177 protein-coding genes, 4 tRNA genes and 1 pseudogene (1 of these 182 only partly in view) are annotated in these 230,686 nt (G+C 39.4%); 101 read left to right on the top strand and 81 right to left on the bottom strand.

Annotated elements, in window-relative coordinates; translation table 11 throughout:
- On the bottom strand, positions 1-245 hold the 5' end (the start) of the coding sequence (locus ACT29I_RS03545) for a hypothetical protein (RefSeq protein ID WP_430936689.1). Its footprint begins 568 nt before the window's first position; only the first 245 of its 813 coding nucleotides appear in the window; its start codon is at positions 243-245; its stop codon lies off the left edge, out of view.
- A gap of 345 nt (positions 246-590) precedes the next feature.
- Here ACT29I_RS03545 and ACT29I_RS03540 point away from each other — a divergent pair, with 345 nt between their 5' ends.
- The 10 genes from ACT29I_RS03540 (at position 591) to ACT29I_RS03495 (ending at position 12,269) form a co-directional block, all read left to right on the top strand.
- Positions 591-1,217, top strand: coding sequence for a DUF5063 domain-containing protein (locus ACT29I_RS03540; RefSeq protein ID WP_430936687.1), 627 nt, complete (start codon positions 591-593; stop codon positions 1,215-1,217).
- A complete protein-coding gene (locus ACT29I_RS03535) occupies positions 1,218-1,859 on the top strand; it encodes a 3'-5' exonuclease (protein WP_430936685.1) in 642 nt (213 codons plus the stop codon).
- A 17-nt stretch (positions 1,860-1,876) separates the two neighbouring features.
- A complete protein-coding gene (locus tag ACT29I_RS03530; RefSeq protein ID WP_430936683.1) occupies positions 1,877-3,061 on the top strand; it encodes a class I SAM-dependent rRNA methyltransferase in 1,185 nt (394 codons plus the stop codon).
- Positions 3,062-3,129: 68 nt separating this feature from the next.
- Positions 3,130-4,380 (top strand): DEAD/DEAH box helicase, encoded by a 1,251-nt coding sequence (locus tag ACT29I_RS03525; RefSeq protein WP_430936681.1) that lies wholly within the window; start codon positions 3,130-3,132, stop codon positions 4,378-4,380.
- Between the two features lie 281 nt (positions 4,381-4,661).
- Positions 4,662-6,797: a Tex family protein gene (locus ACT29I_RS03520; protein ID WP_430936679.1), complete on the top strand. Its 2,136-nt coding sequence runs from the start codon at positions 4,662-4,664 to the stop codon at positions 6,795-6,797.
- 183 nt (positions 6,798-6,980) lie between these two features.
- A complete protein-coding gene (locus ACT29I_RS03515; protein ID WP_430936677.1) occupies positions 6,981-8,714 on the top strand; it encodes an alanine/glycine:cation symporter family protein in 1,734 nt (577 codons plus the stop codon).
- A gap of 151 nt (positions 8,715-8,865) precedes the next feature.
- Positions 8,866-10,521, top strand: a complete 1,656-nt coding sequence (locus ACT29I_RS03510; protein WP_430936675.1) for a tetratricopeptide repeat protein — start codon at positions 8,866-8,868, stop codon at positions 10,519-10,521.
- Positions 10,522-10,759: 238 nt separating this feature from the next.
- Positions 10,760-11,065 carry a hypothetical protein gene (locus ACT29I_RS03505; RefSeq protein ID WP_430936673.1) on the top strand — a complete coding sequence of 102 codons (306 nt, stop codon included), beginning with the start codon at positions 10,760-10,762 and terminating at the stop codon, positions 11,063-11,065.
- A gap of 65 nt (positions 11,066-11,130) precedes the next feature.
- Positions 11,131-11,517: a hypothetical protein gene (locus tag ACT29I_RS03500; RefSeq protein WP_444792699.1), complete on the top strand. Its 387-nt coding sequence runs from the start codon at positions 11,131-11,133 to the stop codon at positions 11,515-11,517.
- A 296-nt stretch (positions 11,518-11,813) separates the two neighbouring features.
- Complete coding sequence (locus tag ACT29I_RS03495; RefSeq protein WP_430936669.1) at positions 11,814-12,269, top strand: hypothetical protein; 456 nt, start codon at positions 11,814-11,816, stop codon at positions 12,267-12,269.
- 25 nt (positions 12,270-12,294) lie between these two features.
- Here the strand turns inward: ACT29I_RS03495 and ACT29I_RS03490 are convergent, their stop codons facing one another.
- The gene (locus ACT29I_RS03490; protein WP_444792698.1) at positions 12,295-14,211 is read right to left on the bottom strand and encodes a beta-N-acetylhexosaminidase; all 1,917 of its coding nucleotides are present in this window, start codon (positions 14,209-14,211) and stop codon (positions 12,295-12,297) included.
- 15 nt (positions 14,212-14,226) lie between these two features.
- Positions 14,227-16,437 (bottom strand): B12-binding domain-containing radical SAM protein, encoded by a 2,211-nt coding sequence (locus ACT29I_RS03485; protein ID WP_444792697.1) that lies wholly within the window; start codon positions 16,435-16,437, stop codon positions 14,227-14,229.
- A gap of 625 nt (positions 16,438-17,062) precedes the next feature.
- Here ACT29I_RS03485 and ACT29I_RS03480 point away from each other — a divergent pair.
- From ACT29I_RS03480 to ACT29I_RS03435, 10 genes are all read left to right on the top strand, one after another.
- Positions 17,063-18,370: a T9SS type A sorting domain-containing protein gene (locus ACT29I_RS03480; protein WP_444792696.1), complete on the top strand. Its 1,308-nt coding sequence runs from the start codon at positions 17,063-17,065 to the stop codon at positions 18,368-18,370.
- Positions 18,371-19,574: 1,204 nt separating this feature from the next.
- On the top strand, positions 19,575-20,183 hold the full coding sequence (locus tag ACT29I_RS03475) for a V-type ATP synthase subunit E family protein (protein ID WP_444792695.1): 609 nt from the start codon (positions 19,575-19,577) through the stop codon (positions 20,181-20,183).
- A gap of 5 nt (positions 20,184-20,188) precedes the next feature.
- Entirely contained in the window at positions 20,189-21,052 is an 864-nt protein-coding gene (locus tag ACT29I_RS03470; protein ID WP_430936659.1) for a DUF2764 family protein, read from the top strand.
- Positions 21,036-22,802, top strand: a complete 1,767-nt coding sequence (locus tag ACT29I_RS03465; protein WP_430936657.1) for a V-type ATP synthase subunit A — start codon at positions 21,036-21,038, stop codon at positions 22,800-22,802. Before ACT29I_RS03470 ends, ACT29I_RS03465 begins: the two co-directional genes overlap by 17 nt.
- A gap of 13 nt (positions 22,803-22,815) precedes the next feature.
- A complete protein-coding gene (locus ACT29I_RS03460; RefSeq protein WP_430936655.1) occupies positions 22,816-24,135 on the top strand; it encodes a V-type ATP synthase subunit B in 1,320 nt (439 codons plus the stop codon).
- A 70-nt stretch (positions 24,136-24,205) separates the two neighbouring features.
- Complete coding sequence (locus ACT29I_RS03455; protein ID WP_430936653.1) at positions 24,206-24,817, top strand: V-type ATP synthase subunit D; 612 nt, start codon at positions 24,206-24,208, stop codon at positions 24,815-24,817.
- Between the two features lie 8 nt (positions 24,818-24,825).
- The gene (locus tag ACT29I_RS03450) at positions 24,826-26,625 is read left to right on the top strand and encodes a V-type ATP synthase subunit I (RefSeq protein ID WP_430936651.1); all 1,800 of its coding nucleotides are present in this window, start codon (positions 24,826-24,828) and stop codon (positions 26,623-26,625) included.
- 19 nt (positions 26,626-26,644) lie between these two features.
- Positions 26,645-27,097 carry a V-type ATP synthase subunit K gene (locus ACT29I_RS03445; RefSeq protein ID WP_430936649.1) on the top strand — a complete coding sequence of 151 codons (453 nt, stop codon included), beginning with the start codon at positions 26,645-26,647 and terminating at the stop codon, positions 27,095-27,097.
- A 443-nt stretch (positions 27,098-27,540) separates the two neighbouring features.
- Entirely contained in the window at positions 27,541-28,422 is an 882-nt protein-coding gene (locus tag ACT29I_RS03440; RefSeq protein WP_430932350.1) for a GIY-YIG nuclease family protein, read from the top strand.
- A 14-nt stretch (positions 28,423-28,436) separates the two neighbouring features.
- Entirely contained in the window at positions 28,437-29,312 is an 876-nt protein-coding gene (locus tag ACT29I_RS03435) for a zinc-dependent peptidase (RefSeq protein WP_444792694.1), read from the top strand.
- A 57-nt stretch (positions 29,313-29,369) separates the two neighbouring features.
- Here the strand turns inward: ACT29I_RS03435 and ACT29I_RS03430 are convergent, their stop codons facing one another.
- The 6 genes from ACT29I_RS03430 to ACT29I_RS03405 form a co-directional block, all read right to left on the bottom strand.
- Positions 29,370-30,482, bottom strand: a complete 1,113-nt coding sequence (locus tag ACT29I_RS03430; protein WP_444792693.1) for a damage-control phosphatase ARMT1 family protein — start codon at positions 30,480-30,482, stop codon at positions 29,370-29,372.
- A gap of 315 nt (positions 30,483-30,797) precedes the next feature.
- A complete protein-coding gene (gene xrtN, locus ACT29I_RS03425; RefSeq protein ID WP_444792692.1) occupies positions 30,798-32,237 on the bottom strand; it encodes an exosortase N in 1,440 nt (479 codons plus the stop codon).
- Positions 32,238-32,380: 143 nt separating this feature from the next.
- Positions 32,381-34,867 carry an XrtN system VIT domain-containing protein gene (locus ACT29I_RS03420; RefSeq protein WP_444792691.1) on the bottom strand — a complete coding sequence of 829 codons (2,487 nt, stop codon included), beginning with the start codon at positions 34,865-34,867 and terminating at the stop codon, positions 32,381-32,383.
- 96 nt (positions 34,868-34,963) lie between these two features.
- Positions 34,964-35,266, bottom strand: a complete 303-nt coding sequence (locus ACT29I_RS03415; RefSeq protein ID WP_430932345.1) for a winged helix-turn-helix domain-containing protein — start codon at positions 35,264-35,266, stop codon at positions 34,964-34,966.
- Positions 35,267-35,333: 67 nt separating this feature from the next.
- Positions 35,334-35,990, bottom strand: coding sequence for a hypothetical protein (locus tag ACT29I_RS03410; RefSeq protein ID WP_444792690.1), 657 nt, complete (start codon positions 35,988-35,990; stop codon positions 35,334-35,336).
- Positions 35,991-36,195: 205 nt separating this feature from the next.
- The gene (locus ACT29I_RS03405; RefSeq protein ID WP_430932343.1) at positions 36,196-38,067 is read right to left on the bottom strand and encodes a sensor histidine kinase; all 1,872 of its coding nucleotides are present in this window, start codon (positions 38,065-38,067) and stop codon (positions 36,196-36,198) included.
- 272 nt (positions 38,068-38,339) lie between these two features.
- Between ACT29I_RS03405 and ACT29I_RS03400 the strand changes: the two genes are divergently transcribed.
- The 20 genes from ACT29I_RS03400 to ACT29I_RS03305 all read left to right on the top strand — a co-directional run bounded on the left by ACT29I_RS03400 (position 38,340) and on the right by ACT29I_RS03305 (position 69,466).
- Entirely contained in the window at positions 38,340-38,681 is a 342-nt protein-coding gene (locus tag ACT29I_RS03400) for a hypothetical protein (RefSeq protein WP_430932342.1), read from the top strand.
- A gap of 223 nt (positions 38,682-38,904) precedes the next feature.
- Positions 38,905-39,720 (top strand): universal stress protein, encoded by an 816-nt coding sequence (locus ACT29I_RS03395; RefSeq protein ID WP_430932341.1) that lies wholly within the window; start codon positions 38,905-38,907, stop codon positions 39,718-39,720.
- Between the two features lie 512 nt (positions 39,721-40,232).
- Entirely contained in the window at positions 40,233-41,948 is a 1,716-nt protein-coding gene (locus tag ACT29I_RS03390) for a polysaccharide lyase 6 family protein (RefSeq protein ID WP_444792689.1), read from the top strand.
- A gap of 239 nt (positions 41,949-42,187) precedes the next feature.
- Entirely contained in the window at positions 42,188-42,895 is a 708-nt protein-coding gene (locus ACT29I_RS03385) for a FadR/GntR family transcriptional regulator (RefSeq protein WP_430932339.1), read from the top strand.
- 248 nt (positions 42,896-43,143) lie between these two features.
- Complete coding sequence (locus ACT29I_RS03380) at positions 43,144-46,266, top strand: SusC/RagA family TonB-linked outer membrane protein (protein ID WP_430932338.1); 3,123 nt, start codon at positions 43,144-43,146, stop codon at positions 46,264-46,266.
- A 25-nt stretch (positions 46,267-46,291) separates the two neighbouring features.
- Positions 46,292-47,842, top strand: coding sequence for a RagB/SusD family nutrient uptake outer membrane protein (locus tag ACT29I_RS03375; protein WP_430932337.1), 1,551 nt, complete (start codon positions 46,292-46,294; stop codon positions 47,840-47,842).
- Positions 47,843-47,860: 18 nt separating this feature from the next.
- Positions 47,861-49,306, top strand: coding sequence for an IPT/TIG domain-containing protein (locus ACT29I_RS03370; protein ID WP_430932336.1), 1,446 nt, complete (start codon positions 47,861-47,863; stop codon positions 49,304-49,306).
- Positions 49,307-49,833: 527 nt separating this feature from the next.
- Positions 49,834-50,550, top strand: coding sequence for a FadR/GntR family transcriptional regulator (locus tag ACT29I_RS03365; RefSeq protein WP_430932335.1), 717 nt, complete (start codon positions 49,834-49,836; stop codon positions 50,548-50,550).
- Between the two features lie 205 nt (positions 50,551-50,755).
- Positions 50,756-53,926 (top strand): SusC/RagA family TonB-linked outer membrane protein, encoded by a 3,171-nt coding sequence (locus ACT29I_RS03360; RefSeq protein ID WP_430932334.1) that lies wholly within the window; start codon positions 50,756-50,758, stop codon positions 53,924-53,926.
- Positions 53,927-53,936: 10 nt separating this feature from the next.
- On the top strand, positions 53,937-55,289 hold the full coding sequence (locus ACT29I_RS03355) for a RagB/SusD family nutrient uptake outer membrane protein (RefSeq protein WP_430932333.1): 1,353 nt from the start codon (positions 53,937-53,939) through the stop codon (positions 55,287-55,289).
- A 97-nt stretch (positions 55,290-55,386) separates the two neighbouring features.
- Positions 55,387-57,636, top strand: a complete 2,250-nt coding sequence (locus tag ACT29I_RS03350; protein ID WP_430932332.1) for a heparinase II/III family protein — start codon at positions 55,387-55,389, stop codon at positions 57,634-57,636.
- Positions 57,636-58,910 carry an Nramp family divalent metal transporter gene (locus ACT29I_RS03345; RefSeq protein ID WP_430932331.1) on the top strand — a complete coding sequence of 425 codons (1,275 nt, stop codon included), beginning with the start codon at positions 57,636-57,638 and terminating at the stop codon, positions 58,908-58,910. The genes ACT29I_RS03350 and ACT29I_RS03345 overlap by 1 nt, the downstream gene beginning before the upstream one ends.
- Positions 58,911-58,946: 36 nt before the next feature.
- On the top strand, positions 58,947-61,193 hold the full coding sequence (locus ACT29I_RS03340) for a chondroitinase-B domain-containing protein (RefSeq protein ID WP_444792688.1): 2,247 nt from the start codon (positions 58,947-58,949) through the stop codon (positions 61,191-61,193).
- 369 nt (positions 61,194-61,562) lie between these two features.
- Complete coding sequence (locus ACT29I_RS03335; RefSeq protein ID WP_444792687.1) at positions 61,563-63,788, top strand: heparinase II/III domain-containing protein; 2,226 nt, start codon at positions 61,563-61,565, stop codon at positions 63,786-63,788.
- Positions 63,789-63,883: 95 nt separating this feature from the next.
- Entirely contained in the window at positions 63,884-64,255 is a 372-nt protein-coding gene (locus ACT29I_RS03330; RefSeq protein WP_430932328.1) for a cupin domain-containing protein, read from the top strand.
- A gap of 107 nt (positions 64,256-64,362) precedes the next feature.
- Positions 64,363-65,658 (top strand): MFS transporter, encoded by a 1,296-nt coding sequence (locus tag ACT29I_RS03325; RefSeq protein WP_430932327.1) that lies wholly within the window; start codon positions 64,363-64,365, stop codon positions 65,656-65,658.
- A gap of 183 nt (positions 65,659-65,841) precedes the next feature.
- The gene (locus ACT29I_RS03320) at positions 65,842-66,603 is read left to right on the top strand and encodes an SDR family NAD(P)-dependent oxidoreductase (protein ID WP_430932326.1); all 762 of its coding nucleotides are present in this window, start codon (positions 65,842-65,844) and stop codon (positions 66,601-66,603) included.
- A gap of 457 nt (positions 66,604-67,060) precedes the next feature.
- Positions 67,061-67,807: a sulfite exporter TauE/SafE family protein gene (locus ACT29I_RS03315; protein ID WP_430932325.1), complete on the top strand. Its 747-nt coding sequence runs from the start codon at positions 67,061-67,063 to the stop codon at positions 67,805-67,807.
- A 239-nt stretch (positions 67,808-68,046) separates the two neighbouring features.
- Positions 68,047-69,054 (top strand): PfkB family carbohydrate kinase, encoded by a 1,008-nt coding sequence (locus ACT29I_RS03310; RefSeq protein ID WP_430932324.1) that lies wholly within the window; start codon positions 68,047-68,049, stop codon positions 69,052-69,054.
- A 226-nt stretch (positions 69,055-69,280) separates the two neighbouring features.
- Positions 69,281-69,466, top strand: a complete 186-nt coding sequence (locus tag ACT29I_RS03305; RefSeq protein ID WP_430932323.1) for a hypothetical protein — start codon at positions 69,281-69,283, stop codon at positions 69,464-69,466.
- A gap of 45 nt (positions 69,467-69,511) precedes the next feature.
- Here the strand turns inward: ACT29I_RS03305 and ACT29I_RS03300 are convergent, their stop codons facing one another.
- The 16 genes from ACT29I_RS03300 to uxaC form a co-directional block, all read right to left on the bottom strand.
- The gene (locus tag ACT29I_RS03300) at positions 69,512-69,946 is read right to left on the bottom strand and encodes an RbsD/FucU domain-containing protein (RefSeq protein ID WP_430932322.1); all 435 of its coding nucleotides are present in this window, start codon (positions 69,944-69,946) and stop codon (positions 69,512-69,514) included.
- A gap of 123 nt (positions 69,947-70,069) precedes the next feature.
- Positions 70,070-70,840: an SDR family NAD(P)-dependent oxidoreductase gene (locus ACT29I_RS03295; RefSeq protein WP_430932321.1), complete on the bottom strand. Its 771-nt coding sequence runs from the start codon at positions 70,838-70,840 to the stop codon at positions 70,070-70,072.
- 189 nt (positions 70,841-71,029) lie between these two features.
- The gene (locus tag ACT29I_RS03290; protein ID WP_430932319.1) at positions 71,030-73,360 is read right to left on the bottom strand and encodes a polysaccharide lyase 6 family protein; all 2,331 of its coding nucleotides are present in this window, start codon (positions 73,358-73,360) and stop codon (positions 71,030-71,032) included.
- Positions 73,361-73,447: 87 nt separating this feature from the next.
- Positions 73,448-74,548, bottom strand: coding sequence for a polysaccharide lyase family 7 protein (locus ACT29I_RS03285; protein ID WP_430932318.1), 1,101 nt, complete (start codon positions 74,546-74,548; stop codon positions 73,448-73,450).
- Positions 74,549-74,580: 32 nt separating this feature from the next.
- Positions 74,581-75,627, bottom strand: coding sequence for a LacI family DNA-binding transcriptional regulator (locus tag ACT29I_RS03280; RefSeq protein WP_444792686.1), 1,047 nt, complete (start codon positions 75,625-75,627; stop codon positions 74,581-74,583).
- Positions 75,628-76,085: 458 nt separating this feature from the next.
- A complete protein-coding gene (locus ACT29I_RS03275; protein ID WP_430932316.1) occupies positions 76,086-77,135 on the bottom strand; it encodes a LacI family DNA-binding transcriptional regulator in 1,050 nt (349 codons plus the stop codon).
- A 178-nt stretch (positions 77,136-77,313) separates the two neighbouring features.
- Entirely contained in the window at positions 77,314-78,774 is a 1,461-nt protein-coding gene (locus ACT29I_RS03270) for a TRAP transporter large permease (RefSeq protein ID WP_430932315.1), read from the bottom strand.
- Positions 78,774-79,247, bottom strand: coding sequence for a TRAP transporter small permease (locus ACT29I_RS03265; protein WP_430932314.1), 474 nt, complete (start codon positions 79,245-79,247; stop codon positions 78,774-78,776). The genes ACT29I_RS03270 and ACT29I_RS03265 overlap by 1 nt, the downstream gene beginning before the upstream one ends.
- A 28-nt stretch (positions 79,248-79,275) precedes the next feature.
- Complete coding sequence (locus tag ACT29I_RS03260; RefSeq protein ID WP_430932313.1) at positions 79,276-80,259, bottom strand: TRAP transporter substrate-binding protein; 984 nt, start codon at positions 80,257-80,259, stop codon at positions 79,276-79,278.
- A gap of 145 nt (positions 80,260-80,404) precedes the next feature.
- Positions 80,405-81,679, bottom strand: coding sequence for a lactate racemase domain-containing protein (locus tag ACT29I_RS03255; RefSeq protein ID WP_444792685.1), 1,275 nt, complete (start codon positions 81,677-81,679; stop codon positions 80,405-80,407).
- Positions 81,680-81,702: 23 nt separating this feature from the next.
- Positions 81,703-82,782: a sugar kinase gene (locus ACT29I_RS03250; RefSeq protein ID WP_430932310.1), complete on the bottom strand. Its 1,080-nt coding sequence runs from the start codon at positions 82,780-82,782 to the stop codon at positions 81,703-81,705.
- 89 nt (positions 82,783-82,871) lie between these two features.
- Positions 82,872-84,092: a mannonate dehydratase gene (gene uxuA, locus ACT29I_RS03245; protein WP_430932309.1), complete on the bottom strand. Its 1,221-nt coding sequence runs from the start codon at positions 84,090-84,092 to the stop codon at positions 82,872-82,874.
- 134 nt (positions 84,093-84,226) lie between these two features.
- Positions 84,227-85,072 (bottom strand): SDR family oxidoreductase, encoded by an 846-nt coding sequence (locus ACT29I_RS03240; RefSeq protein WP_430932308.1) that lies wholly within the window; start codon positions 85,070-85,072, stop codon positions 84,227-84,229.
- A 114-nt stretch (positions 85,073-85,186) separates the two neighbouring features.
- Positions 85,187-85,858: a bifunctional 4-hydroxy-2-oxoglutarate aldolase/2-dehydro-3-deoxy-phosphogluconate aldolase gene (locus tag ACT29I_RS03235; protein WP_430932307.1), complete on the bottom strand. Its 672-nt coding sequence runs from the start codon at positions 85,856-85,858 to the stop codon at positions 85,187-85,189.
- A 365-nt stretch (positions 85,859-86,223) separates the two neighbouring features.
- The gene (locus tag ACT29I_RS03230; RefSeq protein WP_430932306.1) at positions 86,224-87,261 is read right to left on the bottom strand and encodes a PfkB family carbohydrate kinase; all 1,038 of its coding nucleotides are present in this window, start codon (positions 87,259-87,261) and stop codon (positions 86,224-86,226) included.
- Positions 87,262-87,272: 11 nt separating this feature from the next.
- The gene (gene uxaC, locus ACT29I_RS03225) at positions 87,273-88,679 is read right to left on the bottom strand and encodes a glucuronate isomerase (RefSeq protein WP_430932305.1); all 1,407 of its coding nucleotides are present in this window, start codon (positions 88,677-88,679) and stop codon (positions 87,273-87,275) included.
- Positions 88,680-88,902: 223 nt separating this feature from the next.
- On the opposite strand from uxaC, the gene ACT29I_RS03220 reads away from it, so the two are divergent.
- The 6 genes from ACT29I_RS03220 (at position 88,903) to ACT29I_RS03195 (ending at position 95,127) form a co-directional block, all read left to right on the top strand.
- On the top strand, positions 88,903-89,964 hold the full coding sequence (locus ACT29I_RS03220; protein WP_430932304.1) for a LacI family DNA-binding transcriptional regulator: 1,062 nt from the start codon (positions 88,903-88,905) through the stop codon (positions 89,962-89,964).
- Between the two features lie 163 nt (positions 89,965-90,127).
- On the top strand, positions 90,128-90,964 hold the full coding sequence (gene kduI, locus ACT29I_RS03215) for a 5-dehydro-4-deoxy-D-glucuronate isomerase (protein WP_430932303.1): 837 nt from the start codon (positions 90,128-90,130) through the stop codon (positions 90,962-90,964).
- Between the two features lie 233 nt (positions 90,965-91,197).
- The gene (locus ACT29I_RS03210) at positions 91,198-91,995 is read left to right on the top strand and encodes a gluconate 5-dehydrogenase (protein WP_430932301.1); all 798 of its coding nucleotides are present in this window, start codon (positions 91,198-91,200) and stop codon (positions 91,993-91,995) included.
- An 8-nt stretch (positions 91,996-92,003) separates the two neighbouring features.
- Complete coding sequence (locus tag ACT29I_RS03205; protein ID WP_444792684.1) at positions 92,004-93,173, top strand: DUF4861 family protein; 1,170 nt, start codon at positions 92,004-92,006, stop codon at positions 93,171-93,173.
- Positions 93,174-93,378: 205 nt separating this feature from the next.
- Positions 93,379-93,690: a hypothetical protein gene (locus ACT29I_RS03200; RefSeq protein ID WP_430932299.1), complete on the top strand. Its 312-nt coding sequence runs from the start codon at positions 93,379-93,381 to the stop codon at positions 93,688-93,690.
- Between the two features lie 150 nt (positions 93,691-93,840).
- Positions 93,841-95,127 (top strand): metallophosphoesterase, encoded by a 1,287-nt coding sequence (locus ACT29I_RS03195; RefSeq protein ID WP_444792683.1) that lies wholly within the window; start codon positions 93,841-93,843, stop codon positions 95,125-95,127.
- A gap of 76 nt (positions 95,128-95,203) precedes the next feature.
- Here ACT29I_RS03195 and ACT29I_RS03190 read toward each other — a convergent pair whose 3' ends face one another.
- Together ACT29I_RS03190 and ACT29I_RS03185 are read right to left on the bottom strand one after the other, a co-directional pair.
- Positions 95,204-95,527 (bottom strand): hypothetical protein, encoded by a 324-nt coding sequence (locus ACT29I_RS03190; RefSeq protein WP_430932297.1) that lies wholly within the window; start codon positions 95,525-95,527, stop codon positions 95,204-95,206.
- A 133-nt stretch (positions 95,528-95,660) separates the two neighbouring features.
- The gene (locus ACT29I_RS03185; protein ID WP_430932296.1) at positions 95,661-97,349 is read right to left on the bottom strand and encodes an alpha-amylase family protein; all 1,689 of its coding nucleotides are present in this window, start codon (positions 97,347-97,349) and stop codon (positions 95,661-95,663) included.
- Positions 97,350-97,612: 263 nt separating this feature from the next.
- On the opposite strand from ACT29I_RS03185, the gene ACT29I_RS03180 reads away from it, so the two are divergent.
- The 8 genes from ACT29I_RS03180 to menB all read left to right on the top strand — a co-directional run bounded on the left by ACT29I_RS03180 (position 97,613) and on the right by menB (position 107,256).
- Complete coding sequence (locus tag ACT29I_RS03180; RefSeq protein ID WP_444792682.1) at positions 97,613-100,561, top strand: TolB family protein; 2,949 nt, start codon at positions 97,613-97,615, stop codon at positions 100,559-100,561.
- A 69-nt stretch (positions 100,562-100,630) separates the two neighbouring features.
- On the top strand, positions 100,631-101,092 hold the full coding sequence (locus ACT29I_RS03175; protein WP_444792681.1) for a hypothetical protein: 462 nt from the start codon (positions 100,631-100,633) through the stop codon (positions 101,090-101,092).
- Positions 101,093-101,416: 324 nt separating this feature from the next.
- Complete coding sequence (locus ACT29I_RS03170) at positions 101,417-101,866, top strand: SRPBCC domain-containing protein (RefSeq protein WP_444792680.1); 450 nt, start codon at positions 101,417-101,419, stop codon at positions 101,864-101,866.
- Positions 101,867-101,885: 19 nt separating this feature from the next.
- Positions 101,886-102,263, top strand: coding sequence for a DUF2200 domain-containing protein (locus tag ACT29I_RS03165; protein WP_444792679.1), 378 nt, complete (start codon positions 101,886-101,888; stop codon positions 102,261-102,263).
- Positions 102,264-102,511: 248 nt separating this feature from the next.
- Positions 102,512-103,561, top strand: a complete 1,050-nt coding sequence (locus ACT29I_RS03160; protein ID WP_430932291.1) for a nucleoid-associated protein — start codon at positions 102,512-102,514, stop codon at positions 103,559-103,561.
- 2 nt (positions 103,562-103,563) lie between these two features.
- On the top strand, positions 103,564-104,691 hold the full coding sequence (locus ACT29I_RS03155) for a chorismate-binding protein (RefSeq protein WP_444792678.1): 1,128 nt from the start codon (positions 103,564-103,566) through the stop codon (positions 104,689-104,691).
- 15 nt (positions 104,692-104,706) lie between these two features.
- Positions 104,707-106,404, top strand: coding sequence for a 2-succinyl-5-enolpyruvyl-6-hydroxy-3-cyclohexene-1-carboxylic-acid synthase (menD, locus tag ACT29I_RS03150; RefSeq protein WP_444792677.1), 1,698 nt, complete (start codon positions 104,707-104,709; stop codon positions 106,402-106,404).
- 30 nt (positions 106,405-106,434) lie between these two features.
- Positions 106,435-107,256, top strand: a complete 822-nt coding sequence (menB, locus tag ACT29I_RS03145) for a 1,4-dihydroxy-2-naphthoyl-CoA synthase (RefSeq protein ID WP_430932288.1) — start codon at positions 106,435-106,437, stop codon at positions 107,254-107,256.
- Positions 107,257-107,707: 451 nt separating this feature from the next.
- On the opposite strand, the gene ACT29I_RS03140 is transcribed toward menB, so the two are convergent.
- From ACT29I_RS03140 to ACT29I_RS03130, 3 genes are all read right to left on the bottom strand, one after another.
- On the bottom strand, positions 107,708-108,451 hold the full coding sequence (locus ACT29I_RS03140) for a hypothetical protein (RefSeq protein ID WP_430932287.1): 744 nt from the start codon (positions 108,449-108,451) through the stop codon (positions 107,708-107,710).
- Between the two features lie 310 nt (positions 108,452-108,761).
- Positions 108,762-109,259, bottom strand: a complete 498-nt coding sequence (locus ACT29I_RS03135) for a hypothetical protein (RefSeq protein ID WP_430932286.1) — start codon at positions 109,257-109,259, stop codon at positions 108,762-108,764.
- Positions 109,260-109,396: 137 nt separating this feature from the next.
- On the bottom strand, positions 109,397-110,977 hold the full coding sequence (locus ACT29I_RS03130) for an AAA-like domain-containing protein (RefSeq protein ID WP_444792676.1): 1,581 nt from the start codon (positions 110,975-110,977) through the stop codon (positions 109,397-109,399).
- 167 nt (positions 110,978-111,144) lie between these two features.
- Here ACT29I_RS03130 and ACT29I_RS03125 point away from each other — a divergent pair, with 167 nt between their 5' ends.
- The 8 genes from ACT29I_RS03125 to ACT29I_RS03090 all read left to right on the top strand — a co-directional run bounded on the left by ACT29I_RS03125 (position 111,145) and on the right by ACT29I_RS03090 (position 121,668).
- A complete protein-coding gene (locus ACT29I_RS03125; RefSeq protein ID WP_430932284.1) occupies positions 111,145-112,047 on the top strand; it encodes a 1,4-dihydroxy-2-naphthoate polyprenyltransferase in 903 nt (300 codons plus the stop codon).
- Positions 112,048-112,107: 60 nt separating this feature from the next.
- Complete coding sequence (locus ACT29I_RS03120; protein ID WP_430932283.1) at positions 112,108-113,154, top strand: o-succinylbenzoate synthase; 1,047 nt, start codon at positions 112,108-112,110, stop codon at positions 113,152-113,154.
- A complete protein-coding gene (locus tag ACT29I_RS03115; RefSeq protein ID WP_430932282.1) occupies positions 113,136-114,206 on the top strand; it encodes an AMP-binding protein in 1,071 nt (356 codons plus the stop codon). Before ACT29I_RS03120 ends, ACT29I_RS03115 begins: the two co-directional genes overlap by 19 nt.
- A 291-nt stretch (positions 114,207-114,497) precedes the next feature.
- Entirely contained in the window at positions 114,498-115,697 is a 1,200-nt protein-coding gene (locus tag ACT29I_RS03110) for a C1 family peptidase (protein WP_430932281.1), read from the top strand.
- 383 nt (positions 115,698-116,080) lie between these two features.
- Positions 116,081-116,470: an SRPBCC domain-containing protein gene (locus ACT29I_RS03105; RefSeq protein ID WP_430932280.1), complete on the top strand. Its 390-nt coding sequence runs from the start codon at positions 116,081-116,083 to the stop codon at positions 116,468-116,470.
- Between the two features lie 117 nt (positions 116,471-116,587).
- Positions 116,588-118,618 (top strand): ComEC/Rec2 family competence protein, encoded by a 2,031-nt coding sequence (locus ACT29I_RS03100; protein ID WP_444792675.1) that lies wholly within the window; start codon positions 116,588-116,590, stop codon positions 118,616-118,618.
- Positions 118,619-118,791: 173 nt separating this feature from the next.
- A complete protein-coding gene (trkA, locus tag ACT29I_RS03095; RefSeq protein WP_430932278.1) occupies positions 118,792-120,132 on the top strand; it encodes a Trk system potassium transporter TrkA in 1,341 nt (446 codons plus the stop codon).
- Positions 120,133-120,216: 84 nt separating this feature from the next.
- On the top strand, positions 120,217-121,668 hold the full coding sequence (locus ACT29I_RS03090; protein WP_430932277.1) for a TrkH family potassium uptake protein: 1,452 nt from the start codon (positions 120,217-120,219) through the stop codon (positions 121,666-121,668).
- Here the strand turns inward: ACT29I_RS03090 and ACT29I_RS03085 are convergent, their stop codons facing one another.
- The 5 genes from ACT29I_RS03085 to ACT29I_RS03065 form a co-directional block, all read right to left on the bottom strand.
- A complete protein-coding gene (locus ACT29I_RS03085) occupies positions 121,669-121,932 on the bottom strand; it encodes an RES family NAD+ phosphorylase (protein WP_444792674.1) in 264 nt (87 codons plus the stop codon).
- Between the two features lie 99 nt (positions 121,933-122,031).
- Positions 122,032-122,325, bottom strand: coding sequence for an RES family NAD+ phosphorylase (locus ACT29I_RS03080; RefSeq protein WP_430932275.1), 294 nt, complete (start codon positions 122,323-122,325; stop codon positions 122,032-122,034).
- Positions 122,322-122,501: an antitoxin Xre/MbcA/ParS toxin-binding domain-containing protein gene (locus tag ACT29I_RS03075; RefSeq protein ID WP_430932274.1), complete on the bottom strand. Its 180-nt coding sequence runs from the start codon at positions 122,499-122,501 to the stop codon at positions 122,322-122,324. Before ACT29I_RS03075 ends, ACT29I_RS03080 begins: the two co-directional genes overlap by 4 nt.
- A 31-nt stretch (positions 122,502-122,532) precedes the next feature.
- Positions 122,533-122,730, bottom strand: coding sequence for an antitoxin Xre-like helix-turn-helix domain-containing protein (locus ACT29I_RS03070; protein WP_430932273.1), 198 nt, complete (start codon positions 122,728-122,730; stop codon positions 122,533-122,535).
- A 370-nt stretch (positions 122,731-123,100) separates the two neighbouring features.
- Positions 123,101-124,171 carry a CNNM domain-containing protein gene (locus ACT29I_RS03065; RefSeq protein WP_430932272.1) on the bottom strand — a complete coding sequence of 357 codons (1,071 nt, stop codon included), beginning with the start codon at positions 124,169-124,171 and terminating at the stop codon, positions 123,101-123,103.
- 267 nt (positions 124,172-124,438) lie between these two features.
- Between ACT29I_RS03065 and ACT29I_RS03060 the strand changes: the two genes are divergently transcribed.
- The 3 genes from ACT29I_RS03060 to ACT29I_RS03050 all read left to right on the top strand — a co-directional run bounded on the left by ACT29I_RS03060 (position 124,439) and on the right by ACT29I_RS03050 (position 126,092).
- Complete coding sequence (locus ACT29I_RS03060) at positions 124,439-124,672, top strand: hypothetical protein (RefSeq protein WP_430932271.1); 234 nt, start codon at positions 124,439-124,441, stop codon at positions 124,670-124,672.
- 179 nt (positions 124,673-124,851) lie between these two features.
- On the top strand, positions 124,852-125,430 hold the full coding sequence (locus ACT29I_RS03055; RefSeq protein ID WP_430932270.1) for a MarR family winged helix-turn-helix transcriptional regulator: 579 nt from the start codon (positions 124,852-124,854) through the stop codon (positions 125,428-125,430).
- A gap of 125 nt (positions 125,431-125,555) precedes the next feature.
- Positions 125,556-126,092 (top strand): RBBP9/YdeN family alpha/beta hydrolase, encoded by a 537-nt coding sequence (locus ACT29I_RS03050; RefSeq protein ID WP_430932269.1) that lies wholly within the window; start codon positions 125,556-125,558, stop codon positions 126,090-126,092.
- 21 nt (positions 126,093-126,113) lie between these two features.
- Here ACT29I_RS03050 and ACT29I_RS03045 read toward each other — a convergent pair whose 3' ends face one another.
- The 5 genes from ACT29I_RS03045 to ACT29I_RS03025 form a co-directional block, all read right to left on the bottom strand.
- Positions 126,114-126,890 carry a prephenate dehydrogenase/arogenate dehydrogenase family protein gene (locus ACT29I_RS03045; RefSeq protein WP_444792673.1) on the bottom strand — a complete coding sequence of 259 codons (777 nt, stop codon included), beginning with the start codon at positions 126,888-126,890 and terminating at the stop codon, positions 126,114-126,116.
- 94 nt (positions 126,891-126,984) lie between these two features.
- Positions 126,985-128,064 carry a chorismate mutase gene (locus ACT29I_RS03040; RefSeq protein ID WP_430932267.1) on the bottom strand — a complete coding sequence of 360 codons (1,080 nt, stop codon included), beginning with the start codon at positions 128,062-128,064 and terminating at the stop codon, positions 126,985-126,987.
- 71 nt (positions 128,065-128,135) lie between these two features.
- The gene (locus ACT29I_RS03035; RefSeq protein WP_444792672.1) at positions 128,136-129,305 is read right to left on the bottom strand and encodes a pyridoxal phosphate-dependent aminotransferase; all 1,170 of its coding nucleotides are present in this window, start codon (positions 129,303-129,305) and stop codon (positions 128,136-128,138) included.
- 4 nt (positions 129,306-129,309) lie between these two features.
- The gene (locus ACT29I_RS03030; protein ID WP_430932265.1) at positions 129,310-130,206 is read right to left on the bottom strand and encodes a prephenate dehydratase; all 897 of its coding nucleotides are present in this window, start codon (positions 130,204-130,206) and stop codon (positions 129,310-129,312) included.
- Between the two features lie 436 nt (positions 130,207-130,642).
- On the bottom strand, positions 130,643-132,508 hold the full coding sequence (locus ACT29I_RS03025) for an ABC-F family ATP-binding cassette domain-containing protein (RefSeq protein ID WP_430932264.1): 1,866 nt from the start codon (positions 132,506-132,508) through the stop codon (positions 130,643-130,645).
- 542 nt (positions 132,509-133,050) lie between these two features.
- Between ACT29I_RS03025 and ACT29I_RS03020 the strand changes: the two genes are divergently transcribed.
- The 4 genes and pseudogenes from ACT29I_RS03020 (at position 133,051) to ACT29I_RS03005 (ending at position 137,495) form a co-directional block, all read left to right on the top strand.
- Positions 133,051-133,809, top strand: coding sequence for a LytR/AlgR family response regulator transcription factor (locus tag ACT29I_RS03020; protein ID WP_430932263.1), 759 nt, complete (start codon positions 133,051-133,053; stop codon positions 133,807-133,809).
- Positions 133,806-136,796 (top strand): histidine kinase, encoded by a 2,991-nt coding sequence (locus ACT29I_RS03015; protein ID WP_444792671.1) that lies wholly within the window; start codon positions 133,806-133,808, stop codon positions 136,794-136,796. Before ACT29I_RS03020 ends, ACT29I_RS03015 begins: the two co-directional genes overlap by 4 nt.
- Positions 136,797-137,045: 249 nt before the next feature.
- A pseudogene (locus ACT29I_RS03010) lies at positions 137,046-137,192 on the top strand (hypothetical protein); the annotation flags it as partial.
- A complete protein-coding gene (locus ACT29I_RS03005; RefSeq protein ID WP_430932351.1) occupies positions 137,184-137,495 on the top strand; it encodes a T9SS type A sorting domain-containing protein in 312 nt (103 codons plus the stop codon). The pseudogene ACT29I_RS03010 and the gene ACT29I_RS03005, both read left to right, overlap by 9 nt.
- Positions 137,496-137,706: 211 nt before the next feature.
- Here the strand turns inward: ACT29I_RS03005 and ACT29I_RS03000 are convergent, their stop codons facing one another.
- The gene (locus tag ACT29I_RS03000) at positions 137,707-137,889 is read right to left on the bottom strand and encodes a hypothetical protein (protein WP_430932261.1); all 183 of its coding nucleotides are present in this window, start codon (positions 137,887-137,889) and stop codon (positions 137,707-137,709) included.
- Between the two features lie 179 nt (positions 137,890-138,068).
- On the opposite strand from ACT29I_RS03000, the gene ACT29I_RS02995 reads away from it, so the two are divergent.
- Positions 138,069-138,596 carry a DUF4251 domain-containing protein gene (locus tag ACT29I_RS02995; protein ID WP_430932260.1) on the top strand — a complete coding sequence of 176 codons (528 nt, stop codon included), beginning with the start codon at positions 138,069-138,071 and terminating at the stop codon, positions 138,594-138,596.
- Between the two features lie 28 nt (positions 138,597-138,624).
- Here the strand turns inward: ACT29I_RS02995 and ACT29I_RS02990 are convergent, their stop codons facing one another.
- Positions 138,625-139,173, bottom strand: coding sequence for a DJ-1 family glyoxalase III (locus ACT29I_RS02990; protein WP_430932259.1), 549 nt, complete (start codon positions 139,171-139,173; stop codon positions 138,625-138,627).
- Positions 139,174-139,511: 338 nt separating this feature from the next.
- Here ACT29I_RS02990 and ACT29I_RS02985 point away from each other — a divergent pair, with 338 nt between their 5' ends.
- On the top strand, positions 139,512-142,007 hold the full coding sequence (locus ACT29I_RS02985; RefSeq protein ID WP_444792670.1) for an AMP-binding protein: 2,496 nt from the start codon (positions 139,512-139,514) through the stop codon (positions 142,005-142,007).
- Between the two features lie 270 nt (positions 142,008-142,277).
- On the opposite strand, the gene ACT29I_RS02980 is transcribed toward ACT29I_RS02985, so the two are convergent.
- From ACT29I_RS02980 to ACT29I_RS02960, 5 genes are all read right to left on the bottom strand, one after another.
- On the bottom strand, positions 142,278-142,829 hold the full coding sequence (locus ACT29I_RS02980) for a cupin domain-containing protein (RefSeq protein WP_430932257.1): 552 nt from the start codon (positions 142,827-142,829) through the stop codon (positions 142,278-142,280).
- Positions 142,830-143,047: 218 nt separating this feature from the next.
- Positions 143,048-143,851 (bottom strand): helix-turn-helix domain-containing protein, encoded by an 804-nt coding sequence (locus ACT29I_RS02975; protein ID WP_430932256.1) that lies wholly within the window; start codon positions 143,849-143,851, stop codon positions 143,048-143,050.
- A gap of 221 nt (positions 143,852-144,072) precedes the next feature.
- Complete coding sequence (locus ACT29I_RS02970) at positions 144,073-145,440, bottom strand: IS4 family transposase (protein WP_444792782.1); 1,368 nt, start codon at positions 145,438-145,440, stop codon at positions 144,073-144,075.
- Positions 145,441-145,990: 550 nt separating this feature from the next.
- On the bottom strand, positions 145,991-146,161 hold the full coding sequence (locus ACT29I_RS02965; protein WP_430932251.1) for a hypothetical protein: 171 nt from the start codon (positions 146,159-146,161) through the stop codon (positions 145,991-145,993).
- A 354-nt stretch (positions 146,162-146,515) separates the two neighbouring features.
- Positions 146,516-147,253, bottom strand: coding sequence for a lysophospholipid acyltransferase family protein (locus ACT29I_RS02960; protein ID WP_430932250.1), 738 nt, complete (start codon positions 147,251-147,253; stop codon positions 146,516-146,518).
- Positions 147,254-147,372: 119 nt separating this feature from the next.
- On the opposite strand from ACT29I_RS02960, the gene ACT29I_RS02955 reads away from it, so the two are divergent.
- On the top strand, positions 147,373-149,262 hold the full coding sequence (locus tag ACT29I_RS02955) for a sensor histidine kinase (protein WP_444792669.1): 1,890 nt from the start codon (positions 147,373-147,375) through the stop codon (positions 149,260-149,262).
- 1 nt (position 149,263) lies between these two features.
- Here ACT29I_RS02955 and ACT29I_RS02950 read toward each other — a convergent pair whose 3' ends face one another.
- The 3 genes from ACT29I_RS02950 to ACT29I_RS02940 form a co-directional block, all read right to left on the bottom strand.
- Entirely contained in the window at positions 149,264-149,815 is a 552-nt protein-coding gene (locus tag ACT29I_RS02950) for a hypothetical protein (RefSeq protein WP_430932248.1), read from the bottom strand.
- A gap of 72 nt (positions 149,816-149,887) precedes the next feature.
- Complete coding sequence (locus ACT29I_RS02945; protein WP_430932247.1) at positions 149,888-150,787, bottom strand: 3'(2'),5'-bisphosphate nucleotidase CysQ family protein; 900 nt, start codon at positions 150,785-150,787, stop codon at positions 149,888-149,890.
- Positions 150,788-150,911: 124 nt separating this feature from the next.
- Complete coding sequence (locus ACT29I_RS02940) at positions 150,912-151,895, bottom strand: oxidoreductase family protein (protein ID WP_444792668.1); 984 nt, start codon at positions 151,893-151,895, stop codon at positions 150,912-150,914.
- Positions 151,896-152,084: 189 nt separating this feature from the next.
- Between ACT29I_RS02940 and ACT29I_RS02935 the strand changes: the two genes are divergently transcribed.
- From ACT29I_RS02935 to ACT29I_RS02890, 10 genes are all read left to right on the top strand, one after another.
- Positions 152,085-152,453 (top strand): BlaI/MecI/CopY family transcriptional regulator, encoded by a 369-nt coding sequence (locus ACT29I_RS02935; protein WP_444792667.1) that lies wholly within the window; start codon positions 152,085-152,087, stop codon positions 152,451-152,453.
- Positions 152,454-152,455: 2 nt separating this feature from the next.
- Positions 152,456-154,345, top strand: a complete 1,890-nt coding sequence (locus ACT29I_RS02930; RefSeq protein ID WP_444792666.1) for a hypothetical protein — start codon at positions 152,456-152,458, stop codon at positions 154,343-154,345.
- 154 nt (positions 154,346-154,499) lie between these two features.
- On the top strand, positions 154,500-155,180 hold the full coding sequence (locus ACT29I_RS02925; protein WP_430932243.1) for a pseudouridine synthase: 681 nt from the start codon (positions 154,500-154,502) through the stop codon (positions 155,178-155,180).
- A 312-nt stretch (positions 155,181-155,492) separates the two neighbouring features.
- Complete coding sequence (locus ACT29I_RS02920) at positions 155,493-159,983, top strand: T9SS type A sorting domain-containing protein (protein WP_444792665.1); 4,491 nt, start codon at positions 155,493-155,495, stop codon at positions 159,981-159,983.
- A 60-nt stretch (positions 159,984-160,043) separates the two neighbouring features.
- A complete protein-coding gene (locus ACT29I_RS02915; protein WP_444792664.1) occupies positions 160,044-164,000 on the top strand; it encodes a PKD domain-containing protein in 3,957 nt (1,318 codons plus the stop codon).
- Positions 164,000-173,053, top strand: a complete 9,054-nt coding sequence (locus ACT29I_RS02910; RefSeq protein ID WP_444792663.1) for a CARDB domain-containing protein — start codon at positions 164,000-164,002, stop codon at positions 173,051-173,053. The genes ACT29I_RS02915 and ACT29I_RS02910 overlap by 1 nt, the downstream gene beginning before the upstream one ends.
- 428 nt (positions 173,054-173,481) lie before the next feature.
- Positions 173,482-174,777, top strand: a complete 1,296-nt coding sequence (locus tag ACT29I_RS02905; RefSeq protein WP_430932239.1) for an MFS transporter — start codon at positions 173,482-173,484, stop codon at positions 174,775-174,777.
- A gap of 357 nt (positions 174,778-175,134) precedes the next feature.
- A complete protein-coding gene (locus ACT29I_RS02900) occupies positions 175,135-176,292 on the top strand; it encodes a mandelate racemase/muconate lactonizing enzyme family protein (RefSeq protein ID WP_430932238.1) in 1,158 nt (385 codons plus the stop codon).
- Between the two features lie 92 nt (positions 176,293-176,384).
- Complete coding sequence (locus tag ACT29I_RS02895; RefSeq protein WP_444792662.1) at positions 176,385-177,197, top strand: AraC family transcriptional regulator; 813 nt, start codon at positions 176,385-176,387, stop codon at positions 177,195-177,197.
- A 479-nt stretch (positions 177,198-177,676) separates the two neighbouring features.
- A complete protein-coding gene (locus ACT29I_RS02890) occupies positions 177,677-180,211 on the top strand; it encodes a TonB-dependent receptor domain-containing protein (protein WP_444792661.1) in 2,535 nt (844 codons plus the stop codon).
- 186 nt (positions 180,212-180,397) lie between these two features.
- On the opposite strand, the gene ACT29I_RS02885 is transcribed toward ACT29I_RS02890, so the two are convergent.
- From ACT29I_RS02885 to ACT29I_RS02835, 11 genes are all read right to left on the bottom strand, one after another.
- Positions 180,398-181,273: a phosphatidylserine decarboxylase gene (locus ACT29I_RS02885; RefSeq protein ID WP_430932235.1), complete on the bottom strand. Its 876-nt coding sequence runs from the start codon at positions 181,271-181,273 to the stop codon at positions 180,398-180,400.
- Between the two features lie 272 nt (positions 181,274-181,545).
- Entirely contained in the window at positions 181,546-182,271 is a 726-nt protein-coding gene (locus ACT29I_RS02880) for a hypothetical protein (RefSeq protein WP_444792660.1), read from the bottom strand.
- Positions 182,272-182,299: 28 nt separating this feature from the next.
- Positions 182,300-183,919 (bottom strand): hypothetical protein, encoded by a 1,620-nt coding sequence (locus tag ACT29I_RS02875; RefSeq protein ID WP_444792659.1) that lies wholly within the window; start codon positions 183,917-183,919, stop codon positions 182,300-182,302.
- The gene (locus tag ACT29I_RS02870; protein WP_444792658.1) at positions 183,919-185,610 is read right to left on the bottom strand and encodes a hypothetical protein; all 1,692 of its coding nucleotides are present in this window, start codon (positions 185,608-185,610) and stop codon (positions 183,919-183,921) included. Before ACT29I_RS02870 ends, ACT29I_RS02875 begins: the two co-directional genes overlap by 1 nt.
- A complete protein-coding gene (locus ACT29I_RS02865; protein WP_444792657.1) occupies positions 185,592-187,184 on the bottom strand; it encodes a hypothetical protein in 1,593 nt (530 codons plus the stop codon). Before ACT29I_RS02865 ends, ACT29I_RS02870 begins: the two co-directional genes overlap by 19 nt.
- Positions 187,185-187,669: 485 nt before the next feature.
- A complete protein-coding gene (locus ACT29I_RS02860) occupies positions 187,670-189,004 on the bottom strand; it encodes an NAD(P)-binding domain-containing protein (RefSeq protein WP_444792656.1) in 1,335 nt (444 codons plus the stop codon).
- Between the two features lies 1 nt (position 189,005).
- A complete protein-coding gene (locus ACT29I_RS02855; protein WP_444792655.1) occupies positions 189,006-189,875 on the bottom strand; it encodes a hypothetical protein in 870 nt (289 codons plus the stop codon).
- A gap of 229 nt (positions 189,876-190,104) precedes the next feature.
- Positions 190,105-190,926, bottom strand: a complete 822-nt coding sequence (locus ACT29I_RS02850; RefSeq protein ID WP_444792654.1) for a nitroreductase family protein — start codon at positions 190,924-190,926, stop codon at positions 190,105-190,107.
- The gene (locus tag ACT29I_RS02845) at positions 190,926-191,225 is read right to left on the bottom strand and encodes a putative quinol monooxygenase (RefSeq protein ID WP_430932227.1); all 300 of its coding nucleotides are present in this window, start codon (positions 191,223-191,225) and stop codon (positions 190,926-190,928) included. Before ACT29I_RS02845 ends, ACT29I_RS02850 begins: the two co-directional genes overlap by 1 nt.
- A 283-nt stretch (positions 191,226-191,508) precedes the next feature.
- A complete protein-coding gene (locus tag ACT29I_RS02840; protein ID WP_430932226.1) occupies positions 191,509-192,144 on the bottom strand; it encodes a flavodoxin family protein in 636 nt (211 codons plus the stop codon).
- Positions 192,125-193,090, bottom strand: coding sequence for an aldo/keto reductase (locus ACT29I_RS02835; RefSeq protein ID WP_430932225.1), 966 nt, complete (start codon positions 193,088-193,090; stop codon positions 192,125-192,127). Before ACT29I_RS02835 ends, ACT29I_RS02840 begins: the two co-directional genes overlap by 20 nt.
- Before the next feature lie 76 nt (positions 193,091-193,166).
- Here ACT29I_RS02835 and ACT29I_RS02830 point away from each other — a divergent pair, with 76 nt between their 5' ends.
- Positions 193,167-193,541: a winged helix-turn-helix transcriptional regulator gene (locus ACT29I_RS02830; RefSeq protein WP_430932224.1), complete on the top strand. Its 375-nt coding sequence runs from the start codon at positions 193,167-193,169 to the stop codon at positions 193,539-193,541.
- On the opposite strand, the gene ACT29I_RS02825 is transcribed toward ACT29I_RS02830, so the two are convergent.
- From ACT29I_RS02825 to dinB, 5 genes are all read right to left on the bottom strand, one after another.
- Complete coding sequence (locus tag ACT29I_RS02825; protein WP_430932223.1) at positions 193,517-194,104, bottom strand: lactoylglutathione lyase family protein; 588 nt, start codon at positions 194,102-194,104, stop codon at positions 193,517-193,519. The genes ACT29I_RS02830 and ACT29I_RS02825 overlap by 25 nt on opposite strands.
- A gap of 444 nt (positions 194,105-194,548) precedes the next feature.
- Positions 194,549-194,773 carry a nuclear transport factor 2 family protein gene (locus tag ACT29I_RS02820; protein ID WP_444792653.1) on the bottom strand — a complete coding sequence of 75 codons (225 nt, stop codon included), beginning with the start codon at positions 194,771-194,773 and terminating at the stop codon, positions 194,549-194,551.
- A complete protein-coding gene (locus tag ACT29I_RS02815) occupies positions 194,700-194,888 on the bottom strand; it encodes a hypothetical protein (protein WP_444792784.1) in 189 nt (62 codons plus the stop codon). The genes ACT29I_RS02820 and ACT29I_RS02815 overlap by 74 nt, the downstream gene beginning before the upstream one ends.
- A 168-nt stretch (positions 194,889-195,056) precedes the next feature.
- Positions 195,057-197,999: a DNA polymerase III subunit alpha gene (locus tag ACT29I_RS02810; protein ID WP_430932221.1), complete on the bottom strand. Its 2,943-nt coding sequence runs from the start codon at positions 197,997-197,999 to the stop codon at positions 195,057-195,059.
- Positions 198,000-198,145: 146 nt separating this feature from the next.
- Positions 198,146-199,360 (bottom strand): DNA polymerase IV, encoded by a 1,215-nt coding sequence (gene dinB / locus ACT29I_RS02805; RefSeq protein WP_430932220.1) that lies wholly within the window; start codon positions 199,358-199,360, stop codon positions 198,146-198,148.
- A gap of 181 nt (positions 199,361-199,541) precedes the next feature.
- On the opposite strand from dinB, the gene ACT29I_RS02800 reads away from it, so the two are divergent.
- Both ACT29I_RS02800 and ACT29I_RS02795 read left to right on the top strand, forming a co-directional pair.
- A complete protein-coding gene (locus ACT29I_RS02800; protein ID WP_430932219.1) occupies positions 199,542-200,282 on the top strand; it encodes an XRE family transcriptional regulator in 741 nt (246 codons plus the stop codon).
- 35 nt (positions 200,283-200,317) lie between these two features.
- Positions 200,318-200,944: a histidine phosphatase family protein gene (locus tag ACT29I_RS02795; RefSeq protein WP_430932218.1), complete on the top strand. Its 627-nt coding sequence runs from the start codon at positions 200,318-200,320 to the stop codon at positions 200,942-200,944.
- Here ACT29I_RS02795 and ACT29I_RS02790 read toward each other — a convergent pair.
- Entirely contained in the window at positions 200,941-201,555 is a 615-nt protein-coding gene (locus ACT29I_RS02790; protein ID WP_430932217.1) for an L-threonylcarbamoyladenylate synthase, read from the bottom strand. The two genes, ACT29I_RS02795 and ACT29I_RS02790, sit on opposite strands and share 4 nt — an antisense overlap.
- Before the next feature lie 159 nt (positions 201,556-201,714).
- On the opposite strand from ACT29I_RS02790, the gene ACT29I_RS02785 reads away from it, so the two are divergent.
- The gene (locus ACT29I_RS02785; RefSeq protein ID WP_444792652.1) at positions 201,715-204,327 is read left to right on the top strand and encodes a YCF48-related protein; all 2,613 of its coding nucleotides are present in this window, start codon (positions 201,715-201,717) and stop codon (positions 204,325-204,327) included.
- 242 nt (positions 204,328-204,569) lie between these two features.
- Here ACT29I_RS02785 and ACT29I_RS02780 read toward each other — a convergent pair.
- From ACT29I_RS02780 to ACT29I_RS02765, 4 genes are all read right to left on the bottom strand, one after another.
- Positions 204,570-204,642: transfer RNA gene (locus ACT29I_RS02780), tRNA-Gly, on the bottom strand.
- A 34-nt stretch (positions 204,643-204,676) separates the two neighbouring features.
- Positions 204,677-204,750: transfer RNA gene (locus ACT29I_RS02775), tRNA-Thr, on the bottom strand.
- Positions 204,751-204,787: 37 nt separating this feature from the next.
- Positions 204,788-204,870, bottom strand: a tRNA-Tyr gene (locus tag ACT29I_RS02770).
- A gap of 49 nt (positions 204,871-204,919) precedes the next feature.
- Positions 204,920-204,993: transfer RNA gene (locus tag ACT29I_RS02765), tRNA-Thr, on the bottom strand.
- Positions 204,994-205,350: 357 nt separating this feature from the next.
- Here ACT29I_RS02765 and ACT29I_RS02760 point away from each other — a divergent pair.
- The 3 genes from ACT29I_RS02760 to ACT29I_RS02750 are packed head-to-tail and all read left to right on the top strand — an operon-like array spanning position 205,351 to position 207,594.
- The gene (locus ACT29I_RS02760) at positions 205,351-205,869 is read left to right on the top strand and encodes a DUF4199 domain-containing protein (protein ID WP_430932215.1); all 519 of its coding nucleotides are present in this window, start codon (positions 205,351-205,353) and stop codon (positions 205,867-205,869) included.
- A 27-nt stretch (positions 205,870-205,896) separates the two neighbouring features.
- Positions 205,897-206,847 (top strand): glycosyltransferase family 2 protein, encoded by a 951-nt coding sequence (locus tag ACT29I_RS02755; RefSeq protein WP_430932214.1) that lies wholly within the window; start codon positions 205,897-205,899, stop codon positions 206,845-206,847.
- A 3-nt stretch (positions 206,848-206,850) separates the two neighbouring features.
- On the top strand, positions 206,851-207,594 hold the full coding sequence (locus ACT29I_RS02750) for a class I SAM-dependent methyltransferase (RefSeq protein ID WP_444792651.1): 744 nt from the start codon (positions 206,851-206,853) through the stop codon (positions 207,592-207,594).
- A 36-nt stretch (positions 207,595-207,630) separates the two neighbouring features.
- Here ACT29I_RS02750 and miaA read toward each other — a convergent pair whose 3' ends face one another.
- Positions 207,631-208,542: a tRNA (adenosine(37)-N6)-dimethylallyltransferase MiaA gene (miaA, locus tag ACT29I_RS02745; RefSeq protein WP_430932212.1), complete on the bottom strand. Its 912-nt coding sequence runs from the start codon at positions 208,540-208,542 to the stop codon at positions 207,631-207,633.
- Positions 208,543-208,569: 27 nt separating this feature from the next.
- Positions 208,570-209,118, bottom strand: coding sequence for an IS1096 element passenger TnpR family protein (locus tag ACT29I_RS02740; RefSeq protein WP_430932211.1), 549 nt, complete (start codon positions 209,116-209,118; stop codon positions 208,570-208,572).
- A gap of 291 nt (positions 209,119-209,409) precedes the next feature.
- Between ACT29I_RS02740 and ACT29I_RS02735 the strand changes: the two genes are divergently transcribed.
- The 7 genes from ACT29I_RS02735 (at position 209,410) to cobA (ending at position 216,539) form a co-directional block, all read left to right on the top strand.
- A complete protein-coding gene (locus ACT29I_RS02735; protein WP_430932210.1) occupies positions 209,410-209,862 on the top strand; it encodes a c-type cytochrome in 453 nt (150 codons plus the stop codon).
- Between the two features lie 69 nt (positions 209,863-209,931).
- Entirely contained in the window at positions 209,932-211,173 is a 1,242-nt protein-coding gene (locus ACT29I_RS02730) for an aminotransferase class I/II-fold pyridoxal phosphate-dependent enzyme (protein ID WP_430932209.1), read from the top strand.
- Between the two features lie 87 nt (positions 211,174-211,260).
- On the top strand, positions 211,261-212,427 hold the full coding sequence (locus tag ACT29I_RS02725; protein WP_430932208.1) for a hypothetical protein: 1,167 nt from the start codon (positions 211,261-211,263) through the stop codon (positions 212,425-212,427).
- A gap of 185 nt (positions 212,428-212,612) precedes the next feature.
- Positions 212,613-213,041, top strand: coding sequence for an Rrf2 family transcriptional regulator (locus ACT29I_RS02720; protein WP_444792650.1), 429 nt, complete (start codon positions 212,613-212,615; stop codon positions 213,039-213,041).
- A gap of 194 nt (positions 213,042-213,235) precedes the next feature.
- Positions 213,236-214,153, top strand: coding sequence for a cysteine synthase A (gene cysK / locus ACT29I_RS02715; RefSeq protein ID WP_444792649.1), 918 nt, complete (start codon positions 213,236-213,238; stop codon positions 214,151-214,153).
- 179 nt (positions 214,154-214,332) lie between these two features.
- Positions 214,333-214,773: a precorrin-2 dehydrogenase/sirohydrochlorin ferrochelatase family protein gene (locus ACT29I_RS02710; protein ID WP_430932205.1), complete on the top strand. Its 441-nt coding sequence runs from the start codon at positions 214,333-214,335 to the stop codon at positions 214,771-214,773.
- Positions 214,774-214,796: 23 nt separating this feature from the next.
- Positions 214,797-216,539 (top strand): uroporphyrinogen-III C-methyltransferase, encoded by a 1,743-nt coding sequence (gene cobA, locus ACT29I_RS02705; protein WP_444792648.1) that lies wholly within the window; start codon positions 214,797-214,799, stop codon positions 216,537-216,539.
- A gap of 94 nt (positions 216,540-216,633) precedes the next feature.
- Here cobA and ACT29I_RS02700 read toward each other — a convergent pair whose 3' ends face one another.
- The 4 genes from ACT29I_RS02700 to ACT29I_RS02685 form a co-directional block, all read right to left on the bottom strand.
- Entirely contained in the window at positions 216,634-217,077 is a 444-nt protein-coding gene (locus ACT29I_RS02700; RefSeq protein WP_430932203.1) for a cold-shock protein, read from the bottom strand.
- A gap of 351 nt (positions 217,078-217,428) precedes the next feature.
- The gene (gene larE / locus ACT29I_RS02695) at positions 217,429-218,226 is read right to left on the bottom strand and encodes an ATP-dependent sacrificial sulfur transferase LarE (protein WP_444792647.1); all 798 of its coding nucleotides are present in this window, start codon (positions 218,224-218,226) and stop codon (positions 217,429-217,431) included.
- 123 nt (positions 218,227-218,349) lie between these two features.
- Positions 218,350-220,608, bottom strand: a complete 2,259-nt coding sequence (locus ACT29I_RS02690; protein WP_444792646.1) for an aconitate hydratase — start codon at positions 220,606-220,608, stop codon at positions 218,350-218,352.
- A gap of 292 nt (positions 220,609-220,900) precedes the next feature.
- Positions 220,901-221,533 (bottom strand): NAD(P)H-dependent oxidoreductase, encoded by a 633-nt coding sequence (locus tag ACT29I_RS02685; RefSeq protein ID WP_444792645.1) that lies wholly within the window; start codon positions 221,531-221,533, stop codon positions 220,901-220,903.
- Between the two features lie 198 nt (positions 221,534-221,731).
- Between ACT29I_RS02685 and ACT29I_RS02680 the strand changes: the two genes are divergently transcribed.
- The 4 genes from ACT29I_RS02680 to ACT29I_RS02665 all read left to right on the top strand — a co-directional run bounded on the left by ACT29I_RS02680 (position 221,732) and on the right by ACT29I_RS02665 (position 226,301).
- Positions 221,732-222,976: an ABC transporter permease gene (locus ACT29I_RS02680; RefSeq protein ID WP_430932199.1), complete on the top strand. Its 1,245-nt coding sequence runs from the start codon at positions 221,732-221,734 to the stop codon at positions 222,974-222,976.
- A 17-nt stretch (positions 222,977-222,993) separates the two neighbouring features.
- On the top strand, positions 222,994-223,881 hold the full coding sequence (locus ACT29I_RS02675; protein ID WP_430932197.1) for a glucosaminidase domain-containing protein: 888 nt from the start codon (positions 222,994-222,996) through the stop codon (positions 223,879-223,881).
- Positions 223,853-224,929, top strand: coding sequence for a polysaccharide deacetylase family protein (locus ACT29I_RS02670; RefSeq protein WP_444792644.1), 1,077 nt, complete (start codon positions 223,853-223,855; stop codon positions 224,927-224,929). Before ACT29I_RS02675 ends, ACT29I_RS02670 begins: the two co-directional genes overlap by 29 nt.
- Positions 224,930-225,035: 106 nt before the next feature.
- Complete coding sequence (locus ACT29I_RS02665) at positions 225,036-226,301, top strand: hypothetical protein (RefSeq protein WP_444792643.1); 1,266 nt, start codon at positions 225,036-225,038, stop codon at positions 226,299-226,301.
- 83 nt (positions 226,302-226,384) lie between these two features.
- Here the strand turns inward: ACT29I_RS02665 and gap are convergent, their stop codons facing one another.
- From gap to ACT29I_RS02650, 3 genes are all read right to left on the bottom strand, one after another.
- Positions 226,385-227,392, bottom strand: coding sequence for a type I glyceraldehyde-3-phosphate dehydrogenase (gap, locus tag ACT29I_RS02660; protein WP_430932194.1), 1,008 nt, complete (start codon positions 227,390-227,392; stop codon positions 226,385-226,387).
- 288 nt (positions 227,393-227,680) lie between these two features.
- On the bottom strand, positions 227,681-227,812 hold the full coding sequence (locus ACT29I_RS02655) for a hypothetical protein (RefSeq protein WP_430932193.1): 132 nt from the start codon (positions 227,810-227,812) through the stop codon (positions 227,681-227,683).
- A gap of 212 nt (positions 227,813-228,024) precedes the next feature.
- Entirely contained in the window at positions 228,025-228,687 is a 663-nt protein-coding gene (locus ACT29I_RS02650; protein WP_430932192.1) for a hypothetical protein, read from the bottom strand.
- A gap of 233 nt (positions 228,688-228,920) precedes the next feature.
- Between ACT29I_RS02650 and dapA the strand changes: the two genes are divergently transcribed.
- On the top strand, positions 228,921-229,808 hold the full coding sequence (gene dapA, locus ACT29I_RS02645; protein ID WP_430932191.1) for a 4-hydroxy-tetrahydrodipicolinate synthase: 888 nt from the start codon (positions 228,921-228,923) through the stop codon (positions 229,806-229,808).
- A gap of 121 nt (positions 229,809-229,929) precedes the next feature.
- Here the strand turns inward: dapA and ACT29I_RS02640 are convergent.
- On the bottom strand, positions 229,930-230,686 hold a 757-nt coding region (locus ACT29I_RS02640), incomplete at its 5' end, for a fasciclin domain-containing protein (RefSeq protein ID WP_444792642.1).

The raw sequence follows: 230,686 nt of genomic DNA, 5'->3' as shown, positions 1-230,686 counted from the left end.
GATGATTGATTCCAGTTTATAAAAATCGGCTTGTCCAGTTTGTTGAATATATCAATGGTCATGAGTGCTCCCTTGCCAGCAAAAGAATAAACGATTTGGAGGGTGTCGTTCTCGTAAAAGAAATCATTGAATTGCGATGTAGGCAGATCGCTGCTTAATGTGGAATATTGATAGGCCGTACAGGAACTGAGTAGTGTTGTCAATATTACAATAAGGGCAAGGTAAATGAGTAAAGATGTTCTCATGTTAAATGCTTGTTTAGGTGGTTGATAAAAATATTACTTGGGCAAGCAAAATGTATTAGGGACATCTTTTGGGGGCTTGTCCATGCCAGGTTATTCTTTTTCAAACAATCACTATGCCAATATTTTTAATATGGTGCTGAATTGACCACTATTTTTATGTTTCCTGGGCAATGCGAATCGACTAATATTTTTATGATCCTTTATTTTCGGTTTAATTTGTTAATTTTGCGAACTATTGTATATATCAATAAAACGATATACTGGTTGTGATGAGTATAGTACTTGGTTCATTTCTTAATGTGGATACCGATATGGGCAAGTATTTATCTCTTATCTTATTAAAAAATGGAAGAAGAATTAAACCATATAGTCTTTTCAAAAAACGTGCTCGAATTTGTGACTGTCGGTAATGAGTACTGTAATCAATTGGAAAGTGCCGAAGAACTGTCTACCCGGGAACTTTTTACGGTAATGACCCGTATACTGCCATTGTTGTATATAAAAGCTGTGGTTTTGCCAAAAACGGAGTTTGGATTGGACGAAAGTATTGAGAAAACGGTAAGGGAAGAAGATTATATAAGGATTCAGCATGTTCTGTTGAACAAGTTTGGGCAATTCGATGATTTTTTAGAAGTGTTTGTTCCCGATAATGAGCAGGACCAACGGGATGTAGCTTCAAGTATTTCCGAAAATCTGACAGATATCTACCAGGATGTAAAAGATTTTCTATTTGCATACAGGATAGGAGTAACAGAAATAATGAACGATGCATTGGCAGAGTTGGTAAATTCATTCGAGTTATATTGGGGACAAAAGCTGGTGAACGTGCTTAGGGCATGTCACAACGTTTTATATAGCGATAAAGATTTGGATGAAGAGGCAGGGTTTGATATGAATAGCAGTGGAGAGAGAGAAAATACGAACAATTGGTTCAATAGATTTCAGGACCAATGGCAGGAAGGGGAGGATTAAATGGAAAGAGAAGATAATTTAATAAAAAATACAATTACAAACGAAGCGCTTAATGATTTACCTTTGCATTCGTACAAAGGAGAGATTGTAGTGGTGGAGAATACTGAAGATATTCCTCAGGTAATCAGGGAAATTAATGGAGAAAAGGTACTGGGCTTCGATACCGAAACCCGTCCTTCGTTTAAAAAAGGAAAAACCAACCTCATTTCTTTGATCCAACTGACCACCGAAAAATCCACCTATTTAATACGTACCAATAAAACGGGAGTAACCTCGGATCTGCTTCATTTGTTGAGTAACGAAAAGGTTAAAAAGGTTGGTGTTGGAATCAGGGACGATATAAGGGGTTTGCAAAAATTGAAAGAATTCACGCCTGGCGGGTTTGTAGAGTTGCAAACCATGGCGGTGGATAAAGGGCTCAAGGATTTTTCGCTGAAGAAGTTAGCGGGTATTCTGTTGGAGTTCAGAGTCTCAAAACGACAGCGCCTGTCCAATTGGGAAGCGGATCAGTTGACACAAGGTCAAATGGTTTATGCCGCAACCGATTCGTGGGTTGCACTTGAAATATTTAAAAAACTGAATCATTTGGATTCAAGTAAAATAATTGATGTGGATACTGCAAGCGTCAATAATCAATCTTAAATAATAACAATCATTTCATGTCATATATAAAAGTTGTTCTTAAATCAGGGAAAGATCAGTCTTTACGCCGATTTCACCCCTGGGTTTTCAGTGGTGCCATAAAAAAGATTTACGGCGAGCCTGCCGAAGGAGAGATCGTAGAAGTCTTTGACAATAAAGACGAATTTCTTGGGTTAGGACATTATCAAATAGGTTCTATTGCCATTAGAATTGTTTCTTTTGAACAAGTGGAAATAACGGATGGCTTTTGGGAAAATAAAATAAAGCAGGCTTATCAGTTACGTAAAGATCAAGGTTTAATTGACGATCCGAATACCAATGCTTACCGGTTGGTTCATGCAGAGGGTGATAATATGCCAGGACTAATTATTGATATGTACGGCGATACTGCCGTGGTTCAGATGCACTCGGTAGGTATGTTTCTGATCAAGGATAAGATTGATGATATTCTGAAAGAAATATTTGGCGATGGATTAAAAGCCATATATAATAAATCGGAAGGTACCATTCCGTTCAAAGCTAAAGTGGAGCCGGAAAATGGATATACTTATGGAGAATCTAGTACCAGAATAGCGATTGAGAATGGATTGAAATTCCGTGTGGATTGGGAAAAAGGCCAAAAAACAGGCTTCTTTGTCGATCAGCGCGATAACAGGGCATTGCTGGAGCATTACAGTAAGGGTAGGTCTGTGTTAAATATGTTTTGCTACACGGGCGGTTTTTCGTTTTATGCTATGAGGGGAGGGGCTAATTTGGTTCATTCTGTGGATAGTTCGGAAAGAGCTATTGATCTGACCAGGGAAAATGTAGAATTGAACTTTCCAGGCGATGAACGCCATGACGCTTTTGCAGCGGATGCTTTTAAATATCTCGACGACATAAAGGACAAGTACGACCTCATAATTCTGGACCCTCCGGCTTTTGCCAAGCATAATAACGTGTTGAACAACGCCTTGCAGGGCTATAAGAAGCTAAATGCAAAAGCTTTTGAGCAGATTAAGTCGGGCGGTATTGTTTTTACTTTTTCGTGTTCGCAGGTGGTAAGTAAGGATGCTTTCCGTAAAGCGGTTTTTTCTGCAGCAGCCCGTTCGGGCAGAAATGTGAGGATATTAAACCAATTGACGCAACCTGCCGATCACCCCGTAAACATTTATCATCCCGAAGGAGAATACCTTAAAGGATTAGTTTTGTATGTTGAATAATTAAATACTGTCTGTATTGTCAATATCATGATACTTAAATCCAGATATTTGATACTAAAATATTATACATGAAGTTTACCGAATTTGATTTTTCCCAAGAAGTGCTGGACGGACTGGATGCCATGCGTTTCGAAGATGCCACCCCCGTGCAGGAAAAAACCATTCCTGTAATTAAAACAGGGGCCGACCTAATTGCTTGTGCCCAGACTGGAACGGGTAAAACAGCGGCCTACCTTCTGCCAGTGCTCGATAAAATTGTAAGGGAAGGTCATACGGGAACAACTACTTTGATTCTGGTTCCGACCCGTGAACTGGCATTGCAAATTGATCAGCAAATTGAAGGTTTCAGTTATTTTCTGGATGTGACTTCTATGTCGGTTTTTGGAGGTAACGATAAAGGTTTGTGGGATCAACAGAAGGTAGGATTAACCAAAGGCGCAGACATCATTGTGGCTACTCCGGGCAGAATGATTCAGCATCTGACCATGGGCTATGTCGATTTTAAATCGGTGAAACACCTGATTCTGGACGAAGCCGACAGGATGCTGGACATGGGGTTTCTGGATGATATTATGCAGATAGAGAGTTATTTGCCCAAGGAGGATCGTCAGGGATTGCTGTTTTCGGCTACTATGCCCCCAAAAATAAGGGATTTGGCCAAGAAGCTATTAAATGATCCTGAAGAAATTAATATTGCCATATCAAAACCGGCAGAAGGCATTTTGCAGGCTGCATATATGGTCCATGAGCATCAGAAGATTGACCTAATCGTGGATCTGTTGAAGGATAAAGATTTGCCTAGTATTCTTATTTTTTCTTCGCGCAAATCAAAAGTGAATGACATCGTTCGTGCCCTTAAAAAGAATGATTTTAATGCCAGAGGAATCCATTCCGATCTTGATCAAAGTGAGCGAATTGAGGTGCTTAGGGAATTTAAAAATAGAAACATCCAGATTTTGGTGGCTACTGATATTGTGGCCCGTGGCATCGATATTGAAAAGATTGACCTCGTGATAAACATTGATGTTCCCAACGACGCGGAAGACTATGTGCATAGAATTGGTCGTACCGCCCGTGCCCAAACCCAAGGTGTTGGAATTACCTTTATCACCGATGACGATCAGGTTGATTTTCATAAAATAGAAAAACTGATTGAAACCAATATATTTAAAATTCCACTGCCTCCCCATTACGAGGAAGCACCAAAATATGATCCTGAATCAAAAATGAAAAGTGGTTGGGGAAGAAAAAAGGGTGGCAGTAAAAAAGGAGGTGGTAAAAAGCCTCCATATAAAAAGAGAGCTGCCAAAAAGAATTAGGCCCATAATGTATTTGGTTTATTAAGGATAGAACAATTGTGTTGCTGTCATATTCATTTGAACGATGTTTCTAAATTGGGTTTATATTCGGTCATTGTAAGACTTTGTTTCTTTATTTTTAAAAGACAGGACTTATTTAATTCCATTGTCGAGTCTTTTAAGTATCGGAATAAGAGGATTTTGTGTCTTCGGGTGTGGCTCTTGTAGGGGGGGGGAAACTAAGTGTCATGTGAATATGTCTATAGTCTAAATATATAAAATCTAACGATCTGTTATACATCATGTCAGCTCAAATATCACAAATCATAGCTACAGAGTTGCAACTGCAACTAAAACATGTCAACAATACCATTGAATTATTAGAAGAGGGAGCAACCGTGCCGTTTATCAGTCGTTACCGAAAGGAGCGTACCGGAACGATGGATGAGGTCAATGTGGCGTTGGTAAAAGAACGATACGAAAAACTTCAGGAAATTGTTAAGCGGAAAGAGGCTATCTTGAAGTCGATGGATGAGCAGGGAGTTTTAACAGCCGAATTAAAGAAGAAGATAGTTGATACCTTTAATGCAACCGAGCTTGAGGATATTTATCTTCCGTTTAAACCTAAACGTAAAACCCGCGCGGTGAAAGCCAAAGAGAAAGGTCTGGAACCGCTGGCTAAAATATTGATGAAACAATACGAGCGCGATGTGGAAGGGCGAGCTGCCCGGTTCCTGAACAGTGATGTATCCGACTTTGAAGAGGCGCTGCAGGGGGCAAGGGATATTATAGCGGAATGGGTGAACGAAAATGCAGTTGCACGTGATATAGTGCGCTCGGTGTTTGAAAGGAATGCGGTTGTTTCATCCACATTGGTGAAAGGGAAAGAAGAGGAGGGGGTTAAGTACAAGGACTACTTCGAATTTAGCGAACCCTTGAAAAAATGCCCAAGTCATCGATTGCTGGCCATTCGAAGGGGCGAAAAAGAAGGGATTTTAAAGGTGAGCATCTCGCCTGATGAAGAACAGATATTAGATCGATTGGGAAGGTATTTTGTAAAAGGAAATACGGAGTCTTCCGGGCAAGTGGAATTGGCTGTGAAGGATGCTTGCAAGCGCTTGCTGAAACCTTCCATAGAAACCGAATTTTCCAATAGCTCAAAAGAAAAAGCCGATGCCGAAGCCATTTTGGTGTTTGCGAAAAATTTAAGACAGCTGTTGTTGTCTTCTCCTCTTGGACAAAAGCGTGTTTTGGCTATTGATCCCGGATTCAGAACCGGTTGTAAGGTGGTTTGTTTAGATGCACAAGGAAATCTTTTACATAACGAAAATATTTATCCGCACGCACCGCAAAGAGAAACCAAGCAAGCGGCAAAGAAAATATCATCTTTGGTAGATGCGTATAAAATAGAAGCTGTGGCAATAGGTAACGGCACGGCCTCGCGCGAAACAGAATCTTTTATCCGCAGTTTAAAATATAGTCGCGATATCCAGGTGTATGTGGTGAGTGAAGATGGGGCCTCTGTGTATTCGGCGAGCAAGGTTGCACGCGATGAATTCCCTGATTATGATGTTACGGTACGTGGCGCGGTTTCAATCGGGCGTCGGCTAATCGATCCCCTGGCTGAATTGGTGAAAATTGATCCTAAATCAATCGGGGTTGGCCAGTACCAGCACGATGTGGATCAGTCTAATTTAAAAAGTTCACTCGATCAGGTAGTTGAGTCTTGTGTAAATAAAGTAGGAGTAGATTTGAATACGGCAAGTATGCACCTGCTTACTTATGTTTCAGGCCTGGGTCCACAATTGGCCAAAAATATAGTGGAGTTTCGTAAGGAAAATGGTGCTTTTTTGTCCAGAGACCAATTGAAAAAAGTGCCTCGGCTTGGACCAAAGGCATACGAGCAGGCTGCTGGATTTTTAAGAATTACAGAGGCAAAAAATCCGTTGGATAACTCAGCTGTTCATCCTGAATCCTATGGGATTGTAGAAAAAATGGCTAAAGACAATGGCTGTGAAGTGAAGGACTTGATAGATGACAATGAAATTCGATCTAATGTAAGCCTGGATAAATATATCGATGAAAATGTGGGGCTTCCTACACTCAAGGATATCATGATTGAGCTGGAAAAACCCGGCCGCGACCCACGCCAGATTATTAAGGTATTTGAATTTGATAAAAATGTTCGATCTGTCGAAGATCTGTACGAAGGTATGGTCTTGCCCGGTATCGTGACCAATATCACTAACTTTGGTGCTTTTGTGGATGTTGGTGTAAAACAGGATGGTTTGGTACATATTTCTCAACTCGCAAACAAATTTATCAGCGACCCCAATGAGGTGGTTTCTTTGCATCAGCACGTTAAGGTAAAGGTGCTGGAGGTTGATAAGATGCGCAAAAGAATACAGTTGTCCATTAAGGAAGCCGATAGAGAATAGGATTCTATATTGTGTTTGGTTGAGTGGGTTGTTTTGAGGTAAAAGCTGTTCTGTTTTTACGGTCATTGTTGTGCAAGGTTGATGCCAGTCAAGTGGCTTGTGTTTCTGTTGACTTTTATTGCCCATTAATTTATTTATATTTGTGATACTTCGTTCAAACAGATATAAAAATATTGGGATCCAATGCAGAAATTTAATGATTTTTTATTACTTATAGACTCTTATATAGGGAGTGGTGCCTGGTTTGTATACCTTTTATTAGGGGTAGGCATTTTTTTTACGATTTATTTAGGATTCCCCCAGTTCAGATATGTGGGCTATGCACTTAAAATAGTGATGGGTAAATTCGATAGGGAAGATGATGTAGGGGATACATCCCACTTTCAGGCCCTGGCAACGGCTTTGTCGGGAACCGTAGGCACCGGTAATATTGCCGGTGTAGCCTATGCGGTTTATCTGGGGGGGCCGGCTGCCCTGTTTTGGATGTTGATTACCGCACTTATTGGTATGACAACAAAGTTTGTGGAGGTAACTCTATCGCATAAATATCGCGAAAAAGCAGAAGACGGATCCATTTCCGGGGGCCCTATGTACTTCATGAAAAAAAGATTGGACATTACACTTCCTTCGGGTAAAGTGGTGAAAACAGGGGGGGTAATGGCTATGGTTTTTGCAATAGCTACCGTTCTTTCTTCTTTTGGTACAGGTAACTTGCCACAAGTAAATAGTATTTCCAATTCTATCAATGCAACTTTTGGCGTGCCCCATATCATTACAGGTCTCGTGTTGTCAGTTTTACTGGGTATTATCATTATTGGGGGTATTAAAAGGATTGCCCAGGTAACCTCCAGGTTAGTGCCTACGATGGCAGTGATATATTTTATAGGTGCAATTGCAGTTATCCTTTATAACTACCAGAATATTGTTCCATCCATTGTGTCTGTGTTCTCCGATGTTTTTACTGGATCAGCAGCCACTGGAGGGTTTCTTGGGGCAACCATTGCTTTTGCCTTTAACCGGGGTGTTAATCGAGGTCTTTTTTCCAATGAGGCAGGACAAGGGTCTGCGCCGATTGCCCATTCGGCAGCAAGGGCACACGAGCCTGTTTCTGAAGGGCTGGTGGCTTTGTTGGAGCCCTTCATTGATACCATTATAATCTGTTCGTTAACCGGCCTTACATTGTTGGCGTCCGGTGTTTGGACTCAGAAACACCAAAACGATTTCCAAAGGGCTGAAATGCAATTTATACGCGGCGTGTATGATGATGAAGTGGAGACCGACAGAGCTAAACTTAGCGCACATGTAAACAATAAAAATACATTGCCCCTGTTCTCGGGAAAACTTACAGTAAAGGATGGTAAAATAATAGGAGATATATCTTTGATTCATTCTCGCTCTTTGGCTGAAGACGTGTTGGTTTATCAATCAAAGAAACTCTATACCGGACAGTTAAACGTGATAAAAGGAGTTGTGGCAAATGAAAACAAAATCCGTTTTCGGGGTAAATCGTTGATGCACAGTGCTCCACTTACCACGTTAGCTTTTACTAAAAGCTGGTTTGGGGATTTTGGTAAATATATCGTCTCCATCGGATTGCTGTTGTTTGCTTTCTCAACAGCTATTTCCTGGTCGTATTATGGTAGTAGGGCAGTTATATTTCTGGTTGGTGTTAAGGGCGTTAGGTATTACAGGATTGTCTATGTGCTGGGTTTCTTTTTAGCTTCTTTCACCGATACTACCATTATATGGAATTTATCGGGTATAACCATTGCGCTTATGACTATTCCGAACCTAATTGGAGTTTTTGCCTTGCACAAAGAGATGAAATATGAGGTTAATGCATTTTGGGGGGAATATAAAAAGCGCTTTCCCAATGAAAAACTGCCTATATTTTGTAAAGTGGACAAAAAACGATAAGTATAAAATATAAAAAATATGTAAATAAACAAAATATATTATATACGTTAATAAAATACTGATATTTTCTTTTCTTTTTGGCTCTTTTTATGTAAGTTTGTGTTGGTATTTTTGCATTTTGTATATGTAAATGACCCAATTTAAGTTGATTATGAAGGGAGTTAGATTATACGCCGTCGTTATTGGGATGTTTGTCCTTTTGCTGAACCCGCTTTTTATTAGATCGCAGGCTTTGGAGGGGGATGGAATAGACGAGGTTTTTGCACGGATCGATTTTAATACCATTTACTATCCCGAAAAAGCCAAGCTTCAGTTCGATTCTGTAATGTTTTATATGGACACAAAGCAAATGGTTGAATATGAGGGGTATGTGGATTACATCAAAGCTCAGCTTTATTATGGTAACATGCAAGTGGATTCTTCGCTTGCTTATGTGGAAAATGCCTTGTCCTATTTTACTAATAGTGAAAATAATAGATGGTTGGCAAGATGTCAGTTTTTGCTGGGTAATATTGCGGAATCGACTGGGTTGTATGAGCAAGCCAAAATCAATTATTACGAAACGGTTAAGCTGGAAGTAGATCAAAGTAAAATGACCGAAGGTGCCGCATATATCGCTATTGGTAGATGCAAGATGGCTCTAGGCGAATCTTTTAAGGATGAGATTGATAAAGGGATTCATTTGTTGCAAGAAGCATCCGAAATTGAGGTGCGGTTATATGCCGATTTTATGGAGCAGTATTTTAGAATTAATGCCCCGGATGCCCCTGAAAAACTGAATTCTATTGCAAATGAGTATATTAACAGGAAATTGTATGATAGGGCTGTAAGTGTATATAAAATCTTGGCCAGCAGTTATCATGCTCAACTTCAATTTGATTCCGCTCATGTTTATTGCGATAAGGCTATAGAAATCAGTGAAGGCAATAGTGTGGGTAAACTAATTTTACCGGCCTTGTATCAGTTTAAAGGTATGCTATATTTTAAGCAAGAAAAATTTAATATTGCCGATGTGTATTTTAGTAAGTCTTTAAAGCTTTATGAGCAAAACTATCAGTCAAACAGGATGTTATACGTGTATAACTATTTGCACCAAATTGATAAAGCAAAAGGTAACTATTCCAAGGCATACGAAAACCTACAGCAGTATATTGATTGGGTTGAAAAAACCTCTTCTTCCGAAAAAGTTCGTCTCGCTAAGGTGTTGGAAATTAATAATAAAGTAGATTTAATGAAGAGCCAGTTGGTGCAACTGAAGATAGAAAAGAAAGCCAGTGAATTTATGCTGTATTTGGTAATGGTTGTTACATTGGTGATTTTAGCGGGAGTTGGTGTTTATATTTATCTGTACCAGAAAAGTAAAAAGGCTAAGATTGAGGAACTTAATAAAGAATTTCATAATCTATTAATTGGAATCGGAGAAAAACAACTGCTTCAGCATAGGTTAAATAATACTAAAGGTAGAGTGGATCGGCATAGTTTACATTTAGAATCGTTTGATATTGTTGGGAGAGGTGATAATGGTTCGGATGACAGTGAGTTGAGTAGTAATTTTGATTCCTGCTACCTGGAAACCATTAATTTGTTCACCGAAGCATTTCCGCAGCTGACAAGAACGGAAATCCGCTATGCGGTAATGATTTGCTTGAGGTTGCCTATGGAGATTATTTCAAAGGTTCAAAATGTTCAGCCGGCATCGGTCCGAAAAGCTAAACAAAGAATAAGAACTAAATTGAATGTGATCGACAGCCTGGAAGATTATTTGCAGGAATTTAGGGAAAAGCAAATTTCCGACCTTGCAGGATAGTTTTATAGGACACATAATAAATAATACAGTATAAAAAACTGTTCGGTATCGGTCATTCAAATAAACAGTATATAATTAATGTAAGGTGTAATCTAAAAAACATTAAAAAAAACACCTATGTAATGTATTGTTTATGAACCGAATGAATTTTGTCACGCTTTTGTCACGCCTAAAATTCTTCTTATTTGCTTGCTGTAGATGATATTTGTGATAAACAAATTTTAAAAAATCGTTTATCATGAATACTTCAAAACTAATCACAGCTCTTTTCACACTTTTATTAATGTTTTCTTTTACAATAGAATCTTCGGCAACCGAAAAAGAGGATCCCATTGTTATACAACTGGAGAAGCTGGTTAAAGAAGATCCAATAGTTATTCAGCTTGGAGAGTTAACGAAGGAAGATCCAATTGTCATACAGCTGGGTAAGCTAGCTAAGGAAGATCCAATTGTCATACAGCTGGGTAAGCTAGCTAAGGAGGATCCAATTGTCATACAGTTGGAAGAACTCGTTAAGGAGGATCCAATTGTTATTCAATTGTAGAGTTTTGAAATATAAATTGCAGTTATTACGTTACGGTTTAATCTATGGGGGAATAGGATATGGTGATGAATGTTTCGGTAAGTGAAGATATAATGGAGATAGAAATCAACAGGTTTATCACAATTGATGATATTGTTGATACCATAAAGCAATATGCCGATGATTTTAACCATTTGCCATCCAGCCATAAATTAGTGATTAATGCAAAAAAGTGCAGATCAAACATTCGTCTTAAAGATTTGGCTAAGTTAAATGAAGTCAATACGTTGCTGAGTGAAAAATTTGATTTGCTAAAAGTAGCGGTGTTACTTAATGATCCCATGTATACAGCTATTTGTATGGTTTATCAGCAGTTAATTAAGTCGAACCATTACTTTATTCAGGTCTTCTCAACCCATGGTGCGGCGCATAGATGGCTGGGTAAAGACGTATATGGTGGAGAAGCGTATTGAAGTATAAATGATATTTAAAATATAGGTTGCTAAGTAACTTGTTTGTGGTGGTGTTCATATGTGTTTTTGCTATTGATTCCCAAATTGTTGCATTCCTTGAATACCTATCTATCACTAAACAAGGCGTAAGTCCGTTCTGATTGTATCCATAATCAGACGGACTTTTGTTGTATAAAAAAATATGATAAATAAATGAGGGAAATATTACATCTTTTAAATATAATATGATAAATAAAATATTGGAAGTTTGTCTCGAATAATGGGGTTATCTATTAGGACGGAAAAAATGAGAGCTTGTGATGAAGGAAACTTATACGGTACAATTTAAATTGATAAGCGAATACAACCTGGTTGTACAAAAGCATATAGGATTAGTAGAATTAAATAAATTAATTCACCTAACAGAAATACTGTGTGCGAAAGAGGAGGTCACTGCTAAAAAAAACTTTTTAATTGATCTGCGAGCATCAAAGTTTTCTAAGGACATTGCAAAGGTGAAAGATTTCGTATTCTTCTTAAGGGAGAATTTCCCGGCAATTTTAACGAATAAGTTAGCGCTGCTGGCGGATGAGTCGGATCAGGTGGCCATGGCCACTCTGTTTAAAATGTATCAACCCGGAGTGGCACGAAACATACATATTTTTAGCTCGTTGGAGTATGCTTTCCTTTGGCTGAATATTGAAATGTCTAATAGCGATTTGGAAGAATTGATTCGTTGTGCAAAGACTATCGAGTATCCAGAGTATAAATGACAAAGCAGGTGGTTAAATGTGCCGGTTAATCGATGGCTTTATAAAATTCGAGCAAATCATTTAACTTTTGACCGGAACGTTGTAATCCACCTTCCCTGTTCCGGATTGTCCATAGTTCGTCGTGTTTTTTAATTAATGTATCAAGTTCATTGGCTAAAATTTGTAAAGTATCAGGACTAATGTTTTCCGTAGCGAGCTGTTTAGCGTTTAAGCGAGCTAGCCCTAGGTGAATACCATGCTTGGCAAGCATTGCGGCTTGTTTTATTTCATCTACAGTAATTTGAGCGTCGCGACTCATTGGTGCAGATTGATCCAATAGCAGTATAGCCGTGTCGATTTCCTGCTCGGCTTTTAACAGGTTTTTCTTTTTAAGCATTTTTGTTTGATAATGACCTTTCATTGTCCATCTGTATCTGCGCAACATTAAGTGGAATGCATTGGCATTCCCCTCGGGGATTTCGCAAGCAAGGTAGGCATCGCCCAATTTCAGTAAAGCTTTTGTTAGATTACCTGTGCTATCTTTGAAAATGAATTTGTTCAGAGCCGTTGGTATTAATTCCATTGGATCCATCTGGGCATTCCACGAATATGCGGCGCCTGTTGCAAGAGTAGGGTAACAAACGGATAGAGGTTGCCAGTGTCCCCAATCGCCCCAGTTTGTGTTTAAATAACCTTTTGCACCAAACTTCTTGCCGTATTGTGCAGCTCTCCCGAGGTTAGTGAAAGCATCCTTGTTTCTGCCTATGATGGAGCGCCAGGTAGAAGTGCCGGGACATACATAATAGTCTAGGCCTGCCTCTTCAAATTTTGGTAAATTTTCCTCAAAAGGATATTTGCTATCGTAACCCCATACCATGGCGGTCATGTTTTCGGGGATTGACGAAATTAACTCCGGGTGTTTTAATATAATATCGCCCCAAAATTGTGCTTTTCTCCCGTATTTGTTGACTTCGGAATTAAGTTTTTTTACAAAATCGAGGTATACTTTACCTTTCCCGTGTTTTTGGCATTCCTGTTTCGATAAGCCATTTCCCAATTCCACGGTTTCGTCACATCCTATGTTAAAATACTGGCTACTGAAATTTGGGAGTAATTCAGCATATAATTCTTGCATCAAATCAAAGGATTCCGGAAGTAAGGGGTTTAAACTATGTCTGCTTCTGGTTCCCCAAATAGTATTGCAGTCGGTAGGGCATTCGGCTAAATGAAGGTATTGGTCATGCATAAGCCAATTTTCCATGTGCCCGAACGAATTTTGATTCGGAACCAAATCGATAAATTTGGCTTTGCAATAAGCGTCAATCATCCGTACCTCTTCTGCTGTTATCGGACTGGCGTCTTTCCATACTGTTCGATGGTTTTTATAGGCGAATGTATGTTCGGTATACAGCTGGAACTCGTTAATTTTCCATAGGGCAAGCATATCAATTAATTGGTATAACGTTTCCATGGTTGGTACTTTATCCCGGCTAATGTCAAGCATGTATCCTCTACGCTCGAAATCGGGCCAGTCCGTAATCGACAAACACGGTATTGGCTTGCCGGTATCCTTACTGTATTGCAATATTTGTTGGAGCGTTTGTTTGCCATAAAAAAGAGCCGCATTGTCCCTGCCAACAATTTTTACCGAAGTGGAATCAATGGTTAGGCAATAGGCTTGTTTGTTGCGGAGGGCACTATCGATTTCAAGAGAGAAAGTATTGATCGTAAGCGGGGAAGAATGGGTTTTAACGTCGCCAACTATATCAAAGGGAGAGATGTTTTCTATCAGTTCAATAAAGTTGTGGTTCGGGATAACAGCTCCTTGTATTTCGTTCAGGTATCCTTTATCAATATTTATTTCCCGGGGGGCGGGCAAAAGATAATGCGTCAGCTCTTGCGCATGTGTCGCAAAGAGCGAATTGCACAGGAACAGGGTTATTATTTTTATAAGCTTTGTCATAGATCAAATATGCGATTAGATGTTTAACAATCCAAAAAGTTTTAATTGTTTTAAGGTGAAGCTTTGCCAAAAAACGGAAAAATCGCCTAGGTTGTTTCTGGAAAAGTCTTCCTGGACCTCCTTAAAGGTGGGATTTGTCTTGTTGCCTATTGAGCATCTTTCCAACAAGGAGATAAGCCATGGTGCCAATGATGCCTTTATGTTCAACCGGGTTGTTTCGGAGGAGAGATAAAATGTAAGCTCGCACATTTCTTGCGATTTGCCTTTCTTTTTTCGACTGTAATACCTGGCATCCGGTGTGTTTTCCATCCAAATAAGTTTGCTGTTTGGCATGGGTTCTCCTTGGGAGGTGCCGTCAAGTGCTTTGGAAATTAAGTTGTAAGGAACACTGGTATTTGGAACCTTAAATTCGAACCAGTCTTGCAAGGGAAGGTCAAATCCAACATCGTGCATAAAATTAAATAGTGACTTTTTAAGCCCGGAACTGAATTTTTGATGCGGCGCCCCCGTTGGGTCCACGTGTTCCAGGTCATTGTTTGCAAACGGATTTGTTTCCGGGTTCTTTATTTGGACTTGAAATCGGTTTGGGTTTTTTCCAACCGGGCTATGCACTGTAAGCGCAAACTGATGCCAAAACCCTGAGTGTACTATTTGCTGTTCAAAAAGTTGCCTAACTACCTCTAGGGAATCAATCGTTTCTTGCGTAGTTTGGGTGGGGAATCCGTACATCAGGTAGGCATGCGTCAATATACCAGCTTGGGTGAAATTTTTACACGCTAGCGCTACTTTTTCAATGCTAACCCCTTTGTTGATCAAGGATAGAATTCTGTTTGAGGCTACCTCCAACCCTCCCGAAACAGCTATGCAGCCCGATCTTTTTAATAGAATGCATACATCTTTGGTGAAGCTGGTTTCGAAACGCACATTTGTCCACCAAATTACGTCCAACTTTCTGCGGATAATTTCTTTTGCTAAGGCAATCATGAGTGCAGGAGGTGCGGCTTCATCAACGAAATGAAAGCCCGACTGACCGGTAACGGCCATAATCTTTTCCATTTTATCGCAGATGGTGCTTGCGGTTGCAGGTTCGAACCTGGAAATGTAATCTAAAGTTGTGTCGCAAAAGGTGCATCTGCCCCAATAGCATCCGTGCGCCATGGTTAGTTTATTCCAGAATCCATCGCTCCAAAGTCGGTGCATGGGGTTGGTAACCTCAATCACTGAAATATATTGATCTATTTTAAGGTTGCTGTAATCGGGGCAGATGGATTGCCTGAAGGAAATATCTTTATCTTCGGAGTTGTCAATAAATATAACCTCGCCGTTTTTTGTTATGAATGTTCTTTTGAGCGTATCTGCCGATCGTTTGCCTTCGATGTACTCGATGATATTGTAAAGAGGTATTTCTCCATCGTCCAAGGTGATGAAATCTACGTATTCAAATATTCGGGGATCACTTATCGATCGTAATTCCGTGTTAGCATAGCCGCCTCCCAGGCATACTTTGATATTTGGATAGTTCTTTTTTGCAAATTCCCCACATTTAAGCGCAGCAAATAAATTGCCCGGAAACGGAACGGTTAAGGCCAATAGACTTGGTTGTTCGTTTTCAAGATAGCGTTTTAGGATATCCAGCTGAAATTGCACGATAAGTGAGTTGTCCTCGTTTAATTCATGATAAATAGAATCGAAATAAAAGGCAGAGGAACTGAGTCTTTCGGCATATCTGCTAAAACCAAAGTGAGGATCAATGTTTTCTACAATGAAATCCGAAATGTCTTCGAGGAACAAGGTTGCCAGATGTCTTGCCCTATCCCGGATTCCCATGTTCCCAAAGGACCAATCCAAATCATCGGTTTGATCAAAGCGTGATGCTTTCGGTAAAAATGTCTCGGAGCAAATACTATGGGCAAGCATGTCGTTGTTACCCTGTAAAAATGAAATAACATGGTCAATAGCATGAATGTATTTTTCTTTTAAAGAAATGATTCTGCAGCCATTCTCGGATAGATCGTCATCAATATTATCCACTAAGTCGAATATTTCCCGAAGTCCTCCTTTGGAAAAGATTTTCAAAATTACTTCAAGCCCCAGATCGACTTGAAAAGACTTAATGTTCTTGCTGCCAAGAAAACCCTTTAGATATGGCGAAGCAGGGTATGGTGTGTTCAGCTGCGTAAATGGCGGACTAATGAGAAGTATGTTCGTATCCAATGCTTGTATCATTAATTGTTTCTGCAAAAGTATAAAAATAGTGGCTTAGTATTATTGTCAATACAAAAGACGCTGTAGAATGCGCAGTGATGCTTAAAAAAAGTTAATTAATGTTGCCGGATATCATAAGATATTTGGTATTTGTAAATGTTTTATACTTTTGCGCTGCCTACACTTCACATTGGATTCCGATTCGGATACAATAACTGTATTGTTAATGCCGTTTATTTAACTGGTCAATCACGATACCGTTTCACATTTAACTATTTTTTGGGAGATCTTATTAATTGTAACGCCTGGTGTGCTTGAGCATTATAGTGCTGATAATTAATGGACTAAAATATATTTCTAATTTAGATTTGTTACAAATTAGTTTGAGAGATGTAATTTTGAAACCTTTTGTTTTTACATTCGTTAATGTTGACAAACTGTCAAAATCGAATTGTTAAAGTATGATTTAGATTGACGAATGAAAATTGAAGAAGATGGAGCTGGCTAAGTTTTGGTTTGACCGATAGTTTGATTTTGGGGAAAATTGATGGAAGGTTAAACTAACGATAGCGTTTATTGAAGAAGATAAAAATAAAGAGTGTAAAATTTTCAACGACACAACAACACAACACAACACAATTTTGATATGCTTAAATTTACTTTATTGTCGCTATTAGTTTGGGGACTGGCGATACAAACATCCTTTGCCCAGGGGGGGCAAGCCTGCGACGAAGCAGTATCTGTGCTTCAGGGACTTAATGTTTCAGACAACTCTTTAGGGGATCAGTGGTTTAAATACACTGCAACAACCAACGGTAAAGTTACTGTTTCCTCCTGCGGGCAAACAACAGCAAATACTTACGTAGAGATTTTTGACGGGTGCGATCTAGAGTCGTTTACTTTTAGTGATGATTATTGCGAAACTCAATCGGAAGTTGATTTTGAAGTGATCAGTGGCTTAACATACTGGATATGCTGGAGAAGCGCATATACCAGTCAGGATTTCGAATGGTTTTTGACGGAATCGCAAGCTGCGCAGGGTGAATTTTGTAGCGATCCATTACAAGCTTCAACAGGAAGTATTCAATCTACGGTTCCTACAAATGATTACCGTTGGTTTCAGTTTACTGCGAGTCGTAATGGTAAGATTACCGTGGAAATAACAAACGCTAATGCTGAGGACTGCGAAATTGCTGTCTTTGATGACTGTAGCTATACAACATCTTTGAACAATGATGATAACTGGAATCCGCACAAAGTAGCTATTAATGGAGAATTAGGAAGAACTTATCTTATTGCACTGCATAATTCTACTACTAATACAAGTATCAACTGGAGTATTGGCGAAAGTAATTGGCAGGCAGGCGAAAGGTGCAGCGATGCTATTGATGTATATAACTTGAACGAAGCACCGATAGATCATGATTCAGGAACGGATAAATGGTTTCGTTTTGTAGCTTTTGAAGATGGTGATATAACCATTACTGCAGCCCAATTAACCAGTGAAGATACTTATCTTGAAGTATACGAAGGTTGTGATTCGGAGAGGGTTGCATTTAGTGATGACGCGAATGGTTTGCAATCGGAGCTTGTGTTAAGCGTAACTGCGAATAAAACATACTACATTAAGTGGGACAATATTTTTGAGCCGGAACAATATGCATGGAGTTTAAAAGCAGGTAATCTGTCTACGGCGGTTCCGGAATTAGAAAATACCGGTTATGGCGTATATCCTAACCCATCAGAGGGTCCTGTTACCATTGATTTAACCGGGTTCGAATCGGACATGGTAACGGTTAGGGTCATGAGTGTGTCGGGAGTAGCGGTTAAAATATTTGATTTGCCGGGAGGTGAAGAAACCGCTTATGATCTATCAGAGCTTAATAATGGACTCTACCAAATCGTATTAGAAGATTTGGTATCTAAAAAAGTGGTTAAGTTCTTAAAGAAATAACATACAAATACACATTTTGGATGATGCGCCTTAGGTTAAATATCTAAGGCGCATTTTTTATATCATTACCATAAGATTTTCAAGCCGTTTTCTCACTTTCGGTTGGTGCCGGCAATTGTCATTGTCTGATCTAAAGCCAATTGTAGCCATCGTTATGCTGTTTAAGTTCAGTTTTTTAAACTAATTATCAACCGTAGCCGGTTCAAATCCTTCCATTGGGCATGCATTAATCCCGGATTATGCATTAGAACTTCGTCGTGAACATTGAAAGTGCAATAAAACAAGGCTTTACTGAAACGAGGCATAGCATCGTTCTGGTGAGTTGAAGTGAAGCAGCGGAGTGTCTTGTTTTGAAACAATTTCAATGTGTAATAGAATTTCAAATGCATATTGCGGGTTAAAGACTTGGGTGAAGCTCCAGTCATCTCGAAGATTCTGTTTAAGAATTCATCAACTTCTGGCACCGCCAAGTTACTGTTAGTGGCAAAAAGAACTACTTGCGAAGCGTCTATTACTTGAGGCCTTCCCCAGGCAGCTTCTTTTAATATGATTCTGAGTTCTTTGTTTTCAATTACTATTACCCGAAAGGGTTGCAAGCCATAGGACGAAGGAGTCAGGTTAACCGTCTTTTAAATATGGTTTAACTGTCGTGGTATCGGTTTTTTTAGAAGGGTAATATTGCTGGGTGGCATACCTCTATTTCATATTAATAAAAATTTCCATGAAATTTTTATTAATATTGTTTTCTAATAAAACTTAAACCCAAAAGCACATAAAGTGTTAGGATGTGCAAGAAAAGCAACGCAATTTTCAAAAAAAATAATTGACCACACATTTATTGTGTTTGAAAAGGGAAATTTGACGTTTCGTCTATATTATTATATCTGAATTCGCAAAAGAAAGGTAGTTTTATTCAAATAAAAACATAAACTACTTAAGACTTCATCCTAATGGTCAAATATTATGTGTTACTGTGAATAGGCGCAAAATTTAAAAAACATTGTAAATTATCGTTATATTTTCTAAAAGAAACTTTAAATTGTACAAATTTTTCAATAAAATTGGAAGACTCCGGGATTAGATGGTATGATGGTAGACAAAACGTCCTGTTTTGTAAATAGAAGGAACGGAAACGTTCTTAAACGATTGAAAAGTAAAACGTCTTTTATTACTGGTATATTTAAGTTAACTATAAATAATTATCATGCAATCAAAACTTCAGGAACTGACGGATAAGCTGTATTCCGAAGGTGTTCAAAAAGCCAACGAAGAAGCTGAATCCATCATTGATAAGGCCAGGCAAGAGGCCGAAAAGATAGTTGGAGAGGCACAACAAAAAGCTTCTGCTGCAATAGAAGAAGCAGAAAAAAAAGCGGCGGAAATACAGCGCAACATTGAAGCTGAAATAAAATTGGCGTCTCAACAGGCCATTTCTTCACTGCGCCAGAAAATTGGGAACAGTATAACCGTCGCAGTGACTAAACCAACCGTGAATGAGGTATTTTCCGATAAAAAATATGTTCAGTCCTTAATCGCGAAATTGGTGGAAGGATGGACTAAAACGGGTAACTTTGATATCAATATTGTCCTTCCGGAATCAGAAAAAACTGAGTTGGATAAAAAAATCACTAAAAGTTTTGCTGCCGAAATGAACAAAGGTTTGACCTTTGAACTCGATTCGACTGTGAAAGCGGGTTTTAAAGTAGGACCATCAGATGGTAGTTATGTCATCAGCTTTACCGAGGGAGATTTCCAAAACTTCTTTAAGTCTTTCCTACGGTCTAAAACCAATCAATTATTATTTGAAGAATAAACAGCATGGCAAAAAATTATTACTGTCTGGTTGCCGGCTTGCCTGATATTTTATTGGGTGACAAAAAAGTTTTGTTCACATCTATTACCCTCAGGGAAATGCTGCATGAGGAATTGGCTGAACGGGACTTTAGCTTGGTACGTGCATTATATTTGCCTTTCGACCATTACAATCTTATTGATTTATTGTTTTATCAAAAAAAGGAATTCGATCCAAGGGGAAATTATAGCACCCTGGAGCTGGAAACTTTAACGGATAAAAAACGGTTGGAAGCTCTGGAAGATCATGAGTTCCCCGCCTACTTCGTGGATTTTGCAAACAAAATACTGTATGCAGAGGAACCCGTTAAAAGTGCAGATGCTGAGGTGATTTTATTCAGGATGTATTCTGATTACCTAAGGCAATTCTCCAATACGTTTTTAAACGAGTTTCTTGATTTTGAGATCAACCAAAAAAACATATTTACATCCCTTACCGGTCGTAAGTACGATATGGAATATGAAAAAGAGTTGATTGGAGATGGAGAGGTTGTTGAAGCTTTGGTAAAGAGCAGATCGAGGGACTTTGGTTTGGCCAATGAACTGGAGTATGTTGAATCTCTGATTCAGATATATGAAGATGAAAATATTTTGGAGCGCGAGCTTAAAATAGATCGCCTAAAATGGAACTATCTCGACGAAAGCACTTTCTTTAACTATTTTACAGTGGAAAGGGTATTGGCGTTTGTATATAAATTATTGATAGTTGAACGATGGAGGGCCTTAGATGAAGAGGAAGGCAGAAAAATGTTCCAAAAATTATTGAGCGAATTGGAAAGCAGTTACGAATTTCCTGAAGAATATAAATTAAGCCATGGAAAGAAAAAATAAAACCACCGGTGTGGTAGCCGGTATTATAGCCAACCTTGTAATTGTAGAGGTTGATGGACCTGTGGCCCAAAACGAAATTTGTTTTATCCAGCATCCTGAAAGCAAGTTGATGGCTGAGGTAATTAAAATTATGGGTAAGAATGTTTACGTACAGGTTTTTGAAAGTACCCGTGGGCTAAAAGTAGGAGCGAAAGTGGAGTTCGAAGGTCACTTGCTTGAAGTAACCTTGGGACCAGGTATCCTTTCTAGAAACTACGATGGCCTTCAAAATGATCTGGATAAAATGGAAGGCGTCTTTCTGAAAAGGGGAGACTACACCGATCCTTTAGACAGAGAAAAAAAATGGGACTGGACGCCTATTGCCAAAGCCGGTGATGAAGTAAGCGCCGGTTCGTGGCTAGGAGAAGTTCCGGAAAACAGTATGCCACATCGTATTATGGTTCCTTTTAAATTTGAGGGGACTTATTCAGTTAAAAACGTGGTTAAAGCCGGCGAATATACCGTTGATGATGTAGTTGCCACTATTACTGACAAAGAAGGTAATGACATTGATTTGACCATGGTACAAAAGTGGCCGGTGAAGATGGCTGTTAAAGCTTACAAAGAAAAGCCACGTCCGTTCAAATTACTGCAAACAGGTGTAAGGACATTAGATACGCTGAATCCAATTACAGAAGGAGGAACAGGATTTATCCCGGGTCCTTTTGGTACTGGTAAAACCGTGTTGCAACATGCCATTTCTAAGTTTGGGGAGGCGGATATTGTAATTATTGCTGCCTGTGGAGAACGTGCCAACGAGGTGGTGGAAATATTTACGGAATTCCCGGAGTTGGAAGACCCAAGGACCGGACGCAAGTTGATTGAGCGTACAACTATTATTGCCAATACATCTAATATGCCGGTGGCTGCTCGTGAGGCTTCTGTTTACACAGCGATGACGCTCGGAGAATACTATCGCTCCATGGGGCTGAAAGTATTGTTAATGGCCGACTCGACTTCCCGTTGGGCTCAGGCGCTTCGAGAGATGAGTAACCGTTTGGAAGAACTTCCCGGGCCAGATGCCTTTCCAATGGACTTGACCGCCATTATATCAAGCTTTTATGCGCGTGCAGGTTTCGTTTATCTAAATAACGGAGAGTCGGGATCCATTACCTTTATAGGTACTGTGTCGCCAGCCGGTGGTAACCTTAAAGAACCGGTAACGGAATCTACCCGTAAAGCAGCACGTTGTTTCTACGGACTAAACCAGAGCCGAGCCGATAGTAAGCGCTATCCGGCTATCGACCCCATTGACAGTTATTCTAAGTACCTCGAATATCCTGAGGTAATGGGTTATTTAAAGGAGAATGTGGGCGAGAACTGGCTGGAGAATGTAAATAAGACCAAAACTTTGCTGCTGAGAGGCCGCGAGGCTCAGGAGCAAATCAACATTCTGGGAGATGATGGTGTGCCATTGGAATTTCATGAGCGTTTCTGGAACTCGGAATTGATTGATGCGGTTATTCTTCAGCAGGATTCTTTCGATAAGATTGATGCTAACTGTCCAATGCCACGTCAAAAATATATGCTGGAGAAGGTATTAGGTATAACCGATATGAAGTTCAGTTTTGACACTTTCGAAGATGTGAACGGATTCTTTAAGCGTCTTATCAATCAGCTTAAACAGATGAACTATTCCGAGCAGGATTCTGATAGGTTTAAAACTTACGAAGGTGAGTTGGAAGAAATCATGAAAGAACGCTTAAATTAAAAATTATAGATGCATGGAAACGCAAGCATTTCAAAAAGTATATACTAAAATTGCCAACCTGACCAAGGCCACAGTAACCATAAAAGCTAACGATGTTGGTTATGACGAGATGGCGGTAGTGGATGGTCGTATGGCTCAGGTGGTAAAAATTATGAGGGATGAGGTTGTTCTGCAGGTATTTGGCGGTACGGAAGGCATCCCTACTAACGCCGAGGTGGTGTTTTTAGGGCGTCCACCGCAATTAAAAGTAGGAGACCAATTAGCCGGTCGTTTTTTCAATGCTTTTGGCGATCCAATTGATGGAGGCCCGGAAGTGGAAGGACAAGTGGTTGAAACAGGAGGTCCTTCTGTGAACCCGGTTCGCAGAAAACAGCCTTCGCAGCTGATTGCAACCGGTATTGCAGGTATCGACTTGAATAACACGCTGGTAACAGGTCAGAAGATCCCTTTCTTTGCCGACCCGGATCAACCTTATAATCAGGTGATGGCCAATGTGGCGCTTAGAGCGGAAGCAGATAAGATTATTTTGGGAGGTATGGGCTTATCAAATGATGATTATCTGTACTTTAAAAATATCTTCGATAATGCGGGAGCCCTTGACCGGATCGTAAGTTTCGTAAACACAACGGAAGATCCACCGGTAGAGCGTCTTTTGATTCCGGATATGGCATTGACAGCAGCAGAATATTTTGCGGCAGAGAAACAGCAAAAAGTATTGGTTCTTTTGACGGATATGACGCTTTATGCAGATGCCCTGTCAATCGTTTCGAACCGTATGGATCAGATTCCTTCTAAAGACAGTATGCCGGGTTCTCTATATTCTGATTTGGCTAAAATATACGAAAAAGCAGTACAGTTCCCTCATGGGGGTTCTATCACTATTATTGCCGTAACTACGTTAAACAGTGGAGATATTACCCACGCTATTCCGGATAATACCGGGTATATTACCGAGGGGCAGTTGTTCTTACGTATGGATTCGGATATAGGTAAGGTAATTGTTGATCCATTCCGAAGCTTGTCGCGTTTGAAGCAGCTGGTGATTGGAAAACAAACCCGCGAAGACCATCCTCAGGTGATGAACGCAGCGATTCGTTTATATGCAGATGCTGCCAACGCTAAAACCAAACAGGAAAATGGTTTTGACCTGACTGATTATGATGAGCGTACATTACAATTCGCAAAAGAATATTCTCATGAAATTTTGGCGGTAGATATCAATATCGATACAGAGAAGATGTTAGATATAACCTGGGGACTATTCCAGAAAAATTTCTCTCGTGAAGAGGTGGTAGTGCGTCAGGAATTTGTGGACAAATATTGGAAAAAATAAGTACTAAGTTTAAAGTTAAAAGTACAAATGCTTTCAACTTTAAAACTTTAGTAACTTTCAACTTAAGAATATGGCCGTAAAGTTTCAATATAATAAAACCTCGCAGCAGCAAATGGACAAGCAGCTCAAGATACGAGAGAAAGCTTTGCCCACGCTTCAGAACAAAGAAGCTGCGTTGCGTATTGAGGTGAAAAGAGCAAAAAAGCGAGCCGATGAGCTCGGGCACAACCTTGAAACCCAAATGGCTGATTTAGATAAGATATCGCGACTGTGGGGAGAATTTGATATGCAAGCCATATCTATTGAAGATGTGGTGCTGGAAAGCAAGAAAATTGCAGGTGTTCAAACCCCCGTGCTCAAGGATGTTGTATTTAAAAAAGAGCCGTTTGCACTTTTTAGTAAACCGGTGTGGTTTATAGACGGTGTTAAAATTGTGGAGAGTCTGGCAAAGATTGGTATTGAGCGTGAGGTGTTCGTGCGCAAAATGCAATTGTTGGATATAGCCCGTAAAAAAACAACACAAAAGGTTAACTTATACGAAAAGGTACAGATACCTGGTTATAAAGATGCCATCAGAAAGATTAAACGATTCCTGGAGGATGAAGAGAACCTTTCTAAATCGGCACAAAAAATCGTGAAAACGCGCCAGCAAGCGCAGGCAGAAATGGAGGTGGTGTCATGATTATACCAATGTTTAAATATTCATTTTTAGTTCATCATGCGGATTTTTCCGATTTCAAGGGGAATTTGAAAGAGAGAGGTGTGCTGCATGTGGAGGAAAGGGATATTGAGCCGGGTGCCGAAATTATAGATTACGTTCAGTTATTGAACGAAATCAAGCGATATCAAAAAAGTTTTATAAGCAGGAAAGAGGCCCAGCAGGATGTTGAAGTGGATATTCCTCAATCGGGTATAGCGCTTATAGATATGGTGAAAGACAAAAATTCATCGCTTGAGGCACTTCGTCACGAGAAGCAACATTTAATCAAGGAAGTGGATGCCCTGAACCCTTGGGGTAATTTTAGCTGGAAAACAATTCAACTTCTAAAAAATGAAGGTATTGAAACCCGATTTTTTTATTGTTCCGCAAAAAAATATCAGACTGAATGGGAAAGCCAATATAGTATTGCCAAAATCAATGAGGATAGAGGTTTTGTATATTTTGTCTTTTACGATAACGAGAATCAGTCGATAGAACTTGATGCTGACGAAATCAAGATTCCAAAAAAGGACCTGAGCGCTGTGCAAAGGGAATTGAAACTGGTAAAGGATAAAATTCAACGATTGGAAAAAGAACTGGATTTTATTGCAGAAAAAGGAAAGTCAGTATTGGATGAATATGAGCAATATGTTCAGGATAAACTGAATGATGCGAATTTTATTAGTAATGCCAATGAGGAGGCTGAAGGTAAGATAAAAATAATTGAGGGCTGGGTTCCTGAGTCCAAAGATGAAGAGTTTGAGGCTTATCTTAAGAACGAGTCGGTTTATTATTTGCGAGCCAAATCATCTAAATTTGATAAAGCGCCTGTATTGCTTAAAAACGGCAGGTTTTCTAAGTTGTTTGAGCCAATTGGCAAATTGTTTTCGCTGCCTACTTATGCTGAGATAGACTTAACGCCGTTTTTTGCACCTTTCTTTTTCCTGTTCTTTGGATTTTGTTTTGGTGATGCCGGATACGGATTGTTGTTTGTACTGGTCGCAGGAATTGCAAAGTATAAGGTTTCAAAAGATATGAAACCGATCCTGTCATTGGTTCAATGGCTTGGGGCTGCTGCCGTTCTGTTTGGTGCAATAACCGGAACATTCTTTGGAATCAAGTTGATGAATGTTGATATCCCATTTTTTAGCAGAATGAAAGAATCGTTCCTTACAGACGAGGAAATGTTTAACCTGGCCTTACTGTTTGGTTTTGTTCAAATACTGTTTGGAATGGCCATAAAAGTCGCCAATGAAATTCGCCAGGAAGGATGGAAATATTCTTTGTCAGCGGCTGGATGGTTTCTGTTTTTTATCTCTACAGCGGTAATGGTAATATTGGATGCTGTAGGAGGAGAAGAAAAATGGATGTGGTCTGTTGCTCATTTGATATTGATCGGAATAGCCGGATTGGGTATTTTTATCTTTAATAACCCGAAGGGAAATATTCTGTTGAATATTGGGGCCGGATTATGGGATACATACAATATGGTCACTGGATTTGCAGGTGATTTGTTATCCTATATCCGTTTGTTTGCCCTGGGATTATCAAGTGCAATTTTAGGTCTGGTGTTTAATTCTTTGGCATTCGACTTAAGTCCGGATATTCCTGTTGTCGGATGGATTATAACCGCGATAATCTTGATATTCGGGCATGGACTAAATATTTTTATGGCAGCATTAGGGTCAATTGTTCACCCAATGAGGCTTACATTTGTAGAATTTTATAAAAATGCCGGATATGTCGGCGGTGGTGCTGAATACAGACCATTTAAAAAAATAAGTAAATAACCTTTTTAAAAATAACATTATGAGCGCTATTGTATTAGCTTACATTGGAATCGGAATTATGATTGCACTTACAGGAATTGGAAGTGCTTATGGAGTATCAATTGGTGGAAATGCTGCCATCGGAGCAATGAAAAAGAATGCGGATGCATTTGGTAACTACCTTGTGTTAAGTGCCCTTCCCGGTACGCAGGGACTTTATGGTTTTGGAGCCTTCTTTATTTTCAATACTGCAGGTGTTTTAACTGCAGATATTACCTGGGTACAAGCTTCTGCCGTATTTGGTGCCGGATTAGCTCTTGGTTTGGTAGGGCTTTTCTCTGCTATACGCCAGGGACAGGTTTGCGCTAACGGTATCGCTGGAATCGGTGGTGGATACGATGTGTTTGGTAATACTCTGATTCTTGCCGTATTCCCAGAGCTTTATGCTATCCTTGGTTTTGCTGCTGCATTTATGATCAGTATTTCAATCTAAGAATATAATTAGTTAATAAATTAAGAACCGATGGCGTATGTCATCGGTTTTTTTGTCTGCGGATTTTATAAATTAATGCGAATTTTTAACAGCGTTGCGGTTTGGGTTTAAAATTATCCTTGTATTCTTAAAGGCAGGCTTTAAGATTACCGTTGTATTATTAAAAGTTGTAAGATGGTATGTGTGACTCCTCAAGAGCCAGATGGACATAGCAGAAGACATCTTGATAAATAAACAACCCTAGCCTGGGACTAACAATGAATGAGCATTAAATACCTTCGAGAACAAATACGCCGAAGGTTTTTCTCAGACCTTAAAGTGTCACAAGACCTTTAGGGCTGGTACTTTTATCATTAACTTAATTGTAGATAAGGTTAAAATTATTGTTATTTTAGGTCGAAATTAAGTAATGATTGTTGGAACATTCGATTAGATAGAAAACGATGGGTAAGAAATTGACTGTATATATGATTGATGGAACTGAATATGGTCCCAGGTTTAGTGAAATTGGTAATTGGGTTGGTAAAGCAGTGTACAGTCCAAGAGCTTCCGTAAATAAAATAATGTCAAGGGATGAATTTGATAACCCTGGTGTTTATTGCCTAAAAGGTGACCCAACAAATGATGCATATGATGAAAAAATTTACATTGGAGAGGCTGAGAATATTAGAGTTAGATTAAAACAACATTTGAGCGATCCTCACAAAGATTTTAAAGAGCTTATATTTTTTGTAAGTAAGGATGAATTACTCACTAAAACACAAATTAGATATTTGGAATCAAGACTAGTTCAGTTAGCTATTGAGGCCAAATCGGCACAGATCGAAAATGGAAACTCCCCGGGTTTACCAACGCTACATGAGGCGGATATTTCTGATATGGAATATTTCTTAGATCAAATTAGATTGATCTTACCGGTAATGGGATTTAAGTTTTTGATTTCTTCAACAATTAAGCATGAAAATGATAAAAACGCAGTAGAAAAATATTCGGTTCAGGAAACCTATTATATAAAAACGAGGTCCTTTAATGCTTCAATGGCGGAGACTGATCAAGGATATATTGTAGCTAAAGGAAGTGAGGGGAAAAGAGAATTATCAGCATCTTGTACAGAAACCTATAGAAATATGCGAAGAAAGTTGGTTGATACTAAGATAATGGTAGAGGAAGGGGATAAATTGGTTTTTGCCGAAGACACTATTTTTAATAGTCCAAGTGCAGCTTCAAATATGATTCTTGGAAGGAATTCAAATGGATTCACAGAGTGGGTAAATAAAGAAGGTTTGACATTTAAAGATGTTCAAGATAGAATAAATGAGAATTAATACGGCTTAACCCTATGCTTGCACTAATCACTCTTCTAGCCTTAGCAGCTATCGCCTTCATTTATTTTCGTCATTTTAAACGACCAACCTGGATAAAACCCAATGATGAATTCCCCCCAAGATGGCGAGCCATCCTATCTCAAAAGGTCAACTACTACCACCATCTTTCTGCGGAAGAAAAAACACAATTCGAATACCGCGTGCAGGAGTTTTTGCTGAACTGTAAGGTAACAGGTATTGAGGTGGAAGTGGATATCAACGACAAATTATTGGTGGCTTCCAGTGCTATTATCCCCATTTTTAGGTTTCCGGAGTGGCGTTATAACAATTTAAAGGAGGTATTGCTATACCCATCTATGTTCAACGAGAAGTTGGAAACATCAGGTGACAATCGTAGTATTTTAGGCATGGTAGGTACAGGTTTTATGGAAGGGAAAATGATTCTTTCCAAGCCGGCATTGCATCATGGTTTTTCCAATGCTTCAGACAAAAAGAATACGGCCATTCATGAGTTTGTTCACCTGATAGATAAAATGGACGGTGCTATTGATGGCATTCCTTCTTTGTTGTTGGAGAATCAATACGCCATTCCCTGGCTCAATCTGATCAATCAAAAAATAGAGGAGATATACACTCATAAGTCAGACATTAATCCTTATGGAGGGACCAACAAACAGGAGTTTTTTGCGGTGGCCAGCGAGTACTTTTTTGAACGACCCAAACTGTTAAATCAAAAACACCCGGAGTTGTATAAACTGCTGGAAGAAATCTTTCAACAACATCTATCCACGATAAACTTAACGAAAACGAGAACTCGATCTGGGAGGAACAGTCCTTGCCCTTGTGGTAGTGGATTGAAGTATAAAAAGTGTTGTGGTAGGGCAGCCTAGAAAAACCAATGCGGTAGGACAGTTAGAATTCTCGGGCAAAGAATGTTTTTTCAATAACTAAACCCAATCAATTATCCCATATCTTCCATTATATAACCACGATCTGTCTTCAGTTTCTTGTATTTTGTTTTTATCCATGCCTACTAAAACTTCCGATTTTAATACTCTAATGAATACGGCATTCATGCCGAGATAGTTCACGATGTTTTTTGTAGGCGTAGTATGTTCCCAATATCGGTCGCCAACTAGTTTGCGGTAGTTTAAATCTCCCTTAAAAATAAGTAGTTCGCTTGGTTCTAGTAAAGATTTTAAAGGTGTTGGCATTTGGCTATACAGCAAACCACTCGACCAAAATTCATCATCCGAATAAAGGATATTTTCCATGGCGATATTCTTGCTTAAGAATCTGGCTAGCGATTCCAACCCTTTTTGATCAGCGATAAAACAAAGTAAGTCGTTAAAGTCTGTGATGAGTGCATCGGATACAAAATAAGGGATAGACTTAAAATGTAGTTGAACGGTTTTGGTACTCGTCTTTTTTAGGATCCAATAAGCCAGGCAAAGGTCTAAAAATAATTCTTCACCGGCATTGTCAAGTATGATATCCATACGGGTTGAACTTTTCAATAAACGGGTACATTCCTTCGAATGGTCTATCAACAAAGTATTGTTTGCCTGTGAATTGTAGGTTACCTTGTCTTGACTTAAATCCGCCATGTTTCCCAGTAGGTTCAGCTTTAAAATGGCCTGTGCCGATTCATCAATATTCAGTTTGCATATTTGTTCTACTTGCTGCCAAAGCCCAACCAGTTTGTCCGATTTTTTTTGTAGATCCCCAAGTTTGATATGTCTGAAATAATCGAAACGGTTGTTCCTGAAATTCATTGTCTCAGACAGTTTGTGGTACAAGTAGTTTTCAATAAAAAGAAAAGGAGCATTGTTCCAATGGTAGTTATGTGAGCTGATGGTATTATTGATATCTTCGTGATATGTGTTTTCAGCCTTTAAATGTTTTATCGATTCATTTGGGATTGAGTTCCTAAGCTTTATGAGTTCATGGGCATATGATGGATTTATGTCGATAAGGCCATCGATTATTTTAGGAATTCTATGATGCAGCGTATATTGGGCGAACGATTGCTCATCGCTTGTAAATATTTCTAATGACATAGTTCTAGCTTTTCATGAATACAAACGTGCAATTGTGTAGATTATTTTTGGGGGATATGAAAAATAACTGGTCAGCTTGAAGGCTATGACCTTTTACCCGGATTATGTATTGGAGGTTCGTCATGAGCATTGCAAGTACAATAAAACAAGGCATTACTGAAACGAGGCATAACTTATCCCGATTGCCTTCTGGAGCATCGTTTTGGTGAGTTGAAGTGAAGCAGCGGAGTGTCTTGTTTTGAAACAATTTCAATGTGTAATAGAATTTCTAATGCATATTGCGGGTTTAACCCCCTGCCACTATTGACCATTAATCTAATGACCATATTGGCTTTGATACTTAGGGTTAAAGAGGTTTTGTGACAACATTTTTTCAGTCCATTCCAAAGATTTTGATTTATCTGCCGAGGTTACATTAATCACGCTATAGGCATCTTCTCCCTTAATGTTGGCCAATCGCCATTGCCATTGACTGATAGTATGAGATCCTCCGTTGCTATACCACCAGCAAGAGTATAATGGCTGTTCGTTCGGTTTATGCAATTCAAAAGAATACACGTAATGTACACCAATCTGAAGCTCGGCTTCCTTCTTTATATTGAAACCGCTTGCACGCCAGCATATAAAAGGGTTATGGTCGGAACCCAGCATAAACGCAGGTGGTTTGATATAAACCAATGCGGAATCGTTCTCCAGTTTAATTACCCCGTCCGTACTTTCGCTTCGTTCAAAGCCAGAAATAAAAACCGAAGAAGAATCGAACGCTGTTTTAAACGAATTTTCGTGAATATCGTAACTGCCAATAATAAGCAACGGCGCAATCGCCAGACTTAAGTAATGTTGCTGCCCGAACTTAACTCGAACGATTTTCTGTCTTTTATAAAAAACCTTACCGTAAATACCGATAAACAGCAAAGGAATACAGCAGTTCACCACAAAAATTAATAAACCGATAGTTTCATGTATCAGCGTTTCGGGCATCGCTTGTAGCAGTACGGTTAAGATAATTCGTGTAAGATTGGCAATTAGTACTAAGGTTAGCGCAAGCAATAGAGCCCCAATAACTAAACTCATTCGGGGACGTTTGTTGTATTTTCCGGCAAAAAACGAAAGCGTAAAGATGGCAAATACCAATGCCGAGGCAATCATATTTAAACCAAGGCATTCAGGGGCTACCGTAAATTCAATGTCATTCAAAAAAATGCAATTGCCTTGTACGGTGAGATTGTTGGTAATAGGCATAAGCATGTTACCAGCTAATTGGGATACTTTTAATCGAAGAGGGAAACTGTAAATGCTTAAAAAATATTTGACGGCTGGTGTACAGATGATACTCAATAACAAAGATAAAAGTGTTGGCCGGTAATTGGTTACAACCAGGCTGCTTAATAGTGCGCAACAAACACCAAAAAATAGAATGCTGTACACATGGGTCATGTAGAATACAACCAACAGAACGGTTGATAGCAAAAATAATGGTGTGAATTTCGAAATACCACCGGTTTTGGTTAATGTGAAAGGTAATGCCATAAAAAATAATAGCTGTTCAAACCGTAAACCTCCAAACTCGTTGAATTTGGGGATGGCAACAAGTGTTACGATAACAACTGCAACGTAACCTAAATTCATCTCTTTTAATAATTTAGATTTAGAAGCAACGAGTTCTTCTATACTCCAAACTAATTTGGTGTACCTGTTCAGTTTCCCAATCATGTGGAAACTAAAGGTGAATGCAAGTATCTTTAAAAATTTCATGGTAATATTTTAAATGCTTTTGATTAGAGATAAGCGCCTGGCGACCAATAAAAGGCTCTTTCCACAGCTAACGAGGCTGGTGGAAGTCCCACGCCGTGGGTGTGGGGATGGGGGTTATTGATTTGGCTAACCTACAGGCTTTTTTATCCAAATTTGAAATACACAAAGCAGAGTATGGCCCCAAGTGCGATAATAAGAGCCCACTCGTGAGGTTCGGGAACCGCACCGGAATCTTGCAGGTTGGCATTCTGTAAGCTGTTTTTATTTTTCTTGATATCAAAACGATCGTAGTCTTTTTGCGATTCGAGCACTATCAAACTCGAAACAGGTGTTACTATAAAAGCTTCGTTACAGAGATGATAAACAGATTTTGGTATTGTCGCATCTTCTTGTAGAAACAGATTACCTGCCTTTTGCATTACTGTATGGTAATTGTAAAGACGAAGTAGATGACTGGGTGCGCGTGGTATTTGGGCAGTGTTATCTTTATTGGTAACAGCTGGCACTATGGCCATATGCGACATGGAAATATTTACGCCTCCTTTAATTTGTCTGTATTCCTTGAACCAATTTTCAATTTGTAGTCCTTGAAGTTCCGCAATTGTCATATTTCTGCAATCTATTAGTTTTAATTGTTCCAGGGAAGTGATATATGGTGATTTCATATGGTCTAAAACAATAGTCGCGACGGATTTGGTTTGTTCGGATAAATAGGTAATCAACCTATTATGGAATACTGAACTTTTGAGTTCAGAAGGGATGGGAGAATTGTTTTTTCCTTTCGTGATGATTAAAGCAGATTCCGGCCAATCTATTTCAAACACGGGCATCAAGGAAAAAGGTCTCTTTGTAAGGCGATGAATAAGCATATCGAAATTAGCGAGCTCAAGCTGCATAAAACCATGATCGTGCACATATACGGGGGCACTACCTGCTTGCGACATAATTTGTTTTACTTCTTTTTCGTTCCAGGATTGGTTAATGTCCAGGTAAATAGCCTTTGGGATTCTGTTATGAGCGTATTCAATGGGTTTTATTTGGTACGATTGTTTATTGAAGGTAAATGGGTTTTCCGTTAAAGGAGATGCGTTCAAGGAGCAGGACCAACTGCCAACAGGTTTTCCTTCATAGATATACTGATTTGGTAGCGCTTCGGAAAAGAAGCCAGGCATTTTTACGGAATTAGCTTTACCAACCAGCTTAACATGAGTAACTTCATGGGCTTGACTGTTTTCAGGGCCCTGAACCCTCATGCTCTGAAAGTATAAGCGGTTGTTTTTATACAAAAGTGGTGCAGTAATCCCTATTTTTACCCGGCGGGATTCTTTGGGAGTGCAGGGAAAAATGGTGGCTGTTAACCTATTACCTTCTTGCCAATGCAAAACCACGGGGTCACGTCTCTCTCTGCCAACAATGGTTTTATAAGCCTTGGAAGCTTTCTTTCGAGTGGTTAACCTCGATTTCTCTTCTTTTCCGTCAATCCATAACGATAGCGAGGAAGCAACGGCACCATCCGGTAGATAAAAAGTAAACAAAGCTTCCTGCTGGCTCCGGTTATTGGTGCTGGTATTTTCTATCCAGATCGTTTTTTCAAAATAGACCATTCTGTATGCGGGATATATCCTTACGTCTGTCAATTCTTTGTTGACCTTTAGGTTTCTTCCCGACCAAAGTTTTTCGTAAGCATAATGTCGACTGTTAGTGTTGGACGATAGAATTTTAACCTGGTCCTGATTGCTGAAAGTTAGCTCACTGGTAAATAGATCCGCTATGGCAACAAGCGGGTCGTGCTTTTTAATATCGGAAAACGATCCTCGGTTAAAGTCAAAATCCCACCAACCGTCAGAATGTACCTCGTACAGCAGTTTTTTGCCGATAATACGTTTGGTCCAATATTCGGAGGTGCTGTTTTGTGCATAAGCCACCCATTCTGGCAGGTTACTCCCTTCGTTTAACACAAGATCTTTTTGAGCGCCTTTAATTTGTTTGTCATGATATGAGTAAATAATAACGTAGAGGAGTAGTACCATTATTCCTGTTGTAGCGCCAGATAATACCATTTTAGGATGCGCATTATGGTACTTGACCTTAAAGGTAGCTATGAGTCCCCAGGTCAGAAGGAATATGGGAACGAGCAGATGAATTGAAAGTCCCAGTAATACTAATCCTATAATTGCCAAAGGGGAAAAGGGTAACAGAACTATAGCATAGTACGCGAATATCAACAAACCAAGGCCTGTAAAGAACGATACCATTTTTCCGGCCCATTGAGGAATTTCTCCCGTGTAGCCAATAAAAATAAACGCAAATAGAGTTAGGGGAAGTGCTATCTTTAACCACACTGGAGTGATCGCAAAAATATGTATGTCCTTATTGAGTGTAAAACAGCTTACCATCATCAATGATAAAACAATATGCCAATTTAATTTAGGCATAGGAGACTTGAAAATACTGGAATCTTTTGGCCTATCGGCAAATGAGAGTAAAAAGTAAACCATAGCGATGGGGTAATTCAATAAGGCAGCACCTTGTAAAGTTTCGCGTGTATGTGGCACAAAATAAAAAACGGTCATTGAAACTGGCATGAGACATAGGCCTAAAATTTGGATGGGGGTTAATTTTGTTTTCATAATTGAATATTTAAAAGTACTTTGAAATACAAAGTTAAAGATCAAAAAAATAAACTTTCGGTCGCAGTAGCTGGTTTTGGATTACTGGCTTGAAGCTTATTCGCTATTCATTCCTTTTATTAATTTATTTAGTCCGTCAATATGCTTTTGGAACGAAAGTCGTCCCAGTTGAGTGGCTTTGTACGTAGTTTGGGGTTTTCGACCCACAAACTGTTTGTGTACCTCAATAAGTTCATTTTTTTCCAATGCTTTTATATGGCTGGCCAGGTTTCCGTCTGAGGCACCAAGGTGTTCTTTTAATGTATTAAAGTCCACCTTCTCGTTCACCATCAATATGGCCATAATTCCCAGCCGCAATCTACTTTCGAAGAGTTTGCTTATGTTGTCGATAATGCCCATTATACCTTTTTATCTGTTAAAATATAGTAAAGCGTTAATAGCCAGTTTGATTGTGTTGCTAAGGGAACTAATTATTTGCACCTGCCGCGCCGGTTTCGTATTTCGAATACATAATACCGCCATAAACTATATGTAAAACGCCAAAACCAATCAACCAAAAAATAATACCGTATCCAATTAAAAGGCTGCTTATTAAACCTAAAAATATTTCAGAAACGCCGAGGTACCTTATTTCCCGATGTGTATATCTGCTGGCGTTTAAAAGGGCTAAGCCGTAAAATATAAGTGTTGAAGAAGCCAATAGATAAAGTTCGCCATGGTAGGTTAATACCAAACAAAATATTCCTCCGGTAATTAAGGGTATAAATAAATTGATGAGGAAATATTTGGTAGAGGCATCCCATATTTTTAGTCCTTGTTTTATACTGTTCTGATACGTAAAAAAGAATGCCGATAATATGGCAAGTGTCAAGGTTATCATGGCAATGATTGCTACGGTAATAAATCTGTCCGAAAAAATATGGAGCGATAAAAAATACTCGGTAACCTGGACGGGAGGGGCAAAGGAACCGTCGCCCAGATACCACCACGTGTACAATCCGCTTATAATAGCAATAATGCCAGCCGAAATGCCTGATAAACCGCTTAAGGATAAACAACGGCTCGAACGCTCCATTAACGAACGTATTTCTGAAAGATGGTTCAATTGCTCTTCTGCATTCATGACATAATATTTAAAAGTACTTTGTAATGCAAAGTAAAGATTAATTTTTTTAATGGGCAAATAAATGTGGTATTTTTTGAATTTGTTGCAAACTAACGGATGAAAATACGGGATTAACCCAAGAGAATGCAAGGCTTGTCATGGCTAGGCCTTACAAAACGTATGGTTTCCGTCATTATTCATGAATTCGCAAAAACGGTTCAGATTAAATTTGAAGCGTAAATATAAAGGTACTCCCTTTGGTAACCTTGCTTTCGATGTGCAGTTCGCCACCTTGCATTTCAACAAATTCTTTACAAAGTACAAGTCCGAGTCCCGAGCCTTTTTCGTTATAAGTGCCTTCGCTGCTTGGAATTAAATTCGAAGAATAGAATCTATCGATTTTCTTTTGCTGGATACCTATACCTTTATCTTCAACTTTTATGGCTAAATATTCGCGATCATCTTTTACAATGGTATCACAATATATTTTTACTGTGCTGTTTCTGTGCGAAAATTTGATTGCGTTTGAAACAAGATTGCGCAAGATGGAGGAAAACAGTTTCTCGTGATATAAAGCCATGGTATCTTCTGGTATGTTATTGACTATCTTAATATTCTTTTTCTTTGCTTCCTGGCTGTGTAAAACCAATACTTCATCACAAATTTTTACGACGTTATCACGTTTCAACTTTACTTCAGGAGCGTTACTTTTAATAATTTGCCATTCCAGGATATTCTCCAATAAATCATAAACATCACGACTTGAGTTGTTTATGGTTGTTAGTTTGCTTCTTTTTTCCTCCTCGCTAAATTCATCATATTCGTTCACCAAGAGGTCAATTAATTGGTTAAACGAACCCAGGGAATTTCTTAAATCATGAGCCAGAACCGAAAAAAGTTTGTCTTTCATCGCATTTGACTGCTTTAGCCTTAACTCAGAATCTTTAATGACCTGTTCGTTTGCTTTAATAAGCGTAATGTCAATGGCATTAAAAATAACGGAGTTTTCGCTTTTATAGGAAATTCTGCCCTGAAACCAACAATCTATGTTATTTATTGAAACAGGATATTCGATGATCACCAATTTCCTGGTGAGTAGACATTGTGTTATGGCTTTTTGAATTTTGTTCGCCACTTTTTTTTCAAAGATGTCGTGTATCGTATTACCCAAAAGTTCATGTTGCGGTTTTATCAATAAATTTTGTTTTGTGGTTGCAACACTTTGGTATACCCCCTTCTCGTTAAATTCGAAAATTAAGCTGTCCAGCGATTCGAAAATGGCCTTGAGTTTAGTTTCGTTTTTTTTTGTTTTTAGGAAGTTGTAAATCAATAAACCAATTAAAATGCTAATCACCAATGAGCTTAGATATAAATACACCTTGGTTATTTTGTCTTTGTTGTAATAGTATTTCCAATCAATTTTAGGCTTGGCAGCTAAAATCCAGTTGCCATAGGGTAAGTTTATAGATACGGTTACCGGATTGTTTGAGAAAATATCTTTGTTCCCAAAAAATATCTCACCATGGTTTCCGGTACCATCATATCCCTTAAGAGAATACTCCATTTCTTTGTCGTCCAAAACTATGCCAGCTTCTTTAAGAAGTGGATCCATCAATATAACGATATCAGTAACGCCCCAAAATTCACCTGCTGTAGATTGCGTTTTATCAAAGATTGGAGTGTAACTAATAAAAGCAATCCCCCCTTCGATAAGCTCAACCGGACCAGCTACAAACGTTTTTCTGGTTTCTATTGTCTTGTTTACAATTATCTTTCTTTTGGGATGATCCAACAAATTTAATCCAATTGCATCCTCATGACCTTTTAAGGGATAGATGGCACTTATAATACAATTTTTGGATAGAGCCATAGAGTTGATGACCGTATCATCCTTAATTAAATCAAATGCAAGAATTGTAAATTCTTCATTTGAAATGTTGGGTTTCAAGGAAACAAAAGAAGCAACTCCTTTTGTATAGTAAATTCTTGAATATAATGCTTTTTCCAGTCTCGACTTCTTAGAAATTAAGATATCAAGTATCTGATTTCTGACATCTTTTTCCCATTGCCCTTCTTTATGTTTACTGTATTTCAAGGTGCTTATTATCAGTAGGAAAAAGCACGCTACAGCAATAATAATAGGTAAAAGTTTATTTTTTAGATTGGAAGACATTAGTAATGATTCTTAATTATTTTATAAATCCAAGTGCTTATACTTGTTGATCATGGATTAAGTGGTAATATATTCAAAATAATCCAATGAGATCTTATTAAAAAGTTTTATTGAATAATGAATGGTTTTTTAGGGGCATTCGTAACAGCGCGAAACACGCAAAAATTGTTATTTTTGGTTCAAAAATATACGTTATGAATTTATCTGGCAAATGGAGTTTTAAGGAAGAATTCGATTTTGGAAAGGATGAAGGGGAGGTGGTATTAACTCAGGCAGGTAACCGGGTATATGGGATATTAGGTTTTACGGAGTTTATTGAGGATGAAATACCATTTAAAGTCAAGTGTCATCTTGATGGTAGATTGGAGGGTAACAAAATAAAATTTGAGGTCGTTGGTGTTGAACTCTCCTCAACAGAAACATTGGAGTATTTTCCCGAAAAAAGAGAAGGTATTATTAACGCCAACGGACAGATTGTTGGTTCCAGTGAAGATGAGCAAGGGGTTTGTGGTGTTTTTGTAATGGAAAGAGTTTAACGAAATTTTAGCGTTCGTAAATTGCAATCTAAACATAATATATTCCAGGTAGAACTTTATTGAAAAAACTTAACAAAAACCGTAACCTTTTTTTTAATCTTCCCGTATAAAAGTATATAGTTGAAATGACAATTCGAAAATGTTAATTTTCAGACACTTCTATCCACGGTATCCAAATACCGGTTATGTATAAATAATACTTGTTGATGTTAAATTTCCGGCTATGAAAAATGTATTGCTGTTAACTGATTTTTCAAACACTGCCCGAAATGCCGCTTTTTATGCCTTAAAGATGTTTAAGGATGATGATGTTACTTTTATATTGTTAAATGCGTATGACTTAGAATTTAGTGGCAGCCCGTATGTAATGCAGGTGAAAGAAGAGATGGCTTACGAAAGTGAAAAAGGCTTAAAACAAGAAATGACACTTCTTAAGCGCGCTTTTCCAGAGGCAGATGTGAAAGTTCTATCCGGTTTCGGATCTCTGATTGATGTAGTACACGATTATATTCACAAAAATCATCCTGACTTGATTGTGCTTGGTTGCAGAGGAGAATCTGCTTTGGAGAACTTTTTGTTGGGTTCAAATGCTTACGAGGTTATTAAGAATATTAAGGCTCCTATTTTGGTGGTGCCTAAAAGCGCACAGTTTAAAAAACCAGAAAAAATTGTGTTTGCCACTGATTTAAAAGATATTCCAAAGGATGAGGTTATGAATCCTGTTCGGGATATTGTGGAGCGTTACCGTTCGGCATTGATGTTTGTTAATGTGCTTGATGATGAATATGTTAATCGCTTAGATGCCGAAAATAAAATTGCTACCCACTTCCCTAATATCGACTTGAGCTTCAACTTTATAGAAGGTGAAGACGTTAGTAAAAGTATTAGTAAGTTTATGGAAGAGAATGATGCGGAAATAGTAGCTATGGTTCGCCACGATGTAAGTTTCTTCGATAGAATCTTCCATCCAAGCATCACAAAGCAGATGGTGTTGCATCCGGAACACCCCATGCTTATATTGCACGACAAACTTGAATAGCTAGATGTTTTCTCCGTTGGATAAAGATATTGAAGTGCGATAGCTTCAATGTGGTTGGTTCATAATAACAATGGTAGTTAAACCCGTTTATCGTAAGAGACGATAAACGGGTTTATTTTTTTTGTTTGGTAATATCCGGTCAATAATCTAATTCTTTCCGACCGTTCTTTTCTTTTTAAAAATATTTACATATTTTAATTAAATTGGTAAACCAATTATTAACTTTATTTAAGTACTATCTTTGTAATACTGCAAAAAATAATCATAAACCATAGATATATAGCAAATAAGAATATATTTTATGGTTCTGCCGTTAATTCTGGACGAAAAAAATATACCTTAAAATTTGTTAATTAAAAATGTATACGTAAATTGGTCTACCAAGCAACAGGTAGGTCAGTGTTTGGTTAGAGTGCATATCTGGATTTATCGGGTATTAGGAAGCATAAGTTTAAAATGTACTTAAAATAAAAGTTTTGAAGGATAATTGCAGAAAAATCATTGTTGAAAGGATGAATTCCAGTTTATATAACATTATCCTATTAATGGTAATGTTTGGATTTAATGTTCAGGCTACCAATTTTACGGTTTCTTCTGCAAGTGAGATTGAAAACGTGTTAGATAACCTTCAGGCAGGGGATACCTTAAAAATGACTTCAGGCATATGGACTAATGAAGAAATAAAATTTGAAGGTGAGGGCGAAGAAGGGAGGCCGATCGTGTTAATTGCAGCGGAAAAGGATGGCGTTATTTTAACAGGAACGTCCACTTTAAGAATAAGTGGTGAATATCTTGAGGTAAACGGATTAAGGTTTGAAAATGGTTATTCGCCATCCGGAGCGGTAATAGAATTTAGAAATGGTTCTTCAAAATTAGCCAGTCGTTGTAGGTTAACGAATTGTTCAATTGTTGATTATAATCCATCTGATAAGGATACTGATTATAAATGGGTATCAATTTACAGTGACTATAACAGGGTAGACCACTGCACATTTTCAGGAAAAGAGCACTCTGGAACTACTGTGGTGATATGGTTAAATGATGAACCAAATTATACACAGATAGATCATAATTATTTTGGAGCACGGCCCGATTTAGGGTATAATGGTGGTGAAACCATTAGGATTGGAACTAGCACCAATAGTATGAAAGATTCGCATGCTATTGTTGAGTACAATGTTTTTGAAGCGTGTGATGGCGAGATTGAGATCATTTCCAATAAATCATGTTTTAATACTTATCGTTACAATACTTTTAGGGATTGCGACGGATGTTTGACACTTCGCCATGGAAACGATTGTTCCGTATATGGTAACTTCTTCTTTGGAAAAGACAAGTCATCCGGTGGTGTTCGAATCATCGGTGAGAGACATCAGGTATATAATAATTATTTCGAGGGATTAAAAGGAGATGATTACAGATCGGCCATATGCATGATGAATGGGGTGCCTGATTCTCCTTTGAACAGGTATTTTCAGGTTCAGGACGCAGTCGTTAGCTTTAATACAATTGTAGATTGTAAAATGCCATTGATTGTTGGAGCAGGAAAAGACTCGGAAAAAAGCTTGCCGCCCATGAATTGCACTTTTGCCAATAACGCTATCGATAAAACTTCGGGAAACAAAAATATTACCATTGAAGATGAGCCCACAAATATGACCTGGCTTGGTAATATTGTAAATGCCAATGAAGATGTTGAAGAAGTAAGTACGGGCTTTGTTTTTGCGGATTGCGGTTTAGAGCATAAAGATTATTTATGGCGTCCTTCTTCGTCAAGTGTTTTAATTGATGCTGCGCAAGGTGAGTTCGCCATGGTGGCTAAAGATATAGATGGACAATCAAGAAATGACAATAAAGATGTGGGATGCGATGAGTTTTCCGACTTAACAATTGAAATTACGTCATTGGAAATGGAAGATGTTGGGCCATATACGGGAAATGATGAAAATGTTTCCGGAATTTTTAATCTCTCATATACACAAACCGAGATGGTTAAATATAGGGTATCAGAAAGTATTGTGTGCTTTAGCGTAATCAAATCGTCTTATTTCCCTATTCGATATAGGTTATATGATCTTTCTGGCAGATTGATTAAATCGGGAAAGTTATTGGAAACACCAACCTTTATACATGTTAATGTTGAGGATAATATATTGTTAGCCAGGTTTGTATCGGGAAAGAAATATTATCAGACCCAAAAAGTGTTGATGAGCAATGGTGTGTTGTAAAAACGTAATTTGGTATGTGCTGGAAACATCTTTGGTTTGGGATTTTGATGATGGAAACATGAGGATGCGAAAAAGTTCGGTGCGTGCACACCTAAGCATCCGATAGTGCATAAGATGTTACCTTGACAGTGTAAAAATGATATTGTGTGAATGCTGCTTTCGTAACCGGGTTGGTGAAAAGGTGGATTTTCAGTAATTTTGGTAGCCCAGTTACTGGAATAGCAGTTAAAGATATAAAAATGGAACTATTAGAGAATTTTAAAGCAATTGAGGTTGAAACGCCGGTTGATAAGATAATCAGACAGATCAGAGAACTGATTGTGTCTGGGTATTTAAAACCGGGAGACAAATTACCTTCAGAACGAAAGTTATCGGAGAAATTAGGTGTTGGCAGGACTTATATTCGTGATGCCATAAAAAAATTGGAGTTTGTGGGTATTTTAAATACACTCCCCCAAAGCGGAGTGGTAGTTAACGGAGTTGATATTACAGCTATGGAAGGGTTACTTTCCAACATCATGAAGATAGAGAAACCTGATTTTTTCTCCTTGGTGGAAAGCCGGATAGTGATGGAAAGGTTTTCTGTACAACAGGCTGCCATTCGCAGAACGGATGAAGACATTGCTGCCATGCAAAAAGCGTTGGATGCGTATAATGCTCGTACGAAATTGAATTTACCCGCCGAAAATGAAGATTTCATATTTCATTTACGCATCGCTGAGGCGAGTCATAATTCGGTCATTAAAACCATGTTGTTGATTATTCTTCCGGATATCATTAAAATCTATATTGCCGAAAAGGTTTGTGATAATGAACACAAGATAAGACGTGTAAAAGAGCACGAAGCTATTTTGCAGGCGATTATTGATGGTGATGGAAATAAGGCAGAAAAGCATCTGATGGAGCATCTGCAAGATGTTATAGAATTTAGTAAACAGAAAATATAAATTTAAATTAAGTAAAATATGAGAGTCGATTCAGGGTAAAAAAAATTAGTGCGCCGAAGCGCACTAATTCGAACAGTTCAATACAAATCCCTTATAACCACACAACAAACTCATTCATCTGGACAATATATGAGGTTGTGCTAGGGGGTGTATTGTCCTTGCAAAGCTAAATAAAAAATCTAATTGTTATAATTCTAATGAACGATTGCAGTAAGCAATTGAGTTTTTGGAAAAAAATTACAATCAAAATGAAAAGGAAAATCCTATTAACATTAATTTTATGTGCCGGATTATTCACTCATGTATTTGCTCAAACATATACAGGTAAAGTCACCGATGGCGGTGACGGATCACCTCTAATAGGAGTGAATGTGGTTGAAAAAGGTACCACCAACGGAACTATTACCGATATTAACGGTAGCTACTCTTTAAAAACACAAGGCGAAAACGCGACACTGATATTTTCTTTTATCGGATATACCTCGAAGGAAATTGTGACGGGGGCAAATACGGTTATCAATATTGTATTGGCACCTGATATTGCAGGATTGGAAGAGGTGGTTGTCGTTGGTTATGGCGCCATGAAAAAATCACACCTTACCGGCGCAATTGCGAAACTGGAACCAGATGGACTCGAGGATATACCGGGCGCCAGGGCTGATCAGGTTTTACAGGGGCGTGTAGCGGGTGTGCAAATTCAAAATACTACTTCTCAGGTGGGAGAGTCCCCTATTATTACAGTTCGGGGTAATGGTTCGATCAGTGCAAACGGACAACCGCTTGTGATTATTGACGGTTTTCCAATTGAAGACGGTCTTAGCGTGGTTGATGTAGCTGACATTGAATCAATGGAAGTTTTAAAGGATGCGGCTTCCGCAGCTATTTACGGATCCAGGGCTGCAAATGGTGTAATCATTATCACCACAAAGAGTGGTGACGAAGGCAAACCCAAATACAATGTACGTGCATCGTATGGTGTTAAAGATGTGTATGAGTTGCATCCTATGATGACTCAGAATGAATTTATTGATATGAAGGTGAACGAGGCCAATCTTTCCGGTACAACTTTGGGTGATATGTATTTCGCAATGGCCACCTTGGAAACCGAAGATACCAACTGGCAGGATGAAGCCTTAAGGTTGGCGGGTGTAGTTGATGCACAATTTAACGTGTCAGGTGGAAATAAAGGCTTGAAATACTATGTTTCTTCATCATACCTGGGGGACAAAGGTATCATGCTCCAGAATAAATATGACAGAGTGAATATACGCTCTAAAATTGAAGCGGAATTATCAAAAAAAGTTAAAGTGGGTGTTACCATGTCACCGAGCTATACCAAAAGAAGTAAGCCTACTAATCCGTTTACCGATTTTGTGCGTACACCAAGGTTTTTGCCGGTTTACCATAACGAGTTTACTTCTGCCATTACAGGGCAACCCGTAGGAAGTTATTCTCACGGTTATCACTACAGTAATAAAACATATACCGGTATTGACCCGCAAACCGGCGAGCAGAGAACAGTGGAGGGGACTTCTCCTTACAACACTTCCAATAATAATCCATTGTCGGTCATGCACAACCAATTTTATTCCCGAGATGATTACCGCATGCAGAGTTCGCTTTATTTGAATATAAAGCTGGCAAAAGGTTTAGCGTTTAAAACATCCAATGGTTTCAATGTGGTGTATACCGAAGAGAATACATATGAAAATATAAACTCAAAAACTGCGTCGTCGCCTAACAGCAGCCTGTACGAGAATAACTTGTTTACCGATTTGTTATCAGAAAACACCTTTACGTACAATAAGAAAACCGGAAGTCACAGTTTCGATGCCTTGCTTGGTTTTTCAATCCAGAAAAGGAATACTAAATCAGCCGGAATATACGGTAATAACTTTGCCACCGATTATATTCGCACGCTGAATGCTGCCGGATCTATTTTGCAGTACGATGACGAGGATCTTGTTACCGGTACCTGGGAAGAAGAAGAGGGATTGGTGTCGTTGTTCTCCCGTTTTGCTTATTCGTATGCAGATAAGTATTTGTTATCGGCCAGTTTTAGAGGGGATGGTAGTTCAAAGTTTGGTAAAGATAACCGCTGGGGGTATTTCCCTTCCGTTTCCCTAGGATGGCGCGTTTCCGAAGAAAGTTTCTTCAAAGATGCCGTAACATGGGTAGACCAGCTGAAACTGCGCGCCAGTTATGGTGTCACAGGTACGGATGATATTGAAAATTATGCCAATACCAATATGCTGTCTTCAAATAGTTATGTGTTAGGAAGCTCCAATGGTTCTGTTGTGTCAGGAATTTCCAATATATCCGATGTCATCGGCAACTCTGCACTGCAATGGGAACAGACGAACGAATATAATTATGGTCTTGATTTTAGCGCTTTAAATGGAAGCATCAATTTGGGTGTTGATTTTTATTATGCCATTACGAAAAGCTTGTTGTATGAGCGCTCGGTTAACTCTGTATTAGGTTTTACCGAGGCATGGAGTAACAAAGGTAAGGTACGAAATAAAGGTCTTGAAGTAGTGTTGACTACCCGTAACCTTAACCGTGGCGATTTCATATGGAGCTCAACCTTTAATTATTCCATGAACCGCAACAAGGTGTTAGATCTTGGAGGGGAAAACTATCAGATAACAAGAGGGGAAAGAAATGAGGAGTATATAACAAGAGTGGGAGATCCATTAGTGCAGTTTTATGGTTTCAAAACGCAAGGAGTTTGGGTTTCGGAAGAGGAGATTGCGAATAATCCTTCGCATATTAATGATACCGCAGGCGGTCTGCGAGCTGTAGATGTAAGCGGTGATGGCGTTATTGATGCCAGTGACTATACTGTTATTGGTAATCCTTTGCCCGATTTTACCTGGGGTATAACGAATAGCTTAAGCTATAAAGATTTTGACCTTTCTTTCCTGCTACAAGGTGTGGTTGGAGCCGAAGTTGTTAACGGTGATATTTACTATGCAGAAACTGTAAGGTATAACAAAAACTTTAACACCAACAGGTGGATAGACGAAAACAATCCTGGCGATGGGCAAACCCCTTTCGAAAGAAATGGGATAACACAAGTATATACGGATTATGCCGTAGAAGATGCGAGTTATTTTACGCTACGCGATCTTACCATTGGTTATAGTTTGCCTAAGGACATTGCCAGAAAAGCCAAGGTTTCTAATGTGAGGGTATATTTAAGCGGACAAAACCTGTTTTATTGGTGGCCGGATGATTATAATGGCATTAATCCTGAGGCACGCAAAACATCAGGTAGTAATTATGCAAGCCCTTTGGTTGATGGCTATCAACGAGGTGCGTTCCCTATTCAGAGGGTATACAGTGCAGGTATTGATATTAGTTTTTAATTACCGATCAAAATCAAAAAAGATTATGAAAAAATATATAAATATAGCTTTTATGGCGTTAGCTATTCTTGCTTTCTCTTCTTGTGAAGATTTTCTGGATAAGGCTCCGATAGATCAGTTAGGGGAAAGCAGTTTCTATAGCAACGATGACGAACTGAATATGGCTGTTATGGCCAGCTATAGCGGTTTGAGAAGTATGGCCAATGACGAATGGCGCTTAACCGAAATACGCTCAGATAATGCGCGTTTGTACATAAAAAATACCGGAGATGCAGTAAATGTTCGTTTAAGACAACTGGATAATTTTACGGTGTCAACTACCCATGAAGAAAATGAAAGTTATTGGGAGGCGGCATATAAGGGTATCGATAACTGTAATGTGGTATTGGAAAATATTGGTGTTGTGGCTGATGAAGATTTAAAGAGTCAGCTGGAAGGTGAAGCCCGTTTTATCAGGGCTTACATTTATTTCAATTTGGTTCGTTTGTACGGTCCTGTATTTCTTGTGACCGAAAGACTTAGTATTGAGGAAGGAAATAGTCTTTCGCGTAGTTCAGTGCAGGATGTATACGATTTAATTGAAAGTGATTTGATTTTAGCTGGCGGAGCAGCAGGAAGCACAGGTTTGCTCCCCGGTACTTATGATGATTCGGATCTTGGACGTGCAACCTCATGGGCTGCTAAAACTTTGTTGGCAAAGGTTTACCTAACTTTAAATGATTATGCCAGTGCAAAAACATTGTTGACTAATGTGAAAGATAATAGTGGACACGGATTGTTGGTTGATGATTATGAAGGCGTATTTGATGTTAATAACGAAATGAACGACGAGATTATATTTGCTGTTCGTTATTTATCAGGAGGTTATGGTCAGGGTTCGCCTTTTTCCAATTATTTTTCGCCACGCGATGGTACTTTTGTGCCCGGTAGAGCATATAGCTATAACACCCCAACTAATGACCTCATCGAAGCTTATGATGCAGAAGGGGATAATATCAGAAAAGATGTTGTGATGTATGATACCTGGATCGACGACAGTGGTAATGAGAACTTCGTTCCTTTCGTTAAAAAATACTTATCAGACTACGAAAATGAGCAGGACGCGGAAAATGATTGGATTGTGCTCCGTTTTGCAGATGTATTGTTAATGTTGGCCGAAATTGAAAACGAAACATCAAGTGTGGCCGATGCCTTGCCTTATATCAACGAAGTAAGGGACAGGGTTGGGCTGGATGATATACTCGAAGAAGATGTGCCTACGCAATGGGATATGATGCTGGCTATTGAAAACGAAAGACGACTTGAATTTGCCTTTGAGAACCACCGTTATTACGACCTTCTGCGTACCGATAGGTTGGCGACGATAATGGAGGCCCATTACAATGCTGAAATAATTGTAAGCACAATTCAGGAAGACGGTACGGTTATTTCAGAACCCTACTACGCTGGAGCTGCAAGCGATATGAGCTATTTAAGTGAAGGTGGGAGACAATTAAAGGAGTGGCAATATTTATTGCCGATACCTAACAGTGTGATGACTGTAGCTACTAATGCAACACAAAATCCGGGTTATTAATTAGTAAAAATTAGTAAAATGAAAAATGTTAGTATAATGATATTGATGCTAATGATTACATTTAATTATGGATGTAATGAGGAGTTAGTATATAATACAGTAGAAGAAAATGCGCCTGTAGTGGAAAGTTTTGAACCAACGACAGGTAGTTATAAGGATGAGATTACCATAAAAGGAGACTATTTAGGAGAGGTTACTGCGGTTTATTTCGGAGATAGTCTGACGACGATTAAGTATCGCGTTAGTAATAATGAGTTGGTAGCAAAACTTGATAAAGGTTCTGTTTCCGGCAATATTACAGTTAAAAATAATGTGGGTACAATGGTGTCGACGGACCAATTCACCGTTATTCACCCTGTGCCTGCTATTACTGATTTTGAAGACACTCAGATGCTTCCAAATGGTATAATGAAAATTGAAGGAACTAACCTGGATGTTGTTTATGGTGTTTATTTTGGTACATCAAAAGCCAATGTTGTGGAAGCCAATGATGCGTTTTTTTTGGTGGAAGTACCTTTCTTCGAAGAGGATGAAGAGCCTGCAAATGTACTCCTTTCGTATAATGATGATGGCGTGATTAAGCAAACGCAGTCCACAGGGAAGATTACATTATTCAGAATATTCCCTGAGTTTACTGTCATTCCGGATCAGGGTGTAACGGGTACCGAAATCGTATTTGAAGGTGAGAATCTCACCTTGATCGATGAAATATTGTTTAACAACGAGTCGGCTTCAATTGTCAGTAAAACAGGAGAAAAGCTTGTGGTTACACTGACTGAAGATCAATTTGCTGTTACTGCCAGCGGTGTAACAGTTAAGGCAAGCTATTTTGGTGGTACGCAAGTTGTCACTCTTCACGAAAGTTTTGAGGTAATTGTGCCTACAGTAGACTATTATGCAAATATTACCCTAAAACCGAGAGGGGCTGAAGGAGAGTATTTCCTTGATTTTAATACTGGATTGGTGTATGATGCTTGTGCTGATTGGCTTACTGTGTTACAGCCAAATATTTCTTTACTGGCCTATGCTTCTAAAAGTGGTTATATCCAGTTAAGACAAGCAGGAAATGCCGGCAGTGTAATTAAGAATTATAAATGTGATGGTGTAAATCTGCCTACAGAAAACTGCGTGAAAGTATCTAAAATGGGAGTGCTGGATCCAAGTAATGCAGATCATAAAATGTACATTGATGCTGTAAAGGATAAAACACTAAACAATATTGATTCGGATGTGGTGGCCAACTTTGGTGCCAGTTCGAGTGACCTTAAAATTTACACAACCGGTACCGGAAATGAAGACAAATTTGGAGCTGGAGATGTAATTGTGTTTAAACAAACATGGAATGATGTGGAGAAGTATGGCTTTATTGAAATTATTGAAGCAGTTGCTGATGTTCCAGAGAATATTGGACAGGCCAGCGGAGATGGTTCGTATTTCAAGTTTAATTACTACTTCCAAAAATAATAGCAGGGATTAATTTAATAGGACCGTATTAAAACAGGAAGGATCGTTTCCTTCCTGCAAATACTATAATGCCGATAAAAATTAAAGAGAGTTTGGAGACTAGCGAGCCAAAGACTCAGTTTAATTTTCTATCGGCATTTTTTGTTTACAAAAATTAATATAATTGGTCGACCAAATATCATTTTTGATCAAATTATCTTTTTTAAAGATGGGTTGGATATGAGTTAAAAGATTAACATATATGAGTATAGATTAAATATTTCGATGTTTCAAATGTTTTTTTTATAAAAAAAAGTGTTCTTAAAATTTGTTAATTATAAAATAGTTCGTAAATTGGTCAACCAATTGATGGTGTGACAATAATTATTTTTTAAAAAAAGTTAGTGTGCATCAGGATTTAAATGAATTATTTGATATGAAACCAGTTTTGGCACTGATAATGTTTCGATTCTATTTTAGGAAGCTGATCGCAGAAGCGTTGGTTATTAAGGTGTATCGGTCAACCTGTTGCTGTAAAGATGGTAAAAATGAAGATGATGGAATTATTGGATAGCTTTAAAACAATTGAAGTTGAAACGCCGGTTGACAAGATAATCAGACAAATAAGAGAACTGATTATATCAGGATACCTTAAGCCAGGGGATAAATTGCCTTCGGAACGTAAGTTGTCGGAAAAGTTAGGTGTTGGCAGGACTTATATCCGCGATGCCATAAAAAAATTGGAGTTTGTGGGCATTCTTAATACGCTACCACAAAGCGGAGTTGTGGTTAACGGAGTAGATATAACAGCCATGGAAGGATTGCTTTCCAATATTATGAAAATTGAGAAGCCTGATTTCTATTCTTTGGTAGAAACCCGGGTAATGATGGAAAAATTTTCTGTGCAACATGCTGCAGTTCGAAGAACGGACGAAGATATAGCTGCCATTCAAAAAGCTTTAGAAAACTATAATTCCCGCGCTAAAAAGGACTTGCCTGCAGAAAATGAAGATTTTATATTTCATCTGCGTATTGCGGAAGCCTGTCATAATTCGGTCATTAAAACCATGTTGTTGATTATTCTTCCGGATATCATGAGAATCTATATTACCGAAAAAGTTTGTGACGATGAACGTAAATTGAAACGTATCAAGGAACATGAGGATATTTTGCAAGCGATTATTGACGGCGACGGAGAAAAAGCCGAAAATCACTTGATGGATCACCTGCAGGATGTAGTGGAGTTTAGTAAAAACAAATTATAATTTCAATTCTATAAATATTATGAAAGTCGATTCTGGATAAGTGGAAAAATAGTGCGGCAATGCACATTATGATGAACTGTTCAATGCAAATCCCTTAAAATCAATAGACGTACTCATTCATCTGGACAATATATGAGGTTGTGTTAGGGCGCGTATTGTTATTACAAAGCTAAATTTAAAATCTAATTGTTTTAATTCTAATGAAATGAAGCGAAAAATTCTATTTACATTGTTATTATGTACAGGTTTGTTCACCCAGGTAATTGCTCAAACAATTACAGGTACGGTGACAGATGCTGGCGACGGATCACCTCTTATAGGTGTTAACGTAGTCGAAAAAGGAACTACAAACGGAACCATTACCAATCTTGACGGTAACTACTCTTTAAATACGCAAGGCGAAAATCCCACGATTATATTCTCTTTTATCGGATATACCCCACAGGAAATTGCAGTAGGGGATCAAACAGAGATCAATGTGGTACTTGAAGTTGATGCAGCCGACCTGGAAGAGGTAGTGATAGTTGGCTATGGAGTCATAAAAAAGTCACATTCTACTGGTTCTATTGCAAAGATAGGAGGCGCAGATATTGCAGCTATTCCGGTTACTCGTGTAGATGATGCATTAGTAGGTAAGCTATCTGGTGTTATGGTTCAATCTCAAGACGGGTCACCTGGTGCCGATCCAAAGATACAGATTAGAGGGGCCTCATCTATTTCAGGTGACTCAAATCCGCTAATTGTTGTGGATGGTTTTCCGATATCAGGAAATTTAGCAACTGTTAATCCAAACGATATTGAAAGTATGGAGATTTTAAAAGATGCCGCTTCAGCTGCTATTTATGGATCCAGGGGAGCAAATGGTGTTATTTTAATTACAACTAAAAAAGGAAAGTCAGGGAAAGCAAGCTTTAGCTACAATGCTTATGTGAGCACGTCGAGTAAGTACCGTGACAATATACTTATGTCAGGACCGGAATGGGCTGCGCATGCAAGGAGTGAGATTGCCGACGGTAAGTGGGACCTTTCCCAGGTTGACCCTGCTTTTGTGGAGTATAGGTTAAGTGCTTATGAGGATTCACCTGGTGCTATAAGTCCGGAAGACTGGCTTTTTCAAAATGGTAGTACAATGAGTCATGACTTCAGCATGAGTGGCGGTACTGACGATGTAAACTACTTTGCTTCCGTTGGATATCAAAATGCTGAGGGTGTTGTAATCACGCAAGGTTATGAAAGAATAAACGCACGTTTGAATGTTGATGCTAAATTGGGAGATAAGTTCAAAACAGGTGTAAGTTTCAATGGATTTGTATCCGATAGAGATATCTTAGCTGTTGACATGAGAGATCTTCTAAGAGCGTATGGCGTTCATCCTATTTACCATACTGAGGAGTCTATTGCGTTTGTTCAAGCATTGAATGACAAGGCTCAGGCTTTGGGATTAGATCCATTTGACAATGGTTACAGAGGTTCGACGTATGAAGCAAGCAGCATTTATGATTTAGAGCCTGGTATGGCAGCGCAAGACTGGCATTACGGAAGGGCAAATAACGGTATTGGAGGCTCAGGTGATGCAGGTCCTGCGGCAAAGCTGGATAACTCGAAGGATTATGAAAAAACGTTTTTCGCGAACGTTAGTTCTTATTTACAATACAACATTCTAGATGGGCTGGATTTAAAAACCGTTATAGGAGGGGATCTTAGAGATACCCAAGAGTATACACATCAATTACTGGGTTTTGATTCCAGGGCACGGACTTCTCAAACTTCAATGGATCAAACCGATTTAAAAGTAGCATCAGTACTGAGTGTAACTACTTTAAGTTATGCAAAAGTGTTTGGTAAGCATGATATATCTGCGGTAGCTGGACTTGAATTTCAAAATACCACTTTCAGAGGTACCGCTTTAGAAGGTAATAACGTGCCAGATAGCGATATTCTAAATTATAACCTGTTCGATCCTGAGGATATTATTGTAACCGAAAGGGACGAGAAACAAGTAAGAGAGAGTGTTTTTGGAAGAATCAACTATGCGTATGACAATCGTTTTTTGGTATCTGCATCGGTAAGAAGAGACGGTGATTCTCGTTTCGGCGCTAACCAAAGATACGAAACATTCCCGGCACTTTCTTTAGGATGGAATTTACATAGAGAATCTTTTTTACAGGATAGTGACGTGTTGAGCCAATTAAAACTAAGGTTTAGTACCGGTTCTTTGGGAACCACATCTTTTTTAGGGTCTTATGATGCGTTGAGCCTTTTGGAGCCTACAGCAACAGTGTACGGGACCGGATATCTAATTCCGGCTAATGTGGCAAACCCTTATTTAACTTGGCAATCTAATACTGAGACCAACTATGGTATTAGTTTAGGTGTTTTAGGTCAACGTTTTACATTAGGTGTGGATTACTATACGTCTGATATTGAAGACATCTTAATTAATCAAAGTGTTTCAGAAGTGTTGGGTACTACTTCCATAGTACTTAATTCCGGTGATGTGAGAAGTTCTGGAGTGGAGATTGAACTAAATGCAAGGCTAATGAGTGAAGAAGACTTTGCCTGGAGTTTTAATGCTAACTTTTCTACGGTTAATACAGAAATTAAGGATCTGGGTGGTCTGAATGAATTACCTCAGGCAATTTACGGCCAAAGTGGCAGGGGGCCGGTGTTTAGAAACTATGTAGGTGGTGAGATTGGTGAAATGTGGGGATTGGAAACCATTGGAGATGTTGAAATGCTCTATTTAGAAGATGGGACGAGACATCCTAACAATGCGACCGGAGAATCTTATGTAGTAGATCAAAATGGAGATGGTGTAATTGATAATACGAGAAGCGTTGAGGATGGTGGTGATTTGGTGAAATTAGGATCAAATACACCGGATTTCTACTGGGGAATGACGCATAACTTGAGCTATAAAGATTTTGACATGTCGTTCCAATTCCAGGGATCTCACGGAGCAAAAGTTTACAATATCGACCCGCTTTACTATGAATCGCAATGGGGTGGAAGATTATTGGATAGTTTTGATGCCAATAACGATGGTATTGCCGATCATAATGGAGAGCATTATATCGCGAACAGATATCAAACAGACGCTATGATACAAGATGCCTCTTACGTAGCGTTGAGAAACCTGACCATTGGTTATACGCTTAAAAAAGAATTGGTGAATAAAGTAGGCTTAAGTTCTGTTAGAGTATATGGTACCGCATCTAACTTATTGTATTTAATGGCAGATAATTACACCTCATATAATCCGGAGGGTGTAAAAACTTCGGGTAGTGATTATTTAGGGCCAACTACGTATGGTGCGCAAGTAGGAGCAAGTCCAATCGTTAGAACTTTTACCTTTGGTTTAAATGTTAATTTTTAAATAAAAAAAGATGAAAACTATATATATATTCTTGGTCACATTGTTATTGATCACAACAGCATGTGAAGATTTGGATCAATACCCACCTAATATCGCCAGTTCAGATGCTTTGACAGAATTTGAGGGGGTTTTGAATGCAGCATATTACTATCAGCTAGGTACTACAACACCAATAGCAGTGATGAGTGAATTCAGGTCTGACAATGCACTAATGGACGAAGCTCCGTACACTGAATTTGATGAATACGATAATGGTTTAACGGCTATGGAAGATCAATTCTTCGGCCCTTACTACACCGCTTTATACAAGTCAATATTAACTGCAAATAGCGTAATTGAAAATTCATCGGATGCTACTGAGGTAGGTGAAGCTAAATTTTTACGGGGTTTGTCATACTTTAAATTGGTAAAAGTTTTTGGAGATGTCACTGTAAATCTGTCTTCCGAACCAAGCCTGACAGATAAGTCTATTTTAGTACGACAGCCAGCTGCTGATGTTTATAATGACGTTATCATTCCTGATTTAACTGATGCAATTGCGGCTTTGGATGCAGAAATAGAAGATGGTAGAGCGTCTAAATACGCAGCTCAGGGAATGCTGGGTAAAGTGTACATGCAAATGGGCAACTTCAGCAGTGCTGCAACGGAGTTAGCTGCTGTTATAAACGGAGCTGATGCTGCTGGGATTAGTTTAAAAGAGAACTTTGATGAGATTTTTGGTGCGGCAAATGAGGTGGAGAATTCTGAAATTATTTTTTCAACCCAGATATCAAGTTCTATCAAAGATGAATATGCTTTTGCTTCCCGTTTTTGGAATTGGTATGTTGGAGATGATCCAAAAGCTGATTATCCTGTAGATCCGGACTTAGTGGCCGCTTTTGATGCTGTTGCTAATGATACACTTGTTGGGGGAGATCTAAGAAGAGCGGTAACCCTTCACCCTGAAGGAAAAACGGCTGTGAAATTTCCTAAAGAAGGTGGTTTAGGTGCAGAACACGACTGGATTGAACTAAGATTAGCGGATGTTATTCTGTTATATGCTGAGGCGTTGAATGAAAATACGGATAGTGAGGCAGCCAGAGAGGCCGCACTTGATCTATTGGATCCTATACGAACCAGAGCTGGATTAACTGTTTTGGATCATACGGTTCTTAATACGCAGGCTTTGGTTAGGCAGGCTATTGCTGACGAAAGAAGACTGGAGTTGGCCTTTGAAGGTCAGAGATGGTTTGATTTGGTGAGAACAGGTACTGCGCAATCTGAAATGGGAGTATCATTTGATAATAAATATTATTTATTTCCTGTTCCTGTCTCGGAAATTCTTGCAACCGATGGTGTAATCACTCAAAATGACGGTTATTAATAGTTAATAAGGTTGTTAGCTTTTATTTATAAGGGAACAGGATTAATCCTGTTCCTTCTTCAAAAGCTTAAGTTATTCTTATAAAAAAATAGAACAAATGATTCATAAAGCTATTTACATCTGTTTGTTTATTCTTCCTTTCAACGTGGTTGCACAAAGTACCTTGGTTCCGTACGACCATGTTCCAACCAATAAGGAAATAATTGAATTATTGGATGTTAGTTATAGCGCTGAGTTAAAAGAAATACAAGATAAATACAAAACCGGAAAACAAGAAGAAGCCCTCGACAAGCTGGCAAACTATTTTAAAGAACGCTTTTCGGAACGTTACTTTTTTGATTGGAAAAATTTTGAAACCCGTTTCGCCGAATACAATCAGTTGTATTCGGACCGCGAAGAATTTCATAGCAAAGAAGCGTCAAAACATTTGGATTTATATCCGGCTTCAACCCAATGGAAAATAGGTTTTGAGAATTTAAAAGGCGAAACGGTTACTTCCTACCCTTACCGACATCTTACCCGGCAACACAAAGCCGGAAGCATTGCATTATTATATCATTATACAGGCAATAAAAAATATTTGGATTACATTCCGGAACAGGCTAAATCATTGAATGAAGCATTCAACAACAATCAATTCGAAACCATTGAAGATGGCAACGGCGTTTACGAAGTGTATCGTGCCGGAAACAGGGTATATAATTGGTTGCAGGTACATCAAACTTTATTACCTTCTGCTGAATACGCTGCCAACCAGCAATTAGAGATGATTCGTACCTTTTTACATACGGCTGCAAAATTGTATCATCAATGCCCCGAATACACCGAGGGAAACCATCAAACCCGGGGTATGAGCGCTTTGGCTATGCTGGCATTCCTTTTTCCCGAAATAGAGGGCGCCGACCTATGGAAACAACGTGCGTTAAAACGGCTTGAAGAACACCTCGAAAAAGAAATTTACTCCGATGGTTTTCAGTTTGAGCGTTCGGTTCATTACCACATCGATGATATCGAAAATTATTTTTACCCTTACCAATTAGCCTTATTGAATAATATTGAATTAAACCCGATTTGGGAAACAAGAATTAAAGGGCTTTTTGACGTATTGCTGAAAATTGCCCTGCCAAATAAGAAAGCTTCCGTGCTGCAGGATGATACGGATTCACCTTGGGCGGAGTTCAACACAATTGACCATACAATGGCATTGGGTACAGTGCTGTTCGGACAGCCTGAGTATGCGTATTTTGCATCGTCAAAAGTGGCATACGAGTACTATTGGTTTTTAAAACCGGAACAGCTTACGCGATTAAATACGGTTAAGAAAAAAGATCCCATGATAGGCTCATGCGCCTTGTCGGAAACCGGATACTATGTGATGCGAAACGGATGGGATGAGGATGATTTATATATGATTATTTCGGCAGGCATTACTCCCCAAAAACAATCGCATCAACATGGCGACATGTTAGGGGTTCAGGCTTACGCCTACGGAAATATGGTGTTGCCAAATTATCAGGTTCGCTATTATTTAAGTGACCTGGCCGAATTTAAAAACTCGTGGGTGAAGAACGTGCCTTTGCTGGATTCTATTCCGCAGGGTCGTACATGGAAAGGGAACAAAGGCGGCAGTGGTTACGGCCAGTGGCTTGGATTACCCGTACCTGAAGTACTCGCCTGGCATACCTCCAAGCATTTCGATTTCTTTGCAGGCACACACAATGGTTATCAAAACGAAAACACACAAATTTTCCGCTCTGTAATTTTTATAAAGGATGGATTCTGGGTCGTCCGCGATAAATTTATAACAGATAATACAGAACATACTGCCCAACAGCTTTGGCAAGGTCACTATGATGTTGAAAAAGAAGGACGTCATATACGATCGGTCTTCCCTAATGGTGGGGGACTTGAAATTATTCAACTGGGCAGTCCTGCTCAAAAAATCTCAAAAACCTCAACACGAGGAAAGGGCAGAACAGTTTTCGGAAAAGTTTTTCAGGATGAAAGTTCGTGGACGACATTGCTGTTCCCTTTTAAAGGTTTCGAAGAACGCCTGATGGTGGACGATTACGAAAATTTTAAAGCCAACAATTGGAGACTTGTTTCTGCAGAAAATTGCCCGGAAAATATTAAAACGGATGCCCGGCAAATTATTTATCATGATAATGATTACCTGTTTATGGGTGTATCGGAAATTGTTATAAATGGAAAAAAAGTAATTATAAATTCAAAGACTGATTTGTGGCTGGATGTTAAAAATGAAAAACTTGAGATAACCAACTGCGGAATTCAGACAGTTGAAATACATAACGCCAGTATAAAACCTGGAGAAAAAATTAAACTATAATGCATAGCACTACCTCAAACAAAAACTTTTTTAAGAAGCTATTAGCTATTGTCCTATCATTTGGACCCGGAATTTTTGCTATCGGTTACACCATTGGAACGGGCAGTGTAACATCTATGATAGTTGCCGGTAGTACATTCGGTATGCAACTGCTTTGGGTGTTGTTGCTAAGTTGTATTTTCTCTGGTATCTTAATTTATACGTATGGAAAATATACCCTGGTAACCGGAGAAACCGCTTTGTTTGGATTTAAAAACCACCTGAAGGCCGGAAAAGTAATTGCGATATTGATTGTTGTTGGAATTTCTTTCGGGCAATGGAACTCACTCACAGGGATATTGGGCATATCTGCGAACATGATTTACGAAATTATTGCGATTTATTATCCTTCGATCAGTAATTCGGAATATCAATTTGTACTGGTTATCGCCATTGTAATTATCGTTACATTTTACGGGCTGCTAATGGTGGGTAAATACACGTTTTTCGAAAAGGTACTGGTGATTTTTGTAACGATAATGGGGGTTTCATTTATAGCATCGCTGTTTTTCGTATTTCCACAACCCAAAGAAATCATTAGTGGATTGATCCCGTCAATTCCGGATGTTAAAGGAGGTCAAATGTTAACCGCTGCCTTTGTTGGTACCACTATGGCAGCAGCCACTTTTCTTTCAAGACCGCTTTTTGTTCTCGGAAAAGGCTGGACAATCAAAGACTTAAAAAAGCAGAAAAACGATTCGATCACAGCCGCAATCCTGGTTTTTCTAATTAGCAGCTCTATAATGGCAGTAGCTAGTGGAGCTCTTTACCATGAGGGGAAAGTGGTTACCAAAGTGCTTGACATGGTGAACACACTGGAACCAATTGCCGGACGATTTGCGCTGACCATTTTTGTTTTTGGAACATTAAGTGCCGGGCTGTCCTCTATATTCCCATGCCTGATGATTGCCCCTTTGCTACTGGCTGATTACCAGGAAGGAAAATTGGATACCGATTCCAAACAATTCAAGATTGTGACAGCCATAGCAGCATTGGTTGCGTTACTAGTTCCGATTTTAGGGAAAAATCCTATTCAGGCACAGATACTTACGCAGGTTTTTAATGTGTTTGTTTTGCCGCTTGTAATCATTGGAATCATAGTTCTTGCCAACAATAAAAAACGCATGGGCAACCATAGGATTAGTGTATTTATAAACATAGGCCTGGTATTGGCGCTTATTTTTTCACTTGTTATATCATATAATGGTATAATGGCTGTGATGAATTATTTTTGAATTAACAGATAAGATAATATGACCTATTCAATAAAAATGAAAACAAAATTTTTAACTTATCTTATTTTTTCCTTTGCAATATTGGCATTGCAGGGTTGCCAACAATCCAAAGGAAACATTGTTAAAACAGTTGAAGAGTTTGAAAATGCCGTTAAAAACGCAGTTCCGGGGAACGTAATTGTGCTGGCCAACGGGGTTTGGAACAATGCGGAACTTAAGTTTGATGCAAAAGGAACTGCTGGAAACCCCATCAAACTAACTGTTGAGGACAAAGGTAAAGTAACCCTCGAAGGTCAATCTCGCATCAGTATTAGTGGAGAACATTTAATTGTTGAAGGATTGGTTTTTACCAATGGATATACGCCAACTAGCGAAGTCATTTCATTTAAAAAGAAAAAGGGCGTGTATGCCAACCATTGCCGTGTGACCGAGTGTGTGGTGGATAACTTTAACCCGGCAGAGAGAATGGAGTCGACCTATTGGATTTCGTTATACGGTAAAAACAACCGGGTTGACCATTGTCACCTGGTAGATAAAAGAAACAAAGGGGTAACCATGGCCGTTAGGATGGTTGATGAGGATTGCCGGGAGAATAACCACAGAATTGACCATAACTATTTTGGTTATAGGCAAAATTTAGGTGCCAATGGCGGTGAAACACTTCGTTTGGGCACATCTCATTACTCCCTTTCCACTTGTGCATCTCAAGTAGATAGTAATTACTTCGAAAGTTGCGACGGTGAGCACGAAATCATCTCAAACAAATCGTGTGGCAACCAATTTATCGATAACACTTTTTACGAGTGCAGGGGAACTTTGACTTATCGTCACGGGAACGATAATGTTGCACAAGGGAATTTTTTCCTCGGAAATGAAAAAGATTATACGGGCGGAATCAGGATCATCAACAAAAGAAATAAAGCTGTTAACAACTATTTCAGCGATTTAAAAGGATATCGATTCAGAGGGGCGTTGGTTATTATGAACGGCGTACCTAATTCGGCTATTAACCGTTACCATCAGGTAGATGGAGGTGTGTTCGCCAACAACACATTTGTAAATTGCGACCATATTCAATTATGTGCAGGAAGCGACGAAGAGCGAACCGCCATACCAATTAACTCGATTATCGAAAACAATGTTTTCTATCATGATAAAAAGGATAATGTATTTACCGTATACGACGATGTTGCTGGTATTGAGTTTAAAAACAACCTCATAGGCGATAATCTTAATAATATTGAAAACAAAATGACGCCGACCAAATTGGAGGTTGTGGCGAATGAATTTGGGTATAAAATGCCCCAAACGGATAAAGGGGTCGGTTGCACCTTAGCAAAACCAGCCGCAACAACCGAAAATACCGGGGTTAACTGGTATGCAAAAGAAAAAGGGGAGCTGCAATTTGATACAGGAAGAGTAATAGAGGTTAAAGCTGGGCTGAATACTTTGTTCAATGCTATTGCTTCAAGTCAAGCCGGCGATATATTAAGTTTGGTCGAATCGGGCGACTATGTTATGGATAAGAGCATGGAGTTGGGGCATCCCGTTTCCATTAAAAGTGCGAGTCAGGATATTAAGCCAATCATAAAATCAAGCAAAGCGGAGATGTTTATGATTGCCAACGGCGGTGGCTTAAAACTGAAGGGAATTGAAATAAATGGTGCAGAATCACCGGATTATGCAGGAAACAGCATCGTAAGTACCAGTCATTATTCCATGAATTGCAACTACAAGTTTTTAATGGAAGACTGCAAGGTCACTGATTTGGATGTAAACCATTCGTTCGATTTTTTAAAAGTGTATAAGAACACTATGGCCGACTCTATTGTGATTCGTAATTGTTTTTTTAGCAATATCACAGGAAACATCATGTTGTTAAACAAAGAAACAGATGATCTGGGTATTTATAATGCGGAATACGTGGTGATCGAAAACTCGGAATTTAAAGATGTTCAAGGGGCAGTAATAAACCTATATAGGGGGGGGACTGACGAAAGCACCTTTGGCCCGTCCTTAAAATTGGAAACATGTACTCTTGCCAATGTAGGGAACGGAAAGAGAAACAAAACAGGTTCAGCTATTTATACCCATGGCGTTCAGGTGAATACTATCTCCAACTTAAAAATGGACAATTGTAACTACCTGGATTTATACATGAGTAATGGAGAACCCATTACCAACTTAAGCCATATAGAAATTACAGATTCAAATGGAATCAAATACAATAACAAATCCTTTAACGCCAGCAATGTAAGCGTTAACGGTAAAGCGTTAAAATGATAATCCGGGATCTGTCATTAGGAAGTTAAAAAATTCTTAATGACAATAGGCATCAGCCGTCCCGATTGCTATGGAGATAGAAAATTTCACATTGCTGTATTATAAGTAATGTTTAGATTTTGATCATCGAATTGGCATTGAAATGAAGACTAATGACAAGTTTGGGATAATCGTTTTAACTCCCAAAGAGCCTTCCGCAATTTTGCGGAAAAGGTAGTTCCGAAATTACTTCGGTAGATACCAGACTAGCCTGGGGTAACCTCCGGGATTAAAAACAAATTCGTGTAATTCGCAAAAAAAATGCGGTTAAACTAAAATAGAATTGCAAGGCAATTTCTATTGATCATCCATATTAAAATTAGTTCTTTAATGAAACAGAAAAGATTTAATATCGCCGGAATCATCACCTTGGGTATAATATTAACACTATGCGTTCCGCACCAATCGGAAGAAAACAGCCCCAACGTAATTCTGACTAACCAAGGGGTAAACGATATCAGAAATGAATTAGGTAAACTTCCGTTATTGGATAAGTCCTTTGAGGCTTTGGTTGCCGAAACCGATGCGGATATGGCAAATGGGATTCATGTTCCGATACCCAAAGACCCGGCTGGAGGATACACCCACAACCGCCATAAACAAAATTATATCACCATGTACGGGGCAGGCATTATCTGGCAACTAACAGGAGAGGAGCGATATGCGGAGTTTACTAAAAACATGCTGTTGGAATATGCCGAGATGTATCCAACTTTGGGCGATCATCCCATTAAGAAGTCTTATGCGCCTGGGCGTATTTTTTGGCAGCAATTAAACGATGCGGTTTGGATGGTTTATACTTCGCAAGCCTTCGATTGTATTAAAAGTTATTTATCGGCGGAAGATAAAAAAAAGATAGAAGAGGACTTGTTGGTTCCTTATGCCAATTTCTTATCCGTAGAGTCCGCTTTTGTTTTTAACCGTATACATAATCATGCCGTTTGGGCTTGTGCTGCCGTTGGTATGGCAGGTTATGCCATGAACAACGATGAGTTTGTGAAAAGGGCTTTGTTTGGTGTTGATACAGAAGAGCATAAGGACAAGCCTAAAGGGTTTTATGCCCAGGTAGATCTGCTGTTTTCTCCAGATGGATATTACACGGAAGGTCCCTATTACCAGCGTTATGCACTGTTGCCTTATATGTTGTTCGCCCAGGCTATTGACAACAACAACCCGGATTATAAAATATTTGAATATCGAGAGCAGATTCTAAAAAAGGCTGTTTTGGCAACCCTTCAAATGACCAATACTGATGGGAAATTCTTTCCTTTTAATGATGCTCTAAAATACATGAATTATAAGGCACCGGAATTAATAAATGCGGTTGACATTGTTTATCAGGCTTTCCCCGAATCAAAAGAGCTGTTGAGTATTGCGCAAGAGCAAGGCAAAGTGGTCATAAGCCAGGCTGGTTTGCAGGTGGCCAGGGATATTGCCAAAGGCGAAGCCAAACCTTTTAAGTGGTTGTCGATGGAGCTGAGGGATGGAGCTGAAGGTAAACAGGGAGCTGTCGGGATTCTCAGGGGAAACCCCCATAAAGACGCTATTTGTGTTACCATGAAATATGCTTCGCAAGGGATGGGACACGGACACTTCGACCGTTTAGGCATGATGATGTACGAAAACGGAAACGAGATTCTCTCTGATTATGGTGCAGCCAGGTATGTAAATGTGGAATATAAAAACGGTGGACGATATCTACCTGAAAACACCACCTGGGCTAAACAAACGGTGGCACACAATACAGTGGTAATGGACAAAAAAACACAGTTCAATAACGAGATTAAGGAGGCAGAGAAAACATCGGCAGAAAGATGGTTTTTCAATGTTGAGAACAAAGAAATTGCCATTATGAGTGCCAAGGAAAACCACGCCTACGGAACAGCTAAAGCGCAAAGGACGATAGCTCTTATCAAGGATAGCGAAACCTTTACATCCCCTCTAATCGTTGATATATTCAGGATTGAGGATGATAAGAAACATACCTTTGACCTGCCCTTTTATTACAAAGGTCAGTTGCTATACACCAATACCGATTATGAGAGATTCACATCACAAATGGAAACGATGGGAAGCGACTTTGGTTACCAACACCTGTGGAAAGAAGCAAAAGGAAAACCATCAGCAGATATCAGCCAAACGGTTTGGATCCATGATGGCCGCTTTTATACTCTGACCAGCGAAGCTGCGCCAAACGATGAAATATTCTTTACGCGGATTGGAGCCAACGATCCGGATTTCTCGTTGCGTAACGAAGCAGGTTTTTTGTTCCGTCGTAACCATCAGGCTTCAACTTGTTTTGTAAACACCATTGAGGTACATGGCAATAAAAATTTCGAAACAGAACTGGTTGAAGACCATGTGGGAATGGTAAACGGTGTGAAGACTTTGATAAATAATAAAGATTACACAATTGTAGAGATAAAAACAGTTAAAACAAGTACCATAATATTGGCCATTGCCAATGCAAAAAGCGACCCTTCCGAGGAGCATTCAACTAATATTGCGGGCAAACAATATACCTGGAAGGGTCCTTTTCATCTGTTTAAAAATTAATGTAAATCTATTATAAACAAAAAATCAGGTAGAAGGCAAGATGACCTGTTGGTCTGATATCTTAACATTTTCTACTTGGTGCTAATTAGAATATTATGAAACGATCAAGCGAAAAATTTATTTCCACTGCCAATATGGAGTGGGAAGAACTTGGCGGAGGTGTAAGCCGCAAGTTTTTAGGATGGGACAATCAAATTATGATGGTTCAGGTAAAATTTGAAAAAGGTGCAGAAGGAACTCCGCATCAACATTTTCACACCCAAGCCACGTATTGTGCAAGTGGTAAGTTTGAGTTCAACATCGACGGGGAAAAAAAGATTGTAGAAGGTGGCGACGGAGTGTATATCGAGCCTAATTTAATTCACGGAGCTTTGTGCCTTGAACCGGGTATCCTGATCGACGTTTTTGCCCCTGTTCGCGAAGACTTCCTGGATGGTAGTGGGGTGTCGTACTTTGGAAAAAAATAAAATTAGTCATAAGTAAAAAGACAAAAGTATAAAGATCATTCATCTGAAATGTTTTCTCATGCTCAAGTCTTTATACTTTGTACTTTAATCTTAATACTGTAAAAAATATGAAAATTAAAGGTTTTCGATGGTGGATAATTGGCTTAATCTTTTTGGCCACCGTAATTAATTATATCGACAGAAGTGCCCTCTCAATTATGTGGGGGAATGAAAATGTGGATGGTTCTATTTCGCAGGCTTTAGGTTTAACCAAAGATGATTATGGAAATATCTTAAACATTTTCATGGTGTTTTATGCCCTTGGACAGTTATTTACCGGCAAAATATTTGACAAAGTAGGTACCCGAATTGGATATGTATTGTCCATAGGTGTCTGGGGTCTTTCTTCATTCTTGCATTCTACAGTTCGTGGTTTTTTATCTATTAGTATCTTCCGTAGTTTGCTTGGTTTTTCTGAAGCGGGTAACTGGCCGGGTGCGGTTAAGAGTAACGCAGAGTGGTTCCCGATTAAGGAACGTGCCATTGCGCAGGGATTGTTTAATGCAGGTGCCTCTATCGGGTCCGTTATTGCTCCGCCGTTTATTGCCATGTTATTCGTGGCGTTTGGATGGAGAACCACGTTTATGGTTGTGGGTACTTTTGGTATTCTATGGATTATTCCATGGTTAATAATCAATAAGGCCGGGCCTAAGAAACATCCCTGGATGACGGACGAGGAAAGAACTTATATTCTTGAAGGTCAAAGTGCAGCAGATCAAAAGGATACCGAAGGTATTAAAGGAAAAAGTTTAATGGAAATCCTGAGTTTCCGCGAGTCTTGGTCAATAGTTGTAGGACGATTCTTCCTGGAACCCATATGGTGGTTATTTGTTGGTTGGATGCCCATATATCTGTTTGATGTATACGGATTCGATGTGAAACAGGTAGGTATGTTTGCATGGGTTCCTTATGTTGGAGCAGCTTTAGGTAGTATTGCAGGAGGTTGGGTTTCCGGACAAATAATATCGAAAACAGGCAACATAAATAAAGGGCGTAAAACTACGATATTTATCGGAGGACTGATCATGTTCCTTGGACTGGTTGCAACGGTATTATTTGCTAAATCAGCTTTGGCTTTTGTACTGATTGTTTTCATGGTACTATTTGGGTTTCAGTTTGCCATCGGAAATGTACAGACTTTACCAAGCGATTTCTTTAGTGGAAAATCAGTGGGTTCTTTAGCTGGGTTAGGCGGAATGGTTGGCGTATTCTCGGTAATCGTGATGAACTTTCTGGTACCTATGATTGCAGAAATTTCTTATACACCAATATTTATTGGAATTGCGGCATTTGTGCCGCTGGGAATTGGAGCCATCTATTTCTTTGCCCGCAAAATTCAATCGGTAGAAAGTGTTGAGGAATAGCCGGATTGAGGGATTTTAAAATCTAAAGGTATGATAACCAATAATTAACAGCTGAAAATAAAAACGTTTGATGTGTTTCTCAACTACCTGCCGGTAAGTCATTATTGGTAGTAATTCTGCCGGCAGGTGTTGAGTTTATCATCAATTTGCATAATAACAATTACAAACTTAAAATTAAATAAAATGGAAAAAAAAGGTAAAGTAGCCGTAATAACAGGAGCAACCGGAGGTATCGGATTTGAAGTGTGCAAAAGATTAGGTAAAGACGGATATACCGTGGTTTTAAACGGTATTGAAGATGAACAAGGAGCTAAAAGGGTAGAAGAGCTTGCCGCTGAAGGAATTACGGCGGAGTACTATGGCTTCGACGTTACCAAAGAAGAAGAAGTGACTTCTAATATCAATGCAATCGGTAAAAAATATGGTAAAATTGATCTATTGGTAAACAATGCAGGTGGATTAGGAGGAAGATCCAGGTTTGAAGAAATGACCACCGAATTCTACAGGTTTGTAATGGCGTTGAACCTTGATTCAGTATTTTTTGCTTCAAGGGCGGCTATTCCTTTCCTTAAAAAAGGGGAAAATGCTTCAATCATCAATTATACCTCAAATGCCGGATGGAATGCGGGTGGCCCCGGAGCTGGTGTTTACGGAACATCAAAAGCCGGTGTTCATGCAATAACAAGAGCATTGGCAAAGGATTTAGCTGAATACGGAATCAGGGTAAACGCAGTATCTCCGGGTACTATTGATACGCCGTTCCATGCGCAAATAAAATCAACGAAGCCTGAAGTGTTTGCTTCGTGGAAAAATAATATTTTGTTAGGAAGAATAGGTAAACCGGAAGAAGTTGCTTCAGTTGTATCCTTCTTAGCAAGCGATGATGCTTCTTTCATTACGGCTGAAACTATTCAAATTGGTGGTGGACAAGCACTAGGCATATAATATTTTTAAACTACTCATTATGTTACACCTAACAGGTTTTTAAAACCTGTTAGGTGTTTTAGTGCGGCAAATATGTGATCTAGACTAGACAATAGTTTTGAATTTAAAAATTAGTGGGTTTACAAGGAAGGGTGGTCGTATCTAATGTGGAGCTGGGGATATTATACCTATTTGACTTTGGAAATTAGCAGCTGGTATAATAGCGATAGCCTTTCTCAATACTGCGGAACGACCTGTCCCGAAGTTGTTTTCGGGAATTAATGTTAGCTTTAATACAGCATGCACCCATTAGTTCTGGAGGTAGGGGTAGCGCTAATAAAATTAAAATAGCGGTATGAGTCGTCAGGTTTCTTTAAAATTAACTCGTTCTGATGCTAAATTAGCTATTAACGGCGGACTTACCTTTTCATAAACTAAAATAAAAGTTCTTTCAACTTTATAAACTTTTAACTATCGTATGACTATTCTTGATTATGTATTGCTTGTTTTAGCAGGTTTGGCCGCCGGATTTATCAATGTAATTGCCGGAGGAGGATCGTTAATAACCCTTCCCCTGATGATTTTTCTTGGTGTTCCATCTGTTGTGGCCAATGCTTCAAACCGGGTGGCATTGTTGGCACAAAATATTGTGTCCGTTTCCAATTTTAAAAAGAATAAAGTCATATCAGGCAGTTATCCTGTTTACCTTGGTGTGTCGGCTTTGTTGGGTGCTGTTATCGGAGCGTTTATAGCTGTTGATATCCCCGAAAAACTATTGAATAGAATACTATCGATTGTGATGGTCGTAGTGGCTGGGCTGATCCTTACAAGCCCCAAATTTAAGGTTGGTCAAGAGGAAAAGATGGGGTATAAGAATCGACTTATCGGAGTTATAACGTTTTTCTTTATTGGTATTTATGGAGGGTTCCTACATGCAGGTATCGGTTTTATCATGATCTTATCCTTGGTTAAAATTAATCGTTTCAGCCTTTTAAAGACCAATGCCATAAAGGTAACTGTGGCTTTAATATATACTGTGTCGGCTCTGGCTGTTTTTATATGGCAAGATGTTGTCGATTGGAAAGTTGGTTTAGTGGTGGCCATCGGAAGCTCAACCGGAGGTTGGTTGGGCAGTCATTTCTCTATCAAAAAAGGAGATGTCTGGATAAAAAGATTTCTTTTGGTAGCTATTGTGATAATGGCAGTTAAGCTTTGGCTGTTTTAAATGTTACTAAACAAGATGATAAGAATATATTTATTGGCTTTGTTCCAACTGAGCTGTTAAATGCATAAGGCAAACGCATTTCAAATTCAAGCACGCTTGTGGTTTAATTTAATTAGCCCCGAATTTGATTCAGGGTATTTCAGAGTAGGTATCCGTTTGAGATCCCGGAATGGGGCTCAAAATTTAAACGTATCATCGTGGATTAGTCAATAAATCCAGTCAAAATCAGATAAAGTATTATGGGAAAAGTTATAGTATTTGGAGAGGTAATGTTACGGTTATCTACTGAAGAACATCTAAGGTTTCATCAGGCGGATAAATTGCAAGTTACATACGGAGGTGGTGAGGCCAATGTAGCCATTTCTCTTTCGAACTTTAATGTGAACACGGGCATTGTAAGCAGATTTCCTGCCAATGATATAGGTAATGCTTGTATTAAATCGCTCAAAAAGTTTGGCGTAGATACCAGCCAGGTTTTGTCGGGAGGGAAACGATTAGGAATATATTTTCTGGAAACCGGAGCAGACCAGAGAGGGTCAAAAGTGGTCTATGATAGAGACAACTCATCGTTCGCAACATTGAAGCCCGGAATGATTGATTGGGATACAGTGTTAGAGGATGCAACGTGGTTTCATTGGTCGGGTTTAAGTGCTGCCATTGCGGAAGAACCCACAAAAGCCTTGGAAGAAGGTGTTAGAGCTGCCCATAAAAAGGGGATTACTATTTCCTGTGATATAAATTTAAGGTCGAACCTGTGGAATTATGGTAAAACGCCGAATCAGGTCATGCCTCCATTGGTGGCCATGTGCGATGTGATTTTCGGTAACGAGTATGATGCCGAGCAGGCCATGGGTATTGAGGTTGGAGAAAGTATCCGCGGAAAATTCACGAAAGAATCCTTTATTAGCTCCTCGAAAATGGTCATGGAAAAATATCCCAAAATTAAAAATATAGTTACCACAAGGAGGGGTAATGTCAGTGCCAGCCATAATAAGCTTCAGGGTTTAATGTTTAACGGAAAGGAACTCATTGAAACACCTATTTATGAAATTACCCACATTGTAGATAGAGTTGGGGGAGGGGACGCATTTACAGCTGGAGTGATATATGGAATGCTGAATTGGCTAACGGATCATCAACGAACCCTTAATTTTGCCTTGGCGGCATCAAGTCTGAAGCATACGATATTGGGAGATGCCAATTTGGTTACAGTAGATGAGGTTGAGCGGAATATGAAATCCCTATAGATGAATATTTGAAGTAAATATAGGTATGTTGTTGATATTGTGTTTACAGTAAAGCAAGGGATATAGAGTTTAATTTTCCTCCATATTTAAAATGATTAGCAGATAAACTACCTGAATGTTGGGCTACCTTAGCGGGTGAGATATTCAACGTAACTGGAGATAATAAGGATTTAGCTGCTGCTAAATTATTGGCTCTTAAAGTTATTGAGTGCTTCAAAGCGTTGGCATGTTTATTAAGTTATCAGACGTAAATATGCCTGAATACAGGTTTGAAATGATGGTTGATGTTGTAGTCCGTATGTTTGGGAATGTTGAAAAAGACAAAATTGACAGTATCATTTCCACTGGAAAACAGGATATTGTTAACGTATTATCCATCGGATTTCCTTCTGGCAAGCTTTTTTTTATCTAAAAATTGATCTACTACGCTCATCTTCAGTAAATGGATTTTAAGTTGTTAAAAGTTACTTTCTTCAGCCATTTTTACGACACCGACAGTTAGAATCAAATTAGCGAAGCGACGCTGTTCGCCCGTCTGAATAATCAAAGTGGTGGCAGGTTCCCTGATTTTGTCGTAGAAGGCCCAGCGTTCCATCTCGTCCCACGTTACGTCCCCCAGTAATTTTTTATAAGCATCATGTATTTCTGCGTTTGCCTCAGCAGGTTTTTCCATAACGATTGCACCTTGAATAGGGCATACTTCCAAAATGCCTTCAAGCACGGTGAGTGCATCTAATAACCCCGGGCGAAAGTTAAGGTGTACGGTGGTGGAATTAGGACCTGTCATGGCACCGACTGGTAAATTACCGTCTGCAACAACAACTTGTGCAAAATGGCCTGAACGCGCAAGCACTTCCATAATGGTTGGGTGTATTACCGGAGTTTTTAGCATATCGTTATTTTTTGAATTTGGTAAATATAAACACCAGGTGCTATTTAGCTTCTGGTGTTTATCTGTTTTGTTAAAAAAATAGCATATAGTTTAGGGTCAAATCACATATCATTCAACGATGAACTACATGTTATAAACACCACCATTGATATCGAGCGTAGCACCAGTAATAAAACCGTCGTATTCAGATGCCAGATATAAAACCGCACGCGCTACGTCATCTGCGTTACCTGCTCGTTGGATTGGAATACCAGCCGTTGTTTCGGCCGCTGATTCTTTTGTTGTATGCGTGTTGTGAAATGAAGTTCCAAGGATAAGACCAGGAGCAACGGCGTTAACCCTTATTCCTTGAGGCCCCAATTCAGACGAAAGTGCTCTTGTAAACGTTAGGATAGCTCCTTTGCTGGTAGAATAAACCAACGACCCTGGGTGACCCCCTTTACGCCCGGCGAGCGATGCCAAATTAACAATACTGCTGTTATCGTTTTCTGCCAGATAAGGAGCTGCAGCTCGCGTAACAAACATCATGGATGTGAGGTTGATGTCCATTACCTTGTGCCAGAACTCGGCCTCCATCTCACTAAGCATTTTGCGTGCAACAAGTGAACCTGCGTTATTGATTAGTATGTCCAATCCACCAAGCGCTTCTACTGTTTTTTCGACCAATGCATTCGCATCGGCTTCTTTTGTTAAGTCACCACTTATTGCAACCGCTTTTTGTCCTTTGCTAGTTGCGTATTCCGCCAATTGGTTCGCAGTATCTGCACTAGAAAAATAGTGGATGGCGACGTTGGCTCCGCTATCAATGAAGTGTCTGGTGATTGATTCGCCAATGCCTTGAGCACCAGCTGTTATAAGAATATTTTTTCCGGTTAACTTATTAGTTTCTTTCATGTTATTACTATATTAATAGAGTTAATAATGGTACTCATAAAGAGATGTTATTTTAAGACGTAATGAATGATTCAGGTGTGTAATCCTATCCAAACTTGATATTTGGCAAACTGCATGTCATTACTTATGTAAAATATGGTGCGTTCGTTTAATTATTCAGCTCAGTAGGACTTCTCTTTTTGTATCGTACTATTTTTTAGAAACAATTCCTAAATCTGAACCATCTAAGGCTTTCCCTTTTAAACCTGATTTATCTGACAATTGATAGGTGCCTTCTATAAAGTCTGGTTTTAATGTCCATAAATTTTTAACGTTATATTTTTGATCGCCAGTAACTTTAAGTTTGTCTGATCTGTAGAAATTATTGTTTAAAACATTTACGATAGGCTCACCAACTACCAAATGCATTTCCAGGGCTTTGGTATTATTAAAAATATTATTGTTGATATTATTTACCTGTACACCATATAAAGAAATAGCTGTTTTGTATTTATTTTTGTTACCATAACCCACATGGTCAAATACATTATGCTCAATTTCTAAAAACGGGCCAAAAGTACTCTCATCTTTTCCGCCCCGATATAAGCGCAATGCTGCACCTTGTACGTCGGTAATTGTATTGTTTTTCATGATCATATATTCCACATTATAAGCCCCTATGTCATCAGTTTCTTTATCCAATGCGGCAATGTGTCCTGTAATATTTTCGAATGTTGAGTTTTGAATACTAATGGTATCTGCGAAGGTTCCTTTAGAGACTCGTAGCACATCAAAAGAATGGTTTACGACAAAATTTGTAAATGTGCAATTATCTATGAATAATTTATAATTTTCAATCATTGACTTCTTGCTCGTACTTATGGCCGAATTACCTGCATAATCAGGAGATTTTGCGCCATCGAAAGTGATGTTTTCCAGAAATAAACTACCACCATTCTGAATTTCGAAAGCCATCATTCTTTCAAATAAAATGGTAGCCTTTTCTACTCCTGCAGTTTTAAAAGTCAATGGATGCTTGATTTGAACCGCTTTGGTTAACAGATATGTTCCGCCATTTTCCAGTTCTATAATATCTCCGGCCTCCGATTTTTTTACAACCTCGAATAAGGTATTAATACCTGCTGCTACTTTAATGGTTTTACCTGAATTTAGGGCTGTAGTATTGTCTGCTTTAGAATACCATGTAACCCCTGTGTTTTCTTTAGTTGCTATATTTGGACTGATCGTGACCTTGTTTTTGATTTTATCGGATTGCGGAATTAAGAACCCCTGTTCATTTTTTACCAGTTTGATAACCGCATTTTTAAATCCACCTTTAATACTGGTTTCTAGGTTTTCGCCCAGAATATTATCTTTAAAAGTCACTCCGCTGATATCATCGTAAATCGTAAAAAGGTTTTTCTTGCTTTCATGATAAAAAATATTTCCTGAAATCTCGGATGTTTTAGGTGCTTGACTTCTTTCAGCATCGCTTCCTGCACATAATTGAATATGATCACAATTGATAAACGTATTGTTTTTTACTTTAGAATCGATAACCGGAACATAACGGTTTGGTGGCGAATTTGGCACTCCGTTCATCATTACAAATGCGCCTCTAAAACGATAACCGGTTAAACCAATATGGTAATTGTTTATAACGGTTTGCGTTTCATTAATTACACGTACTCCACCGGTGCTTGGTTTACCGTTTCCGATAAACACATTACCATCAACCATGGTTTCGTTTCCATGACGCATGGTTAAAGTACCTGTACATTCAAAAAAGGTGTTGTATTTAAAGGTATTTTGACACGCTTTATTTGATATAATCTCATGCTCTCCATTACATCTGTCAAAATAATTAGACTCTACTAAGGTATTAGAATTTTCTAAGGCATGATGACTTGTACCTATCCTTAATGTCTCGCCTCCATTATTTCCATATGTAGGTCTTGGTCCAAAATAATTATGATCTATACTGTGATTGTTTGCTCTGCTATCTTGCGTATCTAAACCAACAATCATGGTAACTCCCAAATTCTTTTTACCTACAATATGATTATGGTCTATACGATTATTTTTCCCATAAATAGTAATCCAATAATCTTGCACTTGACGCTCTGGGTTGTTGTAGTTGTCAATAACACACTCTGTTAGGCGACAATTACTTGCCATTTCCTTTCTGTTTTTACGAAAAGATATTACGGCATTAGTAGGTGTGTAGCCGTTTTTAAAAACCAATCCTTCTACGTGTAAAAACTCACCAGCAATTTGAAGATTTGATGCTCCTTCTAAAGTTACTTTTCCTTTTTCTTCTACAGTAAGTATAATGGGCTTCTCTTCTGTGCCTTTTCCTTCAAAAACCAATTCAGCATCCTTCCAAACCCCATTTGCTAATGTAATTATTGAGCCTGGTACAGCATTTTCAACTGCTTCATTAAATTCATTAATATCAGTTACAAGGTTTTTTTTGTTTTCATCTGTACAAGACAGGGTTATGATACAAATGCTTGCAAATAATAGATATATATTTTTCATGTCGATAAAAGTTTTAATGGGTGTCCCTAGTGATAAAAAAAGAACAAGGCTTGGGGTGATAGATTATCCTTGATTAGACATTTGTATTTATTTCTTGTACAAGTAATCATTTTTAGTGAAATAGCCTTCGTTAGACACAGCATCATCGCTCACATATAAACTTGCTGTTTTAAACCAAACTTCAGCATAGTTTCCATCTGCATATTGTTTTTGAATATTACCGCCATGTGTTTCAGCACCGGAACACCAGTTTTTATTTATTTCGGGAGATTTCCCATTCGTTTGATTGTACGTCCCTAGCTTAAAAAAAAGACCTTCATCGGCATAGGCATTTTCTCGCTCTACGCCGTCTTGACCGATTGGCACAAATAGATCCTGTGTTTGTTTAGGAATATCGGCGGATGTTGTGTACTCTGATTTGATTAAGTTTTTTGTAAATGTTTTGGTGTCATGACCTTCACTTGTGAATGTTAGGTACATTAACCCATTTTTCACTTCGATTTCGTAACTAAATTCTTCACCTAATTCGATTCCTTCCTTAGGTTCTTCCGGATAGGCGTTTTCTTCGCTACCAACCACAGAAAAGTCATATCCCCAAACAGCTGTTGAATAATCCCATCTTACAGAATTGTCATCACCTGCTGTATTAATTTCATAATGCCAAAAAACGGAACCTTTGCTGTGTCCAGGGAATTTCTTATAAAATATTTTAAGCGGTTCGTTTTCATGTCCATCCGCGCTATGAATCTGGCCAATGACTACAGCATACGAAGCTGCCACCCGAGCATCACCTGTAGATGATACATTCATAACTTTAAGTGTAGCTGACAATTTAGCATCAGTTTTTGGTGTCCATTTTTTTACTTGAGCCAATTCTGTTCTTGTATTGTTTGATGTTCCATGGGTATTTCCCGCATTGGGAGCTTTATAAACTACCCAATTGTTTTTACCATCATATGCAGTATAGAAGAAATCTTTATGCTCAAAATTGTTTGCATGACCAACATTTGAACCATCACCTAAAATCAATTTCCAATCATTGAAAAATGGAGTAATGTCACTTGCGTAAACTGTTTTTTGCGTTTCTTTGTTATTCGTTTCTTTAGCAGTAATGGAACAGCTATGTAGTATTAATATAATACCAAGGATTAAGAACGTTGATAATGAGGTGACAATGTTTTTTTTCATTTTTTTATCGTTTAGTTTCAAAATTCATATTATTAATCATGATAGTATTTAACATTATCTTTAATTATTATATTGATAGGGCTGTAGTTTTTCTTAACAACCTCCTTTTTTAGAATTAAATGGTTAAATAAAGCCATGATTGCATTAAAGACCTGCTCTTCAGGTTTTTGTCCTAGCAAAAAAGTAATAATACCTTTTTCAAGATACCTTACATTATTTGAAAATACATCGTTGCCTATCACCACCATGTCCTTAACATGATTTTGTTCGATAAATTCAGCAACTTTAAACGCTCTTGAATTAGGCACAAAAACACCCTGATATTTTTCCGCATTCATTAAATGTTGCTGCAAGGTTAAGTTGGGTTCGTTTTCCTTAACTATATCAATTTCAAGGGTGGTTGTTGTTATTCCCGTAACACTCAACGCAGACTTAAACCCTTTTATACGATCTCTAATGTGTGCCGAAAAATCTTTGTGAGGTGCTATTTTAATGATCAGCACATTGGAGTTGGCAGTTAAACAGGTTTTCATTAAGCTGCCAGCCACTCTTCCACATAATATAGCCTCCTGTCCAAAATAAGCCAAATTACCTGCGCCAGGCATATCAATATCCATAAAAACAAAGGGTATTTGTTTTTCTTTTAGCTTGCTTACTTTTAGCTTTGCAATTTTATTGAATAATGGGCTAAAAATTATTCCGTCTGGTTCCTCGTCAATGGCCCGATCCAGTGTTTCGCTATATAGGTCCTGAGAAGAGGCATCGAATGTGTAATACTGAATCAAGAAGTTATAATCAGCCAATTCTTTCTTGGCTTTTTCAATGCCCTCAATCGGCTTTTCCCAATATGGATTATTTATGTGCGCGGCAGGAAGACAGATTACAATTTTGTTTAGTCTTTTTGATGAGAGCGACTTGGCAAACATATTGGGCTTATACCCTAACTGATTCGCAATCTGCAATACTTTTTTCCGGGTTTCTTCACTTACTCTTCCGTGCTTATTCAACACCCGATCTACAGTACCTGTTGAAACCCCCGCTTCTTGAGCAATATCCTTAACTCTTACTTTTCTATTCATTTAACAATTTGCGTAAACGATTACGCAAGCAAATGTAAGGATTATTTTTTTAACTGCGTAATCGTTTACGCATTTTTTATTAAGCCAAACTAAATAAACTGAGATCTGTCATTAAGAATTCTTCAAATTTCTTAATTTCAGAATACAAAAGCCTATTGAGAGAATCCCGATATATAAAATCTTACATGCTTTTATGGAGCAAATTTTAGATAATTATGATCGAATGGGCATTCGGGTGTAATCTAATGAGAGTTTTGGAAAAAAATTAAAGCCGGTTCCTTATTTATAGAGATCGACTTTTTTATTTAGTCAAACTGTAGGGTTCAATATTCTGTAACGGTTCTTTAGGACAAGTCAAGTAGATATTTTAAGGAGTATATATGATGCCGATAGATACTATATGTAGAGTTTACGGCTTATGAGAAGATAACCTTAGATGCAGTTATTTATTTTTCCTTTTACTGTAGCCCTAAATTCTCTGCATTGATAATATCAATCGGTTGATAGTCTTTTTTGTCGGGCACGGCATTGTGTGCCATAAAATCGAAAAGCTTTTTAAATGTCTTTTCGGCTTGTTCTATAGGACGCTGACCTATCAAAAAGTTGATAACCCTTTGTTGAAGGAAATCGCTGTTTTTGCCGAACAGCTCGTACCCAACCAAGAATAAGTTTTGTTTGTTGTATTTTTGTAAATACTCTGCTACCACGTAAGTGCGGGAACTGGAAACGAATACGCCTCCAATGTTGGGGTTGTTCTCAAAAACTTTATCAAGTATTGCTTTTACTTCCTTAGGTTCAGTGTTAGGTACTTCAACGCTTATTTTAAGGCCATTGTTATTTCCGGCATCCATAAAATAACTTAAAAAGCCTTGGTTACGGTGCTTTAGATGCTGAATGTTTTCCAGGTCTTTGGCAATATTGACGATAAGAATATCCTTGGTAGGAGAAATGCCTGTGTCAATTAAGCTGGCCGCGACACGACCGGCCTGGTACGCATCTTCACCTACAAAGGTCAGACTATTGGTATTTTCAATATTGGTATCAATAAAGACGTAGGGTACCTGCATGTCATCTAGTTTATGGCAAAGTTCCTCCGACTCGTTCTTGAGGATGGGAGCCATAATAACCCCATCGGGTTGCCATTCCACAAGCGCAGATGCCTGTTTCATAAAATCGTTGGGGTTATGCATCTCGTAATAAAAGAATTCAAGTTTCGCACGGAAAGGATAGATAGCTTCTTTTCCGTTCTCTATTCCAAGGGGATGCATCTTCCAGAATTGGTTGTCGCCTTGGCAAATAGGAATCAATACGGCAATCTTATAGGTGGTCGGCGACTTTAAGGCACGTGCAGCAACATTGGGTTTGTAGTTAAGCTTTTCCGCTATAGCCAATACTTTTTCCTTTGTGGCAGCCTTCACCTCACCACGGTTATGCAGTACACGGTCTACCGTTCCGATTGAAACACCCGCCTTTTCGGCTATATCTTTTATTCTAATTGTTTTGCTCATTAAAACTAAAACCTCGAATTATTTAAAACAAGTACCAATTTGAATTGCTTTGCAAATATTTTTGTTTGTCCACGAATTTCACGACTTAAACTTATTCTTGTTTTTCCGTGTGATTCGTGGACAAAAAGATGGAAACTGCGCAGCAGTGAACATCAAAATTCCTTTTTTAATTGTGGATTTAGAATCCAAATATCCGTGGCAACCACAAACTAATTTGCGGAATATAGGTCACCATCATCAACACTGCTACCATGGCCAAAAACATAGGGAGCAAAGGTTTTATTACCTTATCGATTTTAATGTTGGCCACACTGCATCCAATAAATAATACCGAACCTACAGGTGGTGTGCACAATCCAACACTCAGGTTCAATACCATAATAATACCAAAGTGTGTTGGGTCAACACCCATATTGGTAACTATCGGTAAAAAAATGGGCGTAAAGATAAGCACTGCCGGAGTCATATCCATAAATACACCAACAATCAACAAAATGAGGTTGATAATCAATAGGATAACGATTGGGTTGTCGCTAATGCCTAATAAACCAGCACTAACATTCTGTGGAATATTCTCATAAGCCATAATCCAGGAAAGACCAATGCAAGTAGCTACTAAAAGGAGCACGATAGCAGTTGTTTTAACCGACCTTAAAATGATATCTGGAATGTCAGAAATCTTAATTTCATTATAAATTAAAGAAAGAACCAGCGCATAAAGCACGGCAACAGCAGACGCTTCTGTAGCGGTAAATAACCCACCTACAATACCCCCGATAACTACAATTAGCAGGAACAAACTTGGAACGGCATCCCACAATACTTTTAAACCACGTTTTACAGAAGCAGGACGTTTAACCGAAAATCTTACAATTAAGAATAATAGAAAAGCACCAATCCCAGCCCAAACCAGGTTGTAGGTTAACACAGATTGCCCTTTGATGGCTATCATTCCTGCAATTAAACCAAATGTTGCAGCGGCACCGACCAGTACCTTTAATGTGGCCAACATGGAGGCTTTGATTCCGCTTTTATAACTGATAACTAATGCCATAGACGTGAGCATGATGGCAAGTCCGGTTAAAATACCGGGTAAATACCCTGCCAGGAAAAGTGCTGTAATAGACACGCCGCCACTGGCCAAAGAATATACAATCAGGATATTGCTCGGAGGAATTGAAAGGCCGGTTGTGGCCGAGGAAATATTAACGGCCGCACTAAAATTCTCGTTGTAACCATCTTTTTTCATCTCCGGCCCCATGATAGAACCAATAGCCGAAGCAGAGGCAGCGGCAGAGCCTGATATGGCACCGAAAAGCATATTGGCAAATACGTTAACGTAGGCCAATCCTGCCGGCCATTTGCCCACCAATATCTTCGCCAGATTGATGAGTCGTATGGCTATTCCGCCACTATTCATGATGTTTCCGGCCAGTATAAAAAATGGAATAGCCAACAAGGCAAAACTGTCCAAACCGGTAGCCATTCTCTGTGCATAGGTAGTAAATGCAGGTAAGGAATCGATACTAACCAACATGGTCAATATTCCGGATATACCAATACTAAAAGCAATGGGTACACCGGATACCAATAAAAATATAAAGGAAAATATAAGAACGAATATACCTAAGTAGTCCATTATGCAAGATTTTCGTTAGGGTGAATAATAAAGTAAATTGAATAGTATAGGATAAGCAACCCGCTTAATGGCATTACCAGGTAAACATAGCCCAAAGGGATTCTTAAGGCCGCAGATGTTACTTCGAATTGGAATCTGGTGATGGACAACCATGCTCCACCAATAACCATAACGGTTATTGCAAACAAAGCTATACAGACATTAATAAAAAGATAAAGTTTGGTTTTATTCGCTTCGGAAGATTTTTGCACCAATAAATCAATGGCCAGGTGTTGTCTTTGTCCTGCTACGTACGCAGCCCCTAATATACCTACCCATATTAATAGGAAGCCGGCCAACTCATCGGTGAATGAACTTGGCGATGAAAGAATATATCGGCTTAACACCTGCCATAATACATCTAATACCAGGATGCTCATGATAAATATGAGCGTTTTCTCCAGGAATTTATCTAGTTTTTGTTTTATTTCCATGTTGTTCAGTTTGCTCCGGTCACACCGGTTAGTTTACGTTTCTGATACGTTGAATTAAGCTGTAAATCTCGGGTTGAGATTTGTACCCATCAAAAATACTTTCAACAGTTTTCATAAATGGAGCTTTATCGGGACGGATAATTTCGACACCCGCCTTTTGTACTTCGTCCAAAGCTTCTTGTTCGGCCTCAGCCCAAAGTCTGCGCTCTTCAGGAACAGAAGCGTCAGCGGCAGCTTGTAACCATTTTTTTTCTTGCTCTGTCAGCTTGTTCCAGACTACGGTACTTATAATTAACACGTCAGGCACGGCGGTGTGTTCGTTGAGGGTATATTTTTTACAAACCTCGTAATGACGCGATGTGTACAAACTGGGAGGGTTGTTTTCGGCTCCGTCAACCACCCCGCTTTGAAGTGCCGTGTATAACTCTCCCCACGAGATTGGTGTTGGAGAACCTCCCATCGCTTTTACCATGTTCATGGCCGTCTGGCTTTTCATCACCCTTATTTTCATGCCATTCAAATCCTCGGGAGAATTAATAGGTTTATCAATGGTATAGTAACTGCGGAAACCCGCATCGTAAAAGCAAAGCCCCTTCAAATTATATTTTTCCGTGGAATTCAGGAATTCTTTTCCGATCGCACCATCCAATACCGTAAAAGAATGTTCCCTGGACTTGAAAATATATGGAAGTCCAAGTACCTGATAATTGGGCGTAAAGCTTTCCATTACGGCAGCGGAAACTTTTGTAATGGCCAGGCTTCCAATTTGTAATAGCTCTACACATTGCTGTTCGCCGCCAAGTTGCCCGCTGGGATATATTTCCATTTTCATTTTGCCCTCCGATTCTTCTTCAAGTTTATCGGCCATAAAAACCATAGCTTTATGCACGGGGTGGGTTGGATCGAGCCCATGGGCCAGCTTAAGGGTAGTGGTCTTGTTGGCAGTTTTACATCCTGCCAGAAATAAAAGAAGGCCAACAAATAATACTGATGCTGCTAATTTAAATCGCATAGATAGTTTTTTTCTAATTTAAAATGGTAGAAATGCTTTAGGCAAGATAATGGCTACCTGTCACAATTTCTATGATTCGATTTTTCCGTTTGTTTTGTGCAAACGTTTGTATTTCTACACAAATATAGTATTTTGATGTTTATTTTTATATAAATCTTTCTTTATATGCCCAAAGTCCAACTGCAGGATTTGAGATAAAATAGATTTCTTCCCCATCGGGCATGGTATTATAACCTTCGGTTAATTTTTCAGGATTATATTTTTCAATCATCCCATTCAAGTCGGCATATTTAAAGTTGACCGATTCTATTTCTTCTTTGGTTAGGTGACCGGGACAGTAGGTAATGTTAAACCGTCCTTCGGAACTTCCATGTATTAGGTGAGCAGCCGCCCCAAGGTTCTCTTCTAATTCCTTGTTATCCTTCAGCATTTTCATGGTATGAGGAGTTCCCCGATAACCATATTTCCTAATCAAACGGTCAATCTCCTTGTCCTCACCAAATTCTTTTAATCCAGGCGCCAACACGATTAATTCACCATCATCGGCCATAGCCATACGGGTACGATAAATACTTTTGTTGCCCAGCCATGTGCTCTTAAACTCGGACGGGTCAAGATAAACCACGGCCTTTTTGAAAGGTTTATCCAACATGGTAAAGTTCGCTTCCAAAGATAATGCGGCAGCTTTGGTAAACACGGAATAATCATCGCCAATAAATAGTCCTCGCGTAACCAATTGGCCGGATTCTGGATCTCTTCCTATTACAGTGTGCACATACACTATTGGCAGATGGTTGATGAAATTCTCCGAAGCATAATTTAGGATTTCCCGAACAGGATTGTCGGCTCTACCCATCACGTTTTCCATGCCATGTACAGCACCCACAAAATGACTTTTGTTGATGCCTTCTGAACCTCCCGTGCCCACTAGAATATTTTTATTATAGTTGGCCATTCCTATCACTTCGTGAGGCACTACCTGCCCAATTGATAAGATAAGGTCGTGTTTGCCTTCCCAAAGTAGCTTGTTGACTTGCGCAGGCCAATCATAACTTAATGCACCATGGGTTATCTCGGCTACTTTTTTGCCGGGAATGGTCCCGACGGTAACCACATCGTTTCGCCAGTTATGAACCCTGAAAAGACGATGAGGAATACCGGGAAACATGGTGTTTATTTCCTGGTCGGTCATGGCAACATGCGTTCCTAAAGCCGGTAAGATATCGTGCACATGTTCACCGTAGTATTTGAATGCGTATGTGGTTAACTCACCGGCTTTGGAATGAAAACGGGTAAAATCAGGCGGGATAACCAGCACCTTTTTGCGGTGCCCAAGTTTTTCCAGCGCCATTTCCAATCCTTTTTGGAGATCTTCGTTGCTTAATATTTCATCAGCTGCTCCTTGTTCATAATATATCATAACGTTTGCGTTAGTGATGAAAACTATCTCTTCACCCTGGCATTACCATCCCAAATACTCCACACCATTTCTTCGTCGGCAGGTTGAGCATAATCAGTTAAGAATGTGGTAGCCATAGCGCCTGTGGCCCAGCCAAACTGTGGCCATTTTTCGCTTTCCCACCCTTTGAGTATGGCATATAACAATCCGCCCACAAAACCATCGCCACCTCCTATACGGTCAAGCACATGGATAGGGCGAGGTTTGATGACCTGCCAATCGTTGCCTGCCAGTGCGATGGCACCCCATAAATGTTCGTTAACACTAACAACTTCACGCAGCGTTGTTGCGAATACGGAAGCATTGGGGAAAGTTTTTTTCACCCGCTCAATCATTCCCTTGAAACCGTCTATTTTTTCTTCAATGCCTTTTCCTCCGGCTTCAGGGCCTTTGATGCCCAAACAAAGCTGGAAATCTTCCTCGTTACCAATAAGGATATCCGAAACAGAAGCAATCTCGGTAAATATTTCACGTAGCTCTTCTTCGCGATTCACCCAAAAAGAAGCCCGATAATTCAAGTCGAACGATATTCTGGTTCCATGTTTTTTTGCCGCACGGGCTATTTCCAAACAAAACTTACTCGAATCAGGGGATAGTGCTGCAACAAGTCCGGATAGATGAACAATCGCAACGCCTTCTTCTCCAAAAATCCGTTCTAAATCAAAATCTTTTACATTCAAAGTACGTCCTACTTCGCCTGCCCTGTCGTTCCATACACGAGGGCCCCGCGAGCCGAAGCCGCTATCCGCAATATTGATTTGATGGCGGTATCCCCACGGATCACCTTGCTCAACCTCGGGACCTTCGTAATCCATATGGCGCGCTTTCAGGTTGCTTTTAATAAATTGGGCTATGGGGCTACCTTTAACAAAGGAGGTTAATACCTTAACAGGCAGGCCCAGATAAGATGAGATACTGGCAACATTTGTCTCAGCACTGGTAGCCTGCATTTTAAAAGTGTCACTGGCATGAACCGGTTGCCCGTTCTCAGGTGTGATGCGGATTCCCATACTTGTTGGTACAAGTAAAGCGTATTTGCAATATTGCTTAAGTTGGATAGACATATGTAGATTTTTAAGATTTTAATAGCTAAAAAAATGATTGCCTGATATATGAATAAAAAGAGGCATCAATCTCAGGTGTTACACAATGATTATTTATAAACTACACCACTTTTCTCGATCCCCATCTCCAAACCACGTAATTCCGCTTGTCCACGAAGAAGACCAAGCGCAGAATAACCTGGGTTGGTTTTCTTTCTCAGATCGTCCAAAATGGTATGTCCGTGATCTGCACGCATAGGAATCTGATCGTCGCGACGATTGGCTGCCGTACGTTTCTTTTGTTCTTTCAGCACAGCCACAATAACGTTGTACATATCCACATTTCCTTGCAGATGGCTTGCCTCGTGGAAACTTCCGTCTGCATCGCGTTGGGTGCTTCTTAAATGTAAAAAGTTGATTTTGTCCCCTAAACGGGTAATGATGCCAGGAAGGTCATTGTCCGGGCGAACTCCCAGAGAACCTGTGCAAACACATAAACCGTTATAAATACTGTCTACAATATTTACGATAAATTGTAAATCGCTTTCGGTACTAACCACGCGGGGTAATCCGAAAAGAGAAACCGGGGGATCATCGGGATGGATGGCCAAACGAACACCGGATTCAATGGCGACAGGAACAATCTGTTCCAGAAAATATTTCAGGTTCGCACGGTATTGGTCAGAATTAATCCCGTCATATTCAGCCAGGCGTCCTCTAAATTCTTCGATGGAGTAGCCTTCCTGACCACCAGGTAATCCTGCAATAATATTCTTTTCCAGGATGTATCTCTTTTCTGCATCCATGGACTCAAATTTCCTTTTTGCAGCTTCAATTTGTTCGGGGGTATATTCTTTTTCAGCACCTTCTCGCTGCAGCATATAAAGGTCGAAAGCAATGTATTCGTGAATGTCGAATTGTAATGCTCTGGCACCATCGTCCAGTTCCATCTCCAGATTGGTACGTGTCCAGTCAACAACAGGCATCCAGTTATAGGTCAAAACAGGAATGCCAACTTTGCCCACATTGCGAATACTTTCTTTATATTTCTCAATCCACATATCACGGTCTGGCTTGCCTTGTTTAATGGCCTCGTGAACAGGAATGCTTTCAATAACACTCCAATTTAAACCTCTGGGTACTGGCGGGGTTACTGAGTCGTCAATTTCAATATGTCTTTTTCTTTTGGCAATTGCTTCCTCGGTCCACACTTCGCCAATTGGTACTTCGTGTAAAGCGGTTACAATTCCTGTTGCACCGGCTTGGCGAATATCCGCCAAAGTTACCGGGTCTGTTGGGCCATACCAGCGCCAAGTTTGTTCCATAGCCATAATTATCCAGCTTTTATCTTAATTAATATTTTACAGTTTTGGGGTAGTTGTGAGATTTTCCGCCTATCTAAATATCCGGGTAACGGAAAAATGACAGTGTGAGAAAACTAAAAATCTCTTATCTATGTTTAAGCTTACACTCCTGAGTAGGCACTAAAACCTCCATCAACGGGCACTACAACCCCTGTAATAAAGTTGGACCAGTCGGAAAGTAGATAAAGCATAGTTCCCGCTAACTCTTCAGGTTCACCGTAGCGCTCCATTGGCGTGTTTCTGATAATTTTTTCGCCACGCGGGGTTGCTTTGCCAGTTTTTTCGTCAATCAACAGAAAGCGGTTCTGGTTGGTCAATAAAAACCCGGGCGCGATAGCGTTAACTCTAATCCCTGTTTTGGCGAAGTGAACGGCCAACCACTGAGTAAAGTTGTTGATTGCCGCCTTGGCGGCAGAGTAGGCAGGAATCTTGGTCAGAGGAGTGTAAGAATTCATCGACGAGATGTTGATGATCGAACCTTCCTTTTTATCCAGCATGTCCTTGGCGAAAACCATCGATGGAAGTAAGGTTCCTTGAAAGTTTAAGGCAAATACCTTATCGAAACCTTCCATCTCTAATCCAAAGAAAGTGTCTTCAAGATTATTCAACAGGTCATCGGTAAGGAATTCTGCTTTGGTTGTAGCAGAGGCGGCATTACCACCGGCACCGTTAACCAGGTAATCTACCGTGCCTAATTTTTCGTTGATCACAGCCTTTGCCGCCTCCAACGATTTTTTGTCCAGAACACTGGCTGAAATGCCCAGTGAGGTTGTTCCGTATTGTTCTGTAATTTCCGCGGCTACTTTTTCGGCAGCTTCCAGGTTAAGATCAAGAATAGCTGTTTTTACACCGTGCGAAGCTAGTGCTTTAGCCATAGTGGAGCATAACACGCCGCCGCCACCGGTAACAACCGCTACTTTATCTTTTAAATTTAAGGGCACCATCATTTTCGTTTTATAGTATCAAGTATGAGGTATCAAGTATCAAGATTTTTTTAGAAGTATAGAACTAGTGAGGGCACACACGTCTTGATACTTTCGGTCTTGCTACGTGATATTTTATTATTTTCTTACTGCTTTAATATCGGCCATGAGCTGTTTTACCATATTGGTAAGTGCTTTCCAGTCTTTGCTGGCCATAATATCTTTTGGGAAGAGGGCCGATCCCATGCCGACACAAGTTACACCTGCGGCAAACCATTTTTCCAGGTTGTCTTTGGCAAGATTAACCCCTCCTGTAGGCATAATGTCAGTCCAGGGCATTGGCGCCTTAACCGCTTTTACAAAAGAAGGCCCGCCAACTTCCGAAGCAGGGAAACACTTCACCAAATCAGAACCAAGCTCCTGCGCTTTGTTGATTTCTGAGATTGTTCCACATCCGGGTGACCACATCACTTTTCTGCGGTTACAGATTTTAGCCATGTTCTCGTTTAATAGGGGGGAAACGATAAAGTTTGCACCTAATTGTATATACAGCGCAGTTGTTGCTTCTTCAACGATAGAACCAGCACCGAGAATCATTCCTGGTAGATTTTCTGCGGCGTACTTGTTTAGCTCACCAAAAACTTCATGCGCAAAATCACCACGGTTAACAAACTCGAAAACACGAATCCCGCCATCATAACATGATTTTACCACGTTTTTACAAACCTCAATATCTGAGTGGAAAAATACAGGGACTACGCCTGTTTCTTTCATCGCTTGAAAAACCTCTAATTTTGAATATTTAGCCATTATATTTATATTTTTTATTGACCATGATTAAAAAATGATGATAGATTGCTTCGAACTATTTTACCCCTTAAGGTGTTGATGAAAAAATCTTTTTTGCCCGAAAGACTTTGTTGTTTTCAATTCTAACAATCTATCATCGTAATAAAGTTGTAATTGTAAAAGCCGCTTCTCAAAACCTTATGCAACCTATCTTTGATAAGATTTTGATTTAATACGGATGAAGTATGTAAATCTGTTATTGTGGATTTTAATCTGGTTCGTTAACCTAGCAAAATCCGATCTCTAAATTTCCTTCAAAAACTATATTCTTGACCATCAATTTGATTAAGAATGAAATACAACACATCCGCTTTAACGCAAACTTTTTATCTTGATACACGACCTGATGCGTCACCACCCATCAACTTCTCTACTTCTTCAACAGTTGCCAGGTTGTAGTCGCCGTGAATAGTGTGTTTTAAGCATGATGCTGCTGTAGCAAAATTTAATGCTTTTTGGTCGTCGCCATCGTAGGTCAATAAACCGTATATAAGGCCACCCATAAATGAATCACCACCGCCAACACGGTCTACAATATGTGTGATTTGGTATGTAGGAGCTTGGAACAAAGTTTTGCCGTCGTATAGTACGCCCGACCAGGAGTTATGGTTGGCGTTAATCGAACCCCTTAAAGTAGTAATTACCTTTTTAACACGGGGGTACTTGGCCATAATTTGTTGAGAAACACTTCTGTATGCTTCGGCTTCAACGTGACCGCCGGTTACGTCTACGCCTTCCGGATGGATATCCAACATCATAGCTGCGTCCTCTTCGTTACCTAAAACTATATCGCATCCAGCTACTAATTCAGGCATTACTTCACCACCTGTTTTACCATATTTCCAAAGATTTTTGCGGTAGTTAAGGTCTGTCGAAACGGTTACGCCCATTCTGTTGGCTACTTTAATGGCCTCTAAACAGGCGTCGGCAGCACCTTGAGAAACAGCCGGGGTAATCCCAGTCCAATGGAAGAAATCCGCATCTTTGAATACTTCTTCCCAGTTCACCATTCCTGGTTTAATTTCAGAAAATGCAGAGTAAGCTCTATCGTATACTACCTTACTAGCACGGGCTACAGCACCTGTCTCTAAATAATACGTTCCTAATCTGTCGCCTCCGTATACAATGTATTCTGTGTTAACAGAGTGCTTTTTAAGTTCCATCTCGCATGCTTTTGCAATGTCGTTTTTTGGTAAACGAGTTATAAATGAAACATCAATGCCATAGTTTGCCAACGAAACTGCCACGTTAGCTTCGCCGCCGCCGTATGAAGCATTAAATGAAGTTGCCTGCGAAAAGCGCTGGTATTGAGGAGTTACAAAACGGAGCATTATTTCTCCAAAGGTTACTACTTTCTTTGCCATGGTATTTATTATTAAAAGTTAAAGTATGATTTTGCATTATTGTAAGAAATTCCTTCGATCACGTTCTCTAGAATTTCTTCGTCATCGGGGATCAAGCCCCGTTCAACCTCTTTACCCACATAGTTACACACAATCCTGCGGAAATATTCGTGACGGGGGTAGGATAGAAAACTTCTTGAATCTGTTACCATTCCCACAAACCTGCTCAATAAACTAAGTGCCGATAAGTCTTCAAGGTGTCGTTCCATTCCAGTTTTCTGGTCCAGGAACCACCAAGCCGCCCCATAAGTCACTTTCGAAACGCTTGAACCATCTGCGAAGTTACCGCACATGGTCAATAACATCTGGTTGTCCGCCGGATTTAAATTGTACAATATTGTTTGTGCCAATTGGTCGGTGCTATCCAAGTAGTTTAAGAATTGCGACATCTTTACACTTGGCTGTGAATCATGGATGGAATCAAAACCAGTGTCAGCGCCTAAAATATTGAACATGCGGGTATTGTTGTTTCGCAATGCACCCACGTGAAATTGCTGTGTCCAGCATCGTTTGTGGTTCATTTTGGCCAATTCGGCCATAACAGCGGTATTGTATTTTTCTTTTTCTTTCGGGGAAATTGCTTTGCCATCCATTAATTTAACAAAGATGGCCGAAACTTCCTCCTGTGTATAAGGTGCAAAGTAAAAGCGGTCAGGACCACTGTCTGAAATCCGGGCTCCCATAGTATGGAAAAACTCGTGTCTGCGATCCAAAGCCTCAATTAATTCGGTAAAAGTAGAAATGGAAACATCGGCAGCCTGGCCTAATTTCTCAACGTAAGTAATAAAGAAAGTTGAATTGTCTGTTTTTAGCACATTGTCTGCTCTAAACGAAGGTAATACTTTTACCTCAAATCCATCGTCGATTAATTGCTGATGATATTCTAATGAATCGGCCGGGTCGTCCGTAGTCCCAATCATTTCAACATTCATTCGTTGGATGAAGTTTTTTGTACTAAACTCAGGAGCCTTTAACATCTCAGCTGTCTCGTTGTATATTTTCTCCGCCGTTTTAGGGGATAACAAGTCGTTAATGCCAAAACAACGGGCCAATTCTAAATGGGTCCAGTGGTAAAGGGGATTAGAAACTGTGTACGGAACAGTTTCTGCCCACTTCATAAATTTCTCTTTATCGGTAGCATCACCGGTAATAAACTTTTCGTTGATACCATTAATGCGCATCGCTCTCCATTTGTAATGATCGCCGCCTAACCACATATCACCCAAATTGTCATATTTGTAATCCTGGGCTATTGCTTTGGGGTCTAAATGGCAATGGAAATCGATAATTGGTTTGTTTGCAGAATGATTATGGTATAATTGATGAGCAGTGTCGTTTTCCAGGACAAAGTCATCGTGTATAAAAGTTTTATTGATCATGATGTGTTTTTTCAATTTGCCGTATAATGCCGTTAACGAACACGAAAGTACGAACAATTTTAATATAACCAAAAATTTTAACATTTAATTTGGGATACTTGTAGGTAGAAGGACTGCTTAAATAGCTTATAAATAGAGGTTGATAAGGGGATTGGGATTGTTGCGGATTAAAATGTTAATTTTTTATGTGGGAATATTTTGGCAGCGAAAAAATAAATTTGTCATGATTTTGTTGGAAATTGTGCAAACGTTTGTATTTTTGTGGTGGAATAATTTATTGATGAAAAGAATAACCATAAGTGATATTGCCAAAGAGTTGAATGTCACGCCATCAACTGTGTCGAGAGCGTTGGCCGGAAATGCCCGTGTGAGTTTGAAAACGAGGGAGCTGGTGACGAAGAAGGCGAAAGAGATGGGGTATCAACAGAATGTGATTGCTGCTTCATTGCGAAAGGGTAGGAGCGATACTATCGGAATGATAGTGCCCAGGATCAATCGCCATTTCTTCAGTAACGTAATCAGTGGAGTTGAAGAAATATTGAATCCAGCTGGTTATACCTTATTAATAGTGCAGAGTGGCGAAAATTTCATAAAGGAGCAAAAGGCTATTAATATGTTACTGGCTAACCATGTGGGGGGTATCATCATGTCGCTCTCGGTGCAGACTCAGACTTACGAACATATCGAAGCGGTTATCATGCGTGGTATTCCAGTAGTACAGTTCGACCGTGTAAATCCTTCACTAAAAAGCTCAAAAATATTGAACGATAATTTTACGGGAGCGTATCTGGCCACCAAACATCTGATTAAAAGTGGTTATCAAAGAATAGGCCATTTGGCGGGAACCAGAACCTTAAAAGCCTATGAAGAAAGGTACAGGGGTTATGTGAAAGCGATTGAGGAAGCAGGGCGAATCGTGGATGTCTCCTTGGTGTATGAGGATACAATAACCCGTGAGGCGGGATATAATGCTATTAAAAAGGCTTTCGGCAAGGATAAACCGGACGCTGTTTTTTGCGCCGGGGATTTTGCAGCATTAGGGGTTTTGGATGGGCTAAAAGAAATGAAGATCAATGTACCTGATGAATTTGGAGTGGTTGGATTTGCCAACGAGCCTTTTTCGGAACTTATTCATCCAACATTATCCACAGTGGAACAAAACGCGTTTGAAATGGGAACGCGCGTGGCAACAGCAATGATAAAAAACCTGGAAGGCAAACATTGGGAAGAGGAAGAGATAATTCCAACGCGATTGATCGTCAGGGATTCTTCGTGGCGACAATAACTCGAGTATAGATGACAGAAGATTTGCAGTTTTAAAGTGGGACCGAATATAGGGTTTGTCATCTAAGGCTACATTTTAAGGTAGTGACAGGAAATATAAAACGAATCGGCTTTAGCGATAAATGATTAAATATATAGAATATTAACAATTTAAAAAAAGAACTATGAATTTTGAAATAAGGTATGCAGTTCATCCTGAGGATATGAAAAGCTATGATACGAATCGTATCCGCAAAGAATTTTTGATTGACAAGGTGATGATTCCTGGAGAAGTGAGTATGGTATATTCGTTTTATGACAGGTATATAATTGGAGGTATTGTTCCAACGGATGCTCCGATTAAACTAGAAGCGCATGACGAATTAAAGGCTGAGTATTTCCTGGAGCGTCGCGAAATGGGAATTGTAAACGTGGGTGGTGATGCAAAAGTATTGGCCGACGGAACCGAGTATATTTTAAAATACAAGGAAGCTTTGTATTTGGGTAGAGGTGTTAAAGATGTTGTTTTTGAATCGATAGATGCCAGCAAGCCGGCTCACCTTTATATGAACTCGGCCCCAGCACACAAGGAATTACCTTCTCGTCATGTTACCCTGTCCGATGCTAACGTATTGCAATTGGGAAGTCTGGAGACTTCAAATGAACGTCAGATTAATCAGTTGTTGGTGAAAGAGGTGATAGAGACTTGTCAGCTGCAAATGGGAATGACAGAGTTAAAGCCGGGAAGTGTGTGGAACACGATGCCATCGCATACGCACAACCGTAGAATGGAAGCTTATTTCTATTTTGAGGTACCGGAGCGTCAGGCAGTTTGCCATTTTATGGGCGATCCTGATGAAACCCGTCATATCTGGATGAAAAACGAAGAAGCGGTTGTCTCTCCTTCATGGAGTATTCACAGTGCTGCAGGTACTTCTAACTACATCTTTATTTGGGGTATGGCTGGAGAGAACCTGGATTATACTGATATGGACATGCGTCAGGCTGACGAATTAAGATAGAGTTTTTTAACCTCGAATTATACGAGTTGAGTGAATTGATTCTATTAATAGATAACCAAACAGCAACGCTGTTTTGAATTCGTGTAATTCGTTAAATTCGAGGTTGGTAAAAAAGGAAATAGCAAAGCTATTGACTGGATTTCGGAAACAAGAAATTATAAAATATAACGTTACGATTTTTTTATACAAAAGTGCAAACGATTGCATAAAAACATTGTTATAAATTTAAAAATATGATTAACGAATTATTTGACTTAAACGGAAAAATTGCATTAGTAACAGGTGGAACTCATGGTATTGGAATGGCCTGTGGTAAAGCTTTGGCCAAAGCAGGTGCTAAGCTTTGTGTAAACGATATTGACGATGAGAAACTTGAGGAATGTAAAGCTGAGTACGCTAAAGATGGTATTGATGTTTACACGGTTAATTTCAATGTAACCAGCGAAGAAGATGTTGATAAAGGAGTTAGCCAAATTGAAAAAGAGGTTGGCCCTATCGATATATTGGTAAACAATGCAGGTATCATCAAGCGTGTGCCAATTTTGGATATGCCTATCAAGGATTTTGAACAAGTGATCGATGTTGATTTGGTAGCTCCGTTAATTGTGGCCAAACGTATCGCTCCGGGAATGATAGAGCGTCGTCAGGGAAAAATCGTCAACATGTGTTCGATGATGAGTGTTTACGGCCGACAGAATGTTTCGGCTTATGCGGCGGCCAAAGGTGGATTGAAACTGTTAACAGAAAACATGACATGTGAGTGGGCCAAATATAACCTGCAAATCAATGGTATCGGACCGGGATATATTGCTACTTCGCAAACGGCTCCTATCCGTGTGGGCGGTCACCCATTCAACGATTTGGTGATGACACGAACTCCTGCAGGACGTTGGGGAGAGCCTGAGGATGTTGGTAACGCTTGTTTGTTCCTTTCTTCCCCTGCAGCAAATTTCGTTAACGGTCACATTTTATATGTCGACGGAGGTATTTTGGCTAACTTTGGCTACGTGAAAGGTGAAAACGAAATTTAAACTGTCGTATGATGAATATGATGCTTAGACTTATTTCTTTTATGTCGCTACTGCTCTTATTGGGCAGTTGCGATTGTAGTCAAAATCAAATAAAGGTTTCAGTCACTAATCCACTAAACATGGATAGAGGTATTGAAACGGTTGAGCTTGCCCTGGCAGAACTGAAGGTTGACCACGGGATAATAGTGTTGGATGAAAAAAGCGGAATGGAGATACGAAGTCAATTACTGGATAAAAACCAGGATGGGGTATCTGAAACTGTTATTTTTCAAACAGCACTGAAAGCTTCCGAAACTAAAAATTTTGTAATTAAGGAAGGTAAAACAGAGCTTGAGCCGACAGAAGTAAAAACATTTGCCCGTTTTGTACCTGAACGTACCGACGATTTTACCTGGGAAAATGATAAAGTCGCCTTTCGTGTATATGGACCTGAAGCGCAGCGAATGGTAGAAGCCGGCGAAAAAGGAGGAACACTTTCGGGTGGGGTGGATTGTTGGTTGAAGAAGGTAGATTACTCCATTATAGATAAATGGTACAAAGGCAATACCGAAAAAATTGGTTATTACCATAACGACCATGGCGAAGGCCTGGATAACTACCACGTAGGTCCAAGTTGCGGGTGTGGAGGAACAGGTGTAATGGTTGACGGAGAATTGTTTCCACACCTGAACTATACAGGATACAAGGTATTAACAAACGGACCAATCCGAACCGAGTTTGATTTGGATTACGCTCCTTATCTGGCCGGGGAAAGTACCATTCAGGAAAGGAAAAAAGTATCTATCGATTTGGGAAGTAACCTAACGAAGTTTGTTATTGAGGTTGAAGGAACGGATACCTTAACGGCAGGAATTACTTTGCATGATAAGTTAGGTGAGATCTCGGTAGATGAAGAATCCGGATGGGCCAGTTATTGGTCGCCTCATTTTGGCGAGGAGTTGGGAAATGCGATTGTAGCAGACGCCAAATATTTTGCGGGAACATCCAAAATAGTGTCTGACGTAAAAGATAAAAGTCACTTGTTGCTGCACTTAAAGGTGATTGATGGAAAAGTGGAGTATTATACTGGTTTTGCCTGGAGTGGAAGCAAGCAATTTAAGAACAAACAAGCCTGGGAAGAATATTTGACAAATTTTAGGAAAACTATAAATAAACCTTTAGTGACTAAAGTTAAGTAATATTATGATTTTCTGAATAAAACAGGACAACTCCGGAGGTAAATCTTCGGAGTTTTTTTTTGCATCTATCCAAAAAATAACTTTTAATTAATGCACGCAATAAACGCTTTGTGAGAAACGTTATGTAATTGATGATTAAAGCAATATATTTTTAGACTAATTGACTTGGATGGTAAAGTTATTCATTCTAAATTAGCCAAGGTTAATGCGTAAAGCGTTATTGGCAGAATTCTTTGGGCTTGGCATAAACTGGATATTGGAAATGAGTAGTATAAATGACGAAATAATGGATTATACAGGGTTGTTGTTCGATTGTCCGTTAAAAGAACAGGCATGTAACTGTGGTTTTGGTGAGGTACGCCAGCTTGACCTGAAGGAAAGGTTTGAGTTTTGGAAAAGATTATCGGAGAACGATCGAAACAATTTAGTTAGTCGTCATCATATTTGTATTTACGAAAGGGAACAAACGGGGTTTAAAACTGAAAAATTCTCTCCCATCGAAAAAGGACTTAATTAGCCTTTTAATTATTCGAATGATTCCGATGAAAATTAATTTATTACACTTTAACTTTTATTAATACAACATTAAGTGATTATTCCGTAATATTGCCTGGATTTGGAGAACTGGGTATTTTAGCAATGATGTGGGGTAATTTTTAATGTTGAGATGAAGATAACAATATCAGGTTTTTTAATTATTGCGGTTTTTATTGCCATTGTTGATTTATTGGGGCTTTGGGTTTGGAAGAGAGAGCGGGAGGATGTTGATAACAAGCACTACAAGTGGATCGGCATAGTACTTTTAGGTGTGTTTCCAGCTCTGGAAATTCTTTCATACTTATTTTTTGCGCTTCAGATTCGTTCAGCTGCATCATTCGAGTTTTACCTCTGGTTTATGATTGCAAATATCATATTTGCTTTAATATACCTGCCCAAGATATTCTTTTTGTTTTACTATTTTGTGATATTACTATTCTCAAGGGTTATTGAAACCGTCAAAAACAAAAGATACTCCAAAGAGCAAACTACTATTAGATATCCCAAAATCAGCAGGAAGAAATTTTTAAGTCAGGTAGGAATAATTTTTGCCACTGCGCCATTTGTCTCCTTACTGTTTGGAATGCACAAGGGGCGTTTTAACTTTTTTACTCGCCATCAACGGTTAAATTTTCCTAATCTTCCAACTGCTTTCGACGGTTTCAAAATTGTCCATATATCCGATGTACACTTGGGTTCCTTCGCCAGTAACTACCATAAACTGGAAGGGATTGTAGATATTATTAATAATGAGCAAGCCGACGCCATTTTCTTTACTGGTGATTTGGTGAATAACTTTTACGAGGAAACACTGGGTTGGGAAAAGGTATTTAGTCGACTGAAGGCTAAGTATGGTAAATTTTCCATATTAGGTAACCACGACTATGGAGATTATACCGACTGGGCCGATGCCAAAGAAAAGGAAAAGAATTTTAAAGGAATTGTCGATGCACACAGGAAATTCGGATTCAGGTTGCTAAGGGATCAATCGGTTGCGTTGGATATTGATGGAGAGGAGATTGCTGTTACAGGTGTGGAGAATTGGGGGAATGATCCATTTCCAAGGTATGGCGATTTACAGAAAGCCATGAAAGGAACCGAAAACTACCCCTTTAAAGTATTGTTGTCGCACGATCCCGACCATTGGGATGCTGAGGTAACCGATAAAACCGATTATGATTTAACGTTGGCCGGCCATACCCATGGTATGCAGTTCGGCATTGACTGGAGAGGGTTTAGGTGGAGTCCGGCCAAATATAAATTTAAACGTTGGGATGGTCTTTATCAGCATAAAAACCAATATATGTACGTTAATCGCGGGCTGGGCTTTTTAGGAATGCCGGCACGTATTGGTATGCACCCGGAGATCACTGTACTTGAATTGGCCAAAGGTCCAATCGGTACGGAGCCGATGTAAAATGGTCAATAGTTATTGGTCAGTAGTATATGTATGGATTTAACCAATGACCAATGCCTAATGAACCAATGCGTATTTATGCGCAGCAATTTTGAACATACCACGAAACAGGATGTTCTTCACCTCGAATTAATTCTTCGATAATTTTATCGTCGTCCCATCGGTTGGAGTAACCGCAGGTTTGATCCAAAGCTTTGGATAAAATAAGCCAATCTTTAATGATTTTGTCGGTCAGTCTACCTTCAAATTTTTTGAGAATATGAAGACACTTTTCTTCAATAAAATGTATACTTTGCTCTTCGTTGTTAATACATTCCAAAGTGGTATAGATATGCTCTCCCACTTGAATAAACTGGGAGTCGTCTAATGAAATTTTTACGGATAAATCAACGTTTGCCATGAGTGGTCCTCCAATTACTGATTAAACAAATACCCGAATAATATACCATTTTAGATTCAGTTTTAAAAGCGGATAAATGTATTGGTATCCAATTTAAATCGCATATAAATAGAATATAGGTACGTTTGGGTATCTATTGCAGCTGGTACATTCTGCCCGAATAAGGTTCTATTTTAAAGCCGGCACCGTTGGCTATCGCCACTTCCTGCGGGAAACTAATTTTGTTTTTAGGGCTAAGGATGTCAAGCCCTCTAAAGAATTTTTGGCTTTCGGTGCCCATGGTGAAGAATGCATGAGCGGGTATTTTTATTCTACCCTGAAATTTCTCGCCGGAGAAATTAACGATGACCAGTAATATTTTCTTGTTATGATAGCGTAAGAAAGCAAATAATTTCGTACTATCAAAAGCGACATTGTCTTCATTCGACCACATTAGGTCGTAAAATTTGCCATGGTTAATGGCTTCGTTGTTTCTTATGACGTTTAAAAAGTTTTTATGCCACCTTCTTAATTCAGTTGCTTCCTCAGAAAGCTGTCCGCCATCGTAGTTGCCATCGTTCACCCAATCCTGAAATAATTGAACGCCCCAATAATCAAATATGGTTGTTCTTCCGTCTGCTCCGCTATACCCTTCGTTATCCATGCCTTCCTCGCCCAATTCCTGTCCGAAATAAAGCATCAATGGGTTAGAATAGATGGCCCCGGAAACAACCATGGCAGGGATTGCTTTATGTGCATTGCCTGCGAAAAAAGGGGAGGCGATCCGTTGTTCGTCATGGTTCTCCAAAAAGAAGAGCATGTGCTGATGAATTCCGTTTAACACGTCCCACGCCTTGGTTATTGCCGAAGGTTTTTCGTGTCCTTGAATGATGTTTTTGAGTGTGTCGTACATACCCACCTTGTCGTAGAGGTAATCAAAACCACCATAAGTGATATACTGTCTGTACAAATCCGGATTGTATACTTCCGCGATAAAATCCACCTGTGGGTATTGTTCCTTTACTTTTGGGATAACCCAGTGCCAGAACTCCACAGGTACCATCTCAGCCATATCGCACCTAAAACCATCTATTTTTTTTGCCGACCAGTATAATAATATATCCAGCATCTTTTGCCAGGTATCCGGTATCGGGTCAAAGTGCTTCTCCCGGTTTTTGAATATATCAATTCCGTAATTCAGCTTAACTGTTTCGTACCAGTCGTTTATCCCCGGCTTGGCTGATAAGCAATCGTTACCTGTTACTTTAGCGGGATTCTCGATAAGATGTTCCGCTCCTCTGGCTGTAACGGGGCCGTCAAACTCTTCGCCGGGCAAATAGTAAAAGTTGTTATTGATGTCGAAATTAACATTTGTGTTATCGTCTTCTCCAAAATCTCTGACTCCATCAGGTTTAACATCGGAAACATAATTCCTGGCCAGGTGATTGGGCACAAAGTCAATAATTACCTTTAAATCTTCCTGGTGGCTTCTGTCAACAAGCTTCTCAAACTCCTTTATTCGGTTATCTACATCAACCGCCAGGTCAGGGTTAACATCATAGTAATCTTTTATGGCATAGGGCGAACCTGCTTTTCCTTTAATTACTTCAGGGTAATCTTTGGCTATATTGTATTGACTATAGTCAGTGACTATAGCATGTTCAATAATGCCCGTGTACCAAATATGAGTTGTTCCAAGTTCTTTAATTTCACGCAGCGCCTTTTGCGTAAAATCATTCATCTTACCACACCCATTTTCTTCGATATTACCATGTTTTTTGTTGGTACGTATTTTGTTTCCGAAAAGCCGTGTAAGTACTTGGTATATAATTATTTTGTTCATATGGTTGATCAATTAATTCTGGTTATTGAATTTTGCAGGGATTAGCAATAAAGCGATAAAAATACATTTTTTAATGAATGGTTGTGCCTTATTTTTGATTGAACCCACGAAAAATAATTGTTGGTTTATTGAAATGTTTGTTAAACCAAAGGTATGAATGTGCGTCTTATGAGAAATAATGACTATCGAATCATTTTTTTTTGTTATTTGTGCACTTATTTGAATTAGTGTCAACGTAATTCGGGAAGCATAAAACTAACTAAATGCGCATTTATAAAAAGTTATTTATTCTTATAGCCATACTCCCAAAGGTTTTAATATCGCAATATTACACATCGGGGGCTGACCCGGCAAGTATTAAATGGAACAGGATTGAAACAAAAAACTTTAGGGTTGTTTTTCCCAGGGAGTTTACCGAAAAAGGACAATATGTAGCCAAGATATTGGAGGAGGTGTATAAATATGGAGGTAACTCATTACAGCATAAGCCACGCAGGATAAATGTGTTGGTGCACAGCGAGACGGCTTATTCAAATGGATTTGTGTCGTGGGCGCCCAAACGAATAGAGCTGTACAACAACCCCAACCAGCATATGTACGCACAGGATTGGCTGCAGCAATTGGCCTTGCACGAGTTTAGGCACGTGGTACAATTGGACAAGCTGAATGATGGTTTTACAAAGATGCTATCCTATATTTTAGGTGAGCAGGCGGTGGGCGCTTCGTTGGGTTTGTTTGTTCCTATGTGGTTTTTGGAGGGTGATGCTGTGGTCGCGGAAACAGCATTGACCAAGTCAGGTCGTGGCCGTTCGCCCTGGTTTGAACAGGGCATAAGGGCGCAAATTATGGATAAACGACTCTATTCATACGAAAAAGCGATGTTTGGCTCTTACAGGGATTATGTGCCCAACCATTACGAAATGGGTTACCAGCTGGTAGCAGGAGCACGGGCAAGGTACGGAAGTGATGTGTGGGAAAAAGCGCTCTACCACACAGGTCGAAATCCCCTGGTCATCACTCCTTTTAATCAGGGGCAGAAAAAAGTTACAAGTTTAAACAAAGTAGATCTGTACCAAAGTACTTTTGGGGAATTAAAGCAACAATGGGAGAGGCAGGATAGTGTAACGCAAAAAAGTGGTTTTGAGGACATCACAAAATTATCCATGGATTATGTGAATTATCAGTATCCGGTTGCATTGGGCCAGAATAGCTATGCGGCAGAACTCTCCGGGCCGGGAGAAGTTAGCCGCTTTGTGAGCGTTGATAAGGGGGGTGAAGTGAGGGATTTGTTCGTTCCGGGAAGCAGAAACAACGAACCCTTTTCATATGCCAATCAAACATTGTGTTGGGCAGAACTGGAGCCGGATCCCAGATGGGAAAACAGGATGTTTTCAGTCATTAAATGTTATCATCTGCCGACCCAAAAAATTACCAAAATTACCCGCAAGTCCCGTTACCTTTCACCTGCTTTAAGCAGCGATGGTAGAAATATTGTTGCGGTACGTGTGGATAATAGAAACAATTATCGATTGGTTATTCTGGATAAAAAGACGGGAACTGTATTGCGAGAATTACAACATGGTAATAACAATTATTTGTTTACCCCATCGTGGAGTATGGATGGAACCAAGATTGTTTGCATTGCCTTATCATCGGAAGGAAAGGAAATAGCGATGCTCGATTTGGAAAATGAAGAATGGGAAAGAATTACAGAACCGTCATTTCAGGATATCTCGTTACCTAAATGGGGAATGGATAATGAAATATTATTTACTGCGGGCTATAGTGGAACCGAGGAAATTTATTCGGTTAAAAATGGGGAGATAAGCCAGGTTACTCAATCCAAATACGGATCAACAGGGGCTATTATGGATGGTAATGTCTTGGTGTATTGCAATTACACGGCCAATGGGTATCAATTGGTCATGGCTAAAAAGCAAGAAGTCCTGAATATTCCGTTGAACAATGTGAATGATTATTCTGTAAAACTGCACGAGGTATTATCTGCTCAGGAAATGCGTAAACCGGAATTTTCTTCGGTAGATACCGTTTCCGATTATGAAGTGAAGAAATATTCCAAATGGAACCTTTTAAACTTCCATAGTTGGGCACCAGGTTTTATAAACGTTAACGATGAGCAGGTTGGTGCTGGTGTTACGGCTTTATCACAGAATTTACTGGGCACGGCAAGTACTTCTTTGGGATTGAATGCCGATGCGCAGAAAAGTCTCGAAAAATATTATTTTAACTTTAAATACCAGGGATGGTATCCCGTAATTGATTTGGAAGTGAAACATGGTGATGACCGGATAAAATATACTGATAATGATGACACAATAGCTTATCGTATCAATCAAAAAAGAATACAGACAGAAGTAAAATTAGATATATCATTGCCGTTTAACCTTACCCGAGGAAAGTATAGCACCTACCTGCAGCCCTCAATAGGATATGGCGTATTGAAACGTACGGGGTATGATATTGATGTTGTAAGGACGGCAGAGAATAGATTTGGCAGAGAGGTTACCGAGACGGACATTATTAATGTTCCTGACATAGCCTACCGTACCTTGGAATATTCACTGTATTTTCATCGTCTATTGCGTCGTTCGGAACGGGATGTGACAACCAGATGGGGGCAGATAGCGCAAGTCCTTTACCAAAGTACGCCCTGGGGCAATATGGATGCAGGTGGAATACTGGGATTATATTCAAGAGTTTACCTGCCTGGATTTATGAAGCATCATTCCATACGGGTTGATAATAGTTATCAGCATAAAACAATGGGGGATGAATATGAAGATGGTGGATTAGTGCTTCACCAAACTTTGGGTAATTATTTTTCTGCTCCAAGAGGATATAATTCTAAGCCAAACGACCGGATGTATTCGTTTAAGGGAGATTATATTTTTCCGGTTTGCAATCCCGATTTAAACCTGTCGGGCGTGATTTACCTGAAAAGGGTGACAGCCAATCTGTTTTACGACTATTCCAGAACATTCCGGGAAACTGAATTTACTTCGGGCGAGATCGTAGATGTAAATAAAAACTTCAGTTCCACCGGTTTCGAACTAAGGGGCGAAGTTCATGCATGTAGGTTTATGTTTCCGTTTACGGTAGGATATCGATATGCGAGACTTCTGGAAACGAATCAGAATAAGCATGAATTTTTATTGGGGATCAATATTTCGGGTTTTTCTATTGGCCACTAACCAGTAATGCTTTAGCAACAGTGTAGATATTAACCGACAGATATAATTTTAACATTACATAAAAAGATCATGACAAAGTCAAATGGCAAAGCAACGACAACCAAAAAGTTATTTAGCAGGGAAACCTTTGTAAGTATCGACATTCAAGCCGATCCTAAGACAATTTGGGGCTTGCTAACCCATGCAAAGGATTATCCTAATTGGAATTCAACTATTATTTCCATTGATGGAAAAATTGCACTTGGAGAAAAGATACAACTCAAATCGTATCTTGACCCAAAAAGAGTTTTCAAACTTTCCGTTAGCGTATTTGAACCAGAAAAACGATTGGTTTGGGGTGACGCTATGGGTAAACGAGAATACAAATTGACACCAAACTTAAACGGACAAACAAACTTTGTTATGTCAGAAAAAATTGGTGGACCATTATTTCCATTGTTTTCTAAAATGATACCTCCCTTTGATGAATCATTTGAAAAGTTTTCTAACGACTTAAAAAAAGAAGCTGAAAAAAAACAATCCAGTAAATAATAAAATATGTCGTACAAAACCGGGGCAAAGGAGAAACCGATGGTTTTAAGGACACCACCATTGTCAAAGCCTCACGGGCCAGCGCTTAATCCCAGTCTTTAACAAAGAGCTTGCAAAGCCGACCTGTTTTGTCAACAGGGTATTAGGGTTTCCCCACGCAAAAGAAAACAAAACAAATTAGACATTTGTTGTTTTATCTATTTAAGGAATTTTTGGGGGCTTATTTGTTATCTTTTAAATACAGCCCTATTCGCAGCGTTAACGTCAATTTGTAAGAGACCAATTAGCAATAAATCTTATCTATATAATTTAAAAAAAATCAAGATGAAACTTATGTCTCAAGCCACTTTACAAATTCAGAAACCGATAGAAGAAGTTTTTGAAGGGATTGTAGATCCCATGCTAATGACCCAATATTTTATTTCAGAAAGTAGCGGACGACTGGAATCAGGAAAAGAAGTGATTTGGAAATTTCCAGAATTTGCCGACAAGTATCCAGTGAAAGAAATTAAGATTGAAACCAATCGTTCAGTTTCATTTGTTTGGGATCCAGAAACCGTTGTAAACATGGTATTAGAATCTCTTCCTGACAAAAGTACTGTAGTAAAAGTTACCGAAAGCGGAAAGAAATTTAATGAACATAACCTGAAATGGGTTATTGGTAATACTGCGGGATGGGCAAATTTTCTTGCCTGCATGAAAGCCTATCTGGAATATGGAATACAACTTCGGAAGGGAGCATATGATTTTATGAGAAAAAATGAAAATGGCTGACAGTAAAAATTAATATATCATGAAAGTGACATCTGAACATAACCAGCGAATAGCAAAAATGACATTTGCTTCTGTTTATCCTCATTACTTGACAAAGGTCGAAAAGAAAGGAAGAACAAAAGAAGAACTGCATCAAGTGATTGAGTGGCTAACCGGTTTTGATGAATTCAAAGTACAAGAACTTATTGCTGAGAAAGCAACATTTGAAGCATTCTTTCAAAACGCGGAACTGAACCCTAATGCCCATCTCATTAAGGGCGTAATATGTGGTTATCGAATTGAAGAAATAGATAATCCATTGACCCAACAAGTAAGATATTTAGACAAATTGGTAGATGAATTGGCAAAAGGACGAAAAATGGAGAAGATTTTACGTAATGATGAACCTGTCCCATGACTTCTAAAAAAGAAAACGGTTGCTAATGGTGAACGTAATGCGGGCAGAGTGCTAAATATGAACAAAATAATATGAAATAAACGATGTAACGACTTGATAAGTTTGTGCTTTGGATTTCGCACTATGTTACCAGTGGCTGTAACAAAAAAACTCATTGACTCTTTGTCGCTTCCGCTTTTTTTAGGGCGGAACAGGCTCTGTTCATCCTGAATTATTATATTTGTAGGCTGTTAAAAAAATGATAAGCAATGATTGATTTTTCGCAAGCTACTATTGATAAGATGGTAGTACACCAAGTGGGCTGCAGGGCCGAGGCCGAACCTATGCGCTTTTCAAAAGACATGATGCACCTGCAGGACGATGAAATTGTTTCGGATGTATTACTGAACTATTTTTTCAAGCCATTTAAGGATGATGCTTATTATAATTTCTTCCATCCCGAAGACATAAATAACAATCCGGTTTATTCCACAACGCAAATGTTGTTTGATGATGTTTCGAAATTTTACGATTCATCCATACAAATAGCCGAGTACTTGTATGAGAACTCCAATCATCCTAAAATAAGGGGTGGGGAGTTTTATATGGCCATGTTTAGCAATGTGGTGGTGGACGGAGAGTTGGTAAATGCCATTGGAATTTTTAAATCGGAAAATAAAGAAACGTTTCTGAAGGTTTACTTGAAGGATCAAAACTTTGAGCTGGGTACACAAGAGGGAATTAATATTAAAAAGCTAGATAAAGGCTGTTTGATTTTTAATACGGAACAAGATCAGGGCTATAAAATTTGCTCTATCGATAATATTAACAAAGGTAATGAGGCCCGTTTTTGGGTGGACGACTTTTTAGGCCTTCAACCGCGCGAGGATAATTATTACTTCACACGCAATTACATGGAGATGTGCCGTGGTTTTGTGGATAACGTGTACAACAAGGAGAACGAGGTGGCGCGTGCCGACCAGATTGATATGCTGAACAAATCCATGGATTTTTTTAACAGTAAGGATAACTTTAACGAGGCTAACTTTGAGCATGAAGTGATTGGGCAACCCGAGGTGATAGAGGCGTTTAAGGATTATAAAGAAAGTTATCAGCAAGAATCGAGCGTGCCCTTAAAGGAAGAGTTTGATATCTCCAAAAGTGCGGTAAAAGGTCAGAAAAGCACATTCAAATCTATTTTAAAGTTGGATAAAAACTTTCACGTGTATATTCATGGGCGTAGGGATTATGTAGAAAGAGGGTACGATCAACAAAAAGGATTGAATTATTACACGCTTTATTACGAAATAGAAAGCTAGGAGTGGAGAAAAACGATCAATCGGAGCTACTACAATATTGCATTGCGCATGATATACCTTTTGCAATTTATAATTTGCCTCATTCAGGTAAAGATATTTTGATTATATCCAAATCGGTTCTGGAAAGGGATGTTGAGGATATTTTTTCAATCGGAGATATTTTTACCATTGCGCCATTCTCTTTAGATCAATCTAAGGTCTTGTGTTTGGATGTTGATTATCAAATAGATTCCTCGGAAGTAAGTGAAAAGGTTTGGGCGGAAATAAAAAAGATAAGCGCCTTCCCGGAAGAAGATCATTCAGGATCATTTTACGCTGATTATTCGGATTATACAGATCAGTTCGCTCAATTATATGCCAATATCAAATCCGGTGTAGTTTCAAAAGCCATCTTATCCAGAATAAAACACCATGATGGACTGGAAAGAAATTTGGCCTCGGATTTTTATTTCACACTAAGTCAGGCTTATCCCGGGGCATATGCTTTTATGTTCTATACGCCGCAAACAGGTTTATGGACGGGAGCAAGCCCGGAGTTGCTTTTTAAAGCTGAGCAAGGACTGGGAACCACGGTTTCGCTGGCGGGAACCCTAAAGAATAATGGACAAGTTAAGGCTAACTGGGGCGAAAAAGAAATGGACGAACAACAGATAGTTACTGATTTTGTGACAGGTGTTTTGGCCAAATACGGAATTGAGGATGCCAAAGTGGATGGACCCGAAACCATTGTCGCGGGAAAAATGGCGCATTTAAAAACGCAATATAGTTTTAAGATAGATCATATTGCCACAAGGTTGGGGAGTTTTATTAACGATTTGCACCCAACTCCTGCCGTATGTGGTCTGCCAAAGTTGGCGTCCATGAAAGTGATTCATCAGGTTGAACGTCATGAACGTTCTGTTTATGCCGGCTTTTTGGGAAGAATTCAACCAAACGACATTAAACTGTTCGTGAATATCAGGAGTATGAAGTTTGTGAAAGGTGGTGTAGATTTATATTTGGGAGGCGGAATAACAGCGGGTTCGGAAGTAGAGAAAGAGTGGCAGGAAACGGAATTGAAGGCGGAAACGATGATGAGTGTGATGGATGATGTGATTGATGGAAAAAATCATTGTAGGGTTTTAAAATAAGGGTAAACAAAAGAAATGACAAAAACGATATCAGATAAACCAATAGTACAAATATTAGTGCAGCAGTGTGTAAAGCTCGGCTTGAAAGAAGTGGTGATTTCTCCGGGTTCGCGCAATGCCCCGCTGATTCTGTCTTTTAACTCCATTGAAGAGATAGAGTGTTACACCATTGTTGACGAACGAAGCGCCGGTTTTTTTGCATTGGGCATGGCGCAGCAGCTCAGACGTCCTGTGGCTGTTGTTTGTACCAGTGGTTCGGCTGTTTTAAATTATGCGCCGGCAGTGGCGGAGGCATTTTACCAGGAAATACCTTTGATGGTTTTAACCGCTGACAGACCACCTGAGTGGGTGGGCCAGGCCGACGGACAAACGATTAATCAATCTTTCGTTTTTTCAAATTACATTCGGTACGGAATAGATTTGCCGATAAAAGTTAATCATCCCGATGACCAATGGTATACCGAGCGCTGTATCACCGAAGCGTTTCACAAAACCATTCAACCGGTTATGGGGCCGGTTCATATCAATATCCCGTTAAGGGAGCCTTTGTACGGACGGACTTCTGCTATGAGTCTAAAGAAAGATCCTTATTTGAACCTGGTGCCGGATGCTGTGTTATCAGAAGTCCAGCTAAATGCGTTAGGGGAGAAGTGGAATAAAGCTGAATCCGTAATGATTTTAACGGGAGTTCTTGCTCCGGATGACGAACTAAACCATGTGATAAATACAGTTGCGGATAATGCAAATACGGTTGTGCTTACGGAAACCACTTCCAATTTAAAAGGTGAAAAGTTGGTGGAATGTATCGACCGCCAGGTGTTTAGTATTAACGGGTATGAAACGGCACTGTTCAAACCATCGATGCTCATTACCTTTGGAGGACAGATTGTTAGCAAGCAAATTAAAAAAGTACTTAGGGAAAATCCTCCCAAAGCGCATTGGCATATTGCGTTAAACGATAATGTGATTGATACCTTTCAGCATCTAAGTCTTTCGGTTAAGATGAATCCGTTAGATTTTTTCAAGCAAATTGCGGGAAGGGTTGAAAATAAAAAAAGCCGCTATCAACATATGTGGCACCAGAGAAGGGAAAAGAACAGAAAGGCACACCTGGCTTATGTTGAAGAAGCTAAATGGAGTGACTTTAAAGCGCTGTCGTATATTTATAGTCATTTACCGCAGGATACAGCCTTACATTTGGCCAACAGTACTCCGGTCAGATACGCGCAATTGTTTCAGGATGAGATTAAGGTGAATACATATTCCAATAGAGGCACCAGTGGGATTGATGGCAGCGTAAGCACAGCTGTTGGAGCTGCCAACGTTCAGGATAAACCAACAATGTTGGTCACTGGTGACTTGTCATTCTTTTACGATTCCAACGGTTTGTGGAACAAATATCTAAAACCGAATTTTAAAATTGTGGTAATGAACAATGGGGGAGGTGGAATATTCAGGTTTATTCCCGGGCCAGCCGAGGCTGAGGAGCTGGAGGAATTTTTTGAGGCCAAACACCATCAATCTGCCGAGTATATTGCCAAAGCATTTGGTTTAAGATATCTTTCGTGTGCTAACCAGGAGGAATTACAATCTTCTTATCAGGAATTTGTGGAAAGCAATGAACAAGCTACTTTGTTGGAGGTTTTTACGCCAGGCGAATTAAATGGTAAAATTTTAAGAAAGTATTTTAAGAATCTACAGTCAAACACGTAGATTAGGGTATATATTTATTATCTAAAAAATATGAGCAAATATAACTGGGAAACCATCAAAGCGTATTCCGACATTAAATTCGAGTTTTTTGAAGGCATAGCCAAAGTAACCATCAATCGACCAGAGGTGTATAACGCTTTCCGTCCGGAAACAATTATGGATATGCTGGATGCGTTCGAGATCTGTCGTGAGCGTCAGGATATTAATGTGGTCGTTTTAACCGGAACGGGTGATAAAGCATTTTGTTCTGGTGGCGACCAAAAAGTAAAAGGTGTTGGCGGATATATCGATGAGGAAGGTGTGCCTCGCCTGAACGTGTTAGACCTGCACAAGAAAATCCGTTCTCTGCCCAAGCCTGTCATTGCCATGGTTAACGGTTACGCCATTGGGGGAGGTCACGTACTGCACGTGATTTGCGACCTGACCATAGCTTCGGACAATGCCCGCTTTGGACAAACAGGGCCTAAAGTGGGAAGCTTCGATGCCGGTTTTGGTTCTTCTTACCTGGCGCGTCACGTGGGCCAAAAGAAAGCCCGCGAAATCTGGTTCCTATGTGAGCAATACACAGCCTTAGAAGCGGAAAAAATGGGTATGGTCAACAAAGTGGTTCCTCTGGAGGAGTTGGAAGATACAACCGTTCAATGGTGCCGTACCATCATGAAGCGCAGTCCGCTGGCCTTAAGAATGATCAAACGGGGATTAAACGCCGAATTAGACGGTCAGCACGGTCTGATGGAAATGGCCGGTGATGCCACCTTAATGTATTACCTGATGGAAGAAGCGCAGGAAGGTAAAAATGCATTCCTGGAGAAAAGAGATCCGGATTTTAAGCAGTTTCCTAAGTTTCCGTGATTCAGTAGGCAGTCTTCAGTAGGCAGTAAAACAGTAATCGGTGTTCCGTTATCGGTATATGGTCAGTCGGTCCCGTAGAAATTAATTCTATAGGATACGGGATTTCACTTAGCTCAATAATCGGTGTTTGGTATAAGGTGCTAAATTATTGAAAATGTGTGTTCAGTGCGTGGTTGACCCTGTTCACCGCCCTGGTAGGTAGTTCAGCGGGTAGATTGAACACTTCAGCGCTTTATGCAGCCTGTTCAGCGGTGGGGTAAAACACTTCAGCGCCTCAGGAATGCTGTTCAGCGGTCATCTGGGGCAGTTCAGCGGGGAGGTGGAGCTGTTCATCGATATTATTCTGTAAAATATAAACTCCTTTGTACAGTTCTTCCCCTGGCTTAGTAGCCGGGGGAAGTACCGTATCAAAGATACGGGGATGGGGGTGTTTTGAAAAGGGATTTTTTATTTACTCCGTTATAGGATTTTCATCATTGGAACCATTGCCCCTGTGTTTTCTGTTATAGCGGCTACTGTATTTTTTTAGTTTTTCAGGGTTGTTCCAGAATACAAACTTGCCGCATTCCCTAACTTCATCGTTTACTTCTTTTAACAGGGTGTACATTTGGTCGCGGATAATTTTGTTTTCGTTGCTTTCTTCTCTTTCGCCATTGGCTATATAACGTAAGGCAGCCAACTCGCCAGATAAGGTGCTGGACAATTCTATTTTTTCATTCGTGCAGCCAACTCCCAGTATGGGTTCCGGGTAGGTTCTGGCCAACACGGACAAATCGTTTAAATCCTGAATCATATCAGCGGTGTCTTCTCCTTCGGCAATAGCCGCTACCCGACGTAAAATATCATTGTTATGCCTGTAGGCATATTTGCAGGCTCGCAACATTTCGTTGCGTAAATTAAAACCTTGTTCTGATTTTTCGGCCCATTCTTTGGCATTTTCCTTTTTTAGGTCTCTGTCCCGGTTCCAAATGCTTTGCGCTTCACGTAAAGCATCAGTAAGGATTTCTAGATTAGAAATCATGGTTTCTTGTAAACCAGCCTTAAGTAAAGCTTGCTTGTCCTGGGTAGCGGTGTAAAAAAGTTCCTCGCACTCGTCGGTGTATTCGTCCACGGGAATGTAGGGGTAGCGTGTTTTTTCGGCCGGGATGGCCGTTGCCTCGGCAAATTTAGCCTCGTAAGCTTCTTTGTTTGTCATTTTTGTATAAATTTGACGGTTAGTACTTGCAGATGCCCTGGGCCGTACCTTTCGGTGTTGTCCGTCAAAACTCTGCCGGCGGGTTTCCGGTCTTAGGGGTCATCTGTTTGATATCTAATTTTCACTTGTGAATATAATGTTTTAAAAGTTTATAAACAATAAGTTACCAAAGTTAAATGGTAAAATGATTATCCTATTGGTTTATTTATAATATTCGCAAGTATTGTTTATTTATACCGCTTATTGAAGTCAAAGGTGCATATGAAGCCTGAGAATATTTAAAAGCGAATTGTCCACACTTATTCTTGTTTTACATCACAGCTCCTCCTCCCATCTGCATTATTTCATTTTGGAAAAAAGAGAACCCTGCAATCATTACGATTATTCCAATAGCATATAATGCAAACATCACAATAATCAATATCCCAATAAATTTAAAGTAAGATTTTAGGTTTAACATGGCTATTTCCAGATTCTTGCTTGTAAGCGTTACCACTGCCTCATAAGCCTTTGAAGAAAACTTATACAAGTAAAATACCGGGAAAAAATAAATCAAAGCCAGTATTAAATACAAGAAACTAAATATGGCAGGAGGAAATGGCATGGGAACTGGAAACATGCCATCGCCAATAAAAGAGAATACAATTCCAAAAATGAGTCCTCCAAAGGCAATAAGCCCAACAAAAATGAAACCGATAATGGCTATGAATTTGGCCCAGCCGGCTCCTGTTTTTAAAAATTTAAGTGCATTTTCCGAAAATGCCAATGCAGGTACAACTTGTGTTTCTTGGTTAGTTTGATTGTCCATGGTAATGGTTTTAAGTTAGTTTGTTAGTGTTTGTATACAAACATAATGAAAATGTTTTGTAATACAAATGGATGGATTTTGGTTGTGGAATGGTTATAGCCAATTAGGCTATTATCTCCAATCTAACAATCTATTTATTACATTCCCCAAACATGGATGTCCTTCCCTTGGAAATGATGCAGATTATAAGTGATCTTTTCGTCCCAGCTTGTATCGGTATCTCTGTTAAAAATAACCAAATGTCCATCAGCGGTTCCACATTTATCAATGTATGCAGAAGTTTGTGTAAGTCCCTTCGCTAGTGTTTGTTCGTAACTGTCGTGAATAATCTTTAGCTCAATAACTTCTTCCTGCCATTGGTTATCGCCGTACGGGAATTGGACATGTAGGTCGGTACGCATCATACCTAACCCGTATTCTCTGTTGATAAAGCCTCCTCCATTTACAATTCGTTGAAGATAGGCTTGCATCAATAATTGGGGGCCTGCTTCTTTGTAGTCAAAACGTTCTATCCAGCTTTCCGAGTTTTTCCTGAAGAAATTTTGAAATCCCTGCATCAGTTTTTCCATATTTAAACGGCCGTCAGGATTAAGATACCACAAACGATCTTCGGTCATAGAACCTTGTATGGACAATGTTAATTCACGTGGGATTACTTCTTTGTAGATGGCATTACTTATTCTGTAATTGCTACCAACTTCTTTGGTGATCAGACCAAGATCCATCACGTATTCTATGTCGTCATTGCTTCCTCCAACGGCTTGGTCAGAAGAGGCCAACAAATATGAAATTACATTGTGTACCCTCTCTTCCTTAAGTTTGTCACTCAGTTGGTCCAGATGGGTCTCCCTCCGCATAATCAGGTTTTCTTTGGCTGATTTTATCATTTGAGGTGTAATATGGACAGAACGGTCTCTGTTTTTTTTCATCTCAAAGGTTATCTCAAAGCCCAGTGCATTAACCAGCCAGGGTTGACCCTCGGTATATTCCCATACCAACGGGAAACAATCCTCTTCAAATATTTGTCCTGTTTCTTTTGTGTGTTCCAGGTAAAGGTTTTCACAATCTTCTATTGTGAAGTTACCTAACTTTAAAGATCTGGCTTTGATGTTGAATGCACTACCACCTGTAATAATATCTTGCCCGGAGGTGTGGATTCTGTAATCTTTCACATCGCGAACACCGCATAATATAATACTTTGGGGAAATGATTCGGGACGTGATGTATAACCTGCGCGTATCTGACGTAATACTGAAATAAGGGAATCACCTACAAGTGCATCTATTTCGTCGATCATGAGAACCAGGGGTTTACTTAGCATTCGGCACAAATTAGCTACAAAGTCCCTGACATAACTGAAACCATATAAACTTTCTGGTTCATATATGTCGTTGTTTTTAAGAGGAATATCTGATTGCTTTAATTGCTCTTCAATTTCTTTGATAATAACCCGTTGAACAGCATCAATGTTGTTGCGGTAGGCCTGTCCTGCTTCTACATTAATATAAAGTGCGAAATAATCGTCTTGCGAGTTTAAGTATTCACGTAAAGCCAATAGGCAACTGGTTTTACCGGTTTGGCGAGGAGCATACATTATAAAATATTTCTTCTGAGCAATTAAGAATTCAATATCTTCAAGATCGAACCTAGAAAGCGGATCAAGTTTATAGTGTTCATCCTGATTAACAGGTCCGGCTGTGTTAAAAAACTTTTGCATGACTCATCTTACTTTGGTTATAACAAATGTACGAAATAAGCAGATGATTAGTATGGTTAGTTATCCTGATTGTTAACATATAGCACAAACTGTTCGGATCGTTGGTTGTGAACTTTCATCCAGTTTAATATCTTTAGGGCCTTAATAAAACCTTTGCGGTATTCTACATGTCAAAATTTAAATCTTATATCATAGCCTTTAGGTTGCGAACACTTCCCTTGGCTTTGTCTTCTATTTTAATGGGTAATTTTATTGCAGCCTATCATCAAGCATATAATTGGCAGGTTGGTATATTGGCCATTGTAACTACAATTTTGTTGCAGGTATTAAGCAATGTGGCCAATGACTATGGCGATGCTGTTTCAGGGGCTGACAATGAAGAGCGTGTTGGGCCGGAACGCATGGTGTCCACAGGCAAAATATCAACGTCTGAAATGAAAATCACCGTTATTCTGTTTTCCATACTGTCCTTAATTTCAGGATTGGTATTAATCAGCTATGGAAATTTTGAGGCGATGAGTATAAAGGCATGGGGTTTATTGGTGTTAGGAGTAGGAGCTATTGCTGCTGCTATTAAATATACGGTGGGTAAAAATCCGTATGGTTATAAAGGTATGGGCGATTTTTTTGTATTCTTATTTTTTGGCTTAGCAGGGGTGTTGGGAACTTACTTTTTACATACAGGAAGTTTTAACGTATGGCTGTTGTTGCCTGCCTCGGCCATTGGCTTCTTAAGTACCGGGGTTTTAAATCTGAACAATCTGCGCGATGTAGAGAATGATACTAAAACAGGGAAAAATACGCTGGTCGTGAAGAACGGAAGTAGTTGGGGTAAAAAATACCATGCCTTTCTTCTTATTGGCGCTATGGTTTTAATGGCTGTTTACGGGGTGTTTCAATTCAATAGTTCTTGGCAATGGTTGTTTGTTCCGGTTTTTGTTATTCTTATAAAAAACCTTGTTTTTGTGCGTAAAAACCAAGAACCAAAACTTCTTGACCCTCAACTTAAAAAATTGGCCATAGCCACATTTCTTTTGGTTTTGTTGTCGGGATTTGGATTGTTTTTTTAATATCTTGATACCCCGCTAGAAATGAGCAGGCTTTGAGCCTTCTTACATGATACATTTTTTATGCTAACAGCTTCTTTTAAAAAACATACCTTAAAATTTGTCACACCCGGGGGTACCTCACGCGGGGTGTTAAAGACAAAGGATAGCTGGTATATCCGCGTTTATGAAACGGCCAGACCAGAGGTTGTAGGTCTTGGTGAATGTTCCATCTTGCCGAAGCTGAGCATGGACGACAGGCCTGACCTCGAAAAGAAACTAGCAGAAGTTTGCAGCAACATCAACTCCTACGTTATTAATTTTCACGAATATTTAAAAGAATGGCCCGCGATACGATTTGCCGTGGAAATGGCCTTGCTTGACTTAAGGAATGGAGGCGTCAGGAAAATATTTCACTCCGAATTTTCAATAGGAGAAAAAGCGATCCCCATTAATGGATTAATCTGGATGGGCGAGACGGGATATATGAAAGAACAGTTAGCGCAAAAACTTGAAGAAGGTTTTAATTGCATAAAGATAAAGGTCGGGGCGCTGGATTTTCGAAAGGAAATAGAATTGATTCAGGAAATTAGAAAAACATACGATGCCGCTCAAATAGAAATAAGGGTAGATGCCAATGGGGCTTTTGCAACTGATGAAGCCATGGGAAAGTTAACCGAGCTGAGTGAACTGGGTATCCATTCCATAGAGCAGCCCATAAAAGCAGGACAATGGCAAACGATGGCAGAGCTTTGCGCAGGAACACCCTTGCCGATTGCCTTGGATGAGGAATTGATTGGAATATATAACGTTCTGCAAAAAGAGGAAATGATTTCGGTTATTAAACCTCAATATATTATTTTAAAGCCCTCCTTATTAGGCGGGTTTAAGGCATCGGAAGAATGGGTTAGCTTAGCGGAAAAGTATCATGTTAATTGGTGGGCCACCTCGGCGCTGGAGGGGAATGTCGGACTAAATGCCATTGCCCAATGGACGGCTGTTCAGCATAATTCCATGCCGCAGGGGTTGGGCACGGGTCGGGTGTTTTCTAATAATATCAATTCTCCGTTACAGGTGAAAGCCGGTCATCTTAGCTATAATAGGAATGAGTCATGGGGAGATTTACCATAGAAAAATATAACAGTATAAAGTTAGATGGGATTTGCCGTGAAGGAGAAGAATTGAAGGGGTTTTGTGCCACTCAACTCGAACATAATCCCATGCCTGAATGGCAAACACATATCTATCAATTTATTCTTCAATGGTTATCGCCTGGCGATTATGTGGTTGCACATACTTCGGGTTCAACGGGAATACCGAAAGAAATCCGATTGCAGAAAAAGTATATGCTTGCTTCGGCAAAGAAAACGGTGGGATATTTTAATTTGACTCCGGAGAAAACAGCCCTGTTGTGTTTATCAGCCAACTATATTGCAGGTAAGATGATGTTGGTTCGGGCATTTGTCGGTGGTTTTAATTTGGTTCTGGCAGAGCCCACAGGTACTCCACTTTTGGGTATCCCCGGATCAATTGATTTTGCGGCAATGGTTCCATTACAGGTGTATCATTCAATTCCTGATTGTACTAAAAAAATAAAATCGGTAATTATAGGAGGCGGGGCGGTTTCATCCGGATTAAAGAAGCAGTTGATGGGTTTACCTACCCGGTTTTATGAAACCTATGGCATGACCGAGACAGTATCCCATGTGGCTATCCGGGAGATAAAAGCAGGGTGCGGTTTTTTTAAAGCCATGCCTAACGTGTTCTTTGAACAGGACGAAAGGGGTTGTTTAAAAATTATAGCACCTGATATCAGCGAAAAAAAAATAATTACCAACGATATTGTCAAACTGAAAAACAAGCATGAATTCCTGTTTTTGGGAAGATACGACAGTATCATTAACACGGGAGGCGTTAAAATAATTCCGGAGGAGGTGGAAATGAAATTGGCTTCCGTAATAAAGGTACCCTTTGTTATCTCATCTTTACCCGATGATAAACTGGGTGAGAGGGTGGTAATGGTTTTGGAAACAAGCCGTGGGCAAGTTCATCTCGCCGATTTTTCTTCCGTACTTTCCAAATATGAAATTCCCAAGGAGATTAAAATTATTCCAAATTTCCCTTTAACCGAAACGGGTAAAATTAAGCGGGGGGAAGTAAAGAGATTAATCAGTGGCATGTAATTTGAGTGGTACTTGTTCTGATGAATGTCATTTTACCATTTGCCATTCCAAAACGAGGCCTATGAATAATCGTGTTGAAACCGCATGATGTATTTTCTCATGCCTATTGTGCGTTGAATGGATTTGGGCGAATAATTATTTGGTGAAGAATTGTAGTCCGAATGAAAGAAGGTGACCCAAATACAAACATGCCGAAAATCATAGTAAAAAAAAATGGGTTTTGCTTTCTTTGGCGGATGGGTCAGAAACCGGCCTGATTTATGGATGTCACCTGCATGAAAAATTAATTATATGAAGAATTTAAAGTTGACAAGTGCTGTTTTGATTGCTTTTATGACGTTGAGCAACTTAAGTGCACAGGACAAAAAAGAAGAGGGATACAAATTTGAAACTATCTATGATTTAGAAGCAACATCGGTTAAAAATCAATATCGTTCAGGTACTTGCTGGAGTTTTTCGGGACTTTCGTTTTTGGAATCCGAGGCTATAAAAAACGGGAAGGGCTCTTTTGATTTATCCGAAATGTTCGTGGTAAGAAACTGTTATTCAGATAAGGCCGTAAAATACGTTCGTTTGCATGGATCATTAAACTTTGGGGCAGGTGGATCCTTCGAAGATGTGCTTTACACTTTGCGTAACTATGGTATTGTTCCCGAAGAAACATATGCAGGATTAAATTACGGTGAGCCTAAGCATGTGCATGGGGAGTTGGATAAACTGTTAAAAGTATATGTTGATGGTGTTATCGAAAACAAGAACAAAAAACTATCTCCGGTGTGGCACAAAGGATTTAACGGCATATTGGATGCATACATGGGGGAGTACCCTGAAACATTTACCTACAAGGAAAAGGAATACACCCCAAAAACATTTGCCAAAGAAGTTACAGGGTTAGATGCGGATGATTATATCATATTAACATCGTTTACCCACCACCCTTATTATTCAAAGTTTGTATTTGAAGTACCTGATAACTGGGTGTGGGGGGAAGTTTACAATGTTACCTTAGATGATTTAAAGGAGATTATGCATGCCACCCTGGAACAAGGGCATACCTTTGGGTGGGCATCCGATGTCAGCGAAAAAGGGTTTTCTTTCAGAAATGGGGTAGCTGTGGTTCCTGAAAGCGACATTGAAGAAATGGATGGATCGGAACGTTCAAAGTGGGAAGCCATGAGCAATGCAGAGCGGGAGAAAATGATGTACAGTTTTGACGGCCCTGTAAAGGAAAAAGTGATTACACCAGAAATGCGCCAGGAACAATTCGATAATTATTTAAGTACCGATGATCATGGAATGCATATCACAGGAATGGTGAAGGATCAGAAAGGATCCATTTATTATAAGGTGAAAAATTCGTGGGATACCAATAACAAGTACGATGGTTATTTTTATGCTTCGGAACCTTTTGTGCTGTTAAAAACCATGAATATCATGATCAATAAAAACACTTTGCCTAAAACGCTTAAAAAGAAATTGGGCATCAGATAGTTCAACAGTGCCAATTGACAATAGTTAAGATATACGTTATCATCACCAGCGATTTACCCAATCAACCATAAATGGTAACGTCAAAAGCCACTTTCGTTTATCGGAGGTGGCTTTTATTTTTAAATGCCTGATGTTTCCTCCCGGATGATTTTATCCGAGATCGGTTCTTAGAAAATAAAAATAATTTCTAACGGCAGCAGGCTTTTTGCGTATCCGGGAAGTCCCGACTAAGAAATTCTTATAATTCAGTTTTGCAGAAATATTCAGATTTTATTAGTCGAATTACTTATCAGGTATTTTCTAATGACAATTTTGGGATTATATTTGTCCATATTGTATGAGAATAGCGCCACTTATCAGTTATATATCTAATTATCTACATCATGAACTACAAAGACTATAAAACCCGAATGAAAATCAGGGCGGAAGCCGGGGATATTTATGCAGCCTTAACCAATCCGTTTACCATTGAATTATGGTCGGGCTATAAGGCCGAGATGTCCACCGAGCCAAATTCCGAATTTTCACTTTGGGAAGGCGATATATCGGGTAAGAACCTGGAATTCGAAACCAATAAAAAGGTAGTTCAGGAGTGGTATTTCGGAGAGCAGCCCGAACCTTCCATCGTAACCATAAAAATATTTGAGCAGAAAAACCTGTGCCAGGTAGAATTAGTACATACCAATATCCCCGAAGAGGATTTTGAAGATATATGTGAAGGCTGGAACGAATATTACCTGGGAGCTATCAAAGAATTTTTTGAACAGGATTAACCCTGAATAATTTACCTTTTCCAAAATTTTTGACTTTGGAAAAGTTTGGTAAACGGTACTTGACATTAAAAATCGATTTTGTTAACTTTAGTTAGATATCAAACCTAACTGGAGCGTATGAATTCCATTAACTACAGTGCTGTCCCTTTTGTGCGTTTGCTGCTACCGCTACTTGTAGGCCGGGTTCTTTCATTATTTGTTCCAACGCCGTTAATATCTTATCTATTGATATTTGCGCTGAGCCTGTTGGTAATCACTTTTTTATTTCGTTCTTCTGGAATACGCTATTCCAAACGTTGGATTGTTGGTGTGATTATTCCTATGGCGTTATTGACTTTCGGAATTATTAATAAACCTAACTATTCTTTTGATGCATCTTTATTGGCGCAACAGCGTGTTTACAGAGCCATCGTAAAACAAGTGATTAAAGATGCGGATGACAAGCAAAGCCTCATTCTCTCATGTGTTAATATTGATTCTACTTCTCAATATTATTTTAATGCTTTAATGTATGTTCGCAACGATAGCATAGATAAATTACTGCCCGGGGATAAAATAGCTTATGAAGCCACCCTTTCCGAAATAAAGCTTACCGGAAACCCTTTTGCCTTTGAATATGCCAACTACATGAAAAACAAGGGTGTGGAAGGCCAGTTTTTTACAGAGCGTCAAAATGTTCAAAGATTGGGACGTTCCTTCTCGGTAAATCGTTTCTTTTATCAAGCCCGTCAGAAAGCAGAAGGTAAATTACGGCTTCTTCCATTAAACGAGGAAGAATTTGCCATAGTTTCTGCCTTGGTACTCGGGAATAAATCCATGTTAAACTACCAAACCAAGGCAAACTTCTCCAGTGCAGGTGCCATTCATGTGTTATCTATTTCAGGGCTTCATGTCGGAATTATCTATCTCATGCTCATGTCGCTTTTGGGTAGGATAGGAAAAGGGGCTATAGCATTAGTTAAAGTTCTGATTGTGATTTTTGCCTTATGGTTTTATGCGGCCATTAGCGGAATGTCGCCTTCTGTTTCCAGGGCTACGCTAATGTTTAGCATTTTTGTTATCGCCAAGTGGAAGAGCCACCGATACAATATTTACCACTCCATGGCTATCGCCGCATTTATAATTTTAATCATAAAACCAGATTCAGCTATTCATGCAGGATTTTGGTTGAGCTTTTTAGCAGTGGCGTCCATCGTGTACTTTTATCCCCTCATTAACGGGGTGTGGTATTTTTCTTCCCCATGGGGCAAATATACCTGGGCTTTGGTTTCCGTTTCGCTGGCTGCGCAAATCGGAACGCTTCCCTTAAGTCTTTTTCTTTTTGGTTTTTTTCCTACCTGGTTTATTCTTTCCAATATATTGATAATCCCTGTTTTACCCATTATGTTGGTTGGTGCTATAATGGTAATCGTTCTGCCCGGAGATTCAATTGTTATGCTTTTAGTGGCCGATGCTATTTCAGCCATGTTCGGGTATTTGAACGAGATAACAGCTTGGACAGGTTGTTTGCCATTTGCACGATATACAAGAATACAGCTGCAATTTTACCAGGTATTTGTGTTTTATGTATCGCTGATTTCGTTTGTGATGTGGCGACATTTAAAACGGGGTAAATATTTAGTTTATGGAATGACGTTTTTATGGATTGGAATAACAGGAATATCGGTAGCAACTTATAATAAATACCACCAGCAAGTATTTTCGGTTCATCAGGTAAAGGATAAAACGGCAATAACAGTAACATCAATCCATCAATGCGAATGTTGGCTAAATGAATCACTGGATACTAAAGAAATAGATTACGCTGTGCTGCCTCTCGTTCTGCATCAACAAGCGCAGAACCTATACCCTCATAAAATGGATTCAATTGTTGTATGTCCTATTCCCTTTAAAGGCAAAAACATACTTGTTTTAAATGGTGAGGTTGATATCAAAAAACTTGGCCGCAATACAGATATCATTGTGTTCACCGCAAAACTTAAGTCATTTCAAATAAAAAAGATGTTGGATACATTGAACGGTCAAACTCTAATATTTGATTCCTCGTTTTCTAATTCGCAAAGCAGATATCTGCAAAAAGAACTAATAAATCGTAAGTTAAATGCCCATTTTGTAATGTTGGATGGTGCATATTCGATGACTATCTAGTCTATACAAATCAAAATTCATCCCGTATCAAGTGTTAATGTTTTGCTGCGCAAATAAATAGGGTGTTACAATAAATATTGTTAATGGTGGACAATTTTAATTTTTATCTTATAAATTTGCATCGGTTTTCTAAATACGGTTTTTCGTATTTGTGTTTTAAGAAAAAGTAATCGATGAGAATTATTATTGCAGGTGCAGGGGAGGTAGGTACACATGTTGCAAAAATGATGTGCCATGCCAATCATGATGTTATTTTGATTGATGATAGCGAAGAACGTCTTCAACAGATTGACGCTCATTTTGACTTGATGACGATCGTTGGGTCGGTTTCCTCTATTGAGGACTTAAAGCAAGCCAATGTAGCGGCCTGCGATTTGTTTATTGCCGTTCCTCCATACGAGGAGTTAAGCATATTGTCGGCAATACTGGCAAAAAAACTGGGTGCCAAGGTTACTATTGCCCGCATTAACAACTACGAATATTTATTACCCGAAAACAAGGAATTTTTTAATCAGTTAGGGGTGGACGAACTGATTTATCCGGAGCAATTGGCCGCCAAGGAAATTGCTACCTCTTTAAAAAGAGTGGGTATCCGACAGCAAATTGATTTTTCTGATGGTAAACTGATTTTATATGCGATTAAGATTAGAGCCAATGCACCCATTGTAAATAAAACCTTGGCCGAGGTAGCAGAAATGCACGAGACCAAATTATATAATACGGTCGCCATCAACAGGGACGGGCAAACTATTATTCCTCGCGGTAATGAATCGTTCAGACACAATGACCTAGCTTACATTTTAACAACTCCCGAAGGAACCCTAAAGGTAATGGAGGACGCAGGGAAAGAGCATTTTGATGTCAGGAATGTGATGATTCTCGGTGGTAGCCGAATAGGTAAAAAAGTGGCGCAACGTTTAGAAGACGACTATAACGTGAAACTGATTGAAATTGACCGCGATAAAAGCACCAAGCTGGCAGATACCCTGGAGAATACCTTGGTGATTAGCGGGGATGGCCGAAACCTTGAGTTGTTAAAAGATGAAGGTATTAAAAAGATGGATGCCTTTGTTGCAGTAACCTCAAACTCAGAAGTAAACATTTTGGCATGTCAGTTGGCCAAAAAAATGGGTATCCGAAAAACAGTGGCCGAGGTGGAGAACATGGATTACATCGATTTGGCCGAGAATATTGGTATAGGAACGTTGATCAATAAAAAACTGATTGCCGCAAGTTATATTTATCGCTATACCGTTAGAGCTCGTGTTTCGCACGTAAAATGCCTGATCGCCTCAGAAGCAGAAGTGCTGGAATTGGTAGCCACGCAAGATTCCAAAATTATTAAAGGCCGATTAAGTGATCTGAAGTTGCCGAAAGATGTAAATGTGGGAGGAATCATCCGAAACGGAACTGCCATCATTGCAACAGGTAACACGCAAATTATTCCGAACGATAAGGTGGTGGTTTTTGCCATGCCTTCGGGTATCCGAAAGATTGAAAAGATGTTTCTTTAATCAAACATTTTTTGCATATCTAAAATAGCGGAGTAAATTTGTGCCTTTCATTATTGGTTTCGAAAAGATAAACTATCCTTTGGTATGTTAAATGGTAGAATAGTCCTGCTTATTATGGGGCTTCTTCTGGTAGTAGAAGGTGCATTTATGTTACTTTCTTCAGTGGTTGCCGCAATTTACGGTGAGTACGACTTGCCTTATTTCCTTTGGTCTGCGTTAATATGTATTTCTATCGGTGGGATACTATTTGCCACCAATCATAAGGCAGAGAAAAATATAGGAAAGCGTGAGGGATATATCATAGTTTCTATGGTATGGATTGTTTTCTCGTTTTTCGGTCTGCTTCCATTTTATTTGAGCGGAGCCATTCCTTCCTTTACAGATGCCTTCTTCGAAACCATGTCGGGTTTTACTACCACAGGTTCCTCCATATTAAACGATATTGAAGCTTTGCCTCATGGGATATTGTTTTGGCGAAGCATTATCCAATGGCTGGGAGGAATGGGGATCATCGTGTTTTCATTGGCTATTTTGCCTTTGCTAGGCGTGGGGGGGATGCAGCTATTTGTGGCGGAGGTTCCGGGGCCTGTAGCCGAAAAATTAAGCCCGCGTATTGCAGACACGGCCAAACGTCTTTGGGGAATATACGTGCTGTTTACGGTGGTTGAAACTATCTTGTTGTGGGCTGGCGGGATGACTTATTTCGATGCGATCTGTCATTCGTTTACCACTATGGCCACAGGAGGCTATTCTACCAAACAGGCCAGTGTGGCCTTTTACGATTCCGCTTACATTCAGTATGTGATTATCCTTTTTATGTTTATTGCTGGTGCCAACTTTTCATTGTCATATGCCGGTTTACATGGTAAGATAAAAAAGGTGTTTAAAGATGAGGAATTTCAGTATTATTTAGGTTTTGTACTACTGGTTTCCGTGCTGGTAGCTGCGGTACTGTTTGTTTCGGGTGATGTAACAAATGTAGAAAAAGCTTTTAGGGATGCCTTATTCCAGGTGGTTTCCTTAATTACAACAACGGGTTATGCTACGGCCGATTACCTCGTATGGTTTCCAACCCTAAGTATCATCATGTTTATGTTAATGTTTGTTGGAGGTAGTGCAGGTTCTACCGGGGGTGGGATTAAAGTGGTACGTATTGTTTTGCTATTGAAAAATGCTTATTTCGAATTAAAGAGACTGATCCACCCAAATGCAGTTATTCCTGTCAGATTTAACTCCAAAGCCGTATCTCCTACCATTATTACAAACGTATTAGCCTTTATCGTTATATACATGTTGATAGTAGGTATCAGTATGATAATCATGTCCTTTATGGGATATGATTTGAATACGTCAATAGGTGCAGTTGCAACCTGTATTGGTAATATTGGACCCGGACTTGGAGAGGTAGGGCCGGCAGCCAACTTTGCCCATATCCCGAACCTTGGTAAGTGGTTCTTGAGTTTTTTGATGCTGATAGGGCGATTGGAGATTTTTACGGTGGTGCTCCTTTTTTCCCCGCATTTTTGGAAGAATTAATTATTTTTTGAATAACCGTTCGTCAAAATAAAATTTCTCTGTTTTGATAATTTTAACTTCATTAAAATCAGGGTGAAGAGGATTGATTAAAATGTTAAAGTCGCCCTGTACTGCTGCAGATGGCACTTTGATATAAAGATGTTTGTGGTTATTAACGAAGGTATTTCCAAATTCTTGTGTTGCTCTTAAATCCGGATTATGTATTGGAGGTTCGTCATGAGCATTGCAAGTACAATAAAACAAGGCATTACCGAAACGAGGCATAACTTGTCCCGATTACTTTCGGGAGCATCGTTCTGGTGAGTTGAAGTTGATGCAACGAAGTGTCTTGATTTAAAGTAATTTCAATGTGTAATAGAATTTCTAATGCATATTGCGGGTTAAATAAGGAAACAGCCTCCAGTCTTTGGGTAGAGACTCAATTTTTATTTTTGCGATATCTGAATAATCCGGTATTTCTATAGTAGTTAAATAGTAGTTTTTGGGCATAATCCCAATAGGTGTATGAACTGCTACTTCAGCCATGCACAGGGCTCTTGAATCCGAAGTGTAAAGCAGTTTTATTCCTTTGAAATTCCATCTTCCGCCAGTTATTTCCGTACCGGTATCTGATAGATCTTGTGAGTACTTCTTATTAGCAAGTCGGTAAACTATCATGCTAAAATTCCATGTTCTATTCTTATTAACTCATCTTTTACCAGGTTTATGCCAAACGAATTATCTAATAAATCAATTGGTCTGATATTTCCTAAAGCTATACTTTTGGAATATAGCCAAGATAGAAAATTCTTTTTTTCTCCAAAAACTTCAAAACCTTTTGAAAACAAAAGCATGGTCAAAAGAAGTTTTTCCGAATGAACTGAATCAAACTTTTTCTTTTCTATATCGCTGCATTGTTCTTTCCGACATGTTTAATATTCTTGACCAATCCGAAGAGCTTAAGGGATAAGACAATGAAAATTCTTCAAAAGTACTATAGTTTACTCCTTCTCTTGTGGTATCAATAAGTTTAAAGACGCCTTTGTTATCAAGTGAATCATATGTTATGTCAGCTACTTTCATGATTTTACTTTTTGTAAAGTACGACAAATTACGAATAATTGCCGACAGTTGACTTGGTTCGAGTAGGTGTGTCTTTTGATGTCATTGATTCAACTTCAATTATTTGCCTCACAAAAAGGCTTGAGTATAGGGTATAGCTTTTTGTGGGGGCCAGAATCGAATTCAAAAGCATCCGATTTTAAAAGTTGTAATAGAGGAGCTTGATTCTCTTCACTGTGGTTTGCGGATTCTAATATCAAAACAGAAAACAATGTGGGGTCAAGTTGATTAGTTCTGGCCAATGAATCAAAATAACTGTAGGCATAATTTCGTTTAATGGTATTTTCAAAAATATTGCACATAAATTAGTGTCATGTCAACTCACAACTCATCACTCACTTCTTTCCCCTCTTCCTAACTTATCCAACATATTATACTTGGCCTGTCTGTTTTTCCATCTTTGGCGAGCGTATTCCTGCATGTTGGTTACCATATCCGTTTCATCAACAATCTCCAGGCCTAACAGGGTTTCAATAATATCTTCCATAGTCACGATGCCATCCAGGCCACCGTATTCGTCAACAATCAATGCGATATGTTCTTTCCTCTCCAGCAGCTTTTCCCATAAAGAAAAAAGTACAATGGAGTTAGGGACAATAAGGATATCCCTTTTGATATCCTTTAACTTCATGTTGTGTTCGTCAACCGCCAGCTTTTCGAATACGGTTTGCCGAAACACATAACCTGTTATGTGTTCGTCATTTTCGGCATATACCGGTATGCGGGAAAACTTAACAAAATCCTTGCGCATTAAAAAATCTCCCAAACTAAGATTCTCGTCCGCCACAGCCACTACCACTCTTGGCGTCATAATTTTAGTTACCTTAATGTCTTTTAATTTTAATACGTTCTGAATGATCTTTTGCTCTTTCTCCGAAAAAACTCCTTCATCTGCTCCTATGCTGGCTAAAACGCCAATTTCCTCCCTGCTGACGGTTTTTTCTTTCCTGTCATTTATAAATAAATTGGAAATGAACGATGACATCAATACCAAAGGGTAAGTAATAAATATCATCACCCTGATGGTGAAAAAGGTAAATTTGGCCAGCTTTCGCCAATATAAGGCACCCATGGTTTTTGGGATAATTTCGGTCACTATGAGTATCAGAATGGTCAATATGGCCGACACAATCCCAAAAGAAGCCTCTCCGAATACCTTTATGGCCTGCGCACCAACACCCGCAGCCCCAACCGTATGTGCCACTGTATTCAAAGAAAGAATAGCTGAAAAAGGTCTGTCAATATTATTTTTAAGTTCGAGGAAAGAACTTGACCATTCGTTACCCTTCTCCCGGTTGGTGATTAAAAAAGATTGCGGTGTTGAAAGTAGTACAGATTCCATGATGGAACATAAAAACGAAACAAACAAAGCAAGAAACAAATAAGTAAAAAGAAGTATCATGTTTTTCTAATAAAGATACAATTTTACCTATACCTTAACAATCGCCCATATTTTATCACCATTAAATATTAAAACCGGATCAAGCAGCATTTTTATTGCCAACTCTTAGTATGTTGTAACCTGTAGTAAATTAGAGGATAAAGGTGCTTTTGTGCAAGACTAGGTGGCTGATAAAAAAAATGAATGGATAAAACACTTGATAAAGTAAGGAATCCTTACTAAATTGGTCTTGATATTTTTTTTGTAACTGTTAAAACAATCGTAATCATGGAAAAATCAATTTTTTATCATGCCGGTTGTCCGGTTTGTGTTAGTGCCGAACAGGAAATCGTTGGGCTTATTGGTGAGTCAAACGTTGACATCGTTCATCTTGGTGAGAACAAATCCAGAATTCCGGAAGCAGAGTCGGCAGGGGTAAGGTCTGTACCTGCATTGTTAACTCCAACAGGGAACGTGCTACATTTAAATTTTGGCGCTTCAATTGAAGATGTAAAAGCTTAATTTTTTTTCAGACAGGTAGTTAGGAGTCCTTATGCGAATCTTAACTACCTATTTATTTTAATCAGATTTTAATAGAATATAAACTGAAAATATATCCAATTGATCGTGATCCATTTTATCTTTTGTTTGATTAAGTGAGGATTGCTAACTTTGTTTGGTTAAGCAAATTTATACTACACATGAGTGAGGATTTGAATAAAAAGATAGTAGATGGACTAGAACGTATTTCAGAGGTCTTTAAAACTTTATATTGGAATAAAGCGAAGTTATATGGGGTAAGCCCCATTCAAATTCAGATATTATTATTTGTCGCAACTCACAAAACGGATTTGTGTACCGTAAGCCAGTTAGCTCTTGAGTTTAATTTGAGCAAACCAACTATAAGCGATGCGGTTAGGGTGTTGATCAATAAAGGACTCGTTAAGAAGGCTTATTTTTTATCGGATAGTAGAAGCTACTCCTTAATTATTTCTGAAAAAGGTAAGGAGTTGGTTCTTGAATTAAAAGGTTTCGCAAAACCGTTATTGCCGGTTCTTCAAACAATGAGTGAACATAACGCGAGCGAATTCTATCAAACCATTACGCAAATTATTTACCACTTAAACCAATCTGGAATTATCAGTGTACAAAGAACTTGCTATGCTTGTCGGTTTTATTCCAATCAATCAGGAAAGCATTACTGTAACTTAATGGAAAAACCATTGTTGGGTTATGAGATTAGGCTCGATTGTGATGAGTTTGAAACGAATAGGAGCTGAATACATTGCATACCTAAATAAAAGCCTATTAAATATACTTAAACAGTAGGATAATGTAGGTGTCGACCAATAACTTTTCAGGAATGTCGTTGTTTAGTGTTCAAATTTATTATAATCAATAATACATGATATACTATTTTACCTTACCGGGATTAGGAAATTCGGATGAAAACCATTGGCAAAGTCATTTTGAGAAGATATTACCCAATTGCAAGCGAATAGAACAAGCTAATTGGGATAGTCCCAATCGCGATGCGTGGGTAGCTTCCATCGAGGAGGCTACTATTGGGCTGGATTTGTCCCAGGTTGTTTTTATAACCCACAGTCTGGGTGGCATAACCTTATCTCATTGGGTGCATAAATATCAAAAGAAGATAAAAGCTGCTTTTATTGTAGCTCCTCCAAATGTGGAAAGTGTGCCGCCGGAATATGGGTTGGATTCTTTTTTGCCCGTTCCCAAGTCCAAAATTCCATTCCCAACCATTTTGGTGGCCAGCATCAACGACCAATGGTCAAGCATTGAGGAATCAGAAAAATTGGCTCAGGATTGGGGAAGTGAATTTGTTTCTGTTGGCAAAGCCGGGCATATTAATTCCGACTCTAACATCGGAGAATGGGCCGAAGGTCAAAAGTTACTCGAAAATTTGGTTAATACGGCTTAATTAATGAAGTCGATGTGGACCCTAATCTTCGATGTTTTGTCTGACTTCGGAAAGAAAGGATTTCATCTTGTCCATATCCTTGTGTTCGATAATAGCCAATAGTTCTTTCAGTTTTAACCTGATTTTTTCCACCTGTCCGCTCGTGAACGGATTAAATAGTATTTCGGAAAGCAGATAGTCGTCTTCGCCCAACAAGCCTTTAGCAATATCGAGATGCTTATGGAATGTGGTTCCCGGGGCGTCTTGTTTTTTCATGCAAGCGGCAAAAACAAGGGTAGAGGAGAAAGGAATGGACAGCGAATATGCAATAGTTTCATCATGCTGGATAAAGGTATATTCGTGGATATTCAACCCCAGCGTTCCGAAGAAATCTTTAAAAAACGCTTTCCCCAAATGGTCGCCTTCAGATATGATAATGGCATGATGTTCCCTCAACGATTTTAAATTTCCGAACGTAGGGCCGAACATTGGGTGAGTAGAAACATAGCGCATGCCCGTTTCTTCGTAATATTCCTGAAAACCTGTTTTTACCGAAGAAATATCTGAAATAATGCAACCCTTTGGCAAATACGGTACCACCTCTTTAAAGGCAGCAATGGTGTATTTCAGCGTCACTGCATTTATCAACAGTTCTGGCTCAAATGTTGAAATTTCTTCAAGTTTGGTTAAACGTTGTGTGTTGAAAATATACTTTAGTTTTTCGAGGTTGGGGTCGTAAATGGCCACTTCATGGTCGAGGCAAAGTGCATCGGTAAGCCACGTGCCCATTTTTCCGGCACCCAATATACAGATCTTCATAATTAAGTCTACAGATTACAGCTTTCAGTCTGCAGTCTACAGCGGGCAGTTTTTTACATCACTGCATACTGAAGACTGCGGACTCTCGGCTGAATTATTGATTCATTATTTTGTTTTGACGAGTTACGGACTCTTCGTGAATGCTCTCGAAAAGTTTGGTTAGGAACTCATCCGACAGACCAAGTTTGGAACCTCGTTCTTTACGGTTGTTCATAATTTCATCGTAACGTCGGGTTTGTAAAATGGTAATGTTATTCTCTTTTTTATAAGTACCGATTGCTTCGGAAATCTCCATACGCCTTTTAAGCGTATCCAGGACTGCGTTGTCTAACTTATCAATTTCCTGGCGTAGCTCATCCAAAGTAACTCTGGGTTTTTCACCGATTTTAGGCTCTCGAAGTACTATTTTATCCGTAATTTTTTTCAGTTCCACTGGCGTCACCTGTTGTTTGGCATCACTCCATGCTTTTTCCGGGCAACGATGCGATTCTACCAATAGCCCATCAAAACCCAAGTCCATGGCCTCCTGAGAAATCTCGTAAATCAACTCAGCCTTGCCGCTAATATGGGAGGGGTCGCAAATAATCGGTAACTCCGGACAACGACGTTTCAACTCGATAGGTATTTGCCACTGTGGATGATTACGGTATTTGGTTTTATCGTATGTAGAGAATCCGCGGTGAATCGCAGCTAATTTTTTGATACCTGCCTGATTTATTCTTTCCAAAGCACCAATCCAAAGCTCCAAATCAGGATTTACAGGATTCTTTACTAATACCGGAATATCAACACCTTTAAGTGCATCTGCAATTTCTTGCACGGCAAAAGGGTTAGCAGTTGTTCTTGCACCTATCCAAAGAATATCGATTCCGTGTTTGATAGCTTCGAAAACATGGTGTGCATTGGCAACTTCTGTCCCCACATAAAGTCCTAACTCTTCTTTTACCCTTTTTAGCCAGGGCAAACCGATGGTTCCCACACCTTCAAAAGCACCCGGACGAGTTCTTGGTTTCCAGATTCCAGCTCTAAAAATTTTAAAGCCATTTGTTGATAATTGCGTAGCAGTTTCCATTACCTGCTCTTCGGTTTCGGCACTGCAAGGGCCGGCGATTACCCAAGGACGCTCAAGGTCAAGTCCTGGAAGGCTAATTTTTTCAAGGTCTAATTTTACCATCTTATTGTATTTTTTGTTCTCTCTAAAAAGTGACGACATCAAGTGACAGGTTATACCACTCTGTATCGAAATTATTTTAATAGTAAGTTCTGTTTTATTTTTTCAATTGATTCTTTTAATACATCTTGTGTTGAGCAAAGGGATATACGGATATATCGTTGTCCTTTTTGTCCAAAAATACTTCCCGGAGTAATAAATACATGTGCATGTTTTAAAATCTGGTCAGATAATCTTTCAGCGGATTCAGTTTGCTCAGGTATTCTAGCCCAAATAAACATGCCCGATTGGTTTTTGTCGTATTTGCAATCCAGCATATCCATTATTTTCCATACCAATTCGCGACGCTGATAATACTCCTTATTTACTTCGTCGTACCAACTCTTTTTTAAGCCTAAAGCCTTTGCCGCTGCCAACTGTAGGGGCTTAAACATGCCACTGTCCATGTTGCTTTTTACCCTAAGAATATATTGGATAAATTCCGGATTGGACGCGACCATTCCCACACGCCATCCGGCCATGTTATGGGATTTGCTTAAAGAGTTAAGTTCGATACAAGTATCTTTGGCTCCTTCTATCCTGAAAATACTTAATGGATTATCGTTTAAGATAAAACTGTACGGATTGTCGTTACAAATAAGTATGTTGTGTTTTTTACCGAAGGCAACCAGCTTCTCAAATAACTCAAGGGTTGCGTTAGCGCCTGTAGGCATATTGGGATAATTCACCCACATTAATTTCACCTTCGACAAATCTAATTTTTCCAGTTTCTCAAAGTCAGGTTGCCAATTTAGTTCCTCCTCTAAATCATACGTCACCATTTCGGCTTCCACTAATTTAGAAACGGAAGCATAGGTTGGGTAGCCGGGATTAGGCACCAGCACCTTATCGTCTTTATTTAAAAAAGCCATGGAAATATGCATGATGCCCTCCTTGGAACCCATCAGTGGCAACACTTCTTTGGCAGGATCAAGCGCAACCTCAAAATACTGTCTATACCAAGAAGCAAAGGCATTTCTTAACTCCGGGATACCAATATAGCTCTGGTAGCCATGATTTCCTTTTTCTGACGAAGCCTTATTAAGTTCCTTCAGAACTTCAGGGTGCGGCGGGCGGTCGGGGTTTCCAATACCCAGGTTAATCACCTGTATGCCTTGTTGTCGCATTTCATCTATCTCCCTAAGTTTTTTGGAGAAATAATATTCTTTTACCTCGCTGATGCGATTGGCGGGTTGTATTGCCATGGCTTTAAAATGTTTTTTGTTCCGAAAGAGGTTTGTTGTCGTTACTTACTGCATCAAAAGATCTTTTACCTACGTGGTATTCGCCCAAGCTCTTCAAGTTTTTGGTCAAGGGACGTATAGCATCTAATGATTGCAGATATCGGTTGTAATCTTCAAATACTAAATCGATATAGAATAAATATTCCCATTCGCGACCTACAACCGGTAACGATTGTATTTTTGATAGGTTGATGTTATAAAAGGCCAAAATGGATAGCACTTTAGACAGACTTCCTTCAGAATGCGGGAGAGCAAAGACTAAAGAGGATTTATTTACCTTTTGCGTAATCAACAATTCTTCGACTTCAGTTTTTCCCTTATCAGAGATAATTAAAAAGCGGGTGAAGTTTCTTTTGTTGGTCTCTATATCCCTGGCGATAATATCTAACTTATATTTTTCTGCTGCCAATTCGGGAGCAATAGCTGCCATCCCTTTTAATTGATTATCCTGAATCCACTTACCGCTTAATGCTGTATCATCGCGTGAAATCATTTTAATATGAGGATACTTTTTAAAAAACTCACTACATTGTGCCAGGGCCATGGGGTGAGAGTGAACCTCTGTAATGTCTTCAATACTTTGTCCGGGTAAAGCAAGTAATTGATGTTTAATACGCAATTTGTATTCGCCGATTATCACCAGTCCGGAATCCTTTAATAAAGTATAGTTCTGCAGGATGCTACCCACCAACGTGTTTTCAATAGCAATAATGCCATAGATGGAATTATCCTTCTTTAATGTGGAAAAAAGTTCTTCAAAAGAGTCGCACTCAACCGTTTCAATGTCATTTGTTTCAAAATATGCCTTGGCTGCTATTTCATGGTTTGAACCTCCTCCTCCTTGAATTGCTACTTTCTTCATAATTGTTTTTTTACGATAAGGTTGTTACAGTATTGCAGCATCGTTGTTGCTCTATGGTGTCAACCTTTTTGTTAATAATGCTGTTGTTGCCAGCGCCAGAAAATAAAAAAGTCCCGCCTCATTGAGGCGGGACTTAAAATTTCTTTTGAAAATTTATATACTATTTACCCACCTCTTTTTGATTACAGAATCCAAAAAAGTAAAAATAAAAGCTGTAAAAAAATGCAAAATGGGTCATTTGTCTTTTGTTTATGCTGGCAAATGTAGTATAAAAAATTCGGAACAAAAATATTTGCTCTAAAAAATAACTATTTTTTACGTTTGCATGCTGATATATCGTAAGAGTTACGCCCCTTTTAACGATAGATTATTGTTTTCTGCCAGAATGTATATTTATTCATAAGTGAGCTGATCTTTGTCAATGGCGGTTTCAACATTATCCTTCAATCTCACTTAACTCCAGCCAACGCATTTCCTTTTCATCTAACAGATTTATAACTTCCGAAATTCGTTTTGATTTTTCGGTGAGCATCTCGGCGTCAAGCGTACCGGAATTTAATGCTTCCTCGATATCCGCTTTTTCATTATTCAACGTTTCCATATCCTGTTCCAGCTGCTCCATTTCCATTTTTTCTTTAAAGGATAGTTTCTTAGGTTTTTCCTTGGCTGGAGCAGGTTTGGAAGGTTCTTTTTTAATTTTCTCAACTTTTTTGCTTTCTTTTTCCAGTTCTATTTTGTGGTCGTGGTATATAGAGTAGTTGCCGGGGAAATCTTTGATAACCCCTTGCCCTTCAAATATAAATAGATGATCTACAATCTTATCCATAAAATATCTGTCGTGCGAAACGATGACCACACAGCCTTTAAAGTTTTGCAGATATTCTTCAAGCAGATTGAGTGTAAAGATATCCAAATCGTTGGTGGGCTCATCCAGAATCAGGAAGTTGGGGTTCGTCATCAATACGGTCATCAGGTATAAGCGTTTCTTCTCTCCGCCGCTGAGCTTGTCCACCAACACATGGTGCATCTCGTTACCGAACATAAAATGGCGAAGGAATTGGGCCGGACTCATGGAGTTGCCCGAACCCAAAGTGATGTGTTCCGATATATCCGAAATTACATCCAAAACTCTTTTTGTTGGGTCAATATTCATCCCGGACTGCCGGTAATAACCAACAACAACGGTTTCTCCTGTTTCCAGGTAACCCGAATCTGGTTCCAAAGCACCAGTAATAGTATTTAAAAAGGTTGTTTTTCCGGTTCCGTTTTTGCCAATGATGCCTACCTTTTCTCCTTGGGCAAACTTATAGTTAAAGTCGTCGAGAATTTTAAGATCGTCAAAAGCCTTACTCACATTATGACATTCAATAATTTTTTTGCCTAAACGTGCCGATTGGATATCTAAATTCATGGATTGCTCCTGCATTCCACTATGTGCTTTTTTCTTTAAATCGTGAAAAGCGTCAATGCGATATTTGGCTTTGGTGGCTCGGGCTTGTGGCATACGGTTCATCCACTCTTGCTCTGTTTTTAGCAGGTTTTTTGCTTTCTCTACCTGGGCATTGTGGGATTGGATACGTTCTTCTCTTTTTTCCAGAAAAAATGGATAGTTTCCTTTGTAAGTATAAAGGGTTTGATCGGCGAGCTCAATGATTTCGTTACACACTCTATCCAGGAAATAACGATCGTGGGTTACCATCATCAGTGTGCACTTTGACCGTTCCAAATAGGTTTCCAACCACTCAATCATTTCCAAATCAAGATGGTTGGTGGGTTCATCCAGAATTATAAACTGAGGTTCATTAATAAGCAGGTTCGCTAAGGCAACCCGCTTCTTCTGACCACCGGAAAGCTGGCTGATCTGTTGATCGAAATTTGTAATCTTAAGTTCGGTGAGAATTTGTTTGATGCGAGACTCAAAATCCCAGGCACCTAATTTGTCCAATTCCTCAATCAATTTCCCGAGCTCTTCATGGTTTTCATCAGCCAGCGCTTTTTCGTAGGCTTTAATGGCCAAAACTTGCGGATTGTCTGAGGCAAAGATTTCTTCGATAACTGAATGTCCGTCGTTTAAAACGGGAATCTGCGGTAAATATCCAACGGAAATTCCCTTTCTATATGTTACTTGACCGCTTTCGTTGGGCAACACATGCGCCAAAATATTAAGTAAGGTGGTTTTTCCAGTCCCGTTTCGGGCAATCAATCCTATTTTTTGTCCTTCCGAAACACCAAAAGTTAAGTTGTCAAATAATCGTATATCGCCCCAATGATGGGTTAAATTCTCTACAGATAAATAATTCATATGATTGTGCTTATAGCTATTGGCCAATATAATGGCCTTTAGCTTAATATGGATTCATTATTTTTACAAGTGCGAAAATAGCGAATCCAATTGTATTTACTCTATCTCTTCGTATTTATAAAACCCATGACCTTTTAAAGGTCTTGCTACCGGAGTTGTTTATGTTGAAATAGTTTGTGTAGGGTAATTATCATTGGTGGTGTCATAGGTAAAATCTATAAATTACACAATTCTATATCGTTTGTCAAATTAACATGATTTGTTATAAGCAAGTTTGCAGTTTCTTATGTCTCCAAGGTGTAGAATTAAAACGTCATCAAATGATACATTATTAAGGCATTAATTGGATTTGACAAGGATCGGATGTCCTTGTTTCTGACATTGGAGTTCAATTTTTGTATCGAGTATGAAATTAAAATTACGGTTTGTCTTTTTATTAATTGCAACGTTTAACCCTAAATAATCTACGATAAGAAATTATGAATTGTATCTAACCTAATAATTGAGTATACTCGCAGATACCTAATTGTGAGTTACGAAATATGAAAGCAATTATAATTGATGATGAGCAAGATGCCATATCAGGTTTAATAAAACTAATTACAGATTTTGTTGATACTAACGTTATAGTTGTTGGTGCTGCCTACAATTTAGATGAAGGTATTGACTTAATAAAGGAAAAAAAACCTGACCTAGTGTTTCTCGACATTGAAATGCCGAAGAAAAATGGGCTTAAAATATATGATACCTTTTCGAATCCTGATTTCCATATTGTTTTCACGACTGCATACTCGGAATATGCTATTGATGCAATGAAGAAAAATGCAGCGGATTATTTGTTGAAACCTGTGAATTTTATGGAACTGTCAGAGGCAATTGAGAAGGTCAGGAAAAATATTGAAGAAAAACAAACAAGATTGAACCTCGAAAAACACCTAAATGCCGTTAGTCCGGCTTCGTACCATGGAAAAAATATCATGTTCCCAGTAAGTGATGGGTTCGAAATGGAGAATTCTCGTAATATAGAATACTGTTATGCTGAACAAGCATATTCGGTAGCGGTAATGTATTCTGGGAGGAAAATAACCATCAGCAAGCCATTAAAAGACCTTGAGTTGTTACTGCCGGGAAATCAATTTTACAGGACTCACAAGTCTTACTTGATCAATATTCATTATATCCAGAAGTTTACCAAGGGTAAACAAAGTTATGTTATTTTAAGAAGCGGTGAGAAAATTCCGGTCGCTGTAAGGAATGTTTCTGCCTTCGCAAAGGATATTCAAAAGTTGATTAGCGGATGAGGTGGATATTTTTCTTCATAACAATTTCGTTGTCGATTTCTCTATTGGCACAATATAAGCCTTACCTTCGATTTACGGAAGCAGATGGGTTGGCGGACAACGCTGTTCAAGACCTCGTTATTAATAAGGAAGGATATTTGTGGATAGCGACCAATAATGGGGTATCTAAATATGATGGGGAAAAGTTTGTCAACTTTCAGAAAAGGAATGGGTTATTGGGCAATTATGCTTGGGCGTTGGCAGTTGATGATGATAACAATATGTGGGTAGGTTGTTATAAAGAGGGACTTAACTTGATTAGGAATGATTCTGTGGTTGCATCATATACCATGGAAATGGAAAAATACAATAACTCTATTCGAAAGCTTCATTATTCAACAAAGCATCAAACGCTATTTGTTGGGACAGATGACGGATTGTTCTTTTTTAAGGATTCTGTATTCAGACGAATTGACTCCCCTCGCACGGGCAATAGGAAATGTTCTGTCTTAGCTATTGAAGAAGAACATGCCAGATTGTTCTTTTCGGTTCATAACAGTGGGGGTGGTATGTATGAAGTGGTTAAAGATTCATGTAAGGAGTTTTTATATCACACTATACAGCAACTCAAATATTCAAAAATTGGCATTGAAATAATTGGTGACTCTATTTTTTGTAATGAACATACAAATATATATAAATGGCGCATTAATGATGTTCATTCAGATACAAGTGTTATAAATCCGTCATCAACTTTTTTAACGTGGGATATGGCAAAAGACGATAATAACCTTTTGCTGGCGGGATGGGGAGAACATGATTTATATTCAGGAGGTATTAAAAAATACAACCTCAACACAGGAAGATTACAAGAATTGCCTTATGAGATTAAAGGTCATTCTTTTATGTCTATTTTACATGATAAGGTTACCAACATAACTTGGGCAGGAGGAGATGGTCTTTACGCTTTTCCCAGGAGTACCTTTAACTATCAGGAAATATCTCAACAGAGCAACGTAACCGATGTTTCCGAAATTGATGCAACCAAATACCTGATTTCTGATAATTACATTTACAAGGAATATAACAGTGGGTTTAAGGAAGAACATTCGATTGCTAAAATCGAGAAAATAATTTTGGAGAAGATAAATCAAATTAGGAAAACCAAAAATCTTGAAGAGTATTTTAGAATTATCAACCCTTCCTATAAACTAAAGTTTTTAAAGTTTATAGCAACGAATGATAAACACTACCTTATGACCAACAAAGGTTCGTTATCATTTCCCGATTTCAAAGAATATTTTCCTTTTGAATCTGGTAAATTTTCTATATTAAAAGATAAAGCTTATGCTATAGGAGATTATAAATCCATAAGGTGTTTTTTAAATTTTCAGGATTCTATTTGTTTCGCTGATTTAGAGGGTGTAGCAGCAAAAATAGGAGATGTGGTTAAGATAGTAGAAAAAGGAGATACCTTATTATTTCCATCACACTTCCATGGAATGTTTGCTTTGGTCAATAATCAAGGTTTCGAATTGAATAGCACCAATGGATTTGATGATATTATTACAGATATGGATATTTCACCTGATGGAGAAATATGGTCTACCTCTGTGGACGGTAACTTATTTAATGTTGGGTTTGAGGATTCGTTGTTTGTGAAGAGTAGGTTTAATAACCAGAATGGTTTGATGGGGACTAAGTTTAACTGGTTGAAGTTTCACAAAGATTATTTGTATTTAGGGACAAACAAGGGATTGAATATTGTTCCGGTACGACAGTTGAGTAACAATGGTGAGAGATTAATGCCATTCTTCTACAATAAGCACAATGGTTACAGTTATATTCTATCAAAGAAGCCACAGGTTGATTCAAAAGGTAATTTGTATGTGTTTGATGATGAGAGATTGATTTACATTGATGATCCCAAGAACATTTCAATAGAACCCTTAATAATCAGAACTGATATTCTTGTAAACGGAGATGGGGTAGCTTCTTTAAATGGAGCATCCTTGTCACATTCTCGGAACAACATTCGAGTTAGTTTTAAATGTATTAAGTTTCCTAGTACCAGGAATTTAAAGTATCAATATCGAATTAATGGTAATGAATGGCATAGAGGTAATGAAATTAGGTTGGAATCGTTGAAGTCTGGAAAATACGCTATTGACATAAAGGTGAATAATATGGAGGATGGCTCAATTACACAAGAGAGCATTCAGTTTAAGATAAGAAAGGCATTTTGGCAGCGATGGTGGTTTTATGTGTTGGTTATTCTAACTGTTGGTTTCGCTTTATATTATTTCATTAACAAGCGCATAAATCGTATAAAAAGAGATGCGGAGGAACGCCAAAACCTGAACCATCAACTAAATGAAATTCGGATTCGGAGTTTACAAGGGCAATTGAATCCCCATTTTATTTTTAATGCGTTAAACTCTGTTCAATATTTTATTTTGATGGAAAATGTTGAGGAAGCCTTAACTTATCTAGGCAATCTATCTGGGGTTATCAGGCAGAACTTAAGTAATTTAGGTGAGGAGTTCATTAAATTGGATGATGAGGTGAAATTTATTGGGCAATATCTGGAACTGGAGAAACTGCGCTTTAAAGATAGACTTACCTATCAAATCAGGAATAATTTCCAATCCGAAGGGATTAAAATTCCACCCATGCTAATTCAACCCTTTGTTGAAAATGCCATCAAACATGGTCTATTGCAAAAGGATGGAGTTGGCAAAGTTCAAATAGAAATTGATGAAAAGGACGCGAATATGCTCATCATAATTACGGATAACGGAATTGGAAGGGAAAAAGCGAGAGAAAATAATACAGGCCACAATGAGGGCAATGGCAAAGCCACTAATATTACCCAAAAACGATTAGAGCTCTTAAACCAGAAATTTAAAACGAATAATTTCTGTATGGAAATAACAGACCTGAAAGATGCAAGCAACAATCCGACAGGGACAAAGGTTATAATTACCCTGGATAAGGTTCTCAATTGATACGTTAATTCTTTTTTAAGAAACTCCAACACAATTTATTTTAACCCGCCATGTGCATTAGAAATTCTATTACACATTAAAATTACTTTAAAACAAGACACTTCGTTGCATCACTTCAACTCACCAGAACGATGCTCCCGAAAGTACTCGGGACAAGTTTATGCCTCGTTTCAGTAATGCCTTGTTTTATTGTACTTGCAATGCTCATGACGAACCTCCAGTACATAATCCGGGTTTAATGGGACTGAGTATGCTAACTTACGGGAGCCCGGTTCTAACTTAGGATGTCGCGACCCGTCAGGGTACATAGGTACACGTAAGGTGTGGACTGATGCAGATAATTATTTTATGGGCAAAATTGATGATATTAAAATCTACAACAGACCATTGTCTACAGATGAGATAAGTGAGTTGTATAGGAACTATGGTGTAACAACAGATAACACTAGTATTGGTGAAAATATAGAATTTACTGTTTATCCAAACCCAACTTCCGGGATAATAAACATAGACTTTGATGGATTGTCCCCGAAGATTGTAAAAGTTTATAATTTTATAGGAAACCTATTGTATTCTGAGGAGCATTCCGAATCAAGGACATTAAACTTGAATGATATCGGCGAATCCGGAATTTATTTAATTCAAGTAATTGATACTGTAACGAGTGCTTCACAGATTAATAAGGTTATTCTAAAATAGCCATTGGGAATCAGTTGTTAAAGCCAGTGGATTAATTTTCACTGGCTTGTTTTTTTAGAAGAAATTTTTGTTGTTGCACAAGCTCTTGTCTTGCCAGTCAGACGGCCATTTCAATGATTTTTTTTGATGCTAATTGATGCATTCAAAACTCATGGCTCTTCACTTGCGCATAACGCATCCTGCAAATGGTTTATTGCTCGCTGAGGACCAATTAAATGCATCCGCATACAAAACCATCAGCCAGGGAGTCAAGTGTTTCTTGTTCCTTGGCTTTTTCCAGGTCGGTACCCTTGCATTGATAACAAACGGGCAGGTTGGTTGCTTTGTTCTTGAACTCTACCTTTTCCAATTCTTTTCCGCAGACAAAACATTTCTTGGAGAAATCGCTCTTCATGGTGATATGCTGATAAATTGTTGCAAAAGTAATTAAACGTTTCGATATTCATATACGCTATGTTTGTTCAAAACATATTCTATAAAAATCTTAAAGGAAGATGTGCGATTGGCCATAAGAATTTTAACTTATGGTATTAAATTTGATACTTAATTAAGTAATTTAGTAATTAAATAGTTATGGTAAGGTTATTGAAAATATTATTGGTGATCGTACTGGTGGCTTGGACTACCATGTTATGGGGGCAAGGTGTCGATCGTAAAAAAACGGAAAAGCGATTGCAAAAGCTGGAAGCTTTTGAAGAATTGGTGGTTATGGTGAAAGAGAAGCCTATTGAGTTTGTGGCAGATTGGGCATATCCATTGGGCTATTCAAATGTTGACCTGATCACAAATCCCAATCACCTTCGGTTAAGAAACGATAGTGTTTATATGCATATGCCTTATTTTGGCAGAGCATTCCAGGTGACGCCGGGCGAAAGAGGTGGCTTTTATGCAGAAGAAAATATCCGGGATAAGAAGATGAAGGTCAACGAGCGGAAAAGAAGAATTAGAATTGAATTTATGGTCAATGGGGAAAACGACCGTTATCAATGTTTCATAGAAATAATGGGCAAGGAAAGTGCAACCTTAAGCATTTCGAGCAATAACCGCAGCAGTATTTCGTATAGCGGTGATATTCGGGAATGGAAAGAAAACGAGAATTGATATGGATTGAAATAAATGAAAACGGGTATTACTCTATCACCATCTTTTGAGTCAGCTCGTAGGCCACTTCCTTTCCCCTTAGCATACTAACAAGCTGCAAGGCAAACTTCATAGCGGCTCCAACCCCTTTGGCCGTTATAATATTGTCAGCAACTTCTAATGGTGAACCGGTATGTTTAGCTTCAATAAGTTGATTTTCAAAACCGGGATAGCAAGTTGCATTTTTACCTTTCAACAAGCCCTTCTCGCCTAAAACAAGGGGTGCTGCGCATATAGCACCAATCAATTTTCCCCGGTTGGAAAAATCAACCAATAATTCCTTTAAAGCTTCATGTTCGTTCAGATTTAACGTTCCGGGCATTCCCCCTGGCAATACCAATAAATCGGCATCCGTAAAATTACTCTCGGTAAAGATCCGATCTGCAATAATTATTATATTATGTGCTCCTGTCACTTCTTTTTTGTCCGAGATGGAAACAGTGGTTACATCAATTTCAGCTCTTCGTAATACATCGATGGGTGTTATGGCCTCAATTTCTTCAAATCCTTCAGCTAGAAAAATATATACTTTCTTCATTTTTGTCTATTTAAAAGGAAATTAATCTAACATCAAAATTAAGCATAGAAGTTGAGAAGTTCAAAACAAAGCCAACGGAATTCAAACAATTCTCATTCCTAAGAGTTTAAACATAGGTATTCCATGGTTTCAATGTTAAGTTTTGCTTGTTCGTTTTAAAATATGATGGTGACATACGGAAAATGTATATATTTGACAGCTAATTAACGCATTAACATAATAACGGCAAGTGAATGGGTTTAGCCAGCATTGCATCATACATCTCATTTAACTATCGTCATGTATTTACATTCCGCTTAGGGAGATACCTTATAATTTTTTCACATAAGTGATATTTTATGTTTTTACAACAGGGAGAGAAAACCGCTCTGGTAAAGTCTGGACGAACGGTTACATATAACGAGTTAGGGAAGAAGGTACAATTATATTCTTCCTTATATAGGGCAACGATAACCCATAAGGTAGGTATCTTCTCTGAGAATCGCGAAGGGTGGGTTTATGGTTTTTATTCGGCTTGGAACAATGACGCTATTGTGGTTCCGGTTGATTTTATGAGCACGGTTAATGAAGTGGCCTACATTTTAAATGATTGTAAACCGGAGGTGGTGTTTGTTTCGAAGGGAAAACTGGATGATTTGCAAGCCGCTACCAAGCAGTTGGATTATTCGCCCAAAGTGTTTGTAATTGATGATTATGAAGAATCCAATGCGGACGGTTTTTCCGAATTTCCAATCCTGGAATTTAAAGATGAAAAAACTGCGGTAATCATATATACTTCAGGTACCACAGGAACGCCTAAAGGGGTTATGCTTTCATACGCAAATCTCCTGGCTAATATGCAGGCAGTATCCAAAGATGTTAATATTTATCAGGCGGATGACAGGGTTCTGATGTTGCTGCCGTTGCATCATATTTTTGGACTTGTTGGAAATATGATATTACCCATGCACATGGGAGCGATGGCGGCAATTCCCCCATCCATGGCTTCTGAGGACATTATAAAAACATTACAAGACAATAGAATTACGCTTTTACTTGGGGTTCCAAGATTGTTTTCGGCTATACATAAGGGGATTAAAGATAAAATTAACAAGAGTAAAGTAGCCGGGACTTTGTTTGCATTAGCAGAGAAAATAAATTCGCGAGCGTTTTCTAAATTTGTTTTTGGTGCTGCCCATAAAAAGTTTGGGGGTTGTATTCGCTTTATGATTTGTGGAGGAGCTGCGCTTGATCAAGCCGTAGGGAAGGACTACAAAATATTAGGGTTTAACGTGCTCGAAGGATATGGTATGACAGAAGCATCGCCCATGATTACCTTTACCCGTCCGGGACATATTAAAGTAGGTTCTCCCGGTTTCGTTTTACCCAAATGTGAAGTGCAAATACGTGACGGAGAAATTGTGGCCAAAGGCGAAAACATAATGAAAGGATATTATAACCGACCGGAGGAAACAGCTGAGGTAATGAAAGATGGATGGCTGTATACCGGTGATTTAGGGCACTTTGACAAAGAAGGTTTTTTGCATATCACCGGCCGTAAAAAGGAGATCCTGATTCTATCGAACGGTAAAAATATTAATCCGGTTGAGATTGAAATGAAACTGGAACATTATGCTGCTTATGTTGAGGAATTAGGGGTGTACCAATCGGGCGATCAGTTTAAAGCCATTGTTGTGCCATCCAACGAATTAAAAACACGGTTTTCGGATGCGCATGAATTACACCAGCAGATTAAATGGAAGGTTTTTGATGAGTATAATAAGAGTTGTTCATCCTATAAAAAAGTAACAGATTTTACGGTTTTTGATGGAGAGTTACCCAGAACCCGATTGGGTAAAATCCGACGCTTCAAACTGGCTGATTTAGAAAAGGTAGAAGAAATAGAAGAAATAGCGGAAGTAAAGATAGAAAGCCGGGAGTTCAATATTATATCAGAATACCTGACTCAGGAAAAGGGTAAAAAGGTTCTTCCTCAACACCATCTGGAGATGGATTTAGGTTTAGACTCCTTGGATAAGGTGAGTTTGCAGGTATTCTTGAAATCATCATTTGGAGTAGATGTTGACCCAAGTGAGTTAGTAAGGTTTAAAAGTGTTTTGCATCTGAGCGAATTCATTCAGGAACACCGCAGTAAAATGGAGGTGGAGAAGATTGATTGGACCCATATTCTAAAAGAAAAGGTTCATCTCTCGCTTCCAAAAACGTGGTTTACAGGCAGGACACTGGTTAAGGTGTCCAAAGCATTCTTCAGTTTATATTTCCGTCTGAAAGGAAAGGGATTAAAGAATATTCCGGATGAGCCATGCATTATTGCACCGAATCATCAAAGTTATTTCGATGGTTTGTTCGTGGCCTCCTTTTTACGGAGCAAGGTTATTAAGAATACCTATTTTTATGCCAAGGAAAAACATGTGAGCAAACGTTGGCTCAAGTTTATTGCCAACCGCCATCATGTTATTGTAATGGATTTAAACAAAGATTTGAAAGAATCCATCCAAAAACTGGGTGAGGCCTTAAAGAAAAAAAAGAACCTGATTATTTTCCCTGAGGGAACACGTACCAAGACAGGTAAAATTGGTGACTTTAAGAAGACTTTTGCCATTTTGAGCCGGGAACTGAACGTTCCTATTGTGCCAGTATCCATAAAGGGTGCGTATGATGCCTTACCTAAAGGGAGTAAATTCCCCAGGCCATTTAAAAAGGTGATAGTCGAGTTCTTAGAGCCTGTTATGCCGGGTAAAGAAACTTATGAAACTATTTCCAATGCGGTACACAATAAAATTAGCAAGAAGCTGGCGGTGAATCCTGTTAATCTAGATGAGAGCGTTCGGTGATAGGGGAAGAAAATCGATTGTATTGAAGTGAAAAAAATAGTTATGTCAGAATAAGGGAGGGATTCATATGTGGACCCCTCCTTTGTTTTGAGTTTAAACCCGCAATATGCATTAGAAATCCTGTTACGCAATTAAACTACTTCAAAACAAGGCGTTTCACAGAGTTGCTTCAACTCACCAGAACGATGCTATGCCTCGTTTCAGCAACTCCTTGTTTTATCGTATTTTAAATACTTATTACGTACCTCTAATACATAATCCGGGTTAAATTCAATGCGGTAAGAAAGTGATTCCGTGTTTTCCACATATTTGGGCTACCTTTTCAAAATCAGGCTTCCCGGGTTCAAGATTTGCCAGCTCCTCGAACATTTTTTCTATTCCTGCAGGAAAAGCACTTGTAATCATTTGGGCCATTTCAGTCCCTACTACATTCCACGCATGTGGGATGTTTTTTGGGGCAAAGGCCATGTCTCCGGCATTTAACACACTTATTTCGCCATCGACCATTATTTCAACACTCCCTTTGATAACCCTGAATATTTCGTCTTCATTGGTATGGATATGAGGCGGAATCCCAACTCCAGGTCCAACATTGTCAACCCATTCAACAATTTGGTTGTTCGTGTCGCTCCCTAATAATTTATGTGTTTGAATATCACCAATCACATTGAGAACATCTCCTTCTTCTCCTCTGATAATTTTGGGATTTAACACTTTATCCATCTTGTTTTCAACTGTGGTCATTTGACTGCTTGCTAACATTGGTGCAACCGCCAATCCTAATCCCATTCCGGTTTTCTTTAAAAAAGTCTTTCTGTCCATATTTCAAGTTTTACTTAATTAGCAATTAGATCCTTCAAATATATCGCCTTGCCATTTTCCACGTTTATTTGGGAAATGTCAGTACCTAGGGTGCCTGATACACCCCATATAAATGGCCTTTGAATATCTGTAACAGTTAATTGTTTTAGCTAAGATAGAAGGAACGCGGTTAGATGTAAATGTGATAATGGGGGTAAAACCTTAGAATTTGGAAACCTTTACACTTTTCTGTACTCGGAAGGCGAGTAGCCGATATGATTTTTGCAGAAAGAGCTGAAATAATCGGGTGAGGAAAAACCTAGTTCGTAGGCAATTTCTTTGGAGGGCTTGTCGGTAAATTTCAGTGCATGGCGGGTTCGCATGACAAGTTGTTCAATAATCAAACTTTTTGCATTTACCCCCAGTACTTCGCGTATGCATTCGTTTAAATAAGTGGATGATATATTCAGTATTTTGGCATATTCATTCACCTTTTGTATTTCGGTCACATGTTTGCTCAAGAGCCTCTTGAATTTATATACCAAAGTAGCTTTACTGTTGTGGTTGTCAATGGTCGATTTGATGTTGCACTGTCCATCACAATAGATAAAAAAAGTATTTATCAATGCCAGTATGGCATCTTCCTTATGATTCAAATTTGTAGTCAATAATTCATCCAACATTTCCAAAACAGCTTGTACCCTAATTTCGATACCCGGAGCCAATTGAGTTTTGTGTATGGTATCAGAATGCAAAATCCGGGCTTCATTTATTTTCAGTTTGTTCAGGAATGGCTCGTTCAGCACGTTATCTGACAGGTACATCACGTATCCTTTGGAAGAAATGTCGTCCCCGGTTAAAATTTTCCATTGATATTTGGGATTCAGAAAAAATAAGGTGTTTGAGATGTATTCATAGAAAACCCCATCAATCAATAATCCATCTATTGTTCCGGTTATCCAAATGATCGAATAGTAATTATTCTTTGGTTTGGATATTTCGTGTTGAACAATTTTTGATATTTTGATTTCGTTGTTTATCATCCAAGATTAAGTTTATCGATTTATTCATATGTTCCAACATATGTAAGCATTTGAAAACTTGAAAACGGCTCCGTTTGTTACAAGCAATTTTAATATATGTGTAATTAAAAGCTTTTATCCTAACAACTTAACATTTGTTGTAGTAAATTGTTTTGCATGTCGGTAAGTATGTCGCTACTAAGTGTTTTCCATTTTATTATAACTGACATTTCCCATGTCTTTTAGGCAGCACTTAAAAGTTGCATTTCTATTAGCCTGAAGATTTTATTGTCCTCTGGCTTATTTTTAATCACATTGGTAATCAACTCATTAAAATCACCATCGATAAACTCAGCGATTACACGCAGTAGTTCAAGGATAAATCCCCATATTCTCAGAGATATGGTAAGTTCAGTGGCATTATCGCATACATGGTCAAATAAACCACCCATAGATTCGTATGCATCGTATCTCTTGGCTAAACTAAATACATTGTATTCGATCATGGCTAACGATACATCTGCTATTTGTGCATCAAAGTCTTGGGACTTCGATTTTCCCAAAGCGAAGTATTGTTTTGATTCTTTGAAGAATACTTCTATACTCCATCTGATACTGTATACTTTATAATCTTTTAGTATCCCAAGTTTTGTATTGGATGTTGCCAACAAGTGCCACTTTCCCCGTTTGCTTGTTTTGCAGAAAAACAATTTTAAAGGTATTGATTTATATTCGACTTGCACCTCAGCACAAAATAGGTTTAATGCTTTCTCCTTTCTGATCTTTTTTCTGCGCTTGAGGAGTTGAGCAAGTTCTTTAGCTGTGTATGGTTCACCCTTAAAGCTATATTTTGCTTTTGCCATTTTTACCATACCAACTACATGAATACCTGTCTTTAACGACAGAACAGACTTTAATATTGATTCACAGAAAAACCAACTATCCATTAGCACATATTGTACATCCATCTTTTGTTTGACAGCTCTTTTAATCATTGAAATAGCTATGGATATTTTATCATCTTTTAGTTCTTGCTCACGTAAATAACCAAAGGAAGCCTTTTCTCGTTTCTTTCTATATTGTGCTTTCTTTTGTTTAGGGGTCAAACCATATGGTGTTTTCTCATTCTTACCCTTTTCTTTATGTAGACTAAAATCGAGTGAGAATAAACTTTTACCATCCCAATAACCAAGAAAGAGACCTTTAAATCCCCAGAATCTACAATGTTTTACATGTGACCATATCTTGCCAACATGTTCTGTTTTGTAGGTTGATTTTTCAAAATCAGTGTCGTCTATTATCAGACACTTTTCAAATTCTTTGTTCGGTGAAACTAAACCTTCTGTCTGTTTTAATAACTTGATGTTGCATTTGTTCAAGAGGCTACGACAGTTAATGTTATTATCATTCTTAAGTCTATAAAATGTATTCTTACTTGCTTCTATACTTTGTGATAATGGATGTTTAGTATACCTATATACATTGGTCAATGAGTGTAGAGGAAACAATAACAACGCCAACAACAAATCCCCTTTACGAAAGGTAGACTGTGGCATATGTTGAACCCCAAGACTCAATCTGTTCAAATGTAAGGACCTGTATAGTTCCATTATCCTGTAAATTCCTTTTTCACTTGAAGTAAAAAAGCTATTTGTCTCTGAGAAAACTTTTGTACTTTTATTCTGTAGCATGGTTGTTTTTATTAATATCGCACCATTAAGATACTGAATATTAATGGATTAATAAAATATACCATGCTTCTTTTGACTTGATTCTCAATGTTTTATTACACGTGGGAAACATCAGTAAACATTACTTAAACCCGCCATATGCTTTTCTGTAAGGTTTGGGTGTATGTTTTCGGGTATTGGTTATGTGGATCACTTTTCGTTAAATTATGAAGTATAGCCATCCCCACTTGTTTTTGTTGTTCAATCAGATCTATATCGAATATAATTTTCTTGCTAAGCTTGCAATCATCACGAATCCTCTGATAGGCATTCAACAAGCATCCATCGGGATCCATCCATTCCAGGTGTCCGGGTTGTATTTTTCGCTATTGATATCTTTTTCAATGGTATATTCCGGGAGTGCGCCTTTTACCCAGATTAGTATGGTCATAGCCTATATTTAAAATCCTGGCTTCCGGGATCCAATCTTTTAAGATTTTAAAATGATAAAATCAGTCGTCCGTTCAAGTACCGTTTCCGAATCCACAACTTTATCTACAAATTTTTGGTGTTCAGCTTTGTGTTCAGCAAACACTTCAAAGCTATATTTCTGAAAGAAAGCTTCTTCGGTTTCAAAATAAACAACGGTATCTTTTTTCATTTCTTTAATGAGCATGGCCATAAGCACATAATTGGTTTTTTCGCAATCATAGCATAAAAACCATTGATCATATACACAAGTTTCCTGTGGTAATGAGCAATACTATCAATATTCAACTTTAGGCCGTTTGTCCACTTTATTAGTGACCTTTTTATAATTTATAAGATTGTTTATTTAAGGATCCTGTCACTACCACTTCCCTCCAAAAGTTTTCTGGTTAAACTTTATAGATCATAGGCACAAGAAAAGCTGAAGCTAATGAGATTAAAATTTAGTCGAATATTTTTGGGTTTATGTTTATGATGCCTCAAAAAACCAATGTAAAAGTAAATGTAAAATAATGGGAGCATCCTCCTACAGCTGATCAAGTTCACTTTTCACCAAACCTTCCACTTCTGCTGTTAATTCTTTTGAATCTCTTCCTTTGGGATCTATTGCGGGTAAGGCCGTAAAAGTTAGTTTTGTTCCAAAATTTAAAGGGAAATTTCCATATTTGGTCAATTCGCTGTTTCCGTCAATCACAAATGGAACGATCAAGGCCGATGGTGATGTTTTTACAAGCGCTGCAATTCCGGGATGCTGGAATTTTTTTAGCTTTCCGGTTTTACTTCTGGTTCCTTCCGGGAAAATGCTGGCGCTGTATTTTTCTTTCTCGATATGTTTGCCCAGTTTGGCAATTTCCATCATCGATTGTCTTCCGTTCTTTCGGTCGATTAATGCGGAGCCACTGTGTCTCAGGTTGTACGAGATGCTTGGTATTCCACTGCCCAATTCTTTTTTGGAAACAAACTTGGGATGGTGTTTTCTGAACCCCCACACGATAGGCGGAATATCGAAGGTGCTTTGATGATTGGATACGATGATGAGCGGACAATCTTGAGGTAAGTTTTCAAATCCCACAAACTTGATACGGGCACCTACTATTCGCAAGCCATACAACAACAGGAAATTGAGGATGTCCACCGACTTTTTTCTTAGTGGGTAGCCTCCTATAAAATTGCAACCAACCTGAATTACATGGAAGATAAGCAGTAATACACCAAAATAAATCCAATAAATAGTGGACAAGAAATAGGATAGGATTTTCATCATACAAGTATTCTTTAATAGGGCACAAAGGAACAATAAATAGAGTAATTAATTTCTATAATGATGAACAAAATTTTACATTGCAGCTTTTAATAATAATAAAATATACAAAAATATCCCAATTGATCAGGTTCAACAAGATAAGGGTACAGCTGCAATTGACAATGGGTTTGCTGATCGTATTCACAATTGGGGCCTTAGGGATTTTCCATTTTAATACGGTAAAAAGATCCTTGCTGAATGACTACCGCGAGAAACATTTTTATACCGTACTCGAGGCTTCCAAGAGTTCCTTTCAATCTATACTTCAAAAAGCTATCGAAACGTCGGAATTATTAGCTGAGGATCCTACCATTGTATCATGGTTTAAAGGTAAGGAGAAAGATGATGATCTTAAACAGCTGGCACTTCAGCGGCTGGATTATCTTTACAAGAATTATAAATACTCTACCGTATTTGCTGTGAGTAATCTAACAAATAACTATTGGAAGGAAGGGTTTGAATTAATGGATGTTATATCGGAAGAAGATAGTGATGATTGTTGGTTTTTTGAAGGTCTGGAAAATAAAATTAAAACCACATTAAACTTTGATTACAATCGCGAACTCAACAAAACGGTATTGTTTGTAAATGTATTGATGGGCGATTTGGAAGATCCTCTTGGTATAGCCGGGGTAGGAGTGAATCCATCTGTGTTGATTGATGAATTTAATAAGCATAAAATATCAGAAAACACTATTTTATGGCTCGCAGATGAAAAGGGGAAGGTTTTAATTTCGGAACGGGTTGATCAAATAAACAAGCCTTTGCAGGATTATTTGCCTGAACAGGTTGTTCATAATATAATTGAGAATGGTAATGCATCTGTAATTTCCGAGGCCGTGATCAATAATAAAAAAGTGGAAGTTGCTTTTATGCCAATTGCAACTACCCGGTACAAGCTGGTTGTTATGGTACCTGATGAAGAACTGGTTCCGGTTTTAAGGTTGATAGAGCAGCAAACCCTGATGTTTAGTGTGGTGTTTTTATTGATAACATTGGTTGTGGTGAGCATATTATCGCGCACTATAACCTTGCCCTTACTGCGACTGAAAGTTCAGAGTGAATCTCTTGCCGAGGGAAGGCTCGATTATGAGCCGGATCCGGCATTGATTAAGAGAGTGGATGAGATAGGCGTACTGGCCAAGACATTTGATGGTATGCGAAAACAATTGAGCGAGGATATCATCGAGATGAATAAACTCAATGAACGGCTGGTTAATGAGAAAAATCATCTAAAAGAGACGAATCAACAATTGAATAAGGCGCTGGCCAGCGCTTCTGAAAGCGAGCGACTCACACAGTCTTTTCTGGCTAATATCAGTCATGAGATTCGTACTCCCATGAACAGTATTATGGGATTTTCGGAGCTAATTGAGGTTACAGAAGTTGGATCAAACGATTATAAACAATATGCAAGTCTGGTTGTCAAGAGCGGACAACAGCTTTTGTCTATTTTAGATAGCATCATTAATTTATCAAAGATCGAATCGGGTGTTTTAAAACCTAGTTGGGGAAGGATTAATATTTCAGTATTGGTAAAGGAGACCTATGAAATTTACCACGTGTTGGCTAAGAACAGAGGGTTAAAAATGGTTCTGAGTCTTGAACGGAACGAAAAGGATTTGGAGATTCATACAGATGCTATTTTACTTCAACAAGTACTAAATAACCTTATTCAAAATGCAATAAAATACACTAATGAAGGATTTGTTAAAATTGGTTGTTACGAAAAAGAAGACCAATTGATTATATACGTTGAGGATACGGGCATAGGAATGTCATTAAAGGACATGGAGTATATTTTTGAGCCTTTCAGACAAATAGATAATATACACTCCAAAAAAACGGTGGGGGCTGGCCTTGGACTGGCTATTGTGGATAAAATTGCAAAAATATTAGGTGGAACAATTGAGGTTAGTTCCCAGCCTAAAAAAGGTTCGAGGTTTACCGTGAAACTACCAAGAAGTTGAACTAAAAATAAAATTGTATTCCAGCAGACAATACATGGTAGCTTTCATCCAAAAGTTTCGTGTCAATGTCAGCCTCTAGCATAAAAGTCATATTTCTTTTTAAATCAACTTCAAAGTTTATAGGAATCCAGAGTGGAGCCTTATTTTCGCCATCCATAAAAATAATATCCATATCTAAACCAGATGTTAACCGGGCTGATTGGTTTAAGGGAATAGTAAGCAAACCTGTGAGGTCAAGTCCAAGATCGTTGTTAAAGCTGTGAAACCCTGTAGCAACGGATAAATTCCTTTTTAACGCAAATTCCAGATCGGCTCCAAGGTATGTGTTTTCGCTAAATACATTAAACCTTAAGCCTAAATCTACCCCCGATGCCAGGCCATAACCGGCTTGTATAAACAGGAAATATTCTTGAGCTCCTTCATTTACAATAACCGCCGGCATAATTCCGACATTGAATTTCTTTGTGGAAAGTGTTTGTGCAGTGCCAAATATCTGGGCATTTATGGTTATAGCCAAAAATAGAATGGCTGAGGTCAATAATAATTTTTTCATGGTGTGTGTTGATGTTAGTTTGTGTATTATATTCTGAAAATAAATATTTACAGTTAGTCAATGAGGTTGATTTTATTTATTGATCGTATTCATGATAAAATTGGCAATTGATTTATCGGAAGAAAAGAGAACGCCATGCTGGTTCATAAAAGTAGATTCGTTCGAATTTAAATCAAGTGGTTGACCTTTGAAGTCACCTGCTATTAACCCTAGTTCAGTAAAAATACATGTAGTTGCGGCAAAGTCCCAAATACTGCCTCCTCCGACTTCTTTTTTGGGGAGCTTGAAGTAACAAGAGGGACTGTTTTCCATTACCCAAATAGAATTCATCGCTGCTCCACCGTGGTTGATACACTTGAATTCAACACAACCAATGGATTGGCTATATTGTTCTAATTTTGCTTTTATTTCATCAAATTTTTTGTGTTTGGTAAAACTCCTGTCTGTGATAAACGAAAAAATTCCTGAAGAATTGTTTAGAGCTAACTTTTGGTTGTTTTTGAATGCTCCGGTTCCTTTTGTGGCATGATAAAGATTCTTTTTAACGGGATCAAAAACAACACCGATGAGTGGGTCGCCATCTTTTGAAACCAGCGCTATGGAAACGGAATAACCATCCTTGCCTTCGGTAAAAGATAAGGTTCCATCCAAGGGATCGATACACCAGAATTGATCCTTCTCGAAACGGGACTTATCGTCGGTAGCTTCTTCCGTCAACAAGCCTAGGTTGTATTTTTTTATTGTAGGGGTAAGGTGTCTTAGGATAAGCTCCTGGCTTTTTATGTCCACCTCGGTAACCACCTGCGAAGCTAAACTTGTGCCGCCGGAAACTTTATGGAGGCCGGATTCAACAGGTTTCCGGTTTACTTTTACCTCTCTGTGGGCATACGTAGAAATCAACTCGCCGGCTTCTTTTGCCGCAAGGATAGCAGTATTGCAAAGTGTATTTAAGTCTTGCTCAGATAAATTCATTGCGCACTCGGTAATAATTATTAATGGGAGTTCATAGTCGGTTTAAACGGAATACTGATTACTACTTAGGACTAACTTCTCTTACTGTGAACTGTTGTCGTAATGCGACCTCTTTTTTCAGTTCTCATCGCTTGGTGCTTAGGCCTTCTAGCACCAGCCTGCTTATCCTTTCGCTATAACTGTTGATTTTCCAATGTCCGGGGCTCCACCCTTTCAGGAAACGGTGAAAATCGGTCCAGGCGACAGGGTATAACGCACGCCACTCATTTTCCAGTTCTTCAAAGTCAACCATTTTACCATTGTTTTTCAGCGCAATTAGCAGCTCTTTAAAATAAAAATCCAGCACCCGCTGTTCGTACTTCTCGCAATCGTCCTCGTACATGCAGCTACCAATAAAGTAGGCTACGTCTTTCATTCCACAACCGCCACCCACATACTGAAAATCAACTGCTGCTACTTGTTTGCCATCTTCAGAAAAACAAAAGTTAGCCAGTTTGGCATCGCCATGTACGAATGTCAGGTATTTCGCCCCGTTTAGCTTTTCATCTATTAGGGGAGCAGCATCTTTTAAAACCTGATCACCCATGATCTCTAGCTCGTCGGGGCGGGTGTCCAAATGCCAATAGGTTCCAATTTCCCATAGTCCCTCAGGTTTTTCGTTTAAAAAAGTAGCGTGGAAATGAGCCAGCCAGCTTAAGCAAGTTTCTACCTCCTGCCACGAAACGGTTGTTAGCCTTTCACCGAAACCGGAGGCATCCAAATCTTCCATTAGCATAAAAACTTCATGGTTTTTAGATTCTATGGTATAGATTTGAGGAACCTTACAGTTGAAGTTGCACTTGCTGGCAAAGTTTTGGTACCATGCCGTTTCCACTTCATACGATTTTACCTTGCGGAGATGCGAGTAATCCGTATTCCAACCTCGGGGATGTTTTTTCTTGTTGGGCATTTTAACATGCTTCGCAACCACACTTTTCAAGTTACAGTTTTCTAATCCTATTCGTACTATGCTTCCATAGCCGCTCCAAAGGCTTTGTATTTCTTCCAGAACATGTAAGTCGCTAGCTCCAGTGGCCAGAAGTGTTATATCTTTATAATGTTGATTCATGTTTAAGTTTTGAATGCACAAAGATAATATACTAAATAGAATTGTCTTAATGTTGTGGTTACCCACCGGCAGGCGGGGAGCCATGATATTATCAAGTAAAACCATAGTAACGAAAAAAATAGTTTTCAAAACGAAAAAAATAGTTACATTTGTTTTGTCAACATTATTCATGGTACAAAAAATTAAATAATGAGCTTACAAAAAATCACAAAACGCGAGGAAGATGTGATGAAGATTCTTTGGAAAGCAGGAAAGGGCTTTGTTAAGGATTTGCTGGCAGAGCATCCAGAACCAAAACCGCATTATAATACGTTCAGTACTATAATCAGAGGCTTGGAGGATAAAGGATATGTTTCGCATAAACCTTATGGAAATACACATGAATACTATCCTGCGGTTACCAAAGAAGAATACCGTAAAACGTTTGTTAAAAACGTAGTGTCCGATTATTTTGAATCATCTTATAAAAATGTGGTTTCCTTTTTTGTTAAAGAAGAGAAACTTAATGTGGATGATTTAAAAGAACTCATAGATCTTATTGAAAAGAAAAAAGAATAGTAATGACTGCGTTTTTTGAGTTTCAGCTTAAAGTAGGCGGCGTATTGGCACTGATGGCACTGATATATCTGTTGTTTTTATCCAGAGATACTTTGTTTCAACGAAACCGTGCCTGGTTGCTTGGTAACCTTATTGTACCATGGATAGTGCCGTTGATGGCTATGCCGGTTCAGTTAAAAGAGTTTTTCTTTGGAAAAGAGCAGTTTGTTCAAAATACCCCAATACAAGAATTTGTAATCACTAATTATGTTGTTAACCCAGGCGTTTTGCCAGCTGTCCAAGCTAAAACAATGCATTGGCAAACTGTTCAATGGGTACTATTTGCATTGGTAGCATTAGTGTTATTGATGAAGTTGGCAATAGGCTGTTTTTCTGTTTTAAAACTCAGAAACAATTCCATTAAAAGTAATTATAAAGACGTAAGACTGAGACTACTTAAAAACGTTTCCATTGTTCCCTTTTCTTTTTTCAGAACCATTTATGCACCAAAAGAAATTGAACGCCAAAAAGATTATCAATTGATTTTGGAGCATGAATCTGCACATTGTAAACAGTTACATTCTATAGATATTGTGTTAGCCGAACTGGTGTTGTTATTTCAGTGGTGGAACCCTTTTGCATGGTGGTTACGAAAGTTAATTGCTCAGAACCATGAATATTGTGTTGACAGCAGCATGCTTAAAAAAATGAATGAACCCAGTAAATACCAATACTTGTTGGTGAACTTGTTATCGGCTAATCCCTGTTTGCATTTGGTGAATAGTTTTAACGGTAGTTTTACCAAAAAAAGAATTATCATGATGAATAAAAATAAGTCAAATCATATTCTGAATAGATTAAAATTAATACCGGTATTTGTTTTGCTGTTGGCAGGCGTTTCTGCTTTTACCAATCCGGAAAAAACAGCTGTGGATAGATATAATATTCAGGACAAACCACTTACTGAAGACCCATCAAAAGTGTTTGTTAAGGTTTTTAATGATGCAGACGCTGCAATAGATTCTGTCAAACAAGTAAAAGTAAGAGTTGTTAAAACCTTAGAAGTAGATTCTTGTAAAGATGTTGAAGTAGAAAATAGTACAGACGAAGTTGTTAGTGTATATGGCTTTACTGCTTCGGATAGTATTGTGATACATGGCAATAATAAATTGGGATTACATGGCGATGTGGATTTTAAAGTCGCCAAAGCAGGTCAGCCGCCACTTGTAATTATCAATGGAGAGGAAACTACGGTTGAAGTGTTGAATCATATAGAGGCTGAAAATGTTGAGGAGGTTATTGTTATCAAAGATGATGAAGCGGAGAAGTTATATGGCGATAAGGGTAAGAACGATGTTATCATAGTGAAGAAAAAGGAGTTCAATGGAGATTCAGCCAACGTGGAAGTACAGGTTCGAAAAGCCAAAAACATTCATGCAAATCACCCTCTTGTTAAGCTTGATAAAGGGAAAATGGGCGAATCTCTTTTAGTGATTATTAACGGAGAAGAAAAAACTGTATCAGATTTGAATGGTTATGATCCTTCTTCATTTGAGAGTATTTCGGTTCTTAAAGATGCATCAGCAGTTAAGATATATGGAGAAAAAGCCAAAGATGGGGTAATGATAATTACTTTAAAAGGTGATGATGTAGAACATATCAATAAGTACAAAAAAGAAAAGTACATCATTCATGCACATGAGAAATTGCCAATGGATAAATCTAAAAAGAATAGCCAGGTTAATGACAAGCTATTATATATGATAGATGGTAAAATAGTATCGCAAAAAGAAGTTAATATACTGGATCCTGAGAAAATAGATAAAGTAGAAGTGCTAAAGGGGGAAAAAGCAAAAGAAGAATACGGAAACAAGGCCAGGCATGGGGTTGTAAAGATTACCACTAAAAAATAATGAAACGCTCGCAAAGTCATGCTGATGTTCTCGCGAAGTTTCGCTGATAAAAACACAAAACCTCGCAGGAAAATAAATCTGCGGAACACCGCCTTTTGCTTTGCGTTCATCTACGAGAAATAATACCTTTGATCGTTCATTAATGCTGGCAAATATGTTAGAAATCGTTTATCAGGACGAGTATTTTGTGGCTATCAATAAACCTCACGGATTGTTGGTGCATCGTAGTCGGATAGCTGCAGATGCAGAAGAGTTTGCCTTGCAGTTAGTCCGTGACCAACTCCGTAGAAAAGTTTTCCCCATCCATCGTTTGGACCGAAAAACCTCGGGCATACTGGTATTCGCATTTGCTGGCGAAGTGGCCAGTAAATTGCAAGCTGTTTTTGAAAGCGATGAAACACAAAAGAAATATTTGGCGATAGTTCGGGGTTATTTCCCTGATGAAATATCGGTTGACTACCCACTGACCAACGACCGTGGCAAAACACAAGAAGCCATTACCGTTTTTAAAACATTAAGAAGGTCTGAATTAGATATCCCCTTTGGTAAGTTCATTACTTCGCGTTACTCTCTAATTGAAGCCTATCCTAAAACAGGTAGGATGCATCAAATCCGTAAGCATCTGAACCATTTGCGTCATCCAATTATTGGCGACCGCCCCCATGGTTGTAACAAGCAAAACAAACTGTTCAAAGAGCGTTGGGGTATGACTACCATGATGCTGCATGCAAGTGAACTGAAATTAACGCATCCTATAACGAAAGAACCATTGTTTATTAAGGCGGAAATGTTTGAGACTTTTAAAGAAATGATAAAGGTTTTGGAGTTGGTTTAACCCGCATTGTGCATGTTCTAATGCATATTGCGGATTCAACGGTATGTATGGAGGTAACCCTGTAAAATCCCTGTTAAAACTATACTTTATATTTTTGAATAAATGGGGCTAATGTTCTGATATACATATATATTCGTACGCTAAATTTCTTATTAACACAATTCAATGTGTGTTTAACATTGATTTATGTTGATATATCAAAAGTAAGCCTAATCTAATCTTGATTTACTTGACTTTTTGTATATAAACTAAGAAATTAAGGATAATGAGACTACTTTCTCTTTTGTTGTTTAACAATTAAATCCTTCCGTTATGAAACATACTTTTACCCTGATTGTCATTTTATTCTTTTTTTTGATTTCGGGACAAACTAGAGCAGCGGATTTCGGTGGTACCGTTTCGGCTAATACTACCCTTACCCTGGCCAACAGCCCTTATAATATCATTAGCAATGTAACCGTTAATCCGGGAATAACATTAACTATCGAATCCGGTGTTGAAATACGGATGGGAAGTAATCTCTATTTTCATGTGAGGGGAACCCTGAATGCTACGGGAGTAACTTTTACAGCAAATACAGCGACTCCTTCTCCAGGATATTACGACGGTATTTATGTCAGTTATTCAGGATATGCTGAGTTCGGAGATGTTAACATGGATGGTTGTACCATTGAATACGCTCGCCAGATGCATGTCCGGAAAGGTTCAATGAGTTTGGTTAATTGCACCCTCCAGAATTTTAGTGTCTATGGTTTGGATATTTATTCGGCAGGTACGGTTCATCTCGAAAACACCTCCATATCCGGAACACCTTATCCGATATATTTTAGGGATACCAACGGGGGGAATTTTACGGTTGGCCCCAATGTAACACTAACAGGAAATACCAATGATTTCATTTATCTGAATTTCAGGGATATCGATGAGGAGTTTACGATGTACAACCTTGATATCCCTTATTATTTTGATTCGGAACTCAGGATCACAGAATCCGGACAGCTGAATATTGAGCCCGGAGTTCAACTTCAAGGACACAGCAGTGCCTATATAAGTGTTAATGGAAGGATTAATGCTATTGGTGAAGAAAACAATCCAATTGTATTTACGACTCGTTCGGGATATACTTACTGGCGGGGATTCAATATTAACAATACAGCCATTGATTTAGACTGCATATTTAGGAACTGTATTTTTGATAATGCGGCATATAATAGCCGTTCTTATTGTGCTATGTCAATTTTTGATGCGTCACCAACGGTTGATAGTTGTAATTTTAGAAATAATGCTTACAACCTGGAAGTTCATGGACGAAGCTTTCCTGCTTTCTCCAACAATTCTTTTGGTGTATCTAATCAAACAGGATCAACGGCTTATAACATAGCGGTCGACCTTAATGCGGAACCCACGTTCAACAACGATACCTTATATTTTAATAATACAGAAGCCAGAGCCGTGGGTATTCTGGGTAATAATGTGGTTCATAATGGGCATTTGCGGCAACTCGATTTTGTAGGTATTGAAAACATTACCTACTTATTACTGACCAACGTTACCATTACCGAAACGGGATCTTTAACGATTGATCCGGGTATTGTTATAAAAAACGTAAGCAGCAGTTATAATATTTATGCCAATGGTACTTTAACAGGGGTGGGAACTGCGGAAGAACCTATTGTGTTTACGGCCCAAGCCGACGATGCTTATGGTAATCCAGCTGATACCAATAATAATGGAAGCGGTGCAGCGCTCAGTCCGTCTTCAGCTGGAAGAATCCACCTGAACAGTGAAGCGCTTTCAACAATGGATAACTGGCTGCTTAGATATATTGGATACAGTTCAAGCAATTATGGGGTTTATGTTCGAAATAATAACGTTCTAACTAACTCAAAACTAAGCAATAGTTACCGGGCAGTCTATTTTGCAGAAAATGCGCAAATTGTCAACAATCATTTTGAAGATATAAATAGTTATCCCGTTAGCAGATATGTCAACGAAGGCAGTCCGGTACTCATTAGTAACACGCTGGCCAATGCCAATATGAATGGTATACAGATTGTTGGCTTTGCCACGGACACGGTTACCTTGGAGCCCATGGATTTTGCAGGATATACGAATGTAGCCTATGTAATTGAAAACGAAAAGACTATACCGGCCAATGCGATTTGTAATATGGCTCCCGGAACAGTTATTAAATTTCAGCAGTGGGCTAATTTGGTCGTTAACGGAGGTCTGTCTGCTATGGGTACCCCAGCCGAAAAAATTGTGTTTACTTCTATTCATGATGACTCTGCTGCTGGCGATACCAATTTAAATGGAACCAGCAGTGCTCCCGCGGCGGGAAACTGGTATGGTATTGATTTCCGAAACGCTTCTCTCGATAATATTAACCAATTGGCTCATTGCGAAGTTCGTTATTTATATTATGGTATCACCACTACCGACTGTTTTGTGGACATGGAATCCGTACTGATGAATTTTTCTTCCATTAACGGTATGCGAATTTTTGGCAGTGCCAACCCATCTGTAACAAACTGTCAGTTTTATAATTTAAATAGCAATCCTATTTACATGGATATGTTTGCCGACCCCACTTTCTCGGGTAATACGGTAGCCAATGTACCTAGGATTGGAATTAGTCTTCGGGGTCAAGCGGTAACCGGGACAGTTCCGGTTAGAAGTTTTGCAGGTATTGATACTGCCACGTACATCATCGATGAACATATGACAGTTAACGATCATCTGATTATTCCGGCAGGATTAACCTTTAAGTCTAATGCAGATAGAAGATGGTATGTTAACGGCCGATTGGACATTCAGGGAACAGCTACCAATCCTGTAGTGTTCACTTCTTATCAGGATGATACTTATGGTAAGCCGAAGGATTTGGAAGGTAATGGACTAGGAACCCAATATGAGAGAGGTTCGCACATATACTATTATGATGGCAGTGATGATAATAGCACAATAAATTATGCCATTTTCAGATATAGTGAAGATATTCCAATTAAGTGTTATAATGCTTCTCCCACAATTCAAAATACTCGTTTCGAGCAGTTTAATCGAAGTGGGATTTTACTGTCTGGTCTGAGTAGCCCTACGGTTAACAACAATGTATTTAACAATATTGCTTATCCGCTGAGCACTTCGTTGGCTTCATTCCCGGCAGTTCATAGCGGAAACGTTATTTCCGGAACAACCGGCAGAGGAATTAGAATCGTAGACGAAACCCAAACGCAGGATGTTACTGTGAGTAAACAGTCCTTTGCCGGAATCAATAATATTCCATACATCATGGGAACCTATACCATTGGCACCGGTTCAATTGTTACCCTTGATCCCGGAGTGGTATTTAAATTTGTCCAATATGGTTCTTTAAGAGTTTATAAGGGATTGATTGCCCTGGGAACAGCAGGTGAAAAGGTGGTGTTTACAGCCAATACCGACGATTTTTACGGAGGGGATACTTATAATGATGGAGATGCTAGTTTGCCGGGCAGAACACATTGGTATGGTATTTACTTCTATAATGAGGCCATAGATGCAGAGTGCATAATGGAGCATTGTGTCATTAAAAATGCAACATACAGTGCGGGGGGAAATAGTTGGGGAGCCATAACGTGCGATAACTCTTCCCCAACTGTTACCGACTGCTTGTTCGACAGTAATTTCTACGCTGTGGTATCGCGTAATACCTCTCAGCCTTCTATTAGTAATTGCGATTTTATAAACTTTGATCCCAATAATGGATTATCCGTGTACAATATTACATCCGCCAATGTGATTGATGTTCCCAATAGTTGGTGGGGTGATCCTACCGGGCCTTATCACGCAACGCTAAATCCAACAGGCTTGGGTAAGGCTGTTTCCGATGGAGTGACCTTCACCCCATGGAATTCTATACTGGGAAGCCCTGTCCTGGGTGACGTAAGTATGAACGGTGAAATTAAACCTTACGATGCTTCGTTGGTTCTGCAGCATACTGTGGGCAATATAACTTTGGATCCAACACCGCTTAGTGTCGCAGATGTATCCGGAGATGCTACCGTTTCCAGCTACGATGCTTCTTTGATATTGCAATATTCAATAGGACTTATTACCGATTTCAACAATATTCCTCCGCCAGCCGCAGGTTTAAAGTCTGCCGGGCCTTCAAGCGGACTGCATATTAGCGGTACAGATGTTGAAGTTTCCTCTTCTGTGTTTGATATAGCACTACAGCTTTCTGCTCCTGAGTCAGTTAAGGCAGTTGATTTAAAGTTGACTTCTAATCCTGCCCATATCAAACTGCGCGCTGTGGAATCAACCGAATTACCAGGCGGAACAATGCTTGCGAATGGTTACGACGATTCGACCGGAGATATTGCCGTTTCTATGGCATCTGCCCACAGCTTGAATTTGAATCAGACTGTATTGACATTGAAGTTTGAGAGAATTGGAAACGATATTTCAAGCTCGTATATTGAGCTTCTAAGAGCTTCAGCCAACGAAATAATCTCCGATACGCCATTCGAAATCGAGGTTATTTCACCTGTTTCAACAGGCGTCGATTTGAATTATGGAATCGACGATATTAATATGTACTATGCCAATAGTCTTCTGTTCATGGATGTTTCATCTAGCATCGCATTGCCTAATTCAACGGTTACCATAACCGATATGGGAGGTTCTGCTGTACACCAATTTGTTATAGAAGATATTGGATCAGGTCAACATAGCTTTAACTTACCGTTAAGTTCCGGTATTTATCTGATTACTATCAGAAACAAGGATTTTACCGTAACGCAAAAAATTTCGGTTAAGTAAATAGTAATCACTGAAGGCGGGTTGCTTTAACAGCTTCCCTTCCTTCTTAAAATTATAGCTATGGACACTAATTACAAAAATATAAGGCTGCTGCTAATGGGGATAATTTTATTCCTGGGCATAAGCTCTAATGCACAGACTTTAAATTTTAGTATCGAAAACTTAAGTATAGAGGAACGGGATACTTTTGTTGTTGCGATACGGGCAGATAGCGATCTAACTGGTGAAGATGTTTTTGCGTATCGGTTTCATATTACCTATCATACTTCTTATTTTGAGTTTTTAGAGGTAGAATCGGTGGGAAGTATGTTGCCGGGCTGGGGATTGCCGGAAGTAAACCTAACTTCTGCAGGGAACCTTCGATTGGCCGGTGCCGGTGCCGATGCGATGGTGGGTACAGGCGATATGATCTATCTAAAATTCCGGTCATTGAGATATGGAGGCGCTTACATTGGTTTTAATGCAAGCCAGAGTTACCTGAACGAGGGATCTCCAACTGCTGCTTACACCAGTGGTTTGATCAATGCGTCGCAACGCTCATTTCCGAATATAACACCGGACAGCGGTCAACTGTTTGTGGGGGATGAAATTGGCATCTCGGCCAGCGGTGGATTGGCACCGTACGTATTCGATACAGAAAACTCTGCAGTTGTCCAAATTATCGATAATAACACCTTGAGAGGGGTCGGACCTGGTGTAACAAGAACTTTTGTTACAGATGCCAACGCTGAAATAAATTATTCTACCGGGGTGTTCGATGTCAGGGCTATCCGCATGAGTTTTCAAAGTGGTATTTCCGTGTTTCCTACACAAACCGTGTTGTTGCCCATCTTAATTGAAGTGGCACCGGGTACACAGGTGTATTCCGGTACTGTGGAAATATCGTATTCAGGAGGCCTCGTGCCTTCCGAAGCGGCATTGCAGCAAGGAGACTATTCGCTTTCATTTGAAAAAAGGATGACGGACCGACTTGCTATTTCCTTTGCTTCGGGAACACCTGTCACCGGAAGCGGTGTGTTGGTCTATGTCCCTATGCTTGGGATTACGCCGGGGAACAAATCTATTACTTATACTAGCACGGTATTTAACGAGAATCTGTTATCATTTAATACCAACAATAATCTATTGGTAAATACATTACCTAATATTGCCATTGCTCCTAATTCAGGATCGTTAATGTGGGGTGGAACTATAAACCTATCGGTGAGTAACGGAACACCTCCATATAATTTCACGGTTTCCGATAACAACGTAGCTTCGGTTGATGCTTCGGGAGTGTTTACCGGATTAAGCGGGGGACAGGTTGCCGTTTCGGTGACGGATAATATAGGTGCTTCAACCACATCGGGTGTTTTTACGGTTAACGATCATACATTAACCATTAATAATACAGATGGAGACCTGGACAGTGATACACGTGTTGCAGTCAGTTCTTCACAATTACCTGCCGGAAGAAATATTTTCAGCTTTGAAGGCACTATCACCTATCAAAGTGCTTATTTGGACTTTGTAGGAGTGGAAGGTGCCGATCCGGGTATGTTAATAGAAACCACAATGGCTGCAAATGCCGTTAATCTTGCAGGTGCCAGCACTTCTCCGATCTCATCAGGTAACCTGTTTTATCTGTTGTTCAGGATAAAGAACGATCTGAATATTTTATCCAATACTCCTGTTAGTTTTAACGGATTCAGTTTCAATGAGGGGAATATAAACTCGGTGTTGGCCAACGGCGTTGTTACCCGTGTTGCACAGGCAACGTATCGACCGGTAGCTGATGCAGGTGCTAACTTTTCGGTTAATGAAAACAGCACTGTGCAATTGGATGGTTCAGGTTCCTACGATAATGATGGAGACCCCTTTACCTATGAATGGGGAGCGCCACAGGGAATAACCTTGGATGATCCAAATATTGTCAACCCATCGTTCCTGGCTCCTGAGGTGAATCAGAATACTAACTACCAATTTAGCCTGGTTACCAATGACGGAACCAGCAATTCAGATACCTCATGGGTTACGGTTACCATATTGCAGGTGAACAAAGCACCTGTTGCCAATGCAGGGCCGGATATGTCCTATCCTGAAGGAACCAACGTAGTGCTTGACGGAACAGGTTCAACTGATGCGGATGGGCAAACATTAATTTACAGCTGGCAATCTCTGGACGGTACAGTGCTATTTAACCCTAGCAGTTCTAATCCAAGCTTTATCGCACCGGAAGTTCAAAGCAATACTACTTATCAGTTTGAATTAACGGTGAACGATGGAATTGTTGATTCAGAGGCCGATACTGTTCATATTCTGGTGCAGCATGTCAACAAAATACCAATTGCTCATGCAGGTGTAAATCAATCGGTGAACGAAGGTGATCCTGTTCAGTTAGACGGTTCCCTTTCTGCCGATCCTGATAATGAGGACATCACATATTTATGGACAGCACCAGCGCAAGTAACCTTGTCGTCCAACACAGTGGCACAACCTACTTTTACAGCACCAAGTGTGAGACTTGATTCTGCATTGGCGTTCTCCCTGGTGGTTAACGACGGGCAGAGTAATTCGATTCCGGATGAAGTTATCATTTCTGTTTTAAATACGGATGTATTAAGTGATGAGGCCGATATCCTTGATGTTACACTAACGGATATGTTATCGGCAGATATCGATGCAGTAGCAGCGACAGTTTCCTTGAATATGCCATATGGATATGATATCAGAAGTCTGTCGCCTGGTTTCGAATTATCAACCTGGGCTACCGTTAATCCGCCGAACGGTTCTAACAGGGATTTTTCGGTTCCTCAAATTTATGTGGTGACAGCAGAAAACGGAACAACATCCAAAACCTGGACCGTTGGTGTTACTGTGCCGGAAACAACATTATCAAGAAGTATTGCAGCCGGCTGGAACATGCTTTCATTGTCGCTTACGCCGAATAATGTGGCAATTAATGATGTGATGTCGAGCCTGACATTCGAGAACCTGGATTATTTGAAGTCGCCTGTGGCATCCACCACTTATTATGCGGGGTTCGGTTGGTTTGGCGATTTGAATGAATTCCCGGCTTATCTGACAGTACGTCTTAAAAAGGCCACTGCAGGAACCTGGCAGGTTGCAGGAAGTGAGATCAATCCTACACTGGAATCCATTCCGGTGGTTTCGGGTTGGAACAGTTTGCCATACCTATTGAATGCAGACGCAGCCATCAATGATGCAATCTTATCATCGTCCATTCCATCTGGCGATATCCTGATAAAAGGTGAAGCAGGAGCGGCAATTTACTTCCCGGGCACTGGCTGGGTTGGCGATTTAAATACGATGGAAGTGCTGCATGGATATAAAATCAATATGCAGTATCCCGGAGTGCTCAGGTACGATGCCTCGGCGGTTGGAGGTGCAGTCCCTCCATCGGCTCAAATGAAAAAAGCCGTTGCCAGCAACGATTTTGGAAACGACTTTAGGTATTCTGCTAATCTGGTTGGAGAATTTGTAGATATGGACAAAAAACCGATTACCAACGTGAATGATCAATTGAGGGCGTATAATAATGGTGTTCTCTGCGGGGTAGCCACGGCAACCTATGTTTCGGATTTGGGAAGACACATTTTTGTGCTTACCTATTATGCCAATAATAATGGAGAAACCATTGAATTTAAATCGGTTCGTGAAGGGCATGAAGCAGACATGTTTATTTCAAGGGATTTTGTTAAAGACGATATAATTGGAAGCGCTTCGAATCCTGAACAACTGGTATTGCCAATAACAACAGGCACGAAAGGTCATGGACAAGGAGGATCGATAAGGATTTCCCCTAATCCTGCGAGCGGTTATCTTAATATCAATAGTGAAGAAGAAATTCTACTTGTTTCTGTTTATAACTCTATTGGCAATAAAGTAATGAATCAAGAAGGTTTGGGTAGGGACATCCTGCTTAATATCGAGCTATTGCCAACAGGTATCTATTACATCGAAATTACCGTTACCAACGGAGTTTATCTGCATAAATTCATTAAAAACAGTAAGTAATGGGAAATAATAGTTATACAATTCCGAAAAAGGCAAGTTCAAGTCTATCTGCTAATATTCGTTATGTTGGCAAGTGGCTTCTGCTTTCCTTCAGTTTATTAATGAGCATTCAAGTCGATGCTACCATTAAATTGCCTCCAATACCGTCTGTCGATGAATTTAATCGGATCTATGAATATGATTCGGAGTATGCGATTCGGGTGGATCTGAACGGATCGTTCCTGGAATCCGGAACCATTATCGCATATATGGGAAACCAGATACGGGGCGCTCAAACACAACCGGAGACCTTTCCGCCAACCGGCAATAAGGTTTATAAATTACGTATCTACAGTAATGAATCTTCGGGGGAGACCATCACGTTTAAATATTATGATTTATTCGGAGATAAGATATACGATATAACGGAAACTGTGAGTTTTGTTCCGGATGAGGTTCCCGATTTAAGTAACCCGGATATTTTTAATGCGTTTTGTCCGGCTCCGGTGGTGGCCGATTTGTTATTGCCTGTGGATAACGCACCCAATACCGACAATAGGGTTACCTTTTCGTGGCAGGGTTCTTCCGCGAATACACATTATGGATTGTTGTTGTGGGAAGATGGCCAGCCCGAACCTACTGCACCATATTATTCCGGAATAAAAGGTACCAGTACCACAGTTTATAATTTATTGAATGGAACCACCTATAACTGGCGCATCATCTCCTATAATGGTTGTGATGATGACCTCAGTTCTGCCTATTCCTTTACGGTGAGGGAATTGCCCGACCTGATAGTTTCAGGTATCACCACTCCGCCAAGTGTGGAATCAGCTACCAATTTTACGGTTCAATACACCGTGCAAAACCTGAATGCAGGGCCAACTATTGAAAGCAGCTGGTACGACAGGGTTTATGTTTCGGATAACGAAACTTACGAGCCTACCGATTTGTATTTGGGCAGGGTTTTAAACAATACTACTGTTGCGGGAAATGGTTCCTATTCCAATTCCTTGGAAGTACTGTTACCGGCAGAATATGAGGGTTCGTATTATATTTTTGTGTTAACCGATTTTAATAATAACGTTAAGGAAACTGACAATACCAACAATGCTACCGGGCAAACGCAAGCCTTAAACGTTACCCTTAGAGCTTTACCGGATATTTCTTTGGCAAACATTACTGCGGACAAAACTTCTGTACAACCAGGTGACAGCATTGAGGTTTCCTGGACGGTAGAAAACAATACGGGGGTGCCCGCCATTGGTGGTTGGTCAGAAAAAGTATCTCTGAACAACCTAAGTGGATTGAAGATACAATTAGCAGGAACCAATGCATATGAAGCAGACCTGAACGCTGGAGCAAGCGTTCTGCGTAATGCCAAGTTTAAGATTCCTAATTCGCTGCCATTCGCTGGTGATGTTTATTTAGAGGTGAAACTGTTCCCGGATGCGGCTTTAATCGAAAAACCGGGAGGAGCGAGTAATAATACCCTGGTTTCCACCTCACCTGTAAATATTGGAAGCCAGTTGTTTTTATCGATTCCTACAAGCTCTTTGGTTGAAAATTCTACTTCTTCACTAAGGTGCATTGTTTCGCGAAGCAGTAATCCGGCCACACCATTGGATGTAAGTTTATCAACCGATGTGGCAGGTCAAATTACCATTCCTTCAACTGTAACTATCAAACCAAGTAGCTATTCTGCTATTTTTTATCTATCTGTTGTAGATAATGAAATATTGGATGGGACGCGCAATGTTCAGATTACAGCTAACGCTCCTGCGCATAACGACACAACTGTCAACTTTTCAGTTTACGATAATGAGGTAGTTTCTTTAAGTGTTGCGTTTGATAAACCAAGTGGAGTGGAAGGCGACGTGTTGACACTAACAGTTACCCGAAATTTGGTTACGGATCAAGATGTAACAGTTAACCTGTTTGCCAGTAAAAGTAATCAATTAGAGTTTGTTAATAAGTTGGTAATTCCAGCTAATCAGGCTTCTGCCAATGTTCAGGTTACCCTGAAAGATGACCAAGTTGCAGAATTAAACGCTGATGTTTCTGTCAGTGCAAGTTCTCCGGGAATGAATCAGGGCAGTGGGGTCGTAACCGTGATTGACGATGATGTACCTGGAATAGAACTGGAAATTCTTTCGGATTCAATTTCTGAATCAGGTGGGCCATATGCTGCGTGGGCTATTGTCCGAAAAACCGATACGGAAGACAAGAGTGTCAGGGTAAGATTAAGCACTAATATTCCTAACGCATTATTCTTTCCGGATAATATATATTTGCCTTTGGGAACAGGGGAGAAGAAGTTTAACCTGGGAGCCATTGATAATGGCTTAGTGGATGGAACCAGAAATGTTGTACTCACCGGTGCTGTCTACTTGTCATCATGTAATTGTAATACCACAGCTGATAATGGAGGTGTGGTTACTGACACGATTGCTATTATCGACAATGACGGTCCTTCGTTGTCGGTTACTTTTAATCCTTTATCGATGGCGGAGGGAAGAGCTGATGCCGGAAAAGTTAAAGTAACCAGAAATACGGCAACTGATTCACCGCTAACAGTTATGCTTTCGCACAATGATGCAACCGAAGTACAATTGCCGGCCACCATTATTATTCCACAAGGCTCTGTATCGGCGGTTGCTACTATTGCCACAGTTAATGATAATGTGGAAGATGGAAACCAACAGGTTACCATAAAAGCAGAAGCTGCTGGCTTTTCTCCTGGCATCGGCTGGGTTTTTGTTACGGATCAAAACAAACCTGATTTAGAACCCAAGCGTCTTGTTGTAACAAATACCGAAATTGTCACCGGACAGCAGATAGAGGTAAAATGTGATGTGTTAAACAATGGCTTTGCTCAATCCCCTCAAGGTGTGAAGGTTGGAGTGTACCTCTCTGATGACCGACTGGTGGATGATAACGATGAAGAACTGGGACTGTTTGATATTGACATGCCAATTTTACCGGGTGATTCAATCCAATTTTGGGAACTGGTTACCGCACCGGAAACAACGGGTACATACAACATCATCGTTAAAGTAAATCCTAAATCAAATAATACAGAGTTGGTTTATATCAATAACGAGTCAAATCCTGTTGAAATTGAATTGGTACCGAGCTATAATGGAACAGCCAGTGTTGCTGAGGAACAGTTTGTGACGGCTCAACCTGTCACGATTACTGGCTCGGCAACTACAGTTGGTGGTAATCCAAAGCCAAATTCTGCTCTGGATGTTTATCTGATTGCCAATGGAATCAGGGAAGTGATCGAAGTAACTACCGACGCGTCGGGTAATTTCACCACTGTTTTTGAACCATTGGCAGGAACATCGGGTCACTATATTGTTGGTGCTTGTTATCCAGGACATGGGCTTTCTGATGTGCAGGATGAATTCGATATTTTGGGTATGAAGCGCCTTGGTGTCAGGTACCTAATATGGGATATCCTATTGAATGTTGATAACCCGGGTACGCTCACCATGCAAAACCTCAGCAATGTAGATCTGACAAATGTGATTTTTACCCCTCAGGATGTACCAGAAGGTTTTGAATTGGAAATTGATACCATTGATGTGTTGCCCGGTTCAAATTCCGCCCAATTTAACTATAACATAGTGGGAAGCGTGCTGACCGAAGGTAATGATTATATTAAGATTCCGGTTAAGGTAAGTAGCGACGAAGGCGTAGAGCACAACTTTATACTCTACTATTATTGTCAGGCACAAGCCGGACATATCAAGGCTTTGCCTGCCAGTATTAACACTACCATGACCAAAGGAGTATCCCGTTTGTACGAAATTTTGATTTACAACGATGGTGCGGGTGAAACAGGAGAAGTAGCCATTGACATTCCTGAATTTGAATGGATGACATTGATCACACCTGATACTCTACCTACCATTCTGTCGGGTGATACTGCTTCGGTTACGCTGCAATTGTCGCCAGGCAATGATATTCCGCTGAATACGCCTATTTCGGGAAGAATTGCGGTTAATATTGATAATGGAAACAATTTGAGCATTCCGTACAGGATTGAAGCTGTATCCGAAGAAACAGGAATCCTGGTGGTAGATGTAATCGACGAATATACCTACTATACGGATGAGGCTCCGCATGTGGAGAATGCGCGGGTTGTTGTCCGTCATCCGTTTACCGGAAAAATAATTGCGGAAGGATTTACCGATACGGATGGCTTGTTTACAGTGAACGATATCCCTGAAGGATCCTATCGCTTGTATGTCGAAGCCGATAAACATGAAGGTTATCAGAATATTATTTTGATTGATCCGGGGAGAACCAATAAACAAAGCGTCTTCTTAAGCTTCCAGGCGATAACATATACCTGGGAAGTAATACCTACCGAGATTGAGGATGAATACCAGATAGATCTGATCATGGAATTCGAAACCAATGTGCCAGTGCCTGTGGTGACTATCGAGATGCCTAAGGTAATGCCGGCTTTAATTGGTGACGAAACATACACCTTCCCGGTTACCTTAACAAACAAAGGATTGATTACGGCCAATGATGTTGAATTGACTTTGCCTACCGATCCCGAATATGAATTTATTACCAACTATACCACTATGGATCTTTTGGCCCAACAGGCCATTCAGGTGCCTGTTATCATGAAGCGAAAAGATGCTTCTCTTAAATCTGGTGCTGCTGCTCAGGCTGGAGGAAACTGTACCGACTATGTGGTAGTTGTGTATGAGTGGATTTGTGGTGACAATGGACGTTGGCAACAAGGTAACGCTTTGTTTAGTTATACAGGAAGAGTATGTTCTGGAGATGGCGGTCCTGGCGGCGGCTGGGGCTGGGGTCCCGGCGGCGGAGGTTATGGTCCTTCTCGCGGTGGTGGAGGCGGTGACTATACATCGTCTGATTATACACCTGCAATTTCATCTCCAACAACCAGTTGCGATGAATGTATTGAAGCATTGGCAGTTAATGCGATAGGTTGTTTAGGACCATATGGAAATGCATTTGCTTGTGGATATTCATTTGCCGATGGTATCTCGTTGAAGGATGTCGTGATGTGTGGTTTAGGATTTACACCTATCGGCTGTCCTTTGGCTATACTGGATGCCTTAATCACTTGTTACGGCTCGTTTGGTGGAGGACCTCCTGGTGGTTTCGGTAGTATTGCTTATCCGTTGAAGAGTGTACAGGCGGGTACAATACCACCAATCATTAAACAGGCAGCAAACGACTTGCAGTATATTCAGTTCCAGATTGATGCCACGTTCAGTTATCTGGACATGTATTTCGGAACTTTGGATTGGAAGAGCAAGGAAAGCATTCGTGACTTTGCTGACGCCGTTGAGCCTTATCTGAACAGCGAAATTGTGATACCTGCAGGTGCGGTTCAGACGATTAAGGATGTTATGGATGGAGCTGATATCACACCTGAAGAAATTGATGTTTTTGTAGCCAGATGGAATACTACGGTTGCAGCTTGGAATGCAGGGGTGACTTCTCCTAATGGCGAATATCCCGACATTGTTGATCAAGCGGTATTAAATCAGGCTTATGCCGATGTGCAAACCGTGATTGATTATGCCGATGGCAGAGGTTTTGCTACCATCGATGATATGTATGACGAAAGCATGGTGACCATCGAAGAACAGATTGATGAGAAACGGGGTAGTGTATGCGCTTCGGTAACCATCAAGATCTCTCAACGATTGACGATGACCCGTGAGGCATTTGAGGGTACGTTGACTATTTTCAACGGAAATGAGACTACCGATATGCAAGAGGTTTCGCTCGATTTGGAAATTAAAGACGAAAACGGAAGGTTGAGCAATGACCTGTTTGAGATTGAAACAAAAGCCTTGGATATCCTGACCGGTATTGATGGAACAGGTGTGCTTGGGGCTGGTCAAAAAGGTAGTGCTACCATCTTGTTTATACCAGAAAGGGGTGCAGCTCCAACAGTGCCGAAGAGTTATTCTTTCGGAGGAAGCTTCTCGTACTTGGATCCATTTACAGGCACAACGGTTACCAAACCTTTGTTCCCGGTTACCTTGGATGTACATCCATCTCCGGATCTTACCTTGCATTACTTTATGCAGCGAGATATACTGGGCGATGATGCGTTGACTGAGGGTATTGTTGAGCCTATTGTTCCTGCCGAACTGGCATTGATGATCGAAAATAATGGTTTCGGTGAGGCAAGAAACGTGAATGTGGAATCCTCACAACCAGAGATTATTGATAATGAAAAAGGTTTGGCCATTCATTTTGAGTTGATTGGTTCAAACCTTCAGGGACAACCGGCTCAGCTTGGTTTGATTGATATACCGTTTGGTAATATTGGTCCTATGTCTACGAAGATCGGACAATGGTGGTTCACATCGGACTTGTTAGGTCACTTTATCAATTACGAAGCCCATCTGACCCATTTAGACAGCCGTGGAAATCCTGAGCTTAGTTTGGTAAGTGGTGCCGAATTGCATGAGTTGATCAAGAGCATTAGCGTATATGGAGCTCAGGATGATGGAATCAACGACTTCCTGGTGAACGAGGTGCAGGATTCACATGAAGTGCCCGATGCCATTTATATCTCGCAAGGACAAGTTGTGCTAGATGTGGAAGAAGCCCGAAACGCAGTAAGCACGGGTCTGCCAACAACCGGTACATCGAGACTGTATGTTTCACCTGAGCATATTGGATGGAATTATTTGAAGATCAATGATCCGGGCAATGGTGCTTTCACCATTGAAAGTATTGTACGGGTAAGCGATGGTCAGGAAATTCCGTTGAATAATATGTGGCTGACCCATGTTACCTTGCCGGATGGTAAAGAGCCTGTCTACGAAAATAAACTTCATTTTGTAGATAATATTCCATCTATGGAAACTGAGGAATATATTATTACGTGGAAGGTGAAGGTAGGCGGTGTGCCCAGAATTGTGTCCATTACCGGCTTGCCAACATCCATGGTAACCGAGCAGGTTCCTTCAGCCATTGTTACGTTCAGCAAACCGATGGATGGTTCAACGTTTAATTACGAAGACTTGACGTTGAGGCTTCAAGGAGGTAATGATATTATGGATGCGTCTGTAAGTGTTACACAGCTCGACCCTTATCGTTTTGAGATTGATCTTACTTCATTAACAACTGGCGATGGATATTATGTGTTGACCGTTCAGGCCAACGAGATTTATGATCAAAACGGTGTTAGCGGAGATGCCGGTAAAAATGCTTCGTGGACACAGTTCCTGGGAGCTCCTGCTATCGTGCAATTTATAGGATTGCCGGAAACCTTATCTGGTCCTCCATTCAATAAACTCGATATTGAGTTTAATCTTCCGGTGGATATTGCAACGGTAATTCCAGATCGCTTCAGTTTAACCAATAATGGTGTTGTGGTTGAGGGTAATCTGGCGGTGGCTCATGTTAGTGGAGATACTTTGTTCACCTTGTCCGGGTTGGCCGATTATATGACGGAAGATGGAGATATTAAGTTGATGGTTGATTTAACGGGTATTGTGAGTTTGGCAGGAACTGCCGGGTTGATTGAGCAAACAGTTCAATGGGAGGTAGATACAACGTTGCCTGCCATAGTTGAAGTGAGACCGGATCCTTCTAAAGGATTTGATTGGCAACATTATAGCAACCTTGAGGTATTGTTTAGCGAAGGTGTCACCAATTTCAGTCTCGAACAGGTTGAACTTTGGAAAGATGGCCTGCAGCAACCATTATCGCAATTGCATTTGGATGAACTGAATCCAAGTAAATATCTGATATCTGAATTTAGGTTGTTGACCTATTATGAAGGTGATTACACTTTGATTATTCATGTTGAAGAGGTCACTGATAGTGCAGGGTTGACGGGTGTTGAAGCTTATGAGTTCGAATGGACTGTGAATCGTGATCTTCCGGCTCCGGTAGAGAATTTGCGTATTGTACCCGATTTGGGAATCTCTGATTCTGATGGCGTTACCTCAACCAAAGAACTTTCCGCTGTGATGAATGTTCCTGAGGATGGAAATGATGTTGAGATTTATTTGAACGATAATGGCTTGCGCACCCAGTTAGCTGTTGTGCTTAATGCAACAACGGGTGAGCTCACCATTCCGTTTACCGTTCCTACCGGAGGGCATATGGAGATTGAGGCCCATAGCGTTAATGACACGGGAGATCCGAGTATCGTATCTATTCCGGTATTTGTGGATGAGGCTCCTTTAACAGCTGTTGTGGTAGGCGTACCAACTAAAGCCGCAGAAGCACATCCCGATCCTATAAACATTGTGTTCTCCAGAAATATCCTGGAAAATTCTATCAGTACGGATGTAATTGATATTTTATATAACAACGTACCGTTGAGTTTACCCGGAATCGCTATCGGTCAAGTTTCTGATTCTATCTTTAGCGTGAGTGGTTTGAACCTGCTTCCGATTGAATCCGGAAATTATATGATAGCCGTGGATATAAGAGGTTTACATAAGCAAACCAGTGGAATAGGAGGTGCCAAAGTAGTTGAGGCTACATGGCGATTGGAAACTACCAACCGGGAGCCAATGGCCGATGCAGGCGTTGATTTGTTAATCACTGCTGCAGGTGCGTATCAACTGGATGGTTCAGGTTCAATGGATCCTGATAACGATCCGTTGACATACCGCTGGTATGCACCGGATGGAATCCAGTTGAACGATTCCTCATTGGTAAGCCCTGAATTTACTGTGCCAGGAGCCTTGAGTAATGATACCTATACTTTCATACTTTCAGTTAACGATGGTAAAGTAGTAAGAACAGATAAGGTGGATGTGGTTGTAAGTATTCCGACAAATGCCAAGGCGCAATTACATGAATTCTCAATTCAAGTGTTCCCGAATCCATCCAAGGGTACTGTTTATCTTTCTGGTGATCTTGGAAATGCTAAACGAATTCAGGTGTTTGATATGAGTGGGCGTTCGGTTTATTTAAGTGGACCTGTTGAAGGAATTCCTGTAGAACTTGACTTGAGTCATTTATCACAGGGTATGTATAGTGTTCTTGTGTTTATTGATGATATTGTTCTCACTAAGAAAGTGGTGATAGCGCCGTAAAGTAATTTTTCAATAAAGGTTGAACCCACGGGTTTCCCGTCTGTCACCGGACAAGGCACCCGTGGTTATTCATGTTAAACCCCGAATGGGGTTTAACATGAATGGTTACGGATGTAATAAATTATAATTTGGACTAAGACTAAATATTATAACTGATTCTTAATTCATCTAAATTTAACCAAGGAGTGGTAAAATTTGAATTACCCTAGGAGAAAACCCAAAGGAAATTACAATAAGAACCGCACCCCCCAAGGGGTTGAATTTTTATTAGGATGAGATTCGTAATTTTAACCATGAGATGGAGGGAATATCAATTAAAACCCTCCATCTTTTATTTACCCATCATTTTCGGATTAATATATACCATATTTCGTTTTCTAAATCCATATATTTAAACTTGATAAAACTCAGTTTAAACCTATATGTTTATGAACATCTATAGTAAAAGAAGGACCTCCCGAAAACGATATAATATTTTAGCCCTGATTTTTGGAACTGTGGTTATCAATTACCTTGACCGCACCAATATCTCCGTGGCCGCATCAGCCATGAGCGAGTCTCTTGGTTTTGATTCTGTTCAGATGGGCTTTATTTTTTCAGCTTTTGCATGGACTTATGTGGCCTTGCAGATTCCTGGTGGAATAATAGTAGATAAAATTAAACCTAGGGTCCTTTATAGTTTCATGTTGTTTCTTTGGTCAGTGGCTACTTTGATTCATGGTTTTGTAAATTCGTTTATTGCGCTAATTGGTTTACGTGCTAGCATTGGCGTGTTTGAGGCTCCTTCTTACCCTTGCAATAATTCCATTGTTACCAGGTGGTTTCCCGAAAACGAAAGAGCATCCGCCATAGCCATTTACACTTCGGGACAGTTTATTGGATTGGCTTTTCTATTCCCTGTATTAACGGCCATTCAAAATATTATGGGATGGAGAGGTTTGTTTATTGTTTCGGGAATCATAGGAATTGCCTGGGCTGTAATTTGGTATTTGTTTTACCGCGATCCACAAAATCATACATCTTTAAGCAAAGCTGAATTTAATTTGATTAAAGAAGGTGGGGGACTAATAGATAAAGCGGAAGAGAAAAAAGAAGAGTCAAAGTTTAGTTGGTCCGATTTAGCGGAAGCTTTTAAATATCGCAAACTTTGGGGCGTTTATATCGGTCAGTTTTGTCTTGGGGCAGTAACCATCTTTTTTCTTACCTGGTTTCCAACCTATTTGGTTGAGTATCGTGGACTTGATTTCTTAAAATCTGGCTTTCTGGCTTCATTTCCATTTTTAGCCGCATTTGCAGGTGTTTTACTGTCGGGTTTTGTGTCGGATTTCTTGGTGAAGAAAGGCTATTCAAACGAGATTTCCCGCAAGGTTCCGGTATTGACAGGCATGTTGCTGGCAGTAGCTATTATTGGAGCCAATTTTACGGATAATACCACTTTTATCATCACGTTTTTAACCATTGCATTTTTTGGTAACGGGCTGGCATCTATTGGTTGGGTTTTTATTTCGTTAATGGCACCCAAACATCTGATCGGATTGGTTGGCGGAGTCTTTAATCTGATCGGAGGCTTGTCTGGAGTAATTATCCCGATAGTAATTGGAATATTAGTGAAAGATGGAGATTTTAGTCCAGCATTATACATGATTGGAGCTTTGACCTTTATAGGTTTCTTTTCATATTTATTTATTGTAGGAAAAGTTAAGAGGATAGAAATTAATAATTAAGCTCAATTTACCAGTTTGACAATGAAATTACCACTTGATACAAGTCCAGTTAATTATATTTTATGCAAATCAAGAGTTGAACCCTTTCAGGGTTCCTGTATTTATGGCTTAAATGTCCACGGTATACACCCGTGGTTATTCATATTTAATCCCTCCGGGATTTATTTACATGACAATTATACTTGTTATAAGCTTCAAATTTATCCCAAAAGGGTAAAGCTACAATAACCTTGGGTGCAGTCCAGGGGGTATAATCATTGCAAATCACAACCCTGAAGGGGTTGAACTATAATTTCAAACCTTGATTCGCATATCATAATATAGTCCAATAGTCTCTTATCTCAAAATCTAAAGAATATGAAAATAACCGATGTAATATGCTATCCGACCAATATTGGTTCCGGAAGCCAATTGATAATAAAAGTAGAAACAGATAGTGGTATTTATGGTTGGGGTGCATCAGGTCTGTCGGGCAGGGAACTGGCCGTTGTTGGTGCCATAAAACATTTTAAGCAGTTGGTAGTGGGAAAAAATCCTATGAATATTGGCGTCATTTGGCAGGATTTATATCGAGGGCAGTACTTTGAAGGGGGAAGGGTATTGACAGCCGCCATCTCGGCGATTGATATTGCCTTGTACGATATCAAAGGAAAAGCACTTAATGTTCCGGTTTACGAATTATTGGGAGGTAAACAACGTGATTATGTGGACTGCTTTGCCTCATTACGCTTCAGGACTTTGGAAGATATGATGGAGAAAGCCAGGATTCTGGTAAAGGAAGGGTGGAATATGTTGCGTTTGGCTCCGGCAGAGTTTGAAGCGAGCAGTTCTAATCATTTCGAACCTAGAGAATCCATCACTTTACTGGCGGATTGGGTTACTAGGCTGAGAAAAGAAGTAGGGCCGGAAATTACCCTTGGAATAGATTATCATCACCGACTCACTGCAGCGGAAACCTACTCCTTTATGCAACGCATGCCTAGGGGAACCATCGACTTTATCGAAGAACCCATCAGGGATGAATCACCGGAAGCTTACGAAAGTTTACGTAAGATGATAGATGTGCCATTTGCTTTGGGTGAAGAGTTTGCCAGCAAATGGCAGTTCTTGCCATACATTGAACGAAACATAACCCAATTCGCCCGTATTGATGTTTGCAATGTAGGAGGCATTACGGAAGCTATGAAAGTGTCGGCAATGGCTGAAGCGCATTATATCGATTTGATGCCGCATAACCCTATTGGCCCAATCTGCACTGCCGCAACCATACACATAGCTGCTGCCAGCCCAAATTTTAGCTGGCTAGAAGAGGTTAATACCCCAGCTGAAAATATGGGAACCAACGACAGAAACTTTTATCCTGTTCAACCCAAATTAGAGGGAGCACGTTATACCTTACCTACAGAACCAGGTTTGGGAGTAGAGTTTAATGAGGAACTTGCGGCCAAACAGGAGTTCAAACCCATTGAAATACCAAGGCTGGTTAGGAGGGATGGTTCATATACGAATTGGTAAATATAAGCAAGGACACATAAAAAGTTCATACAACCCCTTCTTTTGAGCATATTAATTAAGCAAGCCAGTACTTTATATTGTATTTTTGCGGTATGAAGGAAATAAAAGTAAATCGCAAGATTGAACTCAATAAACAGTTCAAGATAAGTCGAATGAAGGAAGTCATCAAACCAACAGTTCCTCATAAACATGATGGCTATTTTGAGATTATCTACTTGACGGATGGGGCAGGTGTACACCAAATTGATGAGGATAATTACCCGGTGGAACCTCCTCTTCTATTCTGTATGTCTCCGGGTCATGTGCATTGTTGGGAGTTTTCGAAAATACCAAAAGGTTTTGTGTGTATTTTCAAAGATGCGTTTTTAAGTGATTTTCCTGAGATCAAGCTAAAGTTTACCCAGTTTGCCACCAAATACAGCCTGATCAATAAAAAACAAAGTTTTCAAAGAGAGTTTGAGATGTTGATGGAGGAATATCTAGAAGAAAATCCGAATCTGAATATCCTAAAATCATATTTGAATATAATTCTATGGAAGATTGCGGATTTGCCACCTGGCGAATACAAAAAAACTGCTATAGCTAATGAAACTGTAACTCGTTATAGAAATCTGATTGAAGAATTCTATGTATCGGAGAAAAAATTGGCCTTTTATGCCGATAGGCTTCAGATCACCAAACGGGTTTTAAATAATGTGGTAAAAAAGGAAACAGGACGTCCCGCCTCTTCGTTGATCAACGAGCATATTATTGAGGAAAGCAAGCGCTTGTTAAAACATACCAATAATTCGGTTTCAGAGATTGCTTATCACCTCAATTATTCTGACCCTTCCCACTTTGTAAAATTCTTCAAAAGCAAAACGAATCTGACTCCAGGGGAGTTTCGGGCCAAAATAAAAAATTAACTTCTGTATTGATTTCTCCTGACGTGAATGGTTCTTGCTCTTCCCCAGTTGTGAAGCCTGGGAACGTGTTCGGAGACTGACGGTAAGCACCGCACCGGAAATATGGGGAGGGGGATTAATAAGTATATTATGGACAGTCCTTTGCTCATAGCTCTTTTTTAACCCGGATTATGCATTAGAACTTCGTCGTGAACATTGATAGTGCAATAAAACAAGGCTTTACTGAAACGAGGCATAGCATCGTTATGGTGAGTTGAAGTGAAGCAGCAGAGTGTCTTGTTTTTAAACAATTTCAATGTGTAATAGATTTTCTAATGCATATTGCGGGTTTAATAGTAGTTTCTTATCAATTATATTTGAACAAATCTACCATAACCGGGTTAAATCTTACCAAACTAGTTGGTACTGGTAGTATATATTTGCAAACAACAACGAATCAAAAATAATATATGTCGCACAGATTAATAACAATTATAGCAATGATGTTCATTTTAATAGGAACATCGTTAGCCCAAAATAACGGGACTATACGAGGTATGGTGACCGATAAGGATTCAGGAGAGAAGTTTCCTTTTGCCTCTGTTAGTTTAAAAAAGAATGGTGAAATATTACCTAATGGAACCGTTACGGATAATGAGGGAGCATTTAAACTAAACGGATTGCAACACGGTACATATGATGTTGTTGTTTCATTTATTGGTTTTGAAACGGAAACGGTTTCTGGTATTACTATTAACAAACAAAGTCCTAAGGTAAACCTGGGGATATTATCTATTACCTCGGCAAATGTAGCCATTGAAGAGGTGGAAGTTAACGGAATGGCCAACACGGTTTCTACTAAAATTGATCGTAAAACCTATAGGGCCGAAGATTTTAGTACTGCCCGGGGAGGAACCGCTGTGGATGTGTTGAATAAACTTCCGTCAGTTTCTGTTTCTCCTGATGGAGATGTTTCGGTACGTGGGACAACAGATTTTATGGTGTACCTAAATGGGAAACCAACACAAATGGAACCTTCTATGTTATTGGCCCAGATTTCAGGTGAAAATATCCAGAATATAGATGTTATCACAGTTCCAACTGCAAAATACGATGCACAAGGAAAAGGTGGTATCATTAATATTACTACCAAAACAAATGGAATTGAGGGGTTTTCCGTTTCTGCCAATGGAAAGTTTGGTGCCTCACCCTGGGGAAACAAAACAGATAAATATGATGGTTACGATATGAAGGACGACCGTTATGGCGGGGGTATTAACCTGATGTATGGTAAGGATAATCTTACTTTATACGGAGGTTTTAATTACAATAAGAAAAATGTGAATGGTGCAAGAATTGGTGAGGCCAGGGTTTGGGATTACGATGAGCAAATGTACAAACATATGGATGCTGCAGGAGAGCGTCCGGAGTGGTACGAGTACTATTCTGCCAATGCGGGAATGGATTATAAGATTTCAGAGGCAACTCAATTATCAGCTTCCTATTTCTATGGAAATCGTACCGAAGGGCGATCAGCATTTTATGTGTACAACAATTATTATGGTGACAAAGGAACCCGACCGGATACAGAAGAATATATTTACAACCCTAACACAGATAATCGTTACGGTGAATTCCATACGGGAAACATAGATTTGAAAACCAAGCTGGGGAATGGGGCAGTATTAACGACTTCCTTTTTATATGAGCATTCCAGCTTGAGCCGTAATCTGGACAACCTGAATTATGAGTTTGATGAAGTTGCCGATAGGGTAAGGACAGTAACGGATCATTATAACCAATCGGATAACACACCATTGGATGCCTATCGTTTAAGTATTGATTATTCAAAGGAATTGGATAATGGCCATACGTTTGGTTTTGGTTTACAGCCGCAGTTTTTCCAGATGGATGGCAGCTTTTCATATGATACTGCAAATGTAATCAATGGTGTTGAAATGGGAATGTACGATTATGCTGCCCTGGAAAATTCAATCGACTTGAAACGAGGTGTTTATGCGGCTTATATAGAGTATGCGGGAAGCTTCGACAAACTTAAATATATGCTTGGACTCCGCTTGGAGTATACCGATCAGGAAATGAAAATAGCAAAGAGTGATTACTTTAATATTTTCGGGGATCCTGCCAGATCCACTTTTGAGGTGAATCAATTGGACTGGTTTCCGACAGTACACGCAAGCTACCCAATTGGAGAATCTAGCAAGTTAAGTTTGGCGGGAAGTCGAAGAATCAGCCGTCCTCCTATTAAAAATATGGCTCCGTTCTTATATCGCCGGCATTTCGAGGTGTATGTGGCAGGAGATCCCAACCTCGAACCGGAGTATATCAATAACTTAGAACTTGGATTTGAAAGAAATTTTGGTAAACAAAAAGTGAATCTGACCGGGTTTTATCGAGGTGTTGAAAACGCAGTGTTTAGAGTAAATACAACCGATAATATTGTGGAAAATCCTAACTACGTTGAAGAAGTGGTGTTAATTAGGAGTTATACCAATTCTGGTGATTCAAGATCTTTAGGATTAGAACTGAACGCCAATTTGCAGGCAGGTAATTTTGCCAAATTTTTTATTGGGGGATCGTTGTACGACTACCGGGTTCAAGGAAATATTTTTGGATATAAAGCTGATAACTCAAGTACCAACTGGAGCCTAAAAGGAAATGCCAACTTTGCATTGACCAAGGAACTTAAGTTTACGGCCGACTTTGATGTGAAATCTTCTACCGTGACGGCGCAAGGGCAAAACGATATGTTTTACTTGGCCAATACGGCCTTGGATTACAATCCAAAGAAATTGGAGAACTGGAGCTTCTCGTTGAGAGTATTGGATATTCTGGATTCTAATATTCAAGGATTGGATACCAGGGCATTTGATAAAGAAGGATTGGAAATTTTCTATCAGGAAACTGAGTATAATAGAACAGGACCAATCGCTGAGATCAGTGTTTCTTATGCTTTTCGAAACGGAAAGTCTAAGAACAAGACAAAAAATACAGTGGGAGACCGGGAGTTCTAAAATAATATTGAGAACCCTGGAATAACATTGTTTCTTCCCTTTGGTCCTGCGGTCAGGGGAAGTGCTGCATTGTTACGAAGGAATGGGGTAAATATAATAAGAAAGATATATTCTAAAGCATCCTTAGATTTAGGGTGCTTTTTTTTCATGGAAATCAGCTAAAGATTAATAGCTACAAGCTAAGTGCTATCTCGCAATATTCTCACCCATCTTTACTTCCGTTTCCATATGATTTTTTGTATTCTCAATTAAATCGGGATCGATGGTTACTTTGTCCTTTTCAAAAATCAAAACTACAGTAGATCCACCATAGGCAAAATACCCCTTCTCATCTCCTTTATTGACATGTGAATATGGTTGGTAGGTTTGAATGATGCTACCCACCAAAGCAGCCCCAATTTCAGCCATCAGCACATCGCCATAGTTATCAGACTTTATAATATTGTATACGCGCCTGTTTTGGCTTAAAATTTTAATATTCTTTTTCAGTGCCATCGGTGATACCGAAAAATAACGACCTTTTAAGGATTTTGATTTGGAAGCCGTACCACTTACTGGGAAATGAAATCTGTGGTAATCAGTTGGTGCTAATCGGACGATCACCATTGAACCACCCTCATATTTATCAGCTAAGTGTTTATCCCTTAAAAAATCGTGGAGTTTAAACTCCGAACCTTTGATGAAAAAAGATGGAACATGGTCTATGTCTTGAAATGCCAGGGCTTTACCATCGGCAGGCGAAACCAGCTTGTCACCAATGGTTCTTTTACCGTTTTTTAGTTTGCGGTAGAAAAAATCGTTAAAGCATTTAAAACCGTTCTCGCTGTGGTAGTCCGAAAGATCTATTTCATATTTCTCAATGAACTTGTTTACCTGGTTAACAGATAATGGACTGCTCATAAAATGACCAACTATGGTAGATGCCAATTTTCGTTTCAATAGAATATGCAAAGTAAGCTTTCCTCCCGGTGTGTAATACAACCAATTAAGTGCTCCTTTACCTACAACTTTTTCTTGTTTGACAGTATTAGTATTTCGTTCAACGTAATTTATAGCATTCATGTGTTTATAGCATCCATGTGTTTCGTATCAATCGGCATGCAAAATAACGCTAATTTTTCTGTTTTGTTACACGAAGAGGTTAAATACTTTAAGTTCCTTTATTAAATTAAAGATTATACGGTGGTACTGGATTAGGTTTAATAAGATGAAAGAGGATGGAATCGCTTTAAGCGATGCTATCCGTTTTTCTCTTGTTGAGGAACGACTTTCTTTGTTATTTTTATGGATAGCATCCTACCTCCTTCGTCGGCAAAGGATGCCATCCTAATAATCTATTGCATTACCCCATTTTCAACAATCACATCATAAAAATACCCCGAGCCAAAATCTTTATTCAGCATAACCGTTCCTTCGAAGGAGATAACCTGGTTAACCATGGGGGTTTGTTTGCTGGTGATGGTTAAATCAAAGTTGTTATTATGACTGGTGCCGTCCTGGATGTGGATCCAGTTTCGTCCCATAATGTTTTTATTCACCTTTACCACCTTTCCTTTGATCTCAATTTGCTTGTTGGCAAATTGCTGGGGATTCCGGAAAATTTGTGCGATGCTTAGCTCACCGGCCGATTTTAGAAGAGAAATATCCAGGTTTTGTGCAGGGCTTACTTTACCGGCATGTCCATGGGGAGCCTTCATCATAGGAGCAGGGTTTGCCTGTACCGAAGGATTAACTTGAGATAACGGTGTTTTACTGACCTGGTTGATAAAATCTACGCTTTCGAAATCCCTATTCAGCTCCTTGCTATGAAAGTCCGTCATCGTATGAACCTTATCGTAATAATATCGATCACCAGCCATGGCTTGGATTTTGCTTACGGCCACCCAACGAAGTGTGTTGTCTTCCTCCACATGCAAGTAGGTGTATTTAGAGGTTTGTATTACATCCTGAACCACAAAAACTTTATCGTCTCCGGTAATCGTTGTAACGGTGTTGGTGTCTTTATTTCTTCCGCAAGAAGCGATAAGCAAGACGAGTAATAATGTTTGAAATATCTTCATAATTTTTTTTTTGCTCTGGCCATGCCAGTTAAAACTTTTTCCTTAAATTTAAATATAATCTGTTTGAATTATTTTCCTCTTGGAACGTGGCTTCAAAATTAACAGACATGTATAGCTTTTTGTTGAAATGATATGATAAATCAACTTCACCAATACTTTGCTTAAGTTGTGTTGATGTATTCACGTAGTCGAATTTAACCCATCGATAGTTCAGGACACTATAGAGTTTTCCATTTAAAAGATTTTTCGACAACCGTCCCCCAAAGACTTGCCCATCCAAATAACCGGTTTGCATCATATTTCCGTTAAGAGTAAAGGAGGCATTTATAAAGGGCACGCTGGAATATGTGACATTGGCCGATAAAGTATTGTTGGCCCTGGGGTCTTCGTCTCTAGATCGGGTACCCGCACTGAAACCCAGGTTCATATATTTGATGGGCTTGTAGTTCAGCCTGAAACGATAACCTTGCCGGCTCGATTGTTGTATGATTTCATCGGCATAGTTTTGGAACGTTTTGTAGTAGATTACATTTTTACGGTTATCATACGAGCCAAAGAGTGATATTTTGCCCGAGAAGCGGTAACGTAAAGAGACATATAACCCAATAAGGTTCAATTCAGTTTTATCGGTGCCATCTTCCAGTTTATATAAGTCTAACTCTATCGATGAAAATAATGTCACATCCTTAAAGATGGAGTTGCTGTGCTGAAGATAGACAAACCTACGATCGATATTTCCAGCATTACGTTGCTCAAAAATTGCGAACGAAGATTGCGCAAAACCATTGGTCACTTTTGACTGGTGTCCAATGTACGCTCCGTATTCAAGTAGGTCGGGATTAAAACCATAATCCTCGTAATCAGGTCTGCTACCCACAACAACACCAGTATATAAACTGTTCCATTGTTTTTGAAACTGGAAGCCATCCACTGCACCTACATTGGCAATTTTAGGGTTTATTTTACGACCAGTCCATAAAGAAGTAGCTTCGTTAAATTCATACTTTAAAGCTAAGCTGTAAATTTTTAAGGCATCGCTCAAATTATCTTTGACTCTGTCCCATTCTCCCGATTTATGCGTAAACGAGAGGTAGGTTTCAAAGGATACTTTTGAATCGGAGATATTTTTTGCATCCATCGAGAGCCTGTATCTATAACGGTGTGAGTTGTACTGGTCGGCTTCGGCAAAAGTGGAATAGGAGGAGAGGGATAATCGTCCCGAAAAATCACTCCGCCGGCTTCGTCTATTAGATTTATCTCCAACTTTGCTTAATGCTTGTTCGTTAATATCTTTTTCTATTATATCCTTTTCATGAATAGGAAAAACTGTTTTTTCTTTAATTGTAGCAAGCAATATATCGCCTACTTTAAAAGTGTTATCTCCAATCGGAACGCAAAGGCACGACATGGAGGATAGATGCATCACCAACAAAGCAGGAACCCTGACTTCATTTTTCATTGTATATAAAGTATCCCCTTTTTCTATCTTCTGGGTGCTTCCAAACTTCACATATACGTTTTGTCCCGTGATATAAGAAACCTCACCACTCAACAGTTCAACTTTGTTCTGAGAATTCAGATTGTCCATTACCGATGTCATGAGCAGGAACAAGCTTAAGAATAGGATATGTTTATTTTGCCTGGTCATTAATTCGTATTTTTTCCTGTTGGATGACAGTTGAAGCAATTGACACTATCGTATACATAACCAGCTATTTCATTGTGCTTGGTATTCATCTCAGTCTGATTGTGTTCATGGCAAACAGTACAAGAGAACATGGCATAATTTGATGGTTCTGTATGACATTCGGTACAGTTGTTCCACTTTTCGCGATGTGCTCCGGAATAGATGGGAAAATATTGGTTGTCGTGGTCAAAGGTGCTTGGTGTCCACGCGCTTTCGGAGTGACATGTTTCACAATCTGTTGAAAACTGAGCTGTAACATGATTGGGATCATTAGTGGAATTATAGTCTGCGGAGTGACAGCCAAAGCAAGAATTGGGTGTATTGTTGTAATCGCCTTGATGACATAAATAACAATCAGCTGATACCACAGCATGAGCTCCATTTAAAGCATGGTACTCATTATGGTTTGGAAAAGATGCGGGATCCCAGCCTGGTCCTGTTTCGTGGCAATCGTCACAATTGTTGGATAATCCAATAGATGCATGGTTGGGATTTAGGGTAGCATAGTATTCGGTTAAATGGCAGCTTGAACAAAGTGTTGATGTGCCTGCAAACCCGGAAGTATGACAAGCGTTACAGTCTGCCGAGGTATGCGATCCTGTTAACGGAAAAGCCGTTGCATTATGGTCAAAGCCCGATTCGGCGTCACCTGTTGGGTGGCAGGCAAAGCATGAGGTGCTTGCATAGGTGTATCCACTCATTCCCTGATGCTCATTATCAGTTTCGGAACGGTTATGTTCATGGCAATCGATACAGCTGAACAAGGCGTAGTTTTCGGGCTGGGTATGGCAGTCCGTACAATGGTTCCATTCCCCCTTATGTTCACCCGAATAAATAGGGAAAAATGGGTCATGATCCCTGAATTCGGCTGGTTTCCAGTCTGGATCAGTGGTGTGGCATTGGGTACAGGCGTAATCAAAATCCAGGCTTTGATGTGATGGATTGGTAGTCAAAGTATAATCGCTTAGGTGGCAGCTAAAACAATCGGTCGAAAGTGGTTCGGTTAGGTTGTTGGTATGACAGGCTGCACAATCGTTTAATGCATGTCCTTTGGTCAACGGGAAAAAAGCGTGGTTGATACCTGATGCCGACCATTCAAAGGCATCAATCCGGTGGCAGTCGATACAATTGGTCGAAAAGCCTGTTTGCACATGGTTGGGATTTGTAGTAGCCTGATAATCTTTTTGATGGCAATCGATACATTCCGAACCCAGCGGTTCGAATTGCAAATGGGAAGCAGCGGTGTGGCAATCGGCACAATCGACCACCTTATGGGCGCCCAACAAAGGGAAACGGCTTTGTTCATGCAATTCTAAGGTGTTTTGAACCAACCAGGAATTTGTCTCGTGACAGCGGTTACAGTCCAGGCCAACGGTACCTGCATGAAGGTCGGTATGGCAGCTCACACAGCTGCTTTGTGCTTCAGAAAAAGCAAGACTTGTGTGGCAATCGGTACATCTGGCAAAGCGATGTTGGCCAGTGAGCACAAAGCCTGTCGAGTCGTGGTTAAAACTGGTTGACACAAAACTCCAGTCCTCGGTACTGTGGCACGTTCTGCAATCCGTTCCCTTCTCGAAACCGTGTGGGTTTTTCTGTGCAAAGCCTGCTACAGCGATACATACAAACAGTATGTTTAATGACACTTTGAACATGATATATCGTCGAATTTGTAAACAATGTAGTTCTCAACCAATCCATCCGTTAAGGTGTGGCATCTATAACATTCTAAAGTGGCGTGTTTGCCATCTAAAACGAATCGTGTATTATTATGGTCAAATTTCTCAGGCTTCCAACTAGTAAAAACGTGGCAACGTTCACATTTATTTTCCCCATTCTCAATAAATTGTTTAAAATGTATGTCGGTATGGCAAGTTACACATGAAGGATCCATGCCGGAGAATTGTTGATTCAGTCCATTTTCATCTTCCGAAAAATGACAATTGCGACAGGATACTTCCTGATGTTTGCCTTGAAGTTGATAATTTGTTTGGTTATGGTCGAATTGAATTTCGCTCCATTTAATTACCGTATGACAGCATTGGCAATTGTTTTCGGGCAGATATTTTTCGGGTAATACATCTTGATGAAAATTATCGTGGCATCGGATGCATTTGTTTTCGGCAAAAGTAAAATTCCACCCTGTTTCTGTTTTATGACAGGCAATACAAGGCGTTGCCAGATGAGCTCCTTCCAACGGAAAGTCGGTAAAGTTATGCTTTTCGATGGTATAGGTGGATGGAGCAAAGCCTTCAACGGTATGGCATTCGGCACAATCGGGCGAAGCACCTTTTTTTGCAAATTGTCTCTCGTGATAATCGCTATGGCAATCGTTACACCTGCCGTGTTTTAGTGTTGCGGTTAAGCTTTGGGTGTGACAATCCCTGCAATCGATATATTGATGTCTGCCTTTTAAGGGGAAATTTGTCATGTCATGATTAAAGCTATCCAAACCTTTCACTTGATGGAACGAAATCTCACTGTGGCACTTACGACAATCATTTCCAAACTTGCCGTTATGGATATCGGTATGGCAGTCGGTACAGTTAGCATAGTTTATTCCGGAGAACTTCTGAAATTCCTGATCGTTTTGAGTAATGATAGGATGACATTGTTCGCAATCGACGGTTTGGTGTTTGCCGATTAAGGGATAATGGGTTTGTGCATGGTCGAATCCGGGGGCAGGCCGGAAAGAATCCTGGTTGTGACAATCAAGGCAGGAGTTAGATAAGGTGCTCTGATGAAAATCGGCATGGCAAGAAAGACATTCTGTTCCTAACCCCAGATAGGATATACCGCTCTTTTTTTTGGAAATTTTATGTGTTATTAAGTCTTGCTTATGACATTCGGTACAATTGATAACGTTATGCTTTCCTTCCAGTTTGTAACCGCTTAAGTCATGGTTGAATTTATCTTTGTCAAAACGGGTAATTTCAAAATTGCGACCAAAGTGTTCGCCATGGCATTTGGCACATTTTTTACTTTCCACTTTCGAAGAAGCATGATAACCTTTTCCATGATCGATGAGGGATTGGATTTCGGTATGGCATTCCAAACATTTGGATGTGGTTTCCTTTTGGTTAAGAACATGGCATTTGGTGCAGTTCGCAAGTCCTTCGAGATGTGCATGGACTTTAGATAGTTCGCCGGGTGACAGCTGGGCATAGGAATTGAGCGCTTGTAAAAGCAAACCGAGTAAAAGTAAGTATTTCCTTGCTATTTTAACCATGCTTACACTATAGAACGGACTTACAGCCCTCTTTTTTGTTTTATGGATTGCCCAGGGTTGAAACCCTGGACAGTTAAAACCTGACCTTACAGGCCAGTACTTTACAACACTTTAATGTGCTGAAACAAATATAAGAGACGAATTAGGGTTGTCTCAAAAGTTAATATTTTGATATAACTTACAAATTATAAGCGCCTTGTAAATGGCTCTTCCCATTTGCTCCTGAGAGTAAGGGGAAGTACCGCACCATAGGTGTGGGGATGGGGATTTTTTTAGCCTTTGAGCTTTAAATCCGCAGGTTCTACGGTTAATTACAACGCTTTTAAGACAACCCTAATTTAATCACTATACAGAATGGCTTTAGCCATGGCTTAATAAACTCAATAATTGGACTTTTACAGACTACTGCCATGTTTTAAGCCAATTAAGGTTTCATCCTATGCACCAACTTAATAAGGAGGTGTTAAAGGATGTGTTTAACACCCTTACTTCTTCTTCGTCAGTATTGCTTCCCCAAACTTTTTGGTGATATTGATACCTGCATTTTTAAGGAATTGGATTGGAAGCTCACCTCCGGCAAAAATGTACACCAAATCGTTCTTTAATTCCTTGATCTCACCACTTTCAATTTTTATTTTAACCAGCTTTTCTTCTATAGAAACCAGGTTTGAATTCAATATCAGATTTAATTGTTTTTGGGTCACCGCATCTTGAATCTTTTGATTGTTCTTGGGCTTTAACCTTGAAAATTTATCTTTTCTATAGGAAAGGGTTACGCGGTTTTGCTCCATCAACAGCAATGCAGATTCTATAGCGGAATCTCCTCCGCCCACTACAACCACGTTTTTATCTTTTATCATTTCTGATTCGATTAAACGGTAGGCAACTTTTTGAGAAACTTCCCCGGGAATTCCCAGTTTTCGAGGTGACCCTCTGCGGCCAATCGTTAACAACACTTTTTTAGTGGTATACGATTCGCCATTTTTAACGATAACTTCGAACCCATTATTATGAGGTTTAATCTCTTCAACTTTTTTATTTTCGTGGATTATGATGTTGTTTTTGTCAAGTACCTCATTCCAAAGCGTTAATAGCTTGTCTTTGCTGGTTTCAAAGAGTTTAACTTTGCCATGTAACGGCAGATCCATGGGCGAAGTCATCACAATTTTTGCACGGGGAAAGGTATAAACCGTACCTCCCAAAGAATCCTGTTCCAGGGTCAGGTATTTTAATCCTAATTTTTGGGCCTGTAAGGAGGCAGAAATACCCGCCGGGCCAGCGCCTACAATAACCAGGTCATACTCCAAAGAGCCGTTTCCTTTGATATTCTTAGCCAGATTTTCAACTGCTTGCTTACCTTGCTCCACTGCATTCTTGATAAGTCCCATACCGCCCATTTCACCAGCTATATATATACCTTTCACATTGGTTTCGAAACTTTGGTCAACATGGGGTAAATCCACCCCTCTTTTTTCTGTTCCTATGTGTAGTGAAATAGCTTCTGTAGGGCAGGCGTGGAAACAAGCCCCATGTCCGATGCATTGGCTGGCATTGATAGCTGTGGCTTTCCCGTTTCGGATGCCCAGGATATCCTTTTCGGGACAGGCTTTTATACAGGCGCCGCTCTGAATACATGAGTTAACATCCACAACGGGATGCAGAGAAACAGGTTCGTGCAGTCCTTCCTGCTTGGCAACTTCTATTTTGGCTTCTACGGTTTTGGTTCTGCGGCGAAGCTTTAGCAGGTATGCACCAAATACAACTGCCACGAAAATCGCCACAACTCCATATACCAATATTTCTTCCAAAAAAACGCCCATGTCAAAAAATCCAAGTGTATCCAAATAAAGCAACCACCGCTACATGTATAACCATTATCACCAACATTATCAATGCAAAAGGAAGATGTATCACATGCCAGTGTTCCAGGAATTTATGCATGGTTTCGAGCCATGCTATTCTGCGTGTGAGTACAATTTCGGCACTGACAATTTTGATCATCCTTTTGCAAACTTTTTTACTGAGGTTATGCTGCAGTAGTTCTTGCTTGATATTTCGTCTTAATATTTTTTCAAATCGTAGTCGTTGTCTCATCTTCGAAAAGAATGATCCTTGATATAAATCTTCTTCCGAAACAAATGCGTTACTCAGAAAAGAAATTAAATCATCTTCTAAAGCGAATTTTTCTTTTAGGTCCGAGAAAAAAGAAGTTTTTTTGTGGCTAAGCTCACTCAAATTCAGTTCCCGGCCTTCGATGGTGCGAGGAATTTGAAGATAGATAAAACGCCCAACAACCCCGCTGGCGACAACAGCCACCATGCTCCAAAAACTAATGGCTACCAGGCCGCCAAACTTGAATGCTGTATGGTATAGAACCAGGAAGGGACCTAATGTGCAAAGGAAAATATGGAACTCAAGCCAATGTTTTAGCAGGCCAAGCCGGGATAGACTTCTGAACCTTTTTCGGGCCATATAGCCAAAAACACCCACAAGCATCATAAACGAACCTGTTATGCCCAATCCATGACCCACAAACCCGCTGGGTTTTAATATTTCGTTTTGATCGTGGAAGAAACGTTCTTCAAGGTTGGTTTGATAGTAGTTTGCCCCGTAAATACCAACAGCCAGCGTAACAGCGAGAGCAATTACTGTTAATGTAAGAAGATATATTCGGTGAGCTATTGGAGACATGATTATTGATGTAACGGTATCATCTAAATTTACACATTTATTCCTGTAAACAGGAACGAACAATTAAGGTATTTAAGTATTTGTAATAATTCTAAGTTGTTTGTTACGCGTATAATTTAGATCAAGGACTAGAATTGTCGATTCTACGAAGGCTGACCTTTATACACAAAAAAGGCTGTCCTCGCATGAAAACAGCCTTAGTTTTTTGTGAAATAGCGTTTTGTTGCCCCTACAAATTGATGGTGTTTAAATGTAGGCCTTCGCTTTGAATCGATCTGGCAAATTTAACAGCAGGCTTGCCAAAAACCATCATATAACCGATTTTGTGATCCTCAGGAATTCCTAAAGCGGTTTTAAGTTCAGGAGCAATATGTTCAAATACAGCTTTTAAAAAGCCATTCCAAAGCGTCCCAATCCCCATTGTATTTGCCATCAGCTCAAAATAACTCAATGAGATAATACAATCGGCCACGCCATTCGGATTAGCTTCGGCAGCGGATGCTATGATTAAATTTGGTGCATTTCGGAATAAAACATCAATTTCTTTTTCTTCCCATAAAGTCTGGAAATTACCATACATGGCTAATGCAGGAGACAGATTTTCCTTTTCCTTTCTGATGGCATCATAAACCAACTGTCTTACTTTTGACAACTGCTCTGTAGTCTCTGTTACTGAAATCAACACTTGATTCTTGTTATGTCCTGTTGGAGCATATGCAGCTGTTTCAACCAGCTTATCCAAGAGATCTTTGCTTATTTCCTCTTTTTTAAATTTACGGATGGAGCGTCTGGTTTTAATCAAGTTGCCCATTTCAATTGAAGAAGGTACCTCTCCATCAACAGGTACGCTCTCATCCGGTTTTTTGCCAAAAATAGATAATGCGCCTGTTGGACAAACAGCCAAGCAGTGCTGACATTTAATACAGTTTTTCTCCTTCCCTTCTTTGATTTCAGGAATCCCTTTTTTACCGTTGATAATTAATGTTGGGCATTCTTTTGAACATATACCACATTGGGTACATAAAGCTTTGTCTATCTTAAAATCTAACATTATCCTAATTGTATTTCTGTTGCTTCGTAAAAACTCAGCTCCGATTCTTTTTCCAACCATTCTTTTGAAACTTTACCAAATCGGGCAATATGATCGGTTGCCAAATGAGCCTCTAACTTTTCCTTTGTTTCCCATCTTTCAAACAGGAAGTATGCTGATGAACCATCGCCTTTGGGGTGGATTTCATAAGAAATACATCCATCCTCTTTTCGAGTAGTTTCTGCCAACTGATTAAACGCGACAAGGAAATTCTCTTGGTGCACCTTTGTTGGATAAAAATTGACTGTTACTATTATCATGATTGAATAATTTTACATGGATTATTTAATGGATGGCAAAGGTGAGAAAAATATCAAAAGTATCACACAAAATAAACTGACAAGATTTACTCGAGTAACAAATGAAACAGGTAAATGGTCTCTAGTAATTTAAGAATAATACTTTTCATCGCTCACTCTTTTCTTCCTAAAGTGGGCCGTTCGATTGGACTCCTTTAGGAGACTTAGAAGTGTGTGTTGGACTATTTATTTAGGCGCAATTTCCCTCATTTAAAACCTGTAAATCTTGGTAATCCTGTCTGAGTTACCGCACAAAATGGGTAAAAACCTTTTGCTCTTGTTCGGGTGCTTCTACTTTATCTCTACCGTACTCAATTAATTGTAGAAGGTAAGCCATGTTTTTACCAAGAACTCTCATGATTTGCACACCTTCTTCATCCTGATGGACATCTCCTGGGAGGGTACCGTGAATAACATTCCAATAGTTGGAAGTGGGTAGCATCATCTCAGAATAGTTCAAATAATTATTCATTTCGTTAAAAGCAGGAAGACCTCCCGAGCGTCGCACTGCAGCAATGGATGCGCCTACTTTATGACGGAATAAATTGCCGTTTGAGCCTGAAACATAAAAGGCTCTGTCCAGGAACGCTTTGATATTGGCACTTAAAGATGCATAATGCACAGGTGAACCTAAAAGTATTCCATCGGCTTCTTTCATTTTTTTAATCCACAGATTTACATCATCGTTTTTGATAATACATTTCTCATCCTGGTTATCACGACACTTGTTACAAGCCAAACATCCTTTGATACCTTTGTTTCCCAAATGGATAATTTCTGTTTCAATACCTTTTTCCTCCAATTGTTTGCAAACCATTTTCAAGGCATGCCAGGTATTCCCTTCTTTTTTGGGGCTTCCGTTAAATGCTACTACTTTCATCCCATAAGTTTTCAAATGTGTAAACGCCATTGGGTACTTCCCAAAACTTCCCATCCACATATCGGCGGTTTTTATTTAAGGACTTGATTTTCACCATTTCTTCGTCGCTTAAAGTAATATTTGTAGCCTCTAAGTTTTGTTTTAAACGGTTGGGGTTAACCGATTTAGGAATGACAGAGATGTTGCGATGGATTGCGTTGGCTAGAATTACCTGGGCAACGGAACAACCTTTGTTCTCTGCCATTTCTTTAATGATGGTATCTTCCAATAATACAGGTTCATCAGCTGCTTTTAATCCCTGAGGTCTGTCCGAAGAACCCAAAGGAGAGTATGCCGTCACATGAATATTATTCTGTTGGCAGAAGTACACCAAATTATCCTGCTGCAAATAGGGGTGAAGCTCAACTTGGTTTAATTCGGGCTTAATAACAGAATTGCCGATGAGCGATTTTAACTTTTTTGCGCTAAAATTACTTACCCCAATGTGTTTGGTCAATCCAGCGTTTACGGCATCTTCCATGCCCGCCCAGGTGTTCTCAATTGGTTGTTCTTGCAGCGAGAGGTAATGCTCCGCTTTTGTTGCATTGGGCACTTCGTGTTTAAAGGCGATAGGCCAATGGATCAAGTATAAATCTAAAAAATCCAGTCTTAAGTCTTTCAGTGTGTTTTCCAAAGCCGGAATAACATTTTTGCGCCCATGGTTGTTGTTCCAAAGTTTAGATGTGACCCATAATTCTTCACGGCTTACCATTTCATTGGCCATACAATCCTGAATGGCCTTGCCTACTTCTTTTTCGTTGCCATACACAGCGGCACAGTCAATATGGCGGTAACCAATCCGAATGGCTTCTACAACAGCACTGTATACTTCTCCTGGTGCAGACTTCCATGTTCCCAGGCCAAGGATGGGCATGGTATCGCTGTTGCTAAATGTTAGTGTTTTCATTTTGTGTTAATTATAAGGTTTGTTTGTTTACTCTGGCTTAAACTTTTTATCTTCGCGTTAAATTTAATGGATTAAGATGGAAAAAGATAATTGCAGTAACGATATCATCAATTATAACGGAAAAGAGTTTACCTGTTCTTTAGCTTTTACGCTGCAATTGATTGGAGATAAATACAAGTCATTAATCCTTTTTCATTTAAAAGATGGAGAAATGCGTTCGGGCGAACTTCAGAAAACCATCAGTGGTATTTCAAACCGCATGTTTACTTTTTCCATCAGGGCATTGGAAAAAGATGGGTTGGTAAAACGCAAAGTATATCCCGAAGTGCCTCCAAAGGTGGTTTATGAATTAACGGATGCCGCAGAAACAATTATCCCCATTATCCTTGAACTGGATAAATGGGGACAAAATTTTGCAAAAGAAAATCACTTATATGCGCCTGGCGAGTAGTGTAACTCGTACGAGTGCGAATAAATTTCAAACACTACACCAAAAGGATCTTCCACATAACACATTCGGTATGGCTTATCGCCGGGATAATATTCACGGATAGGCATACGCTGTTTTCCACCATTTTCCACCACCTTATTCACCAAACCTTCCACATCAGGGTCCTGAACGGAGAAATGGAACAAGCCGGTTTTAAAAGGTTCGAAGGTGGGTTGCGTGTCTTTGCTTTGTTTAAACTCGAACAACTCGACACCAATCCTGTCGCCGGTTGAAAGGTGTGCGATGCGGAACTTTCCCCACCCCTCGCCAAACACATCGATACACATCTGGCCGATGGCCGTTTCGTTTTCCTCAACCACGTCGGTTGGAGGCATTATCACATAAAACCCCATTACCTCAGTGTAGAATTTTACTGCCTGGTCTAAATCAGGTACTGTAATCCCGATATGCGAAAATGCTTTCGGATAAGTCTTGTTTTCTTTTTCCATCACTTTTTCTTTGGCTTGTGCACCGCTTAGTAACAAGCTAATGCCCAGCATTAATAATATTGTCTTGTTTTTCATTGTTGTTTATTATTGAATGCAATTTTAGGCTATCCCAAAGTATAAAACAATATCGCACATGGCTTGCACATAGTTACATAGGTGTGTTAAAAGCTGGTTGTTAGCATGGTGTGGCAATATTAAAAGTTGTTAAAGGTTAAGCCTATAAACCTGTAAGTCGCAAAAATAACTTTCCTGCATTAACATTGTCTATGGCCACTTGAGGCAAGTTTCGGTTGCCATCCATGTATTAACCTGCAATATGCATTAGAAATTCTATTACACATTGAAATTACTTTAAAACAAGACACTTCGTTGCATCACTTCAACTCACCAGAACGATGTTATGCCTCGTTTCAGTAATGCCTTGTTTTATTGTACTTGCAATGCTCATGACGAACCTCCAATACATAATCCGGGTTTAAAGTTGAATTTCATAAGAGAGATTTTCCATTGCCCGTTTTCCTAAATCAAATCAAAATTGTAACTTCCCACAAAAGTCCATACATTTCCACCTTGGGCTTCTAAAAAATGGGTGGCTGTTCCGTAGCAAAAAACATGGGATGTTTTCCCGTTCACGGTAGTAATAAAATTACCTACTTGATGATGCGTATGTTTAAAACCGGACAAGGCAGTTTTCCAGCTTCCGGTTATTTTCTTTTGGGGAAAGTACCGTTGCGGGATTGCCATTCAGGGAGGAATAATCGAGTTCCACTTTCGAAGCAAAAATAGATTTCACTTCTTTCCATTTTCTGTCATCAGTTGCAACAAATAACCTTGTCACTTTTTCGTTGGTAGTTTCCATTTTCTGCGCTTTTAGAATTATGGATAGAACCATTAAAATTCCAATTAATAAAGTTCTTATTTTTCATACTTTAGATGGTAACATCTTTTTTTGTTACCGCATTAATTGCAATATAACGCGATAACGGTATCGTGTAAATAGTTTTTTTAGTTCTGTGTCTCAGTTTTGTTATACGCTTTCCAAACTAAAATTAGGCATCCTTTCCATCATACTCACTTCGATGCTCAGGAATCCGTATTCTTCAACGACAGTGCCTTCGATAATATAACAACCTGGCCCACGGAAAGGATATATTTGCGCAACAGGAGGGAAGTGGACTGTATCCAGCCAATGCCCGTCCAGGTCTATCCAGGTACCGAAAAACATGGTTTTGCCGTTGGAGGTGCGGGTAGGTTTACGGTGAATAAGATATCCAACAATACGAACCAGTTTGCCAATAAGTTGTGGCAGATGGCAGGCTTTTAGGGAGGAGGGGAGCTCGTCTTGTACCAATTCAAAGGGCGAGCGAATAGACAAGCCCAGTAACTCCATCTCGTCAAAAGCATCCTCCAGGCGGTGTTTCCAGAGTGTGGGAAGCTGAAATTCTTTTACCTCGGCTTGGAAAAGGGTGCGTTCGGGTTTGGTCTTTTTGTTGTGCCCCAAAAGAAAGTGGGCGTCCCAAAGCAGCTCCTTTTTGCCGGTACCGGTAAAACGGAAAGCGCCAATGCGGATAAGGATAGATAATTGCTCCAAGCTGATGGGAACTCGTTTAACGAAATCACGAAGGTGAAGAAAGTTGCCGTGTAAGCCTCTTTCGTTTAAGAAGCTTCTGACGACTTCTTTTTCCAGATCCCTCAGTAAGTAAAAGCCCAGGAAAATGGTGTTTCCACGGATGGTATTTTCCCAATGACTGCGATTGATACAAGGTACTTCAATTATAGCCCCATGCATCACGGCATCGTGAAGGTAAAGTTGTGGAGAATAAAAACCGCCACCATTGTTGAGCGTGGCCACCATATACTCCAAAGGGTAATAAGCTTTGAGATATAGCGCCTGGAAGCTTTCTACCGCGTAACTGGCCGAGTGACCCTTGGCAAAGGCGTAGTTGGCAAAGCTTTCTATCTGCCGCCAAATGTTCTGAACCACATCATCGGGATAACCTTTTTGTTGGCAGTTGGCAAAAAACTTGTTCCGCACCTTCCCAAACTCGTTTCTTTGTTTGAATTTCCACGACATGCCCCTTCGCAGCACATCGGCTTCATCAAGGGCCAGTCCGGCAAAGTAATGGGCTACCTTAATCACATCCTCCTGGTATACCATTACGCCATAGGTTTCTTCCAGAATTTCGTACAATGCAGGCAAGGCTTTTTGAGCTTCTTCTCGTTTTTTCTTGTTCTGAAAACGGATAATATATTCACGCATCATCCCGCTTTTGGCCACCCCTGGCCTGATGATGGAGCTGGCTGCCACCAAACGCTTGTAGTCTTCGGCTTTGAGCTTGGTGAGCAGCATACGCATGGCTGGCGATTCAATATAAAAACATCCGATGGCTTGACCTTTTTTCAGCATTTGTTTTACTTTGGGGTCTTCCATAAACACCTTGGTGTTGTTGATGTCGATGTCGATTCCATGGTTTTCCTTGATGATGCCCAGCGTATCTTTTATCTTGCCCAACCCTCGTTGGCTTAGAATATCAAATTTATGCAGGCCAAGATCTTCGGCAATATACATGTCGAACTGAGTGGAAGGAAAGCCTTTGGGCAACAGCTCAGTGGCCGAATAATTACTGATGGGTTCTTCGGAAATGAGGATGCCGCTGGAGTGAATGCTGGGATGGCTGGGGAAATCGGCGATGTATGCACTGTAACGAATCACCCATTTGCCATATTCGTCAGCCAGGTCAGGATCGGGGTTTCTTTGCAGGCGGGTAATCTCCTCCTCGGGCAAACCGAATACTTTGCCTATCTCCCTAAAAGCCGATTTATGGTTAAAGGTGATAAAAGTGCCCAGTAAAACGGTGCGGTCCCATCCGTATTTGTCAAACAAATAACGGGTTACATCGTCACGGTCGGTCCACGAAAAATCAATGTCAAAGTCGGGAGGCGAGGTGCGATGTGTGTTGATAAAGCGCTCGAAGTATAAGTCAAGCTCTACGGGGTCAACATTGGTGATGCGTAATAGGTAAGCCACCAAACTGTTGGCGCCGCTTCCCCGTCCCACATGGTAATAGCCTCTGCTAAGTGCATACTGAACCAGATCCCAATTGATAAGGAAGTAAGCACAAAAATCTAGTTCCCTGATCACGCTTAATTCTTTGTCTAAACGGGTTAACACTTTATCGCTGACCGTGTCATACCTATATTGCAGACCTTTGTGGGCTTCAGCTTTTAATCGTTGAAAATCTTCTTCCTCGGAGCTGGTGAATAGCTTTTTGTTTTTGTTGGTTTTAAACGTGAACTCCATGCTGCAAGCATCCAGCAAATATTGGGTATTGGCGATTATTTGTGGATAGTTCTCGTAAATAGAACGCAGCTCGGCATGGCTTTTATATTGGTTGTCGAAACTGGCCTGTTCGTTTTTGTCTAGCTTGCTCAGCAAGGTGTTCTTATCAATGGCACGCAACAAACGGTGGATATTGTAATCCCGTTTATTGCGAAAGGTGGCCGTTTGCAGTACGACTAATTTGTTCAGGTGTTTTTTCCAGGGACTAAAAGGTAAATTCCTTAGGTCTTGAGGGCTAATCCCTATGTACTCGTAATCTTCCAGTTTTCGGAGTTGGGACTGAAAAGGATATACCACAAAAACATGCAGAAAGTGATCCGGCGCATCGGGTTCAAATTTCTGTTTGTGATGTAGGTGAGGGGTGATAAATTCGTTGAGCTCTCTAAAACCATCGGCATTTTTGGCGATAGCCACGTATTGCTGCTGTGCTCCGTTTCGGATATCTACCCCAACAACCGGACGAATATTGTGTTCCGGTGCTAAACGGACAAAATCGAGGCTGACAGCCGTATTGTTGATATCGGTGAGTGCCACCACGGAATGCCCCCCTTGGGAGACTTCCTCTAGCAGTTCTTCTACCGACAGTGCCCCGTATTTAAAACTATAATATGAATGACAATTTAAAAGCATCCTTAATCTTAAGAAATATCACTAAAGCAATGGGTTCGTAAAAAACATTAAGACCAATAGCCAACGGCCAAAAACTAATAGCCAATAGCTTTTTACTAATGACCGTTGACTAAAGTATTCTGACTGAAGACTGTTGGCTAAACTGCCTACTGTCTCCTGTGTGCAGGGATAACCGGGGCCTGACCGTTAAACGGATTTGTGCCTCCGATGCTTTTGGACCCCATGCCTATGGCACGCTTTACAGCATTTTGTCCGTAGCGGTTTCGCATGCGGTCCATAGCCTGGTACAGCTTGATTATTTTTTCAGAATCCTCAAACAGCCTGATCTGATAACTGCCTCCAATTAAGCTGCTCAACCGTACGCCTATCAACCTAATCAACACACGACGGTCATACATTTTTTCAAATAGGTCGAGTACGGTGTTAATAATGGTATGATCCAGTGAAGTATAAGTAACCCTTCTTTGTTTGGTGTAGGTTTGAAAGTCGGAATACCTTATCTTAAGCGTAATGCAGGCCGTTAATTTATTTCCGTTCCGTAACTGGTAAGCCAGGTTTTCGGCCATAGCTACTAAAATACTGCGCAGTTTAACCACGTCAGTGGTATCCTTTTCAAAGGTTCGTTCGGTGGATATAGACTTACGTTCGTGCCAGGCAATAACAGGTGTGTTATCGATGCCGTGTGCCTTTTTCCAAATAATGGTACCGTTTTTCCCCAATACACGTTCCATCAGTTCCATGGGCATTTCCTGAACTGTCTTCACTTTTTCTATCCCCAGGCTTCGCAGCTTATGATAGGTTTTGTCGCCCACCATAGGTATTTTTTTTATGGATAGCGGAGCCAGAAAAGACTTTTCGTTTCCCTCAGGGATCTGAATGTGGTTGTTGGGTTTGGCCTCTCCCGTTCCCACCTTAGAAACGGTTTTGCTGGTGGATAGTCCAAATGAAATGGGCAGGTGGGTTTCTTTCAAAATCCTCTTCCGAAGTTCCTGCGACCAGAGATAGCTGGTTTGTATAAACCTGTCCATTCCGGTGATGTCTACATAAAACTCGTCGATGGATGATTTTTCAAAAAGAGGTGACTGTTCCCTGATAATGTCGGTTACCATATCCGAAAACTTGCCGTAAATACCACTGTTGCCTCTGATCACCACTGCATCGGGACATAACATGCGAGCCATTTTCATGGGCATGGCCGAATGAATACCATAAGTGCGGGCCTCATAACTACAAGCAGCCACCACGCCCCTGTCCGAAGTGCCACCGATAAGCACTGGTCGATTGTTTAATTTGCTGTCCAACAATCTTTCGCACGACACAAAGAATGTGTCCAAATCCAGATGTAAAATAGTTCTTCTCACGATTGTCGATTATTTCGTCATTATTATGACTATAAATTAGTCAAAAAATTTTATATTTGAAAGAAGAAAAGATATTAAGTGAGGTTGTTTTTGTGTTTGGGCTAAAGCCCGACTCGTATGGTGTCAATGTTCCCCAAGCTAGAGCATGGGGCTAGTTATTTAATGTTATAAACTGATTGTTATGCATTTTCCGGAAAATATTAAATTTTTACGCAAGCGACGCAAACTGTCGCAGGCCGATTTGGCCGCTCAATTGGAGCTGACCCGAACCACCTTGGCCGGCTACGAAAAAAATATTCAACCACCTTTTAAGGTGTTGATCCGATTCGCCGATTTTTTTAACCTGTCCATTGATGCTTTGGTTAGGTATGATTTGCAGGCCTTGTCGGAATTTCAGCTTTCCCAGATAGAGGATGGCTTTGATATTGACGTAACAGGTAAGAAATTAAGACTGCTCACTATTTCGGTAGATAACGAGGGTAAGGAAAATATTGAGATGGTTCCGGTTAAGGCGCAGGCAGGATATACCAACAGCTATGGAGATCTGGATTTCATCGGTTCGTTGGATAAATTTTCACTCCCATTTCTGCCCAAAGATAAAACCTACCGGACGTTCCAAATCCAAGGTGATTCCATGTTGCCTGTACCGGAAGGCTCATGGGTAACCTGTTCGTATATTCAGGACTGGACAAATATCAAAGATGGAACGCCTTGCATTATCGTTACCCAGGACGATGGCATTGTTTTTAAATTGGTATACAAAAAACTTGAAGGGAAACAGAGCTTACAACTGGTATCTACTAACCGGAATTATAAACCTTACGAACTTTCTATTAAAAAGGTAGTGGAAATATGGAAGTTTGAGACCTACAACAGGTTTGAGATAGAGGGCTCCCAGTTTTCAGTCAACAATAACCAGTAATGATTATATTTGGCTTTACTTAAACTGTATAAGTTTTGAAAGCAATATTTCTTTTAATATTATTGATATTTTCTTCTTGTCTTATTGAGTTGTTAGGACAAGAGGTAGTGCTTATCCGCCATGCCAAAGTGGATATGGATGCGAAAGGATGGATGAGAGCAAGGAAAGCTGCCGAGTATCGCAAAAGCTACGATGTGTCACCCATTCATGACTTTGTTTCAGATGAAGTCCTGGACCAATTACCTGTGCTAAATTCAGATACTATTTATACCAGTGCTTTGTATCGCTCTAAGGAATCCGCAAATTGTTTGTTTGGCGATTCTGCTTTTTTTGTTGCCATGCCTATGCTAAACGAGTATGAATTACATGTGGTTAGATGGCCCCTGATTCTGCCCTATAAAGGATGGACTCGTATTTCAAGGGTTATGTGGTTGCTTGGTAAAAAGAAAGAAGGGGTAGAATCGCATAAAGAGGCCAAAGAAAGAACGAAAGAAGCGGTAGACTTTATTGAGGAAAAGAGCTTGCATAACCAACAGGTTGTTTTAGTCACACACGGTTTTTTAAACCGTAATATTGGCAGGGAACTGGAGAAAAGGGGATGGACCAGAACCTTAAATAATGGTAAGACTAACCTGGGGGCTACTGTTCTCAGAAAGAATTAAAATTCCAATTCTCCTTTTCCTTGCCTGATAATCTCAAACTCGCCTTGTGTGCAGTCCACCACTGTTGAAGGAACATTATTCCCGTAACCGCCATCAATAACGATGTCTACCTGGTTTTGAAATTTTTCGTAGATTAATTCAGGGTCGGTAGTATATTCTATTATCTCATCTTCATCGAGTACAGACGTGCTCAGTATAGGGTGCCCCAATTCCTTAACCAACTCTCTAATAATACTATTGGCAGGAATTCTGATTCCTACGGTTTTTTTATTGTTTTTAAAAAGTTTGGGAACATTTGAATTCGCATCAACAATAAAGGTGAAAGGGCCAGGTAAATTTCTTTTCATCAATTTAAAGGTGGCATTGTCCAAACTTTTAGTGTATTTGGATATCTGGCTTAAATCGTGACAGATAAATGAAAGGTGTTCTTTTTTTAGGTTGATGTTTTTGATTCGGGCAACTCGCTCAACAGCTTTGGCATTGTTGATATCGCAACCAATACCGTAAATGGTGTCGGTAGGGTAAATAACTACCGCACCTCTGCGCAATTCAGCAACAACTTCCCTGATGTCTTTGGGATTTGGGTTTTCTTTGTAGATTTTTAGAAACATAGATTTTTTCTTTGGATCAAAAATAGAATTTTTTGGGGAATAAGTGAATGTAAGATCAATTTGCCAGGATTTTATTGACTACCCATTGCGAGTTCCGTAACTTTATGGTAATGATTGATTTCATCGTTATCGGTTTTCGACAATTTATACACAGGTACTATGGGACATTTTAATTCATTACTTCGCAAAACACATTTTATTTGCTGGCATGGCCTAATAAAATGCACATTACTGATATTGATCTTTATGGTCGTTACTGCTTTGTCACTTGCTCAACAGGGTTGGTATTGGCAGAACCCCTTGCCGCAGGGAAATAATTTGTACGATGTTTATTTTCACGATAGAACAAATGGATGGGCATTAGGAGCCGATGGCACTATTTTATATACCAACGATCAAGGGTATTCTTGGGAAGAATATAAAATTGAGAGTCAGAGTGTGTTGTATGGAATGTTTTTTACTTCCGTCAGTAACGGATGGATTGTTGGTCAGCATGGAACAATCCTTTACTGGGATGGAACCACTTGGGAAGAACAAGAAAGTAATTATGATGGTTTGCTGTATGATGTATATTTCATTAATTCCAATACAGGATGGGCTGTGGGACAGGATGAAACGGTGTTACATACCGCAGACGGAGGTTTAAACTGGACAAGACTTACGTTTACAGGTACCCAACATTATTTTTCAGTTTATTTTATTGATGAAAACGAAGGGTATCTTTGCGGTGCAGCGGGTAATAATGGTGTAATAAAACATACCACCAATGGTGGAGACACCTGGTCGTTGGAAATTATTCCTGCTAATAGGATGAACTCCATTTGGTTCGGAGATGACGATAATGGTTGGGCTGTTGGCGACAATGGAGCTGTTTTCCATAAATCGTCTTCAGCAGGAGGTTGGGCATTACAAAGTTCGGGAACCACTAATAACCTTACATCGGTAGACGGGATCAATATACATCAGGTTTGGATATGTGGTGAGGACGGTGAGATGAGGCACACCAATAATGGGGGCGATACTTGGTTTTCTCAAAACAGTTCTGTAGATAACGATCTGCGTGCGGTTCACTATCACGATGGAGAAGTGGGGTGGGCCGTTGGCGACGAAGGTGTTGTTACGCACTCGAACAATGGAGGCGGCACTTGGAATAGGCTTGGTGAAGGCCCTACAGGTTATTTAAGGGAAATTAGCTTTAACCACCCATCCTTTGGTTTGGTAGTGGGCGATGATGGTTTAATTTATTATTCCATTGATGATGGCGAAACATGGAACGAAGATGCTAGTGGGATCTCTAGCCATTTGAATGCGGTGGACATTGCTTGGCATGCGATAAGTTACGACAGGGCCACGGCAGTTGGGGATAACGGAAATATACTAAGGGTGCTATGGGAACCAGACATGACCGACGAGCCCTGGGTTAAAATGCCATATGATTATGGTGATGAGTTTTTTGCTATTGATAATTATGGTTTCAGCGGTTGGGCAGCAGGTATCTTCGGAACCGTTATACATACTTCTAATGGGGGAAGCGTGTGGGAAAGACAACATCAGGATATGGGGTATCACTTATATGATATACAATTCCAGCCAAGAAACCATGTTTGGGCGGTCGGTATGGGTGGAAACATTATTTATTCTCCGGATAGGGGAGATACTTGGGAAGAACAGGTAAGCAATACTTTTACCAATCTTCATTCTGTTAGTTTTGCCGATTATCGCAGAGGTTGGGCTGTTGGGCTAAACGGTACTATTATTCATACCAATGATGGTGGGTCAACGTGGGAACAACAAACCAGTGGGACCTACGAAGCGCTATTCTCTGTGTTTTTTATAGATGAGAATAACGGTTGGATTGCTGGGGATGCCGGTACCATATTGCACACTAACGATGGCGGTTTAACATGGGGTAAACAAATAAGTGGTACCAACAATACGTTGTTTTCGGTTTTCTTTTCCGATTTGGCAACAGGCTGGGTCTGCGGAGAAAAGGGTACCATTCTTCATACGGTTGATGGAGGTGGGGCAACGTTATTTGAAGTATATGAACGGATCGATGTAAACGAAGAAATTCTTGATTTGTTGACTACCGAAGATGGATTAACCGTTGGTAGTAGTACCAAGGTCGCAAGCACCGATAAACTGGTTGGGGTGCAGCTTACGCTCGACGATGTGGGTCATACTTCGGTTGGCGATCTGACCATCATGTTCAGTCATGCAGGTGTTATGGATACCGTGATGTATCATTCAGGTGAAGACGGAGATAATATTCTGAACATGACCTTTTCGGATGCTTTGGAAATGCCTGCGGATAGTGCCGTTGCTCCGTTTACGGGAGGTTTTAAACCATATAAACCATTATCCGCGTTTAACGACCTTGATCCTACCGGAGCGTGGATACTAAGAATCCGGGATGATGTGAGTGGCAATACGGGAGTGTTAAACGCATGGTCTTTAAAATTATTTTTAGAAGACGAAAGTGGGACAACTACAATTAAAAATATAAAAAATAATAGAACAGCAGGGTTAAAATGCTACCCTAACCCAGTTCGTAATACTGCGATAATTAAATATTATTTGTCAAAGGCAGAGGATGTCGAATTGTCTGTTTTCGACCTGTCGGGCAGGAAAATAAGGATATTACAATCTTCGAGGAAACCTCAAGGTGTTAATACATATCGTTTAAATACCTCATCCTTGGCTAGCGGTATTTATTTTATTCAACTAAAAGCTGGCAACATCAATGAAGTAAATAGAATACTGGTGGAATAACGTTAAAAAAGGGAAGGCCTTATAACCTTCCCTTTTCTGTCTTTAATACACAAATATAAAAACGTTTACATTATTCAAATTGATACGGATTCCCGTTTTTATCAAAATAGGTAACCTCTCCAAATCTTTCGAGAGTTCCATATTTTTGTGCGTGATCCGCGTGTTCCCCGATTTTAGCAAATTTTTGAATAAACGACGAAACAAAAAAAAGCCACCCGAACTAATTCGGATGGCTTTGGATGAGCGAAAGACGGGGATCAAACCCGCGACCCTCAGCTTGGAAGGCTGATGCTCTATCAGCTGAGCTACTTTCGCTTGTTTTATTTTTTTTGGTTATCTCTAACCTAAGAGCCGATGGAGGGACTCGAACCCACGACCTGCTGATTACAAATCAGCTGCTCTAGCCAGCTGAGCTACATCGGCAAAATTTCGATTAAAACCAGACGTTTTCTGATTTATGTGGGGAGAGCAGGATTCGAACCTGCGAAGTCGTAAGACAACGGAGTTACAGTCCGTCCCAGTTGGCCGCTTTGGTATCTCCCCAAATATTAATTTCAATACATTACAATTTTCTACGTTTAGAAAACCAAAGAGCCGATGGAGGGACTCGAACCCACGACCTGCTGATTACAAATCAGCTGCTCTAGCCAGCTGAGCTACATCGGCGGGTGGGTAAGCTACCTGCATCGCACCGCTACAACCATCTACCCTTGCTGCTGTCAAGCCCTGGGGGAATTCAATAGGAGCTGGTCGTACAGGACTTACCCGTGCTTTAGCGGATGCAAAAGTAGAAAAAATCATATACCCGACAAGTGAAAAATCAAAAAAAATGAACTTTTTTTTTAGGCGTAATTTTAAGAGCTTTGTTATCAACAGGTTGTTTTTTTATTTTTTTTTCAAATAAAATAGTGATATTCGATTTCCAAATGAATATACGGTGTTTTTTTGTGCCGTTTATTATGAACAATATTATTAAAGCTTATCTTTGACAGAAATCTATTCTTAACTCAAAATTATTTAATTATGGAACAAGCAGCCTCAAAATCATCGACAGTTTATACTTATGGACTTTATTTAGGCATAGCATCAATCGTATTTAGCTTAATTACGTTTTATAGTGGAATGTTGGGGGATAAGTATTTTAGTTATTTGGGATTTGTAATAACAATTGCTTTTGTTTTTCTAGGTTTAAAGTATTATAAAGAAAAAGAGAATGGTGGATTCATGAAATACGGCCAAGGTGTTGGCCTTGGAGTATTAATTTCTTTGGTTGGAGGTGTTTTGTCAAGCGCATTCACATTTGTTTATTTTAGTTTTATAGATCCGGCAAAACACCAAGAGTTATTGGCTGTCATTCAAGAACAGCAATTGCAGGCAGGTGTTCCAGAAGCGCAATTAGAACAAATAGAAGGTGTGATGAGTATGATGTTAAGTCCAATGTCGTTGGCTTTAATGGGTGTAGTTGGAGCGGTATTTGGCGGCTTGATCATCTCGTTAATTATTTCAGCTATTCTTAAAAAAGACCCGGAACCAGCATTTTAATCAGCTTGGTAATTAATTATATTTGGAATGAATTTATCAATTGTAGTACCGCTTTTTAACGAAGAAGAATCGTTGTCTGAATTATATAACTGGGTAAGGCGAGTGCTGGCTCCCCTAGGCATTTCATTTGAAATTATTTTTATAGATGATGGAAGTAACGATACATCGTGGCAAGTAATTGAAGGTTTAGCTGCTGATCACGTGGAAGTGAAGGGAATTAAATTTCGCAGGAATTATGGAAAGTCGGCTGCACTTTATAGTGGTTTCGAAGCTGTGGAAGGAGAAGTGGTAATTACCATGGATGCCGATTTGCAAGATAACCCGGATGAACTGCCAGAGCTTTATCGAATGATAAAAGAGGATGGTTACGATTTGGTTAGTGGTTGGAAAAAGAAAAGGTTCGATCCATTGGGTAAAACTATTCCCAGTAAATTGTTTAACAGGACGGCAAGATACATTTCAGGTATAAAATTGCACGATTTTAATTGTGGCCTAAAGGCTTATCGAAAGGAAGTGGTCAAAAGTATCGAGGTTTATGGCGAGATGCACCGTTATATTCCAATACTGGCCAAGCGTAACGGTTTTGGTAAGATTGGCGAAAAAATAGTGGTTCATCGCGAAAGGCAGTATGGTGTCTCAAAGTTTGGGATGGAGCGATTTCTGAAAGGTTTTCTCGACTTGTTGTCGGTTACGTTTATTTCAAAGTTTGGAAAGCGACCGATGCATCTATTCGGAGGATTAGGAACATTAATGTTTCTGGTAGGATTCAGTTCCGCGTTTTACCTGGGAGCCCATAAACTTTATAGTGTGTATCACAACATCAAAGAGGCTTTAGTAATATCGAGTCCGTATTTTTATATTTCCTTAACGAGCATGATTATTGGAACCCAATTGTTTTTAGCTGGTTTTTTGGCCGAGCTTGTTTCAAGAAATAATCCCGAGCGAAATAAATATCAGATTGAAAAAAGTGTAAAATAAATTATGATGTCATTTTATAGTTCGATAGTTAAAGCATACGACGAAATATTTCCATTAAATAAAGTGCAGGCCAATTTAATTGAGGAATTGTTCCAAGGTTTAGGAGGGAAGAGAGTGTTGGATTGCGGTTGTGGTACAGGTAGTTTAGCGATAGAACTTGGCCGTAGGAGCGCAAATGTTGATGCATTCGACTTAGACGAAAGTATGGTTGCAAAAGCTGAAGCAAAACGCCCTCAGGCACTTAATGTGAATTTTGCCAAAGACGATTTGCTCAGGTTTTCAGATAATTATAAAAAAGACAGTTATGATGTGGCTTATTGTTTAGGCAATACCTTGGCTCATTTGCCCAGCCTTGAGGAAGTAGGGCAATATATTAACGCAGCCGCTTCTGTGCTGAAACCCGGAGCGTTTGTATTGGTGCAGGTTGTGAATTTCGATAGGGTGATTAGCAATAAGATTTCGCAATTGCCAACCATTGAGAGCGAAAATTATGTCTTTGAACGAAACTATATTCCGGAAGAACACGGAGTCATCCAGTTTTCCACCGTGCTGAAAGTTAAGCGGAGTGTAGAATCTTACACGCAATCTTTATCACTAATCCCAATTTTAAAGGAGGATTTGGTCAAGATGCTTTCTGAACAATTTGAAGAAGTGCAGTTTTTTGGTTCGTTTAAAAAAGAAAAGTGGTTGGAAGATTCTTTCCATACGGTTGTGCTAGCGAAAAAACGCACCGGACAAAGCGTGTAAACCGCGAGATTAGTTAAGAATAAAAATGCCCGGTGCTTAAATTTTTTCTTCTATAAAATTAAGCATTTTATTTAATTCCTGAGGATGGAACCACATAATTTCTTTATCTCGTTTAAACCAAGTGAGTTGTTTTTTTGCATACCTACGTGTGTTCCGCTTTATTAATTCTATGGCTTTCTGTAAATCATATTCACCATCGAAATGTGCAAATAGCTCTTTGTAGCCGACAGTATTTAAAGAGTTTAGGTTTTTTAGTGGGTAGAGTTGCCTGGCTTCTTCTATTAACCCTTCTTCCTTCATCAGGTCGACCCTTCGATTGATTCGGTCGTATAAATCTTTCCGGTCCATTTCAAGCCCAATTTTTACCATGTTAAAAGGGCGATGCTTGATTGAGTTGGTTCGGAGCGAGCTGTATGGTTTTCCGGTCATCAGGCATATTTCAACTGCATGAATCACTCTTTTGTGGTTCATCAAATCAACCTGGTCGTAAAATACAGGATCCAACTGCTTAAGCTGTCTGCGGATGGAATCTATGCCTTCGGTATCGTATTGTTGCTTTAAATTATCTCTTAATTCCTGATCAATAGTGGGTAGTTCGTCTATGCCTTTGCACACAGCATCCACATACATCATTGAACCGCCAGTTAAAACCAATTGGTTGTGATTTTTAAAGAGCACTTCGCTCATTTTAAGGGCATCCTGTTCAAATTCCCAGGCACTGTAATAATCGTGAATAGAGTGGCTTCCTATGTTGTGGTGTTTGGCTGCAGCAAGTTCCTCAAGGGTAGGTGTTGCAGTACCAATTTTCAGTTCTTTAAATATTTGTCTCGAATCGGCCGATATGATCTCGGTATTAAAATGATTGGCAATTCGTATGCTGGTTTTGGTTTTGCCAATTCCCGTTGGGCCAACAACTACGATAAGCGTTTTTTGCATTAATGGTTTCAAGTAAAAGCATTTTTTTTGTTAGGGTAATTACAGGTCTTCCAGGTTATCGGTATACGATATCATGGAATCGTCATCGTGGTCATCGTCCTCCAAACCCAGAAAGGCATCATCGCTGTAGTCAAGATCTATATTTATTGAAGGCTCGCCCATGCTTTCTCCGAGTAATTCGCTCATGTCTAGCTGTTCGGGAGCTTCTCCAACCGACCTAATACATTTAGGAGATGGGCAGGATGAGCCGACGATTTCATATGTTTCAATAAACAGACTACGTTCGTTAAAGAAATCAAAAACATACAATAATCGTTGTTTCTTTTCAAATATAAATCTATTGAGTTTGGTGTCTGCCATGATTAACGATTCGTTGGCTTCGTCCACGGCCATGTCCATAAGTGTTATTTCTTCATTTTTCTGCCACTCATCGTCCGTCATAAAGAATGATGCCATTTGACCCTCATCAAATTTTAAAATTTTTTGAATGAAGTTATGAAGTTCAAGAAAAGTTGCACCACCACTAATTTCTATCTCTCTAAGAAAATCCTCGTCTTCTCCTGAAATTATTCTTAATCTTATCGTCATCGTTTATTTTTTAAGGACGGCAAATATATTAAAATCTTATTTTGCCAAGCGTTAAAATTACTCTCTTTTTACTGTGAGAAAAAACATTTTAACCAGCGCAATGTTTATTGTCTAACCAGTTGAAAATATACTTATGTGTTGTTTTAACGTTAAAGTTTTTAAAAGGTTGTGCATGGACTATGTTCTATGAACGAATTAAGCACGGTTTAATTATTTGCGTTAAGGTTAAAAAAACAAAGTGGAATGTGTTCAATATATTTTAAATGTGTTATTGTAAATTGTAGTTTGTTTATGAGAATTTTAGTTTGGGGAGTTTTAACAATGCTTGTTTTACTGTTTTCAGGTTGTGCTCGCAATAAAACAGAGAAAAAAACAAAGGAAAAAGAATGGGCATCACCTGCCACATCGATGAGCAACAGAAACGACAGGTTTGAAGCGGGAAAACTAGTTTATGATAGGAATTGCAAGATCTGTCATCAGGCCAACAGGATGGGGATTGAAAAAATTTATCCTCCGTTAAAAAATACCAAAAGAGTTACGGGCGATAAGGAGTATTTGATTGATGTTGTGTTAAACGGGATGAGTGAGGAGATTGTTGTTGAAGGCGTAAAATACAAAGGGGTAATGGCCTCTTACCGAAACCTCACGGATCAGCAAATTGCAGATGTCATTAATTATATTCGAAGCGACAGCAAAGCCGCAAGTGCCATGGTTTCAGCAGGTGAGGTAAAGCAAATGAGGTAGTCTATAGAATTTTAATTTGTGCCGCTTCTTTTTTTATCGTTTTTTTACCCTCCTAAATTTATTTGAACCATGACAAAACAACAAGGTTATACCACTCGGTCCATCCATGCTTCTTTCCCTAAAAATGATGTTTACAACTCGTTACATATGCCTATTTACGACGGCGTAGCGTATGAGTTTGATACATCACAAGATATCGAAAATGTATTTTCCGGCAAGGAAACGGCTCACCTTTATAGCAGAACATCAAATCCTACAGTGGAGTATTTCGAACAAAAACTTGGAAATGTTACAGGGGCTAAAAATGTTGTGGCACTTGCGTCGGGAATGGCGGCCATTTCAAATACCTTGCTGGCAGTGGTAGAACCAGGTGGAAATGTGGTTACTTCCAATCATCTTTTTGGACATACCTATGCTTTTTTCAAAGATACCTTGAAAACCTGGGGCATTGAGGTGAAGTTTGTGGACATGAGTAAACCGGAAGAGGTGGAGAAGGCCATGGACGAGAAAACACGTGTTTTGTTTTTTGAAACTATTACCAATCCTCAATTGGAGGTGGCCGATATTTCGGTTTTATCTGCTATTGCGCATTCCCGGAATGTTGCGGTTATAGCCGATTCAACAATAACTCCTCCTTATGTTTTAAAGTCCGTGGATTTTGGTGTCGATGTGGAGGTTATGTCTACTACTAAGTTTATTTCGGGAGGGGCTGCCGCTGTCGGTGGAGCAGTTGTTGATAATGGTACTTTTGATTGGCGCCGGATCCCTGCCTTAAACACCTGGTCGGAAAAATTCTCAGGGAACGGACTTGTGGCTCGTATCCGAAAAGAAATCTTTCGGCACCTTGGAGGGTGCATGACGGCTCATACAGCCCACTTTCTGAATTTGGGAATGGACACTTTGGCTCTAAGAGTGGATAGGTGCGTTGAAAACTGCTTGGAATTGGGGGAGTTCTTTGAAAACAACGGTAAAGTGAAGTCAGTAAATTATCCGGGACTTCGGTCGCACCCAAATTACGGATTGAGTTTAAAGCAATTTTCGGCTAAACCGGGTGCTGTTCTGACCATTGACTTGGAATCCAAAGAGCAATGTTACAGATTTATGGATGCTTTACAAGTGGTGCGTAGGGCAACTAATTTAAACGATAATAAAACGCTGATCATTCATCCATGGTCTACCATATATACCGAGTTTTCTGATGCGGAAAAAAAAGAAATGCATATTCGGGATACCATGTTAAGAATATCGGTAGGAATTGAAGATGTTCAGGATTTGCTGTATGATTTTAAGCAAGCATTAACTTTGTTGTAATGGAACAATTAAGACAATAAAATATGGTGTAGCACGATACATAGAGAGTGGTTGTGTTAAAATTTAAAGGTTAATACGAAAGTATACATGATTTCTAAAAAAATTCTAGCTCCGGTGATGCTTTTTGTTGTTTTCAACATATCATTTGCTCAAAACAACAGAATGTCGAATGATGAGGCTGGCGGTATTTTGCATAAAATGGCCGTTATAGCTGATTGGGGCATGGAAACTTTAACCTTCGAGAAAGAAAAATATACTTTTTTCGCATTCCCTTTAATGAGTTATGAAGATAGAACCCAACTCGAGTTTGGCATTATGCCTGTTTGGAGATTTTATTTGGGAGGAAATGAAAAAAGTAATGCCTATTATCGCCCATCAAACATTGCTCCTTCCGTAATGTATTCGACCAGTGGGATGTATGAGTTTAAATTTGCATCCAACTTTTTTACCAAAAATAATTGGCATATCCGAAATAGGTGGTTATATCAATGGATGCCTGATAAGTTCTATAGTATCGGCAATTTTGCCAACAAAGATGTGTATTCCGATATTGAGTTAAAGAAGTTGGAATTCACGGGTAAAGTAATGAAAGGGATTACCGAAAAGGTGTTTCTGGGAATTAATTATGATGTTGGTGTCTTGGATGTTAAGGATGTGGGAATTGGTTTGTTAAATAATGGTGTAGAGGGTTATGAAGGCGGGAATATTATTGGTTTTGGGCCCATTGTAAGCCACGATACCCGAAACAATATCGTTTATCCCAATAAAGGGAGTTATATCTCATTTGACTATACTTATTATCCCAAATCAATTGGTGACTTTAGTTTTTCCAGCTTAACTTTTGATGCTCGAAAGTTTTTTGATTTGGGTAAAAAGGAGAGGGTGTTGGCAACACAAATCTATTTGAAGTCGGCCGATGGGGATGTGCCATTTTTTCGTTTGCCTGTTTTAGGAGGGAAAAGGTTTTTTCGGGGAGTTTCACATCCCTATAAATATATGGATAAAAACATGTTGTACTTGCAAGCCGCATACCGATCGCATTTGGTATGGCGATTTGGGTATGAGGTTTTTACCGGTGCTGGTAATATATTCAACAAATGGAACTCAACTCTGTTCGAGGACGTTCATGTGATGGCCGGTTTGGGATTGAGAATCAGGGTTATTGAAAAAGAAAAATTAAATTTCAGATTCGATTACGGGCTTGCAACGAATGGAGATTCCGGTTTCTTTTTTACTTTGGGTGAGGCGTTTTAGTTTGTAATATTGATCAATACCAGAATCATTACTTTGTAATTTTTATTCCCAATAAATCATATTAATATAGTAGCTATAATTTAGTAAATATTTATTTGTTTCTGTTATTTTGCGTGAACTTATAGTATACTTGTATGGTTAAATACATACAGGTTAAGTATGTGTTAATAAAATAGAGGTAAAAGATGAAATTTTCAAAGAAAACGGAATATGGATTGAGATTTCTGCTGGCATTGGCAGAACTAAGTGAGGGAAGGTTTATGGGGATTTATCAGATTTCGTTGCGGCACAGTATTCCAATGAAATTTTTAGAAGCCATTGCTGTTGCGTTGAAAAAAGCCGGATTGTTGGAGGTGAAAAAAGGTGCAGGAGGTGGATATCGGTTGAAATTTAAACCGGATGAAATATCGTTGCTCATGGTTTTTGATTGTTTGGAAGATTCCTACAAAAAGGAATTGGACATTACCGGGGATATCTCCAGTAATCAAAAGGCTGTCGCAATAATATTAAATGAGACCATTGCAGGCGTGCGCGGTGTGTTATCCGAAAAAACAATATATGATATTCAAAAGCAGTATAAAGATTTAAACGAGAGTTTGATGTACTATATTTAACTTGGTCGTATAACGGCGGGAGAATTATTGGAATGAAGCCCCAGTATCTTCGAATTAAAAATGTTCTTACAATAAAAACTGGATCGTGATTGAAGAATGAACTTATTAAAGTTTAACAGGGTAATGCTGGCATTGTGGTTCATGAGCCATATTAAAATTTAATTATAATCGGAAAATAAATAAAACGAATTATTATGAGCGGTATAGCAGAAAATGTAATTGAGCTAATTGGAAATACTCCATTGGTGCAGGTTAACCGAATGAACGAAGGAGGAGCGCAGGTTGTGGCTAAACTGGAGTTTTATAATCCTGCAAGTTCTGTGAAAGATAGAATTGCATACGCTATGATAGCGGACGCAGAAAGAAACGGCAAGTTAGATAAAGATACTGTTATTGTTGAGCCAACCAGTGGAAATACCGGTGTTGGATTGGCCTTTGTGGCAGCGGTAAAGGGGTATCGTTTAATTTTGACTATGCCAGAAAGTATGAGTATTGAAAGAAGAAAGTTACTCAAAAAATTCGGTGCTGAACTTGTTCTCACTCCTGCTGCTCAGGGCATGAAAGGTGCAATCTCAAGAGCGCAGGAAATTGCCAGTGAACACAAGAAAGCATTCATTCCGCAGCAATTTGATAATCCGGCTAATCCTTCGATACACAGATGTACTACAGCCCAGGAGATTTGGAAAGATACGGATGGTAAAATCGATGTGTTTGTTGCCGGGGTTGGAACAGGAGGTACTATCACAGGTGTGGGAGAGGAACTGAAAATGAAAAATCCGGAATTAAAGGTTGTTGCGGTCGAGCCAATGGATTCTCCTGTTATTTCAGGCGGACAGCCGGGCCCTCATAAAATACAGGGTATTGGAGCCGGGTTTATTCCCAAAAACTTAAATGTTGAAGTGGTAGATGAGGTGATTAAGGTTTCAAACGAGGATGCGGTTCAATCTAGCCATAAGGCTGCTTTGGAAGAAGGGTTGTTGTGTGGTTATTCTTCAGGAGCCGCTCTTTGGGCTGCGCTGGAATTATCAAAACGTGAGGAGTTGAAGGGAAAGCGGATTGTGGTAATATTGCCTGATACCGGAGAAAGGTATTTAAGCAGCTACGAAATTTAACTGTTCCAAATAGAAATACCTATTATTGGTTATCTGACAAAAGGAATTGATTATCAGTGCGTGTCGTTGGTAATCAATTTTTATATAAAGACAGTTCTTAGCCTGGTATAAACAGAGTTTGAACTGGGGAGGAACGACAAAACATATGCTGAAACCATGTTAAATATTCATTCTGCGGTATGACTTTTCTTCCGATATCCATAAATGTAAGTAAGCAACAGATCTTGATTGTTGGTGGAGGCAAAGTGGCTTTGCATAAAATTACTTTGTTAAAACGATTCACCTCAAATTTCAAGGTAATCGCCCCTCGTATTTTAGAAGAAGTAAAAGAGATAGAGGGTGTTGAAATAGAGGAAAGAAATTACGTAGAGACTGATTTAAAGTCACATCTTTTGGTTTATGCAACCACAAACAACCATGAATTGAATCACCAAATAAGTGACCAGGGTAAAAAATATGGTTGCCTGGTAAATGTGGCAGACAGTGCGGAATATAGTGATTTTGTATCACCGGCTATTTTTAAGCACGGGGAATTGACAATTGCAGTTGGGTCCAATGGTAAAGATGTAAAAGCTTCCATAGCATTGAGGAATAAAATAAAAAGGTTTTTACGTGGTTAATTTTAAGATATCGAAAAAAATATATGGAAGAAATTAAGATAGCTATTGAGGGAAAGTACAGTAAAATTATTTCTTTTGATGAGGTTCAACAAATATTAAAGGACTCCGAAATAGGATACCAGCTGCTTACTGTAGGTACTAACCGTAAATCAAATATTGCTATGGAGGAGGTAGAATTTCCTCCTGTATCCAAGTTGTTGGAAGATTCAGTTTTAGGTGAAAAGGCCGATTTGTATATTTTGCCAGCAAAGGAACTTCCATATCCATTGCTTTCGGGTCTTGATGTTTTTGCCCTGCTTCCTTCTAAAGGCATTGGCGTGGGCCAATCTTCGCCTCTCAGTGAATTAGTAGCGCTGGTTGGAAGCATAGAAAACGAAAAACTGAAGAAGTGTTTTGAATTGAAGGATGTTCGAAAAAGCTGGGGGAGGGTTGTGCTAGCCGGTTTTGGGCCAGGGGATGAAGGGTTAATTACAAAAAAAACTGAATTTAATCTAAGTCACTCCGACATTATATTCTACGACGACTTAATTAACGAAGCATATTTAAACAATACGTTTAGTGCTGAAAAGGTGTATGTAGGTAAGCGCAAGGGGCAGCACAAATTTGATCAGGAGAAGATTAATGAACTCATGTATCAGGAGGCCATTAAAGGAAAATGGGTAGTACGGCTGAAAGGTGGTGACCCTATGATTTTTGGACGTGGCGCCGAAGAGTATCATTATGTGAGTAGTAGATGGGTAAAAGCGGAGATATTACCAGGCATCTCCAGTGCCTTTGCGGCAGCGGCAAATGCTGTAATTCCTTTTACCGAAAGATCCTTGGCCTCTTCCGTTGCGTTTTTATCGGCGCATGATATGCATAAGGTAAAAATTCCCCAAGCGGATACCTTGGTGTTTTTTATGGGAGCTTCCAATCAACAGGGATTAGCAAAACTGATTATCGCGGAAGGATGGCCGGAGAGTACACCTGTTGCGGTGGTACATAATGCTTCCAATCCTGGCCAAAAAATCTATAAGGGTAACTTGTATGAATTAAAGGTAAAAGGATCGGGATTGCCTTCTCCCTCTATAATCTTTGTGGGTAAAACAGCTGGCGAATTTGCCGGTTTGCAAAATAAATGGTTGTATACTGGAGCGTCATTAGACGAAATAAAATATCGTACCGATTTGGTTCATACACCTTTGATTTCTATTGAACCTGCTATGCCAGATCAAGAAACAAAATTAGCTTTTGATAATTTGACTTCTTACGACAGGATTGTCTTTTCCGGCAGATATGCGGTTTACTATTTCTTTGAAAAGCTCTTTGAGTCTGAAAAAGATGTTCGGGATTTGTCCGGTATTCAGATTGACTCTATTGGGAGGACTACTTCGAAAGCGCTGAAAGAAAAAGGATTGATTGTGGGTGCTTTATCGCATAAAGAATCTGTTGATGGTATGTTGCAGGTGTACGGAAAGCAAAGGGTGAGCGGCGAAAATATATTGGTGCCCTGTTCAAATCAATCAACAGGAACCCTGCAAAAAGGATTGCGCAGGTTAGGTAACCGTGTGAGCGAAATTCAATTGTATCAAGTGGTTAAAAATAAATCAATTGTAAAGCAAAACCTGGACGGATTCGAAGGAGTCGTTTTTACATCTCCTGCAACCGTGGAAGCTTTTTTCGAGGTATATGATCATATCCCTTCACATTTAAAGGTTAAATGTAGGGGAAAATTAACCGAAAAACTGTTTGTCAAATTAAACAGGGGCAACGAAATAATAAAGTGACCTGCGAGTTGGTTGCGTGTAAATACGGGTAAAAAAGAATTGCCTCGTTATTAACCCAGAATTTTCAGAGACAATTCTTTATGTTTTAATATGATTATATTTTTTTAACCCGAACAGCATTCATCCCCTTTAGCCCCTTTTCAAGCTCGAAATTCACTTTGTTACCTTCGACGATTTCGTCAATTAATCCGTTTACATGCACAAAGAATTTTTCCTGGGTGTCAAGGTCCTTGATAAATCCGTATCCTTTGTCATGATTAAAGAACTCAACCCTACCTGTTCGGATGGGTTCTTCAATATCTTCTTTTTTGGGAACAGATATTTCTATATTTTCGGCTTTAATCTTTGTTTTCTTGGTCAAATCCGGCGGAGTATCCGTAATCATCCCGTTTTCATCTACGTAAGCAATCATGTTGTTTAAGCTGCCGTCAGAAGAATTAGCTTTTCGTTCTTCTTTGCGTAAAGCTTTGTCTTTACGCTTTTTCATCCTTTTTTGTTCTTTGTCTTTTTTGCCAAATGTTTCTTGAGATCTCCCCATTAAATATATTTTTATGAATAATAACTATTAAGTAATGAAGAAATAAATATAAAGAGTAAAGTGAACTGTCAAACGCCTTATAAGGTGGTGATGAAAGAACCTAATATTACTTGAAACGATCATGAATTTATACCTTCTAAAATACAAACCTGTATAGCTATTCCCAATTTATTGGGAGTGATAATTCATTGAAGGTTTCATCTATCAACTGATATTAATATATTCAGGTGAAAGGATATTTCTTGCCTATTACTTGGTACAAAGTTAAAATAAAATGTGGGACTTACCACCTATAAAACATTTCGGACTATAAAAAATCTATTTTTCAATTTACATAGTTTGATAATCTATTTAGCTATTTTTTTTTCCGAATATATCCCGATTCAGTTTGCCGGATACCAATCCTTCCTCATCGATGCTGACGGTGTTAAAGCCAAATTCCGATATTTTATGCTGAAATTTCTTTGAGAATATTGACTTGAGTGTGGGGATCTGTTCATTCGGGACTTCTATGCTGGCATTTCCTTTTTTGTATCTTACCCTTACATCATTAAACCCATTGGCGTTTAACAGGTTTTCGGCATTTTCTATCATGCTTAACCTTTCTGTTGTAATTTTTTCACCATAGGGGAATCGACTGCTTAAGCAGGGACTTGCAGGCTTATCCCATATTTCAAGGTTAAAATATTTGCTCATCATTCGGATACTTTCCTTGTTGATATTACATTCTAAAAGTGGGCTAAATACATGAAAGTCATCCGCAGCCTGCATGCCTGGACGATAATCTCCTGTATCGTCATAATTGTTTCCGTTTGCTATTTCATAACCGGGGAAGGAATTATTGGCAAGTTCTTGGATGGATTTATACAGATTGGTTTTGCAATAATAACAACGGTTCACAGGATTCGAACTGTAATTGATGTCATTAATTTCGTTGGCATCAATTTCAATTAATTGGATATCGTAACTCTTGGCAAAATATCTGGCATCCGATAAGTCTTTTTCTTTCAGACTTGCCGAGTTGCTAATAACTGCTACAGCATTTTCTTTGCCCAATTGCTGTCGGGCTAAAAAGGATACCAGGCAAGAATCTACCCCGCCGGAAAGAGCAATCAAAAGTTTAGGGTGATGTTGGAACCAGGTGTTCATTCTAGCTATGTTTGATTGTATGTTTTCCATATTCCTGTAACACAAAATGGCAGGAAAAGTTGAATATAAAAAAACGCAGCCTGTTAAGAGCTGCGTTATTTTTGTTTTAATTAAAAGGATTTATTAATTCTGCTTTTTAATCAAATTCAATGCACTGCCATTTTTAAACCACTCAATTTGCTGTAGGTTGTATGTATGGTGAGCCAATATTTCTTCTTTACTTCCATCGGCATGAATAATCTCGACAGTTAAAGGTTTGCCGGGAGCAAAATCTTTCAGGTCTTTAAAATTAAATGTGTCATCCTCTTGTATCTTATCATAATCCGCCTCGTTGGCGAAAGTAATTCCCAACATACCTTGTTTTTTAAGGTTTGTTTCGTGGATGCGGGCAAAACTTTTAACCAACACCACTTTTACACCTAAATGTCTGGGTTCCATAGCCGCGTGCTCACGCGACGAACCTTCCCCATAGTTATGGTCGCCCACAACAACGGTTGGTATGCCAGCTTCTTTATAAGCACGTTGGGTTGCAGGAACTTCGCCATATTCGCCAGTCAGTTGCGACTTTACTTTGTTGGTTTCACCGTTGAATTTGTTTACAGCGCCAATCAACATGTTGTTAGAGATATTATCCAGATGACCTCTGTATTTCAGCCAAGGACCCGCCATTGAAATATGGTCTGTGGTACATTTACCTTCAGCCTTAATCAATAATTTGGCTCCCGTAATATTTTCACCATCCCATTCTGCAAAAGGCGTGAGCAACTGAAGTCTGTCACTGTCTGGAGAAACGATCACTTCAACACTAGAACCATCGGCAGCTGGTGCTTGGTAACCAGGGTCTTCAACATCAAAACCTCTTGGGGGTAGTTCGTCTCCCGTTGGAGGAGTTAATGCAACCTGCTCTCCTTTATCATTGGTTAATTTATCTTTTAACGGGTTGAATCTTAGATCTCCTGCTATAGCCAAAGCGGTCACTAATTCAGGTGAACCTACAAAAGCATAGGTGTTTGGATTGCCATCGGCACGTTTGGCAAAATTACGGTTGAAAGAATGTACAATAGTATTTTTCTCTTGTTTTTCTGCTCCCATTCGAGCCCACATACCAATACAGGGTCCGCAAGCGTTGGCAAAAACAACGCCATTAATCTTCTTAAATGTATCTACCATGCCATCTCTGTCAATGGTATATCGTACTTGTTCCGATCCGGGTGTAATGGAAAATTCTGCTTTAGCCTTTAATCCTTTTTTTACCGCGTCTTCAGCTACCGATGCGGCTTTGGAAATATCTTCGTACGATGAGTTGGTGCAAGAGCCGATTAAACCTACTTCAATTTTTGTTGGCCAACCGTTTTTCACAGCCTCTTCTTTCATTTGACTGATCGGCGTAGCTTTGTCAGGTGTAAAAGGTCCGTTCAGATGCGGCTCCAGTTCATTTAAATTAATTTCAATAACCTGATCGAAATATTTTTCCGGTTCAGCATATACCTCATTGTCTGCTGTTAGCAAGTCTTTTACTTCGTTTGCGGCATCTGCCACATCATGACGGTTGGTAGCTCTTAGGTATCGCTCCATCGAGAAGTCGTATCCAAAAGTTGAGGTTGTTGCCCCGATTTCAGCACCCATGTTGCAGATGGTTCCTTTTCCCGTGCAGGATAGAGACTCGGCGCCTTCGCCAAAATACTCCACAATACAACCAGTTCCACCTTTAACGGTCAGGATTCCTGCAACTTTTAAAATAATATCCTTGGGAGCCGTCCAGCCACTTAATTTGCCGGTAAGCTTGACGCCTATTAATTTAGGGAATTTTAGTTCCCAGGGCATACCTGCCATAACGTCTACGGCGTCTGCTCCTCCAACGCCAATGGCAATCATCCCTAATCCACCTGCGTTAACGGTGTGCGAATCGGTACCAATCATCATTCCACCCGGGAAAGCATAATTCTCTAAAACAACCTGATGGATTATACCTGCACCAGGTTTCCAAAATCCAATTCCATAACGGTTTGTTACAGAGCTTAGAAAGTCATAAACCTCTTTGTTGGTGGTTTTGGCAGTGGCTAAATCTTTAGAAGCGTCAACCTTGGCCTGTATCAAGTGGTCGGCATGAACCGTAGAAGGAACAGCCGCTTTATTTTTTCCCGCTTGCATAAACTGCAATAAAGCCATTTGTGCAGTAGCGTCCTGCATGGCTACACGATCAGGGTTGAAATTTACATATGATTCACCCCTTGTAAAGGCCTCGGTCGCATCTTCGGACAGGTGAGCATAAAGAATTTTTTCGGTAAGCGTTAGGGGTTTGTCCAAAATAGTACGAGCTTTATCAACTTTAGCTCCCATCTGGGCATACACTTTCTTAATCATTTCAATGTCGAACGCCATAATTATTTAAAAGTTTTAGTGTTTCTAAAATGTTGAGCAGGTTTTTTTGAAGGTTGACTCTTCCTTAAGGAAGAACTAATCTAACTGTACAAGTGAAACCTATTCTAGTTCAACAAAATTAGTAAAAAATAGAAATAATCTGCTTTTTGTCATGTCTATTTTGTAACAACCATAGGGAGGGAATGTTTAAGGGAAGGAAAGAGGTGGTTGACTGGAGAAAAGTTGCAAAGCCCAAAGGCCTTGCAAGTATAATCATCAACAAAACATTGAAATTAATAATTGGATGACATTGTTATTTTACTTCCGTAATAAAATCTTCTTTGTTTTTTCTGACTTTAACCAAAGGCTCCAACCAATCGCTTTCAGGCTCTCTGTAGCCTAATGGCAGAAGAAGTACACTTCTTAAGTTTTTCTCTTTCAAATTTAGTATCTCATCAACTGCATGGGGATCAAATCCTTCCATAGGGGTCGCGTCCACCTCTTCGAAGGCGGCAGCAGTAATCGCATTGGCAAAACCAATATAGGCTTGTTTGGCTGTGTGCACAAAGTTCTCTTCCGCGGGGCGTTGCGGATAAGTGCCAAGTAGCATCTGCCTGTAGTTTTCCCAGCCTTCGTTTTTAAAACCTCTAATTTCATTAGTTAAATCAAACATGTTGTTAATGCGCTCTTCGGTATAATTATCCCATGCCGCAAAAACCAAAAGGTGCGAACAATCTGTAATTTGTTCCTGATCCCATGCTACGGGTTTAATTTTCTCTTTGATTTCCTGATTCGTGATCACCAATATTTCGTAAGGTTGAAGTCCACTTGAGGTTGGGGCCAACCTAGCTGCTTCCAGAATTTTATCAACTTTTTCCTGGGGAACCTGGGTTCCGTTCATCTTTTTAGTGGCATAACGCCATTTTAAACGGTCTATTAAATCCATATCTTATCCTGTTTTTTAATTTTAATATGTTTATTCGAACAACAAATGTGTTCTATAGTTCAGGATTAATATGCTGTTTTAGCATGAACTGGCATTTTTTAGGCTTGAATCATTGTTTGGGGCCACTGGAATGTATCTTAAAATGGTTTCTGCATTAAGCTATTTTTTAGCTATCTTTATAATTAATTGTATTGTAAGATGATATCGAAACTTTTCATAGAAAATATAAAGGTGGCTGTGGGGGCTATCCAATCCAATAAGCTACGTACCATCCTAACCATCGTGATTATAACCATTGGCATCACGGCGCTTATTGGCATTATCACTGCGGTTCAATCCATAGAAACCGCTATTTCGAGTAATTTTACCGGGATGGGAGCCAATTCTTTTACGATTGAAAACCGAGGGCAGAATATTCAGATTGGAAAGCAAAGGCACAAGACAAAGCGACATAGTTTTATTTCGTACAAAGAAGCCATGGAGTTTAAAGAAAAGTTTGTTTTTCCGGCAATGGTTACCATATCCTACCAAGCCTCAGGAAATGCTACGGTAAAACACGAGTCGGAAAAAACAAATCCGAACGTGAGTGTTTATGGTGTAGATGAAAATTTTATTTCAACGGCAGGTCACAAGCTTAAAATAGGACGGGATTTTTTAATGGGCGATATCAAGGATGGTCGACATGTGGCTATGTTGGGGGCTGCATTGTATAAAAAATTGTTTCCGACAAAAGAATCGGCAATAGATAAAGTAATTTCTTTGGCATCCGGAAAGTACAAGGTAATTGGTGTTCTGGAAGAAAAAGGAGCGGGATTCGGAGGACAGGGAGATAACATATTGTTGCTTCCGGTGAGCAATGTACGTCAGTATTTTAGCAGACCTAAGATGTCCTATAAAATTGAAGTTAAAGCTAATAATCCCACTCAAGTGGAGGCCGCAGTGAGTGAGGCCACAGGTGCTTTTAGGTTGGTCAGGAGACTAAAAGCTTCCGATGAAAACAATTTCAATATTGTGAAGAGTGATAATTTATCCCGAATGCTGATCGACAACCTTTCCAACGTTACTTTAATTGCCAATATGATAGGATTCATCACCTTATTTGGAGCAGCCATAGGATTGATGAATATTATGTTGGTAGCCGTGGCAGAACGGACACGTGAAATAGGAATTCGCAAGGCAATTGGAGCAACCCGTAAAGCCATAAGGGATCAGTTCCTGTTGGAATCGATCCTGATTGGAATAATCGGTGGTATTTGTGGAATTTTACTGGGCATCGGGGTAGGGAATATTTTGTCTGTGATTTTTAAATCGGGCTTTGTAGTTCCTTGGGAATGGATTTCAATAAGTATATTGCTTTGCCTGGGAGTTGGATTAGCTTCGGGACTCATGCCTGCCGTAAAAGCATCCAAGCTCGATCCCATAGACTCATTGCGATACGAATAATTATCTAACCAAATCATATGATAAAATCTACTTTAAAAAGTTTCGTCGACTTTCTTTCGCGAAAGACCTTGATAGCCATATTAATAGTTGTGGCGATAGGTGTGATAATAAATCTGATTCAACCGGATGTAGAGCCGGATAAAACTGCTGTTTCGATAATGGTTTGTAACAGTTCGGATGTTGATTCCATTATGAAGATCGAAGACAATTTAGTAATGCCGATGTTATATCGGAAAGTACCCAATTTAAAGGATGTTCATTACAAGGAGCGGATGCAAAAGTTTATTGACATGATGCTTCCTTCGGTTTTGATGGCCAAAGAAAAAATTAACCAGGAGCGTTATAAAGTACTTGAAACTGATGCAGCAGTTCGCTCGGGATTAGGGACGGCTGAAGATTCCTTGTATTTGAACAAGGTGAAGAAAAATTTTAAAACCGATAAGATACCCGAAGTTCTCAGGCGCTTGCATCCGCATCCGGTGTCTATAGTGTTGGCACAGGCGGCCATTGAAAGTGGCTGGGGTACATCTCGTTTTTGCAGGGAAGCAAACAATATTTATGGAATATGGTCGTATAGTTCAAAAGAAAAGCGCATTAAAGCAGGTGAGTCGAGAAGTGGTACGGATATCTATTTGCGCAAGTACGATTCGCTATTTGAATCGATTTACGACTATTACCAAACCATCGCCAAAGCCAACGCATATAAACAGTTTCGGGAGGCTCGTTTGCAATCGGAAAATCCGTACCGATTGATCTGGTACCTGAGCAATTATTCCGAGAAACGATACGAATATGTGCGTGCGTTGCGGAATGTGATAGAATTTAACGACTTACATAATTACGATGACTACAAACTGGCAGAAATTGATAAGGAGGATGAGATTTGGAAAAACTTGCTGGAGTAACTTGGTGTTTTTACTGCTCCTATCTTTAATAGGTGCACCTTCATGTCAAGGCAAACCTGTTAATAATGGCCAATCCAGGGCAGGTATAAAATTGCCTGATGATTTTTCTGCGGTTGGATTGGTATACCATCGCTTTGGCGACGATAGATATCCCTCAACAAATACCCCGCTGGATAAGTTTGAGGAGCAATTGTTATATCTTACCCAAAATGGGTTTAAAACCTATACCGTTTCTGGTTTAATCAAAGGTGCCAACGATTCGGCAAAGAAAATATTTATAACCGTTGACGATGGCTTAAAATCTTTCTATACCAATGGATGGCCACTATTAAAAAAGTACAATTGCAAAGCAACACTTTTTGTGAACACCGAAAGTGTGGGTTGGGGCGATTACTTAAATTGGGAACAGTTAAAGAAGCTGGCAGAAGCCGGCATTGAAATCGGGTCGCATTCACACAAGCACACTTATTTCCTAAATATACCCGATTCGATGCGGGAACAAGTATTTCTTAAAGATCTAGATATTTCGGAGCAACTTTTTAAAGATAGCTTAGGTTTTGTGCCTAAAACTTATGCATACCCGTATGGGGAATATGACGAGCAAATGGCTAATCTGTTAAAGAAAAGAGGATATGAAATGTCCTTTGCTCAAAACTCGGGTGTGTGGAACTATAGAACCCATCCTTTTGCCATTCCTCGTTTTCCGATTGCGGGTAATTATGTGGAGATGGAACAATTCAGGCTTAAGGTAAATATGAAACCTATTCTTATTGGCAATGTCTCGGATTTCCCTTTTGAACTAAGTGCAGGTGAAAAAATGTATCTTCGGCTTTCTGTCGATTCAGTACATAACTTACATCGCATCAATTGCTTTTATAATAATAAATCCAACTCTGATATCTATCAGTTTAAGGACGATACCATCCGTGTTTCTGTAAAAATGCCCAACAATTTCAGGCGAGTATTGCTCACATTTACCTCAACAGATGCTACAAATCAATGGTATTGGTGGAGTAAGCTATTTGTAAATTCAGGTGTTGAGGAATAGCAATATCCTCCCAAATGAATAAAACACAATTTAAGGCTTTTATTGATTTCGGTCGGATAAATGTTAGTTTTAGGTTTTTGTTTTTAACGATACTATACAAAATTTTATGAAAGCTAAATTAATCTTACCCATAATCATGTTAGTCGTGGTATCTATGTTTGCGGGTAACTGGATATATGGTAAAATGTCTGCAAAAAAACTGGATGCTTACCTAAAACAATTCCCGGATAATTCTCAAATGCAGTATGCTGAAGTTAAAGTAAATCCACTCTGGTCAAAAATAACTTTTAACGATTTTTCGTTTACCGACCCTAAGACTAAAATAACTATAAAAAGTGAAGTGCTGTATGTTACCATGAAACATTCCGAAGCGTTGGAAATTTCAAAAACACGCAGGATCGATAAGTTGACAAAGCTTGGTTTAGATTGTAGACAATTAAAGATTTTTGAAGATGATAAGCTTATTTTGGTAAGCGAAAATACCTTGTTCGATTTTAAGGGGGATATGAGCCAGAGGATATTCGAAAAGATGGATAAACAATTTCCCGGGAATCAACAATATATCAGTCTGAATATTAAAGATGGGGAATTCAAAGGTTTTCCACTGGGAAAAGGACATAACGGGAATATACTGGCCGGATTGAACGAAATAAAATCAGCCGAATTTAAAATGTTATTTAAACCGGATGAAAAGGAGATTGAAATTGAGAAAGTTGAAATAAAGGTTGCTCATTTAATACTAAAGGGTAAAGCGGATATCAATTATCTAGGGCAAGGTTTAAATGATTTTTCCGCTTTAAAAATTGACATGGACTACGCTGTTAATCTTACGGACGAAATGACTTGGGGCGATAGTCGAACAACTGGAGCCTATACCTTGCAATCATTTAGTTCTGCTTTTGAGGGGGATTTTGAGTTTGATGATAAAGGTGAACTAATCATCCCGTCTTTGGAAGCAAAATTAAGCTTTAACCTTAAAGGGGTGACGGTAGAATACGACGAAGACGTTAAGAACAATATTGATATGTCGCTTTCTGTGCTGGGGGTAAGTTCAAGCGAATTATCAGTGAATGAGTTTTCCTTCGATGCGTCGCTTAATTCAGGTAAGTGTATAGTTGAAAACACAAAGCTGGTTTTACCCTTATTTGAAGCCAGCTTGCGGGCTAGTTTAAATCTGAAATCTGGCGTTCTGGAAGATTCTGATATCGATGAAATGGAGATGCGCATCACAAATATCAACCCTAATTTAAATGAGGCTGTAAATAACTTAGCGGGAACTTTTGGACTTAAAATTCCTCGCGATGGAGAAGATATTGTTTTGGAAGTGAAAGGTTCGGTTGAAAATCCAAAGGTGAAAGGGATTCATTATTAATCTCTTTCTGTTTCTGGAAAGAGATGCACAAAAAAAAGCTCGCCATTTTTGGCGAGCCTTTTTTTTATATTGTGAACTGTAAATTACTTTACAGAATCCATGTACTGAATTAATTCACACACTTTAGCTGAATAACCCATCTCGTTGTCATACCAAGAAACAACTTTTACGAAGTTGTCAGATAAAGAAATACCAGCTTTAGCATCGAAGATAGAAGTACGAGTATCACCAACGAAGTCGTTAGAAACAACCATATCCTCAGTATAACCAAGAACACCAGCTAATTCACCTTCCGAAGCTTCTTTCATAGCAGCGCAAATAGCCTCGTAAGAAGCACCTTTTTCTAAACGTGCAGTTAAGTCAACAACAGATACGTCTGGAGTTGGAACACGGAAAGCCATACCAGTTAATTTACCGTTAAGCTCAGGAATTACTTTACCTACAGCTTTAGCAGCACCAGTAGAAGAAGGGATGATGTTTTGACCAGCTCCACGTCCACCTCTCCAGTCTTTCATAGAAGGACCGTCAACAGTTTTCTGGGTAGCGGTAGTTGCGTGAACAGTTGTCATTAAACCTTCAACAATACCAAACTTGTCGTTTAATACTTTTGCTACAGGAGCAAGACAGTTTGTAGTACAAGAAGCGTTAGAAACAAAGTTCATGTCGTTAGTGTACTTAGTGTTGTTTACGCCCATAACGAACATTGGAGTATCGTCTTTTGAAGGAGCAGACATAACTACTTTTTTGGCACCGGCGTCGATGTGACCTTGAGCAGACTCTTTAGTTAAGAATAAACCAGTAGACTCAACTACATACTCAGCAGCTACAGCACCCCAGTTAATGTCAGCAGGGTTTCTCTCAGCTGAAACACGGATCTCAGAACCGTTTACGATAAGCTTACCATCTTTTACTTCAACAGTACCATCAAAGATACCATGAGTAGAATCATACTTTAACATGTAAGCCATGTAGTCAACGTCAATAAGGTCGTTGATAGCTACAACTTCAATAGTTCCTTTGGCAACAGCCTGACGAAATACGAAACGACCGATACGGCCAAATCCGTTAATACCAATTTTAATTTTTGACATTTTATAGGTTTTTTAGAAATAATATTTACAACTCCATTAAAAATGAGTGACAAAAGTATAAAATCATTAACAATTGGTCAAACAAACACATAAGGTTTTTGTAAATAGAATATTAAAAAATGTGAAACTGGTCGAAAAGCTGTTTTACAGCATACATGCTGGTTGTTTCAGACGTTTTTTGCTATGTGAAGGTTGCAAAATAAAACTGTTTGTAGAAGCAAATAGGTAAGAAACAAAAAAGGAGCAACCCTATTTTAAGATTGCTCCTTTTTGGCTAAATCAAATAGCTTATGCATTTTCTGTACTCATTTCTACATTTACTTTGCTGTAAGCAGGACAGTCCTCAGTGCTTTTGCAAGAGCTGAATCCTAATGCTACAAATAATCCAACGGCTGCTACTAATAAAAAGGCTTTTTTCATGACTATAATATTACAATATAATTAATGATAGTTTTTTTATCTCAGTTTTTATAGAATTAGTAACGGAATACTTTATTTTTAGTTACAAAAATCTTCCTTTTTCTGATAAACGTTAAAAAATATCTGACTAATATATACTAACTAAATTATTTCCTCATATCCTCAAACCTTATAAATTTATATTCTGTGACGGTTGAGTTTTAATGGTTAATTTATCGTTTTTTTCTCAATTTTTTCAGTGCCGAAAATGCTCGGTCAACATCTTCATCATTTACCAAAACCGTAAACTCGTAGGAGGTGGATATAACTTCAGCAATATTTATGCCCTCCCATGCAATGGCTTTCAAAATATAATAATAAAATCCCGGAACCTGCGTGTTGCTTTCATGCAGTTTTAAAGTAATGGCCGACAAGTTTTCTTTTTTCAGATGTAACATTTCGTTTCTGAAATACTCATCCACCAAATTGGCGTGTAAACTACTGATCACCAAGTTCGATTCGTGAACACCTCTAACCAGAGTGTAAAACGTATCCTGATGATGCGAGATAGATTCAAAAACCTTAGTGTGGCATTTTATTAGTGTGTTGGAATTGGTATAAGTATAATCTGTTAAATCCGAACGAACAATTATATCACCGAGCATCCGAATCATTTTATCGATGCCACGGTTTAGGTTCATGTCTAATTGCGGACTAAGCCTGTTTAGTGCCATTACAATTGCACCATGTTTGGCTTCCTTCATTAAAAACCTCTCAATATCAGGCTTAATCTTTCTGGCTAAAGCCGACACGTTAATTAACCCTTCTGCTAAAGCTTCGGATATAAATGGCTGTGCTTTAATAACAGATTCAACCGCTTGCGGTATAGTGATCATGCTTTAAAAATTTAATCAAAAATACAAAATGTTAAAAATATAACAAAGTGTTATAAAATAGTTTTATTTGCGATTGAAATTTTACCTTTCCCATATTGCCAATTATATTTGTTGTGTATTAAAGTCGTTAATTACATTTGTTGAAAGAAAAGGCAGTGGCAACAACATAATGATTGCCCGGTTTTTTTAATTTTAAGCAAAAATTTAACGCATAATATAATTTAATTAGTATCATGGCATTTACATTAAGAGGTTCAATAGTTGCAATTGTTACACCGTTTCTGGATTCTGGAGAGATTGATTGGGATTCGTTTGACAACGTGATTGATTTTCATTTGAATAACAGGACGGATGGAATTGTGGTTTGCGGAACAACAGGTGAAACACCTACGTTGACAAATGAAGAGGATGAAGCATTAATTGCAAGAGCGATTAAGAGAATTGGAGGGAAAATCCCTGTAATTGCCGGAACTGGAAGTAATTGTACACAAACTGCGGTTGAAAAAACCCAAAAGGCGAAAGAATTAGGTGCTGATGCTGCTTTAGTGGTAGTGCCTTACTACAATAAACCTACTCAAAAAGGGATATACCATCATTTTAAAACAGTAGCAGAATCGGTGGATATTCCAATTGTATTGTATAATGTACCGTCCAGGACAGGAGCCGGATTAACACCGGATACAGTGCTTAAATTGGCCAGGGATTTTGATAATATTGTTGCCGTGAAAGAAGCAGCCGGAATATTATCCCATTTTACGGATATAATCGCTGGAGCTCCCGAAGGATTTATAGTTTACAGTGGAGATGACTTTTTAGCAAGTTCAGCTAATTTGTTAGGTGCGGATGGTTGTATTTCGGTCATAGCCAATATTATCCCGGAGGATTTTCATCAATTAATGAAGGTTTCGCTAGAAGGCGATACCTTAACTGCTCGTACGTTATTTTATAAATATAGAAGGTTAATAGACTTGTGTTTTATTGAATCAAACCCAATTCCTGTAAAAGCAGCCTTGGCTGAAATGGGACTGATCAAAGAAGTGTTCAGACAACCGCTATGCAGCTTGGAGGACGAAAATAAAAGACTTCTTATAGATGAAATGAAAAAGTTAAAATTAATATAAGGGTTAATTTGATGCCAATGGATAATTGTTGGTAACAAACTAGTTATATTTTGTTGGTGATGATGAAAAAGGCTATCTCGATTTATTCGAGATAGCCTTTTATCTGTTTTAATATTCTGGATTATCTTTTAATGATTTTTTTGACGGATTTTTCACCGTTTTTCTTAAATATTATAAAGTATAACCCTTTATTGAATGAAGAAAGTTCGAGTGTGTAATTGTCTCCGTAAAATGCATCGTTAAATAATACAACTCCCGAAGCATCAATTAAACTAAGATCAACTAATTCTACATTGTTATTGTTGACACTGATATTAACATATGATGTTGCCGGGTTAGGACTAACGGAAATTTGTTGTGACAATTTAAGATTTGCTCCTATAGAAGTAGGATCAGGGATTGACAATACTGCATCAATAACATGTACTACTCCATTATCAGTTAGAATGTCCGCAATTATCACTTTAGCATCATTAATGTGAATTTCTCCTTTCATTTTGGTCACTTTAATATTTGCTCCCTGCAGCGTCTCGATCATCTGACCGTCGCTAAGGTCTGTGGACATGGCTTTGCCGGCCACAACGTGGTAAAGAAGGATCTGGGCCAGGTCGCCTGTTGGGTCTTCCAGCAAGGCTTCCACGGTTCCTTCCGGCAGCGCGGCGAACGCATCGTCGGTAGGTGCAAACACGGTAAACGGACCTTCGCCGGCCAGGTCATCGGCCAGTTCTGCGGCAATGACGGCCGCTTCCAGGGTGTTATGGTCCTCGCTGTTCACGATAATGTCAACCACGGTTGTTGTAGGCGGAAGCAATACGGCATCGATCACGTGCACCACGCCGTTGTCGGCCATTACATCGGCCACGGTTACCATGGCATGT

Source organism: Saccharicrinis sp. GN24d3 (genome assembly GCF_052400645.1).
GTDB lineage: Bacteria > Bacteroidota > Bacteroidia > Bacteroidales > Marinilabiliaceae > Saccharicrinis.
This window is presented reverse-complemented; position numbering and strand designations above follow the sequence as displayed.

Bases quoted from the DNA above. Each gene is read 5' to 3' on its own strand.
- ACT29I_RS03540 (WP_430936687.1), top strand. From the start codon at position 591: ATGGAAGAAGAATTAAACCATATAGTCTTTTCAAAAAACGTGCTCGAA.
- ACT29I_RS03535 (WP_430936685.1), top strand. From the start codon at position 1,218: ATGGAAAGAGAAGATAATTTAATAAAAAATACAATTACAAACGAAGCG.
- ACT29I_RS03530 (WP_430936683.1), top strand. From the start codon at position 1,877: ATGTCATATATAAAAGTTGTTCTTAAATCAGGGAAAGATCAGTCTTTA.
- ACT29I_RS03525 (WP_430936681.1), top strand. From the start codon at position 3,130: ATGAAGTTTACCGAATTTGATTTTTCCCAAGAAGTGCTGGACGGACTG.
- ACT29I_RS03520 (WP_430936679.1), top strand. From the start codon at position 4,662: ATGTCAGCTCAAATATCACAAATCATAGCTACAGAGTTGCAACTGCAA.
- ACT29I_RS03515 (WP_430936677.1), top strand. From the start codon at position 6,981: ATGCAGAAATTTAATGATTTTTTATTACTTATAGACTCTTATATAGGG.
- ACT29I_RS03510 (WP_430936675.1), top strand. From the start codon at position 8,866: ATGAAGGGAGTTAGATTATACGCCGTCGTTATTGGGATGTTTGTCCTT.
- ACT29I_RS03505 (WP_430936673.1), top strand. From the start codon at position 10,760: ATGAATACTTCAAAACTAATCACAGCTCTTTTCACACTTTTATTAATG.
- ACT29I_RS03500 (WP_444792699.1), top strand. From the start codon at position 11,131: ATGAATGTTTCGGTAAGTGAAGATATAATGGAGATAGAAATCAACAGG.
- ACT29I_RS03490 (WP_444792698.1), bottom strand. From the start codon at position 14,211: ATGACAAAGCTTATAAAAATAATAACCCTGTTCCTGTGCAATTCGCTC.
- ACT29I_RS03485 (WP_444792697.1), bottom strand. From the start codon at position 16,437: ATGATACAAGCATTGGATACGAACATACTTCTCATTAGTCCGCCATTT.
- ACT29I_RS03480 (WP_444792696.1), top strand. From the start codon at position 17,063: ATGCTTAAATTTACTTTATTGTCGCTATTAGTTTGGGGACTGGCGATA.
- ACT29I_RS03475 (WP_444792695.1), top strand. From the start codon at position 19,575: ATGCAATCAAAACTTCAGGAACTGACGGATAAGCTGTATTCCGAAGGT.
- ACT29I_RS03470 (WP_430936659.1), top strand. From the start codon at position 20,189: ATGGCAAAAAATTATTACTGTCTGGTTGCCGGCTTGCCTGATATTTTA.
- ACT29I_RS03465 (WP_430936657.1), top strand. From the start codon at position 21,036: ATGGAAAGAAAAAATAAAACCACCGGTGTGGTAGCCGGTATTATAGCC.
- ACT29I_RS03460 (WP_430936655.1), top strand. From the start codon at position 22,816: ATGGAAACGCAAGCATTTCAAAAAGTATATACTAAAATTGCCAACCTG.
- ACT29I_RS03455 (WP_430936653.1), top strand. From the start codon at position 24,206: ATGGCCGTAAAGTTTCAATATAATAAAACCTCGCAGCAGCAAATGGAC.
- ACT29I_RS03450 (WP_430936651.1), top strand. From the start codon at position 24,826: ATGTTTAAATATTCATTTTTAGTTCATCATGCGGATTTTTCCGATTTC.
- ACT29I_RS03445 (WP_430936649.1), top strand. From the start codon at position 26,645: ATGAGCGCTATTGTATTAGCTTACATTGGAATCGGAATTATGATTGCA.
- ACT29I_RS03440 (WP_430932350.1), top strand. From the start codon at position 27,541: ATGGGTAAGAAATTGACTGTATATATGATTGATGGAACTGAATATGGT.
- ACT29I_RS03435 (WP_444792694.1), top strand. From the start codon at position 28,437: ATGCTTGCACTAATCACTCTTCTAGCCTTAGCAGCTATCGCCTTCATT.
- ACT29I_RS03430 (WP_444792693.1), bottom strand. From the start codon at position 30,482: ATGTCATTAGAAATATTTACAAGCGATGAGCAATCGTTCGCCCAATAT.
- xrtN (WP_444792692.1), bottom strand. From the start codon at position 32,237: ATGAAATTTTTAAAGATACTTGCATTCACCTTTAGTTTCCACATGATT.
- ACT29I_RS03420 (WP_444792691.1), bottom strand. From the start codon at position 34,867: ATGAAAACAAAATTAACCCCCATCCAAATTTTAGGCCTATGTCTCATG.
- ACT29I_RS03415 (WP_430932345.1), bottom strand. From the start codon at position 35,266: ATGGGCATTATCGACAACATAAGCAAACTCTTCGAAAGTAGATTGCGG.
- ACT29I_RS03410 (WP_444792690.1), bottom strand. From the start codon at position 35,990: ATGAATGCAGAAGAGCAATTGAACCATCTTTCAGAAATACGTTCGTTA.
- ACT29I_RS03400 (WP_430932342.1), top strand. From the start codon at position 38,340: ATGAATTTATCTGGCAAATGGAGTTTTAAGGAAGAATTCGATTTTGGA.
- ACT29I_RS03395 (WP_430932341.1), top strand. From the start codon at position 38,905: ATGAAAAATGTATTGCTGTTAACTGATTTTTCAAACACTGCCCGAAAT.
- ACT29I_RS03390 (WP_444792689.1), top strand. From the start codon at position 40,233: ATGAATTCCAGTTTATATAACATTATCCTATTAATGGTAATGTTTGGA.
- ACT29I_RS03385 (WP_430932339.1), top strand. From the start codon at position 42,188: ATGGAACTATTAGAGAATTTTAAAGCAATTGAGGTTGAAACGCCGGTT.
- ACT29I_RS03380 (WP_430932338.1), top strand. From the start codon at position 43,144: ATGAAAAGGAAAATCCTATTAACATTAATTTTATGTGCCGGATTATTC.
- ACT29I_RS03375 (WP_430932337.1), top strand. From the start codon at position 46,292: ATGAAAAAATATATAAATATAGCTTTTATGGCGTTAGCTATTCTTGCT.
- ACT29I_RS03370 (WP_430932336.1), top strand. From the start codon at position 47,861: ATGAAAAATGTTAGTATAATGATATTGATGCTAATGATTACATTTAAT.
- ACT29I_RS03365 (WP_430932335.1), top strand. From the start codon at position 49,834: ATGAAGATGATGGAATTATTGGATAGCTTTAAAACAATTGAAGTTGAA.
- ACT29I_RS03360 (WP_430932334.1), top strand. From the start codon at position 50,756: ATGAAGCGAAAAATTCTATTTACATTGTTATTATGTACAGGTTTGTTC.
- ACT29I_RS03355 (WP_430932333.1), top strand. From the start codon at position 53,937: ATGAAAACTATATATATATTCTTGGTCACATTGTTATTGATCACAACA.
- ACT29I_RS03350 (WP_430932332.1), top strand. From the start codon at position 55,387: ATGATTCATAAAGCTATTTACATCTGTTTGTTTATTCTTCCTTTCAAC.
- ACT29I_RS03345 (WP_430932331.1), top strand. From the start codon at position 57,636: ATGCATAGCACTACCTCAAACAAAAACTTTTTTAAGAAGCTATTAGCT.
- ACT29I_RS03340 (WP_444792688.1), top strand. From the start codon at position 58,947: ATGAAAACAAAATTTTTAACTTATCTTATTTTTTCCTTTGCAATATTG.
- ACT29I_RS03335 (WP_444792687.1), top strand. From the start codon at position 61,563: ATGAAACAGAAAAGATTTAATATCGCCGGAATCATCACCTTGGGTATA.
- ACT29I_RS03330 (WP_430932328.1), top strand. From the start codon at position 63,884: ATGAAACGATCAAGCGAAAAATTTATTTCCACTGCCAATATGGAGTGG.
- ACT29I_RS03325 (WP_430932327.1), top strand. From the start codon at position 64,363: ATGAAAATTAAAGGTTTTCGATGGTGGATAATTGGCTTAATCTTTTTG.
- ACT29I_RS03320 (WP_430932326.1), top strand. From the start codon at position 65,842: ATGGAAAAAAAAGGTAAAGTAGCCGTAATAACAGGAGCAACCGGAGGT.
- ACT29I_RS03315 (WP_430932325.1), top strand. From the start codon at position 67,061: ATGACTATTCTTGATTATGTATTGCTTGTTTTAGCAGGTTTGGCCGCC.
- ACT29I_RS03310 (WP_430932324.1), top strand. From the start codon at position 68,047: ATGGGAAAAGTTATAGTATTTGGAGAGGTAATGTTACGGTTATCTACT.
- ACT29I_RS03305 (WP_430932323.1), top strand. From the start codon at position 69,281: ATGTTTATTAAGTTATCAGACGTAAATATGCCTGAATACAGGTTTGAA.
- ACT29I_RS03300 (WP_430932322.1), bottom strand. From the start codon at position 69,946: ATGCTAAAAACTCCGGTAATACACCCAACCATTATGGAAGTGCTTGCG.
- ACT29I_RS03295 (WP_430932321.1), bottom strand. From the start codon at position 70,840: ATGAAAGAAACTAATAAGTTAACCGGAAAAAATATTCTTATAACAGCT.
- ACT29I_RS03290 (WP_430932319.1), bottom strand. From the start codon at position 73,360: ATGAAAAATATATATCTATTATTTGCAAGCATTTGTATCATAACCCTG.
- ACT29I_RS03285 (WP_430932318.1), bottom strand. From the start codon at position 74,548: ATGAAAAAAAACATTGTCACCTCATTATCAACGTTCTTAATCCTTGGT.
- ACT29I_RS03280 (WP_444792686.1), bottom strand. From the start codon at position 75,627: ATGAATAGAAAAGTAAGAGTTAAGGATATTGCTCAAGAAGCGGGGGTT.
- ACT29I_RS03275 (WP_430932316.1), bottom strand. From the start codon at position 77,135: ATGAGCAAAACAATTAGAATAAAAGATATAGCCGAAAAGGCGGGTGTT.
- ACT29I_RS03270 (WP_430932315.1), bottom strand. From the start codon at position 78,774: ATGGACTACTTAGGTATATTCGTTCTTATATTTTCCTTTATATTTTTA.
- ACT29I_RS03265 (WP_430932314.1), bottom strand. From the start codon at position 79,247: ATGGAAATAAAACAAAAACTAGATAAATTCCTGGAGAAAACGCTCATA.
- ACT29I_RS03260 (WP_430932313.1), bottom strand. From the start codon at position 80,259: ATGCGATTTAAATTAGCAGCATCAGTATTATTTGTTGGCCTTCTTTTA.
- ACT29I_RS03255 (WP_444792685.1), bottom strand. From the start codon at position 81,679: ATGATATATTATGAACAAGGAGCAGCTGATGAAATATTAAGCAACGAA.
- ACT29I_RS03250 (WP_430932310.1), bottom strand. From the start codon at position 82,782: ATGTCTATCCAACTTAAGCAATATTGCAAATACGCTTTACTTGTACCA.
- uxuA (WP_430932309.1), bottom strand. From the start codon at position 84,092: ATGGCTATGGAACAAACTTGGCGCTGGTATGGCCCAACAGACCCGGTA.
- ACT29I_RS03240 (WP_430932308.1), bottom strand. From the start codon at position 85,072: ATGATGGTGCCCTTAAATTTAAAAGATAAAGTAGCGGTTGTTACCGGT.
- ACT29I_RS03235 (WP_430932307.1), bottom strand. From the start codon at position 85,858: ATGGCTAAATATTCAAAATTAGAGGTTTTTCAAGCGATGAAAGAAACA.
- ACT29I_RS03230 (WP_430932306.1), bottom strand. From the start codon at position 87,261: ATGGCAAAGAAAGTAGTAACCTTTGGAGAAATAATGCTCCGTTTTGTA.
- uxaC (WP_430932305.1), bottom strand. From the start codon at position 88,679: ATGATCAATAAAACTTTTATACACGATGACTTTGTCCTGGAAAACGAC.
- ACT29I_RS03220 (WP_430932304.1), top strand. From the start codon at position 88,903: ATGATTTTGTTGGAAATTGTGCAAACGTTTGTATTTTTGTGGTGGAAT.
- kduI (WP_430932303.1), top strand. From the start codon at position 90,128: ATGAATTTTGAAATAAGGTATGCAGTTCATCCTGAGGATATGAAAAGC.
- ACT29I_RS03210 (WP_430932301.1), top strand. From the start codon at position 91,198: ATGATTAACGAATTATTTGACTTAAACGGAAAAATTGCATTAGTAACA.
- ACT29I_RS03205 (WP_444792684.1), top strand. From the start codon at position 92,004: ATGATGAATATGATGCTTAGACTTATTTCTTTTATGTCGCTACTGCTC.
- ACT29I_RS03200 (WP_430932299.1), top strand. From the start codon at position 93,379: ATGCGTAAAGCGTTATTGGCAGAATTCTTTGGGCTTGGCATAAACTGG.
- ACT29I_RS03195 (WP_444792683.1), top strand. From the start codon at position 93,841: ATGAAGATAACAATATCAGGTTTTTTAATTATTGCGGTTTTTATTGCC.
- ACT29I_RS03190 (WP_430932297.1), bottom strand. From the start codon at position 95,527: ATGGCAAACGTTGATTTATCCGTAAAAATTTCATTAGACGACTCCCAG.
- ACT29I_RS03185 (WP_430932296.1), bottom strand. From the start codon at position 97,349: ATGAACAAAATAATTATATACCAAGTACTTACACGGCTTTTCGGAAAC.
- ACT29I_RS03180 (WP_444792682.1), top strand. From the start codon at position 97,613: ATGCGCATTTATAAAAAGTTATTTATTCTTATAGCCATACTCCCAAAG.
- ACT29I_RS03175 (WP_444792681.1), top strand. From the start codon at position 100,631: ATGACAAAGTCAAATGGCAAAGCAACGACAACCAAAAAGTTATTTAGC.
- ACT29I_RS03170 (WP_444792680.1), top strand. From the start codon at position 101,417: ATGAAACTTATGTCTCAAGCCACTTTACAAATTCAGAAACCGATAGAA.
- ACT29I_RS03165 (WP_444792679.1), top strand. From the start codon at position 101,886: ATGAAAGTGACATCTGAACATAACCAGCGAATAGCAAAAATGACATTT.
- ACT29I_RS03160 (WP_430932291.1), top strand. From the start codon at position 102,512: ATGATTGATTTTTCGCAAGCTACTATTGATAAGATGGTAGTACACCAA.
- menD (WP_444792677.1), top strand. From the start codon at position 104,707: ATGACAAAAACGATATCAGATAAACCAATAGTACAAATATTAGTGCAG.
- menB (WP_430932288.1), top strand. From the start codon at position 106,435: ATGAGCAAATATAACTGGGAAACCATCAAAGCGTATTCCGACATTAAA.
- ACT29I_RS03140 (WP_430932287.1), bottom strand. From the start codon at position 108,451: ATGACAAACAAAGAAGCTTACGAGGCTAAATTTGCCGAGGCAACGGCC.
- ACT29I_RS03135 (WP_430932286.1), bottom strand. From the start codon at position 109,259: ATGGACAATCAAACTAACCAAGAAACACAAGTTGTACCTGCATTGGCA.
- ACT29I_RS03130 (WP_444792676.1), bottom strand. From the start codon at position 110,977: ATGCAAAAGTTTTTTAACACAGCCGGACCTGTTAATCAGGATGAACAC.
- ACT29I_RS03125 (WP_430932284.1), top strand. From the start codon at position 111,145: ATGTCAAAATTTAAATCTTATATCATAGCCTTTAGGTTGCGAACACTT.
- ACT29I_RS03120 (WP_430932283.1), top strand. From the start codon at position 112,108: ATGCTAACAGCTTCTTTTAAAAAACATACCTTAAAATTTGTCACACCC.
- ACT29I_RS03115 (WP_430932282.1), top strand. From the start codon at position 113,136: ATGGGGAGATTTACCATAGAAAAATATAACAGTATAAAGTTAGATGGG.
- ACT29I_RS03110 (WP_430932281.1), top strand. From the start codon at position 114,498: ATGAAGAATTTAAAGTTGACAAGTGCTGTTTTGATTGCTTTTATGACG.
- ACT29I_RS03105 (WP_430932280.1), top strand. From the start codon at position 116,081: ATGAACTACAAAGACTATAAAACCCGAATGAAAATCAGGGCGGAAGCC.
- ACT29I_RS03100 (WP_444792675.1), top strand. From the start codon at position 116,588: ATGAATTCCATTAACTACAGTGCTGTCCCTTTTGTGCGTTTGCTGCTA.
- trkA (WP_430932278.1), top strand. From the start codon at position 118,792: ATGAGAATTATTATTGCAGGTGCAGGGGAGGTAGGTACACATGTTGCA.
- ACT29I_RS03090 (WP_430932277.1), top strand. From the start codon at position 120,217: ATGTTAAATGGTAGAATAGTCCTGCTTATTATGGGGCTTCTTCTGGTA.
- ACT29I_RS03085 (WP_444792674.1), bottom strand. From the start codon at position 121,932: ATGCCTCGTTTCGGTAATGCCTTGTTTTATTGTACTTGCAATGCTCAT.
- ACT29I_RS03080 (WP_430932275.1), bottom strand. From the start codon at position 122,325: ATGATAGTTTACCGACTTGCTAATAAGAAGTACTCACAAGATCTATCA.
- ACT29I_RS03075 (WP_430932274.1), bottom strand. From the start codon at position 122,501: ATGCTTTTGTTTTCAAAAGGTTTTGAAGTTTTTGGAGAAAAAAAGAAT.
- ACT29I_RS03070 (WP_430932273.1), bottom strand. From the start codon at position 122,730: ATGAAAGTAGCTGACATAACATATGATTCACTTGATAACAAAGGCGTC.
- ACT29I_RS03065 (WP_430932272.1), bottom strand. From the start codon at position 124,171: ATGATACTTCTTTTTACTTATTTGTTTCTTGCTTTGTTTGTTTCGTTT.
- ACT29I_RS03060 (WP_430932271.1), top strand. From the start codon at position 124,439: ATGGAAAAATCAATTTTTTATCATGCCGGTTGTCCGGTTTGTGTTAGT.
- ACT29I_RS03055 (WP_430932270.1), top strand. From the start codon at position 124,852: ATGAGTGAGGATTTGAATAAAAAGATAGTAGATGGACTAGAACGTATT.
- ACT29I_RS03050 (WP_430932269.1), top strand. From the start codon at position 125,556: ATGATATACTATTTTACCTTACCGGGATTAGGAAATTCGGATGAAAAC.
- ACT29I_RS03045 (WP_444792673.1), bottom strand. From the start codon at position 126,890: ATGAAGATCTGTATATTGGGTGCCGGAAAAATGGGCACGTGGCTTACC.
- ACT29I_RS03040 (WP_430932267.1), bottom strand. From the start codon at position 128,064: ATGGTAAAATTAGACCTTGAAAAAATTAGCCTTCCAGGACTTGACCTT.
- ACT29I_RS03035 (WP_444792672.1), bottom strand. From the start codon at position 129,305: ATGGCAATACAACCCGCCAATCGCATCAGCGAGGTAAAAGAATATTAT.
- ACT29I_RS03030 (WP_430932265.1), bottom strand. From the start codon at position 130,206: ATGAAGAAAGTAGCAATTCAAGGAGGAGGAGGTTCAAACCATGAAATA.
- ACT29I_RS03025 (WP_430932264.1), bottom strand. From the start codon at position 132,508: ATGAATTATTTATCTGTAGAGAATTTAACCCATCATTGGGGCGATATA.
- ACT29I_RS03020 (WP_430932263.1), top strand. From the start codon at position 133,051: ATGAAAGCAATTATAATTGATGATGAGCAAGATGCCATATCAGGTTTA.
- ACT29I_RS03015 (WP_444792671.1), top strand. From the start codon at position 133,806: ATGAGGTGGATATTTTTCTTCATAACAATTTCGTTGTCGATTTCTCTA.
- ACT29I_RS03000 (WP_430932261.1), bottom strand. From the start codon at position 137,889: ATGAAGAGCGATTTCTCCAAGAAATGTTTTGTCTGCGGAAAAGAATTG.
- ACT29I_RS02995 (WP_430932260.1), top strand. From the start codon at position 138,069: ATGGTAAGGTTATTGAAAATATTATTGGTGATCGTACTGGTGGCTTGG.
- ACT29I_RS02990 (WP_430932259.1), bottom strand. From the start codon at position 139,173: ATGAAGAAAGTATATATTTTTCTAGCTGAAGGATTTGAAGAAATTGAG.
- ACT29I_RS02985 (WP_444792670.1), top strand. From the start codon at position 139,512: ATGTTTTTACAACAGGGAGAGAAAACCGCTCTGGTAAAGTCTGGACGA.
- ACT29I_RS02980 (WP_430932257.1), bottom strand. From the start codon at position 142,829: ATGGACAGAAAGACTTTTTTAAAGAAAACCGGAATGGGATTAGGATTG.
- ACT29I_RS02975 (WP_430932256.1), bottom strand. From the start codon at position 143,851: ATGATAAACAACGAAATCAAAATATCAAAAATTGTTCAACACGAAATA.
- ACT29I_RS02970 (WP_444792782.1), bottom strand. From the start codon at position 145,440: ATGGAACTATACAGGTCCTTACATTTGAACAGATTGAGTCTTGGGGTT.
- ACT29I_RS02965 (WP_430932251.1), bottom strand. From the start codon at position 146,161: ATGAAAAAAGATACCGTTGTTTATTTTGAAACCGAAGAAGCTTTCTTT.
- ACT29I_RS02960 (WP_430932250.1), bottom strand. From the start codon at position 147,253: ATGATGAAAATCCTATCCTATTTCTTGTCCACTATTTATTGGATTTAT.
- ACT29I_RS02950 (WP_430932248.1), bottom strand. From the start codon at position 149,815: ATGAAAAAATTATTATTGACCTCAGCCATTCTATTTTTGGCTATAACC.
- ACT29I_RS02945 (WP_430932247.1), bottom strand. From the start codon at position 150,787: ATGAATTTATCTGAGCAAGACTTAAATACACTTTGCAATACTGCTATC.
- ACT29I_RS02940 (WP_444792668.1), bottom strand. From the start codon at position 151,895: ATGAATCAACATTATAAAGATATAACACTTCTGGCCACTGGAGCTAGC.
- ACT29I_RS02935 (WP_444792667.1), top strand. From the start codon at position 152,085: ATGAGCTTACAAAAAATCACAAAACGCGAGGAAGATGTGATGAAGATT.
- ACT29I_RS02930 (WP_444792666.1), top strand. From the start codon at position 152,456: ATGACTGCGTTTTTTGAGTTTCAGCTTAAAGTAGGCGGCGTATTGGCA.
- ACT29I_RS02925 (WP_430932243.1), top strand. From the start codon at position 154,500: ATGTTAGAAATCGTTTATCAGGACGAGTATTTTGTGGCTATCAATAAA.
- ACT29I_RS02920 (WP_444792665.1), top strand. From the start codon at position 155,493: ATGAAACATACTTTTACCCTGATTGTCATTTTATTCTTTTTTTTGATT.
- ACT29I_RS02915 (WP_444792664.1), top strand. From the start codon at position 160,044: ATGGACACTAATTACAAAAATATAAGGCTGCTGCTAATGGGGATAATT.
- ACT29I_RS02910 (WP_444792663.1), top strand. From the start codon at position 164,000: ATGGGAAATAATAGTTATACAATTCCGAAAAAGGCAAGTTCAAGTCTA.
- ACT29I_RS02905 (WP_430932239.1), top strand. From the start codon at position 173,482: ATGAACATCTATAGTAAAAGAAGGACCTCCCGAAAACGATATAATATT.
- ACT29I_RS02900 (WP_430932238.1), top strand. From the start codon at position 175,135: ATGAAAATAACCGATGTAATATGCTATCCGACCAATATTGGTTCCGGA.
- ACT29I_RS02895 (WP_444792662.1), top strand. From the start codon at position 176,385: ATGAAGGAAATAAAAGTAAATCGCAAGATTGAACTCAATAAACAGTTC.
- ACT29I_RS02890 (WP_444792661.1), top strand. From the start codon at position 177,677: ATGATGTTCATTTTAATAGGAACATCGTTAGCCCAAAATAACGGGACT.
- ACT29I_RS02885 (WP_430932235.1), bottom strand. From the start codon at position 181,273: ATGAATGCTATAAATTACGTTGAACGAAATACTAATACTGTCAAACAA.
- ACT29I_RS02880 (WP_444792660.1), bottom strand. From the start codon at position 182,271: ATGAAGATATTTCAAACATTATTACTCGTCTTGCTTATCGCTTCTTGC.
- ACT29I_RS02875 (WP_444792659.1), bottom strand. From the start codon at position 183,919: ATGACCAGGCAAAATAAACATATCCTATTCTTAAGCTTGTTCCTGCTC.
- ACT29I_RS02870 (WP_444792658.1), bottom strand. From the start codon at position 185,610: ATGTTCAAAGTGTCATTAAACATACTGTTTGTATGTATCGCTGTAGCA.
- ACT29I_RS02865 (WP_444792657.1), bottom strand. From the start codon at position 187,184: ATGGTTAAAATAGCAAGGAAATACTTACTTTTACTCGGTTTGCTTTTA.
- ACT29I_RS02860 (WP_444792656.1), bottom strand. From the start codon at position 189,004: ATGGGCGTTTTTTTGGAAGAAATATTGGTATATGGAGTTGTGGCGATT.
- ACT29I_RS02855 (WP_444792655.1), bottom strand. From the start codon at position 189,875: ATGTCTCCAATAGCTCACCGAATATATCTTCTTACATTAACAGTAATT.
- ACT29I_RS02850 (WP_444792654.1), bottom strand. From the start codon at position 190,926: ATGTTAGATTTTAAGATAGACAAAGCTTTATGTACCCAATGTGGTATA.
- ACT29I_RS02845 (WP_430932227.1), bottom strand. From the start codon at position 191,225: ATGATAATAGTAACAGTCAATTTTTATCCAACAAAGGTGCACCAAGAG.
- ACT29I_RS02840 (WP_430932226.1), bottom strand. From the start codon at position 192,144: ATGAAAGTAGTAGCATTTAACGGAAGCCCCAAAAAAGAAGGGAATACC.
- ACT29I_RS02835 (WP_430932225.1), bottom strand. From the start codon at position 193,090: ATGAAAACACTAACATTTAGCAACAGCGATACCATGCCCATCCTTGGC.
- ACT29I_RS02830 (WP_430932224.1), top strand. From the start codon at position 193,167: ATGGAAAAAGATAATTGCAGTAACGATATCATCAATTATAACGGAAAA.
- ACT29I_RS02825 (WP_430932223.1), bottom strand. From the start codon at position 194,104: ATGAAAAACAAGACAATATTATTAATGCTGGGCATTAGCTTGTTACTA.
- ACT29I_RS02820 (WP_444792653.1), bottom strand. From the start codon at position 194,773: ATGGCAATCCCGCAACGGTACTTTCCCCAAAAGAAAATAACCGGAAGC.
- ACT29I_RS02815 (WP_444792784.1), bottom strand. From the start codon at position 194,888: ATGGAAACTACCAACGAAAAAGTGACAAGGTTATTTGTTGCAACTGAT.
- ACT29I_RS02810 (WP_430932221.1), bottom strand. From the start codon at position 197,999: ATGCTTTTAAATTGTCATTCATATTATAGTTTTAAATACGGGGCACTG.
- ACT29I_RS02800 (WP_430932219.1), top strand. From the start codon at position 199,542: ATGCATTTTCCGGAAAATATTAAATTTTTACGCAAGCGACGCAAACTG.
- ACT29I_RS02790 (WP_430932217.1), bottom strand. From the start codon at position 201,555: ATGTTTCTAAAAATCTACAAAGAAAACCCAAATCCCAAAGACATCAGG.
- ACT29I_RS02785 (WP_444792652.1), top strand. From the start codon at position 201,715: ATGGGACATTTTAATTCATTACTTCGCAAAACACATTTTATTTGCTGG.
- ACT29I_RS02760 (WP_430932215.1), top strand. From the start codon at position 205,351: ATGGAACAAGCAGCCTCAAAATCATCGACAGTTTATACTTATGGACTT.
- ACT29I_RS02755 (WP_430932214.1), top strand. From the start codon at position 205,897: ATGAATTTATCAATTGTAGTACCGCTTTTTAACGAAGAAGAATCGTTG.
- ACT29I_RS02750 (WP_444792651.1), top strand. From the start codon at position 206,851: ATGATGTCATTTTATAGTTCGATAGTTAAAGCATACGACGAAATATTT.
- ACT29I_RS02740 (WP_430932211.1), bottom strand. From the start codon at position 209,118: ATGACGATAAGATTAAGAATAATTTCAGGAGAAGACGAGGATTTTCTT.
- ACT29I_RS02735 (WP_430932210.1), top strand. From the start codon at position 209,410: ATGAGAATTTTAGTTTGGGGAGTTTTAACAATGCTTGTTTTACTGTTT.
- ACT29I_RS02730 (WP_430932209.1), top strand. From the start codon at position 209,932: ATGACAAAACAACAAGGTTATACCACTCGGTCCATCCATGCTTCTTTC.
- ACT29I_RS02725 (WP_430932208.1), top strand. From the start codon at position 211,261: ATGATTTCTAAAAAAATTCTAGCTCCGGTGATGCTTTTTGTTGTTTTC.
- ACT29I_RS02720 (WP_444792650.1), top strand. From the start codon at position 212,613: ATGAAATTTTCAAAGAAAACGGAATATGGATTGAGATTTCTGCTGGCA.
- cysK (WP_444792649.1), top strand. From the start codon at position 213,236: ATGAGCGGTATAGCAGAAAATGTAATTGAGCTAATTGGAAATACTCCA.
- ACT29I_RS02710 (WP_430932205.1), top strand. From the start codon at position 214,333: ATGACTTTTCTTCCGATATCCATAAATGTAAGTAAGCAACAGATCTTG.
- cobA (WP_444792648.1), top strand. From the start codon at position 214,797: ATGGAAGAAATTAAGATAGCTATTGAGGGAAAGTACAGTAAAATTATT.
- ACT29I_RS02700 (WP_430932203.1), bottom strand. From the start codon at position 217,077: ATGGGGAGATCTCAAGAAACATTTGGCAAAAAAGACAAAGAACAAAAA.
- larE (WP_444792647.1), bottom strand. From the start codon at position 218,226: ATGAACACCTGGTTCCAACATCACCCTAAACTTTTGATTGCTCTTTCC.
- ACT29I_RS02690 (WP_444792646.1), bottom strand. From the start codon at position 220,608: ATGGCGTTCGACATTGAAATGATTAAGAAAGTGTATGCCCAGATGGGA.
- ACT29I_RS02685 (WP_444792645.1), bottom strand. From the start codon at position 221,533: ATGGATTTAATAGACCGTTTAAAATGGCGTTATGCCACTAAAAAGATG.
- ACT29I_RS02680 (WP_430932199.1), top strand. From the start codon at position 221,732: ATGATATCGAAACTTTTCATAGAAAATATAAAGGTGGCTGTGGGGGCT.
- ACT29I_RS02675 (WP_430932197.1), top strand. From the start codon at position 222,994: ATGATAAAATCTACTTTAAAAAGTTTCGTCGACTTTCTTTCGCGAAAG.
- ACT29I_RS02670 (WP_444792644.1), top strand. From the start codon at position 223,853: ATGAGATTTGGAAAAACTTGCTGGAGTAACTTGGTGTTTTTACTGCTC.
- ACT29I_RS02665 (WP_444792643.1), top strand. From the start codon at position 225,036: ATGAAAGCTAAATTAATCTTACCCATAATCATGTTAGTCGTGGTATCT.
- gap (WP_430932194.1), bottom strand. From the start codon at position 227,392: ATGTCAAAAATTAAAATTGGTATTAACGGATTTGGCCGTATCGGTCGT.
- ACT29I_RS02655 (WP_430932193.1), bottom strand. From the start codon at position 227,812: ATGAAAAAAGCCTTTTTATTAGTAGCAGCCGTTGGATTATTTGTAGCA.
- ACT29I_RS02650 (WP_430932192.1), bottom strand. From the start codon at position 228,687: ATGATCACTATACCGCAAGCGGTTGAATCTGTTATTAAAGCACAGCCA.
- dapA (WP_430932191.1), top strand. From the start codon at position 228,921: ATGGCATTTACATTAAGAGGTTCAATAGTTGCAATTGTTACACCGTTT.